General features: G+C 71.0%; 212 protein-coding genes, 1 tRNA gene and 1 riboswitch (2 of these 214 running past the window's edge). Of the genes, 88 read left to right on the forward strand and 125 right to left on the reverse strand.

Going from position 1 to position 229334, the window contains the following annotated elements; all coding sequences use genetic code 11:
- On the reverse strand, positions 1-116 hold the 5' end (the start) of the coding sequence (locus tag AC3ANN_RS11105) for an RNA polymerase sigma factor (protein ID WP_488337464.1). The gene continues 421 nt to the left of window position 1, outside the view; the window shows 116 of its 537 coding nt (coding positions 1-116); its start codon is at positions 114-116; the stop codon falls past the left edge of the window.
- 91 nt (positions 117-207) lie between these two features.
- Here AC3ANN_RS11105 and pcp point away from each other — a divergent pair, with 91 nt between their 5' ends.
- Positions 208-843 carry a pyroglutamyl-peptidase I gene (gene pcp, locus AC3ANN_RS11110; protein ID WP_488337465.1) on the forward strand — a complete coding sequence of 212 codons (636 nt, stop codon included), beginning with the start codon at positions 208-210 and terminating at the stop codon, positions 841-843.
- A 3-nt stretch (positions 844-846) separates the two neighbouring features.
- Here the strand turns inward: pcp and AC3ANN_RS11115 are convergent, their stop codons facing one another.
- The gene (locus AC3ANN_RS11115) at positions 847-2058 is read right to left on the reverse strand and encodes a benzoate/H(+) symporter BenE family transporter (protein ID WP_488337466.1); all 1212 of its coding nucleotides are present in this window, start codon (positions 2056-2058) and stop codon (positions 847-849) included.
- 127 nt (positions 2059-2185) lie between these two features.
- Between AC3ANN_RS11115 and AC3ANN_RS11120 the strand changes: the two genes are divergently transcribed.
- Positions 2186-3610 carry an RNB domain-containing ribonuclease gene (locus tag AC3ANN_RS11120; protein WP_488337467.1) on the forward strand — a complete coding sequence of 475 codons (1425 nt, stop codon included), beginning with the start codon at positions 2186-2188 and terminating at the stop codon, positions 3608-3610.
- Positions 3611-3634: 24 nt separating this feature from the next.
- On the opposite strand, the gene AC3ANN_RS11125 is transcribed toward AC3ANN_RS11120, so the two are convergent.
- The 3 genes from AC3ANN_RS11125 to ispG all read right to left on the reverse strand — a co-directional run bounded on the left by AC3ANN_RS11125 (position 3635) and on the right by ispG (position 6163).
- Positions 3635-4213 carry a hypothetical protein gene (locus AC3ANN_RS11125; protein ID WP_488337468.1) on the reverse strand — a complete coding sequence of 193 codons (579 nt, stop codon included), beginning with the start codon at positions 4211-4213 and terminating at the stop codon, positions 3635-3637.
- 197 nt (positions 4214-4410) lie between these two features.
- Entirely contained in the window at positions 4411-4956 is a 546-nt protein-coding gene (locus AC3ANN_RS11130; protein ID WP_488337469.1) for a hypothetical protein, read from the reverse strand.
- Positions 4957-5032: 76 nt separating this feature from the next.
- The gene (gene ispG / locus AC3ANN_RS11135; protein ID WP_488340818.1) at positions 5033-6163 is read right to left on the reverse strand and encodes a flavodoxin-dependent (E)-4-hydroxy-3-methylbut-2-enyl-diphosphate synthase; all 1131 of its coding nucleotides are present in this window, start codon (positions 6161-6163) and stop codon (positions 5033-5035) included.
- A 136-nt stretch (positions 6164-6299) separates the two neighbouring features.
- Between ispG and AC3ANN_RS11140 the strand changes: the two genes are divergently transcribed.
- Both AC3ANN_RS11140 and AC3ANN_RS11145 read left to right on the forward strand, forming a co-directional pair.
- Entirely contained in the window at positions 6300-7532 is a 1233-nt protein-coding gene (locus AC3ANN_RS11140) for a low temperature requirement protein A (protein ID WP_488337470.1), read from the forward strand.
- A gap of 164 nt (positions 7533-7696) precedes the next feature.
- Positions 7697-9652 carry an anthranilate synthase family protein gene (locus AC3ANN_RS11145; protein WP_488337471.1) on the forward strand — a complete coding sequence of 652 codons (1956 nt, stop codon included), beginning with the start codon at positions 7697-7699 and terminating at the stop codon, positions 9650-9652.
- Between the two features lie 12 nt (positions 9653-9664).
- On the opposite strand, the gene AC3ANN_RS11150 is transcribed toward AC3ANN_RS11145, so the two are convergent.
- From AC3ANN_RS11150 to AC3ANN_RS11160, 3 genes are all read right to left on the reverse strand, one after another.
- On the reverse strand, positions 9665-10936 hold the full coding sequence (locus tag AC3ANN_RS11150) for an RNA polymerase sigma factor (protein WP_488337472.1): 1272 nt from the start codon (positions 10934-10936) through the stop codon (positions 9665-9667).
- A 62-nt stretch (positions 10937-10998) separates the two neighbouring features.
- Positions 10999-11367 carry a YciI family protein gene (locus AC3ANN_RS11155; RefSeq protein WP_488337473.1) on the reverse strand — a complete coding sequence of 123 codons (369 nt, stop codon included), beginning with the start codon at positions 11365-11367 and terminating at the stop codon, positions 10999-11001.
- Between the two features lie 81 nt (positions 11368-11448).
- Positions 11449-12744, reverse strand: coding sequence for a M50 family metallopeptidase (locus AC3ANN_RS11160; RefSeq protein WP_488337474.1), 1296 nt, complete (start codon positions 12742-12744; stop codon positions 11449-11451).
- Between the two features lie 107 nt (positions 12745-12851).
- On the opposite strand from AC3ANN_RS11160, the gene AC3ANN_RS11165 reads away from it, so the two are divergent.
- The 3 genes from AC3ANN_RS11165 to AC3ANN_RS11175 all read left to right on the forward strand — a co-directional run bounded on the left by AC3ANN_RS11165 (position 12852) and on the right by AC3ANN_RS11175 (position 15968).
- The gene (locus AC3ANN_RS11165; protein WP_488337475.1) at positions 12852-13439 is read left to right on the forward strand and encodes a hypothetical protein; all 588 of its coding nucleotides are present in this window, start codon (positions 12852-12854) and stop codon (positions 13437-13439) included.
- A gap of 103 nt (positions 13440-13542) precedes the next feature.
- Positions 13543-14244: a YcnI family protein gene (locus AC3ANN_RS11170; RefSeq protein ID WP_488337476.1), complete on the forward strand. Its 702-nt coding sequence runs from the start codon at positions 13543-13545 to the stop codon at positions 14242-14244.
- Between the two features lie 59 nt (positions 14245-14303).
- The gene (locus AC3ANN_RS11175) at positions 14304-15968 is read left to right on the forward strand and encodes a Mur ligase family protein (protein WP_488337477.1); all 1665 of its coding nucleotides are present in this window, start codon (positions 14304-14306) and stop codon (positions 15966-15968) included.
- A gap of 8 nt (positions 15969-15976) precedes the next feature.
- Here the strand turns inward: AC3ANN_RS11175 and dxr are convergent, their stop codons facing one another.
- On the reverse strand, positions 15977-17062 hold the full coding sequence (dxr, locus tag AC3ANN_RS11180) for a 1-deoxy-D-xylulose-5-phosphate reductoisomerase (RefSeq protein ID WP_488337478.1): 1086 nt from the start codon (positions 17060-17062) through the stop codon (positions 15977-15979).
- A 25-nt stretch (positions 17063-17087) separates the two neighbouring features.
- Positions 17088-18032 carry an FKBP-type peptidyl-prolyl cis-trans isomerase gene (locus tag AC3ANN_RS11185; protein WP_488337479.1) on the reverse strand — a complete coding sequence of 315 codons (945 nt, stop codon included), beginning with the start codon at positions 18030-18032 and terminating at the stop codon, positions 17088-17090.
- Between the two features lie 194 nt (positions 18033-18226).
- Here AC3ANN_RS11185 and AC3ANN_RS11190 point away from each other — a divergent pair, with 194 nt between their 5' ends.
- Positions 18227-18943 carry a lysophospholipid acyltransferase family protein gene (locus AC3ANN_RS11190; protein ID WP_488340819.1) on the forward strand — a complete coding sequence of 239 codons (717 nt, stop codon included), beginning with the start codon at positions 18227-18229 and terminating at the stop codon, positions 18941-18943.
- A gap of 35 nt (positions 18944-18978) precedes the next feature.
- On the opposite strand, the gene AC3ANN_RS11195 is transcribed toward AC3ANN_RS11190, so the two are convergent.
- Positions 18979-19458 (reverse strand): OsmC family protein, encoded by a 480-nt coding sequence (locus AC3ANN_RS11195; protein ID WP_488337480.1) that lies wholly within the window; start codon positions 19456-19458, stop codon positions 18979-18981.
- Between the two features lie 52 nt (positions 19459-19510).
- Between AC3ANN_RS11195 and AC3ANN_RS11200 the strand changes: the two genes are divergently transcribed.
- Together AC3ANN_RS11200 and ald are read left to right on the forward strand one after the other, a co-directional pair.
- Complete coding sequence (locus AC3ANN_RS11200; RefSeq protein WP_488337481.1) at positions 19511-20500, forward strand: asparaginase; 990 nt, start codon at positions 19511-19513, stop codon at positions 20498-20500.
- Positions 20501-20555: 55 nt separating this feature from the next.
- Positions 20556-21671: an alanine dehydrogenase gene (gene ald, locus AC3ANN_RS11205; protein WP_488337482.1), complete on the forward strand. Its 1116-nt coding sequence runs from the start codon at positions 20556-20558 to the stop codon at positions 21669-21671.
- 87 nt (positions 21672-21758) lie between these two features.
- Here the strand turns inward: ald and AC3ANN_RS11210 are convergent, their stop codons facing one another.
- The 4 genes from AC3ANN_RS11210 to AC3ANN_RS11225 form a co-directional block, all read right to left on the reverse strand.
- Entirely contained in the window at positions 21759-24677 is a 2919-nt protein-coding gene (locus AC3ANN_RS11210) for an FtsK/SpoIIIE domain-containing protein (protein ID WP_488337483.1), read from the reverse strand.
- 76 nt (positions 24678-24753) lie between these two features.
- Positions 24754-25554, reverse strand: a complete 801-nt coding sequence (locus tag AC3ANN_RS11215) for a PP2C family protein-serine/threonine phosphatase (RefSeq protein ID WP_488337484.1) — start codon at positions 25552-25554, stop codon at positions 24754-24756.
- A gap of 106 nt (positions 25555-25660) precedes the next feature.
- On the reverse strand, positions 25661-26656 hold the full coding sequence (locus tag AC3ANN_RS11220) for an aldo/keto reductase (RefSeq protein ID WP_488337485.1): 996 nt from the start codon (positions 26654-26656) through the stop codon (positions 25661-25663).
- Positions 26657-26750: 94 nt separating this feature from the next.
- Entirely contained in the window at positions 26751-27500 is a 750-nt protein-coding gene (locus AC3ANN_RS11225; RefSeq protein WP_488337486.1) for a large exoprotein, read from the reverse strand.
- Between the two features lie 182 nt (positions 27501-27682).
- Between AC3ANN_RS11225 and AC3ANN_RS11230 the strand changes: the two genes are divergently transcribed.
- Positions 27683-28180, forward strand: coding sequence for a DUF4282 domain-containing protein (locus AC3ANN_RS11230; protein WP_488337487.1), 498 nt, complete (start codon positions 27683-27685; stop codon positions 28178-28180).
- Between the two features lie 23 nt (positions 28181-28203).
- Here the strand turns inward: AC3ANN_RS11230 and AC3ANN_RS11235 are convergent, their stop codons facing one another.
- From AC3ANN_RS11235 to prmC, 13 genes are all read right to left on the reverse strand, one after another.
- Positions 28204-28953, reverse strand: coding sequence for a YaaA family protein (locus AC3ANN_RS11235; RefSeq protein WP_488337488.1), 750 nt, complete (start codon positions 28951-28953; stop codon positions 28204-28206).
- 64 nt (positions 28954-29017) lie between these two features.
- Positions 29018-29278, reverse strand: coding sequence for a F0F1 ATP synthase subunit epsilon (locus tag AC3ANN_RS11240; RefSeq protein WP_488337489.1), 261 nt, complete (start codon positions 29276-29278; stop codon positions 29018-29020).
- Between the two features lies 1 nt (position 29279).
- The gene (atpD, locus tag AC3ANN_RS11245) at positions 29280-30725 is read right to left on the reverse strand and encodes a F0F1 ATP synthase subunit beta (RefSeq protein ID WP_488337490.1); all 1446 of its coding nucleotides are present in this window, start codon (positions 30723-30725) and stop codon (positions 29280-29282) included.
- A 56-nt stretch (positions 30726-30781) separates the two neighbouring features.
- On the reverse strand, positions 30782-31678 hold the full coding sequence (locus AC3ANN_RS11250) for a F0F1 ATP synthase subunit gamma (RefSeq protein ID WP_488337491.1): 897 nt from the start codon (positions 31676-31678) through the stop codon (positions 30782-30784).
- 20 nt (positions 31679-31698) lie between these two features.
- The gene (atpA, locus tag AC3ANN_RS11255; RefSeq protein WP_488337492.1) at positions 31699-33336 is read right to left on the reverse strand and encodes a F0F1 ATP synthase subunit alpha; all 1638 of its coding nucleotides are present in this window, start codon (positions 33334-33336) and stop codon (positions 31699-31701) included.
- A 61-nt stretch (positions 33337-33397) separates the two neighbouring features.
- Entirely contained in the window at positions 33398-34189 is a 792-nt protein-coding gene (locus AC3ANN_RS11260) for a F0F1 ATP synthase subunit delta (RefSeq protein ID WP_488337493.1), read from the reverse strand.
- Complete coding sequence (locus tag AC3ANN_RS11265) at positions 34189-34743, reverse strand: F0F1 ATP synthase subunit B (RefSeq protein WP_488337494.1); 555 nt, start codon at positions 34741-34743, stop codon at positions 34189-34191. The genes AC3ANN_RS11260 and AC3ANN_RS11265 overlap by 1 nt, the downstream gene beginning before the upstream one ends.
- A 28-nt stretch (positions 34744-34771) precedes the next feature.
- The gene (gene atpE, locus AC3ANN_RS11270) at positions 34772-35005 is read right to left on the reverse strand and encodes an ATP synthase F0 subunit C (RefSeq protein WP_273541848.1); all 234 of its coding nucleotides are present in this window, start codon (positions 35003-35005) and stop codon (positions 34772-34774) included.
- A 59-nt stretch (positions 35006-35064) separates the two neighbouring features.
- On the reverse strand, positions 35065-35856 hold the full coding sequence (atpB, locus tag AC3ANN_RS11275) for a F0F1 ATP synthase subunit A (RefSeq protein WP_488340820.1): 792 nt from the start codon (positions 35854-35856) through the stop codon (positions 35065-35067).
- 169 nt (positions 35857-36025) lie between these two features.
- The gene (locus tag AC3ANN_RS11280) at positions 36026-36514 is read right to left on the reverse strand and encodes a Cg1360 family ATP-synthase-associated protein (RefSeq protein WP_488337495.1); all 489 of its coding nucleotides are present in this window, start codon (positions 36512-36514) and stop codon (positions 36026-36028) included.
- Entirely contained in the window at positions 36511-37707 is a 1197-nt protein-coding gene (locus AC3ANN_RS11285) for an MraY family glycosyltransferase (protein WP_488337496.1), read from the reverse strand. Before AC3ANN_RS11285 ends, AC3ANN_RS11280 begins: the two co-directional genes overlap by 4 nt.
- Positions 37704-38456, reverse strand: a complete 753-nt coding sequence (locus AC3ANN_RS11290; RefSeq protein WP_488337497.1) for an L-threonylcarbamoyladenylate synthase — start codon at positions 38454-38456, stop codon at positions 37704-37706. Before AC3ANN_RS11290 ends, AC3ANN_RS11285 begins: the two co-directional genes overlap by 4 nt.
- A 170-nt stretch (positions 38457-38626) precedes the next feature.
- On the reverse strand, positions 38627-39508 hold the full coding sequence (prmC, locus tag AC3ANN_RS11295) for a peptide chain release factor N(5)-glutamine methyltransferase (RefSeq protein WP_488337498.1): 882 nt from the start codon (positions 39506-39508) through the stop codon (positions 38627-38629).
- Positions 39509-39719: 211 nt separating this feature from the next.
- On the opposite strand from prmC, the gene cysK (AC3ANN_RS11300) reads away from it, so the two are divergent.
- From cysK (AC3ANN_RS11300) to epsC, 3 genes are all read left to right on the forward strand, one after another.
- Positions 39720-40658, forward strand: coding sequence for a cysteine synthase A (gene cysK / locus AC3ANN_RS11300; protein ID WP_488337499.1), 939 nt, complete (start codon positions 39720-39722; stop codon positions 40656-40658).
- 65 nt (positions 40659-40723) lie between these two features.
- A complete protein-coding gene (cysK, locus tag AC3ANN_RS11305; protein ID WP_488340821.1) occupies positions 40724-41677 on the forward strand; it encodes a cysteine synthase A in 954 nt (317 codons plus the stop codon).
- An 8-nt stretch (positions 41678-41685) separates the two neighbouring features.
- Positions 41686-42255 (forward strand): serine O-acetyltransferase EpsC, encoded by a 570-nt coding sequence (gene epsC / locus AC3ANN_RS11310; RefSeq protein ID WP_488340822.1) that lies wholly within the window; start codon positions 41686-41688, stop codon positions 42253-42255.
- A gap of 27 nt (positions 42256-42282) precedes the next feature.
- On the opposite strand, the gene AC3ANN_RS11315 is transcribed toward epsC, so the two are convergent.
- The 10 genes from AC3ANN_RS11315 to AC3ANN_RS11360 form a co-directional block, all read right to left on the reverse strand.
- Complete coding sequence (locus AC3ANN_RS11315) at positions 42283-45075, reverse strand: ATP-binding protein (RefSeq protein ID WP_488337500.1); 2793 nt, start codon at positions 45073-45075, stop codon at positions 42283-42285.
- A gap of 105 nt (positions 45076-45180) precedes the next feature.
- The gene (prfA, locus tag AC3ANN_RS11320; protein ID WP_488337501.1) at positions 45181-46260 is read right to left on the reverse strand and encodes a peptide chain release factor 1; all 1080 of its coding nucleotides are present in this window, start codon (positions 46258-46260) and stop codon (positions 45181-45183) included.
- Positions 46261-46284: 24 nt separating this feature from the next.
- On the reverse strand, positions 46285-48492 hold the full coding sequence (gene rho / locus AC3ANN_RS11325; RefSeq protein WP_488337502.1) for a transcription termination factor Rho: 2208 nt from the start codon (positions 48490-48492) through the stop codon (positions 46285-46287).
- 202 nt (positions 48493-48694) lie between these two features.
- Positions 48695-49642, reverse strand: a complete 948-nt coding sequence (gene thrB / locus AC3ANN_RS11330) for a homoserine kinase (RefSeq protein ID WP_488337503.1) — start codon at positions 49640-49642, stop codon at positions 48695-48697.
- Positions 49639-50754, reverse strand: a complete 1116-nt coding sequence (thrC, locus tag AC3ANN_RS11335; protein WP_488337504.1) for a threonine synthase — start codon at positions 50752-50754, stop codon at positions 49639-49641. Before thrC ends, thrB begins: the two co-directional genes overlap by 4 nt.
- Before the next feature lie 18 nt (positions 50755-50772).
- Positions 50773-52077, reverse strand: a complete 1305-nt coding sequence (locus tag AC3ANN_RS11340; protein WP_488337505.1) for a homoserine dehydrogenase — start codon at positions 52075-52077, stop codon at positions 50773-50775.
- Positions 52074-53528, reverse strand: coding sequence for a diaminopimelate decarboxylase (lysA, locus tag AC3ANN_RS11345; RefSeq protein ID WP_488337506.1), 1455 nt, complete (start codon positions 53526-53528; stop codon positions 52074-52076). Before lysA ends, AC3ANN_RS11340 begins: the two co-directional genes overlap by 4 nt.
- Positions 53529-53684: 156 nt before the next feature.
- The gene (locus AC3ANN_RS11350; protein ID WP_488337507.1) at positions 53685-54497 is read right to left on the reverse strand and encodes an LmeA family phospholipid-binding protein; all 813 of its coding nucleotides are present in this window, start codon (positions 54495-54497) and stop codon (positions 53685-53687) included.
- 9 nt (positions 54498-54506) lie between these two features.
- The gene (gene argS, locus AC3ANN_RS11355) at positions 54507-56171 is read right to left on the reverse strand and encodes an arginine--tRNA ligase (protein ID WP_488337508.1); all 1665 of its coding nucleotides are present in this window, start codon (positions 56169-56171) and stop codon (positions 54507-54509) included.
- A gap of 46 nt (positions 56172-56217) precedes the next feature.
- A complete protein-coding gene (locus AC3ANN_RS11360) occupies positions 56218-57066 on the reverse strand; it encodes a transglutaminase-like domain-containing protein (protein WP_488337509.1) in 849 nt (282 codons plus the stop codon).
- Positions 57067-57226: 160 nt separating this feature from the next.
- Here AC3ANN_RS11360 and AC3ANN_RS11365 point away from each other — a divergent pair, with 160 nt between their 5' ends.
- The 3 genes from AC3ANN_RS11365 (at position 57227) to AC3ANN_RS11375 (ending at position 59523) form a co-directional block, all read left to right on the forward strand.
- On the forward strand, positions 57227-58051 hold the full coding sequence (locus AC3ANN_RS11365) for an SGNH/GDSL hydrolase family protein (protein ID WP_488337510.1): 825 nt from the start codon (positions 57227-57229) through the stop codon (positions 58049-58051).
- A 44-nt stretch (positions 58052-58095) separates the two neighbouring features.
- A tRNA-Arg gene (locus tag AC3ANN_RS11370) sits at positions 58096-58171 on the forward strand.
- Between the two features lie 116 nt (positions 58172-58287).
- Positions 58288-59523, forward strand: coding sequence for a hypothetical protein (locus AC3ANN_RS11375; protein ID WP_488337511.1), 1236 nt, complete (start codon positions 58288-58290; stop codon positions 59521-59523).
- A 30-nt stretch (positions 59524-59553) separates the two neighbouring features.
- Here AC3ANN_RS11375 and AC3ANN_RS11380 read toward each other — a convergent pair whose 3' ends face one another.
- From AC3ANN_RS11380 to AC3ANN_RS11400, 5 genes are read right to left on the reverse strand one after another with little or no spacing between them, the layout of a single operon-like run.
- Positions 59554-60201 carry an arsenate reductase ArsC gene (locus tag AC3ANN_RS11380; protein WP_488337512.1) on the reverse strand — a complete coding sequence of 216 codons (648 nt, stop codon included), beginning with the start codon at positions 60199-60201 and terminating at the stop codon, positions 59554-59556.
- Positions 60198-60614: an arsenate reductase ArsC gene (locus AC3ANN_RS11385; protein ID WP_488337513.1), complete on the reverse strand. Its 417-nt coding sequence runs from the start codon at positions 60612-60614 to the stop codon at positions 60198-60200. Before AC3ANN_RS11385 ends, AC3ANN_RS11380 begins: the two co-directional genes overlap by 4 nt.
- A 42-nt stretch (positions 60615-60656) precedes the next feature.
- Positions 60657-61589, reverse strand: a complete 933-nt coding sequence (locus tag AC3ANN_RS11390) for a metalloregulator ArsR/SmtB family transcription factor (protein ID WP_488337514.1) — start codon at positions 61587-61589, stop codon at positions 60657-60659.
- Between the two features lie 14 nt (positions 61590-61603).
- Positions 61604-62125: a GNAT family N-acetyltransferase gene (locus AC3ANN_RS11395; protein WP_488337515.1), complete on the reverse strand. Its 522-nt coding sequence runs from the start codon at positions 62123-62125 to the stop codon at positions 61604-61606.
- On the reverse strand, positions 62125-63441 hold the full coding sequence (locus tag AC3ANN_RS11400) for an FAD-dependent oxidoreductase (protein ID WP_488337516.1): 1317 nt from the start codon (positions 63439-63441) through the stop codon (positions 62125-62127). The genes AC3ANN_RS11395 and AC3ANN_RS11400 overlap by 1 nt, the downstream gene beginning before the upstream one ends.
- Positions 63442-63527: 86 nt before the next feature.
- On the opposite strand from AC3ANN_RS11400, the gene AC3ANN_RS11405 reads away from it, so the two are divergent.
- The 6 genes from AC3ANN_RS11405 to AC3ANN_RS11430 all read left to right on the forward strand — a co-directional run bounded on the left by AC3ANN_RS11405 (position 63528) and on the right by AC3ANN_RS11430 (position 66377).
- On the forward strand, positions 63528-63878 hold the full coding sequence (locus AC3ANN_RS11405; RefSeq protein WP_488337517.1) for a metalloregulator ArsR/SmtB family transcription factor: 351 nt from the start codon (positions 63528-63530) through the stop codon (positions 63876-63878).
- A complete protein-coding gene (locus AC3ANN_RS11410; protein WP_488337518.1) occupies positions 63875-64558 on the forward strand; it encodes an aquaporin in 684 nt (227 codons plus the stop codon). The genes AC3ANN_RS11405 and AC3ANN_RS11410 overlap by 4 nt, the downstream gene beginning before the upstream one ends.
- Positions 64559-64700: 142 nt before the next feature.
- Positions 64701-64826: a hypothetical protein gene (locus AC3ANN_RS11415; protein WP_488337519.1), complete on the forward strand. Its 126-nt coding sequence runs from the start codon at positions 64701-64703 to the stop codon at positions 64824-64826.
- A 2-nt stretch (positions 64827-64828) separates the two neighbouring features.
- On the forward strand, positions 64829-65503 hold the full coding sequence (locus AC3ANN_RS11420; RefSeq protein ID WP_488337520.1) for a DUF6766 family protein: 675 nt from the start codon (positions 64829-64831) through the stop codon (positions 65501-65503).
- 157 nt (positions 65504-65660) lie between these two features.
- Positions 65661-66002, forward strand: coding sequence for a DUF7882 family protein (locus tag AC3ANN_RS11425; RefSeq protein WP_488337521.1), 342 nt, complete (start codon positions 65661-65663; stop codon positions 66000-66002).
- A 117-nt stretch (positions 66003-66119) separates the two neighbouring features.
- Positions 66120-66377: a hypothetical protein gene (locus tag AC3ANN_RS11430; protein WP_488337522.1), complete on the forward strand. Its 258-nt coding sequence runs from the start codon at positions 66120-66122 to the stop codon at positions 66375-66377.
- Positions 66378-66398: 21 nt separating this feature from the next.
- On the opposite strand, the gene AC3ANN_RS11435 is transcribed toward AC3ANN_RS11430, so the two are convergent.
- The 10 genes from AC3ANN_RS11435 to AC3ANN_RS11480 all read right to left on the reverse strand — a co-directional run bounded on the left by AC3ANN_RS11435 (position 66399) and on the right by AC3ANN_RS11480 (position 75835).
- A complete protein-coding gene (locus AC3ANN_RS11435; protein WP_488337523.1) occupies positions 66399-67400 on the reverse strand; it encodes a cation diffusion facilitator family transporter in 1002 nt (333 codons plus the stop codon).
- Complete coding sequence (locus AC3ANN_RS11440) at positions 67397-67825, reverse strand: transporter substrate-binding domain-containing protein (protein ID WP_488337524.1); 429 nt, start codon at positions 67823-67825, stop codon at positions 67397-67399. The genes AC3ANN_RS11435 and AC3ANN_RS11440 overlap by 4 nt, the downstream gene beginning before the upstream one ends.
- Positions 67822-67962: a hypothetical protein gene (locus AC3ANN_RS11445; protein ID WP_488337525.1), complete on the reverse strand. Its 141-nt coding sequence runs from the start codon at positions 67960-67962 to the stop codon at positions 67822-67824. The genes AC3ANN_RS11440 and AC3ANN_RS11445 overlap by 4 nt, the downstream gene beginning before the upstream one ends.
- The gene (locus AC3ANN_RS11450; protein WP_488337526.1) at positions 67959-69467 is read right to left on the reverse strand and encodes an FAD-dependent oxidoreductase; all 1509 of its coding nucleotides are present in this window, start codon (positions 69465-69467) and stop codon (positions 67959-67961) included. Before AC3ANN_RS11450 ends, AC3ANN_RS11445 begins: the two co-directional genes overlap by 4 nt.
- A gap of 122 nt (positions 69468-69589) precedes the next feature.
- Positions 69590-71248 (reverse strand): SulP family inorganic anion transporter, encoded by a 1659-nt coding sequence (locus tag AC3ANN_RS11455; RefSeq protein WP_488337527.1) that lies wholly within the window; start codon positions 71246-71248, stop codon positions 69590-69592.
- Between the two features lie 304 nt (positions 71249-71552).
- Positions 71553-71873: a DMT family transporter gene (locus AC3ANN_RS11460; protein WP_488337528.1), complete on the reverse strand. Its 321-nt coding sequence runs from the start codon at positions 71871-71873 to the stop codon at positions 71553-71555.
- A 10-nt stretch (positions 71874-71883) separates the two neighbouring features.
- Positions 71884-71948, reverse strand: a riboswitch (guanidine-III (ykkC-III) riboswitch).
- A 40-nt stretch (positions 71949-71988) separates the two neighbouring features.
- Positions 71989-72876: a CPBP family intramembrane glutamic endopeptidase gene (locus AC3ANN_RS11465; protein WP_488337529.1), complete on the reverse strand. Its 888-nt coding sequence runs from the start codon at positions 72874-72876 to the stop codon at positions 71989-71991.
- 22 nt (positions 72877-72898) lie between these two features.
- Positions 72899-74113 carry an MFS transporter gene (locus tag AC3ANN_RS11470; protein WP_488340823.1) on the reverse strand — a complete coding sequence of 405 codons (1215 nt, stop codon included), beginning with the start codon at positions 74111-74113 and terminating at the stop codon, positions 72899-72901.
- A gap of 122 nt (positions 74114-74235) precedes the next feature.
- Positions 74236-74898: a tRNA (guanosine(46)-N7)-methyltransferase TrmB gene (gene trmB / locus AC3ANN_RS11475; protein ID WP_488340824.1), complete on the reverse strand. Its 663-nt coding sequence runs from the start codon at positions 74896-74898 to the stop codon at positions 74236-74238.
- Positions 74899-74998: 100 nt separating this feature from the next.
- Complete coding sequence (locus AC3ANN_RS11480) at positions 74999-75835, reverse strand: DUF3097 family protein (RefSeq protein WP_488337530.1); 837 nt, start codon at positions 75833-75835, stop codon at positions 74999-75001.
- 156 nt (positions 75836-75991) lie between these two features.
- Between AC3ANN_RS11480 and AC3ANN_RS11485 the strand changes: the two genes are divergently transcribed.
- From AC3ANN_RS11485 to AC3ANN_RS11500, 4 genes are all read left to right on the forward strand, one after another.
- The gene (locus AC3ANN_RS11485) at positions 75992-78025 is read left to right on the forward strand and encodes a TPM domain-containing protein (protein WP_488337531.1); all 2034 of its coding nucleotides are present in this window, start codon (positions 75992-75994) and stop codon (positions 78023-78025) included.
- A 110-nt stretch (positions 78026-78135) separates the two neighbouring features.
- The gene (locus tag AC3ANN_RS11490; RefSeq protein WP_488337532.1) at positions 78136-78873 is read left to right on the forward strand and encodes a PspA/IM30 family protein; all 738 of its coding nucleotides are present in this window, start codon (positions 78136-78138) and stop codon (positions 78871-78873) included.
- Positions 78874-78981: 108 nt separating this feature from the next.
- Complete coding sequence (locus AC3ANN_RS11495) at positions 78982-79803, forward strand: arginase family protein (protein WP_488337533.1); 822 nt, start codon at positions 78982-78984, stop codon at positions 79801-79803.
- Complete coding sequence (locus AC3ANN_RS11500) at positions 79800-80258, forward strand: Fe-S oxidoreductase (RefSeq protein ID WP_488337534.1); 459 nt, start codon at positions 79800-79802, stop codon at positions 80256-80258. Before AC3ANN_RS11495 ends, AC3ANN_RS11500 begins: the two co-directional genes overlap by 4 nt.
- A gap of 7 nt (positions 80259-80265) precedes the next feature.
- On the opposite strand, the gene AC3ANN_RS11505 is transcribed toward AC3ANN_RS11500, so the two are convergent.
- The 4 genes from AC3ANN_RS11505 to AC3ANN_RS11520 all read right to left on the reverse strand — a co-directional run bounded on the left by AC3ANN_RS11505 (position 80266) and on the right by AC3ANN_RS11520 (position 82647).
- The gene (locus AC3ANN_RS11505) at positions 80266-80829 is read right to left on the reverse strand and encodes a hypothetical protein (RefSeq protein WP_488337535.1); all 564 of its coding nucleotides are present in this window, start codon (positions 80827-80829) and stop codon (positions 80266-80268) included.
- A gap of 47 nt (positions 80830-80876) precedes the next feature.
- Positions 80877-81338 (reverse strand): SIP domain-containing protein, encoded by a 462-nt coding sequence (locus AC3ANN_RS11510; protein WP_488337536.1) that lies wholly within the window; start codon positions 81336-81338, stop codon positions 80877-80879.
- Between the two features lie 74 nt (positions 81339-81412).
- Positions 81413-82144, reverse strand: a complete 732-nt coding sequence (locus AC3ANN_RS11515; protein ID WP_488337537.1) for a tyrosine-protein phosphatase — start codon at positions 82142-82144, stop codon at positions 81413-81415.
- Positions 82138-82647 (reverse strand): carboxymuconolactone decarboxylase family protein, encoded by a 510-nt coding sequence (locus tag AC3ANN_RS11520; protein ID WP_488337538.1) that lies wholly within the window; start codon positions 82645-82647, stop codon positions 82138-82140. Before AC3ANN_RS11520 ends, AC3ANN_RS11515 begins: the two co-directional genes overlap by 7 nt.
- Positions 82648-82710: 63 nt before the next feature.
- Between AC3ANN_RS11520 and AC3ANN_RS11525 the strand changes: the two genes are divergently transcribed.
- The 8 genes from AC3ANN_RS11525 to AC3ANN_RS11560 all read left to right on the forward strand — a co-directional run bounded on the left by AC3ANN_RS11525 (position 82711) and on the right by AC3ANN_RS11560 (position 90655).
- On the forward strand, positions 82711-83679 hold the full coding sequence (locus AC3ANN_RS11525; RefSeq protein ID WP_488337539.1) for an alpha/beta fold hydrolase: 969 nt from the start codon (positions 82711-82713) through the stop codon (positions 83677-83679).
- 173 nt (positions 83680-83852) lie between these two features.
- Positions 83853-85361, forward strand: coding sequence for an ABC transporter substrate-binding protein (locus tag AC3ANN_RS11530; RefSeq protein WP_488337540.1), 1509 nt, complete (start codon positions 83853-83855; stop codon positions 85359-85361).
- Positions 85358-86308 carry an ABC transporter permease gene (locus tag AC3ANN_RS11535; RefSeq protein WP_488337541.1) on the forward strand — a complete coding sequence of 317 codons (951 nt, stop codon included), beginning with the start codon at positions 85358-85360 and terminating at the stop codon, positions 86306-86308. The genes AC3ANN_RS11530 and AC3ANN_RS11535 overlap by 4 nt, the downstream gene beginning before the upstream one ends.
- Before the next feature lie 170 nt (positions 86309-86478).
- Positions 86479-87438 (forward strand): ABC transporter permease, encoded by a 960-nt coding sequence (locus AC3ANN_RS11540; protein WP_488337542.1) that lies wholly within the window; start codon positions 86479-86481, stop codon positions 87436-87438.
- On the forward strand, positions 87435-88223 hold the full coding sequence (locus AC3ANN_RS11545; RefSeq protein WP_488337543.1) for an ATP-binding cassette domain-containing protein: 789 nt from the start codon (positions 87435-87437) through the stop codon (positions 88221-88223). Before AC3ANN_RS11540 ends, AC3ANN_RS11545 begins: the two co-directional genes overlap by 4 nt.
- A 47-nt stretch (positions 88224-88270) precedes the next feature.
- A complete protein-coding gene (locus tag AC3ANN_RS11550) occupies positions 88271-89059 on the forward strand; it encodes an ABC transporter ATP-binding protein (protein WP_488337544.1) in 789 nt (262 codons plus the stop codon).
- A gap of 92 nt (positions 89060-89151) precedes the next feature.
- On the forward strand, positions 89152-90231 hold the full coding sequence (locus AC3ANN_RS11555) for a M4 family metallopeptidase (protein ID WP_488337545.1): 1080 nt from the start codon (positions 89152-89154) through the stop codon (positions 90229-90231).
- 103 nt (positions 90232-90334) lie between these two features.
- The gene (locus AC3ANN_RS11560; protein WP_488337546.1) at positions 90335-90655 is read left to right on the forward strand and encodes a protealysin inhibitor emfourin; all 321 of its coding nucleotides are present in this window, start codon (positions 90335-90337) and stop codon (positions 90653-90655) included.
- Here AC3ANN_RS11560 and AC3ANN_RS11565 read toward each other — a convergent pair whose 3' ends face one another.
- The 4 genes from AC3ANN_RS11565 to AC3ANN_RS11580 are packed head-to-tail and all read right to left on the reverse strand — an operon-like array spanning position 90656 to position 93665.
- Positions 90656-91264: a GNAT family N-acetyltransferase gene (locus AC3ANN_RS11565; protein ID WP_488337547.1), complete on the reverse strand. Its 609-nt coding sequence runs from the start codon at positions 91262-91264 to the stop codon at positions 90656-90658. It abuts the gene before it with no gap.
- Positions 91265-91273: 9 nt separating this feature from the next.
- A complete protein-coding gene (locus tag AC3ANN_RS11570) occupies positions 91274-91990 on the reverse strand; it encodes a uracil-DNA glycosylase (RefSeq protein ID WP_488337548.1) in 717 nt (238 codons plus the stop codon).
- Positions 91981-92880, reverse strand: coding sequence for an alanyl-tRNA editing protein (locus AC3ANN_RS11575; protein ID WP_488337549.1), 900 nt, complete (start codon positions 92878-92880; stop codon positions 91981-91983). Before AC3ANN_RS11575 ends, AC3ANN_RS11570 begins: the two co-directional genes overlap by 10 nt.
- Positions 92877-93665, reverse strand: coding sequence for an SDR family oxidoreductase (locus tag AC3ANN_RS11580; RefSeq protein ID WP_488337550.1), 789 nt, complete (start codon positions 93663-93665; stop codon positions 92877-92879). The genes AC3ANN_RS11575 and AC3ANN_RS11580 overlap by 4 nt, the downstream gene beginning before the upstream one ends.
- Positions 93666-93803: 138 nt before the next feature.
- Here AC3ANN_RS11580 and AC3ANN_RS11585 point away from each other — a divergent pair, with 138 nt between their 5' ends.
- From AC3ANN_RS11585 to metX, 3 genes are all read left to right on the forward strand, one after another.
- A complete protein-coding gene (locus tag AC3ANN_RS11585; RefSeq protein WP_488337551.1) occupies positions 93804-95126 on the forward strand; it encodes a bifunctional o-acetylhomoserine/o-acetylserine sulfhydrylase in 1323 nt (440 codons plus the stop codon).
- Between the two features lie 160 nt (positions 95127-95286).
- The gene (locus AC3ANN_RS11590) at positions 95287-96324 is read left to right on the forward strand and encodes a DUF2332 family protein (RefSeq protein ID WP_488337552.1); all 1038 of its coding nucleotides are present in this window, start codon (positions 95287-95289) and stop codon (positions 96322-96324) included.
- Between the two features lie 125 nt (positions 96325-96449).
- Complete coding sequence (gene metX, locus AC3ANN_RS11595) at positions 96450-97655, forward strand: homoserine O-acetyltransferase MetX (RefSeq protein ID WP_488337553.1); 1206 nt, start codon at positions 96450-96452, stop codon at positions 97653-97655.
- 1 nt (position 97656) lies between these two features.
- Here metX and AC3ANN_RS11600 read toward each other — a convergent pair whose 3' ends face one another.
- The 5 genes from AC3ANN_RS11600 to AC3ANN_RS11620 form a co-directional block, all read right to left on the reverse strand.
- Positions 97657-98400, reverse strand: coding sequence for an NUDIX hydrolase (locus AC3ANN_RS11600; RefSeq protein WP_488337554.1), 744 nt, complete (start codon positions 98398-98400; stop codon positions 97657-97659).
- 9 nt (positions 98401-98409) lie between these two features.
- Positions 98410-98811, reverse strand: a complete 402-nt coding sequence (locus AC3ANN_RS11605; RefSeq protein ID WP_488337555.1) for a hypothetical protein — start codon at positions 98809-98811, stop codon at positions 98410-98412.
- A gap of 64 nt (positions 98812-98875) precedes the next feature.
- On the reverse strand, positions 98876-99190 hold the full coding sequence (locus tag AC3ANN_RS11610; RefSeq protein ID WP_488337556.1) for a thiamine-binding protein: 315 nt from the start codon (positions 99188-99190) through the stop codon (positions 98876-98878).
- A 24-nt stretch (positions 99191-99214) separates the two neighbouring features.
- The gene (locus tag AC3ANN_RS11615; protein ID WP_488337557.1) at positions 99215-100423 is read right to left on the reverse strand and encodes a hypothetical protein; all 1209 of its coding nucleotides are present in this window, start codon (positions 100421-100423) and stop codon (positions 99215-99217) included.
- Between the two features lie 36 nt (positions 100424-100459).
- On the reverse strand, positions 100460-101299 hold the full coding sequence (locus AC3ANN_RS11620) for an ADP-dependent NAD(P)H-hydrate dehydratase (RefSeq protein WP_488337558.1): 840 nt from the start codon (positions 101297-101299) through the stop codon (positions 100460-100462).
- Between the two features lie 38 nt (positions 101300-101337).
- Between AC3ANN_RS11620 and AC3ANN_RS11625 the strand changes: the two genes are divergently transcribed.
- Positions 101338-102402 carry an NADH:flavin oxidoreductase/NADH oxidase gene (locus AC3ANN_RS11625; protein ID WP_488337559.1) on the forward strand — a complete coding sequence of 355 codons (1065 nt, stop codon included), beginning with the start codon at positions 101338-101340 and terminating at the stop codon, positions 102400-102402.
- Between the two features lie 18 nt (positions 102403-102420).
- Here AC3ANN_RS11625 and AC3ANN_RS11630 read toward each other — a convergent pair whose 3' ends face one another.
- From AC3ANN_RS11630 to guaB1, 3 genes are all read right to left on the reverse strand, one after another.
- The gene (locus AC3ANN_RS11630; RefSeq protein WP_488337560.1) at positions 102421-103479 is read right to left on the reverse strand and encodes a hemolysin family protein; all 1059 of its coding nucleotides are present in this window, start codon (positions 103477-103479) and stop codon (positions 102421-102423) included.
- The gene (locus AC3ANN_RS11635) at positions 103476-104807 is read right to left on the reverse strand and encodes a hemolysin family protein (protein ID WP_488340825.1); all 1332 of its coding nucleotides are present in this window, start codon (positions 104805-104807) and stop codon (positions 103476-103478) included. The genes AC3ANN_RS11630 and AC3ANN_RS11635 overlap by 4 nt, the downstream gene beginning before the upstream one ends.
- A gap of 131 nt (positions 104808-104938) precedes the next feature.
- Positions 104939-106396, reverse strand: coding sequence for a GMP reductase (gene guaB1 / locus AC3ANN_RS11640; RefSeq protein ID WP_488337561.1), 1458 nt, complete (start codon positions 106394-106396; stop codon positions 104939-104941).
- A 179-nt stretch (positions 106397-106575) separates the two neighbouring features.
- On the opposite strand from guaB1, the gene AC3ANN_RS11645 reads away from it, so the two are divergent.
- Entirely contained in the window at positions 106576-110292 is a 3717-nt protein-coding gene (locus tag AC3ANN_RS11645; protein ID WP_488337562.1) for a multifunctional oxoglutarate decarboxylase/oxoglutarate dehydrogenase thiamine pyrophosphate-binding subunit/dihydrolipoyllysine-residue succinyltransferase subunit, read from the forward strand.
- 16 nt (positions 110293-110308) lie between these two features.
- On the opposite strand, the gene AC3ANN_RS11650 is transcribed toward AC3ANN_RS11645, so the two are convergent.
- Positions 110309-111664, reverse strand: coding sequence for an APC family permease (locus AC3ANN_RS11650; RefSeq protein ID WP_488337563.1), 1356 nt, complete (start codon positions 111662-111664; stop codon positions 110309-110311).
- Positions 111665-111766: 102 nt separating this feature from the next.
- On the reverse strand, positions 111767-113320 hold the full coding sequence (locus tag AC3ANN_RS11655; protein WP_488337564.1) for a glycerol-3-phosphate dehydrogenase/oxidase: 1554 nt from the start codon (positions 113318-113320) through the stop codon (positions 111767-111769).
- Between the two features lie 125 nt (positions 113321-113445).
- On the opposite strand from AC3ANN_RS11655, the gene AC3ANN_RS11660 reads away from it, so the two are divergent.
- Together AC3ANN_RS11660 and AC3ANN_RS11665 are read left to right on the forward strand one after the other, a co-directional pair.
- Positions 113446-115161, forward strand: a complete 1716-nt coding sequence (locus AC3ANN_RS11660; RefSeq protein ID WP_488337565.1) for an FAD-binding oxidoreductase — start codon at positions 113446-113448, stop codon at positions 115159-115161.
- Entirely contained in the window at positions 115158-116063 is a 906-nt protein-coding gene (locus AC3ANN_RS11665) for a diacylglycerol kinase (protein ID WP_488337566.1), read from the forward strand. Before AC3ANN_RS11660 ends, AC3ANN_RS11665 begins: the two co-directional genes overlap by 4 nt.
- Positions 116064-116078: 15 nt before the next feature.
- Here AC3ANN_RS11665 and AC3ANN_RS11670 read toward each other — a convergent pair whose 3' ends face one another.
- The gene (locus AC3ANN_RS11670; protein WP_488337567.1) at positions 116079-116321 is read right to left on the reverse strand and encodes a zf-HC2 domain-containing protein; all 243 of its coding nucleotides are present in this window, start codon (positions 116319-116321) and stop codon (positions 116079-116081) included.
- Positions 116318-117025, reverse strand: a complete 708-nt coding sequence (locus tag AC3ANN_RS11675) for a sigma-70 family RNA polymerase sigma factor (RefSeq protein WP_488337568.1) — start codon at positions 117023-117025, stop codon at positions 116318-116320. Before AC3ANN_RS11675 ends, AC3ANN_RS11670 begins: the two co-directional genes overlap by 4 nt.
- Before the next feature lie 63 nt (positions 117026-117088).
- Between AC3ANN_RS11675 and aroA the strand changes: the two genes are divergently transcribed.
- From aroA to bcp, 3 genes are all read left to right on the forward strand, one after another.
- Positions 117089-118453, forward strand: a complete 1365-nt coding sequence (aroA, locus tag AC3ANN_RS11680) for a 3-phosphoshikimate 1-carboxyvinyltransferase (RefSeq protein ID WP_488337569.1) — start codon at positions 117089-117091, stop codon at positions 118451-118453.
- Positions 118454-118514: 61 nt separating this feature from the next.
- The gene (rsgA, locus tag AC3ANN_RS11685) at positions 118515-119576 is read left to right on the forward strand and encodes a ribosome small subunit-dependent GTPase A (protein ID WP_488337570.1); all 1062 of its coding nucleotides are present in this window, start codon (positions 118515-118517) and stop codon (positions 119574-119576) included.
- 9 nt (positions 119577-119585) lie between these two features.
- Entirely contained in the window at positions 119586-120056 is a 471-nt protein-coding gene (gene bcp / locus AC3ANN_RS11690) for a thioredoxin-dependent thiol peroxidase (protein WP_488337571.1), read from the forward strand.
- A gap of 8 nt (positions 120057-120064) precedes the next feature.
- On the opposite strand, the gene AC3ANN_RS11695 is transcribed toward bcp, so the two are convergent.
- Positions 120065-120466, reverse strand: a complete 402-nt coding sequence (locus tag AC3ANN_RS11695) for a histidine kinase (protein WP_488340826.1) — start codon at positions 120464-120466, stop codon at positions 120065-120067.
- Positions 120467-120733: 267 nt separating this feature from the next.
- Here AC3ANN_RS11695 and AC3ANN_RS11700 point away from each other — a divergent pair, with 267 nt between their 5' ends.
- Positions 120734-120982, forward strand: coding sequence for a WhiB family transcriptional regulator (locus AC3ANN_RS11700; protein ID WP_018171995.1), 249 nt, complete (start codon positions 120734-120736; stop codon positions 120980-120982).
- A gap of 75 nt (positions 120983-121057) precedes the next feature.
- Here AC3ANN_RS11700 and AC3ANN_RS11705 read toward each other — a convergent pair whose 3' ends face one another.
- The 3 genes from AC3ANN_RS11705 to AC3ANN_RS11715 are packed head-to-tail and all read right to left on the reverse strand — an operon-like array spanning position 121058 to position 124472.
- Positions 121058-122542, reverse strand: coding sequence for a sensor histidine kinase (locus AC3ANN_RS11705; protein WP_488337572.1), 1485 nt, complete (start codon positions 122540-122542; stop codon positions 121058-121060).
- Positions 122543-122565: 23 nt separating this feature from the next.
- A complete protein-coding gene (locus AC3ANN_RS11710; RefSeq protein ID WP_488337573.1) occupies positions 122566-123849 on the reverse strand; it encodes a CpaE/TadZ family protein in 1284 nt (427 codons plus the stop codon).
- Positions 123846-124472, reverse strand: a complete 627-nt coding sequence (locus AC3ANN_RS11715) for an SAF domain-containing protein (protein WP_488337574.1) — start codon at positions 124470-124472, stop codon at positions 123846-123848. The genes AC3ANN_RS11710 and AC3ANN_RS11715 overlap by 4 nt, the downstream gene beginning before the upstream one ends.
- A 99-nt stretch (positions 124473-124571) precedes the next feature.
- Here AC3ANN_RS11715 and AC3ANN_RS11720 point away from each other — a divergent pair, with 99 nt between their 5' ends.
- Complete coding sequence (locus tag AC3ANN_RS11720) at positions 124572-124853, forward strand: helix-turn-helix domain-containing protein (protein ID WP_488337575.1); 282 nt, start codon at positions 124572-124574, stop codon at positions 124851-124853.
- A gap of 44 nt (positions 124854-124897) precedes the next feature.
- Here the strand turns inward: AC3ANN_RS11720 and AC3ANN_RS11725 are convergent, their stop codons facing one another.
- Positions 124898-125503, reverse strand: coding sequence for a hypothetical protein (locus tag AC3ANN_RS11725; protein ID WP_488337576.1), 606 nt, complete (start codon positions 125501-125503; stop codon positions 124898-124900).
- Positions 125504-125635: 132 nt separating this feature from the next.
- Between AC3ANN_RS11725 and AC3ANN_RS11730 the strand changes: the two genes are divergently transcribed.
- Positions 125636-126073, forward strand: a complete 438-nt coding sequence (locus AC3ANN_RS11730; protein WP_488337577.1) for an Rv3235 family protein — start codon at positions 125636-125638, stop codon at positions 126071-126073.
- 54 nt (positions 126074-126127) lie between these two features.
- Here the strand turns inward: AC3ANN_RS11730 and AC3ANN_RS11735 are convergent, their stop codons facing one another.
- The 3 genes from AC3ANN_RS11735 to secA form a co-directional block, all read right to left on the reverse strand.
- Positions 126128-126484, reverse strand: coding sequence for a hypothetical protein (locus AC3ANN_RS11735; protein ID WP_488337578.1), 357 nt, complete (start codon positions 126482-126484; stop codon positions 126128-126130).
- 76 nt (positions 126485-126560) lie between these two features.
- A complete protein-coding gene (locus tag AC3ANN_RS11740; protein ID WP_488337579.1) occupies positions 126561-127787 on the reverse strand; it encodes a pyridoxal phosphate-dependent aminotransferase in 1227 nt (408 codons plus the stop codon).
- Positions 127788-127847: 60 nt separating this feature from the next.
- Entirely contained in the window at positions 127848-130682 is a 2835-nt protein-coding gene (gene secA, locus AC3ANN_RS11745; protein ID WP_488337580.1) for a preprotein translocase subunit SecA, read from the reverse strand.
- 137 nt (positions 130683-130819) lie between these two features.
- Here secA and AC3ANN_RS11750 point away from each other — a divergent pair, with 137 nt between their 5' ends.
- From AC3ANN_RS11750 to AC3ANN_RS11780, 7 genes are all read left to right on the forward strand, one after another.
- On the forward strand, positions 130820-131389 hold the full coding sequence (locus tag AC3ANN_RS11750; protein ID WP_488337581.1) for a hypothetical protein: 570 nt from the start codon (positions 130820-130822) through the stop codon (positions 131387-131389).
- A gap of 101 nt (positions 131390-131490) precedes the next feature.
- Complete coding sequence (locus AC3ANN_RS11755) at positions 131491-132108, forward strand: PadR family transcriptional regulator (protein ID WP_488337582.1); 618 nt, start codon at positions 131491-131493, stop codon at positions 132106-132108.
- Positions 132105-132824, forward strand: a complete 720-nt coding sequence (locus AC3ANN_RS11760) for an ABC transporter ATP-binding protein (RefSeq protein WP_488337583.1) — start codon at positions 132105-132107, stop codon at positions 132822-132824. The genes AC3ANN_RS11755 and AC3ANN_RS11760 overlap by 4 nt, the downstream gene beginning before the upstream one ends.
- Positions 132821-135700 (forward strand): FtsX-like permease family protein, encoded by a 2880-nt coding sequence (locus tag AC3ANN_RS11765; protein WP_488337584.1) that lies wholly within the window; start codon positions 132821-132823, stop codon positions 135698-135700. Before AC3ANN_RS11760 ends, AC3ANN_RS11765 begins: the two co-directional genes overlap by 4 nt.
- A 289-nt stretch (positions 135701-135989) precedes the next feature.
- A complete protein-coding gene (locus AC3ANN_RS11770; protein ID WP_488340827.1) occupies positions 135990-137771 on the forward strand; it encodes a DEAD/DEAH box helicase in 1782 nt (593 codons plus the stop codon).
- Positions 137772-137886: 115 nt separating this feature from the next.
- Entirely contained in the window at positions 137887-139248 is a 1362-nt protein-coding gene (locus AC3ANN_RS11775; RefSeq protein ID WP_488337585.1) for a hypothetical protein, read from the forward strand.
- Positions 139249-139360: 112 nt separating this feature from the next.
- On the forward strand, positions 139361-139765 hold the full coding sequence (locus AC3ANN_RS11780) for a hypothetical protein (RefSeq protein ID WP_488337586.1): 405 nt from the start codon (positions 139361-139363) through the stop codon (positions 139763-139765).
- Positions 139766-139831: 66 nt separating this feature from the next.
- Here AC3ANN_RS11780 and AC3ANN_RS11785 read toward each other — a convergent pair whose 3' ends face one another.
- From AC3ANN_RS11785 to mtrA, 6 genes are all read right to left on the reverse strand, one after another.
- Complete coding sequence (locus AC3ANN_RS11785; protein ID WP_488337587.1) at positions 139832-141043, reverse strand: amidohydrolase family protein; 1212 nt, start codon at positions 141041-141043, stop codon at positions 139832-139834.
- 114 nt (positions 141044-141157) lie between these two features.
- Positions 141158-141817 (reverse strand): ribosome hibernation-promoting factor, HPF/YfiA family, encoded by a 660-nt coding sequence (gene hpf / locus AC3ANN_RS11790; protein ID WP_488337588.1) that lies wholly within the window; start codon positions 141815-141817, stop codon positions 141158-141160.
- Between the two features lie 122 nt (positions 141818-141939).
- Positions 141940-142605 carry a ComF family protein gene (locus tag AC3ANN_RS11795; RefSeq protein WP_488337589.1) on the reverse strand — a complete coding sequence of 222 codons (666 nt, stop codon included), beginning with the start codon at positions 142603-142605 and terminating at the stop codon, positions 141940-141942.
- A gap of 109 nt (positions 142606-142714) precedes the next feature.
- The gene (locus AC3ANN_RS11800) at positions 142715-144412 is read right to left on the reverse strand and encodes an LpqB family beta-propeller domain-containing protein (RefSeq protein WP_488337590.1); all 1698 of its coding nucleotides are present in this window, start codon (positions 144410-144412) and stop codon (positions 142715-142717) included.
- On the reverse strand, positions 144409-146121 hold the full coding sequence (gene mtrB / locus AC3ANN_RS11805; protein WP_488337591.1) for an MtrAB system histidine kinase MtrB: 1713 nt from the start codon (positions 146119-146121) through the stop codon (positions 144409-144411). Before mtrB ends, AC3ANN_RS11800 begins: the two co-directional genes overlap by 4 nt.
- A gap of 7 nt (positions 146122-146128) precedes the next feature.
- The gene (gene mtrA / locus AC3ANN_RS11810; protein ID WP_488337592.1) at positions 146129-146809 is read right to left on the reverse strand and encodes an MtrAB system response regulator MtrA; all 681 of its coding nucleotides are present in this window, start codon (positions 146807-146809) and stop codon (positions 146129-146131) included.
- A 229-nt stretch (positions 146810-147038) separates the two neighbouring features.
- Here mtrA and AC3ANN_RS11815 point away from each other — a divergent pair, with 229 nt between their 5' ends.
- The 6 genes from AC3ANN_RS11815 to aqpZ all read left to right on the forward strand — a co-directional run bounded on the left by AC3ANN_RS11815 (position 147039) and on the right by aqpZ (position 153626).
- Positions 147039-148430: a DUF7847 domain-containing protein gene (locus AC3ANN_RS11815; protein ID WP_488337593.1), complete on the forward strand. Its 1392-nt coding sequence runs from the start codon at positions 147039-147041 to the stop codon at positions 148428-148430.
- Positions 148430-149104 (forward strand): DUF4129 domain-containing protein, encoded by a 675-nt coding sequence (locus AC3ANN_RS11820; protein ID WP_488340828.1) that lies wholly within the window; start codon positions 148430-148432, stop codon positions 149102-149104. The genes AC3ANN_RS11815 and AC3ANN_RS11820 overlap by 1 nt, the downstream gene beginning before the upstream one ends.
- A complete protein-coding gene (locus tag AC3ANN_RS11825) occupies positions 149101-150363 on the forward strand; it encodes a DUF4350 domain-containing protein (RefSeq protein WP_488337594.1) in 1263 nt (420 codons plus the stop codon). The genes AC3ANN_RS11820 and AC3ANN_RS11825 overlap by 4 nt, the downstream gene beginning before the upstream one ends.
- Positions 150363-151364, forward strand: coding sequence for an AAA family ATPase (locus AC3ANN_RS11830; protein ID WP_488337595.1), 1002 nt, complete (start codon positions 150363-150365; stop codon positions 151362-151364). The genes AC3ANN_RS11825 and AC3ANN_RS11830 overlap by 1 nt, the downstream gene beginning before the upstream one ends.
- A complete protein-coding gene (locus tag AC3ANN_RS11835; protein ID WP_488337596.1) occupies positions 151364-152665 on the forward strand; it encodes a DUF58 domain-containing protein in 1302 nt (433 codons plus the stop codon). Before AC3ANN_RS11830 ends, AC3ANN_RS11835 begins: the two co-directional genes overlap by 1 nt.
- A gap of 172 nt (positions 152666-152837) precedes the next feature.
- The gene (gene aqpZ / locus AC3ANN_RS11840) at positions 152838-153626 is read left to right on the forward strand and encodes an aquaporin Z (protein ID WP_488337597.1); all 789 of its coding nucleotides are present in this window, start codon (positions 152838-152840) and stop codon (positions 153624-153626) included.
- Positions 153627-153692: 66 nt separating this feature from the next.
- Here the strand turns inward: aqpZ and katG are convergent, their stop codons facing one another.
- The 3 genes from katG to AC3ANN_RS11855 all read right to left on the reverse strand — a co-directional run bounded on the left by katG (position 153693) and on the right by AC3ANN_RS11855 (position 157565).
- Positions 153693-156002, reverse strand: coding sequence for a catalase/peroxidase HPI (gene katG, locus AC3ANN_RS11845; protein ID WP_488337598.1), 2310 nt, complete (start codon positions 156000-156002; stop codon positions 153693-153695).
- A gap of 45 nt (positions 156003-156047) precedes the next feature.
- Complete coding sequence (locus AC3ANN_RS11850; RefSeq protein ID WP_488340829.1) at positions 156048-156503, reverse strand: Fur family transcriptional regulator; 456 nt, start codon at positions 156501-156503, stop codon at positions 156048-156050.
- 66 nt (positions 156504-156569) lie between these two features.
- A complete protein-coding gene (locus AC3ANN_RS11855) occupies positions 156570-157565 on the reverse strand; it encodes a stage II sporulation protein M (protein ID WP_488337599.1) in 996 nt (331 codons plus the stop codon).
- Positions 157566-157581: 16 nt separating this feature from the next.
- Here AC3ANN_RS11855 and AC3ANN_RS11860 point away from each other — a divergent pair, with 16 nt between their 5' ends.
- Entirely contained in the window at positions 157582-158427 is an 846-nt protein-coding gene (locus tag AC3ANN_RS11860) for an RDD family protein (protein WP_488337600.1), read from the forward strand.
- A gap of 90 nt (positions 158428-158517) precedes the next feature.
- Here the strand turns inward: AC3ANN_RS11860 and ahcY are convergent, their stop codons facing one another.
- Both ahcY and AC3ANN_RS11870 read right to left on the reverse strand, forming a co-directional pair.
- The gene (gene ahcY / locus AC3ANN_RS11865) at positions 158518-160005 is read right to left on the reverse strand and encodes an adenosylhomocysteinase (protein ID WP_488337601.1); all 1488 of its coding nucleotides are present in this window, start codon (positions 160003-160005) and stop codon (positions 158518-158520) included.
- 22 nt (positions 160006-160027) lie between these two features.
- Entirely contained in the window at positions 160028-160234 is a 207-nt protein-coding gene (locus AC3ANN_RS11870) for a DUF3499 family protein (RefSeq protein ID WP_488337602.1), read from the reverse strand.
- Positions 160235-160399: 165 nt separating this feature from the next.
- On the opposite strand from AC3ANN_RS11870, the gene AC3ANN_RS11875 reads away from it, so the two are divergent.
- On the forward strand, positions 160400-160840 hold the full coding sequence (locus AC3ANN_RS11875; protein WP_488337603.1) for a metallopeptidase family protein: 441 nt from the start codon (positions 160400-160402) through the stop codon (positions 160838-160840).
- Between the two features lie 16 nt (positions 160841-160856).
- Here the strand turns inward: AC3ANN_RS11875 and AC3ANN_RS11880 are convergent, their stop codons facing one another.
- The 4 genes from AC3ANN_RS11880 to manA form a co-directional block, all read right to left on the reverse strand.
- Positions 160857-162308, reverse strand: coding sequence for a DUF5719 family protein (locus tag AC3ANN_RS11880; RefSeq protein ID WP_488337604.1), 1452 nt, complete (start codon positions 162306-162308; stop codon positions 160857-160859).
- On the reverse strand, positions 162305-165166 hold the full coding sequence (locus AC3ANN_RS11885) for a glycosyltransferase (RefSeq protein ID WP_488337605.1): 2862 nt from the start codon (positions 165164-165166) through the stop codon (positions 162305-162307). The genes AC3ANN_RS11880 and AC3ANN_RS11885 overlap by 4 nt, the downstream gene beginning before the upstream one ends.
- A gap of 91 nt (positions 165167-165257) precedes the next feature.
- Entirely contained in the window at positions 165258-165584 is a 327-nt protein-coding gene (locus tag AC3ANN_RS11890) for a WhiB family transcriptional regulator (protein ID WP_488337606.1), read from the reverse strand.
- 170 nt (positions 165585-165754) lie between these two features.
- Complete coding sequence (manA, locus tag AC3ANN_RS11895) at positions 165755-166915, reverse strand: mannose-6-phosphate isomerase, class I (protein ID WP_488337607.1); 1161 nt, start codon at positions 166913-166915, stop codon at positions 165755-165757.
- A gap of 139 nt (positions 166916-167054) precedes the next feature.
- Between manA and AC3ANN_RS11900 the strand changes: the two genes are divergently transcribed.
- From AC3ANN_RS11900 to AC3ANN_RS11910, 3 genes are read left to right on the forward strand one after another with little or no spacing between them, the layout of a single operon-like run.
- On the forward strand, positions 167055-168473 hold the full coding sequence (locus AC3ANN_RS11900) for an O-antigen ligase family protein (protein WP_488337608.1): 1419 nt from the start codon (positions 167055-167057) through the stop codon (positions 168471-168473).
- A gap of 41 nt (positions 168474-168514) precedes the next feature.
- Positions 168515-169822, forward strand: coding sequence for an O-antigen ligase family protein (locus AC3ANN_RS11905; RefSeq protein ID WP_488337609.1), 1308 nt, complete (start codon positions 168515-168517; stop codon positions 169820-169822).
- A 58-nt stretch (positions 169823-169880) separates the two neighbouring features.
- Positions 169881-170867 carry a glycosyltransferase family 2 protein gene (locus tag AC3ANN_RS11910; protein WP_488337610.1) on the forward strand — a complete coding sequence of 329 codons (987 nt, stop codon included), beginning with the start codon at positions 169881-169883 and terminating at the stop codon, positions 170865-170867.
- Between the two features lie 4 nt (positions 170868-170871).
- Here AC3ANN_RS11910 and AC3ANN_RS11915 read toward each other — a convergent pair whose 3' ends face one another.
- The 3 genes from AC3ANN_RS11915 to AC3ANN_RS11925 form a co-directional block, all read right to left on the reverse strand.
- Complete coding sequence (locus AC3ANN_RS11915; RefSeq protein WP_488337611.1) at positions 170872-171618, reverse strand: ABC transporter ATP-binding protein; 747 nt, start codon at positions 171616-171618, stop codon at positions 170872-170874.
- The gene (locus AC3ANN_RS11920) at positions 171618-172424 is read right to left on the reverse strand and encodes an ABC transporter permease (RefSeq protein WP_488337612.1); all 807 of its coding nucleotides are present in this window, start codon (positions 172422-172424) and stop codon (positions 171618-171620) included. The genes AC3ANN_RS11915 and AC3ANN_RS11920 overlap by 1 nt, the downstream gene beginning before the upstream one ends.
- Positions 172425-172496: 72 nt before the next feature.
- Positions 172497-173453, reverse strand: a complete 957-nt coding sequence (locus AC3ANN_RS11925) for a class I SAM-dependent methyltransferase (protein WP_488337613.1) — start codon at positions 173451-173453, stop codon at positions 172497-172499.
- Positions 173454-173672: 219 nt separating this feature from the next.
- Between AC3ANN_RS11925 and AC3ANN_RS11930 the strand changes: the two genes are divergently transcribed.
- Together AC3ANN_RS11930 and AC3ANN_RS11935 are read left to right on the forward strand one after the other, a co-directional pair.
- Positions 173673-174740 carry a glycosyltransferase family 2 protein gene (locus AC3ANN_RS11930; protein WP_488340830.1) on the forward strand — a complete coding sequence of 356 codons (1068 nt, stop codon included), beginning with the start codon at positions 173673-173675 and terminating at the stop codon, positions 174738-174740.
- Entirely contained in the window at positions 174730-176007 is a 1278-nt protein-coding gene (locus AC3ANN_RS11935) for a lipopolysaccharide biosynthesis protein (protein ID WP_488337614.1), read from the forward strand. The genes AC3ANN_RS11930 and AC3ANN_RS11935 overlap by 11 nt, the downstream gene beginning before the upstream one ends.
- A gap of 18 nt (positions 176008-176025) precedes the next feature.
- Here the strand turns inward: AC3ANN_RS11935 and AC3ANN_RS11940 are convergent, their stop codons facing one another.
- The gene (locus AC3ANN_RS11940) at positions 176026-177417 is read right to left on the reverse strand and encodes a UDP-N-acetylglucosamine 2-epimerase (protein ID WP_488337615.1); all 1392 of its coding nucleotides are present in this window, start codon (positions 177415-177417) and stop codon (positions 176026-176028) included.
- 6 nt (positions 177418-177423) lie between these two features.
- On the opposite strand from AC3ANN_RS11940, the gene AC3ANN_RS11945 reads away from it, so the two are divergent.
- The gene (locus AC3ANN_RS11945) at positions 177424-178902 is read left to right on the forward strand and encodes a DUF2142 domain-containing protein (protein ID WP_488337616.1); all 1479 of its coding nucleotides are present in this window, start codon (positions 177424-177426) and stop codon (positions 178900-178902) included.
- Here AC3ANN_RS11945 and AC3ANN_RS11950 read toward each other — a convergent pair.
- From AC3ANN_RS11950 to glf, 3 genes are all read right to left on the reverse strand, one after another.
- Positions 178881-179255 (reverse strand): DUF2304 family protein, encoded by a 375-nt coding sequence (locus AC3ANN_RS11950; protein ID WP_488337617.1) that lies wholly within the window; start codon positions 179253-179255, stop codon positions 178881-178883. The two genes, AC3ANN_RS11945 and AC3ANN_RS11950, sit on opposite strands and share 22 nt — an antisense overlap.
- Positions 179252-180010 (reverse strand): glycosyltransferase family 2 protein, encoded by a 759-nt coding sequence (locus AC3ANN_RS11955; protein ID WP_488337618.1) that lies wholly within the window; start codon positions 180008-180010, stop codon positions 179252-179254. The genes AC3ANN_RS11950 and AC3ANN_RS11955 overlap by 4 nt, the downstream gene beginning before the upstream one ends.
- Positions 180011-180076: 66 nt before the next feature.
- The gene (gene glf, locus AC3ANN_RS11960) at positions 180077-181213 is read right to left on the reverse strand and encodes a UDP-galactopyranose mutase (RefSeq protein WP_488337619.1); all 1137 of its coding nucleotides are present in this window, start codon (positions 181211-181213) and stop codon (positions 180077-180079) included.
- Between the two features lie 108 nt (positions 181214-181321).
- Here glf and AC3ANN_RS11965 point away from each other — a divergent pair, with 108 nt between their 5' ends.
- Positions 181322-181753 carry a GtrA family protein gene (locus AC3ANN_RS11965; protein WP_488337620.1) on the forward strand — a complete coding sequence of 144 codons (432 nt, stop codon included), beginning with the start codon at positions 181322-181324 and terminating at the stop codon, positions 181751-181753.
- Positions 181754-181766: 13 nt separating this feature from the next.
- On the opposite strand, the gene AC3ANN_RS11970 is transcribed toward AC3ANN_RS11965, so the two are convergent.
- Genes AC3ANN_RS11970 through AC3ANN_RS11980 form a run of 3 tightly spaced genes read right to left on the reverse strand, consistent with a single transcriptional unit; the run spans position 181767 to position 184488 of the window.
- Positions 181767-182780: a Gfo/Idh/MocA family oxidoreductase gene (locus AC3ANN_RS11970; RefSeq protein ID WP_488337621.1), complete on the reverse strand. Its 1014-nt coding sequence runs from the start codon at positions 182778-182780 to the stop codon at positions 181767-181769.
- Entirely contained in the window at positions 182780-183877 is a 1098-nt protein-coding gene (locus tag AC3ANN_RS11975) for a DegT/DnrJ/EryC1/StrS family aminotransferase (RefSeq protein WP_488337622.1), read from the reverse strand. Before AC3ANN_RS11975 ends, AC3ANN_RS11970 begins: the two co-directional genes overlap by 1 nt.
- A complete protein-coding gene (locus tag AC3ANN_RS11980; RefSeq protein ID WP_488337623.1) occupies positions 183874-184488 on the reverse strand; it encodes an acyltransferase in 615 nt (204 codons plus the stop codon). Before AC3ANN_RS11980 ends, AC3ANN_RS11975 begins: the two co-directional genes overlap by 4 nt.
- A 50-nt stretch (positions 184489-184538) precedes the next feature.
- Here AC3ANN_RS11980 and AC3ANN_RS11985 point away from each other — a divergent pair, with 50 nt between their 5' ends.
- Positions 184539-186134, forward strand: coding sequence for a DUF2142 domain-containing protein (locus AC3ANN_RS11985; protein ID WP_488337624.1), 1596 nt, complete (start codon positions 184539-184541; stop codon positions 186132-186134).
- On the opposite strand, the gene AC3ANN_RS11990 is transcribed toward AC3ANN_RS11985, so the two are convergent.
- The 6 genes from AC3ANN_RS11990 to rfbA all read right to left on the reverse strand — a co-directional run bounded on the left by AC3ANN_RS11990 (position 186119) and on the right by rfbA (position 194031).
- On the reverse strand, positions 186119-186973 hold the full coding sequence (locus tag AC3ANN_RS11990) for a glycosyltransferase (RefSeq protein ID WP_488337625.1): 855 nt from the start codon (positions 186971-186973) through the stop codon (positions 186119-186121). The genes AC3ANN_RS11985 and AC3ANN_RS11990 overlap by 16 nt on opposite strands.
- Positions 186966-188174: an ABC transporter ATP-binding protein gene (locus tag AC3ANN_RS11995; RefSeq protein WP_488337626.1), complete on the reverse strand. Its 1209-nt coding sequence runs from the start codon at positions 188172-188174 to the stop codon at positions 186966-186968. The genes AC3ANN_RS11990 and AC3ANN_RS11995 overlap by 8 nt, the downstream gene beginning before the upstream one ends.
- On the reverse strand, positions 188174-189085 hold the full coding sequence (locus AC3ANN_RS12000) for an ABC transporter permease (RefSeq protein WP_488337627.1): 912 nt from the start codon (positions 189083-189085) through the stop codon (positions 188174-188176). Before AC3ANN_RS12000 ends, AC3ANN_RS11995 begins: the two co-directional genes overlap by 1 nt.
- A gap of 67 nt (positions 189086-189152) precedes the next feature.
- Positions 189153-191003 carry a rhamnan synthesis F family protein gene (locus AC3ANN_RS12005; protein WP_488337628.1) on the reverse strand — a complete coding sequence of 617 codons (1851 nt, stop codon included), beginning with the start codon at positions 191001-191003 and terminating at the stop codon, positions 189153-189155.
- Between the two features lie 110 nt (positions 191004-191113).
- On the reverse strand, positions 191114-192973 hold the full coding sequence (locus tag AC3ANN_RS12010) for a rhamnan synthesis F family protein (protein ID WP_488337629.1): 1860 nt from the start codon (positions 192971-192973) through the stop codon (positions 191114-191116).
- A gap of 173 nt (positions 192974-193146) precedes the next feature.
- Positions 193147-194031, reverse strand: a complete 885-nt coding sequence (gene rfbA, locus AC3ANN_RS12015; RefSeq protein ID WP_488337630.1) for a glucose-1-phosphate thymidylyltransferase RfbA — start codon at positions 194029-194031, stop codon at positions 193147-193149.
- Positions 194032-194102: 71 nt separating this feature from the next.
- Between rfbA and rfbB the strand changes: the two genes are divergently transcribed.
- Both rfbB and AC3ANN_RS12025 read left to right on the forward strand, forming a co-directional pair.
- Positions 194103-195101: a dTDP-glucose 4,6-dehydratase gene (gene rfbB, locus AC3ANN_RS12020; RefSeq protein WP_488337631.1), complete on the forward strand. Its 999-nt coding sequence runs from the start codon at positions 194103-194105 to the stop codon at positions 195099-195101.
- Positions 195101-196513, forward strand: a complete 1413-nt coding sequence (locus AC3ANN_RS12025) for a sugar nucleotide-binding protein (RefSeq protein ID WP_488337632.1) — start codon at positions 195101-195103, stop codon at positions 196511-196513. Before rfbB ends, AC3ANN_RS12025 begins: the two co-directional genes overlap by 1 nt.
- A gap of 60 nt (positions 196514-196573) precedes the next feature.
- Here the strand turns inward: AC3ANN_RS12025 and AC3ANN_RS12030 are convergent, their stop codons facing one another.
- From AC3ANN_RS12030 to AC3ANN_RS12060, 7 genes are all read right to left on the reverse strand, one after another.
- Positions 196574-199108 (reverse strand): hypothetical protein, encoded by a 2535-nt coding sequence (locus tag AC3ANN_RS12030; protein WP_488337633.1) that lies wholly within the window; start codon positions 199106-199108, stop codon positions 196574-196576.
- An 81-nt stretch (positions 199109-199189) separates the two neighbouring features.
- On the reverse strand, positions 199190-200320 hold the full coding sequence (locus AC3ANN_RS12035) for a glycosyltransferase (RefSeq protein WP_488337634.1): 1131 nt from the start codon (positions 200318-200320) through the stop codon (positions 199190-199192).
- A gap of 3 nt (positions 200321-200323) precedes the next feature.
- On the reverse strand, positions 200324-201799 hold the full coding sequence (locus AC3ANN_RS12040; RefSeq protein ID WP_488337635.1) for an LCP family protein: 1476 nt from the start codon (positions 201797-201799) through the stop codon (positions 200324-200326).
- Entirely contained in the window at positions 201796-202263 is a 468-nt protein-coding gene (gene purE, locus AC3ANN_RS12045) for a 5-(carboxyamino)imidazole ribonucleotide mutase (protein WP_488340831.1), read from the reverse strand. The genes AC3ANN_RS12040 and purE overlap by 4 nt, the downstream gene beginning before the upstream one ends.
- A 123-nt stretch (positions 202264-202386) precedes the next feature.
- The gene (locus AC3ANN_RS12050) at positions 202387-203523 is read right to left on the reverse strand and encodes a 5-(carboxyamino)imidazole ribonucleotide synthase (RefSeq protein ID WP_488337636.1); all 1137 of its coding nucleotides are present in this window, start codon (positions 203521-203523) and stop codon (positions 202387-202389) included.
- Between the two features lie 63 nt (positions 203524-203586).
- A complete protein-coding gene (locus tag AC3ANN_RS12055; RefSeq protein WP_488337637.1) occupies positions 203587-204165 on the reverse strand; it encodes a PH domain-containing protein in 579 nt (192 codons plus the stop codon).
- A 74-nt stretch (positions 204166-204239) separates the two neighbouring features.
- A complete protein-coding gene (locus AC3ANN_RS12060) occupies positions 204240-205037 on the reverse strand; it encodes a biotin--[acetyl-CoA-carboxylase] ligase (protein WP_488337638.1) in 798 nt (265 codons plus the stop codon).
- 131 nt (positions 205038-205168) lie between these two features.
- Here AC3ANN_RS12060 and AC3ANN_RS12065 point away from each other — a divergent pair, with 131 nt between their 5' ends.
- Entirely contained in the window at positions 205169-206776 is a 1608-nt protein-coding gene (locus AC3ANN_RS12065) for an acyl-CoA carboxylase subunit beta (protein ID WP_488337639.1), read from the forward strand.
- On the forward strand, positions 206773-207003 hold the full coding sequence (locus AC3ANN_RS12070) for an acyl-CoA carboxylase epsilon subunit (RefSeq protein WP_488337640.1): 231 nt from the start codon (positions 206773-206775) through the stop codon (positions 207001-207003). The genes AC3ANN_RS12065 and AC3ANN_RS12070 overlap by 4 nt, the downstream gene beginning before the upstream one ends.
- Positions 207004-207304: 301 nt before the next feature.
- Here the strand turns inward: AC3ANN_RS12070 and AC3ANN_RS12075 are convergent, their stop codons facing one another.
- Genes AC3ANN_RS12075 through AC3ANN_RS12090 form a run of 4 tightly spaced genes read right to left on the reverse strand, consistent with a single transcriptional unit; the run spans position 207305 to position 211674 of the window.
- A complete protein-coding gene (locus tag AC3ANN_RS12075; protein WP_488337641.1) occupies positions 207305-208360 on the reverse strand; it encodes a hypothetical protein in 1056 nt (351 codons plus the stop codon).
- Positions 208357-209601 carry a sensor histidine kinase gene (locus AC3ANN_RS12080; protein WP_488337642.1) on the reverse strand — a complete coding sequence of 415 codons (1245 nt, stop codon included), beginning with the start codon at positions 209599-209601 and terminating at the stop codon, positions 208357-208359. The genes AC3ANN_RS12075 and AC3ANN_RS12080 overlap by 4 nt, the downstream gene beginning before the upstream one ends.
- A complete protein-coding gene (locus AC3ANN_RS12085; RefSeq protein WP_488337643.1) occupies positions 209591-210268 on the reverse strand; it encodes a response regulator in 678 nt (225 codons plus the stop codon). The genes AC3ANN_RS12080 and AC3ANN_RS12085 overlap by 11 nt, the downstream gene beginning before the upstream one ends.
- 20 nt (positions 210269-210288) lie before the next feature.
- Positions 210289-211674 (reverse strand): class I SAM-dependent RNA methyltransferase, encoded by a 1386-nt coding sequence (locus tag AC3ANN_RS12090; RefSeq protein WP_488340832.1) that lies wholly within the window; start codon positions 211672-211674, stop codon positions 210289-210291.
- Positions 211675-211716: 42 nt separating this feature from the next.
- Between AC3ANN_RS12090 and AC3ANN_RS12095 the strand changes: the two genes are divergently transcribed.
- The 3 genes from AC3ANN_RS12095 (at position 211717) to AC3ANN_RS12105 (ending at position 214666) form a co-directional block, all read left to right on the forward strand.
- Positions 211717-212397: a Maf family protein gene (locus AC3ANN_RS12095; protein ID WP_488337644.1), complete on the forward strand. Its 681-nt coding sequence runs from the start codon at positions 211717-211719 to the stop codon at positions 212395-212397.
- A 75-nt stretch (positions 212398-212472) separates the two neighbouring features.
- A complete protein-coding gene (locus AC3ANN_RS12100) occupies positions 212473-214239 on the forward strand; it encodes an acetyl/propionyl/methylcrotonyl-CoA carboxylase subunit alpha (RefSeq protein WP_488337645.1) in 1767 nt (588 codons plus the stop codon).
- Positions 214240-214366: 127 nt separating this feature from the next.
- Positions 214367-214666, forward strand: coding sequence for a hypothetical protein (locus tag AC3ANN_RS12105; RefSeq protein ID WP_488337646.1), 300 nt, complete (start codon positions 214367-214369; stop codon positions 214664-214666).
- Between the two features lie 42 nt (positions 214667-214708).
- Here AC3ANN_RS12105 and AC3ANN_RS12110 read toward each other — a convergent pair whose 3' ends face one another.
- On the reverse strand, positions 214709-216157 hold the full coding sequence (locus tag AC3ANN_RS12110; RefSeq protein ID WP_488337647.1) for an NAD(P)H-quinone dehydrogenase: 1449 nt from the start codon (positions 216155-216157) through the stop codon (positions 214709-214711).
- 144 nt (positions 216158-216301) lie between these two features.
- On the opposite strand from AC3ANN_RS12110, the gene AC3ANN_RS12115 reads away from it, so the two are divergent.
- The 4 genes from AC3ANN_RS12115 to AC3ANN_RS12130 all read left to right on the forward strand — a co-directional run bounded on the left by AC3ANN_RS12115 (position 216302) and on the right by AC3ANN_RS12130 (position 221223).
- A complete protein-coding gene (locus AC3ANN_RS12115; RefSeq protein ID WP_488337648.1) occupies positions 216302-217135 on the forward strand; it encodes a purine-nucleoside phosphorylase in 834 nt (277 codons plus the stop codon).
- Positions 217136-217146: 11 nt separating this feature from the next.
- A complete protein-coding gene (locus AC3ANN_RS12120; RefSeq protein WP_488340833.1) occupies positions 217147-219003 on the forward strand; it encodes a phospho-sugar mutase in 1857 nt (618 codons plus the stop codon).
- A 110-nt stretch (positions 219004-219113) separates the two neighbouring features.
- Positions 219114-220490: an MFS transporter gene (locus AC3ANN_RS12125; RefSeq protein WP_488337649.1), complete on the forward strand. Its 1377-nt coding sequence runs from the start codon at positions 219114-219116 to the stop codon at positions 220488-220490.
- Between the two features lie 148 nt (positions 220491-220638).
- Complete coding sequence (locus AC3ANN_RS12130) at positions 220639-221223, forward strand: GNAT family N-acetyltransferase (protein WP_488337650.1); 585 nt, start codon at positions 220639-220641, stop codon at positions 221221-221223.
- A gap of 914 nt (positions 221224-222137) precedes the next feature.
- Here the strand turns inward: AC3ANN_RS12130 and AC3ANN_RS12135 are convergent.
- Positions 222138-224066, reverse strand: coding sequence for a BglG family transcription antiterminator (locus AC3ANN_RS12135; protein WP_488337651.1), 1929 nt, complete (start codon positions 224064-224066; stop codon positions 222138-222140).
- A 119-nt stretch (positions 224067-224185) separates the two neighbouring features.
- On the opposite strand from AC3ANN_RS12135, the gene AC3ANN_RS12140 reads away from it, so the two are divergent.
- The 6 genes from AC3ANN_RS12140 to AC3ANN_RS12165 all read left to right on the forward strand — a co-directional run.
- Positions 224186-224530: a PTS sugar transporter gene (locus AC3ANN_RS12140; RefSeq protein WP_488337652.1), complete on the forward strand. Its 345-nt coding sequence runs from the start codon at positions 224186-224188 to the stop codon at positions 224528-224530.
- A 47-nt stretch (positions 224531-224577) separates the two neighbouring features.
- Complete coding sequence (locus AC3ANN_RS12145) at positions 224578-224853, forward strand: HPr family phosphocarrier protein (protein ID WP_488337653.1); 276 nt, start codon at positions 224578-224580, stop codon at positions 224851-224853.
- Positions 224854-224858: 5 nt separating this feature from the next.
- Positions 224859-226568 (forward strand): phosphoenolpyruvate--protein phosphotransferase, encoded by a 1710-nt coding sequence (ptsP, locus tag AC3ANN_RS12150; RefSeq protein ID WP_488337654.1) that lies wholly within the window; start codon positions 224859-224861, stop codon positions 226566-226568.
- A gap of 26 nt (positions 226569-226594) precedes the next feature.
- Positions 226595-228157 carry a PTS mannitol transporter subunit IIBC gene (locus AC3ANN_RS12155; protein WP_488337655.1) on the forward strand — a complete coding sequence of 521 codons (1563 nt, stop codon included), beginning with the start codon at positions 226595-226597 and terminating at the stop codon, positions 228155-228157.
- A 131-nt stretch (positions 228158-228288) separates the two neighbouring features.
- Complete coding sequence (locus AC3ANN_RS12160) at positions 228289-228726, forward strand: PTS mannitol transporter subunit IIA (RefSeq protein WP_488337656.1); 438 nt, start codon at positions 228289-228291, stop codon at positions 228724-228726.
- A protein-coding gene (locus tag AC3ANN_RS12165) for a mannitol-1-phosphate 5-dehydrogenase (RefSeq protein WP_488337657.1) crosses the window boundary here: on the forward strand, positions 228726-229334 show its 5' portion. 546 nt of this gene lie beyond the right edge of the window; 609 of the gene's 1155 nt are visible here — the first part of the coding sequence; the start codon lies at positions 228726-228728; its stop codon lies beyond the right edge, outside the window. The genes AC3ANN_RS12160 and AC3ANN_RS12165 overlap by 1 nt, the downstream gene beginning before the upstream one ends.

A 229334-nucleotide genomic window follows, 5' to 3' on the forward strand; every position in this document is an offset into this window, starting at 1 on the left:
AGCAGCCGCCGTGCGTGACGGAACAGCCGGGCCTCGTGCCGGTCGAACAACGCGGCCAGCGCGGACTCGTCGCCCGCGAGCACCCGGGCCCACGTGACCGCATCGTCATCGCTCATAACCTGTAGTGTCCGGCATCGGCGGATCGGTTCACGCCGAGGCGAGAATTCGCTGACGGGCACCCCCGCAGGCGCCACGTAGCCTGGAGCGATGACGACCGTGCTGCTCACCGGCTTCGAGCCGTTCGGCGGCGACGCCGTGAATCCGTCGGGCATGGCGGTGGACCTCCTCGCGGAGCGGTGGAGCGGCCCCGAGCGGCTCGTGACCGCCGTCCTGCCGGTCGCGTTCCGCGGCGCGGCGGAGCGCCTTCGCGTCCTCGTCGCCGAGCACCGGCCGGACGTCGTCATCGCCACCGGCCTCGCCGGCGGGCGCGCCGCGATCGGAGTCGAGCGCGTGGCGGTGAATCTCATCGACGCCCGCATCCCCGGCAACGACGGCGAACAGCCGATCGATGTGCCCAGTGTCCCGGGCGCGGCGCCCGCTCATTTCGCGACGCTGCCTGTCAAGGCGATCGCGCAGAGCATCGCCGACGCGGGCATCCCGGCCGAGGTCTCGTACTCGGCCGGCACGTTCGTGTGCAATCACGTGTTCTTCACCGCACTGGAGGCCGCGGCATCCGGAACGCGCGCCGGATTCATCCACGTGCCCTGGTCGGCCGAGCGGGCGCCCTCCCCGGACACCCCCGCGCTCCCTCTCGCCGACATCGCGCGGGCCCTCGCGATCGCGGCGCGGACGAGCATCGACGTCGGCGTGGACGCGGCGACGTCGGCCGGCAGCCTGCACTGAGCGTCAGCGGGAGCGGCGGCCGAGGTGGAGCACCTCGCGCATGAGCAGGCCCGCCACGAGAGCCCAGAACGCGGCGCTGACGCCCGCGATCGCGATGCCCGACGCCGCGACGAGGAACGTGACGACCGCGGGCAGTCGCTCGCCCGGGTCGTCGATCGCCTGCTGCACGGCCGAGCCGAACGCTCCGAAGAGCGCGATACCCGCGACAGCCGGGACGACCGCCTCCGGCGCCACGACGACGAGCGCGACGAGCGCCGCCGACAGCGCGCCGAGCACGATCCCCGCTCCGCCGGTCGAGACGCCGGCCACCCACCGTCGCCGCGGGTCGGGATCGGCGTCCGGAGCCGCCGCGAGCGCGGCGCTGATCGCCGCGAGGTTGATGGCGTGGCCGCCCGCGGTCGCACCGACCGCGGTGCCGAGACCGGTCACGAGCATCGCGGGCCGCCACGGCACGGTGTAGCCGAAGCTGCGCATGATGGCGACTCCCGGCACGTTCTGCGACGCCATGGTCACGAGGAACAGCGGCAGCGCGAGCCCCGCAACCGCACCGAACGTGAGCGTCGGGGCGGTGAACTCGAGCCGAGGGACGAGAAGCGCCGGGTCGATCGCGGCTCCCGTGGTCGCGACGTGGACGCCTACGACGACGGATGCCGCGACGAACGCGAGTGGCACGGCCCACCGTGGTGCGAGCCTGACGAAGACGAGCCACGTGAGGATCACCGGCACGACTCCCCACGGGTTGGCCACGATGCCCGTCACCGGCGCGAGGCACAGCGGCAGCAGCACCCCCGCCAGCATGGCCTGCGCGATCGACGGCGGGATGCGTGCGATCAGGCGTCCGAGCTGCGGCCACAGCGCCGTGAGCAGGATGAGGCCGGCGGTGACGAGGAACGCCCCCACCGCAGCGGGCCAGCCGCCCTCCACCGCGCCCGTGGCGGCGAGCACCGCCGCCCCGGGAGTCGACCAGGCCACGGTGATCGGCATCCGGTACCGCCACGCGAGCACGATCGACGCGACGCCCATCGTCATGCACAGGACCAGCAGTCCGCTCGCGGCCTCCGCGCGCGACGCCCCGACCGCGTCGAGGCCGGTGAGCACCACCGCGAACGTGCTCGTCACGCCCACGAGGGCCGTGACGATGCCGGCGACGATCGGGCGTGACAGCGGCGCGCGCGCCTCCGAGGCGTCGTTCGCGGGCGGTGCGGGCTCGGTCATGAGATTCCCGACGGTAGCGGATGGGGCGTCCGCCGCGCCTGCGCCAACCGGCTTTGGGTGGCCCGCCCGGCCGGTAGCGAGGCCGCTCGTCCCCGCATCCCGGGGCCCCGCTGGGTAGGCTCGAGCCATGCGTCGCACCGCCCGGCTGTCCCCGTCGGCGCACCAGACCGAGCTGGCGGCGGCGCTCGCCGACCTGCGCGACGCGCTGGGCGTCGCGGACGGGTTTCCCCCTGACGTCGAGGCCGAGGCCCTGCGGGCCGCCGGCGCGCCGCTCGGCGACCTGCCCGATCTGACCGCCATCGAGTTCCTCACGATCGATCCGCCGGGATCGACCGACCTCGACCAGGCGATGCACCTCGCCGAGACCGACTCCGGGTTCACCGTCCGATACGCGATCGCGGATGTGCCGTTCTTCGTCGCGCCGGGCGGTCCGCTCGACGACGAGACCCGCCGCCGCGGGCAGACGCTGTACGCACCCGACGGCCGCGTTCCGCTGCATCCGCCCGTCATCTCGGAGGATGCCGGCTCGCTGCTGCCCGACCGAGTGCGCCGGGCCTTCGTGTGGGAGTTCCTCCTCGGCCCAGACGGCAGCCTCCGCCAGACCACGCTCACCCGCGCAACGATCCGGTCCCGGCGCCAATGGACGTACGCCGACGCGCAGCAGGCCCTCGACGAGGGCACAGCGCCTTCCGGGCTCGCGCCGCTGCCGGCGATCGGTCGCGCCCTGCTCGCGCAGGAGGCGGCGCGCGGCGGCGCATCGCTCAACGCCCCCGATCAGGAGGTCGTACTCACAGAGCACGGCTACGGCCTGGAGCGACGGATGCCGCTGCCCGTCGAGGACTGGAACGCGCAGCTGTCGCTCCTCACCGGCATGGCGGCCGCGCGCATCATGCTCGACGGCGGGATCGGCATCCTGCGCACCATGCCGCCCGCGGACGCGGAGGCGGTCGCGGCGTTCCGCCAGCAGACGGACCTGCTCGGCCTGCCGTGGTCGGAGGGCGTTGAGTACGGCGAGTTTCTGCGCACCCTCGACCGCGGCGATCCCGCGGCGCTCGCGGTGCTCGAAGCGGCGGCATCCCTGTTCCGCGGCGCCGGATACGAGGCGTTCGACGACGAACCGCCGGCGCAGCCGAACCAGGCCGCGCTCGCGGCGCCGTATGCGCACGTGACCGCCCCGCTGCGACGACTGGTCGATCGATGGGGTCTGCTGATCTGCGAGGCCCTCGTCCGCGGCGAGGAGGTCCCCGGGTGGGTGCGATCCTCGCTGGGTGAGCTGCCACGCGCCATGGCGACGAGTTCCGGACTCGCAGGTCGGCTGAACTCCGGCGCGATCGACCGCATCGAGGCCGCCGTGCTGGCCGATCGCATCGGCCACGAGTTCGACGCCGTCGTGGTCGCGCAGAACACGTCGCACACGCGTATCCAGCTCGCCGATCCGGCGGTCGAGGCATCCGTCGACGGAGTCTTCGGCGAGCCGGGCCGCGAAGTGCGCGTGCGCCTGCTCGCGACCAGCATCAGGACGGGCACCCTCGCGTTCGAACCCGTGCGGTGAGGGGCGGCGCGAGATGCGCCGGGGTCAGCAGCCCGGACCGGTGGGGTTCTCGAGGCATGTGCGGTCGACGAGCGCGGTGCGCGCTTCGACGACCTCGACGGAGTACCCCGCGGAGCGGGCGGTGACGACGCCGTCGACGTTCTGCCAGCCGGCGCCGAAGTCGACCGCGGCGGTGTACTCGATCGACACGCCGGTGATGTACCTGCCGCGTTCGGCGTAGACGTGACTGGTGCTCGTGGGCGTGAACTGGGCGGCTCCGGATGCCTCCCACGAAGTTCCTCCGGAGGCTGCGCGCAGCGTCATGCCATCGCCGTAGCTGAAGTCGAACGCGGTCGGGGTGAACCGCACGGTCACCGGGTAGCCGAGGAGAGTCCCGGTGAGCTCCTGCTCCGACGCGGCGGCGACGAAGTTCGCGGGCATCCCGACGACTCCGAACCCGAACGGCTCGCCGGTGAGCTCCGGAGTGACCGGGCGGAACGACACGAGATCGGCGAGAGTCACGTCGGGAAACCCGGGGTCGGCCGGTTCGCCGGGCAGATCCGGCCGCTCGCAGCGCTCGGTGAGCGTGTCGCACGGCATCGGATTGGTCGGCTCGAGCGGCATCGTCGGGGACGGAGGACGGGTGCCCGGCGCGGTATTTGAGTCGGTGGGCTTTTCGCCTCGGATGGTTTCTGACCCGGAGACGGACACCTGCTCACCGTCTGATCGACAACCCGTAACCCATCCGCCCTCTGAACAGTTCTCAGTATTCGCTCCAACGATTGATGCGAGCGCGAGCGCTACCAGAGCCCCGCGCACGGCTAGTCGCCGCATTCGGGCTCACCTTCACGTCCGTTGATCGCCTCAATCAAGTACCCGGTCGGGCTCGCTGGGTCCTCGACCAAGGTCGCGAGCATGGACTGCATGTCGGGCCGATCAGAAGAAACTACTGAACGTCCCTCACTATCGATCACGGTCACGCCAGAGACGTCCTGGCAGACGGCGACCTCCACGACGGAATAGTTTCCGACCTCAACTAGCCTGGGCTCGACGACTGGGACAAGTGTTGGGCCGTCAACGATCCAGCCGTTTGCGTGCATCTCGGAGAACGTCTTGCGTGTCTCCGCCTTCAGCGTCCCCGTGGTCCACCCAAACAACGGTTCAAATGTCGACGGCTCGGTGAGGTCCACTCCGTTTAGCGTCGCAACGTACTCCCGGTACGTCTCTTCCGCCGCCGCAAACGCCTCTTCCTCGCTCGAGAACACGGCGGTCGGAGTGGGGGTGGGCTCGGGCGTCGAGCCGAGGCATCCGGTCAGCGCGATGATGGACACCGCCAACAGGACGGTCGCCGTCGCTCGCAGGATCACCCGACCACCGTAACCGGCACCGATGCAGGGTCCGTCGAGTTTTCCACAGCCCCGGGCGCGGGCGATCAGCCTGCTCTCAGGAGGTCACGACCTGCGCCGTGCCGACCGGAGCCTCCGGACCCATCTCGTCGGCGATGCGGTTCGCCTCCTCGATGAGGGTCGCGACGATCTCGGACTCGGGCACCGTCTTGATGACCTGGCCCTTGACGAAGATCTGGCCCTTGCCGTTGCCCGAGGCGACGCCGAGGTCTGCCTCGCGCGCCTCGCCCGGACCGTTCACGACGCAGCCCATGACGGCCACGCGCAGCGGCACCGTCATGTCCTTCAGTCCCTCGGTCACGTTGTCGGCGAGCGTGTACACGTCGACCTGGGCGCGCCCGCACGACGGGCACGACACGATCTCGAGCTTGCGCTCGCGCAGGTTCAGCGACTGCAGGATCTGGTGCCCGACCTTGACCTCCTCGGCGGGCGGCGCCGACAGCGAGACGCGGATCGTGTCGCCGATGCCTTCGCCGAGCAGGATGCCGAATGCCGTGGCCGACTTGATCGTGCCCTGGAACGCCGGGCCCGCCTCGGTCACACCGAGGTGAAGCGGCCAGTCGCCCCGCTCGGCGAGCAGGCGGTACGCCTTCACCATCACGACAGGGTCGTTGTGCTTGACCGAGATCTTGAAGTCGTGGAAGTCATGCTCCTCGAACAGCGACGCCTCCCACACGGCGCTCTCGACGAGCGCCTCGGGCGTCGCCTTGCCGTACTTCTCGAGAAGGCGTTTGTCGAGCGAGCCCGCGTTCACTCCGATGCGCAGCGACACGCCCGCTGCTTTCGCCGCGGCGGCGATCTCGCCCACCTTGTCGTCGAACTGCCGGATGTTGCCCGGGTTCACGCGCACGGCCGCGCAGCCGGCGTCGATCGCCTGGAACACGTACTTCGGCTGGAAGTGGATGTCGGCGATCACCGGGATCTGACTCTTCGCCGCGATGATGTGCAGCACATCGGCGTCGTCCTGCGACGGCACGGCGACGCGCACGATCTCGCAGCCCGATGCCGTGAGCTCGGCGATCTGCTGCAGCGTGGCGTTGATGTTGGTCGTCGGCGTCGTCGTCATCGACTGCACGCTCACGGGGGCGTCGCCGCCCACCAGCACCTTGCCGACCTTGATCTGGCGGCTCTTGCGACGGGGGGCGAGAGTTTCAGGGACCTTCGGCATCCCGAGATTCACGGCTGGCACGGCATAGAGCCTACGCGCGCGTCGCCCGCGCAGGCTGGTCGCGGGCTGAGCGGATGCCGAGGCCGGGGCATCCGTCGTCGCCGCGGCGTCCCGCGCACGGTGTATGTTTCCCGCCATGAGCCTGAGCCACCACCTCGGACGCATGACGGGCCGGGACCCGAACGAGCCCCACCGCACGGCGACCCCGCTGGAGCTGCTGTTCGACCTGGTCTTCGTCGTCGCCTTCAGCCAGATCGGCTCGCAGGCCGCGCACTACCTCGAGCTGGGGCATGTCTCGACGGCGCTCACCGGCATCGCGTTCTCGACGTTCGCGGTCGCGTGGGCATGGATCAACTACTCGTGGCTCGCGTCGGCGTACGACACCGACGACGCGTTCTTCCGCATCGCGACGCTCGTGATCATGGTCGGCGTCCTCATCGTGGCGCTCGGCATCCCTCCCGTCTTCCACTCGATCGACGAGGGGCACGTCTTCGACAACACGGTCATGGTCGCCGGGTACGTGGTGATGCGCATCGCGACGATCGCGCTCTGGATCCGCGCCGCTCGCCACGACGAGAAGCGGCGCAAGACCTGTATCGCCTACGCCGTCAACGTCTCGATCGCCCAGGTCGGGTGGATCGCGCTGATTTTCCTCAACCTGCCGCTCGGCATCACCCTCGTCTTCACGACGCTCCTGTCGCTGTTCGAGCTCGCCGGGCCCCTGTTCGCCGAGAAGCGGTACGGCCCCACTCCGTGGCACGCGCACCACATCGCAGAGCGCTACGGCCTTCTCGTGATCATCACGCTCGGCGAGGTGATCCTCGGAACGATCCTCGCGATCTCGGCCGTCATCGAGGAGGACGGCTGGTCGCTGGAAGCGGCGCTCGTCGCCTTCGGCGGCACGGCGCTCGCGTTCGGGATGTGGTGGAACTACTTCGCCATCCCGTGGGGCGAGGTGCTCAGGCATCACCGCTGGCGCGGGTTCCCGTGGGGCTACCTGCACCTGTTCATCTTCGGATCGCTCGTCACGATCGGTGCGGGCCTCCACGTCGCGGCGAACGTCATCACCGACCACGCCCACGTCGACGCCACCTTCGCGGTGCTGTGCATCGCGATCCCGGTGCTCGTGTACGAGACGTTCCTGTTCGGGATCTACGCCATCACCGTGATGCAGTTCGACCCGTTCCACATCTGGCTCTATCTCGGGTCGGTGGCGGCCCTCGCGGCGAGCGTCGTCGCGGTGTCGCTGGGCGCCTCGATGGGGGTCGCGCTCCTGCTCATCGCCTGCTCCCCCGCCGTCGTGGTCGTCGGGTACGAGACTGTCGGGTGGCGTCACGGCGCCGAGATGCTCGAGAGGGCCACGCGCTGACGCACGCCCGCGGCCCGGGGTCACGCTGTGGTAGGTTCGGCGCATGTCCGCGAACCTCTCCTGGTGGCTCACCGCATAGGCGGTGGGTTTCGCGTGACTCAGACCGCCCCCGGGGCGGTCTTCTTTTCGTAAGGGATGCCTCCCCACGACGAAAGAACACAGCCATGACCGGGCCCGCCCACCCCTCGCTTCGCGAGATCGCCGCTCGCGGCATCCCGTTCGCCCTCATCGCCCGCGACGGCGCGACCGTCGAACTGCTCACCGGCGAGGTCGTCGACGTCGAGCTGCTCGGCGACATCCCGCTGACCGACGACGAGGGCGCTCCCCGCGAGGTGCTCGCCCTGGTGCCGTTCCGGCAGGTGCGCGAACGCGGGTTCGAGTGCCACGACGACGGCGCGCCCCTGCGCTGCCTCGTCGTGGGCGAGCGGTTCGCGCTTCCCCGCGACGAGGCGCTGGCCCAGCTCCCCTCCGACGCCGTGCCTCTCGAGGATCCCGGCTTCGACATCTCCGATGACGAGTACGCCGACATCGTGCGACGCGTGATCACCGACGAGATCGGCCGCGGTGAGGGCGCGAACTTCGTCATCCGCCGCGACTTCACCGCGGGAGTGCCGACGGATGCCGCGACCGCGGCCCTGACGTGGTTCCGGGCTCTGCTCGAACACGAGCGGGGCGCGTACTGGACGTTCGCAGTCGTCACGCCCGGCCATGTCGCGGTCGGCGCGAGCCCCGAGGCGCATGTCAGCGCGCGCGACGGCGTCGTGACGATGAACCCGATCTCGGGCACGTTCCGCCACCCCCACGGCGGCGCGACCCGCGCGACGCTCACGGAGTTCCTGGAGTCGACGAAGGAGACGGAGGAGCTCTTCATGGTCGTCGACGAGGAGCTCAAGATGATGAGCGCGGTGTGCTCGGACGGCGGCCGCATCACCGGGCCGCACCTGAAGGAGATGTCGCGCCTCACGCACACCGAGTACGTCCTGCGGGGGCGCAGCCGGCTCGACCCTCGCGCGATCCTGCGCGAGACGATGTTCGCGCCCACCGTCACCGGGTCGCCGATGCAGAACGCGTGCACGGTGATCACGCGACACGAGCGGTCGCCGCGCGGGTACTACTCCGGCGTCGCGGCGCTGTTCACGCCGCGCTCGCGCCCGTCGGACGGCCGGCCCGGCGCCGGCGAGCCGACGCACGACCTCGACGCTCCCATCCTGATCCGCACCGCGTACCTCGAGGACGGCCGGCTTCGCGTCCCCGTCGGCGCGACCCTCGTGCGTCACTCCGACCCGTACGGCGAGGTCGGCGAGACCCATGGCAAGGCCGCGGGCGTGCTCGGGGCGATCGGCGCGGTGCCCCGCGACGGTGCGCCTGCACCCGTCGTCCGCGTGGTGGACCCGAACGCCGTGGATGAGGACGCCCCCGCGGCCGAGCCGCGACGGCTCGCGGACGATCCCGCGATCGCGGAGCTGCTGGCCTCGCGCAACGCGCGGCTCGCCGAGTTCTGGCTGAACCCGCAGGGCACCGGCGAGGTGGGGCCGTTCGCCGGCCGCACGGCGCTGGTCGTCGATGCCGAGGACCGCTTCACCACGATGCTCGCCCACCAGCTGCGCCACCTCGGCCTCGAGGTCGAGATCGCGCAGTGGAACGAGGTCACCGACGAGCAGATCGACGACGCCGAGCTCGTCGTGTCGGGCCCCGGCCCGGGTGACCCCCGCGACCCGGCGAACCCGCGCATGCGCCGCATGCGGGAGGTGGTCGCGCGGCGCCGCGAGACCGGGCGACCGCTGCTCGCCGTGTGCCTCAGCCATCAGATCCTCGCCGACTCGCTCGGGATCGACCTCGCGCCGCTGGCAGCGCCGCATCAGGGCCTGCAGAAGACCGTCGACGTGTTCGGGATGCCGGCATCCATCGGCTTCTACAACACGTTCACCGCACGCGTCGCCCCCGGGACCGCCCGCGTCGACGGCGCGGACGTCGCCGCCGATGCCGCCGGCGACGTGTATGCGCTGCGCGGACCGGGCTTCGCCTCGGTGCAGGGCCACCTGGAGTCGATCCTGTCGCGCGACGGCATGACGACGCTCGAGCGCCTCGTCACGCACGCCCTGACCCCCGTCGACGCCTGACGCCGGGCCGGGTCACCGCGTCGCCCGGGCAGCGAGCAGACGCCGCTCGGCCTCGTTCGCAGTGAGCTCGAGCGCGCGCAGGTCGGCGGCGAGCGCTTCGTCGTCGCGGCCGAGCTCGCGCAGCAGGGACGCACGCACGGCGTGCCAGAGGTGCGAGCGGGCGAGCGGACGCTCCAGGGCGTCCACCTCCTGCAGCGCCGACTCGGGGCCTGCCACGCGCACGAGAGCGACAGCGCGGTTGAGGCGTACGACGGGCGAGCGGTCGTGCGCCAGCAGCATGTCGTAGAGGGTCAAGACCTGCAGCCAGTCGGTCGACGCCGCGTCGGCGGCGTCGGAATGGCACGCGGCGATCGCCGCGTGGAGCTGCCATCGCCCCGGTCGACGCAGCCGCGCGGCGCGCTCGAGGGTGTGATGGGCCTCGGCCATGAGCGCGCCGTCCCAGCGTGACCGGTCCTGTTCGCCCAAGAGCACGAGCTCGCCGTCTACGGCCCGCGCGGGCTCGCGGGACCGGTGGAACTGCAGCAGCGCCAACAGCCCCAGCGGCTCCGCCTCGCGCGGCAGCGAGTCCGAGACGACCCGTGCCAGCCACAGCGCGTCGTCGGCGACGTCTCGATCGCCCGCGGCATCGCCGCCCGCGACGAAATGGGCCTCCGTGTACATCACCGAGACGATCGTGAGCACCAGATCGAGCCGATCGGCGGCGTCAGGGCCCTCGGGCACGCGGAGGGGGATGCCGCTGGCGGCGATCTTGCGCTTGGCCCGAGAGATGCGCTGCCCCGTCGCCGGTTCTGTCGAGAACGTGGCGCGCGCGATCTGCGCCGTCGTCAGACCGCATACGGCGCGCAGCGTGAGGGCGAGCTGGGCGTCGGCCGCCAGGGCGGGGTGACAGCATCCGAACAGCAGCGCCAGCCGGTCGTCGGCTTCCGGTTCACCGTCGCCGGGGTCCCGACCGGGGGCGAGGTCGGCGCCGAGCAGAACGACCTTGTCGCGCAGCACCCGCTCGCGCCGCAGCCGATCGAGGGCGTTGTGCCGCGCCGCCTGGGTGAGCCAGGCGCCGGGGTTCGGCGGGATGCCTCGCGTCCGCCACTCCCGCAGCGCCTCCGAAACCGCCTCGGCGACCGCTTCCTCCGCGACGTCGAAGCTGCCGAACGACGACGTCAGCGCCGCGGTGATACGCGCGGACTCCTCGCGCATGATCTTCGCGAGAAGACGATCGGATGCCGCGGCGCCGGCGCGCGGGTCGCTCGAGGCGCCCCCGCTGCCGTGCGCCGCGGCTGGGCCCACCCGCCGAGAGGCTCCAGGCGACGCGCCAGCGGCGTCTGGGGGAGGCGGGGGGACCGGTCCGCTCACTGCTCGAACTGGCTGTAGTCGGTGACGATCGGGCGGATCTCGACGGACGTGCCGGGGAGCTCGAGCATGGGCCACGTGCGAGCGAGCGCGATCGCGGCATCCAGGTCCGGGACGTCGATGATCGAGAAGCCCCCGACCGCCTCCCGCGCCTCGGTGAACGGCCCGTCCACGACGACAGGACCTTCGTCGCCATATCGGAGCGTCGTGGCGGTGTCGACCGGACGCAGTTCCGCACCGGTCTCGGTGATCACTGCGTCGTTGTCTTGATACCACTGGAAGATCCGCCCGTAGACCTCCTGCGCCCGCTCCTGCGGAACGGCGGCGTCGAGTTCGGGGGTGGAAGTGAACATGATGACGTACTTCACGGCTGCGTCCTTTCGTCAGTGGAACCGTTTCATCCCCACAGCGAACGGACAAGCCCGATTTCGACAGGCTTCCCGAGAAATTCAGAACAGCGAGACGGGGTTGACGATGTCGGCCAGGATCAGCACGGCTCCCATGCCGATGAGCGCCACCACGACGATGAACGTGAGCGGCACGAGCTTCGTGGCGTCGACGGGCTTCGGCGGAGGACGTCGGAACAGCTTCGCCCACACGCGCTTGACGCCCTCCCACAGCGCGACAGCGACGTGTCCGCCGTCGAGCGGCAGCAGCGGGATGAGGTTGAACACGAACAGCGCGATGTTCAGGGCGGCCAGCAGCTCCACGAAACCGGCGACACGGTTGAGCACCGGCGCGTCCGCCGCGGCGACCTCACCCGAGAGCCGGCCGGCGCCGACGATGCTGAGCGGACCGTTCGGGTCGCGCTCACCGCCCGTCACGAGCGTGACACCGGTCTCCCACACCTTGACCGGAAGCTGCCAGATGATGGCAGCGACGGCCCCCACACGCTCGACAGCGAGTTGCGGACCTGCCCAGATCGGCTGACGCACGTACTCGACGGTGGGACTGATGCCGACGAAGCCCACGTCCCCCGTCGTCGCGCTCCCGTCCGGCGCAGTGATCGTGCCCTCGATCGTCGCGGGAACCACGGTGATGGACTCCTGCCGGCCATCGCGGTCGACGACGAGCGTGATCGGCTCGCCGGGCGACTCGCGGATGATCGCGGATGCCTCGGCGAAGTCCGCGACGGGCTGCCCGTCGACCGAGAGGATCGTGTCGCCCGGCTGGATCCCCGCCTGCTCGGCCGGCGGGAGCGGGTCGTCATCGGTGCACTCGGACGACGAGGTCGCGGGAACGCACTCCGACAGGGCCGAGACCGTGGTCGTCGCCGTCTGCACTCCGATTCCGGTCAGCAGGATCGCGAAGAGCACGATGGCGAACAGGAGGTTCATGACCGGGCCGCCGAGCATCACCACGACGCGCTTCCAGACGGGGAGCCGGTAGAAGACGCGCTGGTCGTCGTCGCCCTTCAGCGTCTCGTCGTTGGCGTCGCGGGCGTCCTGCACCATCGTCGCGAAGAAGCCGCCGCCCGCACGACCGTCGCGGCGCGCAGCCCGCGGGGACGGCGGGTACATCCCGGCCATCGAGATGTAGCCGCCGAGCGGGATCGCCTTGACGCCGTACTCGGTCTCGCCGATGCGACGCGACCACAGCGTCGGGCCGAAGCCGATCATGTACTGGCCGACGCGCACCCCGAACTTCTTCGCGGGCCACAGGTGCCCCAGCTCGTGCAGCGCGATCGACACGGCGAGGCCCACGACCATGAGGGCGACACCGATGACGAACGCGAGAACTTCCACACGCACACGCTACCCGCGGCGGCCTTTGAGTTGGGTGTGACCGCAGGGGCGGCCGACCCGCGCGGACGCCGGCGCCTGCTCGCGTAGGCTCGAGGCCAGGAGGAGCCGTGACCCCACGCCATGTGCGCGCCCTGCGAGGCGCCACCGCGGCATGGATCGCGACCGTCGTCGCCGCCACCGCGCACACGCTCGCCGGCGGTGGCGCGCCCTCCCCCGGCCTGGTCGCGGCGACCGGGATCCTCGCGACGCCGTTCGCCGTCGCACTCATCGGCCGCAGGCTCAGCGCGTGGCGCGTGGGCGCGACCGTGCTGGCGGCGCAGGCGTTCTTCCACGTCGCGTTCGCCGTCACCGCCGGCGCGGACGCCTCGGCGGCGTCAGCGCTCCACGCGCACCACGGGACCGCCGGAGGCGGCGGTACGCTCGCGGCCGCCATCGTGCCCGACGCTCCGATGCTCGCGGGACACATGCTCGCGGCGGCCGTCACCGTCATCGCGCTCTTCAGCGGCGAACGGATGCTGCGGGCCCTGGGCCGCGGCATCCGCTCGCTCTTCTCGCGCCTTCGCGCGGTCGCCCCTCCGCCTCGTGCCCCGCGCCTCGTCGCCGCGCCGTCGCGCATCGCGCGCGCGGCCGCGGCCGTGGTGCTGTCGGACCTGTCGCGGCGCGGGCCGCCGTCCTTCGTCGCCGCGGCGCGCTGAGCGCCGCACGCATCCCCCCGGCCGCCGTCGAAGTGCGGCCGGGTGACTTCTGCATTCCCGTGCGCGCTGCGATCGCGGCGGCACCGACGACGAAAGAACACCGATGAACACTCGCACCTCCACCCGTATCCACCGCATCCTCCTCGGCGGCTTCGCCGGCGTCGCGCTCGCCGTGGCCGTCCCGCTCGCGGCGTCGGCGCACGTCCATGTCGATCCCGGCACCGCGAGCGCCGGCGGCACCGAGACCCTCACGTTCTCGTTCTCGCACGGCTGCGACGGCTCCCCCACGACCGCCCTCGCGATCGACATCCCGGAGGGCGTCGGCAACGCGACGCCGGTCGTCCAGGGCGGCTGGACTATACAGCGCGAGACGAGCGCGGACGGCGTGCCGGCGCGCATCGTCTTCACCGCAGACACCCCGGTCGAAGATCACCTCAAGGCGACCGTCTCGATCGACGTGCTGTTCGATGAATCGGCCGCCGGCACCACCGTCGCGTTCCCTGTGACGCAGACGTGCGTCGCAGGCGAGACCGCGTGGACCCAGGTCGCCGCAGAGGGCGAGGATCCCCACGACCTCGACACCCCCGCGCCGATCGTCGAAGTCGGCGAGCCGGCGGACGACGCCCACGGCAGCGACCACGATCAGACCGCGGGATCGGACGAGGCCGCAGCCGAGGCATCCGGAACCGGCTCCGCCGGATCGCCGGACGCCGACCCCGTCGCGCGATGGCTCGCAGCGGGCGGACTCGTCGCGGGGATCGCCGCCCTCGTGGTCGCGCTGGTGCGCGGCCGTCGCAAGGCCTGACGCGGGTCCGCCCGCGACCGCACGGCGCGGGGTACGGCGGATGAGAAGATGGAGGCGCCATGCCGACCGACGCGCCCTCCCACCTTCCCCCCGTGCTCCGCCCGGACGCGCCGCCGACCCACTCGCTCGCAGACCTCGCCGCGCGGTTCGCGGTCGACGTGCGCGGCGACGTCAGCGCGACCACCCTCACCGGGCTCACCCTGGCGACCGCCGACCTGCGACCCGGCGACGTGTTCGTCGCTGTGCAGGGCGTCAACCGGCACGGTGCCGAGTTCTCATCGGCCGCTGCGGCGAAGGGCGCCGTCGCCGTGGTGACGGATGCCGCCGGCGCCGACGTCGCCGCCTCGAGCGGGCTCCCGGTGGTGCTCGTCGACGATCCCCGCGCCGTGCTCGGCGAGCTGTCGGCGTGGGTCTACGGCACCGGCCGTGACGACGATCTGCCCCTCCTCTTCGGCACCACCGGCACGAACGGCAAGACCAGCGTGTCGCACCTGCTCGAGGGGATCCTCGGGCAGCTCGGCGCCGTGACCGGCCTCTCGTCCACGGCCGAGCGTCACATCGCCGGCCAGGTCGTCGTGTCGCGGCTCACCACGCCCGAGGCGTACGAGATGCACGCGCTCCTCGCGCTCATGCGCGAGCGCGGGGTCGAGGCGGTCGCCGTCGAGGTGAGCGCGCAAGCCCTCAGCCGCCGCCGTGTCGACGGCATCATGTTCGACGTCGCCGGCTTCACCAACCTCACGCACGACCACCTCGACGACTACGCCGACATGCGTGAGTACTTCGAGGCGAAGCTGCCGCTGTTCCGCCCGGATCGCGCGCGCCGCGCCGTCGTGTGCGTCGATTCAGAGCCCGGCGCCGAGGTCGTCGCCCGCAGCGAGGTGCCGACGATCACGGTGGGCACGCCCGCGCTCGCGTCGGATCCGGATGCCTCGGCCGCCGCAGACTGGGTGGTCGACATCCTGGACGAGCGCCAAGTCGGCACCGAGTTCCGCCTCACCGCGCGGGACGGGCGCTCGCTGACGACGCTCGTGCCGGTCATCGGACGCCATATGGCCGCCAACGCCGGCCTCGCGATCGTCATGATCCTCGAGGGCGGCTACGCGTGGGAGCGTCTCGTCGAGGCGCTCGACGGCGAGCGCATCGAGGCGTACCTGCCCGGCCGCACCGAGCTCGTCTCGGGCGAGACCGGCCCGGCCGTGTACGTCGACTTCGGGCACTCCCCCGACGCATTCGAGAAGACGCTCGCCGCGGTGCGCCGCGTCACGCCCGGCACGGTCGTGATGCTCTTCGGCGCCGACGGCGACCGGGACGCGACGAAGCGGCACGACATGGGCCGGACCGCGGTGCTCGGCAGCGACATCCTGATCGTCACCGACCACCATCCCCGCCACGAGGATCCCGACTCGATCCGGGCGACGCTCCTCGAGGGCGCGCGCCGCGCGCGGCCCGACGGCGAGATCCACGAGTACTCGCCGCCCGAGCGCGCGATCATCGAGGCCGTCGCACTCGTGGGCGACGGCGACGCCATCCTCTGGGCAGGCCCGGGGCACCAGGACTATCGCGACATCCGCGGCGTGCGCACGCCGTACTCGGCGCGCGAGCTGGCCCGCCGCGCGCTGCGCGATGCCGGGTGGCCCGTGCCCGATCCCCACTGGCCGGTGCCGTACCCGGACGACGAGACGCCGGCATCCGACCCCCTCCGGCCGGCCTTCCCCGACGCGTAGCCCGCGATTCAGGACGCCGCGGCGATGACTCTGTCGGCGGCTGCGCGTGCCCAGCGCTCGGCCTCCGCCAGCGCGTCGCGGGTGAGCGCCGCCGGAGCCTCATGCGCGTCGACCACGCGAGTGACCGCGTCGACGATGCCGAGGAACCCGAGCCGCCCCTCGTGGAACGCATCGACGGCCTGCTCGTTGGCGGCGTTGAAGACCGCGGGATAGGTGCCGCCGGCGCGGCCCACCTGCTTGGCCAGGCGCACCGCGGGAAACGCCTCGTCATCGAGCGGCTCGAAGGTCCATGACGACGCCGTCCGCCAGTCGAGGGGGCGCCCGACGCCCGCGACGCGGTGCGGCCAGTCCAGACCGAGCGAGATCGGCAGGCGCATGTCGGGCGGCGAGGCCTGGGCGATCGTGGAGCCGTCGACGAACTCAACCATCGAGTGCACGATCGACTGCGGGTGCACCACCACCTCGATCTCGGAGTACGGCACGTCGAACAGCAGGTGGGCCTCGATGACCTCGAGGCCCTTGTTCACGAGGGTCGCGGAGTTCGTGGTCACCACTCGGCCCATGTCCCACGTCGGGTGGGCGAGCGCCTCGGCGGGGGTGACGCCTTCGAGCGACGCGCGGCTGCGCCCGCGGAAGGGGCCACCTGATGCCGTCAGCACCAGCCGGCGCACCTCCGCGCGCTCACCCGCCCGCAGGGCCTGCGCGAGCGCCGAGTGCTCGGAGTCGACCGGCACGATCTGACCCGGCTGGGCGATCGCGGTCACGAGGTCGCCGCCGACGATGAGCGACTCCTTGTTGGCGAGCGCCAGCGTCCGGCCCTCCTCGAGCGCCGCCAGGGTGGGACCGAGGCCGACCGAGCCGGTGATGCCGTTGAGGACGACATCCGCCTCGACGTCACGGACGAGCTGCTCGGCCTCGACCGCCCCCAGCGCCGTGTGCTCGACACCGAACTCCGCCGCCTGGGCGGCGAGCGTCGCCCGATCCGATCCGGCGGCGAGGCCCACGACGTCGAAGCGTCGCGGGTTCGCCCGCACGACGTCGAGCGCCTGCGTGCCGATCGATCCGGTCGAGCCGAGGATGAGGACGCGCCGCATCGGGCCAGCCTATCGAGCCGGCCGCTTACTGCTCGGTGGGCTTGGTCTCGATGATCTCGACCGCGAACACCAGCGTCTGGCCACCGAGCTCGTGGCCCGCCGGGTCCTCCCCGTAGCCGCAGGCCGGGGGCATCGAGACGAGGACCTTCGAACCGACCGTCTGACCCTCCAGCGCACGCTGGAAGCCGGTCACGACACCGGTCGTCTGGAACTCGGCGGGCTCGCCGCGCTCCCAGCTCGAGTCGAAGACCGTGGAGTCGCTCCACTTCATGCCGGTGTAGTTGACGGTGACGGTGTCACCGGGCTGTACGACGTCGCCGTCGCCCTCTTCGAGCACCTCGAGCTGAACCTCGGCCGGCGGCTCGGTGGCGGGGATCGTGATGGTCGGCACGCCCTCGGCGGAGAACTCGACCGACGGGAAGTCCGCGCCGGGCTCGGCTGCGGCGCACCACTCGGCGGCGGGGGTCACGCCGAGCACGTCGATCACGTACACGAGCGAGCCGTTGCCGGTGTCGGGCACGGTCATCACGATGCGCGAGCCCTCAGCCGCGCACCCGAAGAACTGGTCGGCACCGGATCCGATCGTGATCGGCATCGCGGGCAGCGGCGCGCCGCCGAATCCGCCGGACTGCAGCGACTCGCCCGAGGTCGCGTCGAACACCGCGAGCGCGTACGACACGTAGTCCCCGTCCTGGATCTCGGCACCGTCGCCCTCGACGGCGATCGCGCGCTCGGCGCTCTCGATCTCCAGGGGAGCCTCGAACTCGGCGGTGGCGGACTGGCCGACCTCGCCGCTGACGGTGATCGCGGACGCGAGGTCGCCCTCGGGTGCCGCCACCGAGCACAGGTCGGTCGCCGACGACGCGTCCGGCGACGGGGTCCCCGAGCCTTCGGGGGCGCCCGAGCACCCCGCGAGCAGGATGGCCGTCAGGGCGGCGGCGGACAGGGCGGCGAGCGGGCGAATGCGCACGGGACAACCTCGAGTCGATGGATGCGGAGCCTCCATCCTCCCCCATCTTTCCTCTGGCTGCGCTGAGAACGGCCATGCCGATACCGGAATGGAATCGGGGGTACCCTCGACGGGTGACTTCCGACCTGGTGCCCGGCGCCGACGATCCGGACGGCGTGGCCGTCCAGGAGCCGGACAGTCCGCCGGTCAAGCGCATGGGCGCCGCGTACGCCCTCGGGCGGTTCGTCGTGGCGCCGCTGGCCCGGATCGTCTACCGGCCTCGCGTCGAAGGTCGAGCCCACGTCCCGAAGACCGGGCCGGTGATCTTCGCGAGCAACCACCTCTCGTTCATCGACTCCGTCGCGATCCCCGTCGCCGCGCCGCGCCCGGTGCACTTCCTTGCCAAGTCGAGCTATTTCGAGGGATCCGGGCTCGGCGGGTGGGCGTCGCGGCAGTTCTTCACCGCGATCGGCGCGGTCCCGGTGCAGCGCGGCGTCGGGCAGGCGGCGCTCGATGCGCTCGACCAGCAGCGCGCGCTCCTCGACGACGGCAGCGCGGTCGCCCTCTACCCGGAGGGGACCCGTTCGCTCGACGGCCGCCTCTACAAGGGCCGCACCGGCGTGGCGTTCCTCGCGCTGCAGACCGGCGCGCCCGTCGTCCCCGTCGGCCTCATCGGCACCGACAAGGTCATGCCGGTCGGTGCCAAGATGCCCTCGCTCAAGCACCGCGTGACGGTGCGGTTCGGCGAACCGCTCGACCTCAGTCACCACGGCCCGGCGAACTCGGGACGCGCGCGTCGCCTCGCGACCGACGAGATCATGTCTGCGATCCACGCCCTGTCGGGCCAGGAGCTCGCGAACGCGTACAACGAGGTGCCCGCACAGAACCCGATCGAGCGCATCAAGCAGGTCCTCCCGCACGAGCGCCGCTGACCCTCCGACGCGTTCGGCGATGTGCGAACGCGTGCTCAGGACGCGTCGGCGACCAGGATCGTCGGCTCGTGGCGGACTGGGAAGTTCACCGAGTTCGCGATGAAGCACCACTCGTTCGCCTGCGTGTGCGCGGCGGTCGCGGCATCCGTCATCGCCGCGTCGGAGATGGTCACGCGCGGCCGCAGCACCACCTCGCGGAAGGCGCCGCCGCCGCGGCCGTCCTCGATCATGAGACCGGATGCCTCGTCCTCGTAACCGACGACGACCACGCCGGCCTTCACGCACGCGTGAAGGTACGACAGCAGGTGGCACTCGCTGAGCGCGGCGACGAGCATGTCCTCGGGATTCCAGCGGGACGGATCGCCGCGAAACGGCTTGTCGGACGAAGCGAGAACGGTCGGCTTGCCCTCGATCTCGATCGTCACCGCGCGGTCGTAGTCGCGGTACCCGGACGTGCCGCTGCCTCGATCACCGGTCCACGTCGTCCGGACGGTGTATCGATGCTCGCCCCACATGAGCACAGTCTGTCATGCGGGACCGCCCCTCCCGCGGCGGTAGGCTGGCGGGGTGCCGCAGACCTTCGCCGCAGCCGACGCCGTCGAGCTCGCCGTCGTCGAGCGCAGCGGTTTCGTCGAGTCCCGGCACGCCGGCATCGCCATCGTGCTGGCTCCCGACGGGACGATCGCGCAGAAGCTCGGAGACCCGTCCGCGCTGATCCTCCCCCGCTCGAGCCTCAAGCCGCTGCAGGCCCTCGCGTGCCTGTCCGCGGGCGCCCCGCTCGAAGGCGAGCGCCTCGGGCTCGCCACCGCGAGCCACTCGGGCACCGATCGTCACGTCGCCGTCGTGCGCGACATCCTCGCTGCCGCCGAGCTCGGCGAGGACGCCCTCGGATGCCCGCCCGCGTGGCCGGGCGACACCCCGACGCGCGACGAGATGGTGCGCGAACTGGGCCAGCCGCAGCGCATCCGCATGAACTGCTCGGGCAAGCACGCCACGATGCTGCTGACCTCCGTCGTGAACGGCTGGGATCCGGCCGGGTACCTCTCGCCGGAGCACCCGCTGCAGGCGCACATCCGCGACGTCATCGAGCGTCTCGTCGGCGAGAAGGTCTCGGCGACCGCGATCGACGGTTGCGGCGCCCCGGTGTACGCCGTCACGCTGTTCGGGCTCGCTCGCGCGATCCACCGCATCGGCAACTCGTCGACGTCGTCGCCGTTCGCGCTGCACCGCAGCGCCGGCGCGATGGTCGAGGCCGTGCGGGCGAACCCGTGGACCATCGACGGCCCCGGCCGCCCCGACACCATCGCCATCGAGCAGCTCGGCGTGTTCGCCAAAGGCGGCGCCGAAGGCGTCATGGTCATGGTCGCTCCCGACGGCACCACCGTCGCACTGAAGATGCTCGACGGCAGCGGACGCGCCGCGACGGCCGTCGCCCTGCGACTGCTCGAGCGGCACGGTGCGCTGGCATCGACCGACGTCGACGCGACGATGTCGAGGCTTCCTCTCGCCGTGACAGGCGGCGGGCAGGATGTCGGGGCCATCCGCCCCGCTTTCTAGAGGCGCTCCCACCAGGAGCCCGAGCGCTCCAACGGCGGAGCGGAAAGGACACGCGATGAGGATCAGCGTCCCCACCGAGGTCAAGAACAACGAGTACCGGGTCGCCCTGACGCCCGCGGGCGTGCACGATCTGGTGGCCGCCGGCCACGAGGTGATCGTGCAGCGCGGCGCCGGCGAGGGCTCATCGATGCCGGATGCCGAGTACGAGGCCGCCGGCGCGGTGCTGCTCGACGATCCGGCCGAGGTCTGGGCCCGCGCGGAGCTCCTGCTCAAGGTCAAGGAGCCGGTCGCGAGCGAGTACGCATACTTCCGCGACGACCTCGTGCTGTTCACGTACCTGCACCTGGCCGCCGACCGACCGCTCACCGACCGCCTGATCGCCGACGGCGTCACGGCGATCGCCTACGAGACGGTGCAGCTGGTCGGCGGCGGGCTGCCGCTGCTCGCCCCGATGAGCGAGGTCGCCGGGCGCCTTGCACCCATGGTCGGGGCATCCACGCTCATGCGGTCGGCCGGAGGTCTGGGCCTGCTGATGTCGGGCGTGCCCGGAACGCGGCCGGCGGCCGTCACGGTGATCGGCGGCGGGGTCGCCGGGGCCAACTCGGCGTACATCGCGGCGGGCATGGGTGCGGATGTCACGATCTTCGACACGAACATCCAGCGTCTGCGGTTCCTCGACGACCACTTCCAGGGTCGCGTGCGGACTGCGGCCTCCAACCCGCTCGACCTCGACCGGGCGGTCGTCGAGTCCGATGTCGTCATCGGCTCGGTCCTGATCCCCGGCGCGAAGGCACCCAAGCTCGTCACGAACGACATGGTGTCGCGCATGCGACCCGGTTCGGTGCTGGTCGACATCGCCGTCGACCAGGGCGGCTGCTTCGAGGACACGCACCCGACCACGCACGCGGATCCGACCTTCCCGGTCCACGGCAGCATCTTCTACTGCGTCGCGAACATGCCGGGCGCAGTGCCCAACACGTCGACCTCTGCGCTCACGAACGCCACCGTCCCGTACATCCGTCAGATCGCCCGGCGCGGCTGGAAGGACGCGCTGCGGAGCGACGCAGCGCTGGCGGCGGGTCTGAATGTCGTGGGCGGCACGGTCGTGAACGCGGGTGTCGCAACCGCGCACGGCCTCCCGCTCGCGCCGCTCGAGGCCGCCCTGTCCTGACGCGCCCGCACGCGAGAACCGGCCCGTCGCCGATGGGCCGACCGCGGCGCGCTCCGGGAGCTGTGAGAATACCGGTGCGCGCCGCGCTCAGGCGACGTCCGTGATCGTGGCGCGCACCGCGCGGGCGTCGGCGTCCGGAAGCACGATCCTCACGGGCTCGGCGCCGGCCGACATCAGCCACGCCCTGCCGCGACCAGGCTCGCAGTAGGGCGGAACGCCGCGAAAGCCCGCCACGACGCGTAGCTCGGCCGCGCACGACGCATCGACGACGAGGTCATGGTCGCCACGCACGTCGGCGAGGAGCCGCCAGTGCCGCTGCCAGTCATCAGGCTCGCCCACCACGACGATCCGCGCACCGAGCTCTGTCGCCGGATCCGCGGCGTACGCGTCGACGTCTCGCACGGCGATGCCGAGACGCTCCCACACCGCGAGCGCTTCGCGGCAGGCCGGCGAGCGCCGGGCGACCAGGCCCGTGAGCCGTGCGGCGGGCACCCACGCCGCCGGCTCTCGGCGCACCGCGCGGCCCGCTTCGGGAGCCAGGGCGATCTGCACGATACGGCCGTCGAGCCTGCCTCTCCCCGCGGGAGCGGCCGGATCGTGCGCCGACGGATCCCCGCCCGCCGCAGCGTGATCGGTGCGGGTCGGGTAGGGAAGGATGAGCCGTCGAGGAAAGAGGTCGGCGAGCCTCGAGACCGACCCGGCCAGGCGGTGCGCCCCGGCGACGACCAGCGCGCTCGAGTCCGGCGCCGCGCGCACCACGTGCTCGATCCGCTCTGCGATCACCTGGGCGTACTCCGGCGGGAACCGCGGCACGGTGCCGTCGAGGTCGTCGAACACCACGACGGCGCCCTCGGGTGGCCTTGTCCCGGCGAGCCGGGCCACGGCATCCCACATCCCCTCCGGATCGCGCGGCACCCGCACCAGGCGCGCGCCGGCCTGCGCCGCCACGACCTCGAGCGTGTTGGAGACTCCGGCGCCCGGCCCGCCCAGCACGAGCAGCGCCCGGTCCGCGGTGCGCAGCCTGACGAAGGGCTGGCGTTGGAACTCGGGCTCGTCCGCGAGTCCGAGCAGGAGGGGGCGGTCGGACAGCGCGACGTCGTCGGAGGGATCACTCCTTTCCCATGACCCGGGTGTTCGACCATCACGCTCGCCGTGCGCTCGCGCGACCACCTCCTCGAGGGGCAAGCGCGCGGGAAGCGCCGGAAGCCACGGGCGACGGGCCTCCTGCCGGCCGGTCTGCGCTGCGGCCGTGGCGAGGTCGCCGTCATCGGACAGCGCGATGGTCACGTGCTGCGGCGCACCGTCGCCGGCGCGGCGCACGAGAGCCCTGCCGCGGCCATCGACCCCTCCCGGCAGCAGCGCCGCCTCGTCGGATCCGAGCAGCGCACGGCTGTCGGCCGGGTCGGTGACTCGCAGGCTGATGCGCAGCGGGCAGTTGGCGAGGAGGCTCTCGCGGATGACGCCGGCGGCCCGCTGCGTGCCCAGGATGAGATGGATTCCCAGCGCGCGGCCCCGCGCGGCGACGTCGGCGAACAGGGAATGGAGCTCGGGATGGTCGCCGAGCAGAGCGGCGAACTCGTCGACCACGACGACGAGGCGCGGCAGGGTCACCCTCGCATCGAGGATGTCGCGCGCCCCTGCGGCGGCGATCGTCGCCTCTCGGTGTCGCAGCTCCGCCCGCAGACTCTCGATGGCGCGACGTGCACCTGCGCCGTCGAGATCGGTGATCACGCCCGTGACGTGCGGCAGCGCCATGAGACCGTCGAACGCGGTGCCGCCTTTGAAGTCTGCGAGCAGGAAGGTGACATCGTCGGGGGTGCGGGTGGCGCACAGCGCGAGGATCCACGTGATCAGGAGCTCGCTCTTGCCCGCGCCGGTGACACCTGCCACGACCGCGTGCGGACCGTCCACGGTCAGATCGACGAACGCGGGCTCGCCGCCGGTGAGGCCGATCGGCACCGCGAGGCCTCCCCGCCCGACGGCGGGTACGGCCGCGAGGAGCGGCGCCAGCGCGATCGGCCCGCCACCGCTGCGGGCCAGGCCGAGCGTCCGCTCGGCGCGCGCTGCGAGCTCCGCCGCGATCGCCTCGGCCTGGGCTTGCCCGACACCCTCCACGCGCAGCGCCGCCCCTTCACCACCGTGCTCGAGGCGCGCGGCATCGGGCGAGCCCACCGTCAGGACGACGGCGCACCCGGGCGGCGGCGGCTCGCCCGGGCGGCACCGGGCGATCGCGATGTCCGCGTCCGCGGGGATCCGCTCCCCTGGCGCGAGGACCGCCAGGCGCTCACCGGAGTGCGCCGCTCGGTGCGGAAGCGCCGCCGCCCAGCGGAGGTCGCCGTCGAGCGACCCCACGATCCGCAGCTCGCCCGGGGCCAGCGCGAGGCACAGCTGCAGCACCAGCCCGCGCTGCACCGCCGCCGTGACCGCATCGCCCCCGACGACCGCGATACCCGCCTCGGCCGGGACGACGACGGGTGCGCCGCCCAGCCGGCCCGCGCGACGACGCAGGGCCGCAGCATCCGGTTCACCCTCGCCACCGGTGACGCGCACGGCGCTGCTCCGCTCGCCCTCGCCGACGACGATGACCGGCGCCCGGTCGCCGCGCCAGATGTCGTCCTCACGCTCGAGGAACCGGGCGACGTCGGGATGCCGCAGCCACAGCTGCGACCGCTCGGCTTCGTGGCGAGTCGTGATCGCCGCGGCCACTCGATCGCGGGCACGGGCGGCGTCCGCCGCCGCCCGCCGCGCCTCGCGCCGGGCACCGCGACGAGCGTCGAGCATGGTGGCGGCCGCGATCAGCGGGCCGAGCAGCGCCAGCCACAGGGTGAGCATCGACCCGGTGACGAGCCACAGCGCGACCGCGCCGACGACGGGGACGATGGCGGCGATGACAGGGAACGGGGGCCGCGGAGGCGGCGTCCACACCGGCGGCAGCGTCAGCGGCTCGTCGTCCTGAAGCGGCAAGATGAACGGAGCGAGGTTCGGAAAGTCGCGGAGCGAGAGCACACCTCAGTCCACCGCGTCCCCCGCCCGCCCTCACCGCGCAGGACGCCCGATGTGGACAACCCGCGTCGTGGGCCGGTCAGTCCTCGGCTGTGGAGGAGTCGTCGCCCTCGGCGGTGCGCCCCACGTCCAGGACCACGATCGTGATGTTGTCGCGCCCGCCGTTCTCGAGAGCTGCCTCGAGCATCGCAGACACGGCGGCCGCGGGGTCGGGGTTCTCATCGAGGAAGTGACGGATGCCGTAATCCGTGAGCTCCTTCGTCAGCCCGTCGGAGCAGATCACGAACCGGTCGCCCTCGATGACGTCCAGCCGCACGTAGTCGGGCGTGACGCCCTCACTGGGACCGACCGCGCGCGTGATGACGTTGCCGTACGGGTGGTTCTCGGCCTCTTCCGGGCTCAGGCGCCCCGCCGCGACGAGCTCCTGCACGACCGAATGGTCCGTGGTGATCTGGACGATCGCGCCGTCGCGCACGAGATACACGCGCGAGTCGCCGATGTTCAGCGTCACCCAGTGCGGCGCGTCGCCCGAGGTGTCCAGGAACAGCCCGGTGACCGTCGTTCCGGTCCCGTCGTCGGTCGCCTCGGGGTGCGCCGCGATGTCTTTGACGGCGCGCGCGAGCGCTTTCTCGATCGTCTTCGGGGTCACGGTGCCGGCATCGGCGACGGCGCTCAGCCGCTCGATCGTGCGCGCGCTCGCGATCTCGCCGCCGACATGGCCGCCCATCCCGTCCGCCACGACGAACAGCGGGAAGGCGGCGAAGACGGCGTCCTGGTTGACCTCGCGGCGGCGGCCGGTGTCGGTGACCGATGCCCACGACAGTTCGAGTTCGCCACCCGGCACCGGGACGGTGCGGGACTGGGTGGATACCTCGGGCACGCCCTGTCCTCCCCGTCCGCGGCATCAGAGCCGGTCGGCCCTGCGTCCTCACATACTAGTGGCCCCCGCCCCGCGGACCGCGCAGGGAACCCCACCCCGAAGGGCGTCAGACCCTCGCCCCCGGATCCTCCGGGAGCGGGAACATCGCGTCGATCCGCGCGAGCTCCTCGAGGTTCGGCGACCACGCCGTCGCCGCCGCGGCGTTCGCACGGACCTGATCGGGGCTGGTCGCACCGGCGATGACGCTCGCGAGCGACGGCCGAGCCAGCATCCACCCGAACGTCGCCTCGAGCATGGTGATCCCGCGCTCGTCGCAGAACGCGCGATACTCCTCGAGCGCGTCCCACGGCGCCTCCTGCCACACGTGCTGACGCTGTCGCATGATGCGCGAATCCGCCGGCGCGTGATCGCGCGTGAACTTGCCGGTGAGCAGACCGTTGTGCAACGGGAAGTACGGCAGGAAGCCGAGTCCGAACCGCTCGACCGCCGGGAGCACCTCGCGCTCCGCCGCCCGCGCGAGCAGGCTGTAGTGGTTCTGCGCCGACACGAACGGCACCCCTGCGCGCTGCGCCGCGACATAGTGCGCCTCGGCGATCTGCCAGCCACTGAGGTTCGAGTGGCCGATGTAGCGCACCTTGCCCTCGCGGACGAGATCGGCGAGCACGTCGAGCGTCTCTTCGATGGGCGTGTGCGGATCCGGGGTGTGCAGCTGGTAGAGGTCGATCCACTCGGTCTGCAGGCGTGACAGGGATGCCTCGACCGCGCGTCGCACGTACGACCGGGAGCCCTTCGCCCCCGAGATCGGGTAGCCCATGTCGCGACCGGAATGCCCGAACTTCGTCGCCAGGGTGACGTGGTCCCGCCGCCCCTTGAGCGCCTCGCCCATGAGGGTCTCCGAGAGCCCGGGGTCGCGGCCGTACATGTCGGCGGTGTCCAGGAAGGTCACGCCGGCGTCGATGGCGGCATCGAGCACATCACGGGTGCCGTCGATCGTCTCGGTGCGCGTGCCGGGCCGGCCGAAGTTGTTGCAGCCGAGGCCGACGGCCGATACGAGAAGGCCGGACGCGCCCATGGGGCGGTGCGGGACAGTGGAGGACGTCATCCTTCCAACGTAGCGGCGCGCGAAGGCGCTCGGCTGCGCCGCACGCGCAACGACCCCTCACCGGGAAGGTGAGGGGTCGTTGCGTCGTGCGTGGCTACGGCCGCGGCGGCTCGGATGCCGGCGGCTCCGAAGCGGGCGGCTCAGCGGCCGGCGGCTGAGCGGACGGCGCAGGAGCGGACGGGGCGGCGGGCGGCGGCGTCACCGGGGGCTCGGACGCAGCCGGAGGCTGGGTGACCGAAGGCGCCGGCGGTGCGGGCGGCGCGTAGCCGGCCGGCGGCTGATACCCCGCCGGGGGTGCGTAGCCGGCGGGCGCCGTGGCGGGATTGGCCGGGTACCCGCCCGCGGGCGTCTGACTCGGGACGCCGGCCCACACCGTGTTGTCGGCGAGGAAGTTGCCCGCCCACGGAGCGGCCGGGATCGCGGTGTTCCAGCGCGAGCGGTCGAACGCGTTGATGCCGAACCAGACGATCGAGAGGAAGAAGTAGAGGATGAGCCACACCGCCTCCTTCTGCAGCTTCAGACCGACGCGCCACGCGGCCAGCAGCGTGTAGAGGAAGGCGGCGATGCCGATGAGCCACCCGAGCACCGGCACCCAGAACAGCACGATGTAGCCGCCCCACAGGACGAGCAGCCACCACGGGTTGAGGTCGCCGAGCTTGGAGAAGATCAGGGTGTTGTAGACAGGGACCCAGGCGCGCCACCGTCCCTGCACACCGGCCTTCTCGAAGATCTTCATGAGGAACCACGAGTAGATGACGTAGCCCGCCACCAGGAACAGCAAGAAGAACGGCAGCAGGACGAGCCACGCGAGCGCGACCCCTACTCCGTAATCGTCGTCGTACATGATGGAGCGACCTCCGAGTGTCGATGCAGGACGCGTGTCGGCGTCCACGGAGCCCCTGCCCCGCTCGACACATGCTAGCGACGCGCCCGACTCCGTGTCAGCAGATTGCGGCATGTCCAGGGGATGGCCTCGCCCGCACCCGGTGGATAGCCTGAGCACAACCTCTCGACCGAAGGAGCCGCATGAGCGATCCGAATGCCGCCGCGCCCACTCCCCCGCCGCTGCCCGAACGGTCAGCCGCGGAGGCCGCCCGCACCGGCCAGACACCGCCCGAGACATCGCGCCCGGCGTACTCCGCCGCGAACGACCCCGACGACACCGGCGTGCCGACGGTCGGCGGCGAGGTCAACCAGGTGGGGAAGGGATTCTTCTCCGCGCTGTTCGACCTGTCGTTCCGCACCTTCATCACGCGCCGTCTCGCGAGCGTCTTCTACCTCGTCGGCCTCGTCGCCATCGGCATCGGGTTCCTGGTGTATTTCGTCAGCGGCATCCTGGGCGCCATCTCCGTGATGTCTTTCAACGTCGGAGCAGGGATCAGCGCCCTCATCGCGACCATCGTCATCGTGCCGGTCCTGACGTTCCTCGCGATCGTCCTGCTGCGGTTCATCATCGAGGCCGTCGTCGCGCTCATCGCGATCGCGGAGAACACCGAGCGCACGGCACAGCACACGCGGCGCTGACGACCGGGCGCCGGTCGGCGGGCTCAGGCGAAGAGCTCGAGCTCGCCCGCGGCGTTCTCTCGCACGCGCAGCCCCGCGGCATCCGCCCACCGGACGAACCCGCCGCGCGAGGCGACCCGCGGGCGCTCGGTGGCCAGGCGGCGCACCAGGGCTCCCTTGGCGTGCTTGTTGAAGTGGTTGAGGGCGCGCGCCGCGCCGTCCGGGCCCTCGGTCACCACCCGGACATAGTGAGACGGGACCCCGGCGGGAACCGGGCCCAGCGCCGCATACGCCTCGGATCGCAAATCGAGCACGAAACGCGGCTCGAGCTCCGCGATCGCGGTGGTCACGGCATCGGCCCACACGCGTCGCAGCGGCGGCACCCCGGGAAGCGCCGTCGAGGCCCCGAGGCGGTACGCGGGGATGCGGTCTAGCGCGCCGACCGGCCCGAACGGGGCGGAGTGGATCAGCGCATGCGCACCGAGCCAGCGACGCGCGGACGCGTCGAGGGATGCCGCGTCGAGTGCGTCGAAGAGAACACCGGTGTAGCGGTCGACCGCCGCCATCGTCCGCGCGTCGCGCAGCACGGCGTTCGCGGCGATGTCGCCGCGCTGGGTGGCCCCGAGCTTCAGCACCCTCGCGGCGTGCTCCTCGTCGGCCGAGAGCGCCACCAGCGCATCGACGACGGCGTGGCGCTGCGGCGCGAGCTTCGGCAGCGCGAGCCCGTCCACGTCGAGGGGGCGGCCGGAGCCGCCTGCCCTCTTGGTCTCGGAGGGCGGCAGAAGAATCAGCATCATGCTCCCGGAAACGCGCGTCGGCCGGTCCCCGAGGGGACCGGCCGACGCGTGAGGATCGGTGTCAGGCGATCAGCGCCGCATTGCCGGCGACGATCGTGAGGTCGTCGCCCTCCATCGAGAGGAAGCCGTCCTGTGCGTTGGCGATGATCTTCGTGCCGGAAGTCTCGGTGATGCGCACCTGACCTTCGGCGAGGATCGCCAGCACCGGCTCGTGCCCCGGCATGAAGCCGATCTCGCCCAGGACGGTCTTGGCGACGACGAGCGACGCCTCTCCCGACCAGACCTCCGCGTCAGCGGAGACGAGACTCACCTTGAGCGGCATGTCAGCCGTTCTCCTTCTGGATGCGAGCCCATGCCTCTTCGACGTCGGAGATGCCGCCGACGTTGAAGAAGGCCTGCTCGGCCACGTGGTCGAACTCGCCCTTGACGATCGCGTCGAACGACTCGATGGTCTCCTTGATCGGGACGGTCGAGCCCTCGACGCCGGTGAACTTCTTCGCCATGTAGGTGTTCTGCGAGAGGAACTGCTGGATGCGGCGTGCGCGCGACACGACGATCTTGTCCTCTTCGGAGAGCTCGTCGACACCGAGGATCGCGATGATCTCCTGCAGCTCCTTGTTCTTCTGCAGGATCTGCTTCACGGCGGTGGCCACGCGGTAGTGGTCCTCGCCGATGTAGCGCGGGTCGAGGATGCGGCTCGTCGACGCCAGCGGGTCGACCGCGGGGTACAGACCCTTCGACGCGATCTCGCGCGAGAGCTCGGTCGTGGCGTCGAGGTGCGCGAACGTGGTCGCGGGCGCCGGGTCGGTGTAGTCGTCGGCGGGGACGTAGATCGCCTGCAGCGAGGTGATCGAGTGGCCGCGCGTGGAGGTGATGCGCTCCTGGAGGATGCCCATCTCGTCGGCGAGGTTCGGCTGGTAGCCCACCGCGGAGGGCATGCGGCCGAGCAGCGTCGACACCTCCGAGCCCGCCTGCGTGAAGCGGAAGATGTTGTCGATGAACAGCAGCACGTCCTGCTTCTGCACGTCGCGGAAGTACTCCGCCATGGTCAGGGCCGACAGGGCGACGCGCAGGCGCGTCCCCGGCGGCTCGTCCATCTGGCCGAAGACGAGCGCGGTCTTGTCGAAGACGCCCGCCTCCTCCATCTCGTGGATGAGGTCGTTGCCCTCACGCGTGCGCTCGCCGACGCCGGCGAACACGGACACGCCGCCGTGGTCCTGCGCGACGCGCTGGATCATCTCCTGGATGAGGACGGTCTTGCCGACGCCCGCACCGCCGAAGAGGCCGATCTTTCCACCCTGCACGTACGGGGTGAGCAGGTCGATGACCTTGATGCCGGTCTCGAACATCTGCGTCTTCGACTCGAGCTGGTCGAACGCCGGCGCCTTGCGGTGGATACCCCAGCGCTCGGTGACCTCGATGGTCTCGCCGGGCTCGCCGTTCAGCACGTCGCCGGTCACGTTGAACACACGGCCCTTGGTGACGTCGCCGACGGGCACCGTGATCGGGCCGCCCGTGTCGCGCACCTCCTGGCCGCGGACCATGCCGTCGGTGGGCTTCAGCGAGATCGCCCGGACCAGGTCGTCGCCGAGGTGCTGAGCGACCTCGAGCGTGATCTCGGTCGACTCGTCGCCGATGGTGATGGTGGTCTTGAGCGCGTTGTAGATGTCGGGGATCGAGTCGTGCGGGAACTCGATGTCGACGACCGGGCCGGTGACGCGCGCGACGCGCCCGACCGCGGTCGCGGTCTTCTCAGCGGTGAGGCTCATGGCTTCTTCTCTTTCGTATGGTCTGTTGCGCAGTGCTTGTGTGCCGGGCGCCGGTGCTACTTGCCCGATGAGAGCGCGTCGGCGCCGCCGACGATCTCGGCGATCTGCTGAGTGATCTCGGCCTGGCGCGCGTTGTTGCGCAGGCGCGTGTAGTCGGTGATGAGCTTGTCGGCGTTGTCGCTGGCCGACTTCATCGCCTTCTGGGTCGCGGCGTGCTTCGCTGCCGACGACTGCAGGAGCGCGTTGAAGACGCGGCTCTGGATGTACACCGGCAGCAGGGCGTCGAGTACGACCTCGGCATCCGGCTCGAACTCGTACAGCGGATACACCTGCGCCGTTGCCGACTCCTCGGCCTCGACGACCTCCAGCGGGAGCAGGCGCACGGTCTCGGGAGACTGCGTCATCATGCTGACGAAGCGGTTGTAGACGAGGTGGATCTCGTCCACGCCGCCGTCGGCGCCGCCGCGGTCGTACGCGTCCAGGAGCACGGCCGCGATCTCTTCAGCGGTGCTGAAGTGCGGCGTGTCGGTGTCACCGGTCCACTCCGCCGCGCTCTCCATGCGACGGAACTGGAAGTAGCCGACGGCCTTGCGGCCGACGAGGTAGAACACCGGCTCCTTGCCCTGCTCGCGCACCAGCTGCGCGAGCTCCAGGCCCTCGCGGAGGATCTGCGAGTTGAACGCGCCCGCGAGTCCGCGGTCGGACGTGAAGATCACCACGGCCGAGCGGCGGATCGTCTCACGTTCGACGGTCAGCGGGTGATCGACGTTCGAGTGCGTCGCCACGGCGGAGACGGCCCGCGTCACGGCCCGCGCGAAGGGCGAGGACGCGCGGACGCGCGCCATCGCCTTCTGGATGCGCGAAGCCGCGATGAGCTCCATCGCCTTCGTGATCTTCTTGGTCGTCTGAGCAGTGCTGATCTTCTGCTTGTAGACCCGGAGTTGTGCGCCCATTGTCCCTGTCCGGTGTCGCCTTAGCGGCGGCCCTTGACGATCTTCTCCTGGTTCACGTCTTCGGCCTCGGCGGCTGCGACCTCTTCGTGGCCCGGCTTGCCGATGGCCTGGCCCTTGCCCGCCTGGAACTCGAGGATGAACTCGTCGGTCCGCTTCGCGAGCTCCGCCACGGTGTCGTCATCGAGGACGTTGGTGTCGCGGAGGGTGTCGAGGATCGTGGTGTTGCGGCGCAGGTAGTCCAGCAGCTCGCGCTCGAACGCGAGCACGTCCTCGACCTCGATCGAGTCCAGCTTGCCGTTCGTGCCCGCCCAGATCGAAACGACCTGCTCCTCGACCGGGTACGGCGAGTACTGCGGCTGCTTGAGCAGCTCGGTCAGGCGTGCACCGCGCGCGAGCTGGCGACGGGATGCCGCATCCAGGTCGGACGCGAACATCGCGAACGCCTCGAGCGAGCGGTACTGCGCGAGCTCGAGCTTGAGCGTTCCCGAGACCTTCTTGATCGACTTCACCTGGGCGTCGCCGCCGACGCGCGACACCGAGATGCCGACGTCGACCGCGGGGCGCTGGTTGGCGTTGAAGAGATCGGACTGCAGGAAGATCTGTCCGTCGGTGATCGAGATGACGTTCGTCGGGATGTACGCCGAGACGTCGTTGGCCTTCGTCTCGATGATCGGCAGACCCGTCATCGAGCCGGCGCCCAGCTCGTCCGAGAGCTTCGCGCACCGCTCGAGCAGACGCGAGTGCAGGTAGAAGACGTCGCCGGGGTACGCCTCGCGACCCGGCGGCCGGCGGAGCAGCAGCGACACGGCGCGGTACGCCTCGGCCTGCTTGGTCAGGTCATCGAAGATGATGAGGACGTGCTTGCCGCCGTACATCCAGTGCTGGCCGATGGCCGAGCCGGTGTACGGAGCGAGGTACTTGAAGCCGGCCGGGTCGGAGGCCGGAGCGGCGACGATGGTGGTGTACTCCATCGCCCCGGCGTCCTCGAGGGCGCCCTTCACGGCGGCGATCGTCGAGCCCTTCTGGCCGATCGCGACGTAGATGCAGCGCACCTGCTTGGTGGCGTCACCGGATTCCCAGTTGGCCTTCTGGTTGATGATCGTGTCGATCGCGATCGCGGTCTTGCCGGTCTGGCGGTCGCCGATGATGAGCTGGCGCTGGCCGCGGCCGACCGGGATCATCGCGTCGATCGCCTTGATGCCGGTCTGGAGAGGTTCGTGCACGCTCTTGCGCTGCATGACGCCGGGGGCCTGCAGCTCGAGCGCACGGCGACCCTCGGTTGCGACGGCGCCGAGGCCGTCGATCGGGTTGCCGAGCGGGTCGACGACACGGCCGAGGTAGCCGTCGCCGACGGGAACCGAGAGGACCTCGCCGGTGCGGGTGACCTGCTGGCCCGCTTCGACGCCCGAGAACTCGCCGAGCACGACGACGCCGATCTCGTGCTCGTCGAGGTTCAGAGCGAGGCCGCTCGTGCCGTCCTCGAACGTCACGAGCTCGTTCGCCATGACGCCGGGCAGGCCCTCGACGTGCGCGATGCCGTCCGCGGCGTCGATGACGGTGCCGACCTCGGTGGCCGCGGCGCCCGTGGGCTCGTAAGCGGCGACGAAGTCCTTCAGCGCGTCACGGATGACGTCGGGGCTGATAGAGAGATCTGCCATTGTTTTCCTTCGTTCATGGGGCCTCGGCCCCGAAATCTCCGCGGAAGGCGGGAAGTCTTTGCTAGCCGGCCAGCCGCTGGCGGAGGTCGGCCAGTCGTGCCGACACGCTCGCGTCGATCACGTCGTCGGCGATCTGCACCCGCATGCCGCCCACGACGGTCGGGTCGACGACCGTGTTGAGGGTGATCTGCGCGCCGTAGCGCTTCGACAGGGTGGACGTGAGGCGCTCCGCCTGCGCCGCGCTGAGCGGCGCCGCGGTGACCACGGTGGCGACGGTGCGGCCGCGCTGATCGGCGACGAGCCTCGTGGCACGAGCCAGGAGCTGGCGCACGCGCCGCTCGCGCGGGTTGCCGATGAGGGACGACGCGATCAGCGTCGCCGCCGCGCTCGCGCGCCCCTTCAGCAGCGACTCGACGAGCCCGGCCTTCGCCTCGGCGTCGCCGAGACGGCTGCCGAGTGCCAGCTCGAGCTCGGCGTTGTCGGCGACGGTGCGCGAGAACGAGAACAGCTCGCCCTCGACGTCGGCCGCCGGGTCTGCGATGGCGGCCGCGCGCACGGCGAGGTCCTCGATGCCTTCGACGAGGTCGCCGGGAACCGACCACCGCTGCTCGACGGCGGTCGTCAGCAGCGACGCCGTCGTGGGCTTCACCGCGGAGCCGAACACGTCGGCGACGACCTTGCGGCGCGCTTCGGGTGAGGCCGAGGAGTCGGCGAGCGCGCCGCTCAGCTGCGACGAATCGCCCACGGCGCGCGCCACCGCGAACAGCTCGCGGGCGACGTCGAGGTCGACTGCCGACGCGGCGCCGAGCGCCGCGGTCGTCGCCGCCTGGGCCTGAGTGGTCGCGCTGCCCATTACGCCCTGGCTCCTTCGGATGCCTCGAGCTCGGCGAGGAAGCGGTCGACGACGGCCTGCGCCTTCTTGTCGTCGGTCAGCGTCTCGCCGATCACGCCGCCGGCGAGGTCGAGGGCGAGCGTGCCCACCTCGCTGCGCAGCGACACGAGCGCGGTCTGGCGCTCGGCCTCGATCTGGGCATGGGCCGTCGCGGTGAGGCGAGCGGCCTCGGCGGATGCGGCGTCCTTGGCCTCGGCGACGATCTTCTTGCCGTCCTCGCGGGCGGCGTCGCGGATCTCACCGGCCTCCTTGCGCGCGTCGGCGAGCTGGGCGGTGTACTCCTCGAGCGCCGCCTCGGCCTTGCGCTGCGCCTCGTCGGCCTTCGCGATGTTGCCCTCGATGGCGGCCGAGCGCTCGTCGAGCAGCTTCTTCATGCGAGGAAGCGCGACCAACCAGAAGATCACGAGGATGACGACGAAACAGACCGCCGACCAGATGATGTCGTACCAGGCGGGGATGAGCGGGTTGTGGGCCGCGCCCTCCTCCGCCGCGTACGCGACAAGAGCGTTCAGCATCCTGTCTCCTTAAGACTGGTGTCGGCGATTACTGGAAGATGAAGTAGGTCGCGATGCCGATGAAGGCGAGCGCCTCGGTGAAGGCGATACCGATCCACATGAGCACCTGCAGGCGGCCGGCGAGCTCGGGCTGGCGTGCCACGCCCTCGATCGTCTTGCCGACGACGATGCCCACGCCGATGGCCGGACCGATCGCGGCGAGGCCGTAGCCCATCGTCGCGACGTTTCCGCTGACCTGGGCGAGAACCGTAGTTGCGTCCACGGGGGTGTTTCCTTTCGGTTGTGGGCGGTCCTGTGATTACAGGTTGGGGACCGACCCGCTCAGTGCTCTTCCGCGACCGCGAGCTGGATGTAGACCGCGGTGAGGAGAGCGAAGACGTACGCCTGGAGGACGGCCACCAGGATTTCGAACAGGGTGAAGATGAAGCCGAACGCGAGGCTGCCTGCGCCCAGCAGGCTCCACCAGCCCCCCATGTCGAAGATGAAGAATTGCGTGGCGGCGAAGAACAGCACCAGCAGCAGGTGGCCGACCATCATGTTCATGAGGAGTCGGAGGGTCAGCGTCACCGGCCGGATGATGAACGTCGAGATGAGCTCGATCGGGGTGACGATGATGTAGATCGGCCACGGCACGCCGGAGGGGAAGAGCGAGTTCTTGAAGAAGTTCTTCGGGCTCTTCTTGATGCCCGCGTAGATGAAGGTGACGTAGCTCACGATCGCGAGCGTGAGCGGGACGGCGATGATGCTCGTGCCGGCGATGTTCAGGAACGGGATGATGCCCGTGATGTTCATGAACAGCACCATGAAGAAGATGGTGGTCAGGATCGGGAGGAAGCGCTGGGCGTCCTTCTTGCCGAGGAGGTCCTCGCCGATGTTGACGCGCACGAAGTCGAGGCCCATCTCGACGATGCTCTGGAACCGTCCGGGGACGACGCGCATGCGGCGGGTGCCGAGCCAGAAGATCAGCACCACGGCGATCGTCGCGAGGATCTGGATCAGGTTGATCCGGGTGACCGGGATGACGCCGAAGACGTTGAAGAGGACTTCGGGGAAGAACTCGTCGATCGACGGCCCGTGGAACTCGGGGGCATCCGCGGCAAGGGGGGCGATCAGGGTCGCAGCTTGAGTAGTCAGCGCTGGCTCCAGCTTCGGGGCATCGGTCGAGAACCGTTGCGACGATGGTCGGTGAGCGTCACTCCGCAAGCGCTCGCAGAGCGAGCGGGCGGGCGCACGATCAGCCTATCAAACTTGAGAGGTCGCTGAATCCCGTCGGCCGCGCCGCTCACGGGCCCGGATCCGGCTCGCCGGCGCGGTCCCCGGCATCCGGATCCGTGGGAAGCTCCACGTCGCTCACGTGCGGCACGCGCATGCGCAGCAGCACGACGACGTCGACCGCGAGCGAGGCGAGCACGCTCACCACGACGGCGACGAAGAAGACGGTCGGCTCGATCCACGGCTGGTCGCGCAGCAACAGCAGCGCGACGATGAAGACGACGAACTTGAGGATCCAGCCGCCGAGCACGATCGCGAAGAACAGCGGCACGTACAGCGCGTCGCCGTACCAGCGATTGGCGATGAGGATGCTGGCGCCGGTGATCGCGAGGAACACCGCGGCGACGAGCACGCCGACCAGCGCGCTCCAGAGGCCCGTCGTGCCGGCGACGAGGTAGCCGACGACCGCGCCGGCGACGGCGAGGATCGCGGTGACGGCGCCCGACCACACCAGGACGGTGCGCAGGATCGGCGTGCTGGAAACGGGGCTGGGTGTCATCGGGCGTTCTCCGGGAGATGCGCGGGCGCGGGGTCGTGCGCCGGCTCGGGCAGGGGGCGCGCCGCGGGGCGGCGACGCGAGGGCAGGAACGTGACGACCAGGCACGCGGCCACGCCGACGACGCCGTAGGCCACGCCGAAGAGGTAGTCCCCTGGCCACTCCAGGGTCGTGCCGATGTACATCAGCAGCACCGACAGGCTCACCAGGGCCGTCCACGCGTAGAAGATCAGCACCGCATCGCGGTCGGAGTGGCCCATGTCGAGCATGCGGTGGTGCAGGTGCTTGCGGTCGGGCGAGAAGGGCGACTTCCCGCGGCTCATGCGGCGCACGACGGCAAGGCCGAAGTCGAGCAGCGGAAGCAGCACGACCACGACCGGCAGCAGGATCGGGATGAAGGCACCGAGGAGCTGCGAACGGCCGAACTGGTCGTTGTCCCCCAGCATCGCGGGATCGAAGTTCGCGGTGATCGCGATCGCCGAGCACGCCATCAGCAGGCCGAGCATGAGTGCGCCCGCATCGCCCATGAACAGCCGCGCCGGGCTCCAGTTCAGAGGCAGGAAGCCGATGCACGCCCCGATCAGGACGGCGGCGATGAAGGACGCGAGGTTGAAGTAGGTGCTCGCCCCGGTGTCGCGGAACACCATGTACGAATAGGCGAAGAACACCGCGTTCGCGATGAGGCACACGCCGGCCACGAGGCCGTCGAGGCCGTCGATGAAGTTGACGGCGTTCATGACGACCACGATCGCGAACACCGTGAGCGTGAAGCTCACCCAGCTCGAGAAGATCGCCATGCCGCCCACCGGGAGGGTGTAGATCTGCAGCTGGCCGAACCACGCGATCACGCCCGCGGCGAGGAACTGCGCGCCGAGCTTGATCATCCAGTCGAGATCCCACAGGTCGTCGAGCACGCCGATCACGACGATGATCAGCGCGGCGCCGAGCAGGGCGTAGACCTGCTGCGGGTTGGACCAGATGATGGCGAAGAACGGATGCTGCGCCGAGACCGCGAACGCCGCCACCACGCCGAGGAACATCGCGATGCCGCCGAGCCGCGGCGTGGGCGTCGTGTGGACGTCGCGGTCCCGGATGCCGGGATACAGCTTGTACCGCAGGCTGACGCGCCACACGACCCACGAGAGGACGAACGTGACGGCCGCCGTCAGGAGGATCGTGAAGACGTACTGCTTCACGGGCGATCCGGCTCCGCGGGCGGAGCGGCCTCCTCGGAGCCGGACTCCGCCTCGCTGCCGGCCTCGGCCTCCGCATCGCTGCCCGGATCGGCTTCGAGCAGATCGCCGAGCACCTCCCGCAGGCGCGCACGCTCGACAGCGCCTTCGCGCAGGACGCGCACGAGCGGTTCCGCTCCCCCGACGAGGCTCGTCGCGTCGACGATCGTCGATGCCACGCCGGTCTTGGACGGCCCGTCGCTGAGGTACACCGCGACGGTGTCGCCGAGCATCTCCTGGGCGTCCTCGGCGGTGACGCCGGCGGGCATGCCCGTGAGGTTCGCGCTCGAGACCGCCAGCGGGCCGGTCTCTTCGAGCAGCTCGAGGGCGAGGCGGTGCGCGGGCATCCGCACTGCGACGGTGCCGCGCGTCTCGCCGAGGTCCCACGACAGCGACGGCTGCGCCGGCAGGACGATCGTCAGCCCGCCCGGCCAGAACGATTCGACGAGGCGCTCGACCGGCTCGGGCACCTCGGCCACGAGTGCGCGGAGGGTGGCGAGCCCGGCCACCAGGACGGGCGGCGGGGACTGTCGTCCGCGGCCCTTCGCCGCGAGCAGACGCGCGACGGCTGCCGCGTTGAACGCGTCGGCGGCGACTCCGTACACGGTGTCGGTCGGGAGGACGACGAGGTCGCCGCGTCCGATGGCCTGGCGTGCCTGACGCATGCCGGTGAGCAGCTCTGCCTCGTCGCGGCAGTCGTAGATGGGGGACATGTCGCCCACAGTCTAATTGGCGCGGGGCCGGCCCCCCGGACCCCGCCCCAAGTGGCGCAGGGCCGGCCCCCCGGACCCCGCCCCAAGTGGCGCAGGGCCGGCCCCCCCGGACCCCGCCCCAAGTGGCGCGGGGCCGGCCTCTCGGCCCCCGGCGTCAGTCGTGCACGATCTCAGGGACGCAGCGCCGTCGTGGCGCGGTCTCGCATCGTGAGGTCGGGGTGGGTCGCCGCGGCGCGCCACCCGTCCGCAGTGAGGAGGTCGCGGATCGCCTCGCCCTGCCATTCGCCGTGCTCGATCACGATCGTCGCTCCGGAGTGCGCAAGCCGCAGGCCGACGCGACTGAGGACGCGGATCACGTCGAGCCCGTCCGCTCCCCCGTACAGCGCCGCGGGCGGGTCGAAGAATCGGACCTCCGGGTCGCGCGGGATCGCGGCATCCGGAACGTACGGCGGATTCGACGCGACCACCGAGACCGTGCCGTCGAGCTCCGGGAAGGCATGCTCGAGGTCGATGAACGCGAGGCGGGCGTTCTCGGCGCCGACCCTGGCGAAGTTCTCCTTCGTCCACACGAACGCGTCGACGGAGTTCTCGGCGGCGAAGACGCGTGCGTGCGGCACCTCGGTCGCCATGGCCAGGGCGATCGCGCCGCTCCCGGTGCCCAGGTCGACCGCGACGGGGGCTTCGGATGCCGCGGCGCGCAGCGCGTCGATCGCGAGCTGCGCGACGATCTCGGTCTCGGGCCGCGGCACGAACACGCCGGGACCGACGCGCAGCTCGAGGTGGCGGAACGGCGCCAGTCCGGTGATGTGCTGCAGCGGCTCGCGAGTGGCGCGGCGGGCGACGAGTTCGTCGAGCCGGCGCGCGTCGTCCGCGCCGATCGCGTCGCCGCGCAGCGCAGCCGCCTGCACTCCCCCGCGCCCCGACCCGAGGACGAATGCGGCGAGGAGCTCCGCGTCGACGGCGGGATCGGCGACACCGGCCTCGGCGAGTCGTTCGACCGCGGCCCTGAGGGCAGCGGAGAGGGTCATGGTGGTGGGGCGCTCGGACGACATGGAGCCTTCAGCCTACGTGCCGCGGGCGGGGCAGGTGACCTCGCCGAGATCGGGCCTCAGGGCCCGCGGGAGCGCCCGCCTGGTATCGCTCGGGCCCAGGTGTCACATGCCGTAATGCTGCCGATCTCCTCCCCTAGGCTGATGCCGTCCCGCGCGATGACGCCCGGGCCTGCATCCGAACCGAGCGAACTCACCCGAAAGGCCGATCGACATGCCCGGCATCCACTCCGATATCACCGCTGCTTTCGGCAACACGCCGCTCGTCCGCCTCAACCGCGTCACCGAGGGCGCGGGCGCCGAGGTGTACGCGAAGCTCGAGTTCTACAACCCCGGCTCGAGCGTCAAGGACCGCCTCGGCATCGCGATCGTCGACGCCGCCGAGGCATCCGGCGCGCTGAAGCCCGGTGGCACGATCGTCGAGGCCACGAGCGGCAACACCGGTATCGCGCTCGCGCTGGTCGGCGCCGCGCGGGGCTACAAGGTCATCCTCGCGATGCCGTCCTCGATGTCGGTCGAGCGCCGGCTGCTCCTCAAGGCCTTCGGCGCGCAGCTCGTGCTCACCGACCCGGCCGGCGGCATGAAGGGCGCCGTCGCGGAGGCCGAGCGCATCGCCTCCGAGACGCCCGGGGCGATCCTCGCGAAGCAGTTCGAGAACCAGGCGAACCGTGAGATCCACCGCAAGACCACGGCCGAGGAGATCTGGCGCGACACCGAGGGCGAGGTCGACATCTTCGTCGCCGGCGTCGGCACCGGCGGCACCATCACCGGCGTCGGCCAGGTGCTCAAGGAGCGCAAGCCCGACGTGCGGGTCGTCGCCGTGGAGCCGTCGGCCTCGCCGCTGCTGTCGACGGGCACGCCGGGTCCCGCGAAGATCCAGGGCATCGGCCCCAACTTCGTGCCGCCGATCCTCGACACCGAGGTCTTCGACGAGGTCGTCACGGTCGAGTTCGACGACGCCATCTCGACCTCGCGCGAGCTCGCCGTCAAGGAGGGCATCCTCGTCGGCATCTCGAGCGGTGCCGCCGTCTGGGCCGCGCTGCAGGTGGCGGCCCGTCCCGAGAACGCCGGGAAGAAGATCGTCGTCGTCACTCCCGACACCGGCGAGCGGTACCTGTCGACTGCGCTCTTCGAGGATCTGCGGGAAGATTGATCCCGCACGACGGCGCGACGGATGTCGTCGCGCCGTCGTCGTATCCCCGACTGAGAAGAGCGTTCGTGCCCGGCATCCACTCCGACATCACCACCGCGTTCGGTGAGACGCCGCTGGTGCGTCTCAACAGGTTGACCGACAGGCTCGGCGCGGAGGTGCTGGCGAAGCTCGAGTTCTACAACCCCGGCTCGTCGGTCAAGGACCGCCTCGGCTACGCGCTCGTCGAAGCGGCGGAGGCTTCGGGTGAGCTCGTCCCCGGCGGCACCATCGTGGAGTCGACGAGCGGCAACACCGGCATCGCGCTGGCCCTCATCGGCGCCGCGCGCGGGTACAGGGTGATCCTCACGATGCCGGCCTCCATGTCGAAGGAGCGACGCACGCTGCTGAAGGCGTATGGCGCCGAGCTCGTCCTCACCGACCCGTACAAGGGCATGACCGAGGCCGTCGAGACGGCCCGCCGGATCGCGGCCGAGACGCCCGGGGCCGTGCTGGCGCGCCAGTTCGAGCACGAGGCGAACGCCGCGATCCATCGCCGCACCACCGCCGAGGAGATCTGGCGCGACACCGACGGCCGCATCGACTGGTTCGTCGCCGGCTCGGGCACCGGCGGCACCGTGACCGGCGTCGGTCAGGTGCTCAAGCAGCGCAGCCCCGGCACCCGGATCGTGCTGGTCGAGCCCAAGGACTCCCCCGTCCTCACCGAGGGACGCGCCGGCGGCCACCGCATCCAGGGGATCGGCCCGAACTTCGTGCCGGACGTGCTCGACCGCTCGGTCGTCGACGAGATCTTCGACGTCGAGTTCGACGACGCGATCCGCACCGCGCGGGAGCTCGCCACGCGCGAGGGCATCCTCGCGGGCATGTCGGCCGGCGCCGCGGTGTGGGCGGCCCTCGAGATCGCCGCCCGTCCCGAGGCCGAGGGCAAGAGGATCGTGGTCATCGTTCCCGACTCGGGCGAGCGATACCTGTCGACCGCGCTTTATGAGCACCTGCGCGAACCGGAGGGCGAGAAGAAGTGACCGAACGCATCGGACTGGTCGCGCGTGTCCGGGAGGACGTCGCCGCGGCCAAGCTGCGCGATCCCGCCGCGCGGAGCGGCCTCGAGATCGCGCTCCTCTACCCCGGTCTGCACGCCATCTGGGCGCACCGACTGTGGCATGCGCTCTGGACGCGGCGCGTGCGCTTCCTCGCCCGCGCGGGGTCGCAGGTGACCCGGTGGCTCACCGGCATCGAGATCCACCCCGGCGCGACCATCGGCCGCCGCTTCTTCATCGACCACGGGATGGGCGTCGTGATCGGCGAGACCGCCGAGGTCGGTGATGACGTGCTGCTCTACCACGGGGTGACGCTGGGCGGCCGGCAGCGCGAGGGCGGCAAGCGGCACCCCACGCTCGGCGACGGCGTCGCGGTCGGCGCGGGCGCCAAGATCCTCGGACCGATCACGATCGGCGACGGCTCGCTCGTCGGCGCCAACGCCGTGGTCACCAGGGATGCGCCGCCCGACAGCGTGCTCGTCGGCGTGCCGGCCAAGCCCCGCGCCCGGCGCACGGGTGAGGACACGCGCGCGCTGCTCACGACCCCCGAGTACGTCATCTGACGCGACACGGAACGGACGGATGCCGCGTCACGCGGCCGTTCGACGATGGATGGCCGCGGCAGCCGTCCTCGACGACACGTCCAGCTTCCGCAGGATGGCCGAGACGTGCACCGAGACCGTCTTGACGCTGATGTACAGCCGCTCGGCGATCTGGCTGTTGCTGAGCCCCTCGGCCACGAGTTCCAGCACCTGCTCCTCCCGCGCCGTGAGCGCGGAGTGCGCCGACGCGTTCGCGAGACCCGCATCGGCCGCGAGCTCTCGCGCGCGTGCGGCCAAACCGTCGGCGCCGATCTCGTCGGCGAACGCGGCCGCCGCGGCGAGTGCCTCCCGCGCCGCCGCACGGTCGCCCGATGCGAGCAGTGCCTCTGCGTGCCGCACCCGGGCGTAGGCCCGCAGGTACGCGGGGCCCTCGGCGTCGATCGCGGCCTGCCATGGGCCCTCGCCCAGCTCTGCGGCGAACAGCGACGACCACAGCGGGATCAGCGGCCACTCGCGGAACGCGTCCAGCACCGCGCGGAACGGCCGGGTATCGGAATCCTCCCCGCGCTCCCGCAACGCTGCCACCGCGCGTGCCGCGACGGCCGTCAACGGAAGGACGAGCACGCCTCCGTTGGTCTCCGAGCACGCGATGCGCGCCCACTCGAGCGCCGCGAGAGCGTCTCGCCGCGCGAGCGCGAGCTGTCCGAGGTCGTAGGTCATGCCGAATCGCGTCTGGAACTCGTACGCGCCGAACATGTCCAGCTCGCGACGCGCCGTCTCAAGCGCCGCCTCGGCCTCGGGGACGTGCCCGCGCCAGATCGCGAGGCACACCAGCCGCTCACGCAGGAAGGCCGAATAGAGTCCCGGCTCCATCATGGGGAGCATGCGGCTTCCGAGCTCCTCCGCCTGCTGCATCCGCCCCGAGTAGATGAGGCCCTCGATGACATTGGCCTCGAGCATCACGAGCGGGCCGCGGTCGACCACGTGGGCCTTGCCGTACTCCTGGCCCTCACGCGCCACCGCGATCGCCTCGTCGTAGCGACCGACCAGCATGAGCGCGTTGGAGTAGTTGATGTAGTACCGCATGAGAGGTCGTGCGAAGCCCGTCGCACGCGATCGCGCTTCCTCGAAGAGGGCGAGACCCTCGGCATCTCCGCCGGTGACGAGGCACGTCGCCGCGATGAGCATGGCCTGCGCGACGATCTCGGCCGCGTCCGGGTCGCCCGCGGCCGCTGCCTCCTCCGCCGTCGCACGCGCCTGCTCCGCGACCTCGATGCCCGCACGCTGGCGGCCGTTGAGCATGTGCACGCGCGCCGAGCTCAGCAGCAGGCCCGCTCGCTGCAGGTCGTGAGCCGGGTCCTCGCCCAGGATCGCCAGCGCCTGCTCGATGCTCGCCACGCCGTCCGACACGCCGACCTGGAGCTCGCTCGTCGCGAGGTCGGCCAGGATCGCCGCGCGTCCGACGGCATCGTCCTCGGGCCACAGCGCCACGGCCTCCTGCACGAAAGCCAGGGCGCGCTCCTGTCGATTCGCCGAGACCAGAGCGCCCGACGTGCGCTGCAGCAGGTCGACGCGCCGGACGCCGGTCACGCCCTCGGGGTCCGGCACGGACTCCCACAGCTCGAGCGCACGCTCCCCCGCCTCGGCAGCCGTCGACCAGGCGGACGCGCGGCTCGCGGCCCCCTGCGCCGCGACCGCGGCCGCGAGCGCGCGATCGGGCACATGCGCGGCGCGCCAGTGGTGCGCGATGTCGGCGAGCACGCGTGGTGTCGGAGCCGATGCCTCGAGGGCGACCGCGTAGGCGGTGTGCAGGCGCGTCCGCTCCGTCGGCAGAAGCTCGGCGTAGACGGCCTCCTGCATGAGCGCGTGCCGGAACGCGTATGCGTCACCGCGCACCACCAGCACCTGTGCGTCCACAGCGGTGCGTACGGCCTCTTCGAGCGCGAGGTCGTCGCCGTCGAACACGGCGCGGACCACCGCGTGGGTCACTTCGACCCCGCCGGTGGCGAGCACGCGGGCGAAGCGGCGGGCCTCGGCGTCCAGTCGCTCGTAGCGGAGCAGGAGCACCTCGCGCAGCGACGTCGGCAGCCGCTCGCCGGTGAAGCTCGCGAGCTCCTCGACGTAGAACGGGATGCCGTCGCTGCGAGCCGCGATGTCGAGCAGCACTCCGGGCGCGAGCGCTTCGCCGTGCACCGCGGTCGCGAGGACCGCGACATCCGCCGGGCTGAGACGCGTGAGGGGCCGATGCGTCAGGAGCCGCGCGCGATCCAGCTCGGCGAGCACCGGTCGGAGCGGATGACCCCGGCCCATGTCGTCCGTGCGATACGACAGCAGTACGAACAGAGGCAGGACCGCGGCGCGGCGGACGAGCCGGGACACGATCTCGCAGGTCGTGCCGTCGGCCCAGTGGAGGTCCTCCACGACGACCGCGAGGCGGTGCGACCGTGCGAGCTCGGAGATCGTCTCGACGACGACGTCGGCGAGGCGCTCGGCGTCGCCCGGCGCCTCCGCGAGCGCGGGAACGAGAACGCCCAGGGCGTCCGCGCCCGCGCCGGCCGCCGCCCGCACCGCCTCGACGCCGAGCGCGTCGACGAGGTCGCGCAGCAGATCGGTCACCGCCGTGAGCGGCGCGGGTCCTGAGCCGGAGTCGACGCATGCACCGCGGAGCACGACGATCCCGTCGAGGCCGTCGGTGAAGTCGCGCAGCAGTCGGGTCTTGCCCATCCCCGCGTCTCCCGACACGACGACGGCGCGACCCGCACGGCCGACCGCGGCGATCTCGTCGCGCAGTGCCTCCAGGTCCGCCTGGCGGCCGACGAGGGGGACCCGTCCGATCTGCATACCGCCCATCATCCCACCCGACGCGGACGTCCGGCGGGCCGGTGACGACCCCCGGCTACGTCGTCGACGGATGCCGCGGGCCGCGGCATCCGTTCCCGTGCGGAATCAGTCGTCGGCGCCGAGGGCGGCGAGCCGCGCCTCCTCGTCGGCACGGATCGCGGACTCGATGATCGGCTCGAGCGCGCCGTCCATCACCTGGTCGAGGTTGTACGCCTTGTACCCGGTGCGGTGGTCGGCGATGCGGTTCTCGGGGAAGTTGTAGGTGCGGATGCGCTCGGAGCGGTCCATGCCGCGGATCTGCGACTTGCGGGCGTCGGATGCCGCCGCCTCGAGCTCCTCCTGCTGCCTGGCGAGGAGCCGGGCCCGGAGCACGCGCATCCCCGCCTCGCGGTTCTGCAGCTGCGACTTCTCGTTCTGCATCGACACCACGATCCCGGTCGGGACGTGGGTGATGCGCACCGCGGAGTCCGTCGTGTTGACGGACTGCCCGCCTGGCCCCGACGACCGGAACACGTCGATCTTCAGGTCGTTCGGGTCGATGTGGATCTCTTCGGGCTCGTCGACCTCGGGGAAGACGAGCACGCCGGTCGTCGAGGTGTGGATGCGTCCCTGCGATTCGGTGGCGGGCACGCGCTGCACGCGATGCACGCCCCCTTCGTACTTCAGGTGCGCCCACACGCCCTGGGCGGGGTCGCTCGACGAGCCCTTGATCGCGACCTGGACGTCCTTGTAGCCGCCGAGGTCCGACTCGTTGCGCTCGAGCAACTCGGTCTTCCAGCCCTTCGACGCGGCGTACTGCAGGTACATCCGCAGCAGATCCGCGGCGAACAGCGCCGACTCGGCACCGCCCTCCCCCTGCTTGATCTCCATGATGACGTCGCGGGCGTCATCGGGATCGCGCGGGATGAGCAGCCGCCGCAGCCGTTCCTGCGCCTCGGCGAGCGTCGCCTCGAGCGCGGGAACCTCCTCGGCGAACGCCTCGTCCTCACGGGCGAGCTCGCGCGCCGCGTCGAGATCGTCGGATGCCGCGAGCCAGTCCTCGTGCGCCTTCACGATGCGCGAGAGCTCGGCGTAGCGCCGGTTCACCCGCTTGGCCCGCGCCGCATCGGCGTGGACGGCGGGGTCCGAGAGCTCGGCCTGGACCGCGGCGTGCTCCTCGATCAGTCCTTTGACCGACTCGAACATCCCAGGATCATGCTTCGACAAGGCTCAGCGGATGCTGTTGTCGTGCGCGTGGCTGCCACCGCCGCCGTGCCCGTCGCGCGCGGGCGCCGGGATCGACTTCTGCATCTGCACCAGGAACTCGACGTTCGACTGGGTCTCCTTGAGCTTGCCGAGCACGACCTCGAGGGCCTGCTGCGGGTCGAGGCCCGCCAGCGCGCGACGCAGCTTCCAGGTGATCTTGACCTCGTCGGGCGAGAGCAGCATCTCTTCGCGACGCGTCGACGACGCGTTGACGTCGACCGCGGGGAAGATGCGCTTGTCGGCGAGCTGGCGGTTCAGGCGCAGCTCGCTGTTGCCGGTGCCCTTGAACTCCTCGAAGATGACGTCGTCCATCTTGGAGCCGGTCTCGACGAGAGCGGTCGCGAGGATCGTGAGCGATCCGCCGTTCTCGATGTTGCGCGCCGCGCCGAAGAAGCGCTTCGGCGGGTACAGCGCCGACGCATCGACACCGCCGGTGAGCACGCGGCCCGAGGTCGGCGCCGAGATGTTGTAGGCCCGGCCCAGGCGCGTGATCGAATCGAGCAGCACCACGACGTCGCGGCCGAGCTCCACGAGGCGCTTCGCGCGCTCGATGGCGAGCTCGGCGACCGTCGTGTGGTCTTCGGCGGGGCGGTCGAAGGTCGACGCGATGACCTCGCCCTTGACCGTGCGCTGCATGTCGGTGACCTCTTCGGGACGCTCGTCGACGAGCACGACCATGAGGTGCACCTCGGGGTTGTTGGTCGCGATGGCGTTGGCGATCTGCTGCAGCACGATCGTCTTGCCGGCCTTGGGCGGCGCGACGATGAGGCCGCGCTGGCCCTTGCCGATCGGTGCGACGAGGTCGATGATCCGCTGCGTGAGCTTCTCGGGCGCGGTCTCGAGGCGCAGGCGCTCCTGCGGGTAGAGCGGCGTCAGCTTGCCGAACTCGACGCGGGTCGCGGCGTCCTCGACCGACAGGCCGTTGACGGCGTCGACCTTGACGAGCGCGTTGTACTTCTGACGGCTGGACTGCTCGCCCTCGCGCGGCTGCTTGATGGCGCCGACCACGGCGTCGCCCTTGCGCAGGTTGTACTTCTTCACCTGGCCGAGCGAGACGTAGACGTCGCTCTGACCGGGCAGGTACCCGGTGGTGCGGACGAACGCGTAGTTGTCGAGCACGTCGAGGATGCCCGCGATCGGGATGAGGACGTCGTCCTCGCCGATCTCGGTCTCGAACTCGTCGGAAGTGGTCTGGCCGCGGCGCTTGTTGCGCTGGCGGCCGCGCGCTCCGCCCTGTCCGGGCTGGTCGTCCTCGCCCTGCTCGGGCTTGGGGGCCTCGGCGGGCGTGGCGGCGCCCTGACCGTTCGGACGGTCGCCGTTCTGGCCTGCCTGCCCGCGGTTGCGGTTGCGGTTGCGGCTCCGGCTGCGGCCACGGCTCGAGGTCTCGGCGCCTTCGCCGGCATCGCCGGCGTCGCTGGACTGCGGGGCGGCCTCGCCAGACTGCTCGCCAGGCTCACCGGCGGTCTCGGGAGCTGCGTCAGGAGCGGTGTCGACGGATGCCGCGGCCTCGGCCGCCTCGGCGGCCTCGGCCTTCGCGGCCTGGGCGCGCCCTGCGCCGCGGCGTGCGGGACGCTTGGCAGGCGCGGTCTGGACGGCCTCCTCGGCTGCCTCGGCGGGCGCCTCGGCGGCCTCGACCGGGGCCTCCGTGACCTCGACGGGAGCCGCAGCGGCCTCCTCCGGGGCGACCGCGGGCGCGTCGCCGCTCTTGGCCCGGCGCGGAGCGCGCTTGCGCGGTGCCTTGGCTGCGGGCGCTTCGGCCGGCGGTGCCGCCTCGACGGCCTGCTCCTCGGCGACGACCGCGTCGGCGACCGCCTCGTCGGCGACCGCGTCCGCGATGACGGCATCTGCGACGGCCTCCTCGGCCGCGGCCTCGGCGACGAGCGCCTCGTCCACAGCCTCGTCGGCCGCGGCCTGCGCCTCATCGGTCTGCTCGTCGGCAGCGGCGGCGACGGCCTCTTCGGCGACCGCGTCGGCGATGATCGCTTCGGCGACGGCCTCTTCGGCCACCTCGTCGGCGGCCTCGGCTTCTTCGACCGCGACTTCGGCGACGGTCTCGGCCGCGGCGACCGCGTCGGACTGCTCGGCGGCGATGCCTGCGTTCTCGACGGCCTCAGGCGCTTCCGCGCGCTCGTCGGCCGGAACGTCGGCGTGGATCTCGGAGATGGACTCCACGAGTTCTCCCTTGTGAAAACGAACGGGTTATGCACGACCGCGCGGCGCTGGAGAGGGGCAGGTGCCCCATTCGACCGGTTGTCAGGCCTGTCGAATCACCCGCCGACGGGGTGAGGGACCGCGAGGGTGCTCAGCGGACGTCGGCAGGTCAGAATGCCGTGCGGTGGATTCGCAGATTTGCGACGGAGGCCAGATTCACGAGTTACGTGGAACCCTCCGCGTACTCCCTCACTGTACCACCCTTGAAGTCGACAGCGAGCATCAGCGCCTCCCACGGGGTGTCGGTCACGGCGGTCGCGACCGCGCCCGCCTCGAGCCGGCGGCCGGGTCCGTCGGCGAGCACGAGCACACTCGGGCCCGCCCCCGACACCACTGCCGCGAAGCCCTCGGCGCGCAGCGCCCGCACGAGCCGGTCGGTCTCGGGCATCGCGCTGGCGCGATAGTTCTGATGCAGCTTGTCCTCGGTCGCGGCCTGCAGCAGCTCAGGACTCTGGGTGAGGGCCGCGATCAGCAGGGCCGAGCGCGACACGTTGAAGACGGCATCCTCGCGCGGCACCTGCATCGGCTGGAGGCTGCGGGCGAGCTTGGTCGACATCGTGAACTCGGGGACGAGCACGAGAGGCGAGACGCCGCGGTGGACCAGCAGCTTCTTGTGCTGCGGTCCCTCCTCGTCGACCCACGCGATCGTGAGGCCTCCGAACAGGGCGGGAGCCACATTGTCGGGGTGACCCTCGAGCTCCGTCGCGAGCCGCAGCAGCGCGTCCGGGCCGAGCTCCACGTCGCCCTCGAGCAGGCCCTTCGCGGCCAGCAGACCCGAGACGACGGCGGCGCCCGACGACCCCAGCCCGCGGCCGTGCGGGATCACGTTCCGCGCGAGGAGCCGGAGCCCCGGCATCCGTCGCCCCACCGACTCGTACGCATAGGCGATGGCGCGGACGACCAGATGCGACGCGTCCCGCGGCACGTCTGCGGCACCGGCCCCCTCGACGTCGATCTCGAGCTCGCCCTCGGGCAACGCCGTCACGTCGAGCTCGTCGTAGACGCTCAGCGCGAGGCCGAGCGTGTCGAAGCCCGGCCCCAGGTTGGCACTCGTCGCCGGCACCCGCACCACGATCCGGCGACCGGGCGCCGGGGCGACGGCTGCGCTCACTTCGCCGGTTCCTGCGCGTCGACCGGCTCGGCGAGCGCGGCCGGAGCGAGATCGAGAACGGATGCCACCTCCGATGTCGTCGCGTCGACGACGGTCGGCTCGACCTGTGAGCCGTCGGCGTTGCGCAGCGCCCACTGCGGATCCTTCAGCCCGTGGCCGGTGACGGTCAGCACGACACGCGCGCCCTGCGGCACGATGCCGGCTTCCACGCGGTCGAGCAGGCCCGCCACACTGATCGCCGACGCGGGCTCGACGAAGATGCCGACCTCCCCCGCGAGCAGCTTCTGCGCTGCGAGGATCCGCTCGTCGTCGATCGCGCCGAACCAGCCGTCGGTCGCGTCGCGCGCCTCGAGGGCCAGATGCCATGAGGCGGGGTTGCCGATGCGGATGGCGCTGGCCACCGTCTCGGGGTTCTTCACGACCTCACCGCGCACGAGCGGCGCGGAACCGGCGGCCTGGAAGCCGAACATGCGTGGCACGCGCGTCGAGACGCCGGCGTCGGCCTCTTCGCGGTAGCCGCGCGTGTAGGCCGTGTAGTTGCCCGCGTTGCCGACCGGGATGAAGTGGAAGTCGGGCGCGTCGCCGAGCTGCTCGACGACCTCGTAGGCGGCCGTCTTCTGCCCGTCGATGCGGTCAGGGTTGACGGAGTTGACGAGATGCACCGGGTAGTTGTCGGCGAGCTCCCGCGCGATCTCGAGGCAGTCGTCGAAGTTGCCGCGGATCTGGATCAGACGCCCGTTGTGCGCGACGGCCTGGCTGAGCTTGCCCATCGCGATCTTCCCCTCGGGCACGAGGACCGCCGCGGTGATGCCGGCGTGGGCGGCATACGCGGCCGCGGAGGCCGACGTGTTCCCGGTGGAGGCGCAGATGACCGCCTTCGCACCGTGGTCGATCGCGCGCGACACCGCGACGGTCATGCCGCGGTCCTTGAACGAGCCGGTCGGGTTCATGCCCTCGAACTTCACCCAGACATCGGTGCCGGTGCGCCGCGAGAGCGCGGGCGCCGGGAGGAGCGGCGTACCGCCCTCGCCGAGGGTGACGACGGTCGATGCATCGGTGACCCCGAGACGGTCGGCGTACTCGCGGAGGACTCCGCGCCAGACATGTGCCATTTCAGTTCCCTTCCAAAGTCATTCACCCTCGACGCGGAGGACCGACACGACGCGCTCGACGACGCCGCTCGCCGCGAGCCGGCTCACCGTATCGCTGAGATCCTGCTCCAGAGCCTTGTGCGTGCCGATGACGAGGCGCGCGATGTCGGCCTCCTCCCCCGCCACGGTCTGCTCGACGGTCGCGATCGACACGCGGCCGTCGCTGAGGATGCCCGCGACCGTCGCGAGGACGCCCGGCTGGTCGTCGACCTCGAGCGTGATCTGGTACCGCGTGGTCACCCGGCCGACCGGCACGATCGGGAGGTTCGCGAGGGTGGACTCCCCCACGCCGACGCCGCCCGCGATGTGGCGGCGGGCGGCCGAGACGACGTCGCCCAGCACCGCGGACGCGGTCTGCACGCCGCCGGCGCCCGCGCCGTAGAACATGAGGTTGCCGGCGGCCTCCGCCTGCACGAAGACGGCGTTGTTCGCACCGTGCACGCTCGCCAGCGGATGCGCGCGGTCGATGAGCGCGGGGTACACGCGCACGGAGATCGACTCGCCGTCGCCGCCGTTCAGTCGCTCGCACACGGCGAGGAGCTTGATGACGTAGCCGGCGTGACGCGCGGAGTCCATCATCGCCTTGTCGATCGAGGTGATGCCTTCGCGGTGGACCGCGTCCAGCGGCACGGCGGTGTGGAAGGCGAGGCTCGCGAGGATGGCCGCCTTCTGCGCCGCGTCGTAGCCTTCGACATCGGCCGTCGGATCGGCTTCGGCGTAGCCCAGGCGCTGCGCGTCGGCCAGCACGTCGCCGAACTCGGCACCCTCGGTGTCCATGCGGTCGAGGATGTAGTTCGTCGTGCCGTTGACGATCGCCATGATCCGCTGCACGCGGTCACCGGCGAGCGAGTCCCGCAACGGCCGGATGATCGGGATGGCGCCCGCGGCTGCGGCCTCGTAGTACACCTCCGCGCCCACCTGATCGGCGGCGTCGAAGATCTCGGGCCCGTGGGTCGCCAGGAGGGCCTTGTTGCCCGTCACGACGTCCGCGCCCGAGTTGATCGCCTGCAGCACGTAGGTCCGTGCCGGCTCGATGCCGCCCATGAGCTCGATGACGATGTCGGCGCCCACGATCAGCGTCTCGGCATCCGTCGTGAACAGCTCACGCGGCAGCTCGACATCGCGCGGGGCGTCCACATCGCGCACGGCGATGCCGACGAGCTCGAGACGGGCGCCGGCACGATCGGCGAGTTCGTCGGCGTGCTGGCGCAGCAGCCCGGCGACCTGCGAGCCGACGGAGCCGGCCCCCAGCAGCGCGACGCGAAGTCGGCGGTAGTCGGTCATGCGATCCCTTCCGTCGGAGCATCCCCGGGCGTGCGCCCATCGAAAGCAGGTGCGGCGGCGACGCCCGCGTCGCGCGCGAGCAGATCGTCGATCGTCTCGCCGCGGACGATCACGCGCGCCTCGCCGCCGCGCAGCGCCACGACGGGAGGCCGCGGCACGTAGTTGTAATTGCTCGCCAGCGAGAAGCAGTATGCGCCCGTCGCGGGGACGGCGAGCAGATCGCCCGGTGCCACGTCCGACGGCAGGTACTCGGCATCCACCACGACGTCGCCGGATTCGCAGTGCCGCCCCACCACGCGCGTGAGCACGGGGACGGCGTCGCTCGTGCGCGACGCCACGCGCGCAGAGAACTGGGCGCCGTACAGCGCAGGGCGCGCGTTGTCGCTCATGCCGCCGTCCACGCTGACGTAGAGCCGCTCACCGCCGTCCTCGAGCGCGACCGGCTTGGTCGTGCCGACCTCGTACAGCGTCACGCCCGCGCGTCCGACGATCGCCCGGCCGGGCTCGAACGCGAGATTCGGGACGGGGATGCCGCGCACCTCGCACTGCCGTGCGACGGCATCCGCGATGCCGACGGCGAGCTCCTCGATGGGCGTGGGGTCGTCGACCGACGTGTAGGCGATGCCGAAGCCGCCGCCGAGGTTGAGCACGGGCAGGTCGCCGTCCTCGCGGAGCTCGGCGTGCAGTGCGACGACCCGGGCCGCGGACTCCTCGAAGCCGGCCGTCCCGAAGATCTGCGACCCGATGTGGCAGTGAAGACCCACCAGCCGGAGGCCGGGGAACTCGCGGATGCGGGCCGCCGCAGCCGGGGCATCCGTCAGCGTGAATCCGAACTTCTGGTCTTCGTGCGCCGTCGCGAGGAAGTCGTGCGTCTCGGCGTGGACGCCGCTGTTGACGCGCAGGAGCACCGGCTGCGTGGCGCCGCGGCGCTCCACGATCGCGCCGAGGCGCTCGATCTCGATCAGGCTGTCGATGACGATCGACCCGACGCCGACTTCGACGGCCTGCTCGAGCTCGGCGGGGGACTTGTTGTTGCCGTGGAAGCCGAGACGGGACGGGTCGGCCCCCGCCGCGAGCGCGACCGCGAGCTCGCCGCCCGTGCACACGTCGACAGCCAGGCCCTCTTCGGTCACCCAGCGCACGATCTCGGTGCTGAGGAACGCCTTGCCGGCGTAGTACACGCGCGCCTGCACGCCGTGCAGCGCAGCCGCGGCACGGAAGGCGTCGAGCGTGCGACGCGCGGTCTCGCGGACGAGGTCCTCGTCGAGGACGTACAGCGGCGTGCCGAATCGGTCTCGCAGCTCGGTGGCCGGGATGCCCCCGAGCCGGAGCACGCCGTCGTCGTCGCGCTGCGCCGTCGCGGGCCATACCGCCGGAGCGAGCGCGTTCGCGTCGTCGGGCACGTGCAGCCAGGCGGGAGCGGCGGAGCGGGTGTGCGGGTCGGCGGACACGGTGGACCAATCGGTGGGAGCTTCGGCGCTGCGGTCGTCCGGGAGTCCGGAAGCGGACCGGATGCCTCGGCCGGAGGGGTCACGCGCCGGGCAGTCCTTGAAGTCTAGGGCACGCGGCATCCGTCGCCCGTGTCGTATGACGCCCGGAGAAGCGCCTCACGCGCACGTGCCGTTGGCACGCAGCGCCGGATCGGTGGCGATGCGGCCGTCGACGTCGAAGTCCGCCACGAGCACGTCGCCCTCCACCGTGACATCGGTGAGCGTCACTCCTGCGGGAAGGTATTGCGCGACGCACACCGTCCAGTCGCGCAGCACGAGATCGGCCACCTGGCCGAACTGCTCGCGCAGCGCGTCGGCGCCGACCTCCGTGCCTGCGAGCTGAAGCGACGCCGGCGTCAGGACGATGTCGCCGTCGACCGCGGAAGGGGTCAGCGCGACGCCGACCGGCACCCCGACTCCGAACAGCTGCAGCTGCATGCTCATGGTCACGGCCGGCGCGTCGATCCCGGCCGTGTCGGCGGGGAAGCCTTCGATCGTCGAGACGAGCCCGTGCAGCTGCTCCTCGTCGAGCGTCACCGTCGCGGTCGCGCCGCCGAGGGCGCCGCCCGTGATCGGCACGTCCCGCGCGGTCACGCTCACGTCGCCGATGAACTGGCCGACCTCGACGTCGTCCGAGGCGACGGTGAGCTCGTCCAGCGTCCCCCCGATGAGCTGGGGGATGATCGACCCGGGGATCTCGACGTCGATCTGCTGGCTCTCGGGGAGCGCGAGCTGCGACCGCACCTGATCGCGGACGACTCCCGTCACGATCTGGCGCGCGATCGCGTCGGCGGCGAACCACGCCACCACCGCGAGCACGACGACGATTCCGAACGCCACGAGCCACGGCCAGACGCGGCGGCGCTGAGGCTCCGCCTGGTCCCAGTCCTCCGGCAGCTGCAGAGTGGGCTGCGTGTCGTCGGCGCTCATGTCGTGGGCCTACATCCTCTCGGGCGCGCTCACGCCGAGCAGGTCGAGGCCGTTGCGCAGCACCTGGCCGGTGGCGTCGTTGAGCCACCGGCGCGTGCGGTGCACCGGCTCGACCGGCTCGTCGCCGAGCGGGATCACACGGCAGTTGTCGTACCAGCGGTGGTAGAGCCCGGCGAGCTCCTCGAGGTAGCGCGCGACCCGGTGCGGCTCACGCACCTCGGCGGCGAACGCGACGATGCGCGGGAACTCCTGCAGCGCACCCAGGAGCGCCGACTCGGTCTCGTGCGTCAGCAGCTCCGGCGCGAACTCCGAGCGGTCGACGCCCGCCGATGCGGCGTTGCGCGCGACATTGTGGGTGCGCGCATGCGCGTACTGCACATAGAACACCGGGTTGTCGTTGGTGCGCTTCTGCAGCACGTCGAGATCGACATCGAGGTTCGAGTCTGCTGAGCTGCGCACGAGCGCATACCGAGCAGCATCCTTTCCCACGACCTCCACGAGGTCTTCGAGCGTGACCACGGTGCCCGCGCGTTTGGACATCCGCACCGGCTGCCCGTTCTTGACGAGGTTCACCATCTGGCCGATGAGGACCTGCAGGTTCACCCCGGGTTCGTCGCCGAAGGCAGCGCACATGGCCATGAGCCGCTGCACGTACCCGTGGTGATCCGCACCGAGCATGATGATGCAGCGATTGAAGCCTCGCTCGCGCTTGTCGAGGTAGTACGCCAGGTCACCCGAGATGTACGCCGGCTCGCCGTCCGACTTGATGACGACGCGGTCCTTGTCGTCGCCGAAGTCGGTCGAGCGCAGCCACGTCGCGCCGTCGGCTTCGAAGATGTGACCGAGCTCGCGCAGCCGAGCGACCGCGCGCTCGACGGCGCCGCTGTCGTGCAGGTCGTTCTCGTGGAAGTACACGTCGAAGTCGACGCCGAACTCGTGGAGGCTCTTCTTGATCTCGTCGAACATGAAGGCGACGCCGATCGCCCGGAACGCCTCCTGCTTCGCGTCCGGCTCGAGCGCGTCGATGTCGCCCTCGTAAGCGAGCGCCACGCGTCGGGCGATATCGAAGATGTAGTCACCGCCGTATCCGTCCTCCGGCGTCGCGCGGCCTTCGTGCGCGGCCAGGAGGCTCCGTGCGAACCGGTCGATCTGCGCGCCATGGTCGTTGAAGTAGTACTCGCGCGTGACCTGCGCGCCCTGGGACGAGAGGATCCGTGCGAGGGAGTCGCCGACGGCGGCCCACCGCGTGCCGCCCAAATGGATCGGGCCCGTCGGGTTCGCGCTCACGAACTCGAGGTTGATCGTGTTGCCACGCTGCGAGTCGTTGGTGCCGAACGCCGCGCCCGCGTCGACGATGGTCTTCGCGAGGGAGCCGGCGGCCGCGGCATCGAGTCGGATGTTGATGAACCCCGGTCCGGCGACCTCGACGCCCGCGATGCCGTCGACCTTCGTGAGGCCCTCCGCGATCTCGGTCGCGAACTCGCGTGGGTTGGCGCCGACCACCTTCGCGAGCTTCAGCGCGGCGTTGGACGCCCAGTCGCCGTGATCGCGGTTCTTCGGGCGCTCGAGCGGCAGATCGGCGGCCGTCAGACCCTCGGACGCGCCCGGGCGTCGCGCCTCGGCGAGCGGAGCGACGACGGCGAGCAGAGCGGCGGAGAGGGCGTCGGGATTCATAGCCGGACCAGTCTAGTTGCGCATCCGGCGCGGCCCGTTCCGGGCCTCAGGCGAGCTGCACGAGCGTCGCGAAGTCGTCGACGGCGGGATCCGCCGCATCCGGCGACGGCGGCGTCGCGAGCCCGTGCACGTTCGCATCGTCCGGCACGGTCCACGCGTCGACGCGCAGGCGGTTCAGTCCGACGTAGCCGCCGTAGTAGCTGAGGAACGCGCAGTCGGCGGCGTCGCGGCCCGTCGCGATGCGCACGAGGGAGCGGCGGTCGGCGAGGCGCGTCGCGTCGATCACGTACCAGGCGCCGTCGTGGTACGCCTCGGCGACAGCATGGAAGTCCATCGGCTGCAGCCCCGGCGCGTAGCACGCGGTGTAGCGGGCCGGCATGTCCATCGCGCGCAGCAGCGCGATCACGACGTGCGCGTAGTCGCGGCAGACGCCCTGGCCCGTCATGAGCGTCGTGACCGCACTGTCGGTGCCCTTGCTGAGACCCGGCGTGTACGTCGTGCTGGACGACACGAACTCCGAGACCGCCGCGATGAGGTCGTGACCCGACAGTCCCCTGAACTGGCGCCGCGCCTGCGGGAACACCTCGTCCGACTGGCAGTACCGGCTCGGGCGCAGGTAGCTGATCGTTTCGAGGTCGCTCGCGCGGCTCGCCGCGGCCTGCCCGTCGACGGTCGCCTCGTAGCGCACCTCGAGCGTTCCGAACTCGCCCGTGAGCCGGTGCAGCCGGCTGCCAGACTGGTCGACGATCTCGGTCGGGGTGTAGACGCGATCGCCCTGCGTGAACGTCAGCCGCTCGTTCGAGATCGGCGCCGCCTGGGCGACGGCGATCTGGAAGATGAGGTCGACGGAGCCCCCCAGATCGAGGTCCATCTCGGCGGTCATGACGCGTTGCACCGAAGTATCCTCGCACGCGCCCGGGAGTGCTCCCGCCGCTGCTGTCGACCGGCGGCGGCGACACGCCGACGGCAGGGCGGATCCTCAGGATCCGCCCCGTCTTTCCGCGCGATCGCACCCCGTGGCGTACGTCGCTCGCGACGTGACTTACCCTCTATGCATGCACGCGCCCGGTCGCCTCAGGGGACGGCGGCCGTGGCTCCCCCTCGCGGGCGCCGCGCTCGCCGTCGCCGCGGTGTGCGCGGTGGGCTTCCTGCGGCCCTGGTCGGCTCACGAACCGGCGGCCCCGGCATCCGTCGCCGCCGACGCGGGACCGGTCGCCGCCACGATCGCCCCCGCACCGCTGTCGCTGCCGGAGGACGCGCGCGTGCTCGTCTTCGGCGACTCGTGGGTCTACGGATCGGCCGCGACGACGCCGACGCTGGGCTTCGCCTACCGCCTCGCCGACGAGCTCGGCGTCGAGACGATCGTCGACGGTGTGCGCGGCAGCGGCTATCTCAAGCCGGGCATCGACGGCCCCTCGTACGGCGAGCGCATCGCCGCGCTTGACCCCGCACTCGCACCCGACGTCGTGCTCGTCGAGGGATCGATCAACGATCGACGCCTCCATCCGGCGGGATATCGGGATGCCGTGACCGCCGCGTGGGACGCGCTCGCTGCGGCGTACCCCGAGGCCGACATCGTCATCCTCGGTCCCGCACCGCAGGTGCTGCCGGTCGAGGAATCCACGCGTCGCATCGACGACGACCTGCGCGCGCTCGCCGCCGAGCGCGGCTGGTGGTACGTCTCGCCCATCGCCGAGGACTGGATCACCGACGCCAACTACCTCGACGTCATCGACACCGGCCCGATCGGCCGCGACCACCCGTCGACCGACGGCCACGCGTACCTCGCCACGCGCGTCGCCGAGGCGATCCGCACCATGAGCGAACCGGCCGACATCGTCGCCGACGCACCCCACGACGAGGAGCTCGTCGGTCCGTGAGGTGAACGGGAGCCGCAGGCAGGGGTGGTAATCTCGATCGGCACGCCTCCGTAGCTCAGGGGATAGAGCGTTGGTTTCCGGTACCAAAGGTCGCAGGTTCGATTCCTGTCGGGGGCACCATCATCGTTGAGAGGCCGGTCCGCGAAGGACCGGCCTCTCAACGTTGCGCCGGCGCCGTCTGTCCACAGCACGCGCGATCCGGTTCCGCACCGCGCCGCACGTTCTAGAGTGCAGGGGTGGAGCACCCCGAAGCGCAGGTCTCGCCGCCGGCCGTCGACGCCACCCCGGCGCCCTGGGCGCCGGTGCAGGCTCCGGACGCCGGGGCTCCGGTGCCGGGGCCGCGACTGAAGCCGCGAGCGGGCGTCGTGATCGCGTGGTGCGCGGGAGCTCTGGCTCTCGTCGTCCTGGCGATCGTCGTCGCGTTCGTACATGTGTCGGCCAACGAGACGTTCGATGCCGCGCACGCGCGACTGGGGATCGCCGCCGAGGAGGAGGCTGACGCGCATCACTCGCTGACCGCCGCGGCATCGGCTGCGGAGCGTTCGCTCCTGTCGGGCGAGCTAATCGTCGCGGCGGCGACCGACGAACTCGTCCATCCGGAGACGCGAGCCGCTGTCGACGAAGCCCTGGCGACGACGTCGGTACGCGTCGACGATGCGCAGGACGTACTCGAAGACGAGGTCGACGACGCCGATGCCCGCAAGCCGTTCTGGACGTGGGAGCTGTTCGCCGAGGCATCCGCCCTCGACGAGCGTTCGGGAGCGGCGATCGCCTCAGCCGAGGACTTCGCCGATGCAGAGCGGACTCTCGAGGATGGGCACGACACTCTCGTCGAGACCGCGATCGCCCTGTTCGCCTCGACCGAAGCCGCCGCGGATGCGCTCGAAGCGGCGAACGTGTCGGCGCGCAGCGCGGCGGTGCTCGACTTCCGCGACGCGGCCGATCGCGTCGCGAAGCAGGCGGGCGTGGGGTCGGACGCCGCCGTGGCGTTCTCGCTCTACGCGTCCAGCGCCGAGGCGCTCAAGGGGTCCGCGCACGCAGAGCTGGCGGAGAAGGCCGGCCCGCTGTACGCGACGCGACTCGAGATCGAGGCGTACGCGCGGTCGATCGCCGGCGGCGTCGTGCTCGACTTCGACTGGGCCCCGATCGTCGCCGGCACCGGCGGGTCGCGGGGAATCGGCGGCACGGCGACGTGGGACTCGGCGCGCGGCGGATCGTCGACGATCACGCTCTCGCACTCGGTCGCCGAATGGTGGCCCAACGCCGATTCGCGTGCGCTCGTCGCGCACGAGGTCGGCCACGCGATCACCTCGAAGTGCCACGACATGTTCGACTCGCAGAACGCCGACGCGAATGAGGAGTGGGCGACGGCCTGGGCCATCAGCATGGGCCACACCGCCGAGGGCAACGGCGTACAGGCCTACGGCTACCCGTCGCAGGAGATGATCGATCTCGCCGCGACGTGCCGCTGACGCCACTCCCCAGCGGCCAGACGGCGCCGGTCAGGCGGCCGGAAGCAGCTCCGACAGGAGGTGCTCCACCCGTTCGCGGATGTCTTCGCGGACGCGCCGGACCCCCTCGAGGTCGAGCTCCGAGGGATCGTCGAGCTGCCAGTCGAGGTATCGCTTGCCCGGGTAGAGCGGGCACGCGTCGCCGCAGCCCATCGTGACGACCGCGTCGGCGGCGCGGACCACGTCGTCGGTGAGCGGCTTGGGGAACTCGTCGGAGACATCCAGACCGATCTCGGACAGCACCAGCGCGACCTCGGGCAGGACCCGCTCGCCTGGCTGCGATCCCGCCGACCGCACGTGGGCACGGTCGCCCGCGATCTGACGCGTGAGGGCGGCAGCCATCTGCGAGCGCCCGGAGTTCTGGACGCAGACGTAGAGGATCTCGGGCACCGGCTTGGCGAGCAGTCCGCGCGACTGCGCAAGCGCGGTCAACCGGTCGCGCGCGAACTTCTCGGCGAGGCTCGGGACATGAGTGCGCACCGACGCCGTCCGCGCGAGAGCCGTGTACGACTCGAAGACGACCCGTTCGACGGTCTCTTCGCTCACCATGCCGGTGAACTGGTGAGCCAGTCGCTCGGCGGCGCGATGCAGGACGGAATCCGGCGACAGCAGGGGCGCCTGGCCCGTCGCCCCGCTCACGCCGCGCCCTGCTCGGGGAGGAGCTCCGCGATGAGCGCCTCCACGCGGTCACGGATCTCGTCGCGGATCGGGCGAACCGCCTCGATCCCCTGGCCCGCCGGGTCGTCGAGCTCCCAGTCCTCGTAGCGCTTGCCCGGGAAGATGGGGCAGGCGTCGCCGCAGCCCATCGTGATGACGGCATCCGATTCGCGCACGGCGTCGACCGTCAGCACCTTCGGCGTGCTGCCCGAGATGTCGATGCCCTCCTCGGCCATCGCCTGGACCGCGACCGGGTTGATCTCGTCCTTCGGCGCGGAGCCGGCCGACAGCACGTCGATGCGATCGCCGGCAAGGGCTCGCAGGTAACCCGCGGCCATCTGCGAGCGGCCGGCGTTGTGAACGCAGACGAACAGGACGGTGGGCTTGGCGCTCATGGGAGACCCGCTTTCTCTTCACGAGAAAGCATAGACGGTGGTCTATGTTTTTGCCAGAGGCTGTTCCTCGTCGATGGCGATCTCGTGCAGCAGCCCGCGTACCCGCTGCTCGATGTCGTCGCGGATCCGCCGGACCTCCTCGAGCGGCCGGCCGACGGGATCGTCGAGGTCCCAGTCGAGATAGCGGCGCCCCGCGTATACGGGGCACGCGTCGCCGCACCCCATCGTCACCACGACGTCCGCAGCCCGTACCGCCTCGTCGGTGAGCGGTTTGGGGAACTCGCCTCCGACCGGTACACCGATCTCGTCCAGAGCCACCACGATCGTCTGGCGCACCTCGCTCGTCGGGGCCGACCCGGCCGTGCGCACCGACACGCGACCACCGGCGAGCTGTCGCAGGATCGCGGCCGCCATCTGGGAGCGACCGGCGTTCTGCACGCAGACGAACAGCACCTCGGGCACCGCGAGCGCGGGGGGCGACGGTGCCGCGTCGGCGCGCACGGCCGCGCGGCTCAGCGCCTCGAGCCGCGTCGCAGCGAACGCCGCCGTGCGCGATGCCAGCCGCGGCGAGGTCGAGCTCCGCGCCAGCAGCCGGTAGCTCTCGTCGACGCAGCGCGCCACCGTCTCAGGGCTGAACGTGCCGCGGAAGCGCTCCGCGAGGGCGCGCGAGATCCGCTCCAGGTCCGGCTGCGTCGATGCCGTGCTCGGGTCGCCGATCAGCGCGTCGACGCGGTCCGCGCTCCCCGGGGCGATCGAGTACCAGACTCGTCGGCCGTCGGGGTGGCGCTCCACGATGCCGTCGTCGAGGAGGGCTCGCATGTGATGGCTCACCGTCGGCTGGGTCAGCCCGAGGGCGTCGGCCGTCCGGCCGACGAGCACGCGACCGTCGGTCGAGTCTCGGATCAGCCGCAGGATGCGCACGCGCGTCGGATCGGCGAGCACGGTCAGCGACCGGTCGGCGGCACCAGCATCCATAGACCGCAGTCTATCTACAGCGGCTTCCCCGGGAGCCCGTTGCGTTCGCTTCGCCGCTCGATCAGCACGGTGTCGCGCCACTGGCCCGCATGCGGCCCGAGCAGGGACCGCGCGATGCGCTCCCGGCGCCCGACGATCCGGAACCCCGCGCGCTCGTGGGCACGGAGGCTCGCGGTGTTCTCGGGGAACACGCTCGACTGGATCGTCCAGTACCCCGCGTCCTCGGCGCCCTCGACGAACGCGCCGAGCAGGAGCGCCCCGATCCCGCGCCCGCGCGCATCGCGATGCACATACACCGAGTGCTCGATCACGCCGCGATACGCGGGGCGGGACGACACGGCGGATGCCGCGGCCCAGCCGACGACGCGACCGTCGGCCTCTGCCGCGACCAGGCGCGGCGCCGCGAGCTTTCCCGCGTCGAAGTCGTGCCAGCTGGGCGTCCGGGTCTCGAACGTCGCCTCGCCGTCCTCGATCCCGTGGCGGTAGATCTCTTCGACGGCGGGCCAGTCCTCGGCGCGCATCTCTCTCACGTGCATCAGGAGCAGCATCCCCCGGAGTTCGACGAGTCGGTCGAGCACACGCCGGTCGCGGGCAGCACGAGTTCGACGTTCGCCGCGGCCGTGGCATCCCCCGCCATCCAGGCGGTGACGGATCGCACCTGCTCGTAGCCGGTGGCGAGGAGGAAGGTCGGCGCGCGGCCGTAGGACTTCATGCCGACGATGAAGAAGCCCGGTTCGGGATGCTGCAGCTCGCGGAACCCGTGCGGCTCCACGGTGCCGCACGAGTGGACGTTGGGGTCGATGAGCGGAGCAAGCCGCTTGGGTGCCTCGACGACATCGTCGAGCTCGAGGCGGATCTCGCGCAGGATGCCGAGGTCGGGGCGGAATCCTGTCGCGCCGACGACCACGTCGGCACCCAGTGTCACGATCTCACGGTGACGGCGGCCGGTCAGCTCGATCCCGTCCGACGTGCGGCGGGCCCTCATGATCTCGAAGCCGTCGATCACCGTGATGAGCCCGTCCGCGATCGCCCGGTCGACGCGGCTTCCCAGCCGCGCCCGGTCGGCCAGCTCGTCGTCGGGAGAGGACGACACGCGGACGGCCTGCGGGTTGCGGATCGCCCACGCGACGGACGTGCCCGGCTCCTGTCGCGCCAGCTCGACGAGGCCGAGGAGGGTGTTCGCCGCCGAGTGGCCCGCACCCACGACGAGCGTCCGCCGCCCGGCGAAGACCTCCCGATCGCGCCCGACCACGTCGGGAAGCGCAGGCATGACGCGGTCGGCGATCTCGTCGCCACCGAGCAGGTCGAGACCGCTCGACGAGAGCGGATTGGGGCTGCGGTAGGTGCCCGACGCGTCGATCACGCCGCGTGCGGCGAACTCGGCGATGCCGCCGTCCTCGGTGCGGACGCGGACGGCGAACGGCGTCGCTGCGCGAGCCCGGGTCCGTGTGCGGTCCATTCCCTCGCGAGCCACGGCGACGACCTCGGTGCGCAGCCGGATGCGGGACGCGATCGCCTCGATTCCGGAGAGGGGCTCGAGGTAGCTCTCGACGAGTTCGGCGCCCGTCGGCGCTGTGCCAGGCTCCGGATGCCGCCACCCCTGCTGTTCGAGCAGTCGGCGCGCAGCGGGGTCGACGAGGTGCCGCCACGGCGAGAACAGTCGCGTGTGCCCCCATGACCGGACGCTCGCCGCGATGTCGGCGCCGGCCTCGAAGACGACGAAGTCGAGTCCGCGCTCGACGAGGTGCGCAGCGGCGGCGAGACCGATCGGGCCCGCGCCGATGATCGCGACGGGTAGCGTCGCCAGCCGATCGTTCTCGGCGACGCGCGGGGTGAGGTCGAGCAGGGTCACAGCAGCCTCCTGGCATATCGATGAGCTTCGATGAACGATTCTGATCCGGTATATCGATACTTGTCAATATCGACTATCATCGATTCATGCCCACGATGCTCGAGGTCGCCGACATCAGCGCCGACGCGTGCTGCTCCCCTCTCGTCCGCGAGCCGCTCACCGCCGAAGAGGCCGAGCAGCTCGCCGTCACCATGAAGGCGCTCGCCGATCCGGCCCGCCTCCGGCTGCTGTCGATCGTCGCCGCGTCCGAGAACGCCGAGGCCTGCGTGTGCGACCTCATCGAACCGGTCGGCCTCAGCCAGCCGACCGTGTCGCACCACCTCAAGATCCTCACCGCAGCCGGGTTCCTCACGCGCAGCAAGCGCGGCACGTGGGCGTACTACGCGCTCGTGCCGGGCGCGCTCGACCGCGTCTCGAACCTGCTCGTCGGCTCGTGACGCGGCTGGCGCGCGCCGCCGCCGGCGAAGCGCTCGGCAGCGCCGGGCTCGCGGTCGTCGTCGTGGGATCGGGCATCGCCGCCCAGCGCCTGTCGCCGGGCGACACGGGGCTGCAGCTGTTCGAGAACGCTTTCGCGACGGCACTCGGACTGGCGGTGCTCATCGTCGTCTTCGCATCCGTGTCGGGGGCTCATTTCAACCCCGTCGTGACCCTCAGCGACATCGTGCTGCACCGACGGGCATGGTCGACGGCCGCGGTGTACCTGCCGGCCCAGGTGCTCGGGTGCATCGCCGGTGCCGTGCTCGCCGATCTGATGTTCGCCGTTCCCGCAGTGGCGTTGAGTACCACCGACCGCAGCGGACTGCCGCTCCTCCTCTCGGAGGTCGTCGCGACGGCGGGTCTCATCGTCGTGATCTTCGCGCTCGTGCGCACCGGCCGCTCGTCTGTGGCAGCGCCCGCGGTCGGCGCCTACATCGGCGCGGCGTACTTCTTCACCGCCTCCACGAGCTTCGCCAATCCCGCCATCACCGTGGGCCGCATGTTCACCGACACGTTCGCGGGCATCGCGCCGGCCTCCGTGTTGCCCTTCATCGGCGCGCAGCTGGTGGGCGCCGCCGTGGGCACGGCCGTGGTCGTCCTGCTCTTCCCGGCGCCGCGGGCGACGACCGAGACCGGTTGACGCCTGTCCGTCGGCGCAGACCGCCCGGTCGGCCCGGGACGGTTCCCGATCCGCCCCCCGCTTGTCAAGGGTGTTCTCCCGGCACACCGACCGTTCCATGCTGACAGCACCGTCTCGTCGCGGTGCAGAGGAAGGAGCAGGCATGGTCGACTTCACCCCCGAGGAGGCCGGCGCGCGCAAGGGAGAGGCTGTGGTCTTCTGGTCGTGGATCTCGGTCCTGGCGCTCGGGCTCGTCTACATGATCGCTCTTCCTCTGGCCGGGAGGTGAGCATGCGCCCCCTGCGCGACAACGCGCTCAGCATCGCCTTCGGCGCGATCTTCGTCCTCGCCCTCGCCGGCCAGTCGGTCGCGGGATGGCTCGAGAACAACGAGCGATTGCAGCAGCACGGCATGCCGGCCGAGGGATTCGGCGCGTTCGTGACGTCGTCCGAGTTCATCGTCGATGTGGCCGAGAACTGGCAGTCGGAGTTCCTGCAGTTCTTCCTGTTCATCGCAGCCACGATATGGCTCGTGCAGCGCGGCTCCCCCGAGTCGAAGAAGCCGGGCGACGAAGGACCCGGCACGGACGAGGACCAACTCGTCGGCGAGCACGCGCGGCCCGACTCCCCCGCGTGGGCGCGGGCCCGCGGCATCCGTCAGACCATCTACTCGAATTCGCTGCTGCTGGTGATGGGCACGGTCTTCGTGCTGTCGTGGCTCGCTCAATCACTGGCCGGCGTGGTCGTCATGAACTCCGAGAACGCCGAGCACGGGCAACCCCCGATCGCGTGGGTCGAGTACCTCGGCTCCCCGGACTTCTGGAACCGGACACTGCAGAACTGGCAGTCGGAGTTCCTGGCGGTCGGAGCGATGATCGCGCTGTCGATGTTCCTCCGCCAGCGCGGCTCGGCCGAGTCCAAGCCCGTCGGTGCGCCGCACCACGCGTCCGCCGTGTCGAGCGAATGATCGTGTCGCGCGCGACCGTGAGGGGTGCTCGACGCACGATCGAGCCCCTGGCGCGCGGGCGCCGACCGCGGGATCATGAGGTGACCAGGCAGATAGGCGTCCCTCCCAAGCGGACCATCGCTTCGTTCGCCTTCAGCCTCCGCGCCGGAGGCGCATCATGGGCAAGTTGATTTACGAGGGAACCGTCAAGGTCGACTTCGACGACCGGACACTCGCGCACCTGCAGCTGGTGATCGGCACCAAGCTCAGACGCGGCGAGCCGTTCCACTTCACGTGGCGCGACGACGCCAGCATCGGCGACGGGCGGACCACGATCTGGGTCCACCCCCGCTGCTCGCTGGTCTACAAGTTCTACGGCAGCCGGACTCCGCGGCTGAACCCGGCCTGGATCGACGCGCTCGCTCACACCGCCAGCTCTCCGTCCGGCCTGTACCTCGTGCCCGAGCCGCCCCAGCCCGCGGCGGCTGAGCCCGTCGACGAGCACGAGCTGCTGCGCTGATCCGTCGACTGCTCGCCGCACGTCGCCCCATGTACGCCGCACGCCCGCCGTTGTCAAGGCGATGGGCGGGGTCCGGAGCCGATGGGACGCTGTGCCGCGGGGGCGACGGGAGCGGTGATGAAGCGAATCGACATCTACTACGGCGGCGAGCACTACAGCGTCGGCGGGCGCGATCTTGAGGATGTCACCCACGAGATCACGGAAGGCGTCACCTCGGGGCCGCGATGGCTGGAGGTCAACGACGGGGAGGGCGAGGCCCGTACGGCATACCTGCTGCTCACCGCAGGCGTGGAACTCGCGGTCGTGCCTATCCCCGACGAATCGGTCGGCCCCGGCGCGCTCGACGGCGACGGCACCCACACGGACGGGCGCTGATCGCCTGGAGCAGGCGGGCACTCACGGCCTGTCGCCTGTCACTCGACGCTCGCGGGCCGGCTGGGCCCGCTCGGCCTCGTCGGGCAGGGTCGGCATCGGGATGACGACGATGTCCTGCACCTTCCAGTCGAGGGCAGCGAGCGCGTCGCGGGCGTCCTCGAGGTCGTGCACCTTGACGCGCTCGCGCTCCGGGACGACGAAGACCTCGACGTGGAACACCTGGCCCATGTCGCGCATCCGGACGGCCGCCTCACGGACCCACGGCAGCTCGACGGCACGGTCCACGATGCGGTCGGCGAGTGGGTGGGGTCTTGCGTCGTCCTCAGTGCGTGCGCGCTGGTCGATGAGGTCGCGCACCGCCGCGCGCGCATTGCGGAATCCGTCCCACACGATGCCGAGCGAGATGAACAGCGCCGCTGCGCCGTCGAGCCACCATACGCCGATGCCGATGCCCAGCACTCCGACGATCGACGCCGCGTTGGTCTGCCAGTCGGCCTTGGCCATGTCGGCGTCGGCGTAGAGCACCTTGTTGTGCAGCACCGGAGCGATCTTCGCCTTGGCGTGCCCGTAGAAGAACGGGCCGATCGCGATCAGCGCCATGAGCGAGACCATGATCCAGCCGAGCCACACGGTGTGCCCGAAGAGGTTCACCGTCCCGATGGAGGCATGCTCGGCGCGCACCAGGCCGGTGATGGCCTCGACAGCGAGGTTGCCGCCGACCGCCAGCAGCGCGACTCCCGCAACGAGATGGCCGACACCCATCACGCGATGCAATCCGAAGGGGAACGCCCGGCTGGGCCGGCGACGGATGAACAGCAGCGCCACCAGGAAGGCGATCTGCGGGATGAGCGACAGCATGTCCTCGATCCACGCCGTGCGCATCGCCTGGGACCCGCCCACGACGAACGCGATGATCGTGATGGTCACGATCGTGTAGCCGATCGTGAACCACTCCCACCGGATCGCTCGGCGCAGTGCGTCCTGCTGGACGGGCGGGAGGTCGGTGCGCCCCATCGACTTCATCGCTCGAGCTCCCGGTCGAGGAAGGTCTCGAGCTCGGCCTGCCACGCGTTCTCCCCCATCGGCAGCAGCACCACCACCGGCGCATCGGAGGACGGCACCGACGAGTACGCGCGCGTGACGGCCACGCGATCCGTCCAGGGCGTCCGATCGGTCATGCCGCCGATCGCGAGGTCGAGGTCGCCCGATTCGAGACCGTCGACGAGCTCCTCCTCGCTCCCGGTCGTCCACTCGACCTGAGCGTCGATCGTCTCGGCGAACTCCTCGACGAGCTCGCCCAGCGAGCCGCCGACCTCGCCATCGTCGATCGTCACCAGCTTCCCCGAGGCGGAGGCCCCGGCGCGCAGCTCGCCGCCGCGCACGCGGTCGAGGGTTCCGCCCGGATCGGTGGGGACCGTCATGCCGCATCCCGCCAGGAATGCGGTCACGAGAAGTATCGGAACCGCGCCTTGTCGGCGGCGGCGCCGATGGGCTCTGCGGCGTCGGGCCATGCCACGAGCATGCCGCGTTCGCCGGCGCGCCGCGAGCACCTTGACCGGTGATCCGCCCGCTGGTAGCCGCTCATTCCTCGGCCGAGGAGAGGCGCGCCACCGCCGGTCCCTCCAGAACCTTCCCATCGGGCGAGAAGCGCGAGCCGTGGAGCGGGCAGTCCCACGTGCACTCCGCGTCGTTCCACGACACGATGCCGCCCAGGTGGGTGCACACGCCGGACACGCGACGGGTCACGCCCGCGACCGTCGACTCGGCGACAGGGGACATGCCCCGCCGGACGACCCGGCCCTGCCCGTCCTCCGGCGGTCCGTCCCCGGCCTGCGCGACGCCGGCCCGCACCCAGTCCGCGACGAGATGACCGCCGACGCTCGCGTTCGCCTGCACGGCCTCGCCGATGTCGGCGAGGCCCGCGTGGTGGGCGTCGAGGGTCGCCGCCCACGGCTGGTGATGGTCGAGGATGCGACCAGCGATCCGGAGTGCCGATGCGACCGCGTTCGTCATCCCCCACTTGTCATACCCCGTGGCGGCGAAGATGCGGCCGCCCGCCCGCGGCAGCGCGCCCGCGAAAGGCAGGTGTGAGACGCTGCGGTAGTCCTGGGCCGCCCACCAGGTGCGGCGGCGGGCGCCCGGCCAGGACGAGGCCGCCCATCGGTCGAGCTCTGACAGCAGCGCACTCGTGCGCTCCGCACGCCCGGTGGGATGCCCGCCCGAACCGAGCGTGAGCACCCTGGTGCCGCCGAAGTCGTCCCACCGGATCGACCGTGAAGGATCGTCGAGCGACAGGAACATGCCGTCGGGCACGGGCATGTCGTGCGGAAGGTCGTACGCGACCACGAACGAGCGCGACGGCACGAGCGTGGCGAAGAGGAAGCCCCGATCGAGCGGCACCGCCCCGGTGGCGAGCACGACGGTCGCGCATCGGATCTGGCCGCGAGTGGTCTCCACCGTGACCCCGTGGTCGTCGACCTCGGCATCGGTGAGCCGGCATCCCGTGACGATCGGCACGCCGTCCGCGCGCAGGCGCCACGAGAGCTCGGCGAGCAGCCGCATCGGGTGCAGCTGGTACTGACCTTCGAGGCGAAGGGCGGCCTCCACCTCGAACGGCAGGCCGAGCTCGTCGTGCGGCGACCGGTAGGTGCGTTCGACGGGGATGCCGGCGGCCTGCGACGCCGAGTACTCGCGATCGATCGCCATGACGCCGTCGGTCGTGGTGGCGTACGTGACTGCAGGCCGCTCGGCGATCACGCCTGTCACGGAGCCGAACTCGCGCCGCACCCACTCCTGGGCGGCACGGTTCGACTCGACGTACGCGCGCAGGGTCTCGTCATCGGCGTGAGCACGGATGCGCGACAGCACGTCGCCCTGCAGGAGGCTCAGCTTTCCTGTCGTGTTGCCGGTCGTGACCGACCCGATCGAGCGCGCTTCCACCACCGCGACCCGCATTCCGGCGCGATGCAGCAGGGCGGCGACCACCAGCCCGGTGAGTCCGGCACCGGCGACCACGACGGTGCTCCCCTTCGGCGGCACCGAGGGATCATCGGGGATGTGCGGGGCGGTCTGCCTCCACAGGGATTCCATCCGGCCTCCTCCCGCGGTCGGTGCTCACCGCACCGTCCATCGGTCGTCGGTACGAGTGTCCCGCGCCGCCGCCCGCGCGTCGACGGGGTTGACACCGGAGAGCGGCCGCCGGTACCCCCGGTTCAGCCGGTCGAACCGCCGGGGGCTGCGGCGAGCGCTCCGACCGCGGCGCGGTTCGTGTCGAAGATGGGCCGATCCGACAGCAGGTCGAGCTCCTCCAGCCGCGCCTTCGCCATCGGCCGCACGCGGCTGAACGCCAGCGCGACGTCGTGGTCGCGCAGCCACTTCTCCAGGCCTTCGAACGCCTCGGCGCCGGTGACGTCGATGTCGGTCACAGCCTCCATGTCGATGACGAGATGCCGTACCGGTTCCTGCGCCGCCGTGACGGCACGCTTCACGGCGGACGCGAACACGGCGCCGTTCGCGAAGAACAGCGGCGCCGCCAGCCGCACGACGATCACGCCCGGGGCCGTCGTGGTGCCGGCGGGCGCGTCATCCAGCAGCGACTCCTGCGGGTCTCCCTCGTACGCGAGCACGTCGATCGCGGGATTCGCGGCGCGCTTGGCCAGATTGACGAGGGCGAGCACGAACGCGACCAGGATGCCGGGGATCGCCCCGACGAACACGGTGACGAGGAAGCATGTCGCGCCGACGGCGAACTCGAAGCGGTCCATGCGCCACAGCCGCCGGAACTCCGCCACGCCCAGGAGCGGCAGGATAGCGACGGCGACGACCGCGCCGATGGCAGGCGAAGGGATGTCGGCGAGCAGCGCCGTGCCGAAGAGCAGCAGCAGGAGCGTGCCGGCGGCGAGCACGATCGAGGGGAGCTGCGTGCGGGATCCCGCCTGGTCCATCGCGGCGGTGCGCGACGTCGAGGATCCGACGGCGAAGCTGCCCTGGGCGCCCGCGGCGATGTTGACCAGGCCGAACGCGAACAGGTCGCGGTCGGCATCGAAGGGATAGTGCCGCTTCTCGGCGTACGAGCGGGACACGAGCAGTCCCTCCGCCGTCGTCACGAGCGTCAGCGCGATCGCCGACGGCACGAGCGCCAGCCAGGTCGTCCACTCGATGACCGGCCACGTGAACGAGGGCGCGCCGGCCGGCACCTCGCCCAGCACGGCGATCCCCTTGTCGTCGAGGTCGGCGACCACGACCACCGTCGTCGACACGATGAGCACCACGAGCGCCCACGGGATGCGCGGGAGGAACCGGCGGCCCGCCAGCAGCACTGCGACCGAGACGGCCGCGACGCCGAGCGACCAGACGTTGAACGTGCTCATCCCGGTCACGAGCTGCGAGACCTTCTCGACGAACTCCCCGCCCGAGTCGATGCTGACGCCGAGCATCTTCGCGATCTGGCTCACCATGATGTCGAGCGCGAGGCCGCCGACGAACCCGATCAGGATCGGCTTCGACAGGAAGTTCGCCAGGAACCCCATCTTGAACACCGAGAGGAGCAGGAAGAGGATGCCGCAGATGATCGCCTGCGCGAGCGCCAGGGTGGCGTAGTTCGCGCTGCCGGCGGCCGCGAGGCCGCCGATCGACGATGCGACGAGGGCCGCGGCGGCGGCGTCCGGCGACGCCACCACCTGACGGGACGACACGACCAGGGCGTATACGACCGTCGGAAGGATGAGCGCGTACAGGCCGGCCGTCGGCGGGAGACCCGCGATCTGCGCGTAGCCGATGTTGAGCGGGATCGCGATCGCCAGGAGCGTGACTCCCGCGGTGACTTCGGTGACGAGGTTGCGCGCGGTCAGGCCTGCGAGCGGTCGTTGCATTCCGGCTCCCGTGTGATGCAGAGGCGGGGCCCGGGCGAGGTTGGACCCACGTACACCCTGGCACGGCTCGGGCGGCGGGAGCGCACGCCGCGTCGGGTATCGCGGCGCACATGAAGATCGCCTCGGTGCCGAAGCATCGAGGCGATCATCAGTGCGATATGCGGTTTCCGTGTCTGGTTCCCTTTCGGGTTCCTCGTCTCTGTTTTCTCTTCGCAGGACTGAATCTACTCAGCCCGGTCCTGTCGTCAAGAGTCCACGGAGAAGTCATGTCGACATCAGGTTGAAGGTGAGGAATCCGGCATATTCACTCGTGGCCGACGAGCTTGAGGCCCACGACGCAGCCCACGAGGCCGAGGATCAGCAGGAGCCTGACGATCGAGAAGGCCTCGGCTCCGGTGATCATCGCGTACGCCACGGTGAGGGCCGCGCCGATGCCGACCCACACGGCGTACGCGGTGCCGGTGGAGATGTCGCGCATCGCCCACGCGAGTCCGCCCATGCTTGCGACCAGGGCGACGCCGAACACCACGCTCGGCCAGAGCTTGGTGAAGCCCTCGGATTTTCCGAGCGCCGTCGCCCACACGGCTTCGAGCACGCCCGAGATGATGAGGATGACCCACGACATGACTGTGCCTCCTGGCCAGTCTTGTCGCACACCGGGTACTGATCCCTCGTCCGGGGGTCCGGTCGGGACCCGCGTTCCACGCTACCGGATGAGCCTGATCACCCTCTGCGCACGATCAGACCAGGAACAGCCAGTCCAGCATGCCCGGATTGTGCGCGTGGACGAGCACGAGGAAGACGACGGCGTCGAACAGCAGGTGCACCGTGACGACGTAGGCCAGCGACCGGGTCTTCATGAAGATGAAGCCCTGCAGCAGCGCGAACGGGATCGTGAGGACCGGCCCCCACGCCTGGTAGCCCAGCTCCCACAGGAACGACACGAAGACGACGGCCTGCAGCACGTTCGCCTGCCAGTCGGGGAAGTGCCGCCGCAGCAGCGCGAAGCACGTGCAGATGAAGAACAGCTCGTCCCAGATGCCGACGCCGCCGACCCCCACGAAGAGCCGTGCGATGAGGTCCGGCGTGTCGACGACCGGCCAGTTGAGGTACACCCCCGAGGTGATGAAGTAGAACGGCAGGATCAGCCAGCCGAGCACGAGCACGGCGACCAGCCACGTCCACTGGAACGTCGTCCACCGCCCGCCGCCGCGCCACGGGAAGCGGATCGCCCAATCTCGGTACACCCACCGCGAGATCGCATACGGCACGGCGACCGCTCCCCCGAGCGCCACCGTGAAGCGGAGGATCGCCACGTTGTCGAGCTCCGCTTCGAGCGGGATCGCGCTGACGATCAGCAGGCCGGCGGCGATGAGCGACAGATCGCGCACGAGCGAGGGACGACGGATGCCGGCGGCCGGTGGGGTCGCGTCGACGCGGGGCGCGGCATCCGCTCTCTCCAGCAGCAGCGCCACCACGAGGCCCGCGCCCAGGAGCGCCCAGCCGATCCACGGGATGCGTGCCACGAAGAACGCGGGAGCCGCGAGGCACACCAGCAGCGCGGGCGCGAGGCGCCACGACCACGCGGGGCGGGTGAGGACGGGGGCGGCAGTGGGGTGGGCGGGCATGGTGCCTTCGGGTCGGTGGGGCTCAGTGGTCGAGGGGGTGGGCGATCTCGTCGGCCGGCATGCGGGCCACGAGGTACGCGACGGCGCCGAGGAAGAGCGGGATGACGCCGGCCGCGATGAAGATCGACTCGATCGGCACGACCTGCGCGAGCGGACCGGCGAGCGCCATCGACAGCGGCATGAGCGCGAGCGAGACGAAGAAGTCGAGGCTCGAGATGCGCCCGAGCATGTGTCGCGGCACCCGGCGCTGCAGCAGCGTGCCCCAGATGACGTTGCCGTAGCTGAATCCGAAGCCCACCAGGAACAGGCACAAGGCCATGAGCCAGTACTCGTGCGTCACCCCGACGACGGCGAACGGCAGGGTGCTGACGCCCCACACCCCCATCATCACGGTGAGGTAGCGGCGCGGGAGCTTCATCGACGACACCACGATCGAGCCGACGACCCCGCCGATCCCGTAGATGGCGAGGAGGAATCCGAACCAGCGCGGGTCCTCGCCGATGCGCTCGCGCGTGACGAACGGCAGCAGCACCTCCTCCGGTCCGACGAACACGAGCACCCACCCGGTGGCGAACAGCAGCGTCCACAGCAGCCAGGGCGTGCGCACCGTGAACCCGACCGCCTCGCGGAGGTCGTGGAGCACGCCGCGCACACCGCTCGGGGCCTCGCGCTGCTCGTCCGCCGTCGCGGGCGGCTCCGGACCGACGAACAGCAGCAGCACCAGCGCGAGCGCGTGCGCCGCGGCCACTCCCCACGCGGCGTGGGCAGGCGCGAGCACGGCGGCGACGATCATGCCGGCAGCCGCGGGGCCGGCCGCCTGCTGCAGCGCGGGACGGATTGCGCCCTCGAGGCCGTTCGCGGCGAGCAGCTGCGCGGGCGGCAGGATGCGCGGCAGGATCGCGCTGTATGCGGGGAAGAAGAAGCCGGCGCCCGCGCCCAGCAGGAAGGCGACGATCGCGAGGTGCGGGATCGTCGCGACGCCCAGCACGCCGGCGACCGCCACGGAGGTGATGGCGAGGAGATTGACGAGCTCCACCACGCGCAGCAGCAGGCGCCGAGGGATGCGGTCGGCGGCGATGCCGCCGGGGATCGCGCACAGCAGCAGCCCGACGGCGTTCGCCGCGGCCACCACCGAGAGCTCGACCGGCCCGCCGCCCGCGTCGATGACGGTGTACACCATCACGACCGCCCACATTCCGGCGCCGAAGATCGAGAGCACGACGGCGCCGAAGAGCATGCGGAAGTCGCGGTGCGCGAGCGGCCGCACGAACCGCCATCGGTCCCGCACCACGCGGCCGGCCGGCTCGCCCGTCTCGCCCGGGATCGGAACCGGGCCTGTGCCTGACCCCGGGATCCCGCTCATCGGCTCACGCGGCGATATGTCAGGTCGCGGATCTCACGGCCGACGCGCGCGCCCTTTCGCTCGAAAGCCGTGAGCACGCGACCCTCGAAGCGAGGCGCCCACTCCTCCTCGAAAGCCGGCTCGAAATCGGCGGCCGCGGACAGGACCTCGCGCATCTGCAGCGCATAGTCCTCCCAGTCGGTCGCGAGGCGCAGCATCCCGCCGTCGCGCAGCGCGCCGGCAGCGACGCGGGCGAACTCGTCGGTCACCAGGCGGCGCTTGGTGTGCTTCTTCTTGTGCCACGGGTCGGGGAAGAACACCCAGAGCTCGTCGACGGATGCCGGGGGCAGCAGGTGCTGAAGGACCTCGGGGGCGTTCGCCTCGACGAGCCGGAGGTTGCGCGCCCCGGCACGGTCGGCGTCGAGCATCGTGCGGGCCAGGCCCGCCCGGAACACCTCGATCGCGAGGAAGTCGTCGCCGGGGCGCGACGACGCGGCGTGGACGATCGCGTGCCCTTGTCCGGACCCGATCTCGACGATGAGCGGCGCGTCGCGGCCCCACACCGCGACCGGGTCGATCGCCGCCCCCGGCCGGATGCTCGTCGAGGCGACGTCGCGCGTCGCCTCGATCACATAGGCAGGGGCGAGCTCGGTCCAGGCGCGCTCCTGCGCCTCCGACATCCGTCCGCTCCGCCGCACGAACGACACGGGGCGGTCGCGGAACGTGCGGGTCTGGGGCGTCGATGCGGCGGGGTCGGACACCCCTCCAGGCTACCGAGGCCTACTGCGTGACGAAGTCGATGAGCTCCTCGACGCGACCGAGGAACGCAGGCTCGAGGTCGCGGTAGCTCTTCACCGAGCCGAGGATGCGCTGCCACGCACGCGCGAGATCGGCCTGATCCCGCGCAGGCCAGCCGAGCGCCTGGCATACGCCGACCTTGAACTCGATGCCGCGCGGCACGTCGGGCCAGCGCTCGATGCCCATCGAGCGCGGTGTCACGCACTGCCACACGTCGATCCACGGGTGCCCGACGATCAGCACGTGCGCGCCATGGCGTCCGCGCGCGATCGCGTCGGCGATGCGCGACTCCTTCGATCCGGGAACCAGGTGGTCCACCAGCACGCCGTAGCGGCGCTGCGCCGACGGCGGCTCCTCGTCGAGCGCAGCCTCCAGCAGGTCGACGCCCTGGAGGTACTCGACGACCACGCCCTCGGCGCGCAGGTCGTCGCCCCACACCTTCTCGACGAGCTCGGCATCGTGCCGGCCCTCGACGAGGATGCGGCTCGCGCGCGCGGTGCGGGCGCGAGCCTCCGGCGCCGCGAACGACCCCGACGCGGTGCGCTGCGGTCCGGTGCGCGCGGGCGTCGCCGCAGGAGGACCGAGGACGACATCGCGCCCCTCGATCAGGAAGCCGGGGCCGAGCGGGAACAGCCGGCGCCTGCCGACGCGATCCTCGAGCTCGACCATGCCGCCCGCGACACCGACCACGGCGCCGCAGAAGCCGTCGCCCGCGACCTCCACCACGAGATCGCGGGATGCCGCCACCCGGGGCAGCTCCCGCACCCCGTGGCCCTTCCAACCCGTGGCCAGCACATCGGCGCCGTAGCGATCGTCCATCCTCGTCCTCCGGATCGGCAAGGCTACCGGCACTGCCGCGCTCAGCCGCGCAGCGACCCGCTGCGCGGCGACGGCCGGGGCCTCGGGCTACCGTCGTATCGCCGTGCCTGCATAGACTCGCACGTGGGGAATCCCCGAGTCCCAGAGGGGTGATCGATGCGACTGCGCCGAACTGCAGCGCTGGTGTCCGCTGCGGTGGTCGCGGCCACGGTGATGAGTGCGACGGCTGTCTCGGCCACGCCTCCGGTCACGCTGGGCTCGGGCTACGTCCTCGACGACGCGGGAGTGCTCTCCTCGGCCGAGGAGTCCGATGCGCAGGACCGCCTCGACGAGCTGAAGACCCAGACCGGGCTCGATCTGTGGGTCGTGTTCGTCGACGAGTTCACCAACCCTGCAGGTGCCGAGAGCTGGGCGAACCAGACCGCCGACGACAACGGGCTCGGCGTCACCCAGTACCTCCTCGCCGTCTCGACCGAGGGACGGCAGTACTACCTCTCGGGGGCGTCCGAGGGCCCCGTGACCTTCGACCAGCTCGCGACCATCGAGCAGCAGCGGGTGCAGCCCGCGCTTCGCGCCGAGGACTGGCTCGGTGCTGTCGATGCCGCCGCGGACGGCCTCACGGACGCCTCCGGCGGCGGATCGGGTGCGGTCGACGACGGATCGGGGGCGGGGGCGAGCTGGCTCACGTGGATCCTCGTGATCGCGGTCGTCGTCATCGGCATCGTCCTGATCGTCATCTTCGTGCGTCGCCGCCGAGGCAAGACCGGCACGGTGGCCCAGGGCGGGACCGGAGCTCCGCAGCCGAGCATCGAGGACCTCGAGCGGCGGGCCGCGTCGCTTCTCGTCGAGACCGACGACGCGATCAAGACGAGTGCGCAGGAGCTCGGGTTCGCCAAGGCCCAGTTCGGCGACGCGGCGACGGCCGAGTTCGAGGCGGCCATCGCGTCGGCCCAGCAGGGCCTCGACGAGGCGTTCACGCTCAAGCAGCAGCTCGACGATGCGACCCCGGACTCCCCCCAGGACACGAGGGCGTGGAACGAGCGCATCATCGCGCTGTGCGAGGCCGCCAACGCACTGCTGGACGAGAAGGCGGCCGCGTTCGACGAGCTGCGCAAGCTCGAGCAGAACGCCCCTGAGGCGCTCGCGCGCGTGCAGGACGCGCGCGCGAAGGCCGCGGCATCCCTCGACGACGCCGCCGCACGCCTGCAGACACTCCGCGCGTCGTACGCGCCGGAGGCGCTCGCGACCGTGGCCGACAACCCGGAGCAGGCGCGCCAGCGGCTCGCCTTCGCCGATGAGCAGCTGGCCGCCGCGCAGACCGCGATCGGCGCTGGAGACGGCGGCGAGGCCGCCGTCGGCATCCGCGCCGCCGAGGAGGCCGTCGGGCAGGCGACGCTCCTCGAGGACGCCATCGAGAAGCTGGCGACCGACCTCGCGGAGGGCGAGCGCAGCGCCGCCGCCCTGGTCGCCGAGCTCGAGAGCGACGTGGCGACCGCCTCGGCGCTCCCCGACCCGGACGGGCGCATCGCCGGCGCGATCGCCGCGACCCGGCAGCAGCTCGAGAACGCCCGCGCGCACCTCACCGGCAACGCCAAGCGACCCCTCGCCGCGCTCCAGGGCCTCGAGGCCGCCAACCAGCAGATCGACGCCCTCGTGCAGGGCGTGCGGGACGCCGCGGCCCAGGCGCAGCGCGCGCGTCAGATGGTCGGGCAGCTGATCCTGCAGGCGCAGGCCCAGGTGTCGACGGCCGAGGACTACATCACCGCGCGACGCGGCGCCGTCGGCGCGGAGGCACGGACGCGGCTCGCCGAAGCCGGAGCGGCGCTCGCCCGTGCGCAGGCGCTGCAGTCCGGCGACCCCGAGCAGGCGATGCAGCACGCTCAGCGCGCCGATCAGCTCGCAGGACAGGCGATCCAGCTCGCGCAGAACGATGTCGGCGCCTTCGGCGGCGCAGGCGGCGGCATGTTCGGCGGGGGCGGGCAGTCCGACGGCGGTGGAATGCTCGGCGCCGTCCTCGGCGGGATCGTGCTCAACTCGATGCTCGGCGGAGGACGGTCCTCCGGCGGCTCGAGCGGCGGCCTCGGCGGCATGTTCGGTGGCGGCTCCTCGCGATCGTCCGGGGGCGGGTTCCGCCCCGGCAGCTTCGGCGGCGGCGGCACACGCGGCCGCCGAGGGGGTGGTCGATTCTGAGCCGTTCCCGTTCCATCGGCCGGCGACGCGCCTGCGCCGCGGCATCCGATCCAGACCCACTGACCCAGCTGAACCCCACCAAGCCCGAACTCCGATAGGAAGGAAATCCGATGGCGAAGCAGTCCATCTTCGGTCGCATCTCGACGCTCCTGAAGGCGAACATCAACGCACTCCTCGACTCCGCCGAGGACCCGCAGAAGATGCTCGACCAGCTGGTGCGCGACTACACCAACTCGATCGCCGACGCCGAGTCGGCCATCGCCGAGACGATCGGCAACCTGCGCCTGCTCGAGCGCGACCACCAGGAGGACGTCCAGGCGGCCGCCGAGTGGGGCAACAAGGCTCTCGCGGCGAGCCGCAAGGCCGACGAGCTGCGCACGACCGGCAACACGGCCGACGCGGACAAGTTCGACAACCTCGCCAAGATCGCGCTGCAGCGCCAGATCAGCGAGGAGAACGAGGCGAAGGCCATCGCGCCGACCATCGCCTCGCAGACCGAGGTCGTCGAAAAGCTCAAGGACGGCCTCAACGGCATGAAGCAGAAGCTGGAGCAGCTGAAGTCGAAGCGCTCCGAGCTGCTCGCCCGTGCGAAGACCGCCGAGGCGCAGAACAAGGTGCACGACGCGGTCAAGTCGATCGACGTGCTCGACCCGACGAGCGAGCTCGGCCGGTTCGAAGACAAGGTCCGCCGCCAGGAGGCCCTCGCCGCCGGCAAGCAGGAACTCGCGGCCTCGTCGCTGGACGCGCAGTTCAACCAGCTCGAGGACGTCGGCGAGCTCACCGAGGTCGAGGCGCGCCTGGCCGCGCTGAAGGCCGGCGGCTCGCCGCAGGCCGCGATCGGCAGCTGAATCTCCGTCGCGAAGGGCGCCGCACCCGCAGGGGCGGCGCCCTTCGGCGTTCGCGGACGGAGGAATCGCGGGCGCTCCCGCGAGCGCTTCGTACGCGAAGATGAGGGGATGACGCGATACCTGGTCGTCCCGCAGTGGCAGGGAAGCCCGTCGTCCCGGGCGATGCAGCTCATCGACGGGGCGCAGGCGATCGCCGGCGACCTGCCGCGCACGGCCACCACGGTGCTGGACGTGCCGATGGAGGCCGGGGAGTCGCTGGGCAGCGGCATCCATCGTCTGAGCGCCCTGCACCGCATCCACGGCATGATCGTCGCCGCCCTGGACGGCCACGACGATCCGGTGCTGACGGTGGGCGGCGACTGCGGTGTGGCCCTTGCTCCGATCGCGCACGCCGTTCGACGACACCCGGATCTCGCGGTCGTGTGGATCGACGCCCACCCCGACCTCAACTCCCCCGAGTCCTCGCCGTCGGGCGCCTTCGCGGGCATGGTGCTGCGCGCCGTGCTCGGCGACGGTGATCCCGGCCTGTCGCTCCCGCGCGGCACGATCGCCCCCGGCCGGGTGGTGGTCGGCGCGGCGCGTTCGTACGACGAGGCCGAGATCGCAGCCGCGTCCGACCTCGGCATCGCGAGCCTCACCGTGGACGAGCTGCGCGATCCGAAGGCGCTCGCCGCGGCCGTCGCCGCAACCGGCGCGGACGGCGTGTACATCCACGTCGACATCGACGCCCTCGACCCAGCCGAGGTCGCCGGCAACGCGCACCCCGAGCCGTTCGGCATGACCGTCGCCGAGCTGACGGCGGCGATCGCGGCCGTGCGCGAGCGCCTGCCGCTCGCGGGCGCGTCGCTCACCGGATACTCCCCCGCCTCGACCGCCTCGGCGCATGACGACCTCGGCGCCATCCTCCGGGTGATCGGATCGCTCGCGTGAGCCCGGCTCCCGCGCCACCGCGAGGGTGGCGTGCCGCGGCGGAGCGCGCCGTGGAGCGCGGCCGGCGCATCGACCGGTGGATCCCGCCGTTCCTGCTCGACTCGCCCATCAGCCGCGTCGGCTACTGGTACGGGTGCACGGTGGGATGGGTGTGGGGGTCGCTGTGGAGCACCGGACGCGTCGAGAAGCGCGAGGGCCTGTGGGTGTTCCGCGGGATGCCGCGGTGGACGTTCCCGCGCGGCGGCGTTTGCGTGGGCGGGTGCTTCCTCACGGGAGACGGCCGCGTCACGCCGGCCCTGCTGCGGCACGAGGCCGTGCACAAGCGGCAGTGGCAGCGCTACGGCCTCCTCATGCCGCTGCTGTACACGCTCGCCGGACGCGACCCGCTGCGCAATCGCTTCGAGATCGAGGCGGGTCTCGAAGACGGCAACTACGTTCCTCGCGGAACGCCCTGAGCCGTCGTCACTCCGCCGCGGCGATGGTCGCGGCGGCCGCGCGCCCGACGCGGTAGACCTGACGACCGAGTGCGATCACGACGGCGAGCGGGAACACGATCCAGAACAGGTTCGGCAGCACCGCCACCATCAGGAACCCCATGACGTCGCCGCGCTCGAGCGACTGACGCGTCATCTCGAGCCCGCTCGATGCCTCGACGAGGAAGTAGATCACGGTCTTCCAGAACGTCGCGACGGTCACGAGCAGACCGATGACGACGCCCGACCAGCGTCGGGCGTGGAACAGCGCCCAGACGATGAAGACGACCTCCACGAGGTTCGCCCAGCTCTGCGCGCTGCCGAAGGCGTCGAACTGGCCGTAGCGATGGTCGAACGTGCCGTAGAAGACGTGGCCCGGCCAGAACCCCGCGAGCGGTCCGCCGTCGTGCGACAGCGGACCGAGCAGCACGTAGCACGCGTCGTAGGTCTGGATGACGGCCGAGATGGTCAGCCACACGATGACCCACGTCGGCATGCGGAGGTCGCGCGGGTCGGCGGCGGTGACGGGCGAGGCGTCAGCGGTCTGCGTCATGGGCACGACTGTACCCAGTGGGCCGGCGTCCCGCGCGGAGCGACGCCTCAGCCCGCGACGCCGAGCCTGTAGTGCTCGGGCGCGTGGATGGACTCGCGACGGATGCCGAGGTCGACGAGATGGTCGACGATGTCGGCGGTGCCGAGGTAACCGCCGAGCAGGTGGATGCGCGTCTGGTCGTCCTCTTCGCACAGCATCTCGTCGGCCCACGCGATCACGGCGCGCGACAGCGCCTCGCCGGACGCGCAGCCGCGGCCGGTCCCGGGAGCGCCGCTGCGCTGCGAGCGGTCGAGCCACGTCACGACCATGCGGCTCGGTGCCGAGATGCCGCCCTGCCACGAGGCATCCGGGATCTCGATGAACACACGACCCGTCGAGCAGATCGGCAGCGTCGCGAGCACGGCTTCGAGCTCGGCGAGCGAGGACTCGTCGGCCGTGATGAGGTGCTGCACGCGGGTGTGCCGTGAGGAACGGCACGCGGACGCGTTGTGCTCGGTGTTGTGGGCCATGACCCCTCCACTATACCGCGAATGAAGGGTTGCCTTACCTCAGACGCGTCATGAGGCGTCTCGCGGCGACGGGCTCACGCCGGGCGCAGCAGGACGCGGCGCAGCTCCGCGAGCTCGTCATCGGCCAGCCCATGGGCGCGCAGATAATCCGCGGCCGACCCGTAGCGGTCCGAGACGTCGTCCAGCAGCGCGCGCATCACGGGCGCGGGCGAGCGCGTTGCGAGGTCTTCGAGGTGCACCGCCTCGGGGTGCATCGACCGCAGCAGCTGCACGATCGCGCGGTTGCGACGCTCAGGCAGGAGCCCCTCCGTGCGCGCGTAGTCCGCGACGACCGCCTCGACGTCCACCCCGGCGGCGGCGAGCGTGAGAGCGACCGTCACGCCGGTGCGGTCCTTGCCGACCGTGCAGTGCACCAGCACCGGCTGATCGGCCAGGATGCCGCGCACGACGTCGACCACGCCGGCCGACGAGTCCTCGACCAGCCGCCGGTACATCTCGTCGAGTCCGATGTCGTCGGCGAAGAACGACTCGACCGAGCCGAGGAACAGCGGCACGCGCTGCACCACGATGTCCATCCCCTCGATGCGGCTGGGCTCGAGGGCGACCTCGGCGTCGGCGCGCAGGTCGATGATCCGCCGCAGCCCCAGCTCCGAGAGCGCGCGCGAGCCTGCATCGTCGAGGCGGGCGAGGTTTCCGGATCGGTAGAGCACGCCGTGACGGGTCACCGCGCCGCCTGCCGCGGACAGCCCGCCGACATCTCGCAGGTTCGTGGCACCCGAGACCAGCGGGTCGCCGGGAGTCACCACGCCGTGCCCGCCGCGGCGTCCGCGTCCTCACGCTCCAGGTCGTCGCGCGGCGGAACGTCGTACCGGCCTGCGACCGCGATGCGGTTGAACGCGTTGATCGAGACGAGGATCCAGCTCAGCGCGACGTACTCCTGCTCGCTCAGGATGGCGCCGATGCGGTCGTAGACGTCGTCGGGCACGCCGTCCTCGTGGATGAAGACGAACGCTTCGGCCAGCTCGAGGCCCGCGCGCTCCCGGTCGGAGAACACGCCGGAGTCGCGCCACACCGGGATCTGCGCGATCGCATCGGCCGAGACGCCCGCCTTCACCGCGCGGTCCACATGAACGCGGACGCAGTACGCGCAGCTGTTCAGCTGCGACGCATGGATCTGCACGAGCTCTTTGAGCCGATCGTCGACGCCGCTCTCGGCCGCGATGCCGCCGACGGTCTTCGAGAACGCCTCGAGCGCCTGGTACGCCGGGCGCGCAGCGCGTGACAGGTGCACGCGGTGTTCATGCGTCATCCCGCCAGCCTACCGAGCGGCTCCGGTGCGCGGCCCGGAGTGCGCGTGCGAGACAATGGCCGGGTGAGCGAACCCACCGACGAGTTCTCCTTCCTGGCGGAACAGTCCGCCGAGGCCGGCATCGACGCGGCCCTCCCCCGCGGTGAGCGCCTGTCGCTGCGGCTGGGCGACGGCCGGACGATGAGCGCGCTGCGGTACACGCCCGCCGATTCGCCCGGGGCGGGCCCCGTGGTCACGTTCCTCCATGGCGCCGGCCTCAACGCCCACACGTGGGACACCACGGTCCTCTCCCTCGGGCTTCCCGCCCTCGCGATCGACCTCCCGGGACACGGTGACTCGTCGTGGCGTTCCGACGCCGCGTACGTCGCGCGCATCCTGGCGCCGGACGTCGCCGCCGCGATGGACGAGTGGACCGACGCGCCGCAGGTGCTCGTCGGGCAGTCGCTCGGAGGCCTGACGGCGGCGGCGGTCGCGGCATCCCGTCCGGATCTCGTCCGCGAGCTGGTCGTGATCGACATCACGCCGGGCGTCGACTCGAACGCCGGCCCCACCCAGATCCGCGAGTTCTTCGCGGGTCCGGTCGACTGGGCGTCGCGCGATGAGCTCGTCGACCGCGCGCTCGCGTTCGGTCTCGGCGGCGGCACGCGGCGCAAGGCCGAACGCGGCGTGTACTTCAACTCTCGCGTGCGCCCCGACGGCCGCGTCGAGTGGAAGCACCACTTCGCCCACCTCGCGAACGCGATGGCGGCGCGCCCCGCCACTGGCGAGGCCGGCGTGCCCGAGCCCGCCGACGAGCAGGACGCGGTGAGCGCCGTGCTGGGCGAGTCCGGCTGGGACGACCTCGCCGCCGTGGCGGCCCCGACGACGTTGATCCGCGGCGAGCGCGGCTATGTGACGGATGCCGATGCCGCGGAGTTCGCGCGGCGCAATGCCGAGGCATCCGTCGTCACCGTCAGCGCGGGGCACAACGTGCAGGAGGACATCCCGCTCGAGCTGGGCGAGCGCCTGCGCACCCTGGCGCTCGCGGAGTGACCGCCCCTCGCACAGCCCGCCGCGGAAGCATTAACGCTTCTGTTGCGTTCCGAGTAGCGGGTTCTCGTTCCCCGTCGCGATATCCCTAGGCTTGACTACCGCACCGGCCGCCGCGAGATCCGTCGCGCCGCCGGCGCCCGCACAGCACGCGGGACCCTCCCGAAAGGACCTCCATGCTCCGTCGCACCGTCCTCGCCGCCGTATCGCTTCTGGCGGCGGGCGCCCTCGCCCTGACCGCCTGCGGCCCCGGCGCCGAGCCCACGCCGAGCGTCACCGGCGAGCCCGACCCCGACGCGTCGGTCGCGATCCGGCTGGTGCTGGAGCCCGGGAACCTCGACATCCGCCAGACCGCGGGCGCGGCGCTGGACCAGATCCTCGTCGACAACGTCTACCAGGGCCTCGTCGCCCGCACGCCCGAGCAGGACATCGTCCCCGCGCTCGCGAGTGACTGGACCGTCTCGCCCGACGGCCTGACCTACACGTTCACGCTGCGCGAGGGCGTGGCGTTCCACGACGGCCAGCCGCTGACCCCGCAGGACGTCGTGTGGTCGCTGACCACGCGCAAGAACACACCGGAGTGGAGTGACTCCGGCCGGCTCGCGAACGTCGCGAGCATCACCGCGGAAGGCCAGGACATCACGCTCACGCTCACCGAGCCGGACTCCAGCCTGCTGTGGAACCTCACCGGCCGCGCCGGCATCGTGCTGAAGGAGGGCGACACCGTCGACTACAACACGGCCGCCAACGGCACCGGCCCGTTCCTGTTCGACCAGTGGCGGCAGGGCGACAGCATCACGTTCGTCCGCAACGACGCCTACTGGGGCGAGCCCGCCGAGGTCGCCGAGGTGGTGTTCGACTACATCCCCGACAACCAGGCCGCGCTGAACGCAGCCCTCGCCGGCGAGGTCGACGTCGTCACCGGATTCGACGCCAACCTGCGCGACCAGATCGAGGCGAACGGCGACTTCGCGCTCGAGCTCGGCCAGTCCACCGACAAGGGCACGCTCGCGTTCAACCAGACCTCGGGCCCGCTGTCCGACGTGCGCGTGCGCCAGGCGATCCGCCAGGCGATCAACCACGACGCGATCATCGAGGCCCTCGCCTCGGGACAGACGCAGTACGGCCCGATCCCCGAGCTCGACCCCGGCTACGAGGACCTGTCCGACGTCGCGCCGTACGACCCCGAGGCCGCGCGTGCGCTGCTCGAGGAAGCCGGCGCCGAGGACCTCGAGCTGACGCTGACGATCCCCAACTTCTACGCCACCACGATTCCGCAGATCCTGGTGTCCGACCTCAACGAGGTCGGCATCACCCTGGAGGTCGAGTCGGTCGACTTCTCGACGTGGCTCAACGACGTCTACGTCAACAAGGACTACGACCTGAGCTTCGTGCTGCACACCGAGGCGCGCGACTTCGAGAACTGGGCCGACCCCGAGTACTACTTCACCTACGACAACCCCGAGGTGCAGGAGCTGTACGCGCAGTCGCTCGCGGCGACCGACGAGTCCGAGGCCGCCGACCTGCTGCAGCAGGCCGCCCGCATCGTGTCGGAGGACCACGCCGCCGACTGGCTCTACAACGGCGCCTCGGTCATCGCCGTCGGCACTAACATCACGGGTATGCCCTCGATCAACGTGAACGAGCGCCTGAACCTCGCCGAGATCGCCAAGAGCAACGGGTGATCCGGTACACGCTGATCCGGCTCGGCCTGCTCCTGCTCGGGCTGTTCGTCGCCAGCGTGCTCATCTTCCTCACCCTCCGCGTGCTGCCCGGTGACGTCGCGCAGCTGATCGCCGGCGTCAACTCCACGCCCGAGCAGCTCGCGGCGATCCGGGCGCGGCTGGGCCTCGACCAGCCGCTGCCGGTCCAGTACCTCGACTGGATCGGTGGCGTCATGCGCGGCGACCTCGGCACATCGCTGCTCACCGGCACCGCCGTCGCGGACGAGCTCGCCGAGAAGGCGCAGGTGACGGTGCCGCTCGGCATCCTGTCGCTCGTCATCGCCATCGTGATCAGCGTGCCGCTGGGCGTGATGTCGGCGATGCGGCGCGGACGCGCCGACGGAACGGCGCTGAGCGTCGGCGCGCAGGCGCTGGCGGCGGTGCCCGTGGTGTGGGCCGGCATGATGCTCGTCGTCGTCTTCGCGGTGTGGCTCGGCTGGCTTCCCGCCCAGGGCTTCCCGCGTGCCGGCTGGGCCGACCCGTGGGCGGCGCTGCGGGCGCTGATCCTCCCCGCGTTGACGATCGGCATCGTCGAGGGGGCGATGCTGCTGCGCTTCGTGCGCAGCGCCACGTTGCAGGCCGTCGGTCAGGACTTCGTGCGCACCGCCGCTGCGAAGGGGCTCACTCGCGATGCCGCGCTCATCCGTCACGGCCTGCCGGTGGTGGGGCTGTCGGTCATCACAGTGCTGGGGCTCCAGGTCGCCGGCATCATCGTGGGCGCCGTCGTCATCGAGCAGCTGTTCTCGCTTCCCGGCATCGGGCGCATGCTCGTCGCCGACGTCGGGGCGCGCGACCTCCCGAAGGTGCAGGGCGAGCTGCTCGCGCTCACCGGGTTCGTCCTCCTGGTCGGGTTCGTCGTCGATCTCGTGCACCGCATCATCGACCCCCGTCAGCGGGAGGCGGCATGACGCCCCGACGTCCCGCGCACTCGGCGTCCGGAGCCGAACGCCGGCGGTTCCGCACGAAGCCGACGGAGCATGTCCCGGATTCGGTCGCTCCGACCGCCTCCGAACGACGCATTCCGGGACATGCATCGCAGAATCCGGAACACGGCGAGGCGACGGGTGCCGCGGCCGACGTGCCCGCCGAGGCCCTGGGCCGACCGCGCTCGCGCTGGGCCTGGCTCGGACGGCTGTGGGGGCTGTCGACGGGAAGGTTCGGGCTCATCGTCGTGGCGGTCGTCGTCATCACCGCCGTGGTGGCCCGGTTCTGGACGCCGTTCGACCCGCAGCAGGTCGAGATCTCGAACCGGTGGGCGCCCCCGGGGTGGCCGCATCTGCTGGGCACCGACGGCTCGGGCCGCGACATCCTGAGTCTCATCATCGCCGGCGCGCGCACGACAGTGCTCGTCGCGGTCGGCGCGGGCATCGTCGCCACCGTCATCGGCATCGCGCTCGCGGCCCTCGGCGCGCTGACCGCCCGCTGGGTGCGCGAGTCGGTCGCGGTGCTCGTCGACATCCTCATCGCGTTCCCGGTGCTCATCATCGCGATGATGATCTCGGCGGTGTGGGGCGGGTCGCTGTGGGTCGTGATCTGGGCTGTCGGCATCGGCTTCGGCGTCAACATCGCGCGCGTGACGCGGCCCGAGCTGCGCCGCGTGCTGCACAGCGACTTCGTGCTCGCCGGCCGCGCCGCGGGCCTCACCTCCGGGCAGAACCTGTGGCGGCACCTGATGCCGAATGTGGCGCCGGTGTTCATCGTGCAGCTGTCGTGGGGCATGGCGGTCGCCGTGCTCGCCGAGGCGGGCCTGTCGTACCTCGGGTTCGGCGCACCCGTCACCGAGCCGTCGTGGGGACTGCTGCTGGCCGAGCTGCAGCAGTTCATCACGGTGCACCCGCTGTCGGTGGTGTGGCCGGGCCTTGCGATCACGCTGACCGTGCTCGGCCTCAACCTCCTCGGCGACGGCTTGCGCGAGGCGACCGATCCGACGCTGTCGCGCAGCCCCTTCGCGACCAGGCGCGCTGGACCCACTGGGGCTTCGCCCCAGACCCCCGGCGCGCAAGCGCGACCACTGCACATCCCGGAGGTCGTGGCATGAGCCTCGAGGTGCAGGACCTCACGATCGAGATCGACGGGCGCCGTGTCGTCGACGGCGTGTCGTTCGCCGTGCCGGACGGTGCCCGGGTCGGGCTCATCGGCGAGTCCGGCTCGGGCAAGTCGCTCACCGCGCTCGCCGTCCTGGGGCTCCTGCCCGACGCCGCGCACGCGTCGGGCAGTGTCCGGTGGAACGGCCGTGAGATCCTCGGCCTCGCCGACCGCGAGCTCGCACAGCTGCGCGGCGACGAGATCGGCATCGTGTTCCAGGAGCCGCGCACCGCCCTCAACCCGATCCGCACCGTGGGCCGCCAGATCGCCGAGTCGATCCGCATCCACGAGGGACTGACGAAGCGGGATGCCGCAGCCCGCGCCGTCACGGAAGCTTCCCGTGTCGCCCTGCCCGATCCCGAGCGCATCGTCGCGCGGTATCCGCACCAGCTGTCGGGCGGGCAGCGGCAGCGCGTCGCGATCGCCATGGCGCTCGCATGCCGCCCGCGGCTGCTGATCGCGGACGAGCCGACGACGGCGCTGGACGTGACGATCCAGGCAGAGATCCTCGAGCTTCTCGTGTCGCTCGTCGAGGACGACGGCATGTCGCTCGTGTTCATCACCCATGACCTCGCGGTGCTGTCGCAGATCGCGACGCACGGGATCGTGCTCGAGGACGGACGCGTCGTCGAGGAGGCCCCGGTGTCACAGCTGCTCACGGCTCCGGCATCCGTCGTCACGCAAGGGCTCCTGCGCGACGCGACGGCCACGCTGTGGCGGCCGGGGGGTCGCTCGTGAGCGCCGGGGTTCCGGGGCGAAGCCCCGGAAGGGACGGCTCCGCGACCGTGCTGATCCGCGCGCGGGGATTGACCCGCCGCTACCCGGCGCCCAAGACGCGGCTCTTCGGGCCGCGCAGCTTCACGACGGGGCTGGAGGATGCCGACCTCGACGTGCGCGAGGGCTCGGCGCTCGGCATCATCGGCGAGTCGGGCTCGGGCAAGTCGACCCTGGTGCGGCTGCTGCTCGCGCTGGACGCGCCGACCGCCGGCACGATCGAGTTCGACGGGCGCGCGGTCGACGCCGCCGCGCCCGCGCGGTCGCTGCACTGGCTGCGGCGCCAGACCGGGATCGTGTTCCAGGACCCGTACGCGTCGCTCGATCCCCGCATGAGCGTCGGCCGTATCGTCGGCGAGCCGTTGTGGGCGCTCGGGATCGAAGGCGATCGCCGCGCACGCGTGCGGGAGGTGCTGGAGGACGTGGGACTCGAGCCCGATATGGCCGAGCGCTTCCCGCACGAGTTCTCGGGCGGGCAGCGGCAGCGCATCGCGCTCGCGCGGGCGATCGCGCACCGTCCGCGCGTGCTCGTCGGCGACGAGCCGCTGTCGGCGCTCGACGTGACCGTGCGCGCGCAGATCCTCGAGCTGCTCGCCGAGCTCCGCGCCCGCGACGGCCTGACGCTGCTCCTCGTGTCGCACGACATCGGGGTCGTGCAGAACCTGTGCGACGAGGTCGTCGTCATGAAGGACGGCCGCATCGTCGAGGAGGGCCCCACCGAGAAGGTGCTGCTGCAGCCGCAGGTGTCGTACACACGGCGCCTGCTCGCCTCGATCCCCGTGATCGATCCCGGCGCCTGAGCCCACAGTCTCCGGCCTCGCCGCGGTGCGGCATCGTTCGATTTCGGGCGTGAACGGATGCCGACGTCCGGCCTCGCCGCTACGTTCAGAGCATGGCACCCGCGATCGTCCCTCCGTATCTGCTCGCTCGCATCGCCGCCGTACAGGAGCCGGAGTGGGCGCGGGCCGCTGAGGCGGCGCGGTCGACGCTCGCGGCGCCGCGCCCCTACCGCCCGACGCGGTCGCGCCTGCGCCTCTCGATCGAGGACGGCGGCACGCTCGTCGCCGAGGCCACGCCGGCGCCCGACCGCGAGATCGCCGACGCGGAAGAGCGCGAGGCGCTCCCCGGCGTTCGGGTGCGCGGTGAGGACGACCCGCCGACGGGCGACGAGTCGGTCGACGAGGCGTTCGACGGACTGGGCGCCACGTTCGACTTCTGGTGGGACGCGTATCAGCGCAACAGCCTCGACGGCGCGGGCGGCCCTCTGCTGGCGACGGTGCACTACGGCCGCGACTACGACAACGCGTTCTGGAACGGCGAGCGCATGGTGTTCGGCGACGGCGACGGCGAGGTGTTCACCGGATTCACGAACTCGGTCACGGTGATCGCGCACGAGCTCGCGCACGGCGTCATCGAGGACGAGGGCGGACTGCTCTATCGCGGTCAGTCGGGCGCTCTCAACGAGTCGATCGCCGACGTCTTCGGGGCGCTCGCCGAGCAGCATCGCCTCGGGCAGACCGCCGACGAGGCGTCGTGGCTGATCGGCGCCGAGATCTTCACGGATGCCGTGCAGGGGCATGCGCTGCGCTCCCTGGCCGCGCCCGGCACGGCGTACGACGACGATGTGCTCGGCAAGGATCCCCAGCCGGCGCACATGCGCGATTTCGTCGTGACCCGCGACGACAACGGCGGCGTGCACATCAACTCCGGCATCCCCAATCATGCGTTCTACCTCGCTGCGACCGCGCTCGGGGGCCATGCGTGGGAGCGCGCCGGCCTTGTCTGGTACCGCACGCTCACCGGCGGCGAGCTCACCTCGACCGCGGACTTCCCCGCGTTCGCGCGGGCCACCCTCGCGGCGGCGGCGGCGGAGTACGGTGAGGAGTCGGAGGAGGTCGACGCCGTCCGCACCGCGTGGACGGGCGTCGGCGTGATCACGGATGGCGAAGGCAGCACGCCGCCAGGGCGGTGACCGGGGCGACCTCGCCCCCGCGTCCGCGCGGACTCCCGCGTCGGGACGGTCGCCGAGCACGGACGCTCCGGCGGAAGCCGGCGAGCCGGCCGTCGAGATAGACGTGGCCCGCACCGGCGGCTTCGCGGGAGTGACGCGCCGCTGGACGGCGCAGCCGCCCGAGGATCAGGCATCCGACTGGATCTCGCTCCTCGACCGGTGCCCGTGGGACCGCGCACCCCGCCCCGCAGAGGCGGACGACGCCTCGACCCCCGGCCCCATGCCCGATCGCTTCGTGTGGTGGATCCGCGCTTCCTGGACCGGCGCCGACCCACGCGAGGCGGAACTGCCCGAGGAGCAGCTCACCGGCGCGTGGCGCGAGCTCGTCGACGCGGTCCGCGAGTGGAGCCGCGCCGTCGGGCAGCCGGAGCGCGGCGGACGCTGATCAGCGCCCGAACAGGCCCTTCTTCGTGGGCTTGATCGACTTCTGCAGGTAGATCGTGCCCAGCCACCGCCCGAACTTGTACCCGACCCGGCCCATGCGGCCGACCTCGACGAATCCGAGCTTCTCGTGGAGCGCGATCGAGGCCTCGGCGCCCTTGTCGCTGATCACCGCGACCATCTGGCGGATGCCGGCCTCCTGGCACGCCTCGATCAGCGCCACCAGGAGCGCTCGCCCGAGGCCCTTGCCCGTCGCCGCCTGCCCGAGGTAGATGGAGTTCTCGACCGAGTACCGGTACGCGGACTTGCTCGACATCGGCTGCACGAGGGCGTACCCGAGGATCTGGCCCGCGGGCGACTCTGCCACGAGGAACGGCAGTCCGAGTCGCTGCAGGTGCTCGAACTTCTCGCGCCACTGCGCGATCGACCACGTGTCTTCGTCGAAGGTCACGACGGAGTTCGTCACGTAGTGGTTGTAGATCTCGCGGATGTCGGGGATGTCGCGGTCCTCGGCCGCCCGGATGTCGAACGAGAAGGCGCGCTCGGGTTCGGGCGTGCGACGGAGATGCCGCGGCAGCCGGCGGCGGTCCCGGTCGTAGTCCTCCTCGAGCATGCCGACAGCCTATGCGCGCACGGCGGCGTCGGCGTTCGCGGGCAGCGCCCAGTCGACCGGCTCGGCGCCGAGCCCGGCGAGCAGCTCGTTCGCTCGCGAGAACGGCCGGGAGCCGAAGAACCCGCGGCTCGCCGACAGCGGCGACGGATGCGGCGACTCGATGATCGGCGTGGAGCCCAGGAGCGGGCGCAGGTTCGCGGCATCCCTCCCCCACAGGATCGCCACGAGCGGCCGGTCACGCGCCACCAGCGTGCGGATCGCGTGCTCGGTCACCTTCTCCCAGCCCCAGCCGCGATGGGATGCCGGCGCCCCGGGCGCCACGGTGAGCACGCGGTTGAGCAGCATGACGCCTTGGTCGCTCCACGCCGACAGATCGCCGTGCGGCGCCCGCGGGATGCCGAGGTCGGACTCGAGCTCCTTGTAGATGTTGTCGAGGCTCCGCGGCAGCGGTCTCACGTGTGCGTCGACGGCGAACGAGAGACCGATCGGATGCCCCGGCGTCGGGTACGGGTCCTGGCCGACGATCAGCACCTTGACGTCGTCGAGCGGCCGCTGGAAGGCGCGCAGCACGCGGTCACCCGCCGGCAGGTAGCGCCGGCCCGCGGCGACCTCGGCACGCAGCCGCTCGCCGAGCGCCGCGATGTCGGGAGCGACCGGAGCGAGCGCCGACGACCATCCGAGATCCATGAGCCCCGCCTCGGCGAGCTCGGGCAGCGTCATCGCCATGGCTCGTCCGCGGAGCCTGCCGGCGCGCTCGTGCGCGGGGTCGCGGTGGTGGTCATCTCGAGCTGCGACCCGCCGTCGACGGCCGTCAGCTCGAACGCGACGGTGATGGCTTCGAGGTCGGCGAGCGAGCCGACGTGGGTTCCACCGCACGGGATGCGGGCCGCGCCGCCCGGCAGGTCGCACACCCACGACCGGCGGTCGGCGAGCGTGTCACCGTCGCGTTCGACGCGCACGTCGGCTCCGGACTCCAGCCACGACGCCAGCTGCGCGTCGACGCGCGCGGTCAGCGCGCCGAGGTCGTCGAGCTCCGCGGGATCGAAGCCCTTGCGGCGGAGCGACTTGCCGATGCGATAGACGTCGCGCGATCCGTTCGGGAGGATCCGCGACTCCTGGATCGCGAGGGCGTCGAACGCAGGCGCCCCCAGGGCATCGAGGGGCGCGTCCTTGCGCCAGGCATCGGCCAGGGCGGCGTCGAGCGCCAGCGCCGCGAGGTGACACGCGGTGTGCCCCGTCGACAGTTCCGCGCGGTATGCCGCGTCGACGTGGACCTCGACCGCGTCGCCCGCCGCGACCGGGTCGCCCTCGACCATGTGCGCCACCACGAACGTCCACCCCGGCGTGCCGGTCCGCACCGGCACATCGGGGCCGAGGAGCAGCTCACCGTCCTTCTCCGCGCCCACGACCGCGTGGATCAGCGGGATCTCGACGCCGTTCGCGATCAGCACGCCCCGGTCGGCGGGCTGGTCGGGCCACGCCGTGTCGACGGGGTGGAACGCGGTCGCATCGAGCACGACGGCGGTGCGTCCCGATCCGGCGTCGGCGACACGCAGCACCGTCCCGCGCGAGGTCAGCGCACCGGCGGGATAGGTGACGACCGTGCCCGGGATCACGAGCCCTCCACGCCACGTGGGCGCAGCGGCCCGCGTGCCAGCAGGTGCTGCGCCGACTGCGCGACGGGCCGCATCGTGACGAGGTCGAGGTTGACGTGGCCGGGGGCGTTGAGCGCGTAGGCGATCACGTCCGCCACGTCGTCGGCGGTGAGCGGGTTCTCGACGCCCTCGTATACGCGCTCGGCCGCGACGCTGTCGCCGCCGAGGCGGTTGAGCGTGAACTCCGGCGTGTGGACCATGCCGGGAGCCACCTCGATGACGCGAATGGGCTCGCCGTTGAGCTCGAGCCGCAGCACGTGCGCCAGCATCCCTTCGGCCGCCTTGGCCGCGTTGTAGCCCGAGCCGCCCTGGTACGGCGTGAAGGCGGCGGTCGAGGTCACGAAGAGCGTGTCGGCGTGGCCGTCGGATGCCGCGGCCTGGCGCAGCTGCGGCAGGAGCGCCGCCACGAGGCGCTGGGCCGACAGCACGTTGACGTCGAACATCCACTGCCAGTCCTCGACGCGCCCGTCCTCCACGCGCTCGGTGCCGCGGGCGCCGCCCGCGACGTGGACGAGGGCGTGGACCGGGCCCGACTCCTCGAGGAACGCGGTGAGCGCCGCCACGTCGGCGTCGGAGGTGAGGTCCGCCGCGAATGCCACCGCACCCGTCTCGGCCTCGAGCTGCGCGAGCCGGTCGGCGCGGCGGGCGACCGCCACGACCTCCCACCCGGTGGCGCGCAGCGCACGGGCCGCCGCCTCCCCGATCCCCGAACTCGCTCCGGTCACCACAGTACGTCTGGTCGCCATGCCTCCACGCTACCGAGCGCAGCGGCGCGATCGTTACGTCACATTTCCCCCGCGTTGTTGACAGCGGCCGGGGATCCGTACTGTCGAACACGGCTGGGGGCGAGGGCTTCCGGCGTCCGATCCCGCAGGAGCACGCACATGTCCGCACCCGAGAACTGGCGTTTCGAGACCAAGCAGATCCACTCGGGGGCACAGCCCGACCCGGTGACCAAGGCCCGCGCGACGCCGATCTACCAGACGACGTCCTATGTCTTCGACAACGCCGACCACGCCGCGAACCTGTTCGCGCTGGCCGAGTTCGGCAACATCTACACGCGCATCCAGAACCCGACCCAGGCGGTCGTCGAGGAGCGCCTCGCCGCCCTCGAGGGCGGCACCGGCGCGCTGCTGCTGGCCAGCGGCCAGGCGGCATCGACCTTCGCGATCCTCAACATCGCCGAGGCGGGCGACCACTTCGTCGCGTCGAGCTCGATCTACGGCGGCACGTACAACCTCTTCAAGTACACGCTCGCCAAGCTCGGCATCGAGGTCACGTTCGTCGAGAACCAGGACGACGTCGAGGAGTGGCGCGCCGCCGTCCGCCCGAACACGAAGCTGTTCTTCGCCGAGACCATCGGCAACCCGAAGATCAACGTGCTCGACATCCGCGCCGTCGCCGATGCGGCGCACGAGGCGGGCGTGCCGCTCATCGTCGACAACACCATCGCGACGCCGTACCTCATCCGCCCGTTCGAGCACGGCGCCGACATCGTCATCCACTCGGCCACGAAGTTCCTCGGCGGCCACGGCACGACCATCGGCGGCATCATCGTCGACGGCGGGAAGTTCGAGTGGTCGAAGAACGTCGACAGGTTCCCGGGCCTCACGGTTCCCGACCCCTCGTACCACGGCGCCTCGTACACGGCCGCCGTCGGCGACGGCCTCGCCTACATCATCAAGGCGCGCGTGCAGCTGCTGCGCGACCTGGGCGCGGCGATCTCGCCGAACAGCGCCTGGCTGCTCATCCAGGGCATCGAGACGCTGTCGCTGCGCGTCGAGCGCCACGTGCAGAACGCGCAGGAGATCGCGGAGTGGCTCGAGAACCAGCCCGACGTGGCCTCGGTGAACTACTCGGGCCTGCCCACGTCGCCGTGGTACGCCGCGGCCAACCAGTACGCGCCGAAGGGCGTCGGCGCGGTGCTGTCGTTCGAGCTGAAGGGCGGCGTCCAGGCGGGTCGCGAGTTCGTCAACTCGCTGACCCTGTTCAGCCATCTCGCCAACATCGGCGACGTGCGGTCGCTCGTCATCCACCCCGCCTCGACCACGCACTCGCAGCTGACGCCCGAGCAGCAGCTCACGACCGGCGTCACGCCGGGCCTGGTGCGCCTCTCGGTCGGTCTCGAGAACATCGACGATCTGAAGGCCGACCTCGAGCAGGCCCTCATCGCCGCGCGTCGCGTGTCGGAGGCGGCTCGCGCCTGACGCGCTGCTCCCTCAGCCTGCCGAACGTCGTCGGATGCCCCGGCCCGCGCTCCTCGGAGCGCAGGACCGGGGCATCCGCCGTCTCCTGTGACCGATTTCGCTCGGTCCGTGGCCGTCCGACGGCGCACGGCGGGCGCCCGACCCGCCGTATCGTGATGGCGTGACGACCGACGACGCCGCACGGATCGCGGCCTACTACGACGATTTCGGGCGCCGCTGGGCGCACGGCACCTCGCCGCTGTACGAGGAGTGGTCGATCGCGATCGCCGCCGATCCCGAGCTGATCGCGCGGATCGCCGAGCTCCCGCAGCGGCTGCGGCAGGCGAACCTGCTGTTCGCCGCCGCGCGATGGGAGGGCGGCCCGCTCGGACCCTACGCGCAGTGGCGCGAGTGGCTCCTCGCCCACTGGGATCAGGTCGTCGCGACCGAGCACGCGCGCTCGACGCAGACGAACGAGCCCAACCGCTGCGCGACGTGGCTGCCGCCGCTCTCGCGCATCGAGGGGCCGATCGCGCTGCTCGAGGTCGGCGCCGCGGCCGGGCTGTGCCTGTACCCCGATCGCTACGGCTACGAGTACACGGGTCCCGGTGGCGTGCGCGTGCTCGAGCCCGCCACCGGCCCCTCGCCGGTGCGGCTCGCGTGCCGCGTCGACGACGACGCCTCGATCCCGGGCGCCGTGCCGGAGGTCGTGTGGCGCCGGGGTATCGACCTCTCCCCCATCGACGCCCGCGACCCGGACGCCGTCGACTGGCTCGCGACCCTGGTGTGGCCGGGACCCGACCACGACGCGCGCGTCGCCCGCCTGCGCGCCGCCGCGGCGGTCGCGGCATCCGATCCGCCCGAGATCATCCGCGGCGACCTCCTCGAGACGGTGACGGAGGCCGCGGCCGTCGCCCCGGCGGACGCCACGGTGGTCGTGTTCCACAGCGCGGTGATGCTCTACCTCGACGAGGCGGGCCGCGAACGGTTCGCCGGCATCATGTCGGGACTCGGCCGTGCGATCGGCCGGAACGTGGTGTGGCTGTCGAACGAGAGCACCCACGTCTTTCCGCATATCGACGCGCGGCTGCCGCACGGCCTGGACGTCGGTGCGCGCTTCGTGCAGTCACGCGACGGCGTGCCGATCGCCCTCGCCGGCCCGCACGGAGCCGTCTACGACACGACCCCGTTCCCGGCGGCAGAGTCCCCGATCCGTTGAGAATTCAGGAGCACACCGCCGGAAACCCGCGGGAGCGGTGCCGCGGCCGCATTTCTTCCTGAATTCTCGACAGCGGCGGGTGTAACAGACGCCTCGTCGCGCGGTCGAGACGGGAGAATGGTCGGATGGACTGGCAGACCTCCGAAGACACCGTGCCCAGCGCGCCGGTGACGGAGGCTGACGCCCGTCTGCTCGGCGGCCGCCCTCCGGCGACCGGCGCGTGGCGCGACGGCGACCCGGTCGGCGACCGGCATTTCGCTGCGTTCGGCGCGTTCCGCACCGAGGGCGGCGTGGAGCTGCCGGGCTATCGCATCGCCTACGAGACGTGGGGCGAGCTCAACGCCACCCGCGACAACGCCGTGCTCGTGCTGCACGCGCTCACCGGCGACAGTCACGTGCGCGGCCACGCGGGGCCGGGGCATCCGACGTCGGGCTGGTGGGACGACATCGTCGGACCGGCCTCCCCCATCGACACCGACCGCTGGTTCGTGATCGCGCCGAACATGCTGGGCGGATGCCAGGGCTCGACGGGTCCGGCATCCATCGGTCCGGACGGATACGAGTGGGCCTCGCGTTTCCCGTACCTCACGATCCGCGACCAGGTCGCCGCGCAGGTGCGACTCGCCGACGCGCTCGGCATCGACGTGTGGGCGGCAGTCCTGGGCGGCTCGATGGGCGGCATGCACGCGCTGGAATGGGCGGTGTCGCACCCCGAGCGCGTCGCGCGCGTCGGCATCCTGTCGGCACCCCCGGTCAACACCGCCGACCAGATCGCCCTGAACTCGGTGCAGCTCGAGGCGATCCGCATCGACCCGCGGTTCCAGGCCGGCGAGTACTACGACGCCCCCGACGGCGACGGTCCCACGCGCGGGCTCGCACTCGCCCGCCGCATGGCGCTGCTCAACTACCGCTCGCCCACCGAACTCAATCAGCGGTTCCAGCGCTCGTGGCAGTCGGGCGTGAGTCCGCTCGGCCGCGGCGGCCGGTTCGCGGTCGAGTCGTACCTCGACTTCCACGGCAACAAGTTCACGCGCCGCTTCGACGCGAACTCCTACATCACGCTCGTCGAGGCGATGAACTCCCACGACGTCGGCCGCGACCGCGGCGGCATCGAGGACGCCCTCGCACGGGTCACCGCGACAGCGCTGGTGCTGGGCATCGACAGCGACCGGCTCTTCCCCATCGACGGGCAGCACCGCATCGCACGCGGCATCCGTCACACCCTCGATGGCGAGCGCGCCGTCGTGCTCTCGAGCGACTTCGGCCACGACGGCTTCCTCATCGAGACGCAGGCCGTGGGTGGGCACGTGCGCCGGCTGCTCGACGCGTGACTCAGCCGCGGCGCTGGTAGCTCCACGGCAGCGAGCCGACCTCGAGACGGTGCCGCGCGGTGCCGGGGGCCGCGGCATCCGTCTCGTACTCGGCGTCGTCCTGCCACAGCAGCACGGGTCCGTCGTCGCCGCGGCGCGCGAGCGTCTCGTAGCGCTGAGTTCCGGCCAGGCGCACGGTGTCGAGGATCGACGCGGCGTCGGGATGCTGCGACAGGTCGTGCAGCGTCACCCACGTCGGCGGATACAGGGTCAGCTCCCCGCGTCCATGCCGGGCAAGCGCGTCGGCGGGACGGATCCACTCCGAAGCGACCGCCTCCTCGGGCGACAGCGCGATCGCCCCGTCCGGTGCGGGGGTGAGGAAGAACCAGGTGCGGATGCGCAGCGCGAGCCCGGGCGGGGGGTCCCACACAGACAGCGTCGAGAGCGCACCGGGATCCACCTCGATGCCGGTCTCTTCACGCGTCTCACGCACACCGGCGCGCCGCGCGACGTCCTCCTCGGGCTCGTCGTCACCGCGGCGGTCGACGTCCTCGAGCTTGCCGCCTGGGAACACCCACGCGCCCGCGAACGATCCCCGGTCGGGGCGCTCGATCAGGAGCACCTCGGGGCCGTCGGCGCCGTCGCGCACCAGCACGACCGTCGCGGCGACGGGCAGATCGCCGCCGGCGTCATCGCCGGCCCCCGCACGCCCCATCGCGTCCACGAGGGACTGCTGCACGCGCCGCCCCGGCGCCTCGTCCGGCATCCGTCAACTCTAGGCGCGCTGCTCGTGCCGACGGAACGACACGATCACGAGCGCCACCGACAGTGCGAAGATCGCGACGCCGAGCGGGATGTGGACGGCCGTCGTCGCAGGGAATCCGATGTGGCCGAGGGCGTCCTGCACCCAGATCGCGACCGTGAGCACGGTCACGAGCACGGCGAAGCTCTTCGGGATCACGCGCTGAGCCGCGCGCACCCACGCGATCACCGCGGGCACCAGAGCCAGCCAGGGAAGCGCCGACCCGACGATGAGGTGCAGCGTCCGCACATCGGCACTGCCCGAGATGAACTGCCCGGCCAGCACCGCCTGCGAGAGGACGGCTGCGGCGATCGCGACGAGGAAGCCGGTGAGGACCGGCGTACGGAGGGCCGGCGAGGAATCGGGAGAGGTCATTCCCCGATGCTCCCGCCCGGCGCGCGCGGCGTCGGTAGAGCCGGCCCCCGGAACGCTCGGGGGGTCAGTTCTCCCGGCTCTCCTCGATCGCAGCCTCGAGGCGCTCGATCTTGCCGTCGAGCTCGCCCGTGTAGCCGGGGCGGATGTCGGCCTTGAGCACGAGCGAGACGCGCGAGCCGAACGGCTGCACGGCCTCGGTCGCGCGCTTGACGACGTCGAAGACCTCGTCCCACTCCCCCTCGATCTCGGTGAACATCGACGTCGTGCGGTGCGGCAGGCCGCTCTCGCGCACGACGCGCACCGCCGCCGCGACGGCGTCGTGCACGGATCCGTCGGCGTTGCCGGTGCCGCTGGGTGCGACGGAGAAGGCGACGAGCATGGGGAACCTCCGGTGGGGCTGGGATCAGGGAACGGGAAGCGGATGCCGGACCCGCGGGGCGACGCGGGCGAGACGGACGAGCGACCACGCGAACAGCGCGACGAGCAGCACGTTGCGCACGACGAGCACACCGACGGCCGCGGGCGTCAGCGCCAGGATCGCGTCGTACCAGAACGGGAAGATGAGCTGGGTGAGCGCGAGCGTGACGAGCGCGAGTGCGGCGGGACCCATCCAGCGACGGCGATCGATCGCGAGGCCCGCGACGAGCGGCGCGATGAGCCACGTCATGTACTGCGGCGACCCGACCTTGTTCAGCACGACGAAGCCGAGCACCAGTGCGAGAGCCAGCGCGGGGAAGAGCGAGGCGAACCCGGCGCCGCGCCAGGCCTTGAACGCCCCGAGCGCGGCGATCGACAGCATCCCGACGATGAGCACCGGTGTCATCGCTGCCACGACCCCACCGACGCCGGGACCGGTCACCTGGAACGTGATGAGGTCCTGGTCGTACACGACCGCGGCCCCGGGAACGCCGCCGGCGGCGAGCAGCATGTACGCGGTGCTGACCGGAGCCTCGATCTGAAGGCCGCGCGAGGTCTGGTCGCCGACGAAGCCGAAGAGGTGCGGCGCTCCCCCGGCCACGACCACGCCCGCGATGACGAGGGCCGACACGACCGCCGCGCCGCCCACCACGGCCAGGCGACGGCGCAGGGCGATCACCGCCGCGGCGAGGAGCGCCGCCGGCCACACCTTGATCCACGTCGCGACGGCCAGCAGCACCGATCCGAGCCACGGCCTTCCGACGAGCCACAGCGACCCCGCGACGGCGAGCGGGACCGTGAACCCGTCGAGACGGAACATGCCCACGCCCCCGAGCGCGAGCAGTGCGGCGAGCCAGAACCATGCCGCGATCACGCGGCCCCGCGAACGGCCGTCCCCGACGAGGATCGCGAAAGCGACGGCGTCGGCGGCTGTCACGATGAGCCCCCACGCGAGCGTGTAGTCCACGGCCGGTCCGGGCGCCGCGGCGAGCAGGATCGGGATGTACGCGAGGAGCGGGTAGACCCAGTCCTCCGTGATGCCAGGGACCGCCTCACCGCGCAGCGCGCGGGCGGCCCACCACCGGTAGAGCTGGTCGACGTCCCACGAAGCCGCATGGTCGCCCGCGTAACCGAGCCAGATGACGGCGGCGTGTACGAGCACGAATCCGACCCACAGCCAGACGCGTCTCGACACCCTTGTCATCCTATGGTCCGGCGGCCCGGGGCCCGCTCACTCCCGGGCCAGCACCTCGGCGACTGCCTTCGGCAGCGCTTCCGCGACGTCCAGAGCGGTGATCGGGCCGCCGGCGGGCCCGAGGGCGGCTGCAGCGAGCGCCGCAGCCCGCCCGTGCAGCCACGCGCCCGACGCCGCGATCTCGGCGAGGGAAGCGGCATCCGCGGCCTGCTCGTGGGCCACCGCGCCCGCCAGCAGCGCGCCGATCACGCCGGCCAGCACGTCGCCGGTGCCGGCCGTCGCGAGCCACGGAGTTCCCGATACGACGGTCGTCGCCCATCCGCCCGGAGCCGCGGCGACGGTCGTCGAGCCCTTCAGCAGCACGACGGCACCCGTCGCCTCCGCCGTCTCGCGAGCCGCCGTCACGCGGTCGCCGCCGACCGCGGGCAGCCCGAGCGCTCGACGCAGTCGCGCATGCTCGCGCTCGTGCGGCGTGAGGATGCGGGGCGCCGTGGCCTCGGCGGCGAGGTCGAGGGCGCCCGCGTCCACGACGACGGGGTCGGTGTCGGACAGCACCGCGCGCAGCGCCTCGGACTCGGCGGGACTCCGTGTCGAGGCATCCGTTCCCGACCCGATCACCCACGCCTGCACACGGCCCTCGGCGGCCACCGTCTCGGGGCGCCGGGCCAGCACGAGCGCTGACGGCCGCTCGGTGCCCACGTAGCGCACCATGCCGAGGCCGGTGCGCCATGCGGCCTCGACTCCCAGCACGGCCGCGCCGGGGTACGCGTCCGAGCCCGTCCGCATGCCCAGCACTCCTCGGGAATACTTGTCGTCGGCGGTCGTTGGCCGTCGGAGGGCGCGTGCCGCGTCCGGCATCGTCCATGTGCCCGTCATGGCGCCACAGTACTCGTCCGCCCATCGTGGGAGTCCTCTTGAGCCACCTCTTCACGCCGCTCCCGCTGCGCGACCTCACCGTGCGCAACCGCCTATGGGTGTCACCCATGTGCCAGTACAGCGCGATCGACGGCGTCCCGCAGGAGTGGCACCACACCCACCTCGCGCAGTTCGCGTCGGGTGGCGCGGGCATGGTCGTCGCCGAGGCGACCGCGGTCTCGCCCGAGGGCCGGATCTCGCCCCAGGACACCGGCCTGTGGCACGATGCGCAGCGCGACGCGTGGGCTCCGATCGTCGCCGCCATCCGCCGTCGCGGCGCTGTCGCCGCGGTGCAGCTCGCCCACGCCGGGCGCAAGGCCTCGACCTGGTCGCCCTTCTCGGGACGCCGAGGATCCGTAGCCCTCGACGAGGGCGGCTGGGCCACGGTCGCCCCTTCGGCGATCGCGTTCGACGGCTACGCCGAGCCGGTCGCGCTCGACGGCGACGGCATCGACCGCGTCGTCGCGGACTTCGCCGCCGCCGCGCAGCGCGCCGTCACGGCCGGATTCGAGGTGTTGGAGATCCACGCGGCGCACGGCTACCTCCTGCACCAGTTCCTCTCGCCGCTGTCGAACCACCGCGACGACGAGTACGGCGGCTCGCTCGAGAACCGCGCGCGGCTGCTGCTTCGCGTCGTGGAGGCGGTGACGGATGCCGCGCCCGCCGCACCTCTCATCGTGCGGTTCTCGGCCACCGACTGGGCCGACGGCGGCTGGGACGCGGCGCAGACGGCGGTCGTCGCACGATGGACGGCCGAGCGCGGCGCGGACTTCTTCGACATCTCCAGCGGCGGCCTCGTCGCCCATCAGCGGCTCACGACGGGACCCGGCTACCAGGTCCACCTCGCTGCGCAGGTGCGCCGTGAGACCGGCGTGCCGGTGAGCGCGGTCGGCATGATCGACGACGCGGCCCACGCCGAGCGCGTCCTGGCCGAAGGCGCCGCGGACGCCGTCATGGCCGGCCGCGAGTGGCTGCGCGACCCGCACTTCGGGCTCCGCGCCGCGACCGAGCTCGGCGCCGACATCGACTACTGGCCGCCGCAGTACCTCCGCGCCCGGCGGTGAGCCGGGCGCGGCGGCCGCTCAGTACCCGCGGCGGCGGGTCGCGTCCTGCACCTCTCCGATGAGCTCCTCGATGATGTCCTCGAGGAACAGCACGGCGGTGGTCTCGCCGGCGTCGCTGCGCACCTGGGCGAGATGGCGCCCGGCGCGGCGCATGACGGCGAGCGCGTCCTCGAGGTCGGTCGACTCGAGCACCGGCACCATGTGGTGGATGCGCTTGGTCGGGATGGGGCGCGCGACCTCGGTCTCGGCATCCGGCCCCTCTGCGGCACGCAGGATGTCCTTCAGGTGCACGTAGCCGACCGGCGCACCCGCCTCGTCGACGATCACGTAGCGCGAGAACCCGTGCTTCGCGACCGCCCGCTCGATCTCGGCGGGCGTCGTCGTCTCGGGAAGGGTCACGAGGTCCGACAGCGCCACGGCGACGTCGGCGGCCTTCTTGTCGGTGAACTCGAGCGCGGCCGACACGGTTCCGGCGGTGTCGGTGAGGACGCCCTCGATCCGTGACTGGTTCACGATCGTGGCGACCTCCTCGAGCGTGAACGTCGACGCGGCCTCATCCTTCGGCTCGACGCGGAACAGCCGCACCACATGGTTCGCGATCCAGTTGAGCGTCACGATCACCGGGTGGAACAGCTTCGACACCCACACCAGGGGGGTCGCGAGCATGAGCACCGCGCGGTCCGGCACCGAGAACGCGAGGTTCTTCGGCACCATCTCGCCGAACACGACGTGCAGGTACGACACCAGCAGGAGCGCGATGATGAACGCCACCGTGTCGACCGCGGCCTCAGACCATCCGGTGAGACCCAGCGGCGCAGCGAGCAGGTGGTGGATCGCCGGCTCCGACACGTTCAGGATCAGCAGCGAGCAGATCGTGATGCCGAGCTGGCTCGTCGCGAGCATGAGGGTCGCGTGCTCCATCGCGTACAGCGCGGTCTTGGCCGAGCGCGAACCCTTCTCGGCGAGCGGCTCGATCTGCGAGCGGCGCGCCGAGATGACCGCGAACTCCGCTCCGACGAAGAAGGCGTTCGCGACCAGGAGCACCACCAGCCATGCGATTCCGGCCCAGTCGCTCACGGGCGTCCACCCCCTTCCGTCGCGGCGGCGTCGTGCGGCATCGGCGTGGGCGTGAAGCGCACGCGGTCGACGCGGCGACCCTCCATGCGCTGCACCTCGATCGTCCCGTCCTCGAGCTCGATGCGGTCCCCGACGACCGGGATCCGCTCGAGCTCGCTCATGATGAACCCGCCGACGGTGTCGTAGACGTCGCCCTCGGGGATGCGGATGCCGGTGCGATCGAGCACCTCGTCGGGCCGGAGCTCACCGGGGAAGATCACGCCGCCCTCGACGCGCACGATGCCCGCGCGGCGACGGTCGTGCTCGTCGAGCACCTCGCCGACGATCTCCTCCACGAGGTCCTCGAGTGTCACGACGCCCGCGGTGCCGCCGTACTCGTCGACGACCACGGCCATCTGGTAACCGCGAGCCCTCAGCTCGGCCACGAGGACGTCGAGGTGCACCGCCTCGGGGAAGCGCACCGGCTCGGTCGCGAGCGCCGCGGCCGGCACATCGGCCCGCCGGTCCCGTGGCACGCCGACAGCGGCCTTCAGGTGCACGATCCCGGTGATGTCGTCCATGTCCTCGCCGTACACGGGGAAGCGGCTGTGCCCGGTGCGCCGCGCGAGCTGGATGACGTCCTCGGCGGAGTCGTCCGCGGCGAGCGCGTGGATGCTGGGACGCGGTGTCATGACGTCGGCCGCGCTCAGGCGCGCGAAGGTGAGACTGCGGTCGAGGAGGGACGCGGTGTCCTCCTCGAGCACGCCCGCGCTGGCCGAGCGGCGCACGAGGCTCGAGAGCTCCTCGGCCGTGCGCGCTCCCGACAGCTCCTCCTTCGGCTCGATGCCGACCGCGCGCAGCACGCCGTTCGCGCTGCCGTTGAGCACGGCGATGGCCGGGCGGAACACCGTCGTGAACGCCACCTGGAACGGCATCACGAGCTTGGCGGTCTGCCGCGGGATAGCGAGCGCGAAGTTCTTCGGCACGAGCTCGCCGAGGATCATCGAGAAGACCGTGGCGACCGAGACGCCGATCACGGCGGCCAGCGGCCGCGACACGCCCTCCGGGATCCCCCACGCGTCGAACACCGGGGCGAGCAGGTTCGAGATCGCCGGCTCCATCGTGTAACCGGTGAGGAGCGTCGTCAGCGTGATGCCGAGCTGCGCGCTCGACAGGTGCGTGGAGGTGATCCGCAGCGCGCTGATGGTCAGCGACAGCCGGCTCTCGCCCGCCGCCTGGCGGGCCTCGAGGTCGGCACGGTCGAGGTTCACGAGCGCGAACTCGCTCGCCACGAACAGACCGGTGCCGATGGTCAGCAGGAGCCCCACGCCCAGCATGACGTAGTCCATCACGCATCACCCCCGTCCATGCGGGAGTCGGGTCGGTGGGGCGAACGTCTGCAACTAGGAGGGTCGTCCATCGTGCCGACCAGTCTACGACAGCGCCCCCTACGGATGCCTCGGGCCGAGGCATCCGGAACCTACCAGCTGACGCGCAGCGCCTTGCCCTCTTCGTAGCCCGCGGCGGACTGCAGCCCCACGCGGGCGCGGTCGTGGAACTCCGCGACGGTGGCGGCGCCGGCGTAGGTGAACGACGAGCGGACGCCGGAGGTGATCATGTCGAGCAGATCCTCGAGGCCGGGACGCAGCGGGTCGAGGTAGATCCGCGACGACGAGATGCCCTCGGCGAACAGCTCCTTGCGGGCGAGCTCGTACGGGTCGAGGCGCCCGAAGCGCTCGTGCACGGCCTTCGTCGACGCCATCCCCCACGATTCCTTGTAGGCGCGGCCGGACTCGTCGACCTGGAGCTCGCCGGGGGCCTCGATCGTGCCGGCGAACCACGAGCCGATCATGACGGATGCCGCGCCCGCCGCGAGCGCGAGCGCGACGTCGCGCGGGTAGCGCACGCCGCCGTCGGCCCACACGTGGGCGCCCATGATCCGGGCCGCCTCGGCCGCTTCGAGGACGGCCGAGAACTGAGGGCGGCCGACCGCCGTCATCATGCGCGTCGTGCACATGGCGCCGGGTCCGACGCCGACCTTCAGGATCGTCGCTCCCGCGGTGACGAGGTCGTGCACGCCCTCGGCGGTGACGACGTTGCCGGCCGCGATGGGGATGCCGAGATCGAGGTCGGCGACCTCTCGCAGCGCCCGGAGCATGCCCTCCTGGTGCCCGTGGGCCGTGTCGACCACGAGCACGTCGACGCCTGCGGCGGCGAGGGCCTTCGCCTTCGCCGCGATGTCGCCGTTGATGCCGATCGCGGCCGCGACGCCGAGCCGCCCCGATGCGTCCACCGCCGGCCGGTACAGGGTCGAACGGAGCGCGCTGCGTCGCGAGAGCGTTCCGACGAGGTGGCCGTGGTGCAGGACGCACACGGTCTCGGCGTCGGCGGCGACGATGACGTCGAACGCGTGGCGCGCGCTCTCGATGTCGTCCGCGTCGACGGATGCCGCGCGCCCGCGTGCGAGGTCGCCCAGGCGCGCATCCGGCAGCGCCGTACCGAGGCGCGTCGCGGGCACGACTCCGAGGATGTCCTCGGCGTCGACGTGCCCGGTCGAGGCGTCCGCGACCACGATGCCGTGGCCCTCGGTGGGCGGGAGCAGCCGCGCCGCGTCGGCGACGGTCGCGTCGGGCGGCAGCACCAGCGGCGTGTCCCACACGACGGGCTGGGCCTTGACCCACCTGATCGCGGCGTCGAGCTCCTGCAGCGGCATGTCCTGGGGCAGCACGCCCAGACCGCCGCGCCGCGCGAGCGTGGCCGCCAGACGCGCGCCGGTGACCGAGTTCATGTTCGCCGACACGAGCGGGATCGTCGCCGGCGTGCCGTCGCCGGGGGCGAGGTCCACATCGAGCCGGCTGGTGATCGCCGAGCGCCGTGGGACGAGGAAGACATCCGAGTACGTCAGGTCGACCTCGGGCGATGCACCGTAGAACTCCATGACCCGCAAGGGTAGTGACAGTTCCTGTGCGGGAAATGATGCGCGTTCTTTCAGGTCGGCGGGGCGTTGGGGCCGGGACCGCCAGCGCAGACTGGGCTAGGCTTAACCGATGCGTGTGAAGGCCTCAGCAGCCCCACCCGCATCCCCAGAACTTCACCGATGAAAGCAGGCGATTCAGCGTGTCGAGCCAGGTGACGGGCGTCGGGGTTTCGAACGAGGGAGAGTTCGGAGCCAACGAGTGGCTCGTCGACGAGCTGTACGAGCAGTTCAAGATCGACCGGAACTCCGTGGACAAGGCGTGGTGGCCCATTCTCGAGGCCTACCATCCCGTCGACGGCAGCACAGGAGCCGCGGGGACGACGGGCGCTCCGCCCGCACCGGCTCCCGCTGCCGCGACACCGGCACCCGCGTCGGACGCGCACCCGGTGACCGCCCCCGTCCCCGTCATCGGCGCACAGCCGGTCGCGCGCACGACGGCGCGTCCGGCGGCGCCGCAGCCGATCCCCGCACAGGCACCCAAGGCCGAGCCGTCGCCCGCCGAGTCCGTGGCCGAAGACCGGGTCACCGCCCTCAAGGGTCTTCCCAAGACGCTCGCGGCGAACATGGACGAGTCGCTCACGGTTCCGACGGCGACGAGCGTGCGCACGGTTCCCGCGAAGCTGATGATCGACAACCGGATCGTCATCAACAACCACATGGCGCGCACGCGCGGTGGCAAGGTCAGCTTCACGCACCTCATCGGCTGGGCGATCATCCAGGCGCTCAAGGAGTTCCCGAGCCAGAACGTGTTCTACGCCGAGATCGACGGCAAGCCGTCGGTCGTGGCTCCCGCACACGTCAACCTCGGCATCGCGATCGACCTTCCTCGTCCCGACGGCACGCGCGCGCTCCTCGTCCCCAGCATCAAGCGCGCCGACCAGCTGACCTTCGGCGAGTACCTGACCACGTACGAGGACCTCGTCACGCGCGCCCGCGGCAACAAGCTGACCGCTGCCGACTTCCAGGGCACGACGATCTCGCTGACCAACCCGGGCGGCATCGGCACCGTGCACTCGGTGCCGCGTCTCATGAAGGGCCAGGGCTGCATCGTCGGCGCCGGCGCGCTCGAGTACCCGGCCGAGTTCCAGGGCGCGAGCGAGAAGACGCTCGTCGAGCTCGGCATCGGCAAGACGATCACCCTCACGAGCACCTACGACCACCGCGTCATCCAGGGCGCCGGCTCGGGCGAGTTCCTCAAGAAGGTGCACGAGCTCCTCATCGGTCAGCGCGACTTCTACGAGGGCATCTTCGCGGCGCTGCGCATCCCGTACGCGCCGATCCACTGGGCCTCCGACATCAACGTCGATCTCGCGGAGCGCGTCGACAAGACCGCGCGCGTGCAGGAGCTCATCAACTCGTTCCGCGTGCGCGGCCACCTCATGGCCGACACGGACCCGCTCGAGTACGTCCAGCGCACCCACCCCGACCTCGAGATCGAGAGCCACGGGCTGACGTTCTGGGACCTCGACCGCGAGTTCGTCACCAACGGCTTCGGCGGCAAGCGCCAGATGAAGCTGCGTGACATCCTGGGCGTGCTGCGCGACTCGTACTGCCGCACCATCGGCATCGAGTACATGCACATCCAGGACCCGGGGCAGCGCGCCTGGTTCCAGCAGAACGTCGAGGTCAAGTACCAGAAGCCCGGCCACGACGAGCAGCTGCGCATCCTCGACAAGCTCAATCAGGCAGAGGCGTTCGAGACCTTCCTGCAGACCAAGTACGTCGGGCAGAAGCGCTTCAGTCTCGAGGGCGGCGAGTCGCTCATCCCCCTCCTCGACGAGATGCTGCAGGGCGCGGCCGAGGCGGGCCTCGACGGCGCCGCCATCGGCATGGCCCACCGTGGACGCCTCAACGTGCTGACGAACATCGCCGGCAAGACGTACGGCCAGGTGTTCCGCGAGTTCGAGGGATCCGTCGCGATCGGCTCGAAGAGCGGTTCGGGCGACGTGAAGTACCACCTGGGCACCGAGGGCACGTTCGTCGCGGACGGCGACGGCGGCCAGGAGCTGCCGGTGTACCTCGCGGCCAACCCGTCGCACCTCGAGACGGTCGACGGCGTGCTGGAGGGCATCGTCCGCGCGAAGCAGGACCGCAAGCCCATCGGCAGCTTCTCGTGGCTCCCCATCCTCGTCCACGGCGACGCGGCCTTCGCGGGCCAGGGTGTCGTCGTCGAGACGCTGCAGATGTCGCAGCTGCGCGGCTACCGCACCGGCGGCACGATCCACGTCGTGGTCAACAACCAGGTCGGTTTCACGACCACGCCGCAGGACGGGCGCACATCGGTCTACGCGACCGACGTCGCCAAGACCATCCAGGCGCCGATCTTCCACGTCAACGGCGATGACCCCGAGGCGGTCACGCGCGTCGCGCAGCTCGCCTTCGCGTACCGCGAGCGGTTCCACCGCGACGTCGTGATCGATCTCGTGTGCTACCGCCGCCGCGGTCACAACGAGGGCGACGACCCCTCGATGACGCAGCCCCTCATGACGAACCTCATCGAGGCGAAGCGCTCGGTGCGACGCCTCTACACCGAGGCTCTCGTCGGTCGCGGCGACATCACCGAGGAGGAGTACGAGCAGGCGAAGCAGGACTTCCAGAACCGTCTCGAGATCGCGTTCGCCGAGACGCACGCGGCCGAGACCGGCTCGTCCCCGGTCGTCGAAGCGGATGCCGCGGCCCTGCCCGTCGCCGGCGAGCCCGAGACCACGGGGGTCTCGCGCGAGATGGTGCATCTCATCGGCGACACGTTCGTCAACAAGCCCGACGGCTTCACGGTTCACGCCAAGCTGCAGCAGCTCCTCGAGAAGCGCCTCGACATGAGCCGGAACGGCTCGATCGACTGGGGCTTCGCCGAGCTCCTCGCGTTCGGCACCCTGCTGCTCGAGAAGACGAACGTCCGCCTCGCCGGGCAGGACTCGCGTCGCGGCACGTTCGTGCAGCGCCACGCGGTGCTGCACGACCGCGCGAACGGACAGGAGTGGATCCCGCTCACGAACCTGAGCGAGGACCAGGGCCGGTTCTGGGTGTACGACTCGTTCCTCAGCGAGTACGCGGCGATGGCGTTCGAGTACGGGTACTCGGTCGAGCGCGCCGATGCACTCGTGCTGTGGGAGGCCCAGTTCGGCGACTTCGCGAACGGCGCCCAGTCGGTCGTCGACGAGTTCATCTCGTCGGCCGACCAGAAATGGGGCCAGCAGTCGAGCGTCGTGCTGCTCCTCCCCCACGGCTACGAGGGCCAGGGACCCGACCATTCGTCGGCCCGGATCGAGCGATACCTGCAGATGTGCGCGCAGGACAACATGACCGTCGCCCGTCCGTCCACGCCGGCGTCGTACTTCCACCTGCTGCGTCGTCAGGCGTACGCGCGTCCGCGTCGCCCGCTCATCGTCTTCACCCCGAAGGCGATGCTGCGGCTGCGCGGTGCCACCAGCAAGGTCGAGGACTTCCTGAGCGGCAAGTTCCAGCCGGTGCTCGACGACGACCGCGGCGTCGACAAGGCCGCCGTCACGCGCGTTCTGCTGCACTCGGGCAAGATCCACTGGGATCTGCGCGCGGAGCTCGACAAGAACCCGAACCCGGCGATCGCCCTCGTGCGCCTCGAGCAGTACTACCCGGCCCCGATCGACGAGCTCACTGCTGTTCTCGCGTCGTACCCGAACGCCGAGCTGGTGTGGGTGCAGGACGAGCCCGAGAACCAGGGTGCCTGGCCCTTCATCGCGCTGGAGATCGCGCAGCACCTGGGCGGCCGTGCCATCCGCCGGATCTCGCGCCCGGCTGCCGCGTCGACGGCCACCGGCTCGCCGAAGGTCCACGCGGTCGAGCAGGCCGCCATCATGCAGAAGGCGCTGACGCTCTAGCCGAGCCGATCGCCCGTCACGTCGCCCCCGGTGTGGGCGCGGCGGCCGTCGCTTCGACGGCCTGCGCGGCCTCCGGGGGCGATGCGCCGTGGACTGCGGATGCCGTGGACCGCGCTCGCGCGCGGCGCACCAGCGTGACGATCAGGGCGGCGCCGGCCAGCGCCGCGGCGGGCAGCAGCGAGCCGATCGCGAGCACGAGCATGCCCGCGCACAGGACCGCGGCGATGAGGGCCATGACCCAGCCGGCGGTCCCGCGGCGCAGCAGCCGGACGGCGGCGACCATGCCGACGGCGTAGATCGCGACCATGCTGCTCGTGTGCACCAGGATGAACGGCGTCAGATCCAGCCCCGCCCACAGCATGAGCGAGAAGTACACCGCCACCACGGCGCCGGTGAGGGCGAGGGCCCGCCGGGGGATGCCGCCGGCCTCGGCGCCGGCCGCGAACCACCGCGGAAGGTCGCCGTTGGAGGCGAGGGACGCCCCGAGCTTCGCGAACGCGGCGAGGTAGGCGTTCATGACGCCGAGGGCGACGATCGCCGCGATGAAGCCGACGGCGGCCGCGCCGAGACCGGGTGACCCGAGACGCGCGAGTTCGAGGAGGGGCACCGCCCCGTCGCCCGCGGTCGTGCCGAGGGCGCCCACGGTGACGATCTGCAGCACGAGGTAGCAGGCACCCGTGACGACGAGTGCGATCGCGGTGCCGATCGGGATCGCCCGGCGCGGATCGCGGAACTCCCCCGAGATGTGGGTGCCGACCTCCCACCCCGCGAACGCCCAGACGAACAGGCTGATCGCCGTGCCGACGCCCGCCCACCCGTTCGGGAGGAAGGGCTGGAAGTTCTGCGGTTCGACCGCCGGCGCGGCCAGCGACACGACCCCGACCACGACGGTGAGCAGCAGCGCGGTGAGCACGAACTGCACCCATCCGGCGACCCGCACGCCGAACGCGTTCGCGGCGAACGGCGGGATCAGGATGGCGAGGGCGATGACGGGCACCATCGCCCGGTCGGCGCCGATGACGGCGACGACGTACTCGCCCCCGAGCACGGCGACCACCGGGGCGCCCGCGCACACTCCGAACATGAACCAGTAGCCCGTGACGCGGGCCGCGGTGTCGCCGAGCGCGCGGCGGGCGTAGCTCGCGACGCCGCCGGGGTCGGGGTAGCGGGCCGCGAGCACGGCGAAGGTTCCGGCGAGCGGGATCGAGAGGCCGATCACGGCGATCACCGCGACGATGCTCGCCGGCCCCGCCGCCTCGGCCGCAAGGCCCGGAAGGACGAGCAGTCCGGTGCCGAGGACCGAGGCGATGTACAGCGCCGTGCCCTGGACGAGCCCGAGGCCCCCGCGTGCGGCATCCGTCTTCGACGTCATCGGTCCAGTGTCGTCGACCGGTCCGACATGATGCGCTCCGCGCCGCGCCGTCCTCGGACGGAATCCTGCCAATCCGCGATCCCCGTTCCGGGTTTCGTCCCGTCACAGCTCCAGCGGCAGGACCCCCGCCCTCTCGAAGGCGGCGGCTGCGGCATCCGTCGACGTCTCACGGTCTGCGTCGACGAGCCCCAGGCGCGTGCGCCGGTCGAGAAGGTCGTCGAGGGTCAGGGCGCCCTCGACGGCGACGCCCCAGTGGAGCTCCTGCGCGGTCACGCCGCACGCCGCGGCCGGGCCGCCGGGCAGCCCAGTGACGAACGAGGACTCTGCTCCGTAGCGCCGCACGAGGCGGGCGGGCGCGGGCAGCTCGTCGAGCCGCGCGCGCGGCCACGCGCCGACGAGCGGCAGCGTACGCGTCGGCGAGGGCCGCGAAGGCAGACCGGGGTCGCGCCGGACGACGGCGTCGACCGCATCCTCCGCCATGCGCCGGTACGTCGTGAGCTTGCCGCCGACGACGCTCAGCAGTCCCGACGACGACTCCATGATCGCGTGGCGGCGCGAGAGGTCGCTCGTCTCGTCGTCGCCGCGTCCGGCGAGGAGCGGCCGCAGCCCTGCGAAGGTCGAGAGCACCTCGGCACGGGCGAGCGGCTCGGCCAGCACGGTGTTGACGATGTCGAGCAGCGTGTCGACCTCGTCCTCGGTGGCGCCGGCGACATCGGGAACGGTGTCACCCGCCGGCACGTCGGTGAGGCCGATGTAAGTGCGGCCGTGGATCGCAGGGAGCGTGAAGACGAATCGGCTGGACGACCCCGGCACCGGCACCGTGAGCGACGCGTCGGACCCTCCGAGTCGCGCGGTCGACACCACCAGATGCGTGCCGCGACTCGGACGCAGCCGGATGTCCGCGTCGAGCGCACCGGCCCACACTCCGGCAGCGCTCACCACGGCACGCGCACGCAGCGTCATCGTGGCGCCTGTGACGCGGTCGCGCACCACGGCGCTGTCGCCCGTCGCCGAGAGCGCTTCGACGCGGGTGAGGACGGATGCGCCGTACCCGGCCGCGGTGCGGGCGACCGCGACCACCAGCCGGGCGTCATCGATGAGCTGCCCGTCCCAGCCGCGCATACCGCCGCGCAGTGCGGCTCCGCGCACGGCGGGCACGAGCCGCAGGGTCTCGTCGCGGCCGATCGGGCCGGGCGCGCGCAGCAGGCTGCCCGGCGTTCCGACGAACCGGCGCAGACCGTCGCCGAGTCCGTACCCTGCCCCGACGAACGCGCCGCGGCCGATCGCGCCGGGCGCGTACAGCGGCACGACCTGGGCGAGCGGGCGCGTGAGGTGCGGCGCGGTGCGTGTCAGCAGGAGGTGGCGCTCGGCCGCGCTCTCGTGCGCGATGCCGACCTGGCCGGAGGCGAGATAGCGCAAGCCTCCGTGCACGAGCTTCGACGAGAACCTGCTGGTGCCGTGGGCGAGATCGTGCTTCTCGACGAGAACCGTCCGCAGGCCCCGGCTCGCGGCGTCCAGGGCGACCCCCGCTCCGGTGATGCCGCCGCCGATCACGAGCACGTCGATCTCGCCGGCGTCGGCGAGCGCATCGAGCTCGCGTGCCCGCCGCCCCGCCGACAGCGCGGAAGGATGCGGCGTCCGCCCGATGATCTGCACAGTGACATGATGCCGCAGCGCCGTGGGACGCGTTGTCTCAGCGCGGGCACACGATGCCGCGGTGCCCGTGGCCCGGGACCCGGCCCGCGACGCACCGCGCGCGGCGGCGATGCGATACTGGCGCGATGCCGACGACGCCAGACGACGCGACGCCCGCTCGCTCCTTGGACGAGCCGCCCGCGATCCCTCCCGCCGCGGCGTTCCCGCCCGTCACCTCGAGAGAGCCCGTTGCGGTGCCGGCACCGCGCCCTCGCTCCGTGTGGGACGCGTGGGGCACGCAGCCCGCGCACCTGTCGGCCGCCGCGCGCGTCATCGCCAAGACGGTGCTGTCCGGCCGGCCGCACCCGGTGCCGCGCCGCGCGCGGCCGACCCTCACGCCGTCCCGCCTGGACGACGCCGATCTGGCCGCATTCACGGCATCCGTCGGCGCCGGCCACGCGACCCGCGACGACGCCGCAAGGGCGCTCCACCTCGGTGGCAAGAGCACACCCGACCTGCTGCGCCGCCGCCTGGACGACCCGCAGGACGCGCCCGACGCGGTCGTCTCCCCCGCGAGCCACGACGAGGTCGCGGCGGTGATCGAGATGTGCCGTGCCCGCGGCATCGCTGTCGTCCCGTTCGGCGGCGGCACGTCGGTGGTGGGCGGCGTCGACCCCGAGCCCGGACCCCACCGCGCCGTGATCGCGGCCGACCTCGCGCGCACCGCCGCGCTCCTCGAGCTCGACGAGACGTCGCTGCTCGCCACCTTCGGCGCGGGAACCACCGGCCCGCAGGCGGAGGAGCTGCTCTCCGCACGGGGGCTCACACTCGGTCACTTCCCGCAGAGCTTCGAGTACGCGTCGCTGGGCGGGTATGCCGCGACGCGATCGAGCGGCCAGGCGTCCCGCGGCTACGGGAGGTTCGACGACCTCGTACACGCCGTCCGGGTCGTGACCCCCGCCGGCGAGCTGCGTCTCGGCACGGCTCCCGCGAGCGCCGCGGGTCCCGACCTGCGCGAGCTCGTCCTCGGCTCGGAGGGCGCGTTCGGCGTCATCACCGAGGTCACCGTCCGCGTGCGGCCGATCGCCACCGCGACCGTGTACGGCGCGTGGACGTTCCCCGACTTCGAGTCGGGAGCCGCGGCGTTCCGCGAGGCGACGCAGCGCGGAATGCGGCCCACCGTGCTGCGGCTGAGCGACGCCGCCGAGACGCGCGTGAACGCGGCGATGGGCGGACACCTCTCACGGATGCGCGGATGCCTCGCCGTCGCGACCTTCGAAGGCGCGACGAGTGTCGAGGCACAGGCCGCGCACGACGCGCTCGACGCCGTGTTCGCGGGGCACGGGGCGGCATCGCGCGGCGAGGACCCCGCCCGTTCGTGGGAGCGCGGCCGATTCGCGGCACCCGCGCTGCGCGACGCGCTGATGGACATCGGCGTCCTCGCCGAGACGCTCGAGACGGCGACGACGTGGGCGCAGCTTCCCGCCCTGAAGCGCGCCGTCACCGACGCCCTCACGACGACCCTCGCGGCCGGCGGCACGAAGCCGATCGTGATGTGCCACATCTCGCACGTCTACCCGGCGGGCGCATCGCTCTACTTCACCGTGATCGCCGCGCTCACCGACGACCCGCTCGGGCAGTGGCGGGAGGCGAAGGATGCCGCATCCCGTGCGATCGGGCCGGCCCACGGCACGATCACGCACCACCATGCGGTGGGCCGTGATCACCGCCCCTACCTCGAGGCAGAGGTGGGGCCGCTCGGGATCGAGATCCTCCGCGCGGTCAAGGCGACGCTCGACCCGACGGGCATCATGAACCCCGGCGCCCTCGTGCCACCGACCCCGAGTGCCGAGCGGCCGTGAAGGTCGCGCTCCTCGTCAACCCGGCCGCACGCAGCGGCTCGCACACCGGCGTGGCGTCTGCTGCCGCCGAGCACCTGCGCGCTCGCGGCGTGCAGACGGCGATGGTGAGCGGTGGCAGCGCGGCCGAGTCGACGTCGCTGCTGCGCACGGCGATCGGGGTCGGGGTGGACGCGGTCGTGGTGGCGGGAGGCGACGGCACGGTGAACCTCGCGATCCAGGAGGTCGCCGGCACCGGCATCCCCCTGGGAATCGTTCCGGCCGGGACGGGCAACGACTTCGCCGCGACGCTCGGACTGCGCGAGCTCGACGCCGTCGCAGCCGCCGATGCGATCGCGGGCGGCGTCACGCGGCGCGTGGATCTCGCCCGGGTCACGCGCGACGACGGATCGACCGCGTTCTTCGGGTCGGTGCTCGCGAGCGGCTTCGACTCCAAGGTCAACGACCGGGCCAACGCGATGCGCTGGCCCCGCGGCGGATCGCGCTACAACATCGCGATCCTGTCCGAGTTCGCGCGGCTCTCCGGGATCCCGTACGACGTGCGGCTCGAGCTGCCGGACGGCACGAACGAGCGCGTCGCGGGGGACCTGGTGATGGCGACCGTGGGCAACGGCGGCACCTACGGCGGCGGCATCCCGATCTGCCCCGATGCCGATCCTGCCGACGGCCTGCTCGATGTCGTGCTGGTGCGCCCGGCCGGCCGGCTCCGCCTGCTTCGGCTGCTCCCCCGGGTCTATCGCGGCACGCACGCGACGGTCCCCGAAGTGCGCATGATGCGCGTGCGTGCGGTGCGCCTGGAGGCTCCCGGCGTCACGGCCTACGCGGACGGCGACCCCATCGGGGCGCTGCCGCTGTCGGTCGACGTCGCTCCGGGGGCGCTCACGGTCTTCACACCGGAGCGATGAGCGCGGGATGCCTCGTCAGTGCGCGGCCTGGACCGCGCGGAGCTTCGCGAGCACCTGGTCGCGCAGCTCCTCGGGAGCGGTCTCCTTGCACGCGCGCGCCACCACCTCGGTGAGCGTACGCGCCACCAGCGCCTCGTCACGGCAGCCGGGGCAGTTCTCCAGGTGCTCGGCGATGTCGGAGTGCTCGGTCCTGCAGACCTCGTTGCGCAGGTACTCCTCCAGGTCGCGCCGCGCCTTCTCGCAGCCGCAGTCGGTCATTTCTTGCTCCTCGTGGCGGCAACCGTCATGCCGCGCTCTCTTGCGTAGTCGGCCAGCAGTTCACGAAGCATGCGCCTGCCACGGTGCAGGCGGCTCATGACCGTGCCGATGGGGGTCTTCATGATGTCGGCGATCTCCTGGTAGGCGAAGCCCTCGACATCGGCGAGGTACACCGCCAGCCGGAAGTCCTCCGGGATGGACTGCAGCGCGTCCTTGACCACGGACGCCGGCATGTGGTCGATCGCCTCGGCCTCGGCCGAGCGCGTGCTCGTCGCGGTGGTCGACTCGGCGCCGCCGAGCTGCCAGTCCTCGAGGTCGTCGATCGTGCCCTGGTAGGGCTCGCGCTGCTTCTTGCGGTAGGTGTTGATGTAGGTGTTCGTCAGGATCCGGTACAGCCACGCCTTGAGGTTCGTGCCCTGCGTGAAGGTCTTCCAGGAGGCGAACGCCTTGACGAAGGTCTCCTGCACCAGATCGGCCGCGTCGGCCGGGTTGCGCGTCATGCGCATCGCCGCCGCGTACAGCTGGTCCATGAAGGGCAGCGCCTGCTCTTCGAACTGCGTGCGCGGATCCGCGGCCTCATCGGTGTCGTGGGCCCGGTCGATCGAGTCGCTCATCACGCGCCAGTCTACGGTGGCCGCGTCCAGGCCATCCGTGAGGTCGCGCGGGGGCGCCTCGAGGTCGAGGCGGTCGAGGGTTGCGAACATCCTGCTCCGGTTCGTGTCGTCGATCCCGGCCGGTCCGGACGGGGTTCGTTAGGGTAGAACCCGATGAGAGCCGACGGGTATTCCCCAGCCACTGCGCCGGATGAGCGCGGGCCCTGGCACGCCCCGACGGCGAGCGGCTCGCTGCACGCGACGGTGACCGTCCCGGGCTCCAAGTCGCTGACCAACCGCGAGCTCGTGCTCGCGGCCCTCGCCGACGGGCCCAGCCGCCTCCTCTCGCCGCTGCACTCCGACGATTCCGCGCGCATGATCGACGCGCTGCGCGCGCTCGGCGTCGGCATCGAGCTCGTCCCGGGGTCGGGTGCCTACGGCGACGACATCGAGGTGACCCCGGTGTGGCCGCTGCAGGGCGACACCGAACTGGACTGCGGCCAGGCGGGCACGGTGATGCGCTTCGTCGCGGGACTCGGCGGCTTCGCCCGGGGCGACGTGACGCTCACGGCGCACGAGAGCGCACTGCACCGGCCGATGGGTGCGATGATCACGGCGCTGCGCGACGTCGGCGTCGACATCGACGACGGCGGGCGATGGGCGCTCCCCTTCATCGTGCGCGGGCACGGGCACGTGCGCGGCGGAGAGGTCACGATCGACGCGAGCGCGTCGAGCCAGTTCGTCTCGGGCCTTCTGCTCGCCGCACCCCGCTTCGACGTCGGACTGCACCTCATGCACGCCGGTGAGCGGCTGCCCAGCATCCCTCACATCGACATGACCGTGGAGGCGCTGGCCCATCGCGGCGTGCACGTCGAGCGTCCGGGCGTCGGCGAATGGATCGTGCCCGCCGGACCGGTCCGTGCGAAGGACGTGGCGATCGAGCCCGATCTCTCCAATGCCGCGCCGTTCCTCGCCGCGGCCATGGTGGCCGGCGGGTCGGTGTCGGTCACCGGATGGCCGGCGCACTCCACGCAGCCGGGAGCGATGCTCACCGAGATCCTCTCGCTGATGGGCGCGCGCGTCGTGCGCCGCGGCGGCGCACTGACGGTCACGGCGGGAGCGGCCATCCAGGGCGTCGACCTCGACCTCTCGGCGGCCGGCGAGCTCACCCCGACGATCTTCGCGCTGGCGGCCTTCGCCGACTCGCCGTCGACCCTCCACGGCATCGGACACATCCGCGGGCACGAGACCGACCGCATCGCCGCACTCGTGTCGGAGCTGCGTGGCCTCGGCGGCGAGGCCGACGAGCTGCCCGACGGCATCCGCATCGTCCCACGTCCCCTTCACGGCGGCACGTGGCATGCCCACCACGACCACCGCATGGCGACCACGGGCGCCCTCATCGGGCTCGCGGTGCCGGGCGTCGAGGTCGACGACATCGGCACGACCGCGAAGACCATGCCCGAGTTCCCGCAGATCTGGCAGCGGATGCTCACCGGCGAGAGCGCACGGTCGCAGGAGACGATGCGGGCATCGTGAGCGTCAGGACCGACGTGGCGACGGCTCGAGACGGCTCGGTGAGACGGGCCGGGAGGACGCCGTGAGCTGGCTGGACGACCCCGACGACGACGACGAACCGGAGTTCGACGAGGCCGACATCCGCGTCCGGCCGAACCCGAAGGCGAACCGCCCCCGCACCAAGCGCCGCCCGGCCCACGCCGACGCCCGCATCGCGCGGGTGCTCGGCGTGGACCGCGGCCGCTACACGGTGCTCGTCGACGAGGACCTGCCGACGGAGCGCACGGTGCTCGCGACACGGGCCCGCGAGCTGCGCAAGATGCCGATCGTCACGGGCGACCGCGCGCGCGTCGTCGGCGACACCTCCGGCACGGAGGGCACCCTCTCGCGCATCGTCGGCATCGAGGAGCGCACGTCGCTGCTGCGTCGCAGCGCCGACGACACCGATCAGGTCGAGCGCGTCGTCGTCGCCAACGCCGACCAGATGCTCGTCGTCGTCGCCGCCGCCGACCCCGAGCCGCGGGCACGGCTCGTCGACCGCTACCTCGTGGCGGCGCTGGATGCCGGCATCCGTCCCCTCCTCGTCGTGACGAAGACCGATCTGAAGGACCCGAGCGAGTTCCTCGGCCATTTCGACGGGCTCGATCTCGAGGTCTTCACGAGCGGCAAGGAGGACATGCCGCTCGAACGCGTGGGCGCCGCGCTGGCCGGGCACTCGACGGTGTTCGTCGGGCACTCCGGCGTCGGCAAGTCGACGCTCGTCAACGCGCTCGTGCCCGAAGCCAAGCGCGCCACCGGACACGTCAACGTCGTCACCGGCCGCGGCCGGCACACGTCGAGCTCGACGGTGTCGCTGCGCTATCACGGCGAGGACGGCAACGGCTGGGTGATCGACACGCCGGGGGTCCGGTCGTTCGGGCTCGGTCACGTCGACCCGGCGAACATCCTGCGCGCCTTCACCGACCTCGCCGAGATCGCCGAGGAATGCCCGCGCGGGTGCACGCACCTGCCCGACGCCCCGGACTGCGCGATCGTGGAGGCGGTCGGGGAGGGTCGGCTCGGTCCCGGCGGCCCGGCCCGCCTCGACTCGCTGCAGCGGCTGCTCGAGACCTTCGCCGAGAAGGGCCAGCGTCCCGGCGCCTAGGCTGGAGAGGTGACCACGAAGCGCCTCGAACCCGGTTCCCTCGCCCCCGCCTTCACCCTCGTCGACCAGGACGAGCGGCCCGTGACGCTGAAGGACCTGCGCGGCGGACGCGTGATCCTGTTCTTCTATCCGGAGGCGATGACCCCCGGATGCACGACCGAGGCCTGTGACTTCCGCGACAGCCTGGCCCCACTGCAGGCCGCGGGCTACACGATCCTCGGGATCTCGCGCGACGAGCCCGAGAAGCTCCGCCGGTTCCGCGAGCGCGATGGCCTGACATACGACCTGCTGAGCGACCCCGACCACAAGGTCCACGACGAGTACGGCGTGTGGGGCGAGAAGGTCAACTACGGCAAGACCTTCATGGGCGTCATCCGCTCGACGTTCGTCATCGACGAGAAGGGCCGCATCTCGCACGCGCTGTACAACGTGCGCGCCACCGGCCATGTCGGTCGCGTGCGGAGCCTGCTCGGCGTCTGAGCCGGACCTCAGCCCCTCGGTCGACGCGACGGCGCGTCAGGCCCGGCCGACGCATGTGCGGAGCGGCCGGCGTCGCGGACCGCGAGCACGAGCAGGACGAGCGCGACGAGCGCGGGGACGGCGAGCGCGAGCGCGATGGAGGGGACAGCGAACGCACCGGTCGCGGCGCCCAGTGCGACGGCGAGCACGAGAAGCTGAGTGACGATGCCGCCCGAGCGGCCCCACGACTGGCCGCGCCAGATCGCGACCGCGAATGCGAGAACCGCCGCCGCGCCCACCAGAGTGAGCACGATGAGGGCCAGCGCGCTCTCGATTGAGCCGGTGTCACCCCCGGCGAGCGCGGCGATCTGCCACGCCACGAGCGCGACGAGGCCGAGCCCCTCGAGCGCCACGATCACCGCGGCGAGCATTCCGGACACGTTTGTCCGCATTCTCCGTCGACTCCTTCCGTCCCCGAGGACGGTTTGTGTGAACCCTCCAGGTCACTGGGGGAACACCCAGCCAATACCGCACAAACCCGCCGGTGAACCCTTGATTCAGGTAAACCGCTATGGGACGATTGGTGAAGCCGTGTGCTCCCACAGCGACGTGGGGCGAGCAATCTCGCACTTCCCACAGGGTATCGGACCCGAACCGGCCCCTTCTTCCCCACACCATCTGCATCAAGGAGCACCACCATGGATTGGCGCGACAAGGCCGCCTGCCTGACTGTCGACCCCGAACTGTTCTTCCCCGTCGGGAACACAGGTCCGGCCGTCGACCAGATCGAGAAGGCGAAGTCCGTCTGCGCCCGGTGCACCGTCACCGAGATCTGCCTCCAGTACGCCCTCGAGACCGGCCAGGACTCGGGCGTGTGGGGCGGCCTGTCCGAGGACGAGCGCCGCGCCCTCAAGCGCCGCGCCGCCCGCGCGCGCCGCGCGTCGTGACCCTGAACGAATGAGAGAACGGATGCCGCGACCCGCGGCATCCGTTCACCTCTTCTCGGCTCGGCCCTTCTCGGCTCAGTTCTTGGAGCGCTCGATGTAGCGCAGCGGGATGTCGATCGTGACCTCCGTACCGCTGCCCATGATCGTGTGCCAGTCGATGGTGCCGCCGAGCTCGCCCTGGATGAGGGTGCGCACGATCTGCGTGCCGAGGCCCCGGCCGACCTGCCCCTCGGGGAGTCCCGAGCCGGTGTCGCGCACGCGCACCTCGAGACGGTCGTCGGAGCGTTCCGCGACGATCTCGACGTCGCCCTCCTGCCCGGCGAGACCGTGCTCGACGGCGTTGGTGACGAGCTCGGTGAGCGCCAATGCGAGCGGTGTCGCATACTCGCTCGGAAGGGTGCCGAAGCGGCCCGTGGAGTGCGTGCGCGCGCGCGTGTTCGGCGCCGCGGCGACCTCGGCGACGAGCTTCAGCACGCGGTCGAAGACCTCGTCGAAGTCGACGTTCTGCGCGAGGCCCTCCGACAGCGTGTCGTGCACGACCGCGATCGCCGACACGCGGCGCATCGCCTGGGTGAGCGCCTCCCGCGCCTCCTCGGTGTGCGAGCGGCGCGCCTGGATCCGCAGCAGCGACGCGACGGTCTGCAGGTTGTTCTTCACGCGATGGTGGATCTCGCGGATCGTCGCGTCCTTGGTGATGAGCTCCTGCTCCTGGTGGCGGATCTCGGTGACGTCGCGGCACAGCACGATCGCGCCGATGCGCGTGCCGTGGTCGCGCAGCGGGATCGTCCGCAGCGACACGGTGACGCCGCGTGCCTCGAGGTCGGTGCGCCACGGGGCGCGTCCCGTGACGACGACCGGCAGCGACTCGTCGAACTGACGCTTGGCCGGCAGGATCTGCGTGACGACCTCGACGAGCGACTCGCCCTCCAGTTCGTCGTCGAAGCCGAGGCGGTTGAACGCCGACAGGGCGTTCGGGCTGGCGAACGTGGTGATGCCGTCGACGTCGAGGCGGATGAGTCCGTCGGACGCGCGCGGCGCGCCGCGCCGGGGCGAGGTCGGAGCGGTCAGGTCGGGGAACTCCCCCGAGGCGATCATGCCGAACAGGTCGTCGGCGCAGTCGTTGAAGGTGATCTGCTGACGCGACGGCGTGCGGGCCTCACCGAGGTTCGTGTGACGCGTCACGACGCCGATGGCCTGCAGCGCTCCGTCGGTGCGACGGGCGACGGGAACCGCGCGCACCCGCGTCGGGGTCTCTTCGAACCAGTCCGGCGACGCCGAGTCCACGATCCGCCCGGTCTGGAAGGCGTCCCTCACCTGCGTGCGCCACTGCGGACGCACCCGGTCCCCCACGATGTCGCGGTAGAAGAGCGTGGCGGCGCCGCTCGGCCGCGCGTGCGCGACGGCGACGAACGATTCGTCCGAGGTCGGCACCCACAGCACGATGTCGGCGAACGCCAGGTCGGCGAGGAGCTGGCCATCCCCCGCGAGGCGGTGGAGCCACTCCACGTCCTCCTCGCTGGAGCGGCCCTGGGCGTAGACGAGATCGCTGAGGGTCGACACGCAACCAGCCTAGGGCGCCGCGCTCACGCCGCCGGCTCGGCGGCGCGGCGGACCGCACGGGCGCGTCGCCCGCGGGGCGGCTTCCGCGTCACGACCTCGGACGGTGCGGTACGCGTCGCCGGGACGACGGCCTCGCCGACGAGCCGGCGGATCGCGAGGGTCAGCGGGGACTTCGGCGCGACGTCGGCGATCGGGCGGGCCGACAGCAGCGCCGCATCCGCGGAACGGGGATCCTGGGGCAGGAACCAGACGTCGTCGATGCCGCCGAAGCGGTCCAGCGTGCGGCGCACCTGTCCGCGCGCGTCGATGCCGAGAGCGCCCGGCCGGAGCCGGTTGGCGACGACGGCGACGGGCGTGAGCCCGACCGTCGCACGCAGCTCGGAGAACGCGCGCAGGAAGCGCGCGACGCCGACCGGGTCGGCTCCGGCCACGGCCACGATGAGGTCGGCGGCTCGCAGCGCGGCGAGCGTCGCGGCGTTGCGGCGGGGCGCCTCGAGGTCGCTCATGATCTCTTCGTCGCGCTCGAGCGACCCTGCGACGTCGACCACGGTGTAGTCCGCCCACTCCCGACACGCCGCGAGCGCCCCGGCGACCCGACGTTCGCCGAGTTCCGGCCATCGGGACGGGCGGTTGATCCCCGTCAGCACGTCGACTCCGGAGCGCCCGAGCGGGATCGCGATGCGCGCGAGCTCGCGCGCATCGAGGCCGCCGAGCTCCGCCTGCCGGCACGCGGCCGCGAACCCCGGCCCCTCGTCGGCGAGGCCCAGCGCCAGCGCGATCGACGGCGCGTGCGTGTCGGCGTCGACGAGGGCGACGTGGCGCCCGCCGCGCGCGAGCTCGACCGCCAGTTCGGTCGCGACCGTCGACCTGCCGGGAGCGCCCGCCGGTCCCCACACGACGATGACCCGCGGCTGGGGGCGAGCCTCCGGGTTGGGGTGAGCCGGCGGCGCGGCCAGCGTCTCGACGATGCGCCAGGGCTCCGCGTCGCGCAGGATGGGCGCTTCCAGCCCGCACGCGTCGGCCAGGCGCTCGCTCGCGGCGCCGTCGCACAGCGGCACGATCCGCGTCGCGGCTCGGTCGCACAGGGCCACCACGGCGGGCGACATGGTGCTGCGCGCGACCTCGATGACGACCGCATCGGCCTCGTCGAGTGCACGCAGCACCTCGTGCGCCTGGGCACCGGGTACCTCCTCCGAGACCGCGAGGAGGGGGGCGGATGCCGCGACCACCGCGACGACGTCGACGCCCTCGCGGCGGAGACCTTCGGCGAGGGGACCGCCATGATCGACCGCGACGACGACCTTCACGAGCCCGTCCCGGTCGGCACGACCGAGAGCGCCGCCTCATCGGCCATCGCGGCGAGCGTGGCCGCCACATCGGCGCGCGGGATCACCAGCTCGAGAGCGGCGGCCCCGCCGCCGATCATCGAGTCGTCGCGGGTCACCGAGACGACGGTCGCGTCGGCTACGAGGATGCGCGGCTCGTCGTACTCGCCCTGCTCGAGCGGCGGAGCGGCCCATACCTCGACGACGGTGCCGGCGGTGACCGATGCCGGCACGTCGACGGTGCTGCGGACGACGACGCTCGTAGTGCGCGCGGAGTCCGCCGCGCCGACGGATGCCGTGGGCACGAGCTCTCCCGAGGCGATGGTGCGCGTCGCGACCACGGCCTCGTTCAGATCCTCCGCCGAGAGGTATGCGTCCGACAGCTGCCCGAGGGCCACGTCGACGACCCGGAGGTCGTCGGCTGCGATCGCCTCGCCGGGCACGATCGTGCGTGCGGCGGCGTACACCGGAACCGTCTGGCGGGCCGCCGCGACGACGAGCCACACGCCCGCGACGGACGCGAGGACGAGGAGGATGCCGAGGAAGAACCTCGCGTCGCCCCAGAAGGCGCGACGCGGCGCTCGGGCCGGTTCGGTGACGCTCATGCCCTCCATCGTCACCCAAACGCTCGGGGGCCCTTTCCCGTTATCCACAGCCCCTCCCGCGCCGGCCCCCCTCCCCCTGGGCAGGGCCATAATGGGGGCATGTCCGATGACCCGACGTCCGACACGCGTCTGCTCGCGCCCGCACAGGTGGGCGAGGTGCTCGGCGTGTCGGTCGACGAGGTCATGGCGCTGGTCATGGACGGGCGTCTGCGCGGGATGCGTGTGGGTGCCCCCGCGCGCTGGCGCGTCGACGCCGCAAGCGTCTCGGCCTACCTCGACGACCAGGCCGAGGAGGCCCGGCGCATGGCGCTGTGGCGGCAGTCGCAGACCGCGAGCTTCCCCGAGCTGTGGGGCACCGGCTTCGTCCGCAACCCGGACTGACGGCACCGTCCGGCCGGCGCTCCGGCTGGATTCGCCGACGTGCCTCAGGGCATCGTGGGTGCCGCGTCCGCCCTCAGCCACGCGATCGACGCGAAGGGCACGATGCGGTAGCCCGTGACGGCGTCGGCGCGGCGCGGCGCGCCCGGCTCATGCAGCGCGATGTCGAGATGGTCCGCGCCCGCGCGATCGATCGTTCCGGTGAGTGTGCGCCCGCCCCGGAGATGGACCGCGACGCCGGCGCGCCGGCGCACGAGGTCTCGGAGCACGAAGCCGAAGGTGAGCCGGTCGGCGAGGGCCGACCGAGGCGGCGCGGGCCGCGCGGTGCGCAGCAGGTCGGCGTGCGGCATCCCGATCGCCACGAGCGATGCGAAGGGGACCACGACCGCTCCGTGCGGTCCCTCCGCGGGCGCGAGCGCCGCCCAGTCCGCCCCGACTCCCGTCACGTGAGCACGCAGCGTCGTGCCGTCCGACAGGTCGAACGACGCCGCTGCGGGCACGCCGTCTCGGCCGACGAGGAGCGTGAGCCGCTCCACGAGCTGCACGCGTGAGAGCCGCAGGCGCTCGGCCTCGGTATCGAGCGCGGCACGCTCCGCCTCCCACTCGGAGGCGAGCTGATCCTCGAGGTCGTCGAAGAACCGGTCCCAGCGCACTCCGCGAGAGTAGAGCATCTCGGCCCGACCGGGTGCGGAGTTATCCACAGTTCGGGCGAGGCGATTTTTCTGGGAGTTCGCCGTGTGCTCTACTGTCCCCCAAGACATCCCCCACTGTCGAGATAGGCACCCATGGCAATGACGCCCGCGGCATACGCCCGCGCAACGAATGCGTCCCGGCACGTCGAGCTCTCCGAGTTCTTCGCGCCGCAGCGGACGCCCACCACCGCGCTCCCCTCGCCGGAGCCGTTCCTGCGCAACCTGACCCTCGGCGTGCTCGAGGTCTTCGCGGGAGTGCGCGAAGTCGACCAGCTCGCACGCTGGCTCACCGAGGAGCCTTATCGCAAGCTCGTCACGCGCGCCAACCTCGCCGCGCGGGCGCGCAGCGCCCGTGGCATGCCGGCCAAGCGCCCCGTCCACGCGATCCTCTCGGTGCACCAGTCATCGCCCGCGGACGGCATCCTCGAGGCTGTCGTCGTCGTGCGCGGACCGGCCCGCACCCGCGCGCTCGCGGTGCGCCTCGAGGGCATGGACGGGCGCTGGCGCGCCACATCGCTGGCGCTGCTCTGACGCGCACTCAGTCGTGCGAGCGGGCCGACCCCAGCGTCGTGGCCGGCCCGGTCGTCACTTCTCCTCGTCCTTGTCGATGAGCTCGAGGAGGGATTTCAGCGCGTCGCGGATCTCGTAGTGGTCGTACTGCCCGGCCCGGCTCTCGGCCGAGATCACCCCCGAGCGGTGGACGCGACGGAAGTCCCCCACCGGGAACGAGTACGCCCCCTTGGTCTCCTCGTTCTCGCTCCGGTCGATGCCGAGGTGCCAGTGCGAGAACTCCGTCCAGCCTTCTCGCTCGATGAACTCGTTCTCCTCGTCTGCGGTCGGAGCGGCTTCGGACCAGTCGTCCCGCTCGTCTCGCACGACCTTGCCCTCACGGATGAGCGCCCGCGCATGACGCAGCGCAGGCTGGTTCAGTTGGATCGCCATACGCGCGACAGTAGAGCGCCGATGTGCGCGCTCACGAGGGGCTTGACGGATGCCGCCGTCTGCGGCATCCGTTGACTCACTGCTTGTACGACGCGAGGAAATTGCCGAGCCGCTCGATCGCCTCCGACAGCACGCGCGCCTCGGGCAGCGTCACGATGCGGAGGTGGTCGGGCGAAGGCCAGTTGAAGCCGGTCCCCTGCACCAGGAGCACGTGCTCGGCGACGAGGAAGTCGTAGACCAGCTTGCCGTCGTCATGGATCTCGTGCACCTCTGGGTCGAGGCGCGGGAAGGCGTAGAGAGCCCCCTGCGGCTTGAGGCACGTGACTCCCGGGATGCGCTCGAGGCCCTCCCACGCGGCATCCCGCTGCTCGTGCAGCCGCCCGTCGGGAGCGATCAGCGCGTCGATGGACTGCACGCCCGACAGCGCCGCCTGAACGGCGTGCTGGGCCGGCACGTTGGGGCACAGCCGCGTCGAGGCCAGGAGCTGGATGCCCTCGAGGAATCCGGCAGCGTGCTTCTTGGGACCGGTGATCACGAGCCAGCCGGAGCGGTACCCGGCGACGCGGTACGTCTTCGACAGGCCGTTGAAGGTCAGGCACAGCAGGTCGGGGGCGAGCGTCGCGAGCGGGATGTGCTGCGCGTCGTCGTAGACGATGCGGTCGTAGATCTCGTCCGACAGCAGCAGGAGCGAGTGCTCGCGGGCGACCTCGACGATGCCCTCGAGCACCTCGCGCGTGTACACGGCACCCGTCGGGTTGTTGGGGTTGATCACGACGATGGCCTTCGTGCGCGGCGTGATCTTGGCGCGGATGTCTTCGAGGTCGGGCTGCCAGCCGGCGGTGCTGTCGCACAGGTAGTGCACCGGCGTGCCGTCGGCCAGGCTCGTCATGGCCGTCCACAGCGGGTAATCGGGCGCGGGGATAAGCACCTCGTCGCCCTCGTCGAGCAGAGCCTGCATCGTCATCGTGATGAGCTCCGACACGCCGTTGCCGAGGTAGACGTCGTCGGGGTCGAACTGCGGGAACCCCGGCACCTGCTCGTAGCGCGACACCACGGCGCGACGCGCCGACATGATGCCCCGGCTGTCGCTGTAGCCGTGCGCGTGCGGCACGGCCTCGATCATGTCGCGCACGATCTGGAACGGCGCCTCGAAGCCGAACACCGCCGGGTTGCCGGTGTTGAGCTTGAGGATCGTGTGTCCCTCGTCCTCCAGCCGGTCGGCCTCGGCCAGTGCCTGCCCGCGGATCTCGTAGAGGACGTTCTTGAGCTTGCTGGACTGGTCGAGAGTGCGGAGAGGACTCATCGCCTCAGGATATCCGCGGCCGGGCGAGGCCAATGGACCGCCCGTGGCCCGCGGCCTGGGCTACTTGCGCTTCTCGGCGGCGCGGCGCTGGGCCCGGTTCTGCGGTGCCTGCTGCGGCGGCTGGGCCGCGGCATCCGTCCGCTGCCCGAAGGCCCCGCGCTGCGCTTCCGCCGCAGGAGCCTGGGCCGGTGCCTGCGCCGGTGCCGCCGCGGCGGCGGCCGCGGCCTGACGCAGCCGCGTGGTCGCCGCCTGCTGCACCTGGCCGCGATCGTTGCGCACCTCGACCTCTCCGGCGTCGTTCGACGCCGAATACTGCAGTCGCTGCGACTCGACGGGCTGCGCCCCCAGACCCTTGGCCTCGACCTGCGTGACGGCCTCGCCCTCGCCCTGACGGCGGACCTCGACTTCGAGGTTGTAGAGGTAGCCGACCGACTCCTCCTTGATCTGCCCCATCATCGCCTGGAACATCTGGTACCCCTCGCGCTGGTACTCGATGAGCGGGTCGCGCTGGGCCATCGCACGCAGGCCGATGCCGTCCTTGAGGTAGTCCATCTCGTAGAGGTGGTCGCGCCAGCGGCGGTCGAGCACCTGCAGCACGACACGGCGCTCGAGCTCGCGCGTCGCGGCCTCGCCGAGCGTCTCCTGTCGCTTGTCGTATGCGATGCGGGCGTCCGAGAGGATCTCTCGCTTGAGGCCCTCGGCGGTGATGCCGCCCTTGCGACCGGCCGCCTCGGCCACGACCTCGTCGATGGTCACGCCCACCGGGTACAGGGTCTTCAGCTCCGTCCAGAGCGCGTCGAAGTCCCAGTTCTCGCTGTGGCCCGATCCGGTGTGGTCGTCGATGACGGCGTTGATGGCGTCTTCGATGAAGTGCTGCACGCGGTCGGCGATGTCGTCGCCGTGCAGGATGTGGCGGCGGTCCGAGTAGATCGCCTCGCGCTGCCGGTTGAGCACGTCGTCGTACTTGAGGACGTTCTTGCGGATCTCGGCGTTGCGCGCCTCGACCTGGCTCTGCGCGGACTTGATGGCGCGCGTGACCATGCCCGACTCGATCGCGACGTCGTCGGGGAAGTTCGTGCGGGCCAGGATCGCCTCGGCGGCGCCGGACTGGAACAGGCGCATGAGGTCGTCGGTGAGCGACAGGTAGAAGCGGCTCTCACCGGGGTCGCCCTGACGGCCCGAACGACCGCGCAGCTGGTTGTCGATACGGCGCGACTCGTGACGCTCGGTGCCGAGCACGTACAGGCCGCCGGCGTCGATGACCTTGGCGGCCTCCTCGGCGACGCGGTCGCGGACCGCCTCGTAGACGGCATCCCATTCCGCTTCGTACTCGTCCGGAGTCTCGACCGGGTCGAGCCCCTTCGCCTTCATCTCCTGCACCGCGAGGAACTCGGCGTTGCCGCCGAGCATGATGTCGGTGCCGCGGCCGGCCATGTTGGTGGCGACCGTGACGGCGCCGAGGCGCCCCGCGCGGGCGACGATCTCGGCCTCGCGCGCGTGGTTCTTCGCGTTCAGGACCTCGTGCTTGATGCCCTTCTTCGCGAGCAGTCGCGACAGGTACTCGCTCTTCTCGACGCTGACGGTGCCGACGAGGACCGGCTGGCCCTGCGCGTGGCGGTCTGCGATGTCTTCGACGACCTGCCCGAACTTGGCCTGCTCGTTCTTGTAGACGAGGTCGGGCATGTCCTTGCGGATCATCGGCTTGTTCGTCGGGATCGTGACGACGCCGAGCTTGTAGGTCGACATGAACTCCGCGGCCTCGGTCTCGGCGGTACCGGTCATGCCGGCGAGCTTCTCGTAGAGGCGGAAGTAGTTCTGCAGAGTGACGGTCGCGAGCGTCTGATTCTCCGCCTTGACCGGCACGCCCTCCTTCGCCTCGATCGCCTGGTGGATGCCCTCGTTGTAGCGTCGCCCGACGAGGATGCGGCCGGTGTGCTCGTCGACGATCATGACCTCGTCGTTCATCACGACGTAGTCCGAATCGCGCTTGAACAGGGCGAGCGCCTTGATCGAGTTGTTCAGGAACGAGATGAGCGGGGTGTTGGCGGACTCGTAGAGGTTGTCGATGCCGAGGTAGTCCTCGACCTTCTCGATGCCGGGCTCGAGCACGCCGATCGTGCGCTTCTTCTCGTCGACCTCGTAGTCGACGCCGACCTCGAGCGTCTTGGCGATCTTTGCGAACTCGACGAACCACCGGTTCGCCTCGCCCGACGACGGGCCCGAGATGATGAGCGGCGTACGCGCCTCGTCGATGAGGATCGAGTCGACCTCGTCGACGATCGCGAAGAAGTGGCCGCGCTGGACGAGGTCCTCCTTGCGCCACGCCATGTTGTCGCGCAGGTAGTCGAAGCCGAACTCGTTGTTGGTGCCGTACGTGATGTCGGCGTTGTACTGCTGGCGGCGAACCTCGGGGGTCTGGCCGGCGACGATGTTGCCGGTGGTCATGCCGAGCGCCCGGTAGATGCGGCCCATCAGCTCCGACTGGTAAGAAGCGAGGAAGTCGTTGACCGTGACGACGTGCACGCCCTTGCCGGCGATGGCGTTGAGGTACACCGGGAAGGCGGCGGTGAGCGTCTTGCCTTCACCGGTCTTCATCTCGGCGATGTTGCCGAGGTGGAGCGCGGCTCCACCCATGAGCTGCACGTCGTACGCGCGCTGGCCGAGCGTGCGCTTGGCCGCCTCGCGGACGGCGGCGAACGCCTCCGGCATCAGCTGGTCGAGCGTCTCTCCTGCCTCGTAGCGGGCCCGCAGCTCTGCGGTCTCGCCCCGGAGCTCTTCGTCGGTCAGGTGCTCGTAGTCCTCTTCAAGGGCGCCTACGGCCTTCACGACCTGCTGGAGCCGCCGGAGGATGCGACCCTCACCAGCGCGAAGCAGTTTCTCGAGGGGGTTGGCCACGGAGTGTCTCCATCTTCAGGCAGTCGGGTGCGGCGCGTCGGCGCCGGTGCCGCCCCGGGCGCATCGCCCCAGGCATACGTGCCTATGTTATCCACCCGTGACCTTGGCGTGCGCTGGATGTGGGCGAGCATGGAGACATGACGGCGACGCAGGCGATGAGACGGCGACGGATGCCGCGCACCTGGGCCGTCTTCGTGGTCACTGCGGGCGCGCTCGGGCTGACGGCGTGCGCGTCGCACCCCGACGCCGTGCCGGTGCCGCCGCCTTCGGACGTGCGTCCCGCGGTGGACTGCTCCGCCGAATGGGACGTCGGCTGGGGAGCCATCCCGCGCGACTTCGAGCCGGTCGCCGTCTACGTGTGCGACCCCGTGCTCGAGCTCGCACCGACCCCCGATCCGCCGCTCGTCCTGGCCGACCCCGGGCAACTCGCAGAGACGCCTCCGCCTGCGGCGGAGCCGGCTCCGGCTCCCGACGCGATCGAGCCGCGCCGGCTCGAGGGCGACCTGTCGACACTCCTGGCAGCGTTCGCCGTGCCGAACGATCCGAAGTGGCCGGGACCGTGCAGCGCGATCGGCGTTGTGGTGCCGGACGTGTGGCTCGTCGACGACGAGGGGCACGCCATCCGGCCCGCCTACCCGGTGGACGGATGCGGCCTCCCGAAGCCCGGCGTCACCGAGGCACTCGCGAATCTCGCCCCGGCCGACTGACACGCCGTCTCAGCCAGACGCGCCGACGCGCGGCGTCCGGGATATTTCCGAGTATGTATATACTCGGCAATTACATACCCGGTATAGCCCAGGAGATGCCCATGTCGGTACGTCAGAGCCTGCTCGCGATCCTCGATCAGGGGCCGTGTTACGGCTACCAGCTGCGAGCGGAGTTCGACCGTCGCACCGGCTCGACGTGGCCGCTCAACGTCGGCCAGATCTACAACACGCTCGACCGGCTCGAGCGCGACGGGCTCGTCGAGAAGCGCGACGTCGACGAGCACGGGCACGTCTACTGGCAGATCACGGATGCCGGAGCCGCCGAGGTGCGGGAGTGGCTGGCCTCCCCCGTCCAGCGTTCCCAGGGCACGCGCGACGAGCTCGCGATCAAGCTCGCGGTCGCCGCGACGCTTCCCGGGATCGACGTCGCCGACATCATCCAGACGCAGCGGCGCGCGTCCCTCGCGCAGCTGCAGGAGCTCAATCGGGCCAAGTACGCCGGCGCGAACCCCGACGGCCCGGAGGAGCTCGCGTGGTCGCTCGTCGTCGACTCCATGATCTTCGCCGCCGAGGCCGAGGTGCGCTGGCTCGACCACACCGAGCAGCGCCTCGCCCTCCACCCCGACCACGCCATGGCACTCCAGCTCTCGACCGAGAAGCCCAAGCGCGGCCGGCCGGCCAGAGCCGAGGCATCCGTCGCCGCGGAGCCGGCCCGATGACCGACACCGTGCTGCGTCTCATCGGTGTGACGCAGCAGTACGGCAGCGGCGCGACCGCCGTGTCGGCGCTGTCGGGCGTCGACTTCGAGGTGCGGCAGGGCGAGCTCGTGGCGGTGATGGGACCATCCGGCTCTGGCAAGTCCACGATGCTGTCGATCGCCGGAGGGCTCGCGACTCCGACGACGGGTGAGGTCGTCATCGAGGGCGCCTACCTGAGCGAGCAGTCCCCGAAGCAGCTTGCGCAGCTGCGGCGGCGCTCGCTCGGGTTCGTCTTCCAGGACTTCAACCTCATCCCCACGCTCACCGCCCTCGAGAACGTGACGCTGCCGCTCGAGCTCGACGGCTTCCGGTCGCGGGCCGCGCGCCGCGCCGGTCGCGACGCGCTCGCCTCGGTGGGGCTCGCCGAGAAGGCGGACGCCTATCCCGACGACCTCTCGGGCGGTCAGCAGCAGCGCGTCGCGATCGCACGTGCCGTCGTCGGCGGCCGCCGCCTCATCCTCGCCGACGAGCCGACCGGCGCCCTCGACTCCGTCACCGGCGAGATGGTGCTGAAGATGCTGCGGGCGAGGGTGGATGCCGGTGCCGCCGGCATCCTCGTCACCCACGAAGCGCGCCACGCGGCGTGGGCCGATCGCATCGTCTTCCTTCGCGACGGCCGGATCGTCGACGAGTCGCGTCGCGACGGCGCCGAGACGCTGCTGACGGGCGCACGATGACCGAGGTGCTGGATGCGCCGGCCGAGGCGTCCGCCCCTCCCGAGACGATGGCGGATGCCGCTTCCCGGCGTCGCGGCGCAGGCTGGCGTCGGTGGCGGGTGTCGGCCCGAATGGCTCGGCGGCAGCTGCGGCGGGCGTGGGTGTCGAGCGTGCTCGTCACGACGCTCGTGGCGCTGCCGATCGCCGGCATGTCGGCGTTCGTCGTCTTCGCGATGAGCAGCATCGCCACCCCGGCCGAACGCGTCGCGGTGGAGCTCGGTCGGATGGAGGCATGGATCAAGCCCGTCGCGGTACCGGACGCCGGGTTCTGGCAGGTGCCCTCGGAGCCGGAGTGGAACGGCTACCCCATCGAGCCCAACGGCGCGATGACGATCCCCGACGGCTCGCCGCTCGACGACCCGACGACGATGCTGCCGGCCGGCACCGAGGTCGTCGAGCTGTCGAACGGCACGGCGACCGTGCAGACGCGCGACGGATCGGCGGTGCTTCCCGCGTGGGCGGGCCCGGCCTGGGATCCGCGCTTCGAGGGCGCATTCGCTCTCGTCGAAGGTGACCGGCCGACGTCGCCGGGCGAGGCGATGGTGACTCCTGCCGGACTCGAGCGCCTCGGGATCGCGATCGGCGGCGACCTGCGTCTGGCCGGCTCTGCGCAGACCTACACCGTCGTCGGCACGCTCGACGCGGCGGTCCTGGCGGATCGCGACGCAGCGGTGTTCCTGCCGTCGTCGGCGCGCGAGGTCGTCGGCGGCGAGGCGTACTGGTATCTGCCCGACCTCGCTCTGTCGTGGAAGGACGTTCAGCGACTCAACGACGAAGGCGGCGTAGTTGCGTTCTCGCGCGAGGTCGTGCTCGACCCGCCGCCGTTCACGAATCAGTGGTACGCGTCGCCGGTGTCCGCGGATCGATGGGCGGCGATGTGGCCGCTCGTGCTCATGCTGACCGTCGCCGGACTCTTCGCGGGCTATGTCGTCGTGATGCTCGCCGGCGCCGCGTTCGCCGTAGCCGCGCGCCGCCAGCAGCGCGCGCTCGCCGTCGCGGCCAGCGTCGGAGCGGACCGCCGGGATCTCTCGCGGACGATCCTCCTGCAGGGCACCTCCCTCGGCCTCGTCGGCGGCACCGTCGGTGTGGTCGCCGGCGTCGGAATCGCCGCCCTCGTCATGACGCTCACCTCGGAGGGCCGCGCGACGCAGTTCTGGGGCTTCCACATCCCCTGGGAGCTGCTCGCCGCCGTCCTCGTGTTCGCGGTCGTCGTCGGTACGGCGTCGGCGTGGGTGCCCGCACGTCGTGTCGCGCGCACTGACGCGCTGCAGGCGCTGCGCGGTGCCCGCCGCCCACAGAAACCCCTCGCCGCGCGCCCCGTCTGGGGTTCGATACTGATGCTCGCGGGCGTCGTTCTCACGCTGCTCAGCGCCTTCGCCGTCGCGACGATCAACGCGACGGATGCGTTCGGCTACGACTCGCCGATGCGATACATCCCCGCCTACGGCATCGTGGTCGGCCCGATCCTCGCGCAGTTCGGCATCCTGCTGTCGGGCAGGTGGCTGCTGTGGGTGTCGTCGCGCGGGCTGTCGCGCGTCAGCACAGCAGCGAAACTCGCGTCGAGAGATGCCGCGGCCAATGCCTCGCGCACGGTTCCCGCTTTCGCCGCCATCGCCGCGACGGTGTTTCTCGGCGTCTTCGCTCTGGGCCAATCCTCGATGCTGTCCGCACAGACCGCCCGCATGTGGTTCTACCAGGCGCCGGCCGGCAGCATCGCGATCTCGATGTGGCCGGGTCCGGGTATGACGACGGGCGAGCTCAGCGAGGACGACGCCGAAGCGGCGGCGACTGCCGCCGCCCAGCTCGCGCAGGACGCCGGTGCGGACGAGATCGCGGTCCTCTCGCGCCAGCAACTGGCGTGGTCGTACGCGAGCGTTGCCGAGGTCCCGGACGACCTGACCTTCACTCTCGCGATCCTTCCCGAGGAGTACCTGCTCGACCCCGAGGGCGGCAGCTTCCAATCGACCGGGCGGGACCCGAGCAACCCGATCGTGGTGCTCGCGGCCGAGGGCGTCGAGACAGCACTCGGCGTGGACCTGTCCGCGTCCGACCTCGCCGCCTACCGCGCCGGCGCGGCCATCGTGGCGGACGATCGCTTCGTCACGGGCGACTCGATCGCGATCGAGACGTACGAGGGCGCGGATCAATACGAGGGTCGCGTGCCCGACAACATCTTCCAGCGGCATCCGGATGCCCCTCCCGTCGCCGAGCCGGCGGAGTCGGAGCGACTCGAAGCGATCGTCGTCGATGCCCCGCTTCAACCGGTGAGCATCGCGATCGCTCCGGCGACGGCCGAGCGCCTCGGCATGACGCTCACTCCGGAGCGCGTGATCGCCGCAACGCCCGAGCCGCCCACGCAAGCAGAACGCGATCGGCTGCAGACCCAGGCGCAGCTGCTCAGCACGATCGACTACAGCCTCTCGCCGACGGTCGAGAACGGCCCGCCGAGCGATGCCGGGTGGGTGGTGCCGCTGCTGACGGCCGTCTCGGTGCTCGTCCTCGGTGCGAGCGCCGTCGCGCTCGGGCTCGCGCGTTTCGAGCGGCGCCCCGATGACGCGACGCTCGCCGCGGTCGGCGGCACGCGGTCGCTGCGGCGGCGCATCGGGTTCTGGCAGGGTCTGATCATCGCCGGCTTCGGCACGGCCGCCGGCGCCCTCGCGGGCATACTTCCCCCGATCGGCTTCTCGATCCAGTCCGGGGGAACGCAGCGGCTGTCGGACATCCCGTGGTGGCTGATCGCGAGCCTGGTCGTGGCGCTTCCGCTCGCGATCGCGCTGGCGAACTGGCTCGTCCCGCCGAGGCATCCCGAGCTCACCCGCCGCACCGTCATCACGTGAGACGAATCGGCCCCCACCGGACACTCCACAGTGAACGACCTTCACCATGCACATCGCGAGAGGACGTGCCAATTAACCCCATCGTGCCGGGCGTCGACCCCGCCTCGATCGCGCTGCCGCCGACGCAGCCGATCGACATCACCGAGCTCGCCGCGCAGAGCATCATCCCGCGCTGAGCCGCCGGCCCGGGCGCGGCATCCTGTCGTCTCCCAGGTGCAACGCACTACCCTTAAGCGTGACTTCCACGGATTCTTCCATCGAGGCAGAGGCTCAGGCCGAGCCCGCCGCGATGACGTTCGCCGATCTGGCCCTGGGCGAGCCGGTGCTCAAGGCCCTCCGCGAGATCGGATACGAGACCCCCTCGGCCATCCAGGCCGCGACCATCCCCACTCTCCTCGCCGGGCGCGATGTCGTCGGCCTCGCCCAGACCGGAACAGGCAAGACCGCCGCGTTCGCGCTGCCCATCATCGACCGCCTCGACCTGTCGCAGAAGTCGCCGCAGGCGCTCGTTCTCGCACCGACGCGCGAGCTCGCGCTGCAGGTCTGCGAGGCCTTCGAGAAGTACGCGGGGCACCTCAAGGACGTGCACGTGCTCCCCGTCTACGGCGGCCAGGGCTATGGCGTGCAACTGTCGGCGCTCCGCCGGGGCGTCCACATCGTCGTCGGGACGCCCGGCCGCATCATCGACCACCTCGAGAAGGGCACGCTCGATCTCTCCGAGCTGAAGTACCTCGTGCTCGACGAGGCCGACGAGATGCTCAAGATGGGCTTCGCCGAGGATGTCGAGACCATCCTCGCCGAGACCCCCGAGACCAAGCAGGTCGCGCTCTTCTCCGCCACGATGCCGGCCGCGATCCGTCGCATGTCGAAGCAGTACCTGCACGACCCCGAAGAGATCACGGTCAAGGGCAAGACGCAGACCTCGGCGACCGTCGCCCAGCGCTACCTCGTCGTGCAGTGGCAGCAGAAGATGGACGCGCTCACGCGCATTCTCGAGGTCGAGAACTTCGACGGGATGATCGTCTTCGGCCGCACTCGCTCGATCACCGAGGAGATCGCCGAGAAGCTTCGCGCGCGCGGGTACTCCGCGGCCGCGATCAACGGCGACGTGGCGCAGCCGCAGCGCGAGAAGACCGTGAACCAGCTGAAGTCCGGCAAGCTCGACATCCTCGTGGCGACCGACGTCGCCGCGCGCGGCCTCGACGTCGAGCGCATCTCGCACGTCGTCAACTACGACATCCCGACCGACTCCGAGTCGTACGTGCACCGCATCGGCCGCACCGGCCGCGCCGGGCGCACGGGCGACGCGATCAGCTTCGTGACGCCGCGCGAGCGGGGCCTCGTCAAGATGATCGAGCGCGCGACCCGGCAGGAGCTGACCCAGATGTCGCTGCCGAGCGTCGACGAGGTCAACGAGACGCGCCTGTCTCGCTTCGACGACCGGATCACCGCCGCACTCGGCGACTCGGAGCGCATCGACGACTTCCGCGACATCGTCGCCCACTACGTCCGCAACCACGACGTGCCCGAGGTCGATGTCGCCGCCGCACTCGCGATCGTCGCGCAGGGCGACACTCCCCTGCTGCTCGAGCCCGACCCCGAGCCCGAAGCGCCTCGCGAGCGGCGCGAGCGCACCGACCGCGACCGCGGCGACCGCTTCGACCGGGGCGACCGTCCCGACCGCGGCGACCGCCCCGAACGCCGCGCCCCGCGCGAGGGCTTCGCGACCTACCGCATCGCGGTGGGCAAGCGCCACCGCGTCGAGCCGCGCCAGATCGTCGGAGCCCTCGCGAACGAGGGCGGCCTGCGTCGTGACGACTTCGGCGCGATCCAGATCATGCCGGCGTTCTCGCTGGTGGAGCTGCCGGCGAACCTGTCGCGCGAGACGCTCGACCGACTCTCCGACACGCGCATCTCCGGGCAGCTCATCGAGCTTCGACCCGACGCCGGCCGACCGCAGCGCCGCACCGACGGCGACCGCAAGCCGTACCGCGACGACCGGGGCCCGAAGCGCTCGAGCTTCCGGGACGGCGGCGATCGCAAGCCCCGATACAAGCGCGGCGACGGCTGAGGCATCCGTCCCCCATTCGACAGCACCGCCGACACGGGCAACGCTGTCGGCGAACGCGGACGCGTCGAGCCCACAGGCGCCAGCTTGCTCCCAGCCGCGCCCGTAGGATCGATCCATGGCCGGATTCTGGGGCAAGCGCAAGCGTGAGCAGGAAGAGCTGGATGCACAGGACGCGGATCTCGCGCGTCGCGCGCAGACGGCGCTGGTCGCCGCCGACGAGCGCATCCGCCTGACGACCGACGAGCTGGTCTTCGCCGAGGCCGAGCTCGGCCCCGACGCGACGCGAGAGTTGCGCGAGGCGCTCGATGCCGTGCGGACGCACCTGCAGGAGGCCTTCCACCTGCACCAGCTCAACCACGACGAGATCCCCGATACCCGCGAAGAGCTGCGCACCCGCAACGCCCGCATCGCGCAGCTGTGCGAGTGGGCCGAAGACCTGCTCGACGACCGTACCGAGGCACTCGCGGCTCGCATCGAACGCGCGCGGCGGGCCCCCGAGATCATCGCGAACGTGAGGGCGGATGCCGCGCGCCTGCGCGTGCGCGTGCCCGATGCCCGCTCGACCGTCCAGCGCATGGGCGCGCGCTATTCTGCGCATGCGCTGGCTCAGATCGAGGCGAACCCGATCGAGGCGGAGCAGCTGCTCGGATTCGCGGAGCACAGCGCCGGCGTCGCCGAGCGCCGCCGCGAGGCCGGGCAACGCGAGCAGGCGAACATGGCCCTCGAGGCCGCGATGGAGTCGGTGCGCCGCGCCGAGACCCTCCTCGATGCGGTCGAGACGTTCGAGGTCGAAGCGCTGCGCGCCGAGTCGACGCTGGCCGCGATCGTCGAGGACTCGCGAGGCGACATCGCGGCCGCGCTGAAAGAGCCGCACACTCCCGCGGTCAGCGCGGCGATCGGCGAGCTGCAGGCGGCGCTGGCCGCCCTGCCGGCCGCCGGCGTCAACACCGACCCGTTCGAGCAGCTCTCGCGCCTGCGCGAGGCGAACGCCGCGCTCGACGAGGCGATCGCCGCCGCCCGCGAGCGCGCGGCGCGGCCGATCCCGCCGCTCGAGCATGTCCGGCACGCGATCGACGACGCCGACCGGCAGCTGGCCGTCGCGCGCGATGTCATCGCTGGCCACCGTGGGTGGATCGGCGCCGACGCGCGCACGCGCCTCGCCGAGGCCGAGCGCATCCGCGCCGACCTCGACCGCTACCTCGGCACGTCGGCCGCCGTCGCGACCTCGATCGACGAGGATCACCGCGAGCAGGCCTTCGCGATGGCGCGCCGGGCGGCCTTCCTCGCCAGCGAGGGGCTCCAGCTCGCCCAGCGCGACATCGACACCGCGCGTCCTCAACCCGACCAGTGGGGCGGCGGCTACGGACCGCAGGCCGGCTGGGGCGGCGGTCGCCGCGGTGCCGGAGGCGGCGACCTCATGGGCGGCATCCTCGGCGGTCTCGTGATCGGCAGCCTCCTCGACGGCATGTTCGACTGAGACGGATGCCGCGGCCCACAGCCGCGGCATCCTCGAAGCCCTTCGTATCAGGCGCGCACGCGCCGACTCTCCGCTCCCGTGGGGTCACCCGGACCCCATGGGGAGGAAAGTCATGTTGAAGAAGTCCATCGCCGCTGCGACCCTGGCCGTCGGGCTCGTCCTCGGCGGAGCCGGTGCGGCATCGGCGCACGAATGCTGGATCCCGGACCGCAGCGACCAGGGCGACGCGGGAGCGACCCATTCGGCCAACTGGGCGACGCTGTACATCGCCGAGCTGTTCGCGACGGCGCACGAGTTCCTCGGCGGCGCACCGCTCACGCCCGATCAGGTCGACCAGGCCGTCGCCATGGCCGAAGACGCCGGGATCCCGACGTCCCTGACCACGTTCACGCGCGACACGCTGCCCAAGGGCAAGGGCGGCCCCGACCACTCGTCGGACGGCAAGGGCATCGACCACTTCTTCCACACCTACGAGGGTCAGCTGGTCGAGATCTTCCTGACGGTGCAGGGAGGCTGACCCGCTGACGACGGATGCCTCGGACGCGCGCCGCGCGCGTCCGAGGCATCCGTCATCTCGCGGCGTTCAGATGCCGACGACCTCGAGTCCGTCCGCGACGACCCGGCCGTCGTGGATCACCGTGCGGTCTGCGCCGCGGTCCATCACGGCGCTCGTCGGGGTCTCGCCATCCACCAGCACGAGGTCGGCGCGGTCGCCGGGCGCGGCCCCCGGCCGGTCGCCGACTCCGGCGACCCGGGGCGACGAGTGGCTCATGATCGACGCCCCGCCCATCGTGGCGACGGCGAGCGCGAGCTCGATGTGGTCATCGCGGCGGAAGCCGTTGACGAACGCGAGCTGCCACGTGCGGTCGAGCATGTCGCAGTTGCCGTAGGGGCTCCAGTAGTCGCGCTGCCCGTCCTCGCCGAGCCCGACGCGCACTCCGGCCTCGGCGAGCTGCACGAGCGACAGGTGGCCGCTCGTGGATGGCGCGATCGTCGCCATCGCGATGTCGAGGTCGGCGAACTCGTCGATCAGCCGGCGGCTCACGGCCTCCGACACCGACCCGAGGGAGTACGCGTGCGACATCGTCACCTTGCCCTGCATGCCGAGCGCACGCGTCCGCTCGAGCACGAGCTCGGTGCTGAACACGGCGAGCTCGCCCGGTTCGTGAAGGTGGATGTCGACCTCGACCTGGTACTTCTCGGCGAGGCCGAACACGATGTCGAGATGCTTCACCGGATCCCGATCCAGCTGGCACGGGTCGATGCCGCCCATGACGTCCGCACCCTGACGGAGCGACTCCTCGAGGTAGTCCACCGTTCCTGCCTCGCGCAGGATTCCGGCCTGGGGGAAGGTCATGACCTGCACATCGGCGTGGTCGCGGAACCGCTCCTTCGCAGCGATCACCGAGTCGAACTTCTCCAGCTTGCAGTCCACGTCGACCTGCGCGTAGGTACGCACGCGGGTCGTGCCGCGCGCGATCATCCGCTCGAGCGTGCCCGCGACGATCTCGGCGTGCGGCATCGCGGTGTCGCGCCAGTTCGCCCGGTCGTTGAGCATCATGCCCCAGACGCCCGGTGCTCCGGTGTGGGGGCGGAAGGGCAAGCCGATCCGCGACGAGTCGAGGTGCACGTGCACGTCGCTGAACGACGGCAGGATCAGCCGTCCGCGTCCGTCGACGTCGCCGGGGCCGGGCACGGCGTCGGCGTCATGCGGACGCACGGCCGCGATGCGGTCGCCGTCGAGCTCGACGTCGGCAGGGTCGGCGCCCCACGGGCGCACGTTTCGGATGATCACGCTGGTCCTTCCGGAGGAGGATGCCGCGGCGCGGCGAGCACCCGCTGCTCACGCGCCCGCGAACAGACGGAGGGTGCGACCGGTTCGGCCGCACCCTCCATTGTCCGTCACACGTCAGGACGCGAGTTCATCCGGCTGTGCCTGGGTGGTCAGCGAGATGACGCCGTAGTCCCACCCCTTGCGCCGGTAGACGACGCTGGGGTGGTCGGTGCGGGCGTCGATGAACAGGAAGAAGTCGTGGCCGACCAGCTCCATGCGATCGACGGCCTCCTCCACCGACATCCATTCCGGGTGGAACTCCTTCGTGCGGATGACGACGGGCGTGTAGCCCTCCTCTTCCTCGTTGCCGGACACGATCGGGATCTCGCCCGTCGCGACGGCGCGCAGCACGTCGAGGGATGCGGGCTGCAGATCGATGCCCTGCAGCGACCCGCTCCCCTTCTCGAACTTCGCGCCTCGGGGGTGGTTGCGTGCGTCGACGCGCTTGTCCTTCGCGCGGCGAAGCTGCTCGCACAGCTTGTCGACAGCCAGGTCCAGTGCCGTGAACTTGTCGCCGTCCGTGGCCTCAGCCCGGACGACCGGCCCTCGGCCGTTCACCGTGAGCTCGACCGTCTCATCCTCCATTCGCCCGTTGTGGTAGGCGCGGTGGGTGACCTTGACGTCCACGCGCTGAGCGCGTGGGGCGAGGTGCTCGATGCGGACGGCCTTCTCTTCGACGACACTGCGGAAGCGTTCCGTGATCCCGACTCCCACGCCGACGATGCTGGTTTCCATCCCTGACCTCCTTGTTCCGGTCCCCCCGGCCAAGGGCGGACCATGAGTCGCCTTGTGCCCCCCACCGTAGCCTCGCGTTCCGACTCTGTCACCTGTGAGTTTGCGATCACGTCGACGCGAGGTCATCCGGCTCGGCCATGATGCCGCGGCGTCGCAGCGACGGCGACGGCGGCGACCACGTCGGCGCCCGCGGCCCGCAGTGCGCGCACGGCCTCGGCGAGCGTCGCCCCGGTCGTGACGACGTCGTCCACGACGACGACGCGGCGCCCCGCGGCATCGCTCGAGGCCCGCAGACTGCCCGCGACGTTGCGATGCCGGCGCTCACGGTCGAGGCCGCGCTGGTCGTCGGTGCGACGCGTGTACGCGAGGACCCGGTGGGCACGCAGGCCCGCACGACGGATCAGCAGATCCGGCACCCGGAAGCCCCGGCGACGGTACGAGGCGCGCGAGGTCGGCACCGGCACGAGGAGCGCGCCCGCAGCACCGGCGGCGGTGAGCGCGACTTCGACGGCAGGGGCGAGCGCGGTCGCGAGTCCGGTGCGCCCGTCCTCCTTGATCGCCCTCACGACCCGCGCGGTCACGCCGTCGAACGGGAGCGCGCTCCACAGTGCGATCGTTCCGCCGGGCGCGTCGAGCGTCCGGCGGATGGGCACGGGCGTGAGGGCGAGGACGCACGCTTCGCACAGCGCGATGTCGGGCTCGTCGCATCCGGCGCAGCCGACGGGCAGGAGCAGCGCGAGCGCCTCGGCGCAGGCGGCGCGCAGGGCGATGAGGAGTCCGCGTGACACAGGGCCACCCTGCCGGTCGCCGCGGGGCGGGACGGCGGCGTCGGACTGATCGGTGGACAACGCGCCGCGCAGCGCGGCTGGGGAGGACGCTCGATGCCGGCGTCCGGACCTATTGCGGCGCCCCCTGCTGCGTCGCGAGCACGAGCACCCCGGTCGCCGTCGGCTGCCACGTGACGCCGCGCTTGACGTACAGCGTGCCGTCGCTCCCCCGCACGCGCAGGCTCGACAGGCCGTTGCCGCCCGCGATCGACGACGGATCGGCAGGGGCCGTCGTCGATGCCGTCGGACCGCCGACGGTCTGCTCGAGAACGGTCGACCCGCTCACGTCGCCTGCGAGCACGCCGACCGTGGTGTCGTCGATCCAGGTGACGCCGCTCGCCGGCGCCCCGACGATCGCGAGCTGCAGGACCGGGGTGCCGAGTGCGACCGGCACGCCGTCCGCGTCGCGCACGACGCCGGCCACCCACAGCATGGTGCGCCCGCTCGCGGTGACAGCGGCGGCGATGCGCGTGCCGTCGCGTGACACGGCCATCGCCGCGATCGCCGTCGCCCCAGGCCACGCGTCGGCGATCTCGCGCATCTCCCCGGACCGCGGGTAGACGCGCAGTGCCGCCGGCTGCTCGCGCGGCACGCTCCAGACGTTCCCGGCGGGATCGACGGTGGGATCCACGAGCCCGGGCCGGTCGTCCAGCGACTCGACCTCGCCACCGCCCTCGGCGTGCAGTCTCACCACGTGTCCGCCGGGCAGCCGTGCCGCAGCGACGTCGCGATCCGGCGCGACCTGGATCGCGGCGGGCGAGCTGTCGAGCACCGCCTCGGTGAGACCCGGGATCGGCTCGAGCTCTTCGCCGACGAGGAAGCCGAATCCCGCCTCGGTGCGCACGAGCGGCGATGCCGGCAGGCGCGTCGATCGGATGGCGACGGGCTCGGCGGTCAGTGGCGTCGTGCCGGCGCTCATCTCGACATCCAGCACGCCCGCGGCCGCCAGGCTCGCATCCAATTGGGTCACCATGCGGTCGAGCGTCTCGGCGTCGGCCGCGGCGGCATCCTCCGAGAGCTCGACGCGGGCGACGCCTCCGTCGTCGATCAGCACGGAAGGCAGCGCCGTCACGCCGTCGGGGAACGCCGTGACGACGGATGCCGCGAGCCATTCGCTCCGCGGCTCATTCACGAGCGCGTCTGTGATGCTCGTCTCGGCGTTCCCGGTCGGGAACCACCTCACATCCGGGACGAGGTACTGCCACGTCGGGTCGAAGTACATGACGGGGTAGCGGTGGAAGACCCGGGGGAACTGGTCACGGTCGACGACGACGCCATCGGGCGCCTGCGTGATCCGCCATTCGCCGTCGGGCTGCTGCTCGAGGCTGAACGCGAGATTGCGCTCGGCGAGCTCGGCGCGCTCGTACGCTCCGCGGTCGTCGACGGTCGCGACAGCGTCGTACGAGAAGTCGACCGCGCCCTCGCCGGACTCCGAGTACTCGCGGTTGGCGGAGATGTCGACGGTCACACCCGCCTCCGGGTTCCACGTCCCCCGGAACCCGGGCGCGAGGAACTCCCGCGCGCGCGCCCACTGTGCGTCGGCTCCGGGTCCCGTGCCCGCGTTGATGAACCCCTCGACGATCTCGGCGGGCGACGCCCCCGGCTGCGGCAGGTTCGGCAGGAAGGCGAAGTCCTGCGACTCGTCGCCGGTCGAGCCCCGCTCGTTGCCGTACTCGACGGGGCCGCTCGTGGGGAACCCGCCGCAGGCGGTGAGCGCGAGCGTGCACAGCGCGACGACGGCCGCCAGGAGTCCGCGGCGCGCGGTCACGACGCACCTCCGCGGTCGGCGGCGGGCGTCGAGCGTGGCACGGTGATCGGCTGAGTCAGGCCGAGCTCGTCAACCGGTGCGGTCGCGTCGTCGCCCGGGTCGACGGGAAGCGGGGAGGGACCGCTCAGCGCTGCGCCGGTGCGCGGGAGCGTGAGGACGAAGTTCGTGCCGCGGCCCAGCTCCGACCACACCGCCAGCTCGCCGCCGTGCAGCTTCGCGTCGCCGAGCGCGATCGACAGCCCGAGCCCGGTGCCGCCGATGGTGCGCTTGCGCGACGGGTCGGCGCGCCAGAACCGGTCGAAGACACGCTCCGCGTCTTCCGCGGTCATGCCCAGGCCGTAGTCCCGCACGCCGATCGCGACGGCATGCTGGTTGCTGTCGACGCTGACGACGATCGGGCGCCCTTCGCCGTGCTCGATGGCGTTGCCCAGGAGGTTCCGCACGATACGGCGCACGCGCCGGGGGTCCATGTCGACAGGCGAGTATCCGCCGGGGGCGACCAGCCGCACGTCCGACCCGTGCTGCTCGGCCAGCTGATGCATCGAGGCGATGACGTCCTCCGCGAGGTGGGCGAGGCTCGTCGGCTCGAGCTCGAGCTGCACGGACCCGGCGTCGTAGCGGCTGATCTCGAGGAGGTCGGTGAGGAGCACCTCGAACCGCTGCACCTGGGCGTTCAGCAGCTCGGCGGCACGCGCGGTCGCGGGGTCGAAGTCCTCCCGCTGGTCGTTGATCATGTCGGCGGCGAGGCGGATGGTGGTCAGCGGGGTGCGCAGCTCATGCGACACGTCCGACACGAACCGCTGCTGCACGAGCGACAGGTCCGCGAGCTCCTTGATCTGCGATTCGATGCTGTCGGCCATCGCGTTGAACGATCGGCCGAGGGTGGCCAGCTCGTCCTCGCCGCGCACGGGCAGGCGCACCCCGAGGTCGCCCGCGGCGAGCCGCGCGCTGGTGTCGGCCGCTTCGCTGACCGGTGTCGTCACCGACCGGAGCACGAACCACGCGATGCCGCTGATCAGCAGCACCAGCCCGATGCCCACGATCCACAGCGTGCCCTGCACGAACCCCAGCGTCTGCGGTGCGTTCGACAGGTCGTACCCCAGGTACAGCTCGTACGAAGCGACGCCCGGCACCTCCAGCTGCTGGCCGACGAGGATGCCGGGCTCGGACTCGTCCGCGTCGGTCGGGAGCGCGATCCGCTGCCAGAACTGCCAGTCGGGGTTGTCGCGCACGCTCGTGCGCAGGCCGTCGCCGAGCACCTCGTCGATCGCGCTGAGGTCGGAGCTGAAGTCCTGCGGGGCATTGGGCACCGGCGGGCCGATGCGGAACGCCGCGACGAGCTCGGCCGACGAACGCTCGTCGAGGGTGCGCATCGCTGCGCTCATGACGTTCTGCAGCTCGGTGCCGTCGCCCTGCACCGCCGCGTCGAGCGTCGCCTGCGCCGCTGCGCGCGCCTGGGCGGCGTCGGCGAGCACCTGGTCCTTGCGGGAGGCGAAGAGGTCGTTCTGGATCGCGAGCGCCATCCACACGCACGCCACGAGCACGGCGAGCGCCGTGAGTCCGAGCGTCACCAGGATCGTGCGGAAGCGCAGTGAGCGGCGCCACAGCGTGGCGATGTTCCCCGGCCACGCGCGCCACAGGCGCCAGCCCTTCAGCGGTGTCCGGGTGGCGGTGATACCGGTCGTCGGGGCCGTCGAGGCGGCGTTCACCGTGGCCTCACACGACGGCGCCTGCGCGGTAGCCGACGCCCCGCACGGTCGTCACGATCTTTGGGTTGTCGGGATCCTTCTCGACCTTCGCGCGCAGCCGCTGCACGTGCACGTTCACCAATCGCGTGTCGGCCTTGTAGTGGTAGCCCCACACCTGCTCGAGCAGCATCTCGCGCGAGAACACCTGCTGCGGCTTCGACGCGAGGGCCACGAGAAGCTCGAACTCGAGCGGCGTGAGCGCGATCGGGCCGTCGCCGCGGCGCACCTCGTGTGCCGCGACGTCGACGGTGAGGTCGCCGATGCGCAGGGTGTCGTTCGTCGGCTGGCTCGAGGGGCGCAGGCGGGTGCGGATCCGCGCAACGAGCTCCTTGGGATTGAACGGCTTGACGATGTAGTCGTCGGCACCCGACTCCAGACCCTTCACGACATCGGCGGTGTCGGTGCGGGCCGTCAGCATGATGATCGGGATGCCGGACTCGGCGCGGATGCGCGTGCAGATCTCGATCCCGTCCATGCCCGGGAGCATAAGGTCGAGGAGGATGAGGTCGGGCTTCTCGGTGCGCCATGCGTCGACGGCCTGGGCCCCGTCGGCGCAGAACACGGTGTCGAAGCCTTCCGTGCGCAGCACGATGCCGATCATCTCGGCGAGGGCGGTGTCGTCGTCGACCACCAGGATGCGTGAAGTCATCGCGCGCGTTCGTTCCTTTACGTCAGGCACGGACGACGGCAGGCGCCGTCCCCATGCGCTCCCCACAGAGTAGTCGACGGTCCCTGGAGACAGGCCGAGCACGGGCCGTGACCGCGCCGAACGCGCCGCCGCGGCGCCGGGCGCGGCATCCGCCTCGTGTGAAACGATAGGGATCCGGCGGGCCGCCGTCGCGAGCCGCCCGACGCCGCACCGATGGAGAGGGGATCCTGTGACCGCCTATCCCGCCTGGACACCGGCATCTCGTCCGGGGATCATCCCGCTCCACCCGCTCGGGTTCGGCACGATCCTGGGTCGCTCGTTCTCGGCGCTGCGGCAGAACCCGCGCGTGCTGCTGGGCTTCGCGCTCGTCGTGCAGACGCTCGCGTACATCGTCGTGCTCGCCGGCGTGCTCGGGGTGGCATGGGCGTCGTTCTCGCGCCTGGACACGCTGCGCGCGGGCACCGAGGAGTACGACACCGTGATGGCGGGCTCCATCGCGCTCACCGCCGTCGCCGGCATCGTCCTGTCACTCGCGGCGGGCGCGCTGAGCGTCATCGTGCAGGGCATCGTCGTGGTCGAGGTGACGCACGCCGCGGTCGCCGAGAAGCTGTCGCTCGGCGCGCTGTGGCATCAGGTCAAGCCGATCGCGTGGCGCCTCATCGGGTACTCGCTGCTCGTCATCCTCGCGGTCATGGCGCTCGTCGTGCTGGTCGTGGCGGGCGTGATCGGCGTCGCCGTGCTCGCTCCCCCGGCGGCGATCGTGCTCACGATCGTGCTCATCCTGGCGGCGATCCCGCTCACGTGGTGGCTCATGATCAAGCTGCTGCTCGTGCCGGCCGCCATCATCGTCGAGCACGCCACGATCCTGCAGGCGCTGTCGCGCTCGTGGACGCTCACGCGCGGCAGGTTCTGGCCCGCCCTCGGCATCATCCTCGTCATCAGCGTGATCTTCGCGACCGTCGCCCAGGTCATCAGCATCCCGTTCTCGTTCCTGTCGGTCGGTCTCACCACGATCATCGCGCCCACCGGCGACCCCGATCCGAGCGCGATCATCGGGCTCATCGTGACCGCCCTGCTCACGCAGGCGCTGACCCTGCTGCTGCAGTCGGTCGCCGTCGTCGTGCAGGCGACCGCGACGTCGATCATCTACATCGACTGCCGCATGCGCCGCGAGGGGCTCGACCTCGATCTGCTCGCGTACGTCGAGAGACGGGATGCCGGGGCCACGGCACTCGCCGACCCCTATCGCGAGCACGTCGGCCGCGTCGTCGCGCCTCGCGGATGGCCGGGGACGTACGGTGCTCCGGCGTACGGAGCGCCCGTCTACGCGGCGCCGAGCTCTCCGCCGGGGACTTCCGGCGCGTATCCCTCCCAGCCGCCCTACCGAGGGCAGGGCGCTTCCCCGGCGCAGCCGCCGTACGCCCCGCAGGCGGCACAGCCCGCGCCGCCGTATGCCGCAGCGGCGCCGCAGCAGACCGCATCGGTCTCGCCGCCGCCCACGCCGCCGCATGAACCGGCGCCGCAGACGGATGCCGCGGCCGCGGCCTCGCCGCCGCCCACGGCATGGACCGCGCCCGGAGCGGACCCGAACGACCCCGACCGCGAGTCGCCGTGGAGGTGATGCACGTCCTCGCGTCGCTCGGACACGCCTCGGGCGCGGTGCCTCCGCTGACCCCTGACGGCGATGAGGCGCGGGACTGGGCGGAGCGAGAGCTGTCGGACCCGGTGTACGACATCGCCGAGCCCACGCCGTTCGACCGCATCGCCCGCGCGATCGGCGACTTCTTCGCGTCGCTGTTCAACCCCGAGGTCTCGGGCGCGTGGGGATCGACGTTCGCGCTGGTCGCGGCGATCGTCGTGGTCGTCGTCATCGTGGCGGCGTTCCTCATCTGGGGCATGCCGCGCGCCTCGCGGCGTGCGCCCGCCGCGGCACCCGCGTTGTTCGGCGAGGCCGAGCACCGTTCGGCGGCGGAGCTGCGCGCGGAGGCCGAAGCGCACGCGCGCGTCGACGAGTGGCAGGCCGCCATCGTGCTGCGCTTCCGCGCTCTCGCACGGGCGTGCGTCGAGCGCGGCGTCGTCGACCCGCCGCCGGGTGCGACGGTCCACGCGTTCGCCCGTGCGACGGCGCGCGTCTTCCCCGCGCTCGGCGACCGCGTCGAGCAGGCGGCGAGAGCATTCGACGACGTGCGCTACCTGCGCCGCCCGGGAACGGCCGAGCTCTACGCGCTGGTCGCAGCGGCCGACGAAGCCGTCGCCTCGGCGCGCCCCGTCGTGCGCGAGGAGGTCTCGGCGTGAGCACGAGCATCGCGGCACCCGCGGCGACGCCCGGCGAGCGGCAGGCGACCGGCGGTGCCCCCTCCGGTGCGTCCTCGCGGCGCGGTCGCCGCATCGGGGGCTGGATCCTGATCGCGGTCGCGCTCCTCGCGATCGGCGGGATCGGCGGCGCGCTGGCCGCCGCGAACCAGTGGGCCGCCCGCGATGCGCTGGACCCGGCATCGGCGGGGCCGTCGGGCGCACGGGCTCTCGCCGAGATCCTGCGAGACCACGGCGTGGAGGTCGTCGTCGAGCGCGATCGGGACTCCGCGATCGAGGCATTGGGCGCCGGCCCTGCGACGCTCGTCCTGCCCGACGCGCCGGCGCTCTCCGACGGCGCCGTGAAGCGGCTGGCGGCGAACGCCTCGGATGTCGTGCTGGTCGAGCCCCGCGCGCGCACGCTCCACCTGCTGCTGGCGGGCTCCGCGCCGGCGGGGGTCGCCTCCTCCGAGACCGTCGAGCCGGACTGCGACGTGGCAGACGCGCAGCGATCCGGTCCGATCACCCCCGGCGCGGTGTTCGCCGCCGGTCCCGACGTCATGTCGAGCACCGACGTCTTCAGCTGCTACCCCGACGCCGAGGGCCACGCGCTCCTCGTCGGCGAGCGTTTCGGCGACGACGGCCGCATCTCCGCCATCGACGGTCGCGCCGTCTTCACCAACGAGCACCTCGCCGATGCCGGCAACGCGGCGCTCGGCGTGAACCTCATGGGGCGGCATCCGCTCGTCGTCTGGTACGTCCCGGGCCCCGGCGACACCGACCTCGCAGACGCGAACCCGACGCTCGGCGAACTCACGCCGCCGTGGGTGAGCCCCGTCATCGTGCTGCTGCTGGTCGCGGGGATCGCCGCCGGAATCTGGCGCGGCCGCCGGTTCGGTCCCCTCGTCGCCGAGCGACTGCCGGTCACGGTCCGTGCGTCCGAGACCACCGAAGGGCGAGGGCGTCTCTACGCCCGCTCGCGCGATCCGCTCCACGCGGCGGACCAACTCCGGATCGGCGCGCTGCGCCGGCTGGCCCGGCTCCTCGGCCTCGGCCCCGCCTCGTCGGCGCCCGAGATCGCCGACGCCGCGGCGGGGCGCACCGGACTCGACCGCAACGCCGCGCGCGGCATCCTGCTCGACGACATCCCTCGAAGCGACGCCGACCTCGTCGCTCTCAGCACCCGCCTCCGACATCTCGAGGACGCCGTGCACGCCGCCGTGCGCCCTCCGACACGCTCAGGACCCGAAAGGACCCCGTGATGAGTGAGCCCCGCATCGACCCCGAGGTCTCGGCGCCGACGCCCCCCGACGACACAGCGCTGCGCGAGGCGATGAACCGTGTGCGCGTCGAGGTCGGCAAGGCGGTGATCGGCCAGGACGGCACGGTCACCGGCCTGCTGATCGCCCTCCTCGCGCGCGGACACGTGCTGCTGGAGGGCGTGCCCGGTGTCGCCAAGACGCTGCTCGTTCGTGCGTTCTCGACGGCGCTGGGTCTCGACACCAAGCGCATCCAGTTCACGCCCGACCTCATGCCGGGCGACGTGTCGGGATCGCTCGTGTACGACGCGAAGGCCGGCGAATTCGAGTTCCGCGAAGGCCCCGTGTTCACGAACGTGGTGCTCGCAGACGAGATCAACCGCACGCCGCCCAAGACGCAGGCGGCGCTGCTGGAGGCCATGGAGGAGCGCCAGGTCTCGACCGACGGCGTCACACGTCCGCTCCCCGAGCCGTTCCTCGTCGCGGCGACGCAGAACCCGATCGAACACGAGGGCACGTACACGCTGCCCGAGGCGCAGCTCGACCGGTTCCTGCTGAAGCTCATCGTGGACGTTCCGGCACGGGATGCCGAGCTCGCAGTGCTGCGCCGGCATGCGAGCGGCTTCGATCCCCGTGACCTCGCCGCGGCGGGCCTCGGCCGTGCCGCGAGCGCCGAGGAGATCCGCGCGGCGCAGCGGGCCGCGGCATCCGTCACCGTCTCGGACGACCTGCTCGGCTACGTCGTCGATCTCGCACAGGCCACGCGCCGCAGCCCGTCGGTGCAGGTGGGCGTGAGCCCCCGCGCCGCCACCGCGCTGCTGGCGGCGTCGAAGGCGTGGGCGTGGCTCGGCGGGTTCCCCGCCATCACGCCCGACCATGTGCAGACGATGCTCGTGCCGACGTGGCGCCACCGCATCCGCCTGCGCCCCGACGCCGAGCTCGAGGGCGTGTCGGTCGACGCCGTGCTGGGCTCGGTGCTGCAGCAGACCCGCGTTCCCATCTGATGTACGTCACCGGCCGCCTGCCGCTGCTCCTGATCGTCGGAGCGGTGCCCGTCGTGCTGCTCTCGGCGGCCGGCGTCGACGCATGGCTCGCCGTGGCCGGGTGGGCGCTGCTGTGCCTGCTCCTCGCGCTCGCGGATGCCGCGGCGGCGCCCGACCCGCGCCTCGTGAGCGTGTCGAGGCGTCTGCCGCGCCGCGTGCTCCTCGGGCAGCCGGTCACCGCTGAGCTGACGCTGCGCAGCACCGGTCGGCACACGCTGCGCGGTCGCGTCCGCGACGCGTGGCAGCCGACCGCCGGGGCGCCGGCAGCACACCCGCCGATCGTCATCCCTCCGGGCGAGAGCCGCACGATCACGATGCCACTCCTCCCCCGTCGCCGCGGCGAGCTGCGGTCGGAGTTCGTCGCGGTCCGCTCCGACGGACCGCTCCGGCTCGCGGGCCGCCAGGCCCGCCTCGACGCGCCCGGCGCCCTCCGGGTGCTGCCGCCCTTCACGGCCCGGCGACACCTGCCGTCGCGTCTCGCGCGGCTGCGCGAGCTCGACGGCAACACCAGCGTGCAGGTGCGCGGGCAGGGCACCGAGTTCGACAGCCTCCGCGAGTATGTGCGCGGCGACGACGTGAGGTCGATCGATTGGCGCGCGACGGCCCGCGCCAGCACGACGATGCTCCGCACGTGGCGACCCGAGCGCGACCGCCACGTCGTGATCGTGATCGACACCGGGCGAACGTCGGCCGCTCGAGTGGGCGACGGCGTGCGGATGGATGCCGCGATGGAGGCGGCGCTCCTGCTCGCTGCTCTCGCGTCGCGGGCAGGCGACCACGTGCATCTCCTTATGTTCGACCGCACCATCCGCGCGCGCGTCACGCGTGTCGACGGTCCCGCGCTGCTTCCGGCGTTCGTGGATGCGATGGCGCCGGTCGAGCCGCAGCTCATCGACACCGACTGGGATTCCGTGTTCGCTCAGGTGCGCTCCCTCGCCTCGCGGCCCTCTCTCGTCGTGCTGCTCACGGCGCAGGACGCCGTCGAGGCGGCGCGCGGATTCCTCGGCTCGCTCCCCGCGCTGACGAGCCACGCGCACGTTCTCGTCGGCACCGTCACCGACGAACGCGAGCAGCCGCCGGCACGGCCCGACGCCGACGACGTGTACCGGGCGGCGGCGGTCGCCCGCGCGGAGCGCGACGCCGACATCGTGGCCGCTGCGGTCGGGCGCGCCGGCGCCGAGGCCATCGCCGCCTCCCCCGAGGACCTCCCGCCTCGCATCGCGGACCGTTACCTCGCGCTCAAGTCGGCCGGCCGCCTCTGACGCTCACGGTCGCCGTGGCATCCGGCATCCCGAGGCCGACGGGCGGGCGACGAATGCCTGAACACGCGGCGAAACCTCGGTACTCGCGGCGTCATACGCAGACACTCCGCGCCCGCTTCCTGGGAATCGGCTGTGCGTGCCGATACTCTCGCGACGAGGAAAGGAGTCCGCCATGTCGGATACCACCATCGAGCCGACGACCGTGAACAGGCTGGTCGCGGAGGCTCTCGGAACGTTTCTGCTCGTCTTCGGCGGTGTCGGCTCCGCGCTGTTCGCCGCCAACTTCCCGGCCGGATCGGAGGGCAACCCCCTCGGCATCGGGTTCGTCGGCGTCTCACTCGCCTTCGGCCTGACCGTCGTCGCCGGCGCCTACGCGTGGGGCCCGATCTCGGGCGGCCACTTCAACCCCGCCATCACGCTGGGCCTGGCAGCGGCCGGGCGGTTCCAGTGGCGGAACACGATCGGCTACATCATCGCCCAGATCATCGGCGGTGCGCTCGGCACGACGCTCATCGTGCTGATCGGCCTCTTCGGTCCCGGCGACTGGCTCGCGACCGCGCAGGACGGCGGCTTCGCGTCGAACGGCTTCGGCGAGCTCTCCCCTGGCGGGTTCGGCCTGGGCGCGGCGATCATCGCCGAGATCCTGCTCACCGCGATCTTCGTGCTGATCATCCTCGGCGTCACCAACGCGACGCGCGGCACCGCAGCCCTCGCGCCGCTCGCGATCGGCCTCACGCTGACGCTCATCCACCTGGTCTCGATCCCGATCGACAACACCTCGGTCAACCCGGCCCGTTCGATCGCCGCCGCGATCTACGGCGGGGTGGGTCCGCTGACGCAGCTGTGGGTCTTCATCGTGTTCCCCATCGTCGGCGGCATCATCGCGGGGCTCCTGCACCGCGCGCTGTTCGAGCCGAAAGGCACGCTGCCCCCGGTCCGCGCGGAAGCGCGCGTCGAATAGCCCGTCGCGAATCGCGCGAAGAGGCCCGCCCCGGATGGGGCGGGCCTCTTCGTCGTTCGCGGAGACTCAGACCAGGTCGAACCGGTCGAGCTCCGTCACCTTGCCCCACGCCTTGACGAAGTCGCGCACGAACTTCTCCTGCGCGTCGTCCGAGGCGTACACCTCGGCGACGGCGCGCAGCTCCGAGTTCGAGGCGAACAGCAGGTCGACGCGCGTGCCGATTCCCACCGGCTCGCCTGTGGCATCCTTCGTGCCCGAGAAGGCGTGCGATCCAGGGTCGAGCGGCTTCCACGTCGTGCCGAGATCGAGGAGATTCACGAAGAAGTCGTTCGTGAGCACACCCTTGCGGTCGGTGAACACGCCGTAGTCGGAGTCGTCCCAGTTCGTGCCGAGCACCCGCAGGCCGCCGATCAGCACCGTCATCTCGGGCGCGCTGAGCGACAGAAGGTTGGCGCGGTCGATGAGGTGGTGCTCCTCGGGCATGAACGCGTTCGGTCCGTCGTAGTTGCGGAACCCGTCTGTGACCGGCTCGAGGAACGCGAACGACTGCACATCGGTCTGCTCCTGCGTGGCATCGGTGCGCCCGGGGTGGAACGCGACCTCGATCTCGACGCCGGCATCCTTCGCGGCCTTCTCGACCGCTGCGTTGCCGGCGAGCACGATGAGGTCGGCGAGCGACACCTTCTTGCCGTCGGTGCGACCCTCGTTGAAGGACGCCTGGACCTCCTCGAGCGTGCCGAGCACGGCTGCCAGCTGCGCGGGCTTGTTGACCGCCCAGTCCTTCTGCGGCGCGAGGCGGATGCGGGCGCCGTTGACGCCGCCGCGCTTGTCGCTGCTGCGGAACGACGATGCCGCGGCCCACGTGGTCTCGACGAGCTCCGAGATCGAGAGGCCGGAGGCGAGGATCTGCGCCTTGAGCGCCGCGGCGTCGTCCGCGTCGATCAGCTCATGATCGACAGCGGGGACCCGGTCCTGCCAGAGCAGCTCCTCGGCGGGGACCTCGGGGCCGAGGTACCGCTCGATGGGACCCATGTCGCGGTGGGTCAGCTTGAACCACGCGCGCGCGAACGCGTCCGCGAACGCCTCGGGGTCGTCCTTGAAGCGGCGCGAGATCCTGTCGAACCCGGGGTCCATCCGAAGCGCCAGGTCGCTCGTGAGCATGCGGGGCTCGCGGCGGCCGTCGGAGTGGGCCAGCGGCACCATGTCGGCGCCGCCGCCGTTGATCGGACGCCACTGGTGGCCGCCGCCCGGGCTGCGCATGAGCTCCCACTCGTACGCATAGAGGATGTGGAAGAACTCGTTGTCCCAGCGGGTCGGGTGATAGGTCCACGTGACCTCGAGCCCCGACGTGATGGTGTCGTCGCCTACGCCCGTGCCGTGGTTGTTCTTCCAGCCCAGGCCCTGCATCTCGAGGCCGGCCGCCTCGGGGTTGTCCTCGACGTTCGTGTCGGGGGCCGCGCCGTGGGTCTTGCCGAAGGTGTGGCCCCCCGCGATGAGAGCGACGGTCTCCTCGTCGTCCATCGCCATGCGACCGAACGTCTCGCGGATGTCGCGTGCCGAGGCCAGCGGGTCGGGGTTGCCGTTCGGGCCTTCGGGGTTGACGTAGATGAGACCCATCTGCACGGCCGCCAGCGGCTTCTCGAGTTCACGGTCGCCCGAGTAGCGCTCGTCGGCGAGCCACGTGGTCTCGGGGCCCCAGTACACGTCGGCGTCGGGCTCCCACACGTCCGCGCGGCCGCCGGCGAAGCCGAAGGTCTTGAAGCCCATGGACTCCAGCGCCACGTTTCCGGCGAGGATCATGAGGTCGGCCCACGAGATCGACTGCCCGTACTTCTTCTTGACGGGCCACAGCAGCCGACGGGCCTTGTCGAGGTTGACGTTGTCGGGCCAGCTGTTGAGCGGAGCGAAGCGCTGCTGGCCGGCTCCGCCGCCGCCGCGGCCGTCGGTCACGCGGTACGTTCCGGCGCTGTGCCATGCCATGCGGATCATGAGAGGGCCGTAGTTGCCGAAGTCGGCGGGCCACCAGTCCTGAGACGTGGTGAGCACGTCTGCGATGTCGCTCTTCACGGCTGCGAGGTCGAGCGCCTCGAACGCGGCCTTGTAGTCGAAGTCCTCACCCAGCGGGTTGGCGACCGCGGGGTTCTTCGCGAGGATCTTGAGGTTCAGCTGGTTGGGCCACCACACGCTGTTCGCGTTGCCGGTCGTGGGGTGCGGCTGGCCGCCGTGGATGACAGGGCACCCCTCGGTCTCGTTCGGCCGCGGGCGGCTCTCGCCGTCCTCCCGCTCGTCGACCGGCGTGTCGATGGGCGTGACCGCCTGATCCACGTCGTTCGGGTTCTCGCCGATCTCGGGGATCGTGTCGTTGCTGTCGGTCATGGCTTCCTTCCAGTCGGAGTGGGCTATCGGGTGTCGGACGGGACGTCAGGCTCGCGAGCCGAGGACCGCCGCGGATTCGTCGGCCGCGCGCGCCTCGGCGCACGCGGGGCAGATGCCGTAGAACGTGACCTCGGCGACCTGCAGCGTGTAGCCGTGCACGTCGGGGGGCGTGAGGCACGGCGCCTCGCCCACCACGCAGTCGACGTCTTCGACGGCGCCGCACACGGAGCAGATGAGGTGGTGATGGTTGTCGGCGACACGGAGCTCGTAGAGGCCGGGGCGTCCGGCCGGCTCGATGCGGCGCACGAGGCCCGAGTCGACGAAGTCGCCGAGCGCGTTGTAGACCGACTGCAGGCTCGTGGCGGGCAGGGACCGGGCGACGACGGTGTAGAGCTCGTCGGCGCTGGCGTGGGCTCGTTCGTGGAGCGCCTCGACGACCGCGCGGCGCGGCTCGGTGACCCGCAGCCCGGCTGCGCGCAACCGCTCGGCGGCGTCGATCATGGGGGCGCTGGTCACCCTCCGATCCTAGCGTTGTTTTGATCTATTCAAAACAACGACCGATGCCGGTCAGCCTGCGGTGAGGGTCGGCGTGCCCGCCTCGTACTCGGTGAGGTCGCCGGTCTCGCCGAGGCGCTGCGCGCGGCGGCCGACGACGAGCATGTAGACGAGGAACAGCGCGAGCGCCGCCGCGCCGATGCCGATCTTCACCGGCCACGGCCACGGCTGGGCGGTCACGAACCCCTCGATCAGGCCCGAGAGCCCCAGCGCGAACACGAGCCCGATCGCGACGGTCGCGAGCGACCGGCCCGCTGACGCAAGCGCCTCACCACGTCGCCGCGGCCCCGGCGCCACCCATGCCCAGAACACGTGAAGGCCGGCCGCGGCGGCCACGAAGACGCTCGTCAGCTCGAGCAGCCCGTGAGGGAGGATGTGGAGCACGAAGATGTCGCCGCGGTCGAACGACAGGAGGATGGCGGCCATCGCTCCGACGTTGATCGCGTTCTGCACGAGCACCATGACCGGCCAGATGCCGGTCACGCCGAGGAGCACGCACTGCGCGGCGATCCAGGCGTTGTTCGTCCAGACGGTGGCGGCGAAGATCGGGGCGGGGTCATCGCTGTAGTAGTCCGTGAACTCATCCTCGGCGATGCTCTCGAGCTGCGCCTGCGATCCCAGCGTCGCGACGAGCGCCGGGTCCGAAGCGATCCAGATCGCCGTCACGATCCAGACGGCGACGAACCCGAGTGCGATCGCGAGCGTGGTCCAGCGGAGGCGGTGGAGGGCCGCGGGCAACTGCAGCACGAAGAAGCGCGGGATCTGCCGCAGCACGTTCTCGGGAGCGCCGGTCAGCCGCAGGCGGGCGCGCGCCAGCATCGTCGACACATGGTCGCTCTGCATGCTCCGACCTGCGGAGGTCTTCGCGTCGGCGAGGTCGGCCGACGCCGCGCGGTACCGCGTCACGAGCTCGTCGACCTCCGGCCCGGAGAGGTGCCGGGCACGGCTCAGCTCATCGAGTCGCGCCCACTCGTCACGCCGTGCGGCCGTGAGCGCGTCGAGGTCCATGTGCTTCACTGTACCCATGCCCGAAGGCCGCGCCGCGATCGTCGACATCCACCAGGACGAGGTGCTCACGGGCGAAGCCGTCGCCCTCGACGTGCAGCCGCTCGGCTACTTCATGAGGGCTCTCGGCGTCGTCATCGACATGGCCGTCGGCGTCGTCGTGCTGCTGCTCTTCGCGTGGGCGATGGCGTGGCTCACCGGGGCCGGCGCCATCGACGCCGCCGTCGTGCCGATCCTCACGGTCGTCGTGATCGTGCTCGTCACGGTCGTGATCCCGACGGTCGTCGAGACGACCACGCGAGGCCGGAGCCTCGGCCGCCTGGCCGTCGGCGGGCGGATCGTGCGCACGGATGGCGGGGCCGCGGGCTTTCGCCACGCCTTCATCCGCGCCTTCGTCGGAGTCCTCGAACTGTGGATGACGCTCGGGGCGGTCGCCGCGATCGTCGGGGCCTTCACTCCGCGCTCGCAGCGCCTCGGCGACCTCGTGGCCGGCACCTACTCCGAGCGCACGCGCACGCCGCGGCTGTCGGACACCGCCCTCGAGGTGCCCCCGCCCCTCGCCCACTGGGCGTCCATCGCCGACGTCGCACGGCTGCCGGAGCGCCTGTCGCGGCGCCTCGCGCAGTTCGCGCGGTCCGCGCCGAACCTGGACCCTTCCGCGCGCGCGCGGGTCGCCGCATCCCTCGCGCGCGAAGCGGCCGAGCACGTCTCGCCGGTGCCCGCCGTCGACCCCGAGATGTTCCTCATCGCCGTCGTCGCGGTGCGTCGTGACCGCGAACTGCGCGCCCTGCGGCTCGAGACGCACCGCGCCGAGGCGCTCGCGGCGCCCGTCGCGGGACCGCCTCGCGGCTTCCCCGCCCGCTGACCGCCGCACGACCACCGTGCGCTCGGCCGGAATCCGTCCTGCCCGAGAGACTCATCCTGCCGCGCGCGCACGCGCGCGAACCGGTCGGACTCAGTAGCGGTAGTGGTCGAGCTTGTAAGGACCCTCGACCGGCACGCCGATGTAGGCGGCCTGCTCCTCGGTGAGGGTCGTGAGCTCGACGCCGAGGGCGGCGAGATGCAGGCGCGCGACCTTCTCGTCGAGGGTCTTCGGCAGCGTGTACACGCCGATCGGGTAGTCCTCGCGCTTGGTGTACAGCTCGATCTGCGCGAGCACCTGATTGGCGAACGACGCGCTCATGACGAACGACGGGTGCCCCGTGGCGTTGCCGAGGTTCATCAGGCGCCCCTCGCTCAGCACGAGCACGCTGCGGCCGGTCGGCAGGCGCCACTCGTGCACCTGCGGCTTGATCTCGACGCGCTCGACGCCGGGGATCGCAGCCAGACCCGCGATGTCGATCTCGTCGTCGAAATGGCCGACGTTGCCGACGATCGCGAGATGCTTGAGTGACTGCAGGTGCTCGGCCGTGACGACGCGGGTGTTGCCGGTACCCGTGATCACGATGTCGACCTGCGGTGCGACGTCCTCGAGGCGCGCGACCTGGAACCCGTCCATCGCCGCTTGAAGGGCGCAGATCGGGTCGACCTCGCCGACGATGACGCGCGCGCCCTGACCGCGCAGCGCCTCGGCGGCGCCCTTGCCCACGTCGCCGTAGCCCGCGACGAAGGCGACCTTGCCGCCGATCAGCACGTCGGTGGCGCGGTTGAGGCCGTCGGGCAGCGAGTGGCGGATGCCGTAGGTGTTGTCGAACTTGGACTTCGTGACCGAGTCGTTGACGTTGATCGCGGGGAACAGCAGATCTCCGGATGCCGCCAGCTCGTACAGACGGTGGACGCCCGTAGTCGTCTCCTCGGTGACGCCGAGCAGACCGGCCGCGATCCGCGTGTAGCGCTGCGGGTCGCGGGCCATCGACGTGCGGATCGTCTCGAGCACGATGCGGAACTCCGCCGAGTCGTCGGGTCCGGCCGCCGGCACCGCGCCCGCCTTCTCGAATTCGACGCCCTTGTGCACGAGCAGCGTGGCGTCTCCGCCGTCGTCGAGGATCATGTTCGGCCCGTCGAAGCCCTCGGCCGACCAGTCGAAGATGCGGTCGGCGAGGCGCCAGTACTCCTCGAGCGTCTCGCCCTTCCAGGCGAAGACCGGAACGCCCGCCGGCGCGTCGACGCGGCCGTCGGGCCCGACCACGACCGCGGCCGCCGCCTCGTCCTGCGTCGAGAATATGTTGCAGCTGGCCCACCGCACCTGCGCGCCGAGCGCCACGAGCGTCTCGATGAGGACCGCGGTCTGCACCGTCATGTGCAGCGACCCGGCGATGCGCGCGCCCTTCAGCGGCTGCGACGGTCCGAACTCCTCGCGCAGGGCCATGAGCCCCGGCATCTCGTTCTCAGCGAGGCGCAGCTGATGCCGGCCGGCTTCGGCGAGCGAGAGGTCGGCGACCTCGAACTCCAGGGGGGCGACGGATGCCTCGGCAGGCGTGGCGACGGGCGTGTGGGTCGGCATCCGCCCATTCTTCCACGTGGGCTCAGGCGCGGAGGGTCTCGTGACGCACGACCACCCAGCCCTTGGGCACCGAGAGCCGATCGGTGTGGATCGCGCACAGGTCGTGCGCGTGGGGGTCGCCCGTGGCGCCGAGCGGACCGATCGCCGCCATCTGGTCGCCGTAGTCGTAGGTGAGGGTGGTGACGGCCTCTCGGGCGCAACCCACTTTGGAGCAGACTCTCTCGCGCATCGCCATGACGCTACCGCGCCCCGGGACGGTCGAGCGGATGCCGCGCCGCACGCTCCTGCCGTGGCATCCGTCGCGCCGCTCGACTGTCTCGAAGGACGTGTCGGCCGACACGTCGTGACAGCTGAGCGAGGGACCGAGCCGGCGCCCGCGACCTATGCTGGGACCATGGCGTGGCGGCGGGCGAGGATCAGCGAGCACGCCCCGCGGCGCGCCGACCGCCACGGCCGGCACGGCCGCGTCGGGCGCAGTCCCGTCGTGCGCCCGCCTCTCCCCCCGCTCGACACGCGTGTGGAGCGCTTCGATCTCGCCGTCGGGACCGCCGCGGAGTTCCTGCGGTCGGCGTGGCCGGAGCTGCGCGGCGTGAGGTTCGAGGTCGCCGACATGCCGATGGCGACCGACGCCGACGGCATCCCGCGGTGGACGGTGCTGCCCGCGGAGAAGCGCATCATCCTGTACCGGCTCCCGATCGAACGGCTCAGCCATCTGCATCGCGACGACGACCTGCACCGCCGCATGATGGTCGAGAGCGCGGTGTTCCGCGCGGCCGCCGAGTACCTCGACCGCGACCCCTGGGACCTCGGCCCGGAGCGCTTCCGCTACTTCTGACCCCGGGACGCCCGGTTCACGGATAGACGACGATCTCGGGCGCAGCGGCATCCGCAGGCCACACCGGGACACCGGCGAGAGCACCGTCGCCGGTGAACGACAGCGACGCATGCACGGGCGCGCCCGGCTCGACGAGGTAGACGGTACGCGGCGACAGGCGTGCCGTCATCGCTCCGTCCGCGGGCACGGTCAGCTCGAGGCGGAACGCGCCGTCCTCGGAGGTGACGGTGATCACGACCGGCTCGCCTGCCGGATTCGCGACGGTCAGCGTCGGCGGCGGCCCGCTGGGGACGGCGAACAGGCTCGGGACCGAGACCTCGGGTGCGGGCGTGTACCACGCGAAGTCCGCTCCCTCGCCGAAACCCGTCGTCTGCCACACCGCCGCCAGCACCGGCGCGTCGGCCGACGCCTCGACCGTGTACGAGCCGACAGCGAGTCCGTCCAGCGCCAGTTCGAGCGGCTTCCCCGCCTCGAGCGGCACCTGCTGCGGCTCGAGCGCGGGCTCGGTGCGACCGATGGCCGTGACCGTCACCGTCACGGTGGCCGCCGCCGACGGGGCGAGCAGCCGAAGCACGGTGGCCGACTGCGCGCTCTCCAGGTCGGCGGGCGGCTCGGTGTCGGTGTCATCCGGGGTCGCGGACGCCTCACCCTTGCCCGTGACGGCGACGCCCGTGATGGTCTGGAGCAGCGCGGGCAGCGGAACCGCGCCGACCTGGTCCACACCGCCGGGAGTCAGCGTGCGCGTGATGCTCGTCTGCAGCGACGCATGGATCGGTGCGCCGACCGCGGTCACCCGGATGACGGGGCTGGCCTCGTCGAGGGCGATCCCGGCCAGCGGCAGCACACGCTGCGTGCCGGGGGCGACGACGATGCCGGACGCGCCGGGCGGCACCTGCGGTCCGCCCACGCCGTACACGGTGAGCTCCACCGTCGCGGGCACCGTGCCGGGGTTGGCCAGGAGCACGAGGTCGGCGGCGCCGGTGAGGCCGGACCCGCCGATCAGCCACGACTCCAGCAGCGGCGGACGGCATGCCGAGGCGGCGAAGCCGGCGAGGTCGTCGGCGGTGACGGTCGCGGCTCCGGCCGCCGCGACGTCGACGCGCTGGCGGTCCTGCGGCGGCGCCGTGAACACGAGGGGGCCCTTGCCGACGCCCGGGACGTCGAGCCGCTGCTCCACCGGCGGCGGCGCGTCGGCGCTGACACCGCTCGTGACGGACTGGGAGGCCGCCGGGGCGAGGGCATCGGCATCCGTCGGATCCCGGCCGATCAGCAGCAGTCCGCCGTCGCACGCGGCCACAGACGCGGCGGGCGCCGGCGTCGCCGCAACACTCACCGGGTCACGGTGAAGGGTCGGCCACGGGACCGACACCGCGGTGACGACGGCCACGGCGGCCGCGATGGAGACCACGGTGCCGATCAGCATCCTCGCGCTGGTCGTCGCCCACCGGAACACCCGCCGATCGCTCATCGGCCCTCCTGCCAGTGCGGGCCGACCACGCGCGGGGTGCGGCGGGCGTCGCGCCGGGTCGCCGCCGTCGGCAGGGCGAGCAGGAGCGCGATGCCGAAGACGACGAGCTGGCCGATCGCGATCGCCCGCGACAGGGCGGCGACGGATGCCGCTTCCTGCGGTCGCGGCGCGATGTCGGCGATGACGCGCCACAGCTCACCCTTCGCCGTGTCGCCGACGACGACGAGCGTGTCGCGCTGGTTCAGAGAGGTCATCGCCGACAGCCGAAGCATGCGGGCGACGTCCGATTCCGGCGCCGGCGACGGCGCGAGGAGGATGAATCCGACTCCGAGGTCCGCCAGTTCCACGACGGGGTCCTCAGCGGCCGACGTGACGAGGTCGGCGGCGAGCTCGGCGAGGGCTTCGTCCTGCGGCGTCGCACGCGTGCGGGTGGACAGCAGCGTCGTCTGGCCTCCGAGCGTCTCGCTGGCGCCCCACACGACCTGCGCGGCGACGCCGGATGCGGACTGCGGCGTCAGCACCAGCGTGCCGACGTCAGGATCGTCGCGACCCTCGGCCGCGACGAACGCCGGCAGAGTGCTCGCTGGGCCGTTCGCGACGGTCGCGCGGTTCTGCGTGAGCGCGGTGAGCGACGGCACGGCGAGGACGACCACCCCCGCGAGCACGACGGCGGCCGCGATGCCGCGCACGAGTGCCGCGCGCGGCGCGAGGCCGGCATCCAGGGTCACGAGAGCGGCTCCGAGCGCCCCCAGCCACGCGAGGCTGAGCCCCGCGCCCGGCCAGAGGGGGACGGCGATCGACTGCGCGAACGCGACCGAGACGCCGACGGCGGCAAACGCCGTGCCCATCCCGAGTGCGGCGACGACCAGCAGCGCCGTCCCGACGGCCCAGCGCTGCGTGAGCGGCGCCGCGAGCGCGAGCAGCGCGATCGGCACTGTCAGCAGCGGCACCCACCAGGTCGGGCCCTCCGGGAGGACGGTCGCCCACCCCGCCAGGTCGGGGGTCGGGATGCCGGCGGCGAGCAGTGCGCGCCCGCCCGGGTCGGCGGCGACCTGCGGTCCGGCCCAAGGCACGCCCGGGTCGGCGACGAGCCCCCACAGCCGGGCGTGCACGACCGCGTTCCACACGAGCGGCGCCGCGAGGGCCAGCGACGGCACGACCGTCCACACGATGCGGGCGACGCCGCGGCCGGCACGGAATGCGACGGCGAGAAGGATCGCGGCGATCCACAGCACGCCCAACGCAGGGGCGAGCGACGGGGCCGTGGCGACGACGGCTGCCAGGACGATGGATGCCGTGCCCGCTGCCGCCCAAGACCGGTGCGCGACCGACCCCGCGACGAACAGCCACGGCAGCAGCAGGTGGAGAATCACCCCGGTGGGCCGCCCCTGGGTCAGTGCGACGAGGAGTGCGGGCGACAGCGCCCACACCGCGCCCCCCAGCAGCCGCAGGGACGCCCGCCCCGTCACCCGGGTCGCGGCGAACCAGCCGCCGAGCGCGGCCAAGGGAAGCGCGAGGATCCACAGCACCACAAGCGCGCGCGAAGGCTCCCAGGGCGCGAACGAGCCGATCAGCGCGACGACGGCGGCGAAGGGATCGGCGGGCCCGACGGTGTCGGGACCGAGCGCGCGCTGCCCGAAGGCGGCTTCGTCCCACAGCTGCCCGACGGTGCCTGCCAGGGGCTGCAGGGCTCCCCCGCCGAGCACCGGCCAGGCCAGGAGCGCGGGGAATGCCGCGACCGACACGACGAGTGCCCCGAGCACGAGCCACGCGCCGCCGCCGGTGAAGAAGTGGAGGTCGCCGCGGCGATGAGCGCCGACGCCCTCGTCGGGATCGTCGTCGAGCTTCTCGCGCATCTCGGCCCCCGTGGTCCGGAGGGGTGCGAGCTGCGCCCATGACGCGCTGCGCGCCGCGGCGAGCCGCCGGCGCGCCCGCACGAGCGGGACGATCCGCACGAGCACGGCGGCCCCGGCCGCCCACTCCGGCCCGATGCGCGCTGGCTGCTTCCGGACGAGGTCGACGAGGGTGCGCCACAGCGCCAGCGGCAGCAGTGAGAGCCAGTGCAAGGGCACGGCGAGCGCGGGGGCGTACGTGAGACGGCGGTGCATCTGCGCGACCCGCTCGGCGTAGGTGATCCGCCGGCGACGCTGCGGGGTCGTCGGTGTGGGCAGGCCCGCGACGCCGTCGCCCGCCGTGGCGACGAGCGCTGCCGGCACGAGCGACACGCGCGCACCCGCGAGCCGTGCGCGGACTCCGAGGTCGAGCCCCTCGTCGGCGCCGGCGAGCGAGCGATCGATCCCGCCGAGACGCCGCCAGGCGTCGGTCCGGACGAGGACGCCGCGGATGTCCGCGCCGAGCACGTCCTCGCGGGCATCGTGCTGCCCCTGGTCGAACTCGCCGTCCGCGAATGGGACGGTGCGCCCGAAGCGCGTCATCCCCACGCCCAGCGACACGATCTCGGACCGGTCGTCCCATCGCACGAGCTTGGGCGCCACGAATGCCACGGACGGCGAGAGTTCGAGCGCGCCGACCAGGCGCGCCAGCGCGTCGGGCTCGGGCGCGGTGTCCTGAGCGAGCAGCCACACCGCGTCGCCGTCCAGGCGGGGCGAGACGAGCGCGGCCGCCGCAGCGTAGCCGGTCGAGGCCGGGGCCTTCACGACGGACTCGGCGCCTGCGGCATCCGCGATCTCGAAGAGGCGTTCGTCGCCGCCGCACACGACGATGGTGAAGACATCGGGCCGACGCGTCTGCTCGGCGAGCGCCGCGAGCGTGCGCTTCAGGTGGAACGCCGCGGGGGTACGGCCGTCCGGACGCACGACGATCACGGCGTGCACTCGATCAGACGTGGCTTCGGGCATGTCTCGGTCAGCCTAGGCGGGCGTGCTCGTCAGCCCCGGGCGCACGCGCCGGGTCCGGCCGGATCCCATGACCGGCCGGAGGTCCGTGCCATCAACCGGCTCGGCGCTTGAGCTTGCGGCGCTCGCGCTCGCTGAGGCCGCCCCAGATGCCGAACCGCTCGTCGTTCTGCAGCGCGTACTCGAGGCACTGGTCTCGAACGTCGCACGACGTGCAGATGCGCTTGGCATCCCGCGTGGAGCCGCCCTTCTCGGGGAAGAACGCCTCCGGATCGGTCTGGGCGCACAGGGCGTCCGTCTGCCAGGCGAGCGGATTGTCTTCTTCCGCTTCGATATTGCGGCGAACTCCCGGAACCCCCAGCTGAACCGGATCGACGAACCAGTCGCCGGGAACGCCGGAACGGTAATGCGAAACCGTCATGTCGTTCTCACCCCCCGTGATCCTGCTCCACGCTGTCGCGTGTACGGATAATTACACCCGTGTAGTTCGCGGAGGTCAAGTCGCAGATACTAAAGCCTCAACCGAGTCTTGAACCTTCACGACGCGCCGACGGCGTGTCGCACTGACGTAACGGTCCGATGAGAATCCCCTCACGCGCCCCGCGACGCGCCCGGGAGCGCGACGAAGACCTCTCCGTCGCCCGTCACGCTGAGGTTCCGCTCATCGGGCGTGACGAGCGTCGCCTGCCCGGGAGCGAGCGTCGTCCGGGTGCCGCTCGCGGTGCCGGTGACGCCCACCGGTCCCGACGTCGCGAGGGCGATCGCGGGGCCCGTCAGCGCGATCGACGCGCTCTCGTCACCAGGAGTGAGTGCCAGCAGCGAGAAGTCCGCGACCGGCACGTCGTAGCGCCGGACGCCCCCACCGAGGTCGACCGGCTCGAGCACCGGCGGCACGCCGGTGGCGTCGTCGAGCACCGCGACGAGCTCCGCCGCGTCGATGTGCTTGGGCGTGAGACCGCCCCGCAGCACGTTGTCGCTCGCCGCCATGAGCTCGACGCCCAGTCCCTCGAGGTAGGCGTGCAGCACGCCGGCGGGGACGAACAGTCCCTGGCCGCGGCGCAGGGTCACGAGGTTCATCAGGAGCGCCACCACGATGCCCGGATCACCCGGGAAGTCCTCGCCCAGTCGGCGCACCAGGGCGAGCTCTTCGGCGAACTCGGGCACGTCCGCGGCCACCGCCGCAGCGATGACGTCTCGTGCGGCATCGGCTCCGTCGGACAGGAGCCATCCGATGATGCCCGCGAGCGAGGCATCCTGCGCCTCAAGCCTCTCGGTGAGCGGCTGGGCACCCGGGCCGAGCTCGGCGACGAGGCGGCGGGTCTCATCGAGGTCGCGCAGGCCGGCGAGCGCCCGGAAGGTGTCGCTCACCGCGACGATGAGCTCGGGCTTGTGGTTGTCGTCGCGGTACGTGCGAGCGGCGGCGTCGCGCGGGATGCCTGCCGCCTCCTCGCGCGCGTACCCCGCTTCGGCCTCCGCCTTCGACGGGTGAGCCTGGATCGAGAGGGCGGATGCCGCGGCCAGAAGCTTCAGCAGGTATGGAAGAGGCCCGCCGATCCCCGCGCCGGCGCCGTCCTCGGCGATCCAGCGGTCGAGGGTGCGGCCGTCGGGCGTCTCGGACGGATCGCCCGGGTGATCCCCGAACCACACCTCGGCCTCGGGTCGTCCGGACGGCGCGCGGCCCTCGAGGTCGGCGATGAGCGAGGTCGATCCCCACGCGTAATCGCGCGGGTCGTTGGCGAGCGGGATCAGCATCCGCCCAGCCTACGGTCGGTCGTCGAGCGCGCGAAGCGAGACGAGACGCCATGAACCTCCGAGATGCTCACTTCGTTTCGACGCGCAGGCGCGCTCGACGACCGGGCTCACACGTCGCTCGCGGGTACCCTGAGAGGCGATGGCCGTCCACTCGAAGCACCCGGCGTCGGCGCCGCCGAGCCCCCCGGTCCGTGAGAAGACGGGCCACCTCCTGCTGCGCGGCTGGTGCATCTTCGTGCTCTTCATGTCGCTCTCCGGCGTGGCATGGGTGCACGCGTTCGGCGCGACGGTGGCGGGCACCATCACGATCGCGGGCGGCGTGCTCTCACTCGTGCTGTGGTTCGTGGTGCGGCCGCCGGTGCAGTGGCGACGTCTGCCGTGGTTCGTCGTCGGCTATGTGGCGTGGGCGACCCTGTCGCTCGCGTGGTCGGCGTGGCGCGACACCAGCGCGCTCACCCTCCTCCTGCTGTACATCACGACGCTGCAGGCGCTGTTCATCGGCAGCGTGCTCACGTGGCGCGAGCTCGTGCGCGCCGTCGCATCGGCCCTCAAGTGGGTCATGGCGCTGTCGATCGTCTTCGAACTGTGGGTGTGGGTCTTCGTGCGCGCCCCGATTCTGCCGGGATTCGTCGTCGGCAAGGCGGACGACCCGATCGAGTACTGGTCGCGCAACAATCTCTTCGAGTTCGACAAGCGCATCCAGGGCCTCATGGGCAACGCCAACCTGCTCGCCCCCGTCGCGCTGCTCGCGATCATCGTGTTCGCGATCCGCTACGCGTCGGGCGCGCCGCGGCGGGCACTCCTGATCGCATGGATCGCACTGTCGGGGTTCCTCTTCGTCCGCGCATCGTCGGCGACCGCCTACCTCGCCGCGGCCGCCGTGGCCGTCGTGCTCGCGACGGTGCTGCTCATGCGACGGGCGACGCGACCCGGCGAGCGGACGAAGTACTACATCGCGTACGCCGTCGTCGGCGTCGGTGGCCTGCTGGCGCTGTGGCTGCTGCGCGACACGATCTTCAGCGCGCTCGGGCGCAGCGGCGATCTCACCGGGCGCGAAGGGATCTGGGAGAAGGTCCTCGTCCGCGCGTCCGAGAGGCCGTGGGTCGGCTGGGGGTATGCGACGCCGTGGGCGCCGTGGGACCCCGCCTTCGACGGATGGATCATCGATCACGGTCAGACCGTGCTGCAGGCTCACAACATGTGGATCGACGTCGCGATGCAGCTCGGCATCATCGGCGTCGTGCTCCTCGGCCTCCTGTACCTCGCGTTCGTGTGGCGCTCGTGGTTCTTCGCCGTCGATCGTCCGCGATGGGACCTGCGCGCCGACCGTCCCTACTCCCCCGTGACCCTCCTGCCGACCCTCGTCGGTGCGATCGTCATCGTGCAGAGCTTCGCCGAGTCCACGCCGCTGCTGCTGTGGGGCTGGCTCTTCGTCGTCATGCTCGGCGCCAAGATCAAGCAATCGCCGCACGTGGGCGTGGGCCCCGCCGAGCAGAGCGCGGCGATCGAACGAGGCGACGCGGTCGACCAGGACGAGCCGGCGAAGCAGGGCGCGTGACCGGCCGGGCCCTCCCCTCACGCCCGGCACAGCCCGGGTGGATGAGCACGCTGCTGGCCTCGGCATCCTTCGCCCGCGCACTCACCCTCGCGGTGCTGGCCGTCGTCTTCTCCGGGTATGCGATCGAGCGGGTCGCCGGGCACGTGACGTACGTGACGATCGTCACCGGCCTGTGCGTGTTCGGCGGAGCCGTGCTCGTCGCGCGCCGTCAGGAGATCTCGCTGCTGCGTCTGCTGCCGACCACGGTGCTCGCCTTCACGGCCTGGGCCTTCGCGAGCGTCTTCTGGAGCCAGGAGCCCAGCACGTCGTTCTGGAGCTGGGTGTCGATGGCGGGCATGGCGTTCCTGGCGGTCGTCATCGGCCACATCCGCGACACGCTGCAGACGGTGCGGGCCCTCGGCGATGTGCTGCGCGTGCTCCTGGCGGCGTCGCTCGCGGTCGAGGTGCTGTCGGGCGTGCTGCTCGACATCCCGTTCGCGTTCCTCGGCGTGCAGGGGAACCTCGCCGAGCTCGGACCCGTCCAGGGCATCTTCGGCACCCGCAACATGCTCGGCTTCGTCGCGGTGCTGGCGGTCATCACGTTCCTCATCGAATACCGCACGCAGTCGGTGCGACCCGGGCTCTCCGTCGCCTCGGTCGTGCTGGGGGGCGGGCTCGCGGCGCTCAGCGACTCCCCCACCGTCCTGGTGCTCGCCGTCGGCGTGGGACTTGCCGTCGGGGCCCTGGCGCTCGTGCGCCACACCCGCCCCGAGCATCGAGGCGCACTGCAGTGGGCCCTCGGTGCGATCGTCGTCGTCGGGGTGTTCCTCGGCTACGTGGCGCGGCATCCGATCATCGCCCTCCTCGGCGCCGGCAGCGACTTCTCGATGCGCGTCGACCTGTGGAACTTCATGGTCGACCAGACCAGATTCCGTCCCGTGCACGGGTGGGGCTGGCACGGGCCGTGGAACCCGGACGTGTATCCGTTCAACGGCATCAACTACTGGCTCGACGCCTCGCACGCGTCGGGCCTCAACGCGTACTTCGACGTCCTGCTGCAGCTCGGCTGGCTCGGACTCGTGCTGTTCCTCGCCCTCGGCGGCCTCGCCCTCGCCCGCTCCTGGCTCGTGGCCAGTGAGCGGCATTCGGTCGTCTACGCGTGGACCCCGCTCATGCTCGTCGCACTTCTGGTCGACTCGATGTTCGAGAGCTTCACGCTCACCGGCCTCGGCTGGATGATGCTCGTGCTGTGCGCAGTTCGCGCCGGGCAGTCCCGGTCGTGGCGCGAGCGCCTCGGGATGGGAGCGGGTGCCGGGGACGGCCCTGCGGACCTCCCCCACGCTCAGGATGGCGAAGGGTTGGCAGGGTAGGCTTCTCTCCGGCCCGACGCCTCGGCGCCCGTCGCCCCGTCCCCGGAGATCCGCCCCCGTGACCAACGTCCCGACCGCCGCGCAGTTCGACCCGGCGACCGCCACGATCGCCATCGTCACCTACAACCGCTCGGGGCTCCTCACGCGCCTGCTCACGAGCATCGCCGCGATGGACCCGAGGCCCGGGCACGTCGTCGTCATCGACAACGCCTCGACCGACGACACCGCGGATGTCGTCGAGTCCTACCGCGACCGCGTCGGAGACACCACGATCGTCTACCGCCGCATGGAGACGAACACGGGAGGTTCGGGCGGCTTCAGCGAGGGAATGCGCGTCGCCTACGAGCTCGGTTCGGAGTGGATCTGGCTCATGGACGACGACGTCGAGGTGCTGCCCGACGGCCTCGCCCGGATGGGCAAGTGGACGCCGCGGTTCAAGAGCATCCAGGGTCGCCGCTACGACTACGACGGCAGCGCCTTCTACTGGCAGTACCGCATCGCCGAGCCCCTCGGCATCCCGATCCCCTTCGCGCCCGCCGCGTTCGACGAGTCGGGCTACAAGCCGATGAACTCGGGATGCTTCGAGGGCATGTTCATCCACCGTGACATCGTGCAGCAGATCGGGCTGCCCGACCCCCGCTTCTTCATCTACTGGGACGACCAGGTCTACGGCTGGCTGGCGTCGCGCAAGACGACGTCGGTCGTGGTCGAGGACTTCGTCCTGCGCCGCACGCGCGAGATCAAGCAGTGGGACATGGGCGTGCGTCACCTCAATGCGTCGAGCAACGCGTACCGCTACTACATCATGCGCAACCGCGCCTATATCAAGAAGTACTACCGCGCGTTCGGCGTCTACAACCCGGTGCTGTTCGCGATGGGGACGGCGCTGACCTTCGGCAAGGAGCTGATCCGGCTCGTCTTCGTCGAGCGGACCGTGCGCGGCACGTCGAACCTGTTCCGCGGCCTGCGCGACGGCAGGAAGATCGCGAAGGATGCCTCGTGGCAGCCGATGCCGCCGCTCGAGGCGGCGAACGCGCAGAAGTAGCGGATCAGCCGCCGGCGGGATAGTCGGCGTTGTATCGCGCCAGCACGTCGTCGATCGGAGCGTCCATCGCGAGTCGGTGCCCGTCGAGGTACAGGCCGCGCGTGCAGAAGCGCCTCAGGTCGCGTTCGTTGTGCGAGACGAAGAAGAGCGTCCGGCCGTCGGTCAGCAGTTCGTCGATGCGCCGATAGCACTTCTCGCGGAACGCCTTGTCGCCGACCGCGAGGACCTCGTCGACGAGCAGGATCGGCTCTTCGAGCTGCGAGACCACGGAGAACGCCAGCCGCACCTTCATGCCGTTGCTCAGGTGCTTGTAGGGGGTGTCGACGAAGTCTCCGAGCTCGGCGAAGTCGATGATGCCGTCGAAACGACGCGCGACCTCCGCGCTCGACATCCCATGCAGTCCCGAGGTGAGCCGCACGTTCTCACGCACCGTCAGGTCGCCGACGAAGCCACCCGTGATCTCGATGAGCGGAGCCACCCCGCCATGCACGGTCACGGTGCCCTCATCGGGCAGGAGGACGCCCGCGACGAGCTTGAGCAGCGTCGACTTGCCCTGACCGTTGCGCCCGACGACGCCGATCGACTCTCCGGGCTTCACGTCGAAGCTCACGTCGCGCAGAGCCCAGAACTCCCCGGGCTTCGAGCGGCGGGACGAATCGGCGAAGAGGTCCTTGATGCTCCGACGCCCTCGGCGATTGCGGCGGAACCGCACGCCGAGATCTTTCACCTCGATCGCGATGGATGCCGTCATCACAGCTCCTTCAGCATGGGACGCTCGAGCCGTCGGAAGGTGAAGATTCCGAGGGCGAGGAAGAGGAACGACATGACGGCGCTCATGCCGATGACCCACGGCTCCCACTCCTGCGGGAAGAATCCGACCCGGTACAGGGCGAAGATGCCGGAGAGCGGGTTGAACGCGGCGAGCGCATCGAAGGGTGCGGGCAGATCCTCGACACCGTAGATGACCGGAGACGCGTAGAACAACGCACGGAGGATCAGCTTGGTCGTGCGTTCGAGGTCGGTCCAGAGCACGCACAGCGGTGCGACCAGCAGCCCGAGACCGACGAGCAGGACGGCCTGCAGGAAGACGGCGACCGGGAACCAGAGAAGCCCCCAGTTCAGCTGCGCCGGCGAATCACTGAACTGCGAGATCACGACGAAGAGGGCGAGCACCGGCATCGAGCAGAGGAACTCGATCCCCTTCGACAGCACGATCCGGTTGACCCAGATGGTCCGCGGGATCGCAGTCGACCGCACGAGGCGTGCGTCCTTGTTGAACGCCCGCGTGAAGTCGGACACGGCCGCGTTGAACCACACCCACGGCAGAAGTGCCGTGATGAGGAACACGATGTACGGCGGGTGACCGACGGGTCGCTGGAAGACCTGGGTGAAGACGAACCAGTAGATCGCGCTCATCACCAGCGGGTCGAGGACCGACCACAGATACCCCAGCGCACTTGTCGTGTACCGGACCTTGAGGTCACGCGCCGACAGCAGCCACAGCGAGTGGAGGTAGCGCCGGGCGGATCCGGGGGCGCCGACGGCGGCAGTGCTCACGCAGTCGAGCTTACTCGGCGCGGGCCCAGCGCCCCTCGAACCGCACTCCAGGGGCACCGCCGCGGCGGAACCTCAATCCGAGGCGGCGCCGCGCGGCCGTCGCCTCCGGCCCAACATGCGCAGCGGCGCCGTGACCCGCCAGCTTGTGCTGGTGGTCAATGCGCCGACGTGCTTGCGCAGCGCGTCCACCTGTGCGGCCTGCACCTCCTCATGGGCTGCACGCGCCACGATCTCGGCTCGCAACTGATCCAGTTCGTTCGGCAGAGTCAGCAGCCATGCCTGTCGCGCAGCCGCCTCGCCGAGATGACGGAAGTCCGATCGGATCTGCTCCGTCGTCTTTGCGTCGGCGTGGAACAGAGCTCGCAGGCCGGGCGCGGACGGCTCACCGATGCTCAGGACACCGAGGCCATGCCCATGCTCGAACGTGAATGACCTGCCTGGCTCGGCGATCTCTTCCCACAGCTGCCAGACGCCGAAGCCGTTCTGCTTCTCGGCTACATCGTGGAAGAGGATGACGCCGCCGTCGCGAACCGCGCTGCGCCATTCAGAGAAGTCGGCGCGTACGTCGGCGTAGCCGTGGCGGCCGTCGATGTGCAGGAGGTCGACGGACTCGTCCGCGAAGGCGTGCCGCGCTTCATCGAAGCGTCCGCGGATGAGACGTACGGACGCCGGGTAATCCGAGCGGGAGACGCGGTCGACATACTCGAACACGGTCTCGTCGTAGAAGCCCGCGTGATCATCGCCCTGCCACGTATCGACAGCGTGGATGACCGTCGGAAGCGCCAACCGCTTGGCCGCCTCCGCGAACGCGAAGCACGAATACCCGTAGTGCGTGCCCAGCTCGATCACCGCACTCGGGCGCAGAGCATCGACAAGCCAGGCAGCGAAGGGTCCATGCGTCCACCACGCCGACGTCGGAAAGTGCGCCGGCATCCAGTAAGCAGGCGGCGTCAGCCAGAATGGAGCGCTCGCATGCCCCTGTCGAACAGGGTGGACATCGACAGGCAGCTCCATGTTCTCGTGCTCCATTGCTCGGGTTCGAGCCAGCATATTCGGTCCGTCTTGGCGGAGCGACCTGCTGCCTGGACTCCGCCACCTCATGCCCCGCGCGTGCACCACGTCCCGGCATGGGAAGCCCCACATCGAGCCTGCGAGCGGTCATCACGCACAGCGGGCCCTCATCGGGTGCGGGACTAGACTCGATCCTGCCGTCGCGACACGTCGATGCAGCAAGGAGCCGTGCGCCGCATGCCGAAAGAACCGACCGCCCCCGACGTCTCCATCGTCATCCCCGCATACAATTCCGCCCCCTGGCTGGGGAGCACTCTCGAATCCGTCCGGGTGGCGCTTCAACGGACATCGTGGCAGGCGGAGATCATCGTCGTGGACGATGGCTCGACCGACGACACAGCTGCGCTTCTCACCGCGCTGTCCGCCGAGTTCCCGTACCAGTTGCGAACGCTGCCACAGCAGAACCAGGGTGTCTTTCTGGCCGTCTGGCATGGCCTGAACGCCGCGGCGGCAGACATGGTTCTCATCCTCAACTCACGGCTGCTCCTTCACGCGGGCGCGCTGGAGCGCCTGGAGGAGCTCGGCGCATTGCGGTCGGGGCGCACGTGGAACGGTCACGTGGTCACCGATCCCCAATCGCCGCTTGTCGGGCGGTTCTGGGAGGTGCCGACGCATGTCTTCTGGGGGGACTACTTGGCCCGTCCACGCCCGATGGAGATCGGTGTCGACAACTTCGATCGGGTCCCGAAGGGAACGGGCTGTCTGCTTGTTCCGCGATCGACGATGATCGCCGCGTACGAGGCCAGCTGGCCGGAAGAGAACGCCCGTTTCACGTCTGACGATACCAAGCTGCTTCGCCGCATCAGCACTGAGCAGCCGATCAGACTGGAGCCCGGTTTCTCGGCGACCTACCGTCCGCGCACAACCGTCAAGCGCTTCCTCGCGCACGCGCTCAACCGCGGGACGATGTTCGTGGACAGTTACGCGGGAACTTCCCGGGTACGCGATGCCGTCCTCCTCCTCTTGGTGATCCTTCCTCCGGTGTTCCTCGTCGCCGCTGCCGCGAGCGCGATCACCGGACGGTGGAAGCTTCTGGGGACGCTCGCGACCCTGGCACTCGCGGCGATAACGGCGCCGGCCGCCGTAGGCGCCGCACGGCGCGCCCCGATGCGGGCCGTCCTGTCGTACTTCGCCTACATCGTGCCGTTCGGCGTCGTGTTCTGGCGTGGGCTGGCCCGCGGAGTAGTTCTGCACCGAGCGGCCTTCCGACGGCGCGGATCAGGAACCGCCACGGATGGCATCTGAGCTGCCGCCCGCTGAGGCGGGTCCTGGCCGGTCCCCTCTCGGCGGTCATGTTCGCGCGCACGCGCGAGGCCTGGCGGCCGTGGGCGTGGCGACGATCGTCGGCGTCGGAGCATCGTTCATCGCACAGGTCGTGAGTGCTCGTTACCTCGCACCGGCGGACTTCGGACTCTTCTCCGCGTTCCTCGTGATCGTCAATGTCGCGGCCGTCGGGAGTTCGTCTCTGCAGAACACGGTGACTGTGCACACGGCAGCCTCCGCGGCCGGCGATGGCGACTCCCGCTCGTCGCGGCGCTGGCCGTGGGAGGCAGTCATCGTCGGGGTGGTCGGAGGCGGTGCGGTGGCCATCGTCTCACCGCTCCTCGCAGCCCAGCTGGACACGAGTCTCGGCGTCGTTCTGGCGGCAGCAGCATCGATACCGCTGACCTTCGTGTTCGCCGACGCGCTGGGCCTCCTCCAGGGCAGCGGCAACGTCGCGAAAGCGGTGTGGTGGACGACTGTCGCCCAACTCGCCCGGGTCGCGCTGATCCTCGTCGCGATCTTCGTCGGCGCGGGGCTCGGTGGGATCATCGGCGCTGTCATCGGCTCGATCGCCGTAAGCCTCGCTGGGGCCGAGTGGGCCGCGCGGCGCGTTCGCCGACCCGCGACCGGAGCCTTCAGCAGGACCGGAGTGACGATCATCATCCTGACGGTGACGTTCGCTTGGCTCACTTCGTCGGATGTGTTCTTCCTCCGCACCGGGGCCCCGGAAGATGTCGTGGGCGGCTACGCCGCGGTGACGGTGCTCGTCCGAGCCGGGTTCCTCATCCCGTCCACACTCTCCCTCTATCTCCTGCCGAGATTCGTGCGGAACCGCGACAACCCTCGATTGTCGCGAGTGGGCGTCCTCGTCACGCTCGGTCTCTCGCTGGCGACGAGCGGAGCCATGATCCTCGCCTTCGCACTCGTCGGGGACGCCTTGATCGAACTCCTCTACGGGAGCGCGTACAGCGGTTCTGCGAGCCTCCTGGTTCCCGCCGCTCTCGCGTACATGCCCTGGATCGCGGCACAGGGTCTGCTCATCAAGATGACCTCTTCGGCCTCGAAGGGAGCGATGCTGACACTGCTCGTGGCCACAGTCGCCCAGTGGGTGACTTTCACCATCGTCATCCCGAATGTGCCGGCGATGCTGGTCGCGTACGGTGTCATCGGCGCTGCCGTGCTGACGGTGTTCCTGATCCTCGAAGCGCTGCACACACGTCCCCGTGCGGTGAGCGGCAGCGACGTCTGACGCGTTGGGAGTGCCGCTTCAGCCGTGCAGGTCGTCGCGCGCCGCGGCGTCGCCGGGTACGGCGAATCCACGCGCCACCAGGTCCGCCACGATGATGTCGGACGGGGACTGGTCCTTCCCCGGCTCGCCACGACGGTATTCCTTGTAGGCCGAGAGGAATTCGGTCAGCGTCGGCTGGTCCCAGCCCGACAACACGGCCGTTGTACCCAAACCGTCGTGGCGCTCGGTGGCCTTGCGGTGGATCAGCGTCGGCACCCCGAGCGCGGCAGCCTCCTCTTGGATTCCACCTGAATCCGTCACGATGAACTCCGCGCCACTCATCGTCGCGACGAACTCGCTGTGCTCGAGCTTGGTCATGAGGGTGAATCTCTCGAATCCGAGCTCCTCGATGACGAGCGCTATCGCCGCGCTGGAATAGGAGTCGACGATGATGCGAAGCGGGAGTGGACTGTTGCGGTCCAGATTGCGGAGCGTCTCGCGCACGAGACCGGGATTGGAGATGAACTCGTATCTGTGAAGCAGGACGAGCCCGTAGGGCTGCTCCTCGACATCCTGCGGCGCCGAGGCAGACCCGACGACGTCACGTACTGCGTCCTTCGCGGTATTGCCATGCGTGAGAACGACGTTGCGCCTGCCTCGGAGATTCGCAGCCGCCTCCGGCGAAGGAGCGTAGTGGATGTCGGCGATCTTCCCGACGATCCGGCGGTCCAGCTCTTCCGGGAACGGGTGTCGCCAATCGCCTGAACGAAGTCCGGCCTCAACGTGTGCGATGGAAGCACCCACGCCCTTTCCGATCAGGGCGCCGAGCACGGTCGTGACGGTGTCGCCGTGCACGATGACGAGTGACCCCTTGGGCAGTGACCGTCGGATCGAAGGAAGGCGTCGCAACGCCCAGCCGAACACGTCGAATACCCACCCGACCATCTGGATCGGCGATTGCAGCGGTCGTCCGCGCCAACCGTCGGCGATCACTCGCTCCGGCTGCGGCAGTCCGAGCTCGGGGATGGCGCGTCGCAGGGACTCCGTGTGCTGCTGCGTCACCCATTGCTGATACGGCACCCCGAGAGCGTCCAGACGCCGCGCGACAGGCGCGATCTTGATTGCTTCGGCCGTCGTGCCGTAGATGAAGATGATCAAAGGAGTTCCTTGCTCAGGCTCGGCGGGAGTCGTGATGTGGATCAGGACCCTCAAGCGTTCAGATCGATCGCGGCGTCCGTCGTGCGGCGCTCTTCCGCAGTGTCGGCGGGCGTGCGACGCACGGGCAGGAGCCGGCCCGCGTCCCCCGGATACGATGGATCCCGGTCGGCGGTCACCTCCCACCCTAACCGGGCCGACCCACGTCGGTGCATCCAGCCCCTGACGCGCGCCGATCGACCGAGAAGAGCCACATCGATGAAACCTCGCCGCCACACACGCGTGCTCGCCACCGTCCTGGTGCCGGTCGCCATGCTGGTGGCGCTCCTTGCGTGGGGGATCTCGTCTCCGGTCGGCTCGAGCCCCGACGACGACTATCACATGGCGAGCATCTGGTGTGCTGCCGGTGAGGCGGAGGGCATCTGCGAAACGACCTCGGATCCCGATATGCGACTTCTGCCGGGCGACCTCCTCAAGGCGGCGAAGTGCTACGCCTTCATGGAGGAGCAATCCGCGACGTGCCCGCTCCCTGAAGGCCAGATGCTGGGAACCGATCGTGGCAACTGGTCGAGCGCAGCGTATCCTCCCCTGTTCTATGCGGCGATGAGTCCGTTCGTGACGACCGATGTCTCGGTGTCCATCGTCCTGATGCGCTCAGCCAACGCCGTGCTCTATGTCGGCATACTCACCGCGTTGCTGTTCCTCCTGCCGAGACCGCAGCGACCCCTCCTCCTCTGGGGCGCCGCGATCTCCGCGGTCCCGCTCGGCATGTTCCTCATCCCGAGCGTCAACCCGAGTTCATGGGCCGTGCTCTCGGCCACCGGCCTCTGGGTCGCCGCGTGGGGATACTTCCGACAGACGGGCGTGCGGAAATGGCTCCTCGCGGGGCTGAGCGGACTGCTTCTCATCCTGGGGGCTGGATCGCGCAGCGATGCGGCGGTCTATGGGGTCATCGCACTGCTGGCCGCAGCAGTGCTCTCGTTCCGTCGCGACAGGCGCTACCTCCTCGACCTGATCCTGCCCGCAGCCCTGGGCGTCGTCGCCGTCGGGTTCTTCTTCAGCGCGGGGCAATCCGCTGTCGTGACCGGCGACACGGCCGTGACCGGAGGAGGACTCACCACCGGAACGTTGATTCTCATCAACGGCAAGATGCTGCCGCAGCTTTGGGCCGGCGTGTTCGGCCTGAGCGGCCTCGGGTGGCTGGACACTGTGATGCCGGGGATCGTCTGGATCACGGCGCTCGCCATCTTCGCGGCGCTGTGCTTCTGGGGACTGCGTGTGGGCGACTGGCGCAAGTGGCTCGCCACCGGGGGCGTCGCCGCGAGCCTCATCGTGATCCCCATGTACATCCTCGTCCACGACGGAGTGACGGTCGGGTCGGGCGTCCAGCCGCGCTACATCTACCCCCTCATCATCATCCTCGGCGGCGTCGCCCTGGCGGGATTCGCGCGATCCGACCTGGGGCTGGGTCGCCTGCAGCTCGTGATCGTCGGCCTGGGACTCACCGCAGCGAACAGCGTCGCCCTCCACACGAACCTGCGTCGCTACATCACAGGTATGGACTCGCAGAGTTTCAACCTCAACGCCAACATCGAGTGGTGGTGGAATTCACCGATCTCACCGATGGTGGTCTGGGCGATCGGATCCGTGGCCTTCGCTGCCGCGCTGGGAACGCTGACATGGATGATCTGGGATCAGCGTGCCGCCGCGGCATCCGCCGACATCGCCCGGTCGTCGGATCAGGAGTCCGTCTCGTCGTGAGCCCGGGCTCCTTCGAGCTCCTTCACGCGAAGCTCGAGGAGCGCCGTCCGCTCGGCGAGGACACGCGTCTCCGACTCGAGATCGGTGAGCTCGGCACTGTGCTGGATGCACACCATCACGAGCACACCGATGCTGACGAAGAACACCAGGTTGGCCGGGATGACGACGCCGGCCAGGGAGGCCACCCACTCCAGTGCTGCGGGGAAGAGCCCGGCGAGAAGCGCTAGCACGGTGGCGATGAGCCACCAGATGGCGTGGCGCTCGCGAAGTCGCCGTCGCCGGAGCAGCTCGATGACGAACGCGAGCATGACGATCGCGACGATGATCCCGACGATGTACGCGGTGGTCGTCATGCGGGAGCTCCTTCCTGCGCGGGCCTCAGATCGAGGGTGGCGACGCTGGGCGCGGGGCGAAGGTACGCGAACCCGAGGGCCACGAACGCCCTGAGCAGATACACGGCTGCCTTGAACGGATTGTGCGACGGACGGCCGCCCTTGCGGGCCCGCATCGCGACCGGCACCTGCGTGATGCGACACCCCGCTCGCGCAGCGATGACCAGCGCTTCGATCGTGTCGCCGAGATACTCCGCCGGGTAGTTGTCCGCGAACAGAGCGACTGCACGAGGACCGCTCGCCTTGAACCCCGACGTCGTGTCGGTCAGGGTGGTGCGCGCCGTGCGACTGAGCACGCGTGCGATGACGCGCATCGCGAACCGACGCACGCCTCCCGCCTGGTAGTCGCCGACGCCGGCGAAGCGCGCCCCGATGACGATGTCGGCCTCACCGAGCTTCTCGAGCAGCTGAGGCACGGCCGCCGGGTCATGCTGACCATCGGCGTCGATCTGTATCACGACATCGAAGCCGTTCTCAACGGCGTAACGGAAGCCGAGGCGCATGGCACCGCCCACGCCGAGGTTGAAAGGCAGCCGGACGACCTTCGCGCCGGCATCCCGAGCGATTCGAAACGTCGCGTCCTTCGATCCGTCGTCCACGACCAGGCAGGCGATCCCCGGCAGCGTCGAGCGCACTTCGCGGATGACATCCCCGATCGACTCTTCTTCGTTGAAGGCGGGGAGCACGATCAGCACGCGCGGGGAAGAAGGGGGCATGGCCCCGATTCTACCGATCGGCCTCGGGCGCCCCCTCGATGCCGCTGGGGCGCGGCGGGTCGGCGGTCACGCCAGTTCGTTGTTCCACATCGACAGCGCCGAACCGATCGCCATGTGCATGTCGAGGTACTGGTACGTGCCGAGCCGTCCGCCGAAGTAGACGTCGGCTTCGCCCTTGGAAAGCGCACGATAGGCCAGGAGTCCTGCGCGGTCCGCAGGGGTGTTGACCGGATAGTAGGGCTCGTCTTCGCGTCCCGCGAAGCGGGAGAACTCCCTGACGATCACCGTCTTGTCCGTCGGGTAGCGCTCCGCACGCTCCGGATGGAAATGCCGGAACTCGTGGATGCGGGTGAAGGGGACATCGACATCGGCATAGTTCATCACCGGCGTGCCCTGGTAATCCCCGACATCGAGCACCTCCTGCTCGAAGTCGAGCGTGCGCCACGACAGCGCGCCCTCGGCATAGTCGAAGTAGCGATCGATCGGCCCCGTGTAGACGATCGGGAGTCTCCCGACGGTTGCGCGCTTGTTGACCGGCTGCGACTCGTCGAAGAAATCCGTGTCGAGCCGCACCTCGATGCGCGGATGATCCGCCATGCGCTCGAGCCAGGCGGTGTATCCGTCGGTCGGAAGGCCCTCCCACTTGTCGTTGAAGTAACGGTTGTCGTAGGTGTAGCGGACGGGCAGGCGGCTGATCACCTCGGCCGGCAGCTCCCTCGGATCGGTCTGCCACTGTTTGGCCGTGTAATCGCGGATGAACGCCTCGTAGAGCGGGCGGCCGATGAGCCCGATGGCCTTCTCTTCGAGGTTGGAAGCGTCCTTCGCGTCGAACTCGCCGGCGAGCTCATGGATGAGCGCGCGCGCCTGGGCGGGTGTGTACGCCGCTCGGAAGAACTGGTTGATCGTTCCGAGATTGATGGGGAGGGGAAAGACCTCGCCGCGGTGGTTCGTGTAGACGCGGTGGACGTAGTCCGTGAAGGTCGTGAAGCGGTTGACGTACTCCCAGACTCCCGGGTTCGACGTGTGGAAGAGGTGCGCGCCGTAGCGGTGCACCTCGATGCCCGTCGAGGGCTCGTCCTCGCTGTACGCGTTGCCGCCGATGTGGTGCCGGCGGTCGATGACCGTGACCCGCCGTCCGGACGACGCAGCCCGCTCGGCGATCGTGAGACCGAAGAAGCCGGCGCCGACGATGAGGAGATCCATGACGAGTGCAGCCTTCCGGGTCGAACGCTCGTCCACCCTACCGCGGCACCGTGGGGCGTCCGCCGCCCGCGACCACCGCTGCGAACCGGTCGTGCGAGGATGGAGCGCGTGCACGCGGACCCGACGCCTGAGCGTAGATCGCTGCTCGTCCGCCTGTGGTCGTCGAGCGCGGCGCGCTTCCTCGTCGTCGGCGGATTCAGCTTCCTCTTCGACATCGGCCTGCTCTGGCTGTTGCACGAGGTCTTCCACGTCCCTCTCGCGATCAGCACACCGACAGCGTTCCTGACGAGTTTCGTGCTCACCTATACGCTCCAGCGCACGGTCGCCTTCCGATCATCGGAGAGCGTTGCTCCCAGCGCGGTGCGCTACACCATCCTGGTCGCCGTCAACACCGTCGCAACCACGTTGATCGTCGCCGTATCGGACGCCATCGGCCTGCCCTGGGGCATCGGCAAGGTGGCAGCCGTCGTGGCGACCACGGTGTGGAACTACTTCGCGTACCGCTACTGGGTGTTCGCGACGCGAGAGATCGACGACTGACGCGCGGGTCGCCTCACCGCTCGATGTCGGCACCGGGGTCGGCGACGGCGACCGTCACGCCCTGGCGCGCGGAAGAGAGCGCGCTCTCGACGACCTCCAGCGTGTGCGCGGCTTCCGCCATCGTCGACAGCTCGGTGCGGGCCCCCAGGACGGCGTCACGGAACGCCTCGAGCTCGGCACGCAGCGGCTCCTTCTTGGCGAACGCGAACCGCGTGACATCGCCCTCCGACACGCCCCGGAACGTCGAGACCGACTCCCATTCCAGCGCCACCGTGCCGTTCGCGTAGAACGTCAGGTCTGCTGTCGCCGTGTCGGCGATGAAGGTGCCGCGCTCCCCCGTCACGACGGTCACGCGCTCCTTCATCGGGCTCAGCCAGTTGATCAGGTGATTCGCGATGACGCCGCTGCGCAGCCGACCGGTGATCGCGATCATGTCCTCGTGGTCGCGCCCGCTCTTGTGCGCCGTCTGCGCCGACACCGACCCGTACGTCGACTGCGCGACCCACGCCGTCAGGTCGATGTCGTGAGTGGCGAGATCCTTCGCGACGCCGACATCGCCGATGCGGCCAGGGAAGGAACTCTGCCGACGCGTCGCGATCTGGTAGACGTCGCCCGCATCGCCGGCCTCCAGCCGGGCGCGCAACTGCTGGAGCGCCGGGTTGAACCGCTCGACATGCCCCACTGCGCCGACGAGACCGCGCACACCGAACGCCTCCGCGACGAGGCGACCGGTCGGCGCATCCTCCGCGATCGGCTTCTCGACCAGCGTGTGCACTCCGGCATCGGCGAGCGCGAAGGCCGCGTCGGCATGGAAGCGCGTCGGGATGGCGACGATGGCGATGTCGAGCCCCGCGCCGATGAGTTCCTCGACGCCGGCGAGGACCGCCAGGCCTCCGGCGACACGGTGGGGGTCGCCGGCGGGATCCGCCACCGCGACGAGCTCGATGCCCTCGACGTCCCTCAGGATGCGGGCGTGATGGCGTCCCATCATCCCGAGACCGATGAGCCCCGCACGGAGATCGGCCATCAGGCACCCGCTCGCGCGACGGCGTTCACGGCGGTCACGATGCGATCCAGATCGTCGCTGCCGAGGGAGGGATGCACCGGCAGCGAGACGACCTGGCGTGCGGCGTTCTCGGTCTCGGGCAGGTCCAGCCCGGGCGCGTATGGCGCGAGGGAGGGAAGGCGGTGGTTGGGGATCGGATAGTACACGCCACTGCCGACGCCGTGCTCTTCCTTGAGGGCGCGCACGAACCCGTCCCGGTCCTCCGCCACTCGGATCGTGTACTGGTGGTACACGTGATGGGCGCCCTCCGCCACCGGAGGAACGACGACCCCGCGGAGGTTCGCGTCCAGGAAGCCGGCATTCGCGCGACGCGCCTCTGTCCATGCATCGACCTTCGTCAACTGGACACGGCCGATCGCGGCATGCAGATCGGTCATGCGCGCATTGAATCCGACGACCTCGTTCTCGTACTGGCGCTCCATGCCCTGATTGCGCAGAAGTCGCACCCGGCGGGCGAACGCGGCATCGACCGCAGAGACCATCCCGCCCTCGCCGCTGGTCATGTTCTTGGTCGGATACAGCGAGAACATCGCGAACTGGCCGAAGGTGCCGACCCGACGTCCGTCGAGCGCGGCCCCGTGCGCCTGCGCAGCGTCTTCGTACAGCGCCACGCCATGCCGCTCGGCGAGGGACTGGAGCTCCCGCATGCGCGCGGGATGCCCGTACAGGTGAACGGGCATGATGCCCTTCGTCCGGTCGGTGATCGCTGCTTCGACCGACGCCGGGTCCAGGGTGAACGAGTCGGGCTCGATGTCGGCGAAGACGGGCGTGGCGCCGGTGAGAGCGACCGAGTTTCCGGTGGCGGCGAACGTGAAGGAGGGGACGATCACCTCGTCGCCGGGGCCGACCCCCGCGGCGAGGAGACCGAGGTGGAGGCCGGAGGTTCCCGAGTTGACCGCGACGACGTCGCGGCCCGCGACGAAGTGGTCGGAGAACTCGCTCTCGAAGGCCGCGACCTCTGGGCCCTGCGCCACCATGCCGCTCCTCAGCACGCGATCCACGGCGGCCCGCTCATCGTCTCCGATGAGCGGCTTCGCTGCCGGAATGAACTCGGTCACAGTCGCTCCTCCACAAGAACTCCGTCGGCTTCGACGTAGATGGTCTCTGTCGCGGGGCAGCGCCAGCGATTCTCGCCCGCTTCGACGAGCGGCACTCCTGCGCGGCCGACCCATCCGATGCGACGGGCGGGGACGCCCGCGACCAACGCGTGGTCGGGCACGTCCTTGACCACGACCGCGCCCGCAGCCACGGTCGCCCACTCGCCGATCGTCACCGGGGCGACGCACGTCGCGCGCGCGCCGATGGACGCCCCCCGCTTGATCGTGACGCCCACGGGGATCCAGTCGTGCGCGCTCTTGAGAGTCCCGTCCGGATTGATGGCCCGCGGATAGGTGTCGTTCGTCAGCACGACGGCCGGACCGATGAAGACACCGTCCGCCAGAGAGGCCGGCTCATAGACGAGTGCGTAGTTCTGAACCTTGCAGGCATCGCCCATGCGCACGCCGGAGCCGATGTACGCTCCCCGGCCCACGATGCAGTCCCGCCCGATCTGGGCACCTTCGCGCACCTGAGCGAGGTGCCAGATCGAGCTGCCGTCGCCGATCACCGCATCGGCGGCGACATCGGCGCTTGCGGCGATCCGGACGGACGGGAGCTCGGTGGGGCACACGTCACGCAAGCTTACCCGGGCACGCTCGGCGCTCCGACTACGATGATCCAGTGAGATTCCGCCGACCTCCGATGACGAAGGTCGCGGCGTTCGCCGTCCCGGTCCTGTTCTTCCTGGCCCTCGTCGGCTGGTCGTTCGCGTCCCCGGTGGGATCGAGCCCGGATGACAACTTCCACTTGCCGTCGATCTGGTGCGGTCTGGGCGAGCGCGAAGGCCTTTGCGAAGCGTCGGGCGACCCCGACACGCGCATGGTCCCGGCGCCGGTCGTCAACGCGCCCTGCTACGCCTTTCACCCCGAGATGAGCGCTGCCTGCTGGAACAGCGAGCAGGACGGCATGGCCGAGGCCACCTGGATGAACGCGAACGGCCTGTACCCGCGGCTGTTCTACGCGACGATGAGCGTCTTCGCCTCGGAGGACATCGTCAACTCGGTGCTGATCATGCGCGTGTTCAACAGCGCGCTCGTCGTCGGCCTCCTGACGGGCGTCTTCTTCGCCCTGCCACGGCGCACCAGACCGGCCCTGGTGATCTCCGCGGTCGTGACCGCGGTTCCATTGGGCCTCTTCCTCATCGCATCGACGAACCCGTCGGCATGGGCGTTCGCGTCTGCCGCCGTCGTGTGGGCCGCGCTGTATGGCGCCTCCCAGACCACGGGCCGTCGGCAGCTCGTGCTGGCGGGCCTCGCCGTCCTCGGCGCGTGCCTCGGGGCCGGCGCGCGTGCCGATGCCGCAGCGTTCGCGGTTTTCGGCGTCGTGATCGCGGCTGTGCTCGGCGCACGTCGCGGCGGCCGGCTCCTCGTGCCTGCGATCGCGGCAGCCCTGGTGGTCGGGGTGAGCGTCGCGTTCTACCTCAGCGCCGACCAGACAAGCGCCCTCACCTCCGGCCTGCCGAACACCAATCCCCCGCTCACCGGAGCGCAGCACGTCTCGAACTTCTTCGGCGTCCCGTCGCTTTGGCTGGGGGCGTTCGGGGATGCCGGTCTGGGGTGGCTGGACACGTCCGTCCCTGCGGCGGTGCCGGTACTCGCATTCGCGGCGTTCTGCGGTGCCGTCTTCATCGGTGTGCATCGTCCCGACATCCGGCGGTCGATCGCCCTGGTGCTCGCGGTCGTGGCCTGCTGGCTGGTCCCGTTCATCCTGCTCGCGCAGTCGCGTGCGGTCGTCGGGACGATGGTGCAGCCGCGATACATCCTCCCCTTGCTCGTGATCCTCGCAGGCGTGGCGAGCCTCCGTTCAGCCGCACTCCAAGCGTGGACCGGCGCGCGGGCCCTCATCGTCGGGCTCGCCGTCGTCGTTGCTGCGACGCTCGCGATGCAGTTCAACATCCGCCGGTATACGGTCGGCGCGGGGAGCATCGCGATCGATCCGGGCGCGGGCGCCCAGTGGTGGTGGGACGGCGCTGTCGCCCCGGCCGTCGTCTGGATCGGGGGCTCGCTCGCCTTCGCGGCGGCCCTCGTGGTGCTGTGGTTCGCTGTGCGGGCGACGCGCGACATCACGACGGGGACGGATGCCGGAGCCGACGAAGACGCGGATGCTCTGAACCTCGCCCCCGCCGACGGCGCTCCCGACTCGTCGGCGGCCGGTACCGGAGCGCCTGCGACGACCGGCGACGCGACGACCGCCACCGACGATCAGATGTCGCGGTAGCGGATCCCGTCGCGGAGCCCCCGGAAGAACGCGCCGATCTTGGCGGGTCGGCCGCGTTCGCTGAAGAGGACCTTCAGCCACGCCTTCACCCCGTACCGGATGTCGTCGCGGAACCACTTGCCAGGGCCGAAGCGCCGTACGAGGATGACTCGATTCCGCGAGGTGTAGTAATGGCGCATCGGCGAGTAGTCGGAGATGTAGACGCGACGCCAGAGGAAGCGGGCCGGCTTCGATGCGCCGAAGCGGTGATCGAGATGAGTGTCGAACACCTTGAGGTTCGTGTACCCGGCCTTGCCCGCGCGCAGCGAGATGTCGTGGTCGACATAGTCGATGAAGAGGGCCTCGTCGTGCAGGCCGATGTCTTCCAGCAGCGCGCGGGAGAAGAGCGCCCCCGACGAGATGAGCGCCTCGATCGGCGCGCTTCCCTGCCCCCGGTCCGCGTCGTAGACGTTTCCCGTCTCCGCGGCGCGCAGCGCCGGTCCCACGATGCCGACCCTGATGTCGGTGCGGCTCTGCGCACGGAGGAGCGCGGCGAGCATCCCGTCGGCCACGGTGCTGTCCTGGTCGAAGATCCACACATTGTCGAACCCGGCGGCGAGGGCGGCGCGCATTCCAGCGTTGAAACCCGCCGCGACGCCCACATTGCCGTCCTGTTCGAGGACTTCGATGCGATCGCCTACGAGTTCACCCAGGAGCGCACGCGACGCGGCATCCGGCGAGTTGTTGACGATGTAGACCCGCGCCACCTGCAGGAGGAGGCGCTCGACGTTTCCGCGGATCTCGTCTGTCGGATGAAAGGCGAGCACGACGCCCGCCGTCCGATCGGCGGCGTCACCCACGGTCGCTGCTGCCGGGGGCCTCGACGGTGACCGCGGCGGCCACGGTGCCGAAGGTCGGCTGCTCGCTCGTGACGGTGAACAGCGCGCCCTGCATCAGACCGTGACTGCTCTCCTCGCTGACTCCGGCGGCGTTGGCGTTGACGTAGTACTGCCCGGGTCCGAGGTGCACCTCTTCGATGCGCAGGTCGACGTGGATCGGGCCGGAGATCGGCGCCAGTCGAACGCCGAGCACCTCGGTGTTGCTCGCCAGCGCCATGTGACCGAGCGGCGTGTCGATGCTGAAGCCGAGCTCCCACCGCTCGATGGGGCGCAGCGAGTCGACGTGGACCCGGATCGTGAGCGGGGCGCCCGCCGCCACATTGCGCGTGGGCTCGTCGTTCGCGTCGAGGAGTTCGATGCGCTTCACCTGGATGGGGTGCGTGGTGCCGGCGGGCGGCGCCTCGCCCACCCGACGGCCGTCGAGGACGTCGCGCAACGCGCCGATGGCCGCGTTCGTGTCGCCGTCGAAGACCACCTTGCCGTCGCTGAGCACGATGCCGCGGTCGCAGAGTTCCGCCACCTGCTGGGCCGAGTGGCTCACCAGGATGATCGTCCGCCCCTCTTCGCGGAACTGGGCGATGCGCTCCATGCACTTGCGCTGAAACGCCTCGTCGCCCACCGCGAGCACCTCGTCCACGAGGAGGATGTCGGGATCGGTGTGCACGGCGACCGCGAAGGCGAGCCGGACGTACATGCCGGACGAGTAGAACTTGACGGCCGTGTCGATGAAGTCGCCGATGCCGCTGAACGCGACGATCGCGTCGAACTGCTCGTCGATCTGGTCGCGTGACAGGCCGAGGATCGACGCGTTGAGGTAGACGTTCTCGCGGCCGCTGAGATCGGGGTGAAAGCCGGCGCCGAGCTCGAGCAGCGCCGCCATGCGGCCGCGGGTCTCGATCCGGCCCGAGGACGGCGACACGATGCCGCCGATGAGCTTGAGCAGCGTGCTCTTGCCCGAGCCGTTGGCTCCCATGAGCCCGACGGTCGTGCCGGCCTGGATCGACAGCGAGACGTCGTCGACCGCGATGAAGTCCTGGCGGTGCGCGCTGCCGAGGCGACCGAAGTAGACGATCCGGTCCTTGAGGTTGTTGTCTTTCCGGACGACGAAATGCTTGCTGACGTCGGTCAGGCGCACCAGGTCCGGCGGCGTGGCGGTGTCCATCACAGCTCCTGTGCGAAGTTGCCCTGCATGCGGACGAACGCACGATGGGAGATGAAGAGGAACACGAGACCGACCACGCCTGCGACGACCATCCGCAGTGCGAGGTTGTCGGGGTAGTCCGCCGGAGCCCCGCCGTTCCAGAACGCCTTGTGGAAGCCCAGCACACCGATCGTGATCGGGTTCGCGGCATAGAGCTCGAGGACCCACGACGGCAGGTGGAAGCGCGCGATCGAGTCGACCACCATCTGCCACGAGTACACGATCGGTGAGCCCCACATCGCGAGCATCATGACGACCTCGGTCAGGTACTGGATGTCGCGGAGGTAGACGTTCAGCGCCGCCAGGAGCAGGCCGATCGCGAGGCCCCACACCAGGATGAGTCCCACGGAGGGGAAGAACCACAGCATCTGCGTGGGGGCGGGGAGCGCGCCCAGCACGACCGCCGCGACGATCAGGATCAGCAGCTGCACCAGGAACATGAAGGATGCCGCGCCGATGCTCGCAAGTGGGAAGATCTCCCGTGGGAGGTAGATCTTCTTCACCAGCCCCGCGTTGCCGATGATCGATCCGGTGGCGCCGAAGACCATGTCGCTGAAGAATGCGAACAGCGTCAGGCCGGAGAACAGATAGATCGCGAACTGATCGATGCCGCGAGCGGCGCCGAGGAACTGCCCCAGCACGATGTAGTACATCAGGAACTGGATCAGCGGTCGGATCACCGTCCACAGGAAGCCGAGTGCGCTGTCGCGATACCGGGCCTGCAGATCGCGACGTACGAGCAGATTGAGAAGCTCACGGCGGGAGAAGATCTCGCCGAGCTTGCCGCCGCGCACGCGCGGTCGATGACCGCGGGTGTCGACGACGGTGAACGGCTCAGCCGCGAGCCGCGCAAAACGTGCAGAAGTGTCCAAGGGGGTACTCGCTATCGGGTCGACCAGAGAACTATAGCCGCATGGCTGGGCCCGGCGATCGCGGACCTCACGACCCCGGCTTCCGTGGCAGCGCGCGCCTGGCGGTGGCGATCGGGTGTCGCAGTCGGCGGGCCCAGCGTCCGAGGAATCGGTCGGGCTCCAGCGCGCCGAGGATCCTCCCCTCGGCACCGGGGTGGTTGACGCGAAGGTACATGCGGAGGAAGTCGCGCGCGCGTCCCTGCCCCACATAACCGGCGCGACGGATGAACCGGATCTGCTCGTACGTGTAACCGGGAGTGGTGGCCGAGAGCTCGTCGAAGTTGAACTCGAACGCGGTGTGCGAGATCGAGGTGTACTCGGTCGTCGCAGCGGTGCGCGTGTGATAGCCGAGCTCGGCGGCCGCGTACGAGGGCATGCGCTCCAGGATGTGGGCGAGACCGCCGTCGCGATACGCCTCCGCCCCGCCGAACTCCTCGTAACGCCACTCGCGCTCGACGAGGATGCGAAGAGCCTCCGGGCGAGCGATGTACATGGAGCCGTACGGTGCAAGCGGCGAGATGTCGTCGAGCGGTACGCGGATGCCGAGCTCACGCGCGAGCACCTCGAACCCCGGCTTGTTGGACCACCAGCCGCGGCCCATCGACGGGTAGCCGATATGGATCATCGGCGGGTACACGAGCCCCAGACCGGGCTCACGCTGGAACAGCGCGAGCAGATTGGAGGTGTACCCGGGGCTCCCGAGCAGGTTGTCGAACTGCTGGCTCTTGAAGTGGCGGCCGACGTTGAACCCGTCCTGCGGTGTCTTCTTCGAGTGCAGCTTGACCACCAGGTCGTAGTCGTCGCTGAGCAGCACGTCCCGGCATCCGATGAGGAAAGCGCTCTGGTCGCGGCCGTCGTTGATGACGACGCGGACGTCGACCTTCCCGCGCGATGCCCGCTTCGCGATCCTGCTGCGGATCGCCTTCGCCTTCTCCTCCGACGGGGTCGTGACGACGAGGTCGTATGCCCCAGGGAGCGTATCGACCAGGTCGAGCATCTCGTCGGTCATCTCCTCGTAGAAGATGTGGGCCGTCACGACGATCCGGAATGGACGGTCGGGGTCGTACACCCCGTCGACGTCGGGCAGCACGTCGAAGAGGCCCGCGTCCGCGTTGAGGTCGCGCGGTGCGACGTTGCGCGCGAGATTCTTCAGAGCCAGGTCGACGGGATAGCCGTGGCGTGCCGCCCTGGCCAGCGTCCATCGCCCGATCGCGGAGTACCGATCCAGGTAGGGCGGCCACTCCACGAAAGGGCGACGCCGCAGCAGCGGGCAGCCGTCGTCGATCAGCTCCTGCGCGGCGAGGAGCGAGGCATCCTTGAAGCCGTGGTCGGCGCTGGGGTATGCGACGTCGGCGGTGAACCCGCGGTCGGTGAAATGCTCCGTGAACGTCGCCTCGTGCTTGAGCACCGCATCGAAGTACGACGGCATCTGCGGCAGATCCCGCCAATACGCCGCCCACTCCTCCGACAGGAACATCTCCCGCCGCACCGCGATCCAGAACGACTGCAGGTGATACGGCAGCACACCCTTGCCCGTGAACGGATTCGGCTCCTCCCGGGCATGATCGGTCATCCCCCAGAAATGAACCGCCCGCTCCCCCATCCTCTCGAACACCGGACCATACGGACGCACCGGACCGAACCAGGTGTCATTGGTCAGCAGAACCTCATCGAACTCCGCCAGCCCCGCACCCACATGATCCAGCGCCGCCTTGTGCGCCCAGATGTCGAAACCCTCGTTCTCACGCACCAGGATCTCGTCCGCGACCGGCTCCAGCGCCGCCCGACCCGCCGCCGTCAGCTCACCGTTGACGACCACCAGCACCCGCGTCGCATGATCCCGCAGCCCCGACAACGCCACCGGGATGTAATCGTCCACATCCCCACGCCGATCGAACACCACATACACCACAAGCCGACGACCACCCACAGGAAAAACCCCCGGTGCCGCCACCGCGGTGCGCGCGTCCGACTCCGTCGATCCGTGCGTCACAGCTCTTCCTTCGTCTCGGGGATGCCCCGGACCCGGCGTGCGACGGCCTTGCCGCGGCGGACGACGCCGCGCGCGATCCTGCCCGCCGGCGACAGCACGGGATGCAGCGCCTGCATGGTGCGAGGGTGGTTCATCCGCATGTACATCCGCGTGAATGCGACCGCGCCGCCCGCGCCCATCCAGCCTGCGCGGTGGAGATACTGGATCTGCTCGACCGGATATCCCGGTGTGGTGGAGGACAGCTGGTCGACCTTGTACTCCAGGGACACGTGGCTGATCGCGGCGTGCTCGGGGGTGAGCACCGTGCGCACGTGGTAGCCGAGCTCGCCGGCGGCCAGGGGCACGACCCGCTCGAGCAGCTTGCCGAGTTCCGCGCCGCCGGCGGGCGGCTTGCGGAACTGGTCGTATGTCCACTCGACGTCGGTGAGAAGGCGCAGCGACTCCGGCCGTGCGATCCACATCCCCCCGAGCGGGGCGAGCGGCGAGACGCCGTCGAGCGGGACCCGGATGTTCAGCTCCTCGGTGAGCTCGATTCCGCGCTCCCGGTAGGTGTGCCACCCGCGGCCAGGCGTCGCGTAGCCGATGTGCATGGGCGGCGGGAAGACCAGGCCCAGACCCTGCTCGCGCTGGAACATGCCCAGGATGTTGGCGACGTGGCCGGGGCCCGCCAGCAGGTTGCCCAGCTGGTAGCTGCGGAAGTAGCGAGCGGCGTTGGGGTTGCGCTTGCCGGGAGTGCGACCGTGCACCTTGATCACGAGGTCGTGATCGCCCGCCCGCAGCACGTCGCGCCATCCGACGAAGAACGCGCTCATGTCCCGTCCGCGCCCCGCTGGTACGAGCCGAACCTCTCGGCGCTGGGCGAGGGGCAGGTCGGCGCCTGTGACACCACGCTCGACGGCCGCGAAGTCATCGCGATCCACGGTCGAGACGAACAGGTCGAACGGCACCGGGATCATCGCCACGCGGCGGAGCACCCGTGCGAGCGAGCCGGCCGACGGGACGTGTGCGACGACTGCCAGGCGGAACGGCCGCGCAGGATCGTAAGAGACGTCGACGTCGGGCAGCACCTCGAGCATGCCCACGTCGGCATTGAGCGTCTTCGGCGCGACATTGCGGGCGAGGTTCTGAAGAATCGCGTCGATGGGGTAGCGGTGCGCCGCCGCCCGCTCGAGGTTGTGTCGGCCGATGACTGCGTGCCGGTCGAGGAATGGCGGGTAGTGGAAGAACGGGCGCCGCTTCAGTACGGGGCAGCCATCGTCCATCAGGAGATCGGGGTTGAACAGCGCGGGGTGATCGGTCGGGTAGTCGGCGCTGGGGTATGCGACGTCGGCGGTGAACCCGCGGTCGGTGAAATGCTCCGTGAACGTCGCCTCGTGCTTGAGCACCGCATCGAAGTACGACGGCATCTGCGGCAGATCCCGCCAATACGCCGCCCACTCCTCCGACAGGAACATCTCCCGCCGCACCGCGATCCAGAACGACTGCAGGTGATACGGCAGCACACCCTTGCCCGTGAACGGATTCGGCTCCTCCCGGGCATGATCGGTCATCCCCCAGAAATGAACCGCCCGCTCCCCCATCCTCTCGAACACCGGACCATACGGACGCACCGGACCGAACCAGGTGTCATTGGTCAGCAGAACCTCATCGAACTCCGCCAGCCCCGCACCCACATGATCCAGCGCCGCCTTGTGCGCCCAGATGTCGAAACCCTCGTTCTCACGCACCAGGATCTCGTCCGCGACCGGCTCCAGCGCCGCCCGACCCGCCGCCGTCAGCTCACCGTTGACGACCACCAGCACCCGCGTCGCATGATCCCGCAGCCCCGACAACGCCACCGGGATGTAATCGTCCACATCCCCACGCCGATCGAACACCACATACACCACAAGCCGACGACCACCCACAGGAAAAACCCCCGGTGCCGCCACCGATCGGAGGGTGATTGCGTCTGTCATGCCTGCGTATCTCTCCACCATCGATCGCTGCCCGGCGGCGCGATGGAACGTCGTCGCCGCCGTGGTCGATCTTAGACCGCGGGCTGGTTGGATCCCTGGGCGAGTGCCTTGAGCAGGTACGCACCGTAGCCGCTCTTGACGAGCGGCTCCGCGCGTCGGCGCAGCTCGTCGTCCGTCAGGAATCCCATGCGCCAGGCCACCTCCTCTGGGCAGCCGATAGAGAGTCCCTGACGCTTCTCCACCGTGCGGATGAAGTCGGTCGCCTCGCTCAGCGAGTCGAAGGTGCCGGTGTCGAGCCAGGCGGTTCCGCGTGGCAGCAGCTCGACCCGCAGATCCCCCCGGCTGAGGTACGCCTTGTTGACATCCGTGATCTCGAGCTCTCCGCGCGGCGATGGCTCGAGGCTCTTCGCGATCTCGACGACGTCGTTGTCATAGAAGTAGAGCCCGGGAACCGCGTAGTTGCTCTTCGGAGCGGTCGGCTTCTCCTCCAGCGACACGACGTTCCCGGCGGCGTCGAACTCGACGACGCCGTAGGCAGTCGGGTCGTCGACCCAGTAGCCGAACACGACCCCGCCGGAGAGGTCGGTGTACTGGCGCAGGCGCGTGCCCATGCCCTGGCCGTAGAAGATGTTGTCACCCAGGACGAGAGCGGCGGAGTCGCTGCCGAGGTGCTCCTCGCCGAGGATGAACGCCTGTGCGAGGCCGTCCGGCGACGGCTGAGTCTTGTAGGTGATCGAGACGCCGAACCGGCCGCCGTCGCCGAGCAGACGCTGGAACTGGTCCGAGTCCTGGGGAGTCGTGATGACGAGGATGTCGCGGATTCCCGCGAGGATGAGCGTCGAGAGCGGGTAGTAGATCATCGGCTTGTCGTAGACCGGCACGAGCTGCTTGGAGATTCCGAGGGTGATCGGGTGCAAGCGCGAGCCCGTGCCGCCTGCCAGGATGATGCCACGCATGGCTCTAGTCTCGGGCATGGGGCGAAGAGCGCCAAACCTGGGCGGAGAGCCCCGGCCGGTATCCTGGAACGATGCGCAGACTCCTGGTCACTGGCGGTGCCGGCTTCATCGGCTCGAACTTCGTCCACCACGTCCTCGAGCACACCGACGACCACGTCACGGTCCTCGACAAGCTGACATACGCCGGCAACGTCGCTTCCTTGGACGGGCTGCCCACCGACCGCTTCACGTTCGTCCAGGGCGACATCGCGGACGCCACCCTCGTCGACGAACTCTTCTCACGCGTGGATGCCGTCGTGCACTACGCCGCCGAATCCCACAACGACAACTCGCTCCACGATCCGCGGCCGTTCCTCGACACGAACATCATCGGCACATACACGCTGCTCGAAGCTGCTCGCAAGCACGACCGCCGCTTCCACCACATCTCCACCGACGAGGTCTACGGCGATCTCGAACTCGACGACCCGGCGCGGTTCACCGAGCAGACCCCCTACAACCCCTCCTCTCCGTACTCGTCGACCAAGGCGGGCAGCGACCTGCTCGTGCGGGCATGGGTGCGCTCCTTCGGGGTCAAGGCGACGATCTCGAACTGCTCGAACAACTACGGCCCCTACCAGCACGTCGAGAAGTTCATCCCGCGGCAGATCACGAACGTGATCCGCGGCATCCGTCCGAAGCTCTACGGCGCGGGCGAGAACGTGCGCGACTGGATCCACGCCGACGACCACTCATCGGCCGTGCTGACGATCCTCGAGCGCGGTGAGCTCGGCGAGACGTACCTCATCGGTGCCGACGGGGAGAAGAGCAACAAAGAGGTCGTGGAGCTCATCCTCGAGCTGATGGGCGAGCCGCGGGACGCGTACGACCACGTCACCGATCGCGCCGGCCACGACCTGCGTTACGCGATCGATTCGACCAAGCTGCGGGACGAGCTGGCCTGGCAGCCGGCGTACGGCGACTTCGAGGCCGGCCTCGCCGCGACGATCGAGTGGTACCGCGATCACGAGGACTGGTGGGCGCCCGCGAAGGACGGCGTCGAGGCGTTCTACGCCTCGAAGGGTCAGTGATGACCGACTTCGGGAAGGCCCTCGCCCGCACCGAGACCAACATCCCGGGCCTCGTCGTGTTCGACCTGCCGGTGCACGGGGACTCGCGCGGGTGGTTCAAGGAGAACTGGCAGCGGGAGAAGATGATCGCGCTGGGTCTGCCCGACTTCGGGCCGGTCCAGAACAACGTCTCGTTCAACGATGCCGTCGGAACGACGCGCGGGATCCACGCGGAGCCGTGGGACAAGTGGGTCTCCATCGCCACCGGACGCATCTTCGGGGCGTGGGTGGACCTGCGCGAGGGTCCCACGTTCGGCGAGGTGTTCACGACGGAGCTGGATCCCTCGCGGGCCATCTTCGTCCCGCGCGGGGTGGGCAACTCCTACCAGACGCTCGAGGCCGACACCGCCTACACGTACCTCGTCAACGACCACTGGTCGCCGGACGCGTCCTACAGCTTCCTCAACCTCGCCGACGAGACCGCCGCGATCGCATGGCCCATCCCCCTCGGCGACGTCGAGATCTCCGCCAAGGACCGGGAGCACCCCCGCCTCGCCGACGTCACGCCCATCCGCCCCAAGAAGATCCTGGTAGTCGGTGCCGCGGGCCAGCTCGGCCTGGCCCTGCGCGAGACGTTCGCCGACTTCGGGCCCGTGGAGTTCGCCACCCGCGCCGATCTCGACGTGACCGATCCTGACCTCGCGGACGCGCGCCGCTGGCGCGACTACGGGGTCATCGTCAACGCCTCGGCGTACACCGCCGTCGACACCGCCGAGACTTCGGAGGGGCGTCGGCAGGCGTGGGCTGCCAACGTGACCGGAGTCGCCGCACTCGCCCGGGTCGCGGGCGCGAACGGCATCACACTGGTGCACGTGTCGAGCGACTACGTCTTCGACGGCGCGCTGGACCGCCCCTACCGGGAGGACGACCCGGTGTGCCCGCTCGGCGTCTACGGGCAGACGAAGGCCGCCGGCGACGCGATCGTCTCGGGCGCACCTCGCCACTACATCGTCCGCACCTCGTGGGTGATCGGCGAGGGCCGCAACTTCGTCCGCACGATGGCGGGCCTCGCCGAGCGGGGCGTGGACCCTCGCGTCGTCGACGATCAGGTGGGACGGCTCACCTTCACCCCCGACATCGCGCGCGGCATCCGTCATCTCCTCGAGGCGGAAGCGCCCTACGGCGTCTACAACCTCACCGGCGGCGGCCGGTCGATGTCGTGGGCCGACATCGCTCGCCGCGTGTTCGAACTGACTGGGCACGACCCGGCGCGCATCACCGGGGTGACGACCGACGAGTACTTCGCGGGTGCCGAGGCGCCGGTGGCGCCGCGGCCGCGCAACAGTGTGCTCGACTTGGCGAAGATCGAGGCCACCGGCTTCCGGCCGGTCGACCACGTGGCTTCGCTCGAGGCTTACCTCAGCGGCGACTGAACAGCATCGACGTGCTCGCGCGGCGAGGCCGCGCGAGCACGCTCCGGCTGATGTGCGAGATCAGGGCACCACGACATCCCGGCATCCCAGGAAGCTGTGCCCTCCAGCGCCGGTGTTGATGGCGTAGACGCAGACGGTGCTCTTGCCCGACGGCATCGCGACGAACTCCGAGAAGCCGTGGTCGTTGCCGAGTCGGTACACAGCACCTACGTCGGCCCTCGGCTTGTTGGCCGTGTACTCGGCTCCGGCGGGACCGACGTAGATGTGCACCTTGATGGATGCCGTGGTGTCGGGGTCGAGTGCCCAGCCCGAGACGGTCGCGCCGCCGGCGCCGGCCGTCACGCCCTCGAAGTTTCCGAGCGGCGCGCGACCGCGATCGGGCGCTGACCCCGCAACAGTCGCCGTCCTGCATCCGAGGAAGGCGTGGCCCCCCGCTCCGTTGTTGATCGCGTACGCGCAGACCTGCGACGTACCCGCCTGCAGCGTGAGATTCTCTGCGAAGCCGTGGTTCGGCCCTGCGGACGGGTAGATCTTGCCCACGTCGGTGCGCGGCTTGTCCGCGGTGTACTCCGCGCCGGACGCGCCGACATACAGATGGATCTTGATCGGTGCCGACGTGTCGGGATCGATGGCCCAGCCCGAGGCCGTCGCGACATTGCCGCTCACCGTGAGGGCCTCGAAGTTCCCGAACGGGGCTCGACCGAGATCAGGCGTGTTCGACGCGACCGTGGCGGTCCTGCACCCGAGGAAGGCATGCCCGCCTGCACCGTTGTTGATCGCATAGGCGCAGACCTGCGTCTTGCCGACGGGCAACGTCAGCTTCTCGGAGAACCCATGATCGACTCCGAGCCCGGGGTAGTGCGCGGCGAGGTCACCACGCGGCTTGTTCGCGATGTACTCGGTGCCGGCCGCGCCGACGTACAGATGGACCTTGATCGGCGACATCGTGTCGGGATCGATCGCCCAACCCGATGCGGTCGCTGTGTTGCCGCTGACGACGAGCGCCTCGAAGTTGCCGAACGGCGCCCTTCCGAGGTCGACCGAACCGGGCACCGTCACCGTCTGACAGCCGAGCGGCGTGGTGCCGCCGGGTCCGAAGTTGATGGCATACGCGCAGACCGAGTGCGCGCCCGGCGACGCCTTGAGCCTCGCGCTGAATCCGTGCTTCGTCCCGTAGGCCGGATACTTGCTCGCCAGCGTCGGTCGGTCACGGTCGGCGTTGAGCGCCGTCCCCACCGAATCCACATATACGTGGACCGAGGTGGGTTTGGTCGTGTCAGGATCGATCGCCCATCCGCTCACGTCGACGGCACCGTCCGAGACCTTGACTGCGTCGAGCTTTCCGAGCGGGGGGCCGCTCATGGCCTCGACCTTGGTGCATTTCAGCAGCGTGTTCCCACCCGGGCCGACGTTGATGCCGTAGACGCATACGTCGGTCGGTCCAGCGCCCACTGCGGGCACCCGGACATCGAAGCCATGTCTGCTGCCCACCGCCGGGTAGGCGGCGCCCACGTCGCCGCGCTCGAGGTCGGCGACGAACGCCTTTCCCTGGGGTCCGGCGTACACATGGATCGCGATGGGTGCGGTGCTGTCCAGATCGGCGGCCCATCCCGCGACACGGAATTCGCCTGGCGCGGCCGCCACCAGTTCCACGTTCCCGAACGGGTTGTTGTACGACTGAGTCGAACCGAACCAGTCCGTGAAGAACTGGTAGAAGTTCCGGTTGCCGTAAGACGCGCACGGATCACTCGACTCCGCGTAGCCCGCGCGAAGAGCGGCAGCGTTCGGCTGGTACGGAGTGTAGTAGTACAGGCTCGCGGTGGCTTGGTTCTGGATATGGACCGGCGCAGAACCACAGCTCGCGTTCGGATGCCACTGGATGTTCCAGGTGCGACCTGGCGCGTACCAGGTGAAGTACTGGCTCGTTCCCGGCGGGTTGCCGTAGCGCTTGAGCTGCCAGACGCCACCGTAGATCTGATTGAACAACCCGTGGTAGCGGGCGTCACACGGTCCGGTATCCGGGCACGCCTGCCCCATCGCTGCACGGTAGTGGCCGGCCGACGGCGCGCTCCGCAGGACCAGGCCTTGCTCCTTCTGCAGCATCACGAGGATGACTTGCGGATTGATGCCGCATGCTTGAGCGACCTTGTAGATGATGGTCGAGGCGCGCTCGCGCATTCCACCCGGGTAGGCCGCACACATGGGGTCCGCCGCGATAGCCCGCGACGTGTCGTAGTAGTCCTTGAGGCAGGTGTAGCCGGCAGCGCACCTCGGCATCTTCGCCTCGAGGAACTGCTGGATCTGCGCCTCGGTCATGGTGTTCCGGTCGAAGAACTTGGCGTCGCTGATGATGTTTCCGGGCTGGAACTGCGACAGATCCGCAGTCTTGACCTGCGGGCCCGCGGCGACGACGCCGGATGAGGCGCTCGAGGTGGCGACCTGGCCAGTCGCAGGCTGCTGCACCGCCGTCGACGGCGTCGAGGCCTGCGCTGTCGGGGCGAGCAAGAGCCCACCGACGAGCGTCAACGCCGCCGCGAAAATTCCGATTCGACGCCTCGCGGACACGCGCGGACCCCCCTGCTCACCTGCAGCCACACGCCCAGTGTGACCCACATGCTGTGAGTTCGCAGGGAGCCTCGCCGTTCGCTACCGAATTGGTCCGACCAACTTCACAGCTCACAGCTCCGCGTGGAGCATCCACACCTTGTCGGCGGCCTCGCTCCACGAGAACGCCCGTCCTCGATCGCCCGCCAGGATCCCCCACCGCTCGGCGGCCGCGGTCGATGCCAGGGCCTCCCCGAGCGCCGCGCCCATTCCCGCCGCCAGGTCCGCGACATCCCCGGCTCGCACGAGCACTCCCCCGTCGAGCACGATCTCGTCGTGCACCGCCGACGCCGCGGCCACGACCGGCACACCGAGCGTCAGCGCATCGACGACTCGCCACGGGAACGCGGCCCGCCGCGACGGTGCGACGAACGCCACCGCCCCGCCGAACACCGCGGCGCGATCAGCGGCCTCCAGCACGCCGCGCACGTGCATCCGCCGCTCCGGCAGGCCTGCGGCCGACGCGAGCTCGACGACCGCGGGCTCGTGACCCTCTTCGACATCGATCACCACGACAGGCAGGTCGACACCGGATGCCGCGACCGCCGCGAGTCCGGCATCCAGTCCTTCCGAGACCAGCGGCCCGCCCGCGATCAGCACGAAGCCCTCGGGCAGGTCGAGTGCTCGCCGCCGCCCCACGTCGTCCGACGGGACGGAGAATCCGAGCGGCGATGCGCCGGCGATCACGCGCAGCCGGTCCTCGAGCGGCGGGGCGATCTCCGCGACCCGCACGGCGAGCGAGTGCGTCGGCACGACCACCGCATCCGCGTGCTTGACCGCGCGCTTCAGCATCGCCTTGTGCCATCCGACGACCGACCGCGGCAGTTCGGCCGGCGACTCCCACGGACGCAGGTCCCACACCGTCACGACGGTCTGGTCATGGTCGTGGATGCGGTCGTGGCGCACGAGCGGGGCGAACAGCGTCGGCGAGTGGATCATGCCGCCGCCGATGCCGGTGCCCACTCCCAGCTGCAACGCGGCCCCCAGCTCGCGTCGCTGCAGCGCGGTGCGCCGCGCGCCGGCCAGGCCCGCGATCGAGTGCAGCGCCGCGTCGTCGCCACCGGCCGGCGCGATCGCCTCGACCTCGCATCCGCTCGGCGCGCCGAGCACGAGAGCACGCGTGAGCTCACGCGATGCCTCGGCGAGCTCCTGCTCCACCGGGCTGACGACCTGGTCGAGCATGACGCGCAGCGTGGCGACCACGCGTCAGCCCTCCGGGGTGCCGGTCGGCGTCGGCGGGTGCAGAGTGGTCTGGATCAGCTCCTGGATGTACGCGTAGTCCGGGGCGTACTCGTCGATGCCGCCCTCGGGCGTCAGCTCGATCGGGGTGACCGGCTGCTCCTTGGCCTTCACCGCCAGCTCGGCGAGGAACGGCACGAGCGACTGCGGCAGGTCGGTCTTCACGAGGGCGGTTCCCGCGGTCGCGATCTCCTGGAAGCGGGTGAGCACGACCTGCGGCGTGAACTGCGCGAGGATCGCCTGCTGCAGCTGCCGCTGGCGCTTCATGCGGTCGAAGTCGTCGGTGGTGTAGCGCGAGCGCGCGTACCACTGCGCGGTGTCGCCGTCCATGCGCTGCGTCCCCGGCTCGATCCAGCCGATCGCCCATTCCTCGGCGGGCTGCCCCTGGTAGGCGGGGCCGCCGCCCTTCGGCAGACGCTGCTCGACGGTGATCTCGACCCCGCCGAGCGCATCGACGAGCGCCGCGAAGCCGTGCATGTCGATGAACACGTAGTACGGGATCTCGATCCCCAGAATGCCCTCGGCAGCGTCCTTGGTCGCCTCGATCGCGGGCTCCGACCCGTTGGCGACGGCATCCGGGTACAGCGCGTTCCCGTCCTGGCACACCTCCACCTCGGTGCGCAGCTGGTTGATGCCGCTCCCCCAGCCGCAGTTCGGGTCGCTGTGGCTCTCGTGCCCGTTCGGGTACTTGTCCTGCATCGGACCTTCCGCGAACGGGAAGTTCGGCATGTCGCGAGGGATGCCGGTGATCGTGGTCGCCCCCGTCTCGGCGTTGACCGAGACCACCGAGATGCTGTCGAACCGCATGGAGTCGCGGCCCTCGCCGCTGTCGGCGCCGAGCAGCAGGATGTTGTAGTAGCCGTCGGACGGCTGCACGACCGGCCCGGTGGCCTGGAAGATCGCGCCGAGCGTGTCGCGGACGGATCCGGCGACGTTGGAGGCGTACAGCGCGCTCCCGGTCGAGACGACGGTCAGCAGGATCGCGAGCAGGGCGATGCCGAAGCGCGACCACGTGCCGGTCTTCACCAGGCGCACCAGCCGCAGGGTGTCGATCGTGAGCACGACCCACAGCACGCCGTACACGAGCAGCAGTCCCTGCGCGATCAGCAGCGGCAGCGGTCGCAGCAGGGCGAGGAAGTCGGGCAGCCACGCGCCGGTGATGATGCTGAGCCCGGCGGTGGGCGCGAGCAGCGCGAACAGCACCGTCACGATGAGCAGAGTCCACAGCAGGAGTGTCGAGGCGATGCCGATACGTCCGAGCCGCCGGTTCCCCGCGAGCACCTGAGCCGACCCGGGCACGAGGAAGTTGAGCACGACCAGCCACCAGCCGCGCTTGGTCATGACGGCACGGGACGAGGCATCCGGATTGCGGATCGGCCGTTCCTCGACGACGCGGGGATCCGCGCCTCGGACGCTCGTGCGCGGCGGGCTCATGACGCTCACAGCGACTCCTTGAGCCGCCGGTTCTTCTCCTCGACCTGGCGCTCCAGCTCACGCGCATACGCCTCGACGCGCTCGGCGACGGCGGGATCGGCGGCGCCGAGGATGCGCGCCGCGAGGAGGCCGGCGTTCTTCGCGCCGTTGATCGAGACCGTGGCCACGGGGATGCCCGCGGGCATCTGCACGATGCTCAGCAGTGAGTCCATGCCGTCGAGGGTCGACAGCTGCACGGGAACGCCGATCACCGGAAGCGCGGTGACGGATGCCAGCATGCCGGGCAGATGCGCCGCGCCCCCGGCGCCGGCGATGATCGCCCGGAGCCCTCGGCCGCGGGCCTCACGCCCGTATCGCATGAGCTTGTCGGGCGTGCGGTGCGCGGAGACGACCTCGACCTCGTGGGGGATGCCGAAGTCGGTGAGCGCCTGGGAGGCGTCGCTCATCACGCGCCAGTCCGAGTCGGAACCCATGACCACGCCGATCAGCGGCGTCTCGGAGGAGTGCAGCGGCCCAGAGCCCGCGGTGGACACAGTCACCCGTCAAGGCTAGGGGTCGAGGCTGGAAGAACCCCGCAACGGCGCGGCCCCTGCGCGTCAATCCCCGAAGAAGGATGCCGCGGCCCGCGCCTGGTAGGCCACCTCGTCGAGGTCGTGCCCGGTGACGTTCACGTGCCCGACCTTGCGGCCGGGCCGCGGAGCCTTGCCGTAGGTGTGGACCTTGGCCGACGGGTGCTCGGTCATGGCGGCGGCGAACCTCTCCTCGAGCGAGCCCTCCGCGGGCCCGCCGAGGATGTTGACCATCACGGACCACTCGGCCACGGGGTCGGCGTCGCCGAGCGGCAGGTCGAGGACGGCCCGCAGATGCTGCTCGAACTGGCTCGTGATCGCGCCGTCCTGGCTCCAGTGCCCGCTGTTGTGCGGGCGCATCGCGAGCTCGTTCACCAGCAGCCGTTCGTCGGTGGTCTCGAACAGCTCGACGGCGAGCATGCCGGTGACGCCGAGCCCCTCCGCGATTCCGACGCCGATCGTCGAGGCGACGCGCTGCAGCCGCTCGCCGGCGTGCGGGGCCGGGGCGATGACCTCCGCGCAGACACCGCCGCGCTGCACGGTCTCGACGACGGGATACGCGCGCACCGCGCCCGATGGGCGCCGGGCGACCTGCTGCGCGAGCTCGCGCGAGAAGTCGACGAGCTCCTCGGCGAGGAGCGCACCGCCGCGGGCGTCCTCAGCGAGGGCTGCGAACCAGTCGTCCGCCTCGACCCCCGCCGAGACGACGCGTACGCCCTTGCCGTCGTAGCCGCCGCGCGGCGTCTTCACGACGGCGCGCCCGCCGTGGTCGTCGATGAAGGCCTGCAGCTCCTCCGCGTTCGACACGGCGGCCCAGTCGGGCTGCGGCATCCCGAGCTCCTGCAGGCGGGCGCGCATGAGCAGCTTGTCCTGGGCGAACCTCAGCGCGTCGGGGCCAGGGTGCACGGCGACGCCGGCGTCGACGAGCGCGACAAGCACCTCCTGCGGCACGTGCTCGTGGTCGAACGTGATCACGTCGACGTCGCGTGCGAACGCGAGCACGGTGTCGGCGTCGCGATAGTCGCCCACCGCGGTGGCCGCGAGGGATGCCGACATCCCCTGCTCCTCGGCCAGCACCCGCAGCTCGATCCCGAGCTCGACCGCCGGCGCGATCATCATGCGGGCCAGCTGCCCGCCACCGACGACTCCGACTCGCAGCGCCATGCCGCTCCTTTCAGGACTGTCCTCCCCCATCATCCCGCACGAGCGGAGCGGGGGCCGAACCCGTCACTGTGCGGCCGGAGCGGGCGGCACGGGCGGAGGCGGCCCCGGCGGCAGCGGCTGCGCGTCACGGTGAGCGAGGATCTGGTTCACCTCGACCTGATCGACGAGCGCCTCGTGCACCAGCTCGACGCTCGGGATGTTCGCGAGCCGGAGCGGCTCGTCGACGCCGTTCGAGAGCGTGATGGTCCCCGCGCCCCACATCCGCTGCAGGATGCCGCGACGCACCTGCAGGCGATACCCGCGCACGTGCGTGAGCTCGCGGCGCTTGACGCCGAGGAGTCCTCGGCGCTCCAGCACGCGGCGAGTGGTGATGGTGTAGATGTGCGCCCACCACGCGAGGAACGGCAGCAGCACGAGCAGCAGCACGACGCCGCCCGCGGCGGCCAGCAGCATCCAGTTCTCGAACGGCGCCGGCAGGTTGCCGTAGAAGTAGCCGCACGCGCCCGCGACGGCGACGAGCACGAGCGCCGACCACGTGAGGCGTCGTGCGTGTCCGCGGAACCGCGCGACGAGCAGCTCGGGCGTCGGCGCGCCGGGCGCAGGCGTGAGCGGCCTGCCGCCATAGCTCGTCGGCTGCGTCATGCCTCTATTGTGCGGTGCGACGCCGACACCGCCGCGGCCACCCGCCGTATGGCGTCATGTCGGGAGCCACGCGGTCAGCGCACGTGGACGACGTCTCCGGCCGACACGACGCTCTCGAACTCGGAGTCCTGCTCGACGACGAGCCGTCCCTGCGGATCGATCCGCTGGGCGCGGCCGCGGAGCGTCTCGCCGTCTGGAAGCGAGACCGCGACGTCGCTGCCGAGCGTGCTGCACAGCGATCCCACGTCGGGCAGGACGCCCGAGGCGGCGGCGTCGCCGCCCGCCGCGGTCAGGGCCGACAGCTGCTGGTCGAGGGCGAGGAGGTAATCGGCGACCAGGCGGTCCTCGTCGCACGTGAGCCCGACCGCCTCGAACGACGTGGCGGTCTCGACCGGAAGGTCGGCGCGCGGCATGCGGGTGTTGACGCCAGAGCCGATGACGACGGCGTCGGGATGTCCCGGCACGACCTCCGCGAGGATCCCGCACACCTTGCCGGCGTCGAGGAGCACGTCGTTGGGCCACTTCAGCGACGCGAAGTGCGCCGTGCCCGCGAGCTGCGCGCGCACGGCGCGCGTCATCGCCGCTCCGGCGATGAGCGGGATCCACCCGCGCGATGCCACCGGAAGACCCGGGACGCGCACCACCACCGACACGGCGAGCGCGGTGCCCGGGGGCGTGACCCACGATCTGTCGAGCCTCCCCCTTCCCGCGCGCTGGTCGGTCGTCAGCAGCAGAGACAGATGCGGCCATTCGTGCGGCGCGTCGACCACGTGCCGCACGACGTCGGCGTTCGTCGAGTCCGTCGTCTCGACGACCTGCACGCGCGGGCTCACGGCTGCGGTGAGGGGGTATCCCTCCGAAGCGATCGTCATGGACCTCACGCTACCCGCGGGCAGCGGGCGCGGCATCCGTCCCGGTCGAACGTTCAGGAACGAGGACCGACAGCGGATGCCGGGACCCCTTGTGCGAACCCTCCAACGGATGCCGCGAGCCCGCCGATAGGGTGGAATCCGTGACTCAGCCGTCAGACCTCCCCGACCTGTCGACGACCGCCGGCAAGATCGCCGATCTCCGCGCCCGCTATCAGGAGGCCGTCCTCGACGCCGAGGCGGTCGCCCAGGAGAAGCAGCACGCGAAGGGCAAGGGCACGGCGCGCGAGCGCATCGAGCTCCTGGTCGACCCGGGCAGCTTCGTGGAGCTCGACGAGTACGTGCGCCACCGCACCACCGCGTTCGGGATGGACCGGTCGCGTCCGTACGGCGACTCGGTCGTGACCGGCGTCGGCACGATCCACGGGCGCACCGTGGCGGTGTACGCGCAGGACTTCTCGACGTTCGGGGGATCGCTCGGCGAGGTCGCCGGCGACAAGATCATCAAGGTCATGGAGTTCGCCCTGCGCAGCGGCATCCCCATCGTGGGAATGCTCGATTCGGGTGGCGCGCGCATCCAGGAGGGCGTGGTCGCGCTCGGCAAGTACGGCGAGATCTTCCGCCTCAACACGGCAGCGTCCGGCGTCATCCCGCAGATCTCGATCATCATGGGACCCGCGGCCGGAGGCGCGGTGTACTCCCCCGCGCTCACCGACTTCGTCGTGATGGTCGACAAGACCAGCCAGATGTTCGTCACCGGCCCCGACGTCATCAAGACCGTCACCGGCGAGGACGTCGGCATGGAGGAGCTCGGCGGCGCGCACACGCACAACACCCGCTCGGGCGTCGCGCACTACCTCGCCGAAGACGAAGACGACGCGATCGACTACGTGCGCACCATGCTCGGGTTCCTGCCCGACAACAACATGGCCGAGCTGCCGGTCTACGAGACCGGGTTCGAGTTCGAGACGACGGATGCCGACCGCGCGCTGAACACGATCATCCCCGACTCGCCCAACCAGCCGTACGACATCCACCAGGTGATCCGCGGGATCGTGGATGCCGAGGACTTCCTCGAGGTGCAGCCGCTGTTCGCGCCGAACATCGTGATCGGGTTCGGTCGCATCGAGGGCCGCTCGGTCGGCATCATCGCGAACCAGCCCTCGCAGATGGCCGGCACCCTGAACATCGAGGCCGGCGAGAAGGCCAGCCGCTTCGTGCGGTTCTGCGACGCGTTCTCGATCCCGATCGTGACGCTCGTCGACGTGCCGGGGTACCTGCCCGGCACCGACCAGGAGTGGACCGGCGTCATCCGGCGCGGTGCGAAGCTCCTGTACGCGTACGCGGAGGCCACCGTCCCGCTGGTCACCGTGATCCTGCGCAAGGCCTACGGCGGTGCGTACATCGTGATGGGGTCGAAGCAGCTCGGCGCCGACATCAACCTCGCGTGGCCGACCGCCGAGATCGCCGTGATGGGCGGCCAGGGCGCGGTCAACATCCTCTACCGCGGCGAGATCAAGCGCGCCGAGGAGGCCGGCGAGGACGTCGCCGCCGTGCGCACGCGCCTGGCCAACGAGTACACCTACAACGTGGCCTCGCCGTTCCTCGCCGCCGAGCGCGGCGAGCTGGACGGCATCATCGAGCCGGCGCAGACCCGCGTCTCGATCGCGAAGGCGCTGCGGGCGCTGCGCGGCAAGCGCGCCACGCTGCCGCCGAAGAAGCACGGGAACATCCCACTGTGAGCGCCGCGGACGAGGCCACCCGCGAGGCCGTCACGATCGACGTCCGCCGCGGCACGCCGACCGAGGCGGAGCTCGCGGCGCTCATCGCGGTCGTGAGCGAGGCGTACGCGACGGAAGCCGCCGAGGCCGTGGCGGATGACGCGCCGCGACGCACCGCATGGGAACTGTCGCAGCGCGCGCTGCGCGAGCCGCTGCGGCGCGACCTCGGCTGGGGCCGATTCGGATGATGCCCGGATACGGAGTCGCGGGCTCGCGCCGCGGCATCCGTTTGTCCCCCGAAATACCTACAGACGGGCCACTTGCGCCCCGCGCATACTGGAACAGCTGGAACGCTTCTGCGTTCGGTCGATCCGGCCTCCGCAGCGCGGACGCCACGGATTCGACCACGCGGACGGTTTTCGGGTAACCGTCCGCTAGGCGAGGGGCGGGCGGCTTCGCCGCCCCTCGCCTCCTCCGATTCCGCTCCCCGTTCGGCTTCCCTCCCCCTGCTGAGCGGGGGGCGAGTTCGTCTCGAGAGCCGTGGCGCGCTCAGGACCGGTTCGGGTGCGGGATCTCGCGCCACAGGTCGACCGCGTCCTCGTCACTGGGAGCGCCGACCGACGGCGATCGCCCGACGACCGTCACCGCGATGCGCTCGTCGGGCGACGTGCGGATGTAGAGCCGATCCGAGCTCGCCGACCGCAGCGTCTCGGCCAGCTGGGCGCGGATGATCTGCAGGGTCTCTTCGTCGACGTCGTCCAGGCCGCCCTCGTCGAGCACCGTCACGTTGGCGCCGCGCCGGCGCGCGCGCTCGAGCTCGGCGCGGACGTCGTCGTCGAGCAGGCGCGGACCGCGCATCTCGTCACGCAGCGTACCTTCGGCCAGGCGAGCCTCCAGCCGGTCGTCGTCCGTGAGCTCCCCGGAGTGTGCGACGGTGCGGGTGAGCACGGGTCCGGCGACGGCGAGCGCCTTCTGCACCTGTACGCGACGCTCACGCTGGCGCACCACCTGCGAGGTCTGCCACGCGGATGCCGCGCGCTGAAGGCGAGCCAGCCGCGAGGTGTCGCGCGCGGCGCGATCCACCAGCTTCACGACGAGCTGTGCGACCACGAGCCACACCAGCGAGCCGACGAGGCCGAGCTGCAGCGCCGGGACCGCGCCCATCCACGCCATCGAGGCGAGTCCGAGCAGAGCGAGGCCCGCCCACGCCGTCCACGGCCGTCCGCGCACCAGGACGATCACCATGAGGGCGCCGATGCCTCCGATGTACCACGTCCCGAACGAGTCCAGGCGCGCTGCGGGGCCGACCGCCCACGAGATCGCGGTGGGAACGAGGACGGCGCACGCGAGCGCGAGCGCCTGCGCGAAGGCGGGCAGGCGGAAGGAGCGCCGCGGCGGACCGCCGCCGTCGACATCCCGCGGCCGTGCGGCGTCGCCTACCGGCCACCAGAAGATGCACAGCCACGTGACGACGAGGTACAGCGCGAGCGCCGCGACGATGACGAGGGGTTGATCGACGGGCTCGGTCCACCACAGCCCGCGGGCGGCGAGGTAGGCCGTGAACGCGACGGCGAGCACGGTCAGGACCCGCTGGACGCTGATCACGAGGCCGGCTCCCGCCACGTGAGACGCACGGTCGTGCCGCGGTGGCCCGTCTCGAGGTCCGCGGTGCCCCCGACGGCCGCGACGCGCGCGATGATCGACGCGCGGATGCCGAGGCGATCGTCGGGGATCGCTTCGAGGTCGAACCCCTCGCCGGCATCGTGCACCTCGACGCGCACGCGGCCGTCGCGGGCGACCACCGCGATGCCGAGTCCGGCGCCGCCCGCGTGCTGCAGCGCGTTCGCGACGGCCTGCGTGGCCGCCAACACGAGCGCGCGGACGACTCGGCCTGGGATCGGCGAACTGTCGGCAGCGATCTCGCGGTGCACGTCGACGTCGGCGCCGAGCTCGGCCGCGGCGGCTTCGATGTCGCCGGCGAGCCCGGCCGCGTCACGTGGGTCGTCGGTGCCTTCATGCGAATCCTGCTCGGTGTTCGCCAGCCGTGTCAGCGCCTCGCGCGCCATCGCGGCCGCGAGCGTCCGTTCGCGGGGCGTCGTCGCGCGCTCCGCGGCGATCAGCGCCGCGAGCACGCTGTCGTGCATGAGGGCGGCGACCGCGACCCGCTCCTGCTCCGCGGCATCGGCCGCGGCGGCCTGCGCGTACGACGACACGGCGCGCGCGCGCGTCTCGTCGACGTTCGCGGCGACCGACCGCAGCATCCAGCCGAGCGTCAGGAGGACGCCGCCGAGGATGAGCGCGAACGACACGTCCAGGCCGACGGCGATCCAGAAGTCGGCGGCGAATCCGCCCTGGACGAGCCGCACGAAGTAGAACAGCAGCGGCGCGAGGATCATCCACGCGATCTGCAGCGGGAACGGGAACGCCAGCACGGCTGCGAGCGTGGCGAGGTTCACCAGGTACCAGATCCACGGCTCGTCGAGCGTCTCGGGAGTGACGCCGGCGGTCGCGATCGGCCACGCCGCGAGCGCCAGGACGTACACCAGGGCGAAGACGCCGGAGGCGACGCGCACCGCACGCCCGATGGCGCAGGCGAGCAGCATGATGGCGAGGCTTCCGAAGACCGCGACCATGAGCGGGACGCGCCACTCGGGGCGCTCTTGCGTGGATCCGAGCGCGGCGATCAGCGCCTGCGTGCCGATGATGACCGACCCGGACGCCGCGGCGATCGAGATGATCCGCTCGACGCGGGACCGGGTGAACGAGCCGATCCCCGCGGTGGCTTCCCGCGAGCGCGGAATCTGCGCCCACGCGGTGTCCAGCACCGTCGGGCCGTCAGCCGCCACGCGCGACGTCCCCCGCGTCCGACGCGGATTCGGCGAGCAGTCCGTCTTCCATGGCACGCCGGAGCAGGTCGACCTTGGTGGGTGCCGGGCGCCCGACCTCGACGTATTTCACGCGCACCCGTGTGATGTTCTCCTTGGCCGTCGAGTATGCGACGCCGAGCCGCTCGGCGACGACCTTGAGCGGGAGCCCTGCGGCATAGAGCCGCAGCACTTCGCGTTCCCGCGCCGAGAGCTGCGCGTCGGCGAACTCGCGGTCGCCCTCGACGGCGCTCGCCCATTCGACGTTGTTGAGGGGCTCGCCGCTGGCGACCGTGCGCACCGCCGCGATGACGTCGTCGATCGGCGATGACTTGCTGACGACGCCCGCCGCACCGGCCGCGAGCGCCTCCCGCACGGCGGCCGGCCGGTCGGCGACGCTGTGGATGATCACGCTCGACCCGTCGAGCACCAGGCGCCGCACGTTCTCGGTGACGGTGGTGCCGTCGCCGAGTGTCAGGTCGAGCACGACCACGTCGGCCGGGGCGGCGCCCGCGGACGCGCGCCACTTCACGTACTCGGTGACCGTGTTCCCCGAGAACACGACCTCCATCGTGCGTGCGCGCGCACACGCGGCCTCCAGCCCGAGCCGCACGGACTCGTGGTCGTCGATGAGAGCCACGCGCGTCATGCCGTCAGCCTAGCCGCGAGTCAGGCCCGCGTCAGGGTGGCGACGGCCTCGACGTGGTGCGAGTTGGGGAAGAGGTCGACGGCGTCGATCCGCGCGGGCTCGTAGCCCGACGCGCGGAAGGTGCCGATGTCGCGTGCGAGGGCGACCGGGTCGCACGCGACATAGACCACGGTCGCCGGAGCGAGCCGTGCGATGTGCTCGACGACCTCGCGTCCGGCGCCCGAGCGGGGTGGGTCGAGCAGCACCACACCACGCGAGAGCCGCTCGCGTTCGGTGGTGGATGCCTCGGCCGCGAGCCGCGCGAGCCACCGGTCGACCCGCCCGGTCTCGGCGCGGGCGCCTACCCACTCGGCGAGGTTCTCACCGGCGTGCTCCGTCGCCCGCGCGTCGGACTCGACGCTCGTGACACGCGTGGACGGGCCGCCGAGCTCGCCCAGAGTCGCCGCGAAGAGGCCGACGCCGCCGTAGAGGTCGAGGTGCCACGCATCGGGGTCGATCCACAGTCCGCCGTCGCGCCGGATCGGTCCATCCGCGCGAAGTCCGCGCAATCCGGCCTTGACCGCTTCGGTGAGCGAATGCGCGGCGAGCCGGTGAACCTGCCAGAACCCGCCGGCGTCCACACGGAACTCGCGGCGGCCGACCCGCTCGATCACCACCTCGCGTGCCGGGTTCTTCTTGTCGACGACAGCGCGGGGCGACGGATGCCGCTTCCCCCGCGCACCGGCGGTCCGCGGGGTTCGCTCCGGCCTCGGCACGACGCGCACACGACCGTCGGCGGGCTGCACCAGGTCGATGCGGCCGGGAGCGTGGGTTCCGTTCGGCAGCGCGAGGGCCGCGCGTTCGATCTGCTCGGTCGCCAGCGGCAGGTCGTCGACCTGGACCACCCGGTGGCTGCGGGCGGCGTACGGTCCGATGCGCCCGTCGGCGTCGACGTGCAGGCTCACACGAGTCCGCCATCCGGTCCCGTCGGGCGTCTCTTCGTCGAGCACTCGCGCCAGTGCGTCGTCGGCATCCCCGAGCACGGGAAGCGCGTCGGTCATCCCCACGGCGAGACGGGTGACTCCGCCGAACCGCTCCAGCGCCTCGACGAGCACCCGGAGCTTCAGCTCTCGCTGGTGGTCGAGCTGGATGTGACCGAAGTCGGCGCCGCCGGGACGGTTCTCGGGTGCGACGTCGACGTCGGCCTGCCGCCACACGTGCGGCCGCCGGTGCTCGGAGGCCTCGAGCACGTCGAGCACCTCGCCGCGCCAGAAGGACTTCTTCGCGGTGTCCGTGAGACGCACCCGCACGCGCTCGCCCGGGAGGGTGTCGGGCACGAACACCACTCGGCCCTCGTGCCGACCCACGAACACGCCGCCGTGCGCGACGCCCGTGATCTCGAGATCGATGATGTCGCCGGAATTCACCATCCGACGAGCCTACGCCGCGGCGCCGCCTACCCTGGAGCCATGCGCGTGTGCCTCGCCTCGACCTCGCCCGCCCGGCTCATGCTGCTGCGGCAGTTCGGCATCCGTCCTCTCACCGTCGCCCCCGACGTCGATGAGGAGGGCGTCGTCGCGGCGGTCGAGGGGGCCGAGGGCAGGCGACTCCCGCCCGACGAGCATGTGCTGCTGCTCGCGCGCCGCAAGGCGGCCGCCGTCGCAGCTCGCCTGGGCGACGACATCCCCGACTTCGACGGCATCGTGATCGGCGGCGACTCGATGTTCGAGATCGACGGCGCTGTGCTCGGCAAGCCCTACACGCCCGAGAACGCCGTCGCGCGCTGGCGCACGATGCGGGGCCGCACCGGCGTGCTGCACTCGGGCCACGCCGTGATCCGCCTCGAGCCGGGCGTGCCTCCCCGCGAGGTGCACGCGACGGCCGCGGCATCCGTCTCATTCGTCGACGACGTGACGGATTCCGAGATCGAGGCGTACGTCGCGACCGGCGAGCCGCTGCACGTCGCCGGCGCGTTCACCGTCGACAGCCTCGGCGGTGCGTTCATCGACAGGATCGACGGCGACCCCTCGACGGTGGTCGGCATGTCGGTCTCGACGCTTCGGCGGCTGGTGCGTGAGGTCGGGCTGGAGTGGACAGAGCTCTGGAACACGGCCGACCCGTCGCTCGACGACACACCGACATTGTCGTAGGAGTCCCACGTTTCTCGTCGGTTCTTGTACGAACCGCTCAAAAGCCCGATCAACGCCGTCGGTAGGCTGGCATCCATGCCTCAGATCGCCAAGGTTCTCGTTGCCAACCGCGGCGAGATCGCCGTCCGCGTCATCCGCGCCGCCCGCGACGCCGGCAAGGCGTCCATCGCCGTCTACGCCGACCAGGACCGCGACGCCCTGCACGCCCGGCTCGCCGATGAGGCCTATGCGCTCGACGGCTCGACGAGCGCCGAGACCTACCTCTCGATCGAGAAGATCCTGTCGGTCGCCCGCCGCTCGGGCGCCGACGCGGTGCACCCCGGGTACGGCTTCCTGGCAGAGAACGCCGATTTCGCCCGCGCCGTCATCGCCGCGGGCCTGGTGTGGATCGGCCCGAGCCCCGAGGCGATCGAGGCGCTCGGCGACAAGGTGACCGCCCGCGCGGTCGCCGAGAAGGTCGGCGCACCGCTCGCCCCCGGCACGCCGGGGCCCGTCTCGGGCGCCGAGGAGGTCGTCGCGTTCGCCGAGCAGGTCGGACTGCCGATCGCGATCAAGGCGGCGTACGGCGGCGGTGGCCGCGGCCTCAAGGTCGCTCGCACGATGGACGAGGTTCCCGAGCTCTTCGAGTCGGCCACGCGCGAGGCGATCACGGCGTTCGGCCGCGGCGAGTGCTTCGTCGAGAAGTACCTCGACAAGCCGCGCCACGTCGAGACGCAGTGCCTTGCGGATGCCGCGGGCAACGTGGTCGTCGTCTCGACGCGGGACTGCTCGCTGCAGCGCCGCCACCAGAAGCTCGTCGAGGAGGCGCCGGCGCCGTTCCTCACCGAGGAGCAGAACCGCGTGCTGTACGAGTCGTCCAAGGCGATCCTGCGCGAGGTCGGCTACGTCGGCGCGGGCACGTGCGAGTTCCTCATCGGCGCCGACGGGACCATCTCCTTCCTCGAGGTGAACACGCGCCTGCAGGTCGAGCACCCCGTCTCGGAGGAGATCACCGGGATCGACCTGGTGCGTGAGCAGTTCCGCCTGGCAGAGGGCGAGGAGCTCGGCTACGACGACCCCGCCGCCGACGGCCACTCGATCGAGTTCCGCATCAACGGCGAAGACCCCGGCCGCGGTTTCCTTCCCCAGCCCGGCCCCATCCACGTGTTCAAGACGTTCGGCGGTCCCGGCATCCGTCTGGACTCGGGAGTCACCGCCGGCGACACCGTGTCGGGCGCCTTCGACTCGCTGCTCGCGAAGATCATCGTCACCGGCCGCGACCGCGCCGAGGCGCTCGAGCGTGCGCGCCGCGCCCTCGACGAGTTCGAGGTCGCGGGCCTGCCCACCGTGCTGCCCTTCCACCGGAAGGTCGTGCGCGACCCCGCCTTCACCGCCGAGAACGGGGCGTTCGGCGTGTACACGCGCTGGATCGAGACCGAGTTCGACAACGACATCGCGCCGTGGGACGGCGAGCTCGAGGCTCCCAAGCCCGTGGAAGCGCGTCACACGGTCGTCGTCGAGGTCGGCGGCAAGCGCCTCGAGGTGAGCCTTCCCGACCGCGTGGTGACCACGCCCGGAGCCGTCGGCCGCCCCGCCGCCGTGCCGCCGTCGCGCCGGTCGCACGCCCCGTCCGTCGTGTCGGGGGCCTCGGGTGACGCGGTCAAGTCGCCGATGCAGGCCACCGTCGTCAAGTTCGCCGTCGAAGAGGGGCAGCAGGTCGTCAAGGGCGACCTCGTCGTCGTGCTCGAGGCGATGAAGATGGAGCAGCCGATCCAGGCGCACAAGGACGGCGTCATCGGCGGCATCAACGCCGAGGCCGGCACGACCGTCTCGGCCGGCCACCAGCTCCTCACCATCAGCTGACGCGGCCGGCGCCTCGGTCCGAGGCATCCGCCGTTCGCGGGTCGCGACGCGCGCAATCGCGGCACCGATCCCGCTTGTTGCGCCACCCGAGAATGCGACCAGTGGACGGACGCGGGAGGATGGCGGGATGGATGCCTCGAATCCCACTGCACCGGAGGTGTCGGCACTCGCCATCAACGTCGTGATCCCGCCCGAGCTGCGGTGGACCGACACACGACGCGGCGAGGAGTTCGAGCTGCAGACCCTCACCGTGCGGCTGCTGCCCGACGCGACGCTGGCGGTGAAGGCCTACGGTCGCCCGGTGGCGGGCGGGCGCGGCGCGTACGTCTCGTTCGCGATGCCCGACCGGCCCGAGCTGCGAGCCCTCGTCGAGGCGGCGGCCGACCGCGCCGCGGAGCTGTGGGCGGCCAATCGCGGTCTCACGTAGACGGATGCCGGGGGCCGCGGCATCCGTCTCACTCGAGCAGTATCAGCCGCCGTAGACGTTGTGGTCGACGACGTGCATCGCGCGTGCGGCGTCGGTGATGCTGCCCGACAGCGACGGGTACACGGCGAACACGCGCGATACCTGGTCGACCGTGAGGCGCCGCTCCACGGCGATCGCGATCGGGTAGACGAGCTCGGATGCGCGGGGCGCGACGATGACGCCGCCGATGACGGTGCCGCTCCCCTCGCGCGCGATGATCTTGACGAAGCCGTCCTTGACGCCCATCATCTTCGCGCGGGGGTTCGCCGCGAGCGGCAGCTTGTGCACGACGCCGTTGATGTGGCCGTCCTCGATGTCCTTCTCCTGCCATCCGATCGTGGCGATCTCGGGCGCGGTGAAGATGTTCGACGCGATGCGCCGGCGCTCGAGCGGGATGACGACGTCGCCCAGCGCGTGGAACACCGCGGTGCGGCCCTGCATCGAGGCGACCGAGGCGAGCGGCACGAACGTCGTGCAGTCACCGGCGGCGTAGATGTTCGGCACCGAAGTGCGCGCGACGCGGTTCACCTGGATATGACCGGACTCCGTCATCTGCACACCGGCCTCCTCGAGGCCGATCCCCGAGGTGTTGGGAACGGAGCCGACCGCCATGAGGCAGTGGCTGCCCTCGACGGTGCGGCCGTCCGACAGCGTCACGACAACGGCGTCGCCGGTGTTCTCGACTCGCTCGGCGCGGGACTTCGACAGCAGCGTCATGCCGCCGCGCTTGAACACGCGCTCGAGGACGGCTGCGGCATCCTTGTCTTCCCCGGGAAGCACCTGGTCGCGACTCGACACGAGCGTGACCTTCGCACCGAGGTTCATGTAGGCGCCCGCGAACTCGGCGCCCGTGACGCCCGACCCCACCACGATGAGGTGCTCGGGCAGCGCCGCCATGCTGTACAGCTGCGTCCATGTGAGGATGCGCTCGCCGTCGGGCTTGGCGGTGGGCAGCTCGCGCGGTGACGACCCCGTCGACACGACGAGCGTGTCTGCCTCGATACGGTCGAAGTCCGTGCCGCCGGGGCCTGTCGAGACCACGACCGCGTGATCGCCCTCGAGCCGGCCGTGACCCGAGATGATGCGGACGCCCGCCTCGACGAGCGAGGCCCGCATGTCGTCGGACTGCTGTCGGGCGAGTGTGAGAAGGCGCTTGTTGACGGCGCTGAGGTTGATCGCGATCTCGGGCTTGAGCGGCTTGCCGTCCTTGCCCTTCGCGAACAGCTGCACGCCGAGGTCGCCGGCGCCGGCGATCGCCACCGCGGCGTCGGCGGTCGCGATGAGCGACTTCGACGGCACGACGTCGGTGATGACCGCGGAGCCGCCGATCCCCGCCCGCTCAACGACCGTGACCTCCGCTCCGAGCTGCGCGCCGGCCAGTGCCGCCTCGTAGCCTCCGGGTCCGCCTCCGATGATGGCGACACTCTGCGTGCGCTCGAAGCTGATCGACATGGGCTCCATTCTCCCCTGCCGGATGCCTCGGACACGACACGCCCGCGGCCCGGGGCCGATGCGGCCGGCGCCGCGCGGGGTGCGACACCCCCGGGCGCACACGCGCACTGGCTCTTGCGTCGCCGCGCTCCTAGAGTGATCGGCATGTCAGACACGACCGGCAACCCGCTCGACGATCCCGCAGCCGACCCGTTCGAGGTCGCCGGAGAGGCCGCCGAGGACATCGCCCGCATCACGGGCGTCGACCGCCATGACATCGCACTCACCCTCGGCAGCGGCTGGGGTCGGGCCGCCGAGATCCTGGGCGAGACGACGGCGTCGTTCCCGGCCACCGAGGTCACCGGGTTCAGCGCCCCCGCGCTCGCCGGTCATGTCGGCACCCTCCGCAGCGTCGTGACGCCCAAGGGTCGCCGCGTGCTCGTCATCGGAGCCCGCACGCACTTCTACGAGGGTCACGGCGTGCGCCGCGTCGTCCACAGCGTGCGCACCGCCGCCGCGAGCGGGGCGCGCATCATGGTGCTGACCAACGGCGCGGGGGGCATCAAGCACACCTGGAAGCCCGGGCAGCCGGTGCTCATCAGCGATCACATCAACCTCACCGGCGCCTCGCCGCTGGAGGGCGCGACCTTCATCGACCTGACCGACCTGTACTCGATGCGGCTGCGCGACGTGGCGCGCACCGTCGATCCGTCGCTCGACGAGGGCGTGTACTGCCAGTTCCGCGGCCCGCAGTACGAGACGCCTGCCGAAGTGCACATGGCCAAGACCATCGGCGGCCACATCGTCGGCATGTCGACGGCGCTCGAGGCGATCGCCGCGCGCCAGGCGGGCATGGAGGTGCTGGGCTTCTCGCTCATCACGAACATGGCTGCCGGCATCCAGACCACCCCCCTGAGCCACCAGGAGGTGATCGATGCCGGACGCGAGGCCGAGCCGGTCATCTCGTCGCTCCTGGCCCGCGTGATCGGGGCGCTGTGAGCGACACCGAGATGCCCGCGGCCGCCCCGGACCGCCAGGAGCCCGCGCCCGACGCGGTGCCCACTCGTCCGGATTCCGTGCTCGAGGCCGCGCGCGCGTGGCTCGCGCAGGACCCCGACGGCGAGACCCGCGCCGAGCTTCGCGACCTCATCGCTGCGGCCGAGGGCGGCGATGACGCCGCAGCAGCAGAACTCGCCGACCGCTTCTCGGCCCGGCTGGCCTTCGGCACGGCGGGCCTGCGCGGTGAGCTCGGTGCGGGCAGCAACCGCATGAACCGCGTGCTCGTGGCGCAGGCGGCGGCAGGCCTCGCGGCCTACGTCCGCGAGCGGGCGGGGATGCCTCCGCTCGCGGCCGAGGCCGCGCCCGAGGTCCCCGAGGCGACGGCCGAGGCGCTCACCGAGCCACCGTCGGCAGACGCCCTGGAGGCCGAGGGACCCGCGACCCCCGGCATCCTCGAGGACGCCCCCATCGTGGTGATCGGCTACGACGGCCGCCGCAACTCCGACGTGTTCGCCCGCGACTCCGCCGAGATCTTCGCGGGCGCCGGCCTGCGCGCCATCCTGCTGCCGCGCCTCCTTCCCACGCCGGTGCTCGCCTTCGCGGTGCGGCACTTCGGGGCCGCGGCAGGCGTCATGGTCACCGCGAGCCACAACCCGCCGAACGACAACGGCTACAAGGTCTACCTCGGCGGCCCCGATCAGGGCTCGCAGATCGTGTCGCCCGCGGATGCCGAGATCGCCGCCCACATCCAGCGGGTGGCGGACGCGGTCGACATAAGCACGCTCCCCCGCTCCCTCGCGTTCGAGCTCGCCACTGAGGAGGTCGTCGACGCCTACGTCGCCGCGACGGCCGCGGTCGCCCCGGCTCCGGCGGCAGCAGAGGGCCTGCGCTGGGTCTACACCGCGATGCACGGCGTGGGCTGGGAGACGTTCTCACGCATCCTCGAGGAGGCGGGGTATCCCACGCCCGTGCCGGTGACGGCGCAGCTCGACCCGGACGGCGCCTTCCCGACAGTGGCATTCCCCAACCCCGAGGAGCCCGGTGCGATGGACCTCGCGTTCGCCGCCGCGCGCGAGGCCGACGCCGAGCTCATCATCGCGAACGACCCCGACGCCGACCGGCTCGCCGTCGCGCTGCCCGACCCCGAGTCCGAGGGAGGGTGGCGCCGCCTCACAGGGAACGAGATCGGGCTGCTGCTCGGCTGGCGCGCCGCGCGACTGGCGACCGTCGAGGGCGCTGCCGAGGGCGCGTCGCTCGCCTGCTCGCTGGTGTCGTCGCCCGGACTGCAGACCGTCGCGGAGCACTTCGGGCTCGGCTTCCACGCGACGCTCACGGGCTTCAAGTGGATCTCGCGCGCGCCCGGCATGGCCTTCGGCTTCGAGGAGGCGCTCGGCTATCTGGTGAATCCCGAGACCGTGCGCGACAAGGACGGCATCTCGGCCGCCGTCGCGATGCTCGGCATGGTGGCCGAGGCGAGGGGGCGCGGCGCGACGCTCGCCGACCTGCTGCGCGAGTTCGACGACACGTTCGGGGCATTCGCGAGCGATCAGGTGTCGGTGCGCGTCGACGACGTCTCGCAGATCGCCCGGGTGATGGGCGCGCTGCGGGCGCGGCATCCGGAGTCCGTCGGCGAGGTCGCGGTCGACCGCGTCGACGACCTGCTCGACGGCGTGGACGGCCTGCCCCCCGGGGACGTGCTGCGGCTCTGGCTCGCCGACGGATCGCGCGTGATCGTGCGCCCGAGCGGCACCGAGCCGAAGCTCAAGCTCTACCTCGACGTGCGCGGCGAGTCGCGCGAGGACGCCGCGGCGCGCATCGCTGCCCTCGCCGACGGCGCGAGGGCGCTGCTCGCCGACTACGGCGGCTGACGCCACCGACGCGTCCCGCGCGTGTCGGACCCCCGTGCTAGAGTCTCGTTCGCGATATATCGCGAAAGCGGGATCGCACGGGGGAATCGGCATCGTATGAGGAGCAGTTGATGACGCGCGCGAACGACGAGAACGAGACGGATGCCGGCACCACCGCCGTCGATCCCCCGCACTGGCTGCGCAACGTCGTCCTCTTCCTGGGTGGTCAGACGGTCACCCTGTTCGGGTCGATGCTGGTGCAGTACACGGTGTTCTGGTACCTGACCATCACGTACCAGTCAGGCCTCGTGATGACGCTCGCGGCGGTCTTCGGGTTCCTGCCGCAGGCGATCGTGTCGATCTTCGGCGGGGTGTGGGCGGACCGCCACAACCGCAAGTACCTGATCATGGGCGCCGATGCCGCGATCGCGCTGTCGACGCTGGCGCTCGCGCTCATCATGATGACGGGCTACGACGCGGTGTGGCTCCTGTTCGCCACCATGGCCATCCGATCGGCCGGCGCGGGCATCCAGATGCCCGCGGTGTCGGCCCTGATCCCGCAGATCACGCCGACCCGCAACCTCATCCGCGTCAACGGCGTCAACGGGTCGATCCAGTCGGCGATGGCACTGCTCGCGCCGGCGGCGGCCGGCGCGCTCTACGCGTGGGCCTCCGCGGCGACCGGCGGCACCGCGGCATCCCTGATCCCGATCTTCTTCATCGACGTGGTCACCGCGGTCATCGGCATCGGCATCGTCGCGCTCATCCCGGTGGGCACGATCCGCCGCGCCGCCGACGCTCACACCGGATACTTCGCCGACCTCGTCGACGGCGTGCGCTACATCGTGCACCACGCGTTCGTGCGGTGGCTGCTCGTGCTCTTCGCCATCATCTTCCTGCTGACCGTCGCGCCGTCGAACCTCACGCCGCTCATGCTGGTGCGCTCGTTCCCCGCGGGCGAGGCTCAGGACGTCGTGAACCTCGCGGTGCTCGAGGTCGCGTTCAGCATCGGCATGATGCTCGGCGGCATCCTGGTCGCGTCGCTGTTCGCCAAGCGCAGCCGAATCGGCCTCATCGTGGTCGCGTCGCTCGTGTTCGGCGCCCTCTCGATCGGCCTGGGGCTGTCGCCCAACGTGTGGGTGTTCTTCGGGTTCATGTTCCTCGTCGGCCTGACGGTTCCCTTCTTCTCGACGCCGTCGATGACGCTGCTGCAGGAGACCGTCGAACCCGAGCGGCAGGGTCGCGTGTTCGGCTTCGTCGGCATCGTGATGGCCGTCGCGATGCCGATCGGCATGGTCGTGTTCGGTCCCCTCGCCGACGTCGTGTCGATCGAGGTGCTGCTGATCGCGGCCGGCCTGCTGACCTTCGTCGTCGTCGGCCTCGCGGTGTGGCTGCCCGCCGGTCAGCGTGCGATCGTCGCCGCCCGGCGAGCGTCCGAGGTCGCCGACCACGACCCGGCGGCGGGCGCCTCCGTGGTGGAGGCCGAGATGCACGCCAAGGACTCCTGATCCAGCCGACCCGGACCGTGCACAGAATCGGATGCCGGGCCCGACGCGCCGCGCGGTGACATGTTTGCGCGGCGCGTCGCGGAACCACTCCGATCCAGTGCACGGGGCGCGCGCCGAGCCGCCGAGAGCAAGCCCCTAGGCTCGAGGGGTGCTGCTGACTCTGCCCGTCACCCTCGAGAACGCGTACGTCCGACTGGAGCCCCTCGCCCCCGAGCACGAGTCAGACCTCGCGCTCGCCGCGGAGGGCCTCGAGCACGCGTGGTACACCTCGGTGCCGCGCCCCGGAGACGTCGCCGCCGACATCGCGCAGCGCCTGGCCTGGCGCGACGAGGGCCACATGAATCCGTGGGCGGTGCGCCGGCTCGACACGGGGCGCGTCGTCGGCACGACGACCTTCTGCAACATCGACCAGCCGAACCGGCACGTCGAGATCGGTCACACGTGGCTCGGTCTCGAGGCACAGCGCACGGCGGTCAACACCGCGGCGAAGCTCCTGCTGCTCGGGCATGCGTTCGAGGCGTGCGACGCGATCGCGGTGGAGTTCCGCACGCACTGGCACAACCGGCAGTCCCGCGCCGCGATCGCCCGGCTCGGCGCCAAGCAGGACGGCGTGCTGCGCAATCACCGCCTCGGCCCTGACGGCACGCTCCGCGACACCGTCGTCTTCTCGATCCTCCCCCACGAGTGGCCCGCCGTGAAGCTCGGCCTCGAGGAGCGCCTCGCCCGCGGCTGACCCCGGGTCGCGGCATCCGTCACGTCCTTCGCGGCCGCGTTCGGGTGGCACGACACGCGGCATCGCCACGATCACCCCGCGTGTTGCGCCACCTGAAGGATTTCGCGCCCGCGAGCTGTGCGCTCGGGTGGCACGACACGCGGCATCGCCACGGTCACCCCGCGTGTTGCGCCACCTGAAGGATCTCGCGCCCGCGCCCGCGCCCGCGGCCGACCCGGGTCGCGGCATCCGTCACGTCCTTCGCGGCCGCGCTCGGGTGGCACGACACGCGGCATCGCCACACTCACCCCGCGTGTTGCGCCACCTGAAGAATCTCGCGCCCGCGAGCCGCACGTTCGGGTGGCACAACACGCGGCATCGCGACGGTCACCCCGCGTGTTGCGCCACCTGGAGGATCTTCGCCCGCGGCTGACCCCGGGTCGCGGCATCCGTCACATCCTTCGCGGCCGCGCTCGGGTGGCACGACACGCGGCATCGCCACGGTCACCCCGCGTGTTGCGCCACCTGAAGGATCTCGCGCCCGCGGCCGACCCGGGTCGCGGCATCCGTCACGTCCTTCGCGGCCGCGCTCGGGTGGCACGACACGCGGCATCGCCACGGTCACCCCGCGTGTTGCGCCACCCGAAGGATCTCGCGCCCCCGAGCGGCACGTTCGGGTGGCACGACACGCGGCATCGCGACGGTCACCCCGCGTGTTGCGCCACCTGAAGAACCTCGCGCCCGCGAGCCGCGCGCTCGGGTGGCACGACACGCGGCATCGCCACACTCACCCCGCGTGTTGCGCCACCTGAAGAATCTCGCGCCCGCGAGCCGCGCGCTCGGGTGGCACAACACGCGGCATCACCACGATCACCCCGCGTGTTGCGCCACCTGAAGAATCGTCGCAGGACTCCGCGCGACGACGGATGCCGGAATCAGCCGTCGATGACGGCGACGAGCTCGTCGAGGAAGGCCGTGAACGAGGTCGCGCGGCGGACGATGCGCTGGACGCTGTCACGCTCCGAGAAGACCTCGACGAACTGCTCGAACACGGTCTGGAACGCCTCGCGGTCGGACTCCGAGAAGGCGACGAGCGCGACCACCTGCACGCGGCCGTCGCCCCACGGGATCGAGGGATCGGCGATGCCGATGGCGATGGCGGTGCGGGATGCCGTCATCCCGAGCGCGTGCGGAACCGCGAGGGCGTCGGTGAACGCGGTGGACGACAGCTGCTCGCGCTGGATCGTGCGCTCGACGTAGTCGGAGTCGATGACCCCGGCCGCGATGAGCGGTTCGCCGAGGAGCCGGATCACGCCGTCCTCTCCGACGCCGGGCTCGAGGCCCCGCACGAACGCTGCCGGCTCGAAGTACCGCTCGAGCTCGCCGCGCAGCCGCGCGAGGCGGCGCGACCGGCGTACGCGGCCCGCGGCGGCCTGGACGCGCTCGACATCGGCGTCGGTCAGGAACGGCTGGATGCGCACGATGCGTTCACCGGGCGCCGCGGGGTCGATCGTCGTGAGCACCAGGTCGGTGTCGATCGAGTCCCAGTCGGGGTCGACGCGCGTCTCGACGCCGACGACCTCGATGGCCTGGCCCAGCGAACGGTCGACGGAAGACCGCAGGAGCTCGTGGAGCTCGTAGTAGCCGGGGCACACGATCGTCGCGGTGAGCAGCTGATCGGCGCGGCGACTGCGCTCGAGGCGACCGCCCACGTGCATCGCGATGTACGCGATCTCGTCGTCGAGCAGCGGGATGTCGAGCCGTTCGTGGAGGCCGTTCGCGATGAACACGGCGACCTCGAAGATCATCGGGTACGTCGACTTGAGCGACCGGGTCAGCGGGTTGCGCGACCACGCCTGCTCACGTGCGCGCAGCCGCAGGTTCTGCACGTGGAGGGCGAGCCGGAGGATGAAGTCCTCGTGCACGATGTCGACGAGGAACTCCGCTGCGGCACGCTGCACGATGTCGCGGACCGCCTGCTCGACCTCGCGCTCGAGCTGGGCCCGGGTGTGCTCGTGGGTGTCGCCGGGCGCTCCGCCGGGCGCGACGACCCGCGTGAGCACGAGTGTCGCGAGATGCTGCAGGTCACCGCTGCCGAGCCGCACTCCGAGGTGGCGCTCGGCGAGCTCGCCGATCATCGCGGCGACGTCGGCCTGCTCGGGCCGGGCGTCGACGTCAGAGCCCTCGAGCGGACGGTCGCGCGAGACCCGGTCCGCGGCGATCGCGATGTGCATGACGACATCGCCGATGCCGAACTCGTTGACGAACCAGCCGAGCTCCCCCAGCCGTGCGACCAGGTCGGTCTTGAACGGACCGAACGCCTGTGCCCCGACCGAGCCTTCGCCGAGCGTGCGCCGGAGCGCGGCGAGGTCGAAGGATCCGGCATCCATCTCGTCATGCGCCAGGCGGCTGAGCAGCCGGCGCTGCGCCGCCTCGGTGCCCCGCAGCCGTGCGCGCGAGGCGGAGCGCTCGAGCGTCAGCTCCGTGCCGCCGAGCAGGCCGCGCACGCGGGCGAGGTCGGCGTCGAGGGTCGCCGGCGACACATGCAGCCGGTCGGCGGTCTCGAACACGTCGATGCCGTCGGCGCTGTCGAGCAGGCTGCGCACGAGCGTGTGCAGGCGGTCGCGGGGCGTGCCCGCCTCCCCCGCGGCGCGCAGAGCCGCCGCGGCGTCCGGGCCCGCGCGGTAGCCCTGCGGACCCGACTCCACCGCTACCCCCGGCGCGACCCGCGCGTTGATCGCCGTCACATAGGACCGGATGCTGCGCGGCGTCACGCCGAGCGCGTCGGCGAGGGCGGACGCGGTGACCCACTCCCCGTCGCGCACGAGCAGGCCGAGCACGCGGTCCTGTCGAGCTCGGGTCACGGTGCCCAGTCAATCACGGCGGCCACCGGAGCGGCCCGGCGTTTCCGCCCCTGCGGAAGAAGGACTGGTTGTCGGCTCCCAGGGTTCTCACAAGAATGAGGTGACGAGGAGGCGGGTCGATGAGGATCCTGGTGGTCTGCGGAGCGGGTGCCTCGAGCACCTTCGTCGCACAGCGCGTGCGACACGCCGCTCACGACCGGGGCCTCGCCTACACCGCCTTCGCCGGCACCGAGCAGTCGCTCCCGATCGATCTCGATGCCGCCGACGTCGTCCTCGTCGGTCCGCACCTCACGCATGCGCTGGAGCGCATCGAACGGGATGCCGCCGCACGAGGCACGACGGTGGTGCTGCTGCCGTCCGACATCTTCCGGGATCTCGACGGCACGCGAACGCTCGACCTGGTGCACGCCGCGGTCGGAGGCCCCGGGGGGCCGCTTCCGGCCGCGGACGCCACGCCCGAATGACACGAACGACCAGCCAGACCCGTCAGCCACGACAGAGAGGTCACGACATGCCACCCATCTCACGCACGGTCCGCATCGGCTCGTCCCACGGACTCCACGCGCGCCCGGCGAAGCTGTTCGCGCAGGCGGCGAAGGACGCCGGCATCCCCGTGACCATCGCGAAGGACTCGGGCGGCCCGGTGAACGCCGCCAGCATCCTCGGCGTGATCGCGCTCGGCGTCGAGCAGGGCGACTACGTGACGCTCACTGCGGACGGCGACGGCGCCGAGTCGACGCTCGACCGGCTCGCGGAGCTCCTGACCACCGACCACGACGCGGAGTGACCGAAATGGCAGAGCTTCGAGGTGTCGGCATCGGTCTGGGCGTCGCACAGGGTCCCGTGGCGCGCATGGCGGAGCCCCTTCCGCCCCCGTCCGACGCGCCGAGCACACTGAGCGCCGATGAGGAGAAGGCACGGGTGACGGATGCCGTCGCCGCCGTCGCGCGCGAGCTCGAGGCGCGCGGGGCCCAAGCCGGCGGCGCGGCGCAGGAGGTGCTCGAGGCGCAGGCGATGATGGCCGAGGATCCGTCGCTCGCCGACGAGGTGAATGCCCGGCTCGCACAGGGCAGGACCGCCGAGTACGCGGTGTTCGATGCGTTCGCATCGTTCCGCGAGCAGCTCACGGCGCTCGGCGGCTACCTCGGCGAGCGCGCTGCCGACCTCGACGATGTCGCCCAGCGGGTCATCGCGCGGCTGCGCGGTGTGGCGGCTCCGGGCGTGCCCGATCCGGGGCATCCGTTCGTGCTCGTGGCGAAGGATCTCGCTCCGGCCGACACCGCACTCCTCGATCTCGACAAGGTGCTCGCGCTCGTCACCACCGAGGGCGGGCCGACCTCCCACACTGCGATCCTGGCCCGCGAGAAGTCGATCGTGGCCGTCGTCGGCGCGACCTCGGCGACCGGGCTCCGCGACGGCGAGACCGTGATCGTGGATGCCGCCGCCGGAGTCGTCACGACGGCGCCGACGTCCGAAGAACTCGATCGCGCGAGCCGTCGCGCCGCGGACCGTGCAGCCGCGGCATCCGCCCCCATCACCGACGGCGCCCTCGCCGACGGCACCGCGGTCCCGCTGCTGGCGAACCTCGGCAACGCCGACGGCGCGGCCGAGGCCGTCGCGCTCGGCGCCGAGGGCGTGGGCCTGTTCCGCACCGAGTTCCTGTTCCTCAGCTCGAACCAGGCGCCGACCGTCGAGCAGCAGCGGGAGGCGTACACGAAGCTGCTGGCCGCGTTCCCCGGCAAGAAGGTCGTCGTGCGCGTGCTGGACGCGGGGGCCGACAAGCCGCTCGCATTCCTCAACGACGCACACGAGGAGAACCCCGCGCTCGGTCTGCGCGGCCTCCGCGCGCTGCGTGCGAGCGAGGACATCCTGCGCGAGCAGCTCACGGCGCTGGCGGAGGCGGATGCCGCGACCTCTGCGCAAGCCGGTGGCGGGGCCGACGTCTGGGTCATGGCCCCGATGGTGGCGACGGTCGAAGAGACCGAGTACTTCGTCGACATCGCGCGGGACTACGGCATCAAGACGGCCGGGGTCATGGTCGAGGTTCCGTCATCGGCGCTGCTGGCCGATCGCATCCTCGAGCATGCGGACTTCGCGTCGATCGGCACCAACGACCTCACCCAGTACACCCTCGCCGCCGACCGGCTGCTCGGTTCGGTGGCGACGTACCAGGACCCGTGGCACCCTGCCGTGCTGCGCCTCATCCGCGAGGTCGGAGAGGCCGGCCGTACGCACGGCAAGCCCGTGGGCATCTGCGGCGAGGCCGCCGCCGATCCGCTGCTGGCCGTCGTGCTCGTGGGCCTCGGCGCCACGAGCCTCTCGATGGCCCCTACCGCGCTCGCCGATGTGCGGGCCACCCTGCTGCAGCACAGCCTCGAGCAAGCGCGCGAGATCGCCGCAGCAGCCCTGTCCGCGTCCGACGCGGCTTCCGCTCGCGTCGCGGCGGAACGCGCCGCGACGCGGCTTCCAAACAACGCGGCCCAGGCCGCGGCCACCCGATAGAACCCGAGACGAAGGAGAAAGTGAAAATGACAACGGCGTCTGCGCCCGTCACCAGGGGCGGGTCGAAGGCACGAGTCGGAGTCCAGCGCTTCGGCACGTTCCTCTCCGGCATGATCATGCCGAACATCCCCGCGCTCATCGCGTGGGGCATCTTCACCGCGTTCTTCATCGACGTCGGGTGGACCCCCAATGCCGACCTCGCAACGATCGTCGGACCGTTCATCCATTACGCCCTGCCGCTCCTGATCGCCTACACCGGCGGCAGCATCGTCTACAACGTCCGCGGCGGCGTCGTCGCGGTGATCGCGACCATGGGCGCGATCGCCGGATCCGACCAGCTCGTCGCGAACTTCAACGCCGCGCTGCCCGAAGGCGAGGACCCGCTCGGCCAGGTGCACATGTTCATCGGCGCGATGATCCTGGCGCCGATCGCCGCGTACTCGATGAAGTGGCTCGACAGCCTGTGGGAGGGCAAGATCAAGGCCGGCTTCGAGATGCTGGTCAACATGTTCGCGGCGGGCATCTGGGGCTTCGTCCTGGCGATCATCGGGTTCTATCCGATCGCGTGGCTGGTCAACGGCCTGATGCAGGCGCTCGGGAACGCGGTGAACTGGCTCGTCGACATGAACCTGCTGCCGCTCACGAGCATCCTGATCGAACCCGCCAAGGTGTTCTTCCTCAACAACGCGATCAACCACGGCGTGCTGACGCCGCTCGGCGTGCAGCAAGTCACCGAAGACGGCTCGTCCATCCTGTTCCTGCTGGAGGCGAACCCCGGTCCCGGTGTCGGCCTGCTGCTGGCGTTCACGTTCTTCGGCCTCGGCGCCGCGCGGGCCTCGGCGCCCGGCGCGGCGGTGATCCAGTTCTTCGGCGGCATCCACGAGGTGTACTTCCCGTACGCGCTCATGAAGCCGATCCTGATCCTGGCCCTCATCGCCGGCGGCATGACGGGCGTCACGACGAACATGCTGCTCGGCGGGGCGCTGCGCGGCCCGGCGGCACCCGGCAGCATCATCGCGGTGATGCTGCAGACCGCACCAGGCGCCTATGTCGCCGTCATCCTCTCGGTGATCCTGTCGGCCACGGTCACCTTCCTGATCGCGTGGGTCATCCTGCGGGCATCCCGCAAGCGCGACCTCGAAGCGATGGCGGCGACCGACGACGCGTTCGGCGCGGCGATCACGCAGACGGAGGCGGCCAAGGGTAAGCAGTCGGAGCACCTGAGCGGCATGCGCGGCGGCGCCGCGACCCAGGCAGACGGGGGCGTCGAACCGGCGGTCATGACCGAGCGTGAGATCCGCAACATCGTGTTCGCGTGCGACGCGGGCATGGGGTCGTCGGCGATGGGCGCGAGCGTGCTGCGCAACAAGATCAAGAAGGCGGGCATCGAGGACGTCACGGTCGTCAACAAGGCGATCGCGAATCTGGATGCCTCGGCCGACCTGGTCATCACGCAGAACCAATTGACCGACCGCGCCCGGCAGCAGACGCCGAACGCGGTGCACGTCTCGGTCGACAACTTCATGAACTCGCCGAAGTACGACGAAGTCGTGGACCTCGTCCGTGCCCAGCACCAGGATGGTGACTAACGGGATCCCCGCGACCACAAGAGAACGACGCTGAGACGCGGTGGGGCCGGGCAGGCAGGAAGCCCCCGGCCCCACCGCCTCCGTGCGAGCGCCGCGCCGCGGCATCCGGAATTCGACGAAAGGCGACAGCAATGGCGAACGACGTACTGACCCTCGGACAGGTGCGGATCCACTCCGGCAGCGCGACGCGCGAGGAGGCGATGAAGGAGGCCGCAGACATCCTCGAGGCCGCCGGCGCCGTCACGAGCGCCTACTTCGACGCGATGCAGCAGCGCGAGCAGACCGTGTCGACCTACATGGGCAACGAGCTCGCGATCCCCCACGGCACGAACGAGACGAAGAACGCCATCCTCGACTCGGCGCTGTCGGTCGTCCGCTACGACGGGGGCGTGGACTGGGGCGGCGAGCCGGTGACCTTCGTGGTCGGCATCGCCGGAAAGGGCGACGAGCACCTCGAGATCCTGTCGCAGATCGCCATCCTCTTCTCCGAGGAGGACGATGTCGCCCGTCTCAAGGCCGCGCAGACGCCGGAAGAGCTGTACGCCCTGGTATCGGCGGCGGGCGTGTGATGAAGGCCGTCCACTTCGGCGCGGGTAACATCGGCCGCGGATTCGTCGGCCTGCTGCTGCACGAGGGCGGGTACGAGGTGGTGTTCTCGGACGTCGCAGCCCCGCTCGTCGACGCCATCAACGCGGCGAGCCGCTACACCGTGCACGAGGTCGGCGCCGGCGGACGCGACATCGAGGTCACGGGATTCCGCGCCATCAACAGCGCCGAGCATCCCGACCGGGTCATCGACGAGATCGCGACCGCCAACATCGTCACCACCGCGGTCGGGCCCACGGTGCTGAAGTTCGTGGCGCCGCTCGTGATGTCGGGGCTCGCCCTGCGGGACCCCGCGTCGCCTCCCCTGCAGGTCATGGCGTGCGAGAACGCCATCAACGCCACCGACCTGCTGCACGACGAGATCGTCGAGCTCGCCGGCGACGCGTGGGACGCGCTCTCGTCGCGCGCGGTGTTCGCCAACACCGCCGTCGACCGGATCGTGCCCGCCCAGCCCGAGGGTCACGGCGTCGACGTCACGGTCGAGCCGTTCTTCGAGTGGGCGATCGAGCGGCCTCCCTTCGGCGACGAGCCGCCGCGCATCCCCGGCGCCCACTTCGTCGACGACCTCGCT

It is taken from the genome of Microbacterium sp. STRO-2N (genome assembly GCF_057747775.1).

Coding starts and splice junctions, on each gene's coding strand:
- AC3ANN_RS12095 (WP_488337644.1), top strand. CDS start 211,717: ATGCGCGTGTGCCTCGCCTCGACCTCGCCCGCCCGGCTCATGCTGCTG.
- pcp (WP_488337465.1), top strand. CDS start 208: ATGACGACCGTGCTGCTCACCGGCTTCGAGCCGTTCGGCGGCGACGCC.
- rfbB (WP_488337631.1), top strand. CDS start 194,103: ATGCGCAGACTCCTGGTCACTGGCGGTGCCGGCTTCATCGGCTCGAAC.
- AC3ANN_RS11970 (WP_488337621.1), bottom strand. CDS start 182,780: ATGGCCGATCTCCGTGCGGGGCTCATCGGTCTCGGGATGATGGGACGC.
- AC3ANN_RS12100 (WP_488337645.1), top strand. CDS start 212,473: ATGCCTCAGATCGCCAAGGTTCTCGTTGCCAACCGCGGCGAGATCGCC.
- AC3ANN_RS12125 (WP_488337649.1), top strand. CDS start 219,114: ATGACGCGCGCGAACGACGAGAACGAGACGGATGCCGGCACCACCGCC.
- AC3ANN_RS11700 (WP_018171995.1), top strand. CDS start 120,734: ATGGATTGGCGCGACAAGGCCGCCTGCCTGACTGTCGACCCCGAACTG.
- prfA (WP_488337501.1), bottom strand. CDS start 46,260: ATGTTCGAGTCGGTCAAAGGACTGATCGAGGAGCACGCCGCGGTCCAG.
- AC3ANN_RS11610 (WP_488337556.1), bottom strand. CDS start 99,190: ATGCTCGTCGCCTTCTCCGTCGCACCCAGCGGCACCGGCAACGCCGAC.
- AC3ANN_RS11145 (WP_488337471.1), top strand. CDS start 7,697: ATGACCGGGCCCGCCCACCCCTCGCTTCGCGAGATCGCCGCTCGCGGC.
- AC3ANN_RS11570 (WP_488337548.1), bottom strand. CDS start 91,990: ATGGCGATGACGCTGCCCGAGCTCGCCGAGGCGGGGCTCATGGATCTC.
- AC3ANN_RS11235 (WP_488337488.1), bottom strand. CDS start 28,953: ATGCTGATTCTTCTGCCGCCCTCCGAGACCAAGAGGGCAGGCGGCTCC.
- AC3ANN_RS11835 (WP_488337596.1), top strand. CDS start 151,364: ATGTACGTCACCGGCCGCCTGCCGCTGCTCCTGATCGTCGGAGCGGTG.
- AC3ANN_RS11935 (WP_488337614.1), top strand. CDS start 174,730: ATGGCATCTGAGCTGCCGCCCGCTGAGGCGGGTCCTGGCCGGTCCCCT.
- glf (WP_488337619.1), bottom strand. CDS start 181,213: ATGGATCTCCTCATCGTCGGCGCCGGCTTCTTCGGTCTCACGATCGCC.
- AC3ANN_RS11415 (WP_488337519.1), top strand. CDS start 64,701: ATGGTCGACTTCACCCCCGAGGAGGCCGGCGCGCGCAAGGGAGAGGCT.
- AC3ANN_RS12145 (WP_488337653.1), top strand. CDS start 224,578: ATGCCACCCATCTCACGCACGGTCCGCATCGGCTCGTCCCACGGACTC.
- AC3ANN_RS11480 (WP_488337530.1), bottom strand. CDS start 75,835: ATGGACGATCGCTACGGCGCCGATGTGCTGGCCACGGGTTGGAAGGGC.
- AC3ANN_RS11510 (WP_488337536.1), bottom strand. CDS start 81,338: ATGGCCCACAACACCGAGCACAACGCGTCCGCGTGCCGTTCCTCACGG.
- AC3ANN_RS11930 (WP_488340830.1), top strand. CDS start 173,673: ATGCCGAAAGAACCGACCGCCCCCGACGTCTCCATCGTCATCCCCGCA.
- AC3ANN_RS11115 (WP_488337466.1), bottom strand. CDS start 2,058: ATGACCGAGCCCGCACCGCCCGCGAACGACGCCTCGGAGGCGCGCGCG.
- AC3ANN_RS11140 (WP_488337470.1), top strand. CDS start 6,300: ATGAGCCTGAGCCACCACCTCGGACGCATGACGGGCCGGGACCCGAAC.
- AC3ANN_RS11660 (WP_488337565.1), top strand. CDS start 113,446: ATGCCGACGACGCCAGACGACGCGACGCCCGCTCGCTCCTTGGACGAG.
- ald (WP_488337482.1), top strand. CDS start 20,556: ATGAGGATCAGCGTCCCCACCGAGGTCAAGAACAACGAGTACCGGGTC.
- AC3ANN_RS11390 (WP_488337514.1), bottom strand. CDS start 61,589: ATGGATGCTGGTGCCGCCGACCGGTCGCTGACCGTGCTCGCCGATCCG.
- AC3ANN_RS11520 (WP_488337538.1), bottom strand. CDS start 82,647: ATGACGCATGAACACCGCGTGCACCTGTCACGCGCTGCGCGCCCGGCG.
- AC3ANN_RS12120 (WP_488340833.1), top strand. CDS start 217,147: ATGCCCGCGGCCGCCCCGGACCGCCAGGAGCCCGCGCCCGACGCGGTG.
- AC3ANN_RS11900 (WP_488337608.1), top strand. CDS start 167,055: ATGGCCGTCCACTCGAAGCACCCGGCGTCGGCGCCGCCGAGCCCCCCG.
- rfbA (WP_488337630.1), bottom strand. CDS start 194,031: ATGCGTGGCATCATCCTGGCAGGCGGCACGGGCTCGCGCTTGCACCCG.
- prmC (WP_488337498.1), bottom strand. CDS start 39,508: ATGTCGTCCGAGCGCCCCACCACCATGACCCTCTCCGCTGCCCTCAGG.
- AC3ANN_RS12050 (WP_488337636.1), bottom strand. CDS start 203,523: ATGGCGCTGCGAGTCGGAGTCGTCGGTGGCGGGCAGCTGGCCCGCATG.
- argS (WP_488337508.1), bottom strand. CDS start 56,171: ATGAATCCCGACGCCCTCTCCGCCGCTCTGCTCGCCGTCGTCGCTCCG.
- dxr (WP_488337478.1), bottom strand. CDS start 17,062: ATGCGGCGCGTCCTCATCCTCGGCTCGACCGGATCGATCGGCACGCAG.
- AC3ANN_RS11420 (WP_488337520.1), top strand. CDS start 64,829: ATGCGCCCCCTGCGCGACAACGCGCTCAGCATCGCCTTCGGCGCGATC.
- AC3ANN_RS11755 (WP_488337582.1), top strand. CDS start 131,491: ATGTCGGTACGTCAGAGCCTGCTCGCGATCCTCGATCAGGGGCCGTGT.
- katG (WP_488337598.1), bottom strand. CDS start 156,002: ATGACCGACAGCAACGACACGATCCCCGAGATCGGCGAGAACCCGAAC.
- AC3ANN_RS11855 (WP_488337599.1), bottom strand. CDS start 157,565: ATGGACCTCGACGCGCTCACGGCCGCACGGCGTGACGAGTGGGCGCGA.
- AC3ANN_RS11350 (WP_488337507.1), bottom strand. CDS start 54,497: ATGAGCGCCGACGACACGCAGCCCACTCTGCAGCTGCCGGAGGACTGG.
- AC3ANN_RS11445 (WP_488337525.1), bottom strand. CDS start 67,962: ATGAGCGGCTACCAGCGGGCGGATCACCGGTCAAGGTGCTCGCGGCGC.
- aroA (WP_488337569.1), top strand. CDS start 117,089: ATGAGAGCCGACGGGTATTCCCCAGCCACTGCGCCGGATGAGCGCGGG.
- AC3ANN_RS11600 (WP_488337554.1), bottom strand. CDS start 98,400: ATGCCGGACGAGGCGCCGGGGCGGCGCGTGCAGCAGTCCCTCGTGGAC.
- ahcY (WP_488337601.1), bottom strand. CDS start 160,005: ATGCCGACCCACACGCCCGTCGCCACGCCTGCCGAGGCATCCGTCGCC.
- AC3ANN_RS11490 (WP_488337532.1), top strand. CDS start 78,136: ATGGCGAAGCAGTCCATCTTCGGTCGCATCTCGACGCTCCTGAAGGCG.
- AC3ANN_RS11365 (WP_488337510.1), top strand. CDS start 57,227: ATGCACGCGCCCGGTCGCCTCAGGGGACGGCGGCCGTGGCTCCCCCTC.
- AC3ANN_RS11225 (WP_488337486.1), bottom strand. CDS start 27,500: ATGTACGACGACGATTACGGAGTAGGGGTCGCGCTCGCGTGGCTCGTC.
- trmB (WP_488340824.1), bottom strand. CDS start 74,898: ATGTCGGAGGCGCAGGAGCGCGCCTGGACCGAGCTCGCCCCTGCCTAT.
- AC3ANN_RS11425 (WP_488337521.1), top strand. CDS start 65,661: ATGGGCAAGTTGATTTACGAGGGAACCGTCAAGGTCGACTTCGACGAC.
- AC3ANN_RS11760 (WP_488337583.1), top strand. CDS start 132,105: ATGACCGACACCGTGCTGCGTCTCATCGGTGTGACGCAGCAGTACGGC.
- AC3ANN_RS11995 (WP_488337626.1), bottom strand. CDS start 188,174: ATGGACACCGCCACGCCGCCGGACCTGGTGCGCCTGACCGACGTCAGC.
- AC3ANN_RS11465 (WP_488337529.1), bottom strand. CDS start 72,876: ATGCCCGCCCACCCCACTGCCGCCCCCGTCCTCACCCGCCCCGCGTGG.
- guaB1 (WP_488337561.1), bottom strand. CDS start 106,396: ATGGAGTTCTACGGTGCATCGCCCGAGGTCGACCTGACGTACTCGGAT.
- AC3ANN_RS11905 (WP_488337609.1), top strand. CDS start 168,515: ATGAGCACGCTGCTGGCCTCGGCATCCTTCGCCCGCGCACTCACCCTC.
- AC3ANN_RS11455 (WP_488337527.1), bottom strand. CDS start 71,248: ATGCAACGACCGCTCGCAGGCCTGACCGCGCGCAACCTCGTCACCGAA.
- cysK (WP_488337499.1), top strand. CDS start 39,720: ATGCCCGGCATCCACTCCGATATCACCGCTGCTTTCGGCAACACGCCG.
- AC3ANN_RS11470 (WP_488340823.1), bottom strand. CDS start 74,113: ATGCTCTTCGGCGCCGTCGTGCTCTCGATCTTCGGCGCCGGAATGTGG.
- AC3ANN_RS11775 (WP_488337585.1), top strand. CDS start 137,887: ATGGCCGGATTCTGGGGCAAGCGCAAGCGTGAGCAGGAAGAGCTGGAT.
- AC3ANN_RS12060 (WP_488337638.1), bottom strand. CDS start 205,037: ATGACGATCGCTTCGGAGGGATACCCCCTCACCGCAGCCGTGAGCCCG.
- AC3ANN_RS11650 (WP_488337563.1), bottom strand. CDS start 111,664: ATGACGTCGAAGACGGATGCCGCACGCGGGGGCCTCGGGCTCGTCCAG.
- ispG (WP_488340818.1), bottom strand. CDS start 6,163: ATGCCGAAGGTCCCTGAAACTCTCGCCCCCCGTCGCAAGAGCCGCCAG.
- hpf (WP_488337588.1), bottom strand. CDS start 141,817: ATGGAAACCAGCATCGTCGGCGTGGGAGTCGGGATCACGGAACGCTTC.
- atpD (WP_488337490.1), bottom strand. CDS start 30,725: ATGAGCCTCACCGCTGAGAAGACCGCGACCGCGGTCGGGCGCGTCGCG.
- AC3ANN_RS11290 (WP_488337497.1), bottom strand. CDS start 38,456: ATGTCCCCCATCTACGACTGCCGCGACGAGGCAGAGCTGCTCACCGGC.
- AC3ANN_RS11175 (WP_488337477.1), top strand. CDS start 14,304: ATGCCGACCGACGCGCCCTCCCACCTTCCCCCCGTGCTCCGCCCGGAC.
- AC3ANN_RS11605 (WP_488337555.1), bottom strand. CDS start 98,811: ATGACCTCTCCCGATTCCTCGCCGGCCCTCCGTACGCCGGTCCTCACC.
- AC3ANN_RS11880 (WP_488337604.1), bottom strand. CDS start 162,308: ATGAGCGATCGGCGGGTGTTCCGGTGGGCGACGACCAGCGCGAGGATG.
- AC3ANN_RS11870 (WP_488337602.1), bottom strand. CDS start 160,234: ATGCGCGAGAGAGTCTGCTCCAAAGTGGGTTGCGCCCGAGAGGCCGTC.
- AC3ANN_RS11850 (WP_488340829.1), bottom strand. CDS start 156,503: ATGATCGACGCCGCCGAGCGGTTGCGCGCAGCCGGGCTGCGGGTCACC.
- AC3ANN_RS12110 (WP_488337647.1), bottom strand. CDS start 216,157: ATGTCGATCAGCTTCGAGCGCACGCAGAGTGTCGCCATCATCGGAGGC.
- AC3ANN_RS11120 (WP_488337467.1), top strand. CDS start 2,186: ATGCGTCGCACCGCCCGGCTGTCCCCGTCGGCGCACCAGACCGAGCTG.
- AC3ANN_RS11585 (WP_488337551.1), top strand. CDS start 93,804: ATGTCCGCACCCGAGAACTGGCGTTTCGAGACCAAGCAGATCCACTCG.
- AC3ANN_RS11340 (WP_488337505.1), bottom strand. CDS start 52,077: ATGACCGACTACCGCCGACTTCGCGTCGCGCTGCTGGGGGCCGGCTCC.
- AC3ANN_RS11495 (WP_488337533.1), top strand. CDS start 78,982: ATGACGCGATACCTGGTCGTCCCGCAGTGGCAGGGAAGCCCGTCGTCC.
- aqpZ (WP_488337597.1), top strand. CDS start 152,838: ATGTCGGATACCACCATCGAGCCGACGACCGTGAACAGGCTGGTCGCG.
- AC3ANN_RS11780 (WP_488337586.1), top strand. CDS start 139,361: ATGTTGAAGAAGTCCATCGCCGCTGCGACCCTGGCCGTCGGGCTCGTC.
- AC3ANN_RS11315 (WP_488337500.1), bottom strand. CDS start 45,075: ATGCAGATCGGACGGGTCCCCCTCGTCGGCCGCCAGGCGGACCTGGAG.
- AC3ANN_RS11505 (WP_488337535.1), bottom strand. CDS start 80,829: ATGACGCAGACCGCTGACGCCTCGCCCGTCACCGCCGCCGACCCGCGC.
- AC3ANN_RS11925 (WP_488337613.1), bottom strand. CDS start 173,453: ATGGAGCACGAGAACATGGAGCTGCCTGTCGATGTCCACCCTGTTCGA.
- AC3ANN_RS11750 (WP_488337581.1), top strand. CDS start 130,820: ATGACGGCGACGCAGGCGATGAGACGGCGACGGATGCCGCGCACCTGG.
- atpA (WP_488337492.1), bottom strand. CDS start 33,336: ATGGCAGATCTCTCTATCAGCCCCGACGTCATCCGTGACGCGCTGAAG.
- AC3ANN_RS11950 (WP_488337617.1), bottom strand. CDS start 179,255: ATGACGACCACCGCGTACATCGTCGGGATCATCGTCGCGATCGTCATG.
- AC3ANN_RS11530 (WP_488337540.1), top strand. CDS start 83,853: ATGCTCCGTCGCACCGTCCTCGCCGCCGTATCGCTTCTGGCGGCGGGC.
- AC3ANN_RS11385 (WP_488337513.1), bottom strand. CDS start 60,614: ATGAGCGCCAAGCCCACCGTCCTGTTCGTCTGCGTTCACAACGCCGGC.
- AC3ANN_RS11220 (WP_488337485.1), bottom strand. CDS start 26,656: ATGACGTCCTCCACTGTCCCGCACCGCCCCATGGGCGCGTCCGGCCTT.
- AC3ANN_RS11565 (WP_488337547.1), bottom strand. CDS start 91,264: ATGCTCGAGGAGGACTACGACCGGGACCGCCGCCGGCTGCCGCGGCAT.
- AC3ANN_RS11730 (WP_488337577.1), top strand. CDS start 125,636: ATGGCAATGACGCCCGCGGCATACGCCCGCGCAACGAATGCGTCCCGG.
- metX (WP_488337553.1), top strand. CDS start 96,450: ATGGACTGGCAGACCTCCGAAGACACCGTGCCCAGCGCGCCGGTGACG.
- AC3ANN_RS11720 (WP_488337575.1), top strand. CDS start 124,572: ATGTCCGATGACCCGACGTCCGACACGCGTCTGCTCGCGCCCGCACAG.
- AC3ANN_RS11195 (WP_488337480.1), bottom strand. CDS start 19,458: ATGTGGGGCGAGCATCGATACACCGTCCGGACGACGTGGACCGGTGAT.
- AC3ANN_RS11250 (WP_488337491.1), bottom strand. CDS start 31,678: ATGGGCGCACAACTCCGGGTCTACAAGCAGAAGATCAGCACTGCTCAG.
- manA (WP_488337607.1), bottom strand. CDS start 166,915: ATGCTGATCCCGCTCGCCAACGACCCGCGCGATTACGCGTGGGGATCG.
- AC3ANN_RS11460 (WP_488337528.1), bottom strand. CDS start 71,873: ATGTCGTGGGTCATCCTCATCATCTCGGGCGTGCTCGAAGCCGTGTGG.
- AC3ANN_RS11670 (WP_488337567.1), bottom strand. CDS start 116,321: ATGACCGACTGCGGCTGCGAGAAGGCGCGGCGCGACCTGGAGGAGTAC.
- AC3ANN_RS11450 (WP_488337526.1), bottom strand. CDS start 69,467: ATGGAATCCCTGTGGAGGCAGACCGCCCCGCACATCCCCGATGATCCC.
- AC3ANN_RS11260 (WP_488337493.1), bottom strand. CDS start 34,189: ATGGGCAGCGCGACCACTCAGGCCCAGGCGGCGACGACCGCGGCGCTC.
- AC3ANN_RS11740 (WP_488337579.1), bottom strand. CDS start 127,787: ATGAGTCCTCTCCGCACTCTCGACCAGTCCAGCAAGCTCAAGAACGTC.
- AC3ANN_RS11405 (WP_488337517.1), top strand. CDS start 63,528: ATGCCCACGATGCTCGAGGTCGCCGACATCAGCGCCGACGCGTGCTGC.
- AC3ANN_RS11635 (WP_488340825.1), bottom strand. CDS start 104,807: ATGGACTACGTCATGCTGGGCGTGGGGCTCCTGCTGACCATCGGCACC.
- AC3ANN_RS11715 (WP_488337574.1), bottom strand. CDS start 124,472: ATGAGCGTCACCGAACCGGCCCGAGCGCCGCGTCGCGCCTTCTGGGGC.
- AC3ANN_RS12155 (WP_488337655.1), top strand. CDS start 226,595: ATGACAACGGCGTCTGCGCCCGTCACCAGGGGCGGGTCGAAGGCACGA.
- AC3ANN_RS11890 (WP_488337606.1), bottom strand. CDS start 165,584: ATGACGGTTTCGCATTACCGTTCCGGCGTTCCCGGCGACTGGTTCGTC.
- purE (WP_488340831.1), bottom strand. CDS start 202,263: ATGGGTTCCGACTCGGACTGGCGCGTGATGAGCGACGCCTCCCAGGCG.
- AC3ANN_RS11265 (WP_488337494.1), bottom strand. CDS start 34,743: ATGCTGAACGCTCTTGTCGCGTACGCGGCGGAGGAGGGCGCGGCCCAC.
- AC3ANN_RS11170 (WP_488337476.1), top strand. CDS start 13,543: ATGAACACTCGCACCTCCACCCGTATCCACCGCATCCTCCTCGGCGGC.
- AC3ANN_RS11830 (WP_488337595.1), top strand. CDS start 150,363: ATGAGTGAGCCCCGCATCGACCCCGAGGTCTCGGCGCCGACGCCCCCC.
- AC3ANN_RS12055 (WP_488337637.1), bottom strand. CDS start 204,165: ATGACGCAGCCGACGAGCTATGGCGGCAGGCCGCTCACGCCTGCGCCC.
- AC3ANN_RS11545 (WP_488337543.1), top strand. CDS start 87,435: ATGAGCCTCGAGGTGCAGGACCTCACGATCGAGATCGACGGGCGCCGT.
- AC3ANN_RS11580 (WP_488337550.1), bottom strand. CDS start 93,665: ATGGCGACCAGACGTACTGTGGTGACCGGAGCGAGTTCGGGGATCGGG.
- AC3ANN_RS11190 (WP_488340819.1), top strand. CDS start 18,227: ATGGGCGCCGCGTACGCCCTCGGGCGGTTCGTCGTGGCGCCGCTGGCC.
- AC3ANN_RS11280 (WP_488337495.1), bottom strand. CDS start 36,514: ATGACACCCAGCCCCGTTTCCAGCACGCCGATCCTGCGCACCGTCCTG.
- AC3ANN_RS11765 (WP_488337584.1), top strand. CDS start 132,821: ATGACCGAGGTGCTGGATGCGCCGGCCGAGGCGTCCGCCCCTCCCGAG.
- AC3ANN_RS11955 (WP_488337618.1), bottom strand. CDS start 180,010: ATGCCCCCTTCTTCCCCGCGCGTGCTGATCGTGCTCCCCGCCTTCAAC.
- ptsP (WP_488337654.1), top strand. CDS start 224,859: ATGGCAGAGCTTCGAGGTGTCGGCATCGGTCTGGGCGTCGCACAGGGT.
- AC3ANN_RS11485 (WP_488337531.1), top strand. CDS start 75,992: ATGCGACTGCGCCGAACTGCAGCGCTGGTGTCCGCTGCGGTGGTCGCG.
- mtrA (WP_488337592.1), bottom strand. CDS start 146,809: ATGACTTCACGCATCCTGGTGGTCGACGACGACACCGCCCTCGCCGAG.
- AC3ANN_RS11555 (WP_488337545.1), top strand. CDS start 89,152: ATGGCACCCGCGATCGTCCCTCCGTATCTGCTCGCTCGCATCGCCGCC.
- AC3ANN_RS11735 (WP_488337578.1), bottom strand. CDS start 126,484: ATGGCGATCCAACTGAACCAGCCTGCGCTGCGTCATGCGCGGGCGCTC.
- AC3ANN_RS12025 (WP_488337632.1), top strand. CDS start 195,101: ATGACCGACTTCGGGAAGGCCCTCGCCCGCACCGAGACCAACATCCCG.
- AC3ANN_RS11675 (WP_488337568.1), bottom strand. CDS start 117,025: ATGTTCGCAACCCTCGACCGCCTCGACCTCGAGGCGCCCCCGCGCGAC.
- AC3ANN_RS11240 (WP_488337489.1), bottom strand. CDS start 29,278: ATGCCGCTCAAGGTGAGTCTCGTCTCCGCTGACGCGGAGGTCTGGTCG.
- AC3ANN_RS11395 (WP_488337515.1), bottom strand. CDS start 62,125: ATGCACGTGAGAGAGATGCGCGCCGAGGACTGGCCCGCCGTCGAAGAG.
- AC3ANN_RS12140 (WP_488337652.1), top strand. CDS start 224,186: ATGAGGATCCTGGTGGTCTGCGGAGCGGGTGCCTCGAGCACCTTCGTC.
- AC3ANN_RS11820 (WP_488340828.1), top strand. CDS start 148,430: ATGCACGTCCTCGCGTCGCTCGGACACGCCTCGGGCGCGGTGCCTCCG.
- AC3ANN_RS11435 (WP_488337523.1), bottom strand. CDS start 67,400: ATGAAGTCGATGGGGCGCACCGACCTCCCGCCCGTCCAGCAGGACGCA.
- AC3ANN_RS11915 (WP_488337611.1), bottom strand. CDS start 171,618: ATGACGGCATCCATCGCGATCGAGGTGAAAGATCTCGGCGTGCGGTTC.
- AC3ANN_RS11125 (WP_488337468.1), bottom strand. CDS start 4,213: ATGCCGCTCGAGCCGACCAATCCGATGCCGTGCGACACGCTCACCGAG.
- AC3ANN_RS12085 (WP_488337643.1), bottom strand. CDS start 210,268: ATGACGCGCGTGGCTCTCATCGACGACCACGAGTCCGTGCGGCTCGGG.
- AC3ANN_RS11885 (WP_488337605.1), bottom strand. CDS start 165,166: ATGCCCGAAGCCACGTCTGATCGAGTGCACGCCGTGATCGTCGTGCGT.
- AC3ANN_RS11620 (WP_488337558.1), bottom strand. CDS start 101,299: ATGACGGGCACATGGACGATGCCGGACGCGGCACGCGCCCTCCGACGG.
- AC3ANN_RS11695 (WP_488340826.1), bottom strand. CDS start 120,466: ATGCTCGCCGCGGTGATCGTGGCGCTCGAGGGGCTCGGCCTCGTCGCG.
- AC3ANN_RS11860 (WP_488337600.1), top strand. CDS start 157,582: ATGCCCGAAGGCCGCGCCGCGATCGTCGACATCCACCAGGACGAGGTG.
- AC3ANN_RS11230 (WP_488337487.1), top strand. CDS start 27,683: ATGAGCGATCCGAATGCCGCCGCGCCCACTCCCCCGCCGCTGCCCGAA.
- AC3ANN_RS12160 (WP_488337656.1), top strand. CDS start 228,289: ATGGCGAACGACGTACTGACCCTCGGACAGGTGCGGATCCACTCCGGC.
- AC3ANN_RS11430 (WP_488337522.1), top strand. CDS start 66,120: ATGAAGCGAATCGACATCTACTACGGCGGCGAGCACTACAGCGTCGGC.
- AC3ANN_RS12105 (WP_488337646.1), top strand. CDS start 214,367: ATGGATGCCTCGAATCCCACTGCACCGGAGGTGTCGGCACTCGCCATC.
- AC3ANN_RS12115 (WP_488337648.1), top strand. CDS start 216,302: ATGTCAGACACGACCGGCAACCCGCTCGACGATCCCGCAGCCGACCCG.
- AC3ANN_RS11875 (WP_488337603.1), top strand. CDS start 160,400: ATGGCGTGGCGGCGGGCGAGGATCAGCGAGCACGCCCCGCGGCGCGCC.
- thrC (WP_488337504.1), bottom strand. CDS start 50,754: ATGGCACATGTCTGGCGCGGAGTCCTCCGCGAGTACGCCGACCGTCTC.
- AC3ANN_RS11770 (WP_488340827.1), top strand. CDS start 135,990: ATGACGTTCGCCGATCTGGCCCTGGGCGAGCCGGTGCTCAAGGCCCTC.